Raw genomic sequence first — 230,686 nt, 5'->3', positions numbered from 1 at the left:
AGGGGGGTAAATTCAACTTTGGCGCGCAATACGAACATACGCAGCCGTTTCACAATCGATTCAGCCAAATCCGCTGCCATAACCAGCAATAAATCTTCCCCTCGGTTTAATACAACCATATTCGCCAAAACACGTCCCTTAGGTGTGTTGTAAGTCGCGTAGCAGGAATGATTTACAGTTAAGTGATTAATATCATTGGATAGTTGGCCATGGAGAAATGAAGCGCGATCTTCTCCGCCGACACGGATGACGCTGAAAAAAGGTAAACGGCTTTGCATAGGGAATCCTTCTATAACCTGTTTCCCGATTAAGGGATTGCGGACAGGTATTCTAGCTTATTTCACTTGGGGAATGTAGTAAAATGAGAGCTTACCAAGCATCAACAAGAAAGAAACAGCATGATCGAATTATACGGAATCACAAATTGCGACACTGTTAAAAAGGCACGCAACTGGTTGGCTGAAAATAATATTGTGTACGAATTTTCCGATTTTAAGAAAAACGCACCGAGCGAGGCAGTTATCCGCCAATGGCTGGAACAGGTTCCTTTAGAAATCCTGCTCAACAAACGTGGTACGACATGGCGCAAACTTGACGATGCCGACCGTCAAACTGCCGAAAATAGTCCGGACGGGGCGGTCCGACTGATGGCGAAAAATCCAAGTTTGATCAAACGTCCGGTTTTGCGTAAAGAGGGCAGGGTTTACGTCGGATTTTCTGTCGAAAACTATCAGAAGATTTTTTCGGAATAAAACGTCGTCTGAAAGATGCGGAATCCTTGAAAAAACGCTACAATGCGCGTTTGCCATTAACCATTACGCCCTCAAACCAATATGTTCCATACCGTTGAAAAATATAAAACTCCCGCCCAAATCCTACTGGGTCTGATCGCGCTGACCTTTGTCGGCTTTGGTGTCGAAACTGCGAGAAACTCCGGCTCCGACTATATCGTCAAGGTCGGTGGCGAAAAAATAAGCGATCACACCTTGAATAATGCCGTACAGGCGGATCAGGCCGCAGGCGGCGGGCAAAGCCGCGAAGCCATATTTAGCGGGCTGGTTCAGCGTGCCTACCTGAAAGAGGGCGCAAAGATGATGGGCATAGATGTGTCTATGGATCAGGTTAAGCAGGCTATTGTCGATGATCCGGCATTTCATGATGCCAACGGTAAATTCAGTCAGGCATTGTTTACGCAATATCTGAGCCAACGCCGTATGTCCGAAGACCAATTCATTGATGATTTACGCGAGCAGTTTGCCTTGCAAAATTTGATTAACCTAGTTCAGAACGGGGCAATTATCAGCGATTCTCAAGCAGAGCAGCTGATTAAGCTGACTCAGTCAAACCGTACCATCCGTTCATTTACATTCAGACCGGAAACATTTGCGGCACAAGTCAAAACGGATGATGCAACTTTGCAACGTTATTATGAATCGCATAAAAAAGATTATCTGATTCCCCAAGCCGTGAAGCTTGAATACGTTGCCCTTAATGCAGCCCATTTGGCGGAGAAGCAAAGCGTCAGTGCGGATGAAGTCAAAAAAGTATTCGACGAAGAAGTTGCCGCATTGCCACAAAATGCCCCCAAGCCTGAGTTCGATAAAGAAAAAGCACGCATTGAGGCTGCTTTGAAACTTAAAAAAGCCTCCGCCGATTTTAATGCCGCCAAAGAAAAACTCGCTGAAGAAGCGTTTAATCATCCGAATTCCTTAGATGAGGCGGCGAAAAAACTAGGTTTGAAAATCGAAACTTCCGATCAATGGCTGACGCAGGCCGATGCCAAAGCAGCAGGTATGCCCGATGCGTTAACTAGCGCGGCATTCAGCGAAGATGTCTTGAAGAAAAAACACAATTCAGACATTATCAATATTGACAACAATACCGTTTGGGTCGTTCGCGCCAAAGAAGTCCGTGAAGAAAAAACAGCCGGATTTACCGAAGCGAGAGATAAAGTTCAGGCTTCCTATGTCCGTAGCGAATCGGTAAAACTGGCCGAGAAGAAAGCGCAAGAAACTTTGGCGGACTTGAAAGCAGGAAAGAACGTAGATTTACAATGGTCGCCCGTTGAGCAGTTGTCAGCACAGGACGCTCGAAAATCCATGCCGCCCGAAGCCTACAACGAATTGATCAAAGCCCGCCCTGCGAATGGCAAACCGGCTTTTGCTTTGTTGGAAGGGCTGCCTTCGCCGGTTATTATGGAAGTTCAAAGCATTGCTGCACCGGAAAATGTTTCGGCACAAATTCCCGCTGCCAAACAGGCTTTGGTACAAAACCAATCTGCCAATATATTCAGCCGGTTGCTGCAATATCTGAGTAAGCAGATTGAGCAGGTTCAAGGTTCGCAAAAACTGGATAATTCTGCCGAATAAAACGGCACATTTTAAGCAAACGGTCGGATATTCCCGACCGTTTCGTTTACAAAGCCCTCAAAGGTCGTCTGAAAAAATGAGTAAATCACCCGATGCGTTGACACGCCTGATTAACGCTTTGAAAGTTCTGCCCAATGTCGGTCCCAAGTCTGCACAAAGGATGGCACATCAACTTTTGCAGCATAAACGGCAGGAAGCCCAAAATTTGGTTGAGGCTTTGCAATACGCTTTATTGCAGGTTCAGCATTGCCGGATGTGCAACAATTTTTGTGAAAGTGATTTATGCGAGATTTGTTCTGATGCCAACCGTGATCCCCGCAGGCTGATGATAGTCCATATGCCTGCCGATGTTTCCAATATGGAAACGGCCAATTGCCATGACGGACTTTATTTCGTTTTAATGGGACAGGTCAGTCCTGCACAAGGTATGGATATTTCTCATATTTCTTTAGACAAACTGGTTGCACGCCTGCAAAACAGCAAAGTTGAAGAAATCATTATTGCAACCAACTTTACCGCCGAAGGTGATGCGACGGCCTATGTGTTGGCAGAACTATTCAAACCTTTGCCCTATAAAGTCAGCCGCCTTGCGCGAGGCATTCCTTTAGGAGGAGAGCTTGAATACGTCGATGCGGGTACTTTGGCACAGGCAGTATATGAACGGCGTATGTTGAAAACCGATTCGACGGAAGAGTAGGGCAATCAACGCTAACAATGACAAAGGTCGTCTGAAAATGTTCAGACGACCTTTGTTATGAAAACATGATGTAACGAAATCAATCGGATAAATTATTTACAGCTTACGCCTTGAATTTGCGGAGACGAACCGCTGCCGACTTTAAATGTACAGGTTGTCGCGCTGTTGCCGGATACGGTAACAATCCCGCTGCCCGCATTCAGGCTGACAGGCTCTTTAACACCCATCCCGACTGCAGTCGCAGCCAGTTTTTGAACGTCTGCATCAGAGTAAGATGTGTTATTTGAACTAATTTTGATTTCTTTTGCGTATGAATTGGCACTCAAAGCCAAGCCGGCAGCAATGATGGGCAAAACCAAAATTTTACTGATTTTCATGAGGTTGTTTCCTTTTTTAATATCGGTAGTGTGTACCGTTTGCTCAGAATAAGGCCATATGACGGATTATGCAAGCCTCAGAGCGAAATTTACGGTATTTGGCAGTTTGACCGTCGGCATTTACATACGGATGTCGGCTTATCGGAATGACTCGGACTAGGGCGGTATTTTACGGTACAATATCCGATTTTCAACATACACTGGAGCATTCGGATGGTTTCTTTGGAAACATGGATCGGACTTCGCTATCTCAGGGCGAAAAAACGCAATGGATTCATGTCGTTTATCACCATGATTTCAATTATCGGTATTGCATTAGGCGTTACCGCGCTGATTACCGTACTGTCTGTAATGAACGGTTTTCAAAAGGAAATCAGAGGGCAGTTACTGAATGTCGCCCCTCATGCTGAAATCGGTTATTACGATAATGGCAATGGGTTAGGGTGGCAAAATCTTCGTGAAATCGTCAAAGATAAAAAAGAAGTATTGGCAAGCGCGCCTTACATATCCGATCAAGCCTTGCTTGCCAATGCGGGGGAAGTCAGAGGGGTTCAAATCCGCGGTATCTTACCATCCGAAGAAAAGAATGTTGTAGATTATGGAAAAGATATGCCTGCGGGCAGTTTCGACAGTCTGAAACCCGGTAACTTCGATATTATTTTAGGAGAAGGCCTGGCTCAAGCTTTAGGCGCGGAAGTCGGAGGAAAAGTTACCGTTATCACCCCTGAAGGCAATGTTACCCCCGCAGGCGTCGTACCTCGTCTGAAACAGTTCAACGTCGTAGGCTTAGTCAAAACAGGCGTATATGAAGTAGACAATTCCCTGGCGATGACGCATATCCAAGATGCCCAAGTATTGTATAGATTGGGTGAAAATTTCGGCGGGTTGCGCCTGAAACTGGCTGACCCGCAAAATGCTCCCTCGTTTACTGCAAATTTAATCCCGCCTTCCAAAAAAGATTCAATTTGGGTCAGAGACTGGACGTTCAATAACCGCAGCTACTTTGAAGCAGTAGAGTTGGAAAAACGCATGATGTTCATCATCCTGACGTTGATTATCGCCGTTGCAGCCTTCAATTTGGTATCGTCCTTAGTGATGGCGGTAACGGAGAAACAAGCCGATATTGCCATTTTGCGCACATTGGGTCTTGCGCCATCAGGAGTTATGAAAATTTTCATGGTACAAGGGGCTTTTGCAGGCTTTTTTGGAACGCTTATCGGCGTGGTATGCGGCGTATTACTCGGTTGGAATGTCGGCAAAATCGTTGCATTCTTTGAAAAAATTTTCGGTGTTCACCTTATCAACTCGCAAATCTATTTTATCGACTATTTGCCCAGCGACGTAAACATGCGGGATGTGGCGGTTATTTCCTGTATTTCTTTAGGATTGGCATTCCTTGCCACACTTTATCCAAGTTGGCGTGCAGCCAAAACACAACCGGCGGAGGCCTTACGATATGAATAACAATATAGTATTGAAATGCACAAATATCGGAAAAAGTTACCGGGACGGTTCATTAAACGTACAAGTATTGAGAAACCTGAATCTTGAAGTAAAAGAAGGAGAAGGTATCAGTATTATCGGTTCGTCAGGTAGCGGTAAATCAACCCTTTTACATATTTTAGGCGGTTTGGACAAACCATCAGAGGGGAAAATTACCCTGATGAATCAAGACATAAGCGATATGTCTCAGAGACAACTGGGAGAATTGCGCAATAATTATCTGGGTTTTGTTTACCAGTTCCATCATTTGCTGCCTGAATTTTCTGCACTTGAAAACGTAATGATGCCGCTTTTAATCGGCAAAAAAAACAAAGCGGAAGCAGAAACACAAGCTGCCGATATGCTCGAAAAAGTTGGATTGAAACAAAGGATATTACATCGTCCAAGCGAACTGTCAGGAGGTGAAAGACAGCGCGCTGCTATCGCAAGAGCCTTAGTTACACGCCCCAAATGCCTTCTGGCTGATGAACCGACAGGTAATTTAGATAGGAAAAATGCCCAAAACATTTTGGACATGATGATGGATCTGAAAACAGAATTAAATACAAGTCTGATTGTTGTTACTCATGATGATGAGCTTGCTGTACGGTTTGAAAGAGTAATGACCATGCAGGATGGACATTTGCAAAATAAAGCATAATATATTTATTCGCATAATGTATATTATGTTAAATTCATAAAATAACATTTGAGCTTGATAATTCCAGTTTCTCTTAATTCTACAATCACTTACAAAATTCAAAAGTAAAAGGCCATCTGAAATTTTTCAGACGGCCTTTTTGTTTATATCCCCCAGCCCTTTCTCAACAAATCCCTTGTTGTTAAAATCTCCGGTTCTTTCATTTGCCGTACAATGTCAAAATTAATGAATAAATCTGCCTTACGAATTGCATCCAGCGTCATACTGTCGCTGATAAAAGGATACGGCGCAAAGGTGAACATCTCATTTTCTGCCAGCGGACCCCATAATTCGACACAGCGTTGAAAGAGCGGATTACCATCATTGTCTTGCGTATCCAACTCTTCGTATTTATTTATGCTTATAAAAATATCAATAACCTCATCAGCTCTTCCGTCCCGAATCCAATCGCTGAAATCAGGATCACTTTTAAATATCCATCCCCACAACCCAATAATCTTATATTCATCCCCCAATTCGCTATTCCACACAAACAGATCCCCAAATCCTGAACGGGCAATCACATAATGTTTTTTCTTTTTCAACTCATCTTCCGGTAACCATTCTGTCAGAATGTCCTCGTAGTCTTCCGGATTGGTCAGCCAAAATATTCCGTCCTTAAATCCGCAGAAACCAAATTCCTGCCAATATTCCAGTAAACGGTCAGGTAATTTACCGCGATATTTGGCCAAGGTTTCAGCTGAAACCGGCATGGAAGCAAATGGCATTCCAAATTTTTCAAAAAAATATTCTGATCCTTCAGTTTGTTTGAATCGATTCATATGTTTACTCCTTCTATGTCGGACAACGGTTAAATTCTGCATTCATATTGGCATCTCCACCATACTTTGTTTTCATTTCATTGGCGTAATCATCAAGCTGCTTCAAGCGGGTTCTGTAGTCTCCCGCCTCCCTGCTATCCGGAGCTTTTTGATTCCAGTTTCCGCCAATAGAACGATTGACATCACCACGGCCTAAACGACCAGTGTCATCTTTACCTCCGACAATCATATCAGGATTATGCAGTGCATCCAGCTCTTTCATAATTGCTTTAGTTCTTTCATTGGCAAGTGTGTCGGCTTCTTTTGGGGACTTACCCTGTTTTTGATATGATCGGTTGAGGGACTTCGATATCTCATTCTGATATCCACTTCTTGTTTTTGCTTGAGACACTCCCGCTCCACGTCCATTATTTTTATAAGCTTCCCTTCCTGTCAGATATTCATCAATCGTTAGGCCATTTAAACCTTTTTCCTGGTCTTTTAATTGACGGTAATACTCCTTCTCGAATTTCTGATATTCCTGATCACTTTTACGTTTTGCCCGTTCGATTTTTTTCTTGCCAGGTTTGAAACAGCCGATTTTACGTTTATCCGCCTTTCTTACCACTGTTAGCGGCTTATTTTTTCCAAGTTGCACGGGCGTTTTTTGGTTGACTTTTGCAACCTGCATTTTGGAAGGGCTATGTAAACTATCTGCAACGTGGTTTAAAACTCTTCCGGTATCTGCAAAGGCTGGGACTAAATGCCTCGGTGCAATATCTAGCCAGTTTTGTGAACTATTCAATAGCCCTACTAATTTTTTCTTAATATCCTCCGGCATTAAATGACTATATGAATTCAGGACATCTGCTAAGTCTTTATTTAGTTCCCGCCATTTTTTCAAGATCGGATCAAGTTTTAATCCAGCTGCTTGCCGACGACAAAAATCTGCAGTTTTTTTATAAACATCATCAATATTTTTCCGCCCAACAACTTTCACAAACTTTTCATTATTTAGCAGTTGCCTGATAGGTTCGATGCTTGATTTGACAGCCTGTGGGAGATTATTCAGTCCAAAACGACGAATTTGTTTGAGAACAATCTTCATGACTGGCTTGGCTAAATCTCCTCCTACTGGAACACAACCAATAAGAGTTAATGCCAATTCCATCCATTTATAAGTTTGTTCTTCGCTATTTTTACTTTGCTGATTTAATGAATAAATGCAGGCTAATAAATCCCGTATGTCTATTACTACACCCAAAATTGGTACAAAACTAAGCATAGCATCAGCAACAATTTGATCAGCTCGCATATTTTGATTCCAACCGCCTTGGAGTGTTCCCCATATCCAATCAATTGAATCTGCAGTAACTTCTCTAATCCATTTGGTACCCTGTGATACAGCAGTCGCAAAGTGATTATAAGCTTCCTTATAAAAAGTGTTAACTTTATTCCACCATGATTGATTACTCACTTCAATTCTCCTTTAACTTGTACCAAAAAGTCCTGAAGTTTTTCTTGCTTCGGTTTAAGCGGGTCTTCATCCATAACGAGTTTTACGATATCTGATGGTGGATTACTTATTTCATAAAAACCATTTTTATCGGTCGTACCTTTTATTATTTCCCCTGTTTCAAAATAAGCCTTGTATTTCACAAATGGTATAGGCTGTTTGTTACCATCCAGATACTGAAATGCCAGCCAGGTTGAGGCTTTTTGATTCATATTCGGTATAAAATGATTAATCTGATTGACCCCATTCACCACCAACGGTGCCCTCACCCGCACCACCTTCGGACTTCCGATCTCTACTTCCCCGTTGCTCAACTTGATATACGCCCCTTTGCAGGTAATCAGTATCTCTTCCTTCGCCGCAATAGTGATCTTCCCTGCACTGCTGGTTAACGTTGCATCCTTCAAAGCATTCAGCTGCAACTCGTCATTCTGTGCCTGTACTTCCACTTTGCCCTGATTCGCCTGCATCTTGATGCCGCTGCTTTGCGCAAACAGGTTAAGGCTCTCTGCCGCATGGGCGGTCAGGCTTTGGCCGGCGGTAATGTCGGTATGGTTGCCGCTGACGAGGTGGATGTTTTCATTGGCGGTGTGCAGTTGGCTTTGCTCTGTTGCGGTGGCGATACCGGCCGGGGCGGTTTGGATCAAACCGGCCTCTTTCAGCTCTTTGAGGGCGTCTTTCAGACGGCCTCTTTGAGTTTCTTCATCGGTATTGTGGTTGTTGGCCGTTTGGGCGGCTTTGTTCAGGCTTTTGGCCAGGGAGAGTGCTTGTTCGAGTTGGGAAATGGCATCGTCCATATCCAGCACTTTGCCGTTGGCATCCTGGTTTTGTGCGCTGACGAGTATGCCTTTCCCCGCCCGTACTGCACCCCAACCGTCGGTTCTGAGTTCGAAGCCTTCGCCGTTCTCTCCGCGTTTTCCCTACCGCTGTCGACGATGTGGCCGAGGTTGAGTTGGGATTTTTGGTAGTCGGTAGCAAGTTTGATGTGCTCCTGACCTTTTTGGTCTTCCATCCTGAGTTTGTTGTTCGCCCAGGTACGGATGACGTTTCTTGTATTCCAATCGGCAGGGATGTGGTCGGGATGTGCACTGTCGTGCATGACGCTGGAGATATACGGGCGGTCGGGGTTGCCTTGGACGAAGGACAGCATGACTTCGGTGCCTTCGTGTAAGGGGAAGTGGATGCCGTATTCGGGACCGGCATAGGGTTTGGCCAGTCGGACGGGACGGCTTTCCCCGCCGGGGCTCCATTCGTCCAAATCAAACGGCAGTTTGACGCGGTAGCGTCCCATGTCGTCGATGTAGGCATAGGTGCAGTTTTCCGCCGCAGTTACCCGTGCCGGTAAGGTACCGTCGATATGCGGACGCGGGGTGGTGCGTTCGGGACGGTAGGCGAGTTGGGCGGGTATAGCGGTAAAGGTATGGCTGTAGGCGGTATCTCTGCTGCCGCTGTGTTCCATGGAAAGTACCAGCCAGCCGTCGGGTGCTTCGGGGAAGGAGACATCGGTTTGGAACACCTTCATCGGCGTCATGGAGACGACGTTGCCGCTACCGGCTGCGACGGTTTGACGGCAGAGGTTGGCTTCGTTCAACAGGGTCGTCTGAACTTGGGCTTCGTCGGGGGTTTTGGGATGAAGGCCCCAATGCTGCTGTTTGCCCAATAAAACGGTATTGTCGGCTGATTCTTCCGACTGTTTGTTGTCGGTTTCGGCAAAGAGGTCGGTATCGGCACTGCGGTAGTTGTAGTCGGCCGTGCGTATGCCTTCGACAATGGGGTTGTGGCGGATGCTTAAGTTAAAGAGTGCTTCGGTACCGACACTCTCCAATCCGGCATGGGGACGGTAGGAAACGGGTAAGCCTTGGCTGCGCAAATAGTGCTCGGGACTGTCGCCGAAGACGACTACGTCGCCATGTTGTTCATGCTGTTCGAAGGCATACCAGATGCCTTCTTCTTCACACAGACGGTTGATAAAGGCAAAGTTGCTTTCGAGATACTGGGTTACATACTCGCGGACGGTGTAACTGCGGCTCTTTTGGAAACGGTAGTCGACACCGGAGAAGCCGTGGTGTTTGAAGACGGCGGCAACGATGTCGGGGACGGTTTGGTGTTGGAACAGTCGGGAGGTTTGGAAATGTTTCATTGCCGCGAAGCGCGGCTCTAAAACAAAGCGGTAAACGGTTTCATCCTTAGAGACGGACAACTTCTCGCATGAGGTGATAATGCCCTGCCATTGCTTTGCCGGCGGATCGTCTGAAGCAGACCCGAATACCCCAGCCACTTCCGACAGTAAGCCTTCCTGCGGACGAATCTCAAAGGCTGCGCGCTGGTTGAGATAGGAAGACAGCGGCAGGGAGGAATCAGTAGAGGTAGCGGTGATTTCGACCCGGTAGGCGGTATTGACCGCTTCTGATGCGCTGAAGGAGCGGACTGAAAGTGAGGGGGAAAACGGGCGAAGGTAAGATGGTAGGATTGGCGGGCGGTCATAAGGTAATATCCGACTGACGATGAGCCCTGTATAGTAACGGGGATAATGCCGATGGTAAAGCGAATGGGATGAATGGGGAAAAGGCCGTCTGAACGGTTGAAATAAGGGATAAAGAGACATTTCCCCCTGCCCTATTCCTCCACTATTCAGTAAAGCAGTAATACAGTTACTGCAAAACAGAATTGCCAAATTTATCTTAAAAACACCATTTAGATAGGCCGTCTGAAATCACGTTTCAAACGGCCTTTGATAAAACTGATTTATCCAGGCAACAAACAGTTTGATTTAGATTTTTACAATAGGTATATTTCTTTTCATCTGATTTAGATAACCAACAACATCATGAAACCTGCTTTTTACCTCCCAATATTGTTTTTACTTTCAGCGTGCCGTCCTGAGGCTGAGACAGTCGATACGGCTGTACCAACGGCGCGTAAGCCTTCTTATTACGAGTCTGAAAAGCGTCAAACTGCAGTCACTCCAGTTAAAACACAAGTTCCTGCGTTATCTGCAATCAAAAGCCAAGCCGATTTTGACTTACTTTCGCGTATCTATGATCAAGGTAGTGAATATGAAATTCCTCATATCCTTTTCCTCATCGATCGTGAAGACGATAACCGTACCGACTACATCAATACTCCCAAATTTCGGCTGCATGAGCGCTACCTGGCTACTATCTTGAAACCTATGCTGTCAAAAACTGAATTGAATCAACAATACCGTAGCCCTAACCGGCGTTATCTGTTTGGCACTATCAGTTGGCAGAATAGTACTCAGGAATATGTTTATGAGTTTTGGGAAGGAGACAAAATCACGCCTGAATTGTTGAGATTGGTGGCAGGCCGTCTGAAAGACAGTTTCTACGCTCCGTTGCGTTATAAAACCAATTCTTTATGGCAGGAAACCGTTGCCGAGCAAAGTAAAGTTCCTTTTATTACCCAAGAAAGTTTGATTAAAAATTTTCCCTACCTGCCTCTAAACCAAGGTAAAGCGATAGGCACATTACGCGTTATTGCCAAAGAAAATGATCTTTATAATGTCGGCGCCGACGATATTATTATTTTGAAAGAGGTTCCCCTAGAGCTGCCACCTGTGGCGGGGATTATCAGTGAGAAACCATCTACTGCACTATCGCATGTGAATGTATTGGCACGCAGCTGGGGGATTCCCAATATTTACCTTAAAGATGCAGAAAAAATCCTAGCCCCATATATTGGCCGTCGTATCGAATTTGAAGCGACTGCTAAGCAATACCGAATTGTCCAAACCAACCGGAACACTACCAGCAAAAGCTTTTCAGACGGCCTTACCCTGCCCCAACCTGATATTTCCGATTACAGCCTTCGGGCTTTGGCAAACCTGCGCCGTGATGACAGCCGTTACTGCGGCAGTAAGGCTGCCAACCTCGGTCATATCCGCGCCCATATTGCAAACAGCAACGTTCCTGATGGATTCTGCATTCCATTTGCCTACTATCAAGCCATGATGGATAGGCTGGGTATTAACGCGACAACACTGGCACACATCGAAACACAAAGTGATGGAGACAACCGTAAGCGCCGCACTGCTTTACTCACACTGCAGAAAAAAATTACCGATGCCGAAATCCCGTCAGAATGGAAACACAGATGGGCTGAGCAATGGCGCAATCAATTAAACAGCAAAGGCGTGTTTGTCCGCAGCTCCTCTAATTCCGAAGACTTGCCCAATTTCAGCGGCGCAGGGCTGTACACCACAGTGCCAAATGTTACCGATGAAAACGCGTTGTCCGAAGCAGTGAAGCAATCTTGGGCTTCTGTTTTCAATTACAGTGCATACGAAGCCCGCCGTATTGCCGGATTGCCTCACGATAGCGTGAAAATGAGTGTCTTTGTGCAACAAAGCATCAATGCAGATCTCTCCGGCGTACTGGTTACCATCAATCCCTATGATATTGCTCAGAAAAACAGCTCCTACATTGCCGCCAAACGCGGGTTGGGTATTCGTGTCGTTGAGGGCAAACGGATAGCCGAACAGGTAGTCTATAACCGTCGCAATGATTCTGTACAACGTCTCAGCTCCTCTAATGAAACCACGGCATTGCAACTGGATAAAAATGGTGGAGTACGAGAAGTGCCCGTAACCAGTGGCAACGTGATGAATCAAGAGCAAATACGTCGCCTTGACCAAACCGGCCAACAAATCAAACAACTATTTGCCAATGGTGAGCAAGACATCGAATGGGCGTTTGACAAGGGTAAGCTTGTTATCCTCCAGGCACGACCGTATCTAAACGGCACACGTTAAAACAAAAGGCCGTCTGAAATTATCGTTTCAGACGGCCTTTGCATCATAAGTTAGTTATACCCTATACTTCCCGATCTCCAAGGAACTATGATGTCAAAACAACTCACTTTTTATTTTATTCGCCATGGCCGTACCCAATGGAACGAACAAGGACTTTTGCAGGGATCAGGCAATTCACTACTGACCGAACAAGGGATTGTAGGAGCCCAGAAAACCGGGGCGGCACTACAACAAGTAGAATTTACCGCTGCTTATTCCAGCATTTTACAACGCGCCATTGATACGGCTGGCCATATTATCGGTCAGCGTCCTATTCCTCTTTTTCAGCACTGTGGACTAAATGAGCAATCTTTTGGAAGTTGGGAAGGTATGCAGATCACTGACCTGCGAAAGCTAACCGAATTCAAACAACTGACCAATGACCCGGCAGCTTATAAAGCATTAAGCAATGGTGGCGAAACTTTTGAACAATTAGCAGTACGTGCAATGGCCGCCCTTTACGATATCGTTAAAGTACATCAATCGGGAGCCAATATTTTAGTGGTATCGCATGGCCATACCTTGCGGCTTTTATTATCCTTACTATGCGGAGCGACTTGGGAAAATCATCGTGATGAGGGTAAATCCGTGTCATTGTTGAATACTTCGATCAGTATTGTGAAATACGATAGTGAAAGCGGTTTTCATATTGAGCAGCTTAACAATGTGGCCCATTTACAATGATCACAACCATTCAACAATAATAAAAAAGGTGGGCATTTTCCCTACCTTTTTTGCCATTAGCCAAATACTTTTTCCAAGTGTGCTTGGTAGTCTGCTAAATATTGTTCTACTTATGGATTTTTAATCACATCGTTACATCAGCTTAATTACTGTTCACAGTTACTGGGCTAGTGCTAGCTACTGCCCTACTCTTCCGTTAGCATTTGTTTGTAATGGTATTTATAAACTGCTAAGGTACTTATCTCAAAGAAGTTGGAGGTACTTAGTATAGTAGAAGCTATTTTCCCTAGACACTATTCCATCACTCATTAATTCAGTGGTAGAGTTACAGTAAAATTAAGCAGCTTAAAACCTATTGATTTGATACTAAAAATTGGAGTACTATGAGCACACTCTCTTGAGTATCATTAATTCTCATTTGACATATAGGAACAAAACAGCGGAATTTGTAGAAGAATAGGGAAAAGGAAATTAATTTATATTATGTTAAATTCATAACGCTAGTATTTTAGCCTGCTAACTCCTGTTTTGCTCAGTAGTACAATCACTTACAAAATTTAAAAGTAAAAGGCCGTCTGAAAGGTTTTGAACTGGCCCCCAAATCTTGGACACTCATAAAAGCCTATTCAGGCGCTCTGTGCAAGCTGGGTTCTGTATGCGACAGGACTCAGCTTTTTCAATTTCAAACTGCAACGCTCCCGGTTGTAGTAATCCATATAGTCATCTATCTGCTTCATCAATTCATCTACCGTCAATTCACCTGCGTTATAGAAACACTCCGTCTTCAACACCGCAAAGAAGCTTTCCATCGGCGCATTGTCCCAACAGTTCGCCTTTCGCGACATGCTTTGAACCATGGAATGCTCCGCAAGCAATTCCCTATACCCCGCCGTACGGTACAGCACACCTTGGTCCGAATGAAGCATCGTTCCTTTATCAGTCAGACGGAGTGCGGCTTTTTCGAGCATTTCCTTCACCATTTCGCTGTCGGCTCTGCGGCTCATGGCGTAGGCGACGATCTCGCGGTTGAACAAGTCCAAGATTGGCGAGAGGTACAATTTGCCGTCTTTTCCTTTGAGTTCGGTAACGTCGGTCAGCCATTTTTCGTTGGGCTTTCGGGCTTTGAACCGGCGTTTGAGGAGGTTTTCCGATATTTCGCCCATAGCGGGATGGCGGTAGGCTTTTTTCGCCCGTATGAGGGCTTTCAGTTCCAACTGCTTCATCAACCGCGCCGCTTTTTTGCGGTTCCAACCCAATGCTGCGGCAATGCGCCTTTGTCCGTAGCGTCCTTTATGCCGCCGGTAGGTTTCGACAAGGAGGGCTTTGTCGGCTTCATCGGGATCGGGTCGGTCTTGGTGATGGTAGTAAAAGCTGCTTTTGGGCAGGTTTGCGATGTGCAGCAGGTATTTGAGCGGGTGTTGCGCCCTCAGTGTTTGGACGGTTTGGCTTTGTCCTTTGCGGTCTGCTTTTGGCTGAGGGCTTTTAACTCCTTTAGGTAGGCGACCTCTGCGCGCATATAGCACAACTCTTCAATAAGCTCTGCCTGCGTTTTTCTTGGTCGGGTTTATCTGCGATGAAGGGGTTTTTGCGGTGTTGGGGCATGGTTTTGGATTGGGGATGTTCGAGTGCGCCGATACCGCCTTCTTGATAGGCGCGTATCCATCGTCTCAGGTGGGTTCGGGAAATGCCGTAGTGGTCTGCGGTACGCTGTTGGCTGCGTATATGCAGGTAGTGGAGTACGGCTTGGTATTTGAAGTGTAATGTATATTTGCTCATAAAAAAACTGCACCTTGTGAGTTGGAGGGGATGTCCAACTTTTGGGGTGCAGTTCAGTTTTTCAGACGGCCTTTTTGTTTATATCCCCCCAGCCTTTTCTCAACAAATCCCTTGTTGTTAAATCCCCGGTTTTTTTCAATTTCATCCAGCATTCTTTTGGTTGTAATAACAAAACGGTTGTAGTGCAGCCTGTTCTTTTCATCATGATACTGAACAGAACGTGGACTTTGAGGCCTTCTGAAACGGTTTCGTTACGGATTCTGCCCCATGCTTCGTGTTCGGCCGTCCATACGGCTTCGCCTTTTGCATTGTGTGCGGCAATCGGTGTGCCGAGATGGTCGAGTTGGTAATAAACCAAGTCGGGCTGCGCTTCGGACTGCTCTTGGGGTTCGGGCGGGATTTTCAGCAGCGGATCGGTTTCGGGGTCGTAGCTGTACGGCTCGGCGGTCGCCCGAATGTCTTTACTTCATGGCGATACAATATTTTTAACTGAAAAGGACAGGCAACCAATTCCTCAAAATATCAATCTCTCTAAGCCTTAACTCACTTTAATAATAATTAACTAACAACCTTATCTATCCCAACATCAGGAATTAATAATTTTTTAGGTGAACCAATAAAAGATAAACCATCCTCCCTCTGTTTAACATGCCATAAAATTAATCCATTCTGCCATGACTTCCATAGCTCATCAGCATAATTGATAGGTTCTTCTAAAATAGCTCCAACAGCAAAAGGAGGAATCCAAATTTCTGTTAAAATACCATCCCCTTTCCAGCCAGCATGTCTAAAAGCTGTAGTAATAATTTGATACTCGGCATCCTGTGGATTTAAATTGCTAACTTTGCAAAAATCTAATAAATCAATCCACTCATAAATGTAAACATAGAAATTCTTTGATTTTTTTAGGGAAACCAATTGTTCTTCGTAAGTCATCTTTAAAAAACCTTAAATTATTTAAAATATTGTAATAATTCTTTCGCTTCTGGCTCTAGCACCTTCGATGAAATTATGCCTTTGAGTTTTAAAAGAGAAAACTTTTCCTCCCCGCCTCAAACAAGGAAGTGCTGTTTTAATCGCTGTATTAATTGAATTTTCAACAGGTTTCAATTCTCTTGGGTACCGATTATTGCCATCAAATAAAGTTTTTGAAGCAACCCAAGCATCAATATCTGATTCAATTTGATCCCAAGGGGTTCCGTTTCCTCTTTTTCCCGTTACCAAACTTCCCCTTAATCCAACGTGGGCATCGGGAGCTACTTTTTTAATTTGATTTTGATGGAGTTTAACAATAGCTGTTACTTTGGTAATGACCTCTCCTCTGGAGTATTTTGTGTTGCGACAATTTTGAGAAACGGGAGAAAGACCATTAGGATCTACCCACCTAATTGGATTAGGTGCATAAACATAAACATTTATCCCACCCATCAACCCAATCGGATCCAGATTTACAAACCGCCCGATTTCAGGGTCGTAATACCGGAAACGGTTGTAGTGCAGCCCGCTTTCTTCGTCGTAATACTGACCTTGGAAGCGGAACGGGATGTTGGCTTTGAGGCCGTCTGAAACGGTTTTGTTACGGATTCTGCCCCATGCTTCGTATTCGGCCGTCCATACGGCTTCGCCTTTTACATTGTGTGCGGCAATCGGCGTGCCGAGATGATCGAGATAAACCAATTCGGGCTGCGCTTCGGACTGCCCTTGGGGTTCGGGCGGGATTTTCAGCAGCGGATCGGTTTCGGGGTCGTAGCTGTACGGCTCGGCGGTCGCCCGAATGTCTTTACTTCATGGCGATACAATACTTTTAACTGAAAAAGCCGTCTGATAAAGAGGGCAAGCTTTTCAGACGGCCTTACTTTACTTTTTGACAAATAGAAAGACAAACAGTTATTCAGGCGAATAAACAACCATTACACCATCCGGAAACTCCCCTTTCCAACCACAAGGGAAACCACCATTTTTATAAACCTCAATTTGTTTCTCTAAGAACATTTTTCTATTTTCATTTATTTTTTTACTAGGTATTTGAGAAAAAGATTTATAAGCTATGATACTTAGAAAATCATTATAAATAAACCCATCTATATCCTCCAACTCTTTCCGATCTAAATCAAGGTTTTTTATTTCTTTGTAAACATATTCCCATAAGTTGTCTGAGATACTACTCCATAAGTTATTAACTCTTTCATCAATCTCTTCAACATCATAAAAAGGGGTAAAGCAACTCGGTACAACGTCCCCAATTAAATCAGGATAACTAAAATAAGGTGCAGGTGGTTCTTCGACAGTATATAAATCATAGGCTTCTTTTTGGCTATGCGTAATTTCATAACCCTCTAACGAAAACGAACCACTTAAAAATCCTTTAGACGCAATTAATTCTTTATAACGCGTCAGTTCTTGCTCCACTAAAAATTGGTATTTTTCAAAATCAATATTTGTCATTGTATTACCTTTCCATTAATAAAATGATTTGAATATATTATCCCATGATGATTCTTTTGCTCCAGCCTTAGGCATCAATGGTTCTCCTTTTTTCAATGCTTCTCTCGCTCCTCTTTGCAAGGCAATCAATTTTAATTTTTGCTCTCTGCAAGAACCGGAAGAGCCTATTTTCTCAATTACATTTCTAATTACATTTGAATATCCAAAGTGATTCGAATTATGCTTAGAAGCTCCGAACCAAGCATCATTTTTCCTAGGGTTGTCATGTTCATTTCTAGGAAGTCCGATCAAATTATGGATTCCATCTCTCTCAAACCCATGGCATTTTAAAATTTTTTTTGCTTTTTTATTTTTATCCTCATCATTATATAACTCCTTCGGGAAAATATGATGTACCTGATATTTATCCCTGTGCGTATCGTGTTTTACGGCGTTCCAGAAGACGCTTCTATGATCCAATCCCAATGGATCAATCCATAAAGTCGGGTTGACAACATAGGCATACAAATTTCCTCCGCCTTTCAACCCAATCGGATCCTGACTCACAAACCGCCCGATTTCAGGGTCGTAATACCGGAAACGGTTGTAGTGCAGCCCGCTTTCTTCGTCGTAATACTGACCTTGGAAGCGAAACGGGATGTTGAATTTGAAGCCTTGTATTCGACTAACTATACAACTTCGCTTTTTTCATTGTGTGCGACAATTGATGAGCCGCGATGGTCGATTTGGTAATTACTATGATCAATTAATCATATGATCCTAAGCCTACAAATTTCTTAAGAATTTAGCTAATTTAATGTAGTGATCAAAAGGGTTATTGCAGCTTGCTTTGCATCATAAGTAAAACTTAAACAATCCCATACGATATTCGAATTCTTAAATTCTAGTTTCATTGGATTGATAAGCTCATAACTTGAAGCCAAAATAGGATATTTCTTAATAAACCTACGAACAATCTTCGAATTAAGTATAGTATTATCTAAATAAATATAATCTTTAAATATGATATAAATTTTAATTTTATGAGAGATAACGATTATTATATTTGCTTTTTCACTTAGGTATGTAATTTCTCTATCAAATACATAGCTGTTTCCAGAAAGTGTAAAAAACCCCTTTAATTTATTAGGAAATTCCTCCATAAAATCAATCACTATATTATTATCTATCGTAATTTTTTTATGATTCATAGATACTTGTAAGTTATTCATATCATTTACCATATTTAATTAATTTATTGGTTGATTTTAAATTTATTTTATCCATGTTTTCAATGAAATACTGTGTAGCCCCCCCTTTACCTAAATGTGGATTTGCCCTCGTTATTCCCTTAGCCATACATGTATCTTTTGTTACTATAAAACCATGTAAAGCGGTTCGTATATTCTTTCCTCCGTCTGTATTCTCTTTATGAGATACTTGAACAGAATCATTGTATTCCCTCGCAGTCCGTGCTGCTAAGACATCTTTTGCTGTCACAAAATAATTTCCAGGTGTATTACCGTGCGGATACAACGTATACAAAACTGTACCTGCTTTGACAACGACATTTTTATATGAATCTATTCCTGGGTACGGATCGGATCCTTGCCACCTTCTTGCAGTAGCAGAAGGATTTTTTCCTGAACAAGGGTCGCCATTACAGCAACGCTTCTTTTTATGCAAACCAAGTGAATCGACCCATAACGTCGGATTCGGTGCATACTCAAACAGATTCATCCCTCCCATCAACCCAATCGGGTCCTGACTCACAAACCGCCCGATTTCAGGGTCGTAATACCGGAAACGGTTGTAGTGCAGCCCGCTTTCTTCGTCGTAGTACTGACCTTGGAAGCGGAACGGGATGTTGGCTTTGAGGTCGTCTGAAACGGTTTTGTTACGGATTCTGCCCCATGCTTCGTATTCGGCCGTCCATACGGCTTCGCCTTTTGCATTGTGCGCGGCAATCGGTGTGCCGAGATGGTCGAGTTGGTAATAAACCAATTTAGGCTGCGCTTCGGACTGCCCTTGGGGTTCGGGCGGGATTTTCAGCAGCGGATCGGTTTCGAGCTCGTAGCTGTAGGGTTCGGTAGTTGCCCGAATGTCTTTACTTCATGGCGATCCGATATTTTTAACTGAAAAGGCCGTCTGAAAAGGGGGACAAGCTTTCAGACGGCCTTGATATTTTGCATTTTTAATCCAATCTACTTTTTACTCAGCATTCTTCAAATTAAACTTATGCACGAATACCATGGTAAATAAATATGTATTTACCATCTTTTTTATAAATAGAACCTTCTAATGTGAGGTCAGTTTCTTCACTATCTGCATATAAACAACTTTCGACCCCTATAATTTCTTCATTATTATTTATTTTATATATTTCAAATATTGGTCTGTTATCATTTTGCGCAGTTAACGCAATTTCTTTAGGTGCTAATGATAATTTTTTATCTGAAATATTTTCATAATCTAGGTCTTCCAAAATTTCATCATACACATTTTTATTAAGCTGAAATTTAATTTCAAGCTGTTTAAAATCTCTTTGGTTCAATAAATTTAAAAATTCTTCTATAAGATCCAAAAAATTCTCTTTTCTTTGGAATGTAAACATATTTATTTCCTTCTTCTTGAAAGTTGATTAGTTGAAGAACCTGCATTAGCCCCTAGGCCAATTAGATATTTTCTAGCTTCCAAAGTAGCACATTTTGCAGCCTTTGCGCTTAGGCCTGCAGCTCTCAAAGGATTATAGGCAACTACTGTTTCCGCACCTAAAATTCCTGCTTTAGATGAGTTGTCTTGAGCACGATTTGCCCGATAATGCGGTGTATTTCTTGTTGAGCCATCAGGGTTTCTTCCTTGAATACTAATAGCAATAGCATGATTATATTTATAATTAGGAATGTTTCGAACGGCTGCATCTTGATAAATATGATGTGAATCTTTCAATCCACCAATTTTTTTCATATCCCCATGCTTACCAATAATTACATTTTCACTTTTTAATATTTCTTTACATCCACAGGCTGTTAATTTGTTGCACGAAAATGCTGAGAGGCCCAATGGATCAACCCATATAATCGGATTCGGCGCATACTCAAACAGATTCGTTCCGCCCCGCAACCCAATCGGGTCCTGACTTACAAACCGCCCGATTTCAGGATCGTAATAGCGGAAACGGTTGTAGTGCAGCCCGCTTTCTCTATCGTAATACTGACCTTGAAAGCGGAACGGAATGTTAGCTTTGAGGCCGTCTGAAACGGTTTCTTTGCGGATTCTGCCCCATGCTTCGTATTCGGCCGTCCATACGGCTTCGCCTTTGGCATTGTGTGCGGCAATCGGCGTGCCCAGATGGTCGAGTTGGTAATAAACCAATTCGGACTGCGCTTCGGACTGCTCTTGGGGTTCGGGCGGGATTTTCAGCAGCGGATCGGTTTCAGGGTCGTAGCTGTACGGCTCGGCGGGTTTGTCTTCCCTTTCTATGCCTATCGGCGAGGTCGTCTGAAATTGCGCCAACGGTTCGAATGTACCGGGTTCGAACAGGTAATGGGTGTTTTGTCCGTTGGTGCTTTCAATGGAAAGGGTGTCTTCCTGCCAGTGGTAGACGGTGGTTTCTCCGTTGCGGATTTTGGCGGTACGCCTGCCCAAGGGGTCGTAGCGGTATTCGGTACTGCCGTTACGGTTTTCTATTTTAATGAGTTAATTCAAGCCATTCCAAATATCAATGAAAGAATTTTAGTATTCTTATATTAAGAAAACAATTAGCATTCAGATGTAAGCATACTCAAAAAATCGTTTAAATTATTTGAAACGCATTCAATATTTTCAAAATATTGAATTCCACTTTCCTCTGCCTCAAAATCATGAAACCAGTAAAATATTTTAGACATATACTCGTCTTTTATGCCAATTAAAATTAAATCTCCACCTCCTGCAGATGCAATAGGTAACATTGATGATGGATATCTATCATTGTACATATTTAAATGCCACTCAATAGATTCTTCTAATTTAGGATTATTAAACAATCCAAAAAAGAAATTTAAAACCCTACCATCTAAAAAACAACTATTATTTGGTATTCCTCCATTATGTTTTTCTAAAAATTCCTTATATTCATCTGGTAATAATAAATTATGCTCATTTTCAAATTTTAAAATATCATCACATGAAGCTGTTTGATGGGCATTTAAAAATAGATACCTTTTGATAGCTTTCTTACTTAACTGACCTTCATTGCTCTCTAAATCTTTAATTTCTTCTTCTGACTTACCAAATTTTAAAATTTCAACCATTTTATACTCCATAAATTAATATTAACGTTTTCTTGTTCCACATACCGCAGCACCACCAGTATGTTTAATTGCATCATGGAGATCATATGGAATCAACTGAATTTTTCCATTTTTTTCTGTATGATGCCAAATGTATCTCTTGCCATCTATTATCATATTTCCTTTATCCTTATAATTATTACTATTGCCAAATGCTATTCTATTTGCTTGACTAAAATCTTTACTATCTGAAATAAACCCTCCGGGTAAATTAACTGTTCTTATTGCATATCTGGAAAAATCTGGGAATCCCATCATATTAAAAGGAACCCCATGTTGATATTTTGATGATAATCCTGGGTATTTTTTTAAAATATTTTGATTAACATCTTTCATGGTCATAGTTTTACCTGCAAAACATGAATTTATAGGGAATTTACCATTTATTTTTTGTGGAGCACTAGGACCATGTCGAACTGCAAAACTAGATTTTGATGCCAATCCAAATGGATCAACCCATTCTATTGGATTAGGAGCATAAATATAAACATTTATCCCACCCATCAACCCAATCGGATCCTGACTCACAAACCGCCCGATTTCAGGGTCGTAATAGCGGAAACGGTTGTAGTGCAACCCGCTTTCTTCGTCGTAATACTGTCCTTGGAAGCGGAACGGAATGTTGGCTTTGAGGCCGTCTGAAACGGTTTCGTTACGGATTCTGCCCCATGCTTCGTATTCGGCCGTCCATACGGCTTCGCCTTTTGCATTGTGCGCGGCAATCGGCGTGCCGAGATGGTCGAGTTGGTAATAAACCAATTCGGGCTGCGCTTCGGACTGCCCTTGGGGTTCGGGTGGGATTTTCAGCAGCGGATCGGTTTCGGGGTCGTAGCCGTACGGCTCGGCGGGTTTGTCTTCCCGCTCTATGCCTATAGTTTCGGTCGTCTGAAATTGCGCCAGCGGTTCGAACGTACCGGGTTCGAACAGGTAATGGGTGTTTTGTCCGTTTGTGCTTTCGATGGCAAGGGTGTCTTCCTGCCAGTGGTAGACGGTGGTTTCTCCGTTGCGGATTTTGGCGGTACGCCTGCCCAAGGGGTCGTAACGGTATTCGGTGCTGCCATTACGGTTTTCTATGTAGCCGTATTCGCGCCGGCTGCGGTTGTGGATTTGCTGCAGGATTCTGCCCATGGGGTCGTATTGTGTTTCTTGGCGGATATGCTTTCCAAGAGAGCGTTCAGTTTCGCGATGTAGTTTGTCGCGTTCGAAGGCTGCTATTTCATTATGGTTGAGGGTAATGCCGTGCAGGTGGCCGCTGCCATAGTGGAGATAACCGATACGCTGCCCGTCGGGACGGATGGTTTCGGTACGGTTGCCCAATGCGTCATAGCGGTGATGCCAGACGTGGCTTCGGGCTGTGCCGTCCAGGCTGTCGTGACGGTATTCCCTGATGAGGTTGCCGAGTTTGTCGTAGAAGTATTGGTGGCGGCTACTCTTGTGTATTATGCAAAAGGTCGGCGGATTCGCATTTGAAGTGCAACTTTCCATAACAGAAAAAGGCCAGTATGCGGTAGCATACGGCCTTTCCTGCAAGAAAGATTGCCATGAGCTACACACAACTGACCCAAGACGAACGATACCATATCCAATACCTGTCCCGCCACTGCACCATCGCCGAAATCGCCAAACAGCTTAACCGCCACAAAAGCACCATCAGCCGAGAAATCAAGCGGCACTGCATCCAAAGACAGCAATACAGCGCCGAAAAAGCACAGAAGCAAAGCCGGCTGACCAAACAGCACCGGCGAAAACCCTATAAGCTCGATTCGCAGCTGGTTCAACACATCGACACCCTTATCCGCCGCAAACTCAGTCCCGAACAAGTATGCGCCTACCTGCATAAACACCACGGGATCACACTCCATCACAGCACCGTTTACCGCTACCTCCGCCAAGACAAAAGCAACGGCGGCACTTTGTGGCAACATCTCAGAATATGCAGCAAACCCTACCGCAAACGCTACGGCAGCACATGGACCAGAGGCAAAGTGCCCGACCGCGTCGGCATAGAAAACCGACCTGCTATCGTCGACCGGAAAACCCGCATCGGCGATTGGGAGGCCGACACCATCGTCGACAAAAATCAGAAAAGCGCGTTATTGACCTTGGTCGAACGCACTACCCGCTACACCATCATCTGCAAATTAAAGAACTTAAAAGCCGAAGACACTGCCCGGGCGGCCATTAGGGTATTAAAGGCATATAAAGCCAGAGTCCACACCATTACCATGGATAACGGCAAAGAGTTCTACCAACACACCAAAATAGCCAAAGCATTGAAGGCGGAAACCTATTTTTGCCGCCCTTACCATTCTTGGGAGAAAGGGCTGAATGAGAACACCAATGGACTCATCCGGCAATATTTCCCCAAACAAACCGATTTCCGAAACATCAGCAATCGGGAGATACGCAGGGTTCAAGATGAGTTGAACCACCGGCCGAGAAAAACACTTGGCTACGAAACGCCAAGTGTTTTATTCTTAAATCTGTTCCAACCACTGGTACCCTAGTGTTGCACTTGAAATCCGAATCCAAGGTCGTCTGAAAACCCGATATGATTTCAGACGACCTTGTTATCGTTTCTATTTTACTTTTGAAGCTCTTTCACCTCTTTTTCGCTGAAACGGACTTTGCCTTTGTCTTCGCGTTTGAGCAATCTCCAAACGGTATCTTCCCGAAAAATAGGATTACCGTTCTCATCTCTCTTCGCACTGACTTGTCCGGCAGGCAGAAGCTCTCCCTGATTGATTTGGATCTCATGCCCGATGAAGTTGTCGGTACCGTATCTGCCTGAAAACGGGGCGGGTGTACCTGCGTTGAGGAGCAGAGGCAAGTTGCCGCTTCGATCTTGATCCTGCTCGTGTTTGAGTTTCTGCTCCCGAGCCCAATCCACCATATCTTTGGGGTAATAGGGATATTGGCGCAATTCGGTATCATCCAAATCATCAAGATAAGCGATGGCAGCGGCTTCGAAAGCCCAGTAACCGCAAAATCCGTTCTGCTCGGGGTCAAGATGGGTCTGGTATTCAAGGTCACTCATGCCGACCATTTCGTGATACCAGTCTTTGAGATACGCGTTGAGTTCTTCTAACTGTTCTTCTTTGGTTTCGCCACGCATAGCTTCACCGAATAAAATGGCGTGTTTGCCCATTTGGACGTAATCCGGATCAGGACGATTTTTAAAATGGTAGTCCAAAAAGTCTTCAATAGTAGTATCAGGTTCTAAATCATCTTCAGCATTGGCAAGGATGACTTCAAGAAGACGTGGGAGCAAGTCTTCGCGTTGCAGGAGGTAGCACAGCGCAATGAGGTGCAGAGTTTTAAGGTAATGCTCAACGTCACACCACAGCATCGGGCTTGTGTAGTAGCCGACATCGTTTAATTTAGTTTTATTTTGCTGCCAGAATTTAGTTATCTCTTCCTCTGAAGCTAAAAATTTTTCTAGAACAGGAATTAAATCCTCTATCGGTTTACCTGCGGTATATATGATTTTCAAATAATCCCAGTAGGTTTCTGCTTGTTGTCTAGATAAAAATCGTAATGCCAAATCATCTGAGAGTTTCCATTTATTATATTCAGGAATAGCTTCCAGAAAATAATTATTAAATTTACTAAATCTTTCCTCAGTCAAAAAATGCTGCCTACGTTTCTTGTTAAAAGGGATTTGTTCGGTCTCGTTCATTTTATACTCATATAATAGTCAATTAATCAATTACGGTTTCTGTTTTTTCCTTCTGCCAACCTTGTTGGAAGATTCTGTTCTCTTTTCACCTATCCTCCTTTTTACCCATACCTCAATATCTTCATCCGTAAAAATACGACCAGGTTTGTGTTCAGTATGCTCCATCATGATACGGGGCAAGTACTGTCTTTTTTCGGGTTGTGCGACTGCTTCCACGATTTTGGCATATGCTTTAGTATGGGTGGCAATGTCATTAATACCAAAGAAGACGACTCGGCGGGAATAATCCGTTCTTACTTGAAGATTTAATCCCAAATTTCTTAATCTACTTTCACACCACGTATGGCTCATCTGCACCTGATGCTGATTATTCTGTGTTCGCCGCTCTGTTTTATCCCGACCATCAGTCAGCAATTTACCAAGCGGACGTGTAAGGGCGGTAGCGCTTGCCTTTGCTTCTAAAATACAGTACGGCTTACCGCCGATTTTGCCGTTGACCTTCCACAGGGAATCAATTCCTTTAGGGTTTGCCGAAGGTTGGTGAAGCTGGTAGAGCCTGCCGCCGAAATTCATTTTATAGCAGCTTCCCTCTGCCGTCCCTCCATGATCGTGCCGCGCTTTACCACCGACTTGTTCCAGCATCCAGTAGTCTGCCATATGTTCGCCAATAAGACCTGTGATTTTGTTACTTATCTGCTCTACAGCACCTTTAGTCTTCTGCACCGCTACAGCCCTCCTGCCGGAATTAGTAGCGGTATTTTGGACGAGCTTATCATCATTCTGCCCTTTGGTCATTTTGGGATGACGGTCGTGGCGAACATTGTCGTTTTTATATGGTTTCGAATTAGAAGTTTCTTTCGATTGCGTAGACGAGGTATTTTTCTCACTGTGTTTGCGTTTGTTACCCACTTGTTGATTGGCATTATGAACAGCATGAGGACGGCCGTTTTTATTATGGTTTGTATGGTTTGCCGCACCATTGACGGCAGCCATAACGAGATTGGCATGTTCACCCAAAAGGGTTTCCAAAAAATATCTAATGCTCTCTACGCCTTCTGTTATGGCTTTGGCTAATATTTGTTTTAGTTTTTGTGCAGGAGCAATTTGTTCCCGCGCCATTTTAATCAGCCAGGCAGGAAAGTTAAATTGGGTATGCGTCCATTTCCAGTCAGCAACGGGTTTAAAGTTTATATGTCCTCGCGATATGATTTGTAACATTTCAATATAGGCAGTCAGGCGGATATTACATTCTGTAATGGCAATGTTCGCCCATTGTGTCCATTGTGCCGTGTTTCTGACATAGGAACGTATTTTGCTTATGACTGCCCCTTGTTTTCCCTTTAATGCGTTTTCTAGCATTCTAATGCCATTTTGTACGCCTTTGTTACCCTTGCTTTGTTTCCAGATTGGTTTGAGCACTCCTTTAAATACACTACCTAATTCGGGTATCCAACCAAAGGCAGTAAATGCCAAATCAGCATAATCATCTTGGCTCAACTGCCAGTTCTTTTGGTTAAAGCGAACAATTAAGGCAATGGTATCTTGTGCATCCAAAACCTGATCTACGCCTGGAATAACTCCAATAAGACCCCTCAATAAAATAGCAATGGAGCTTTGTTGTTTATTATCCTGAAACTCACCTAAAATTAGCGTCTTTAAAAAATCAATCATATCTTGAGATGAAGGTATAGCCATCATTCTTTTCCTTTATTATTTTCTTGCAACCAAAACAACTGTATTTCCTCTTCTGTATAACGGGATTCAACCCGTTTTTCTTCAGGTTCTTTATAAATCCATTCTCTCGGGTCCTCACCAAATAAAACGTGGAATCTACCTTCGGGAGCATCTTCGATGTGGGCGTATCCGTTTTCATCCAATATTCCAGAAATAATTGTTCCATCTTCAAAGTAAGCTTCAAATGGAGCATTAACTACGGGCATCAAGTCATCGTAGTGGTAATACACATCCACCCCCTTATTTTTGATGAAACGGGGAAGAGGATGCCGAAGCATTTCCGCCCCCGTCACCTCCAACGGCGCCCTCACCCTTACCACCTTCGGACTCCCGATCTCAATTTCCCCGTTACTCAGCTTGATATAAGCCCCTTTGCAGGTGATCAGAATCTCTTCCTTAGCCGCAATAGTGATCTTCCCCGCGCTACTGGTTAACATTGCGTCTTTCAGCGCGTTCAGCTGCAACTCGTCATTCTGTGCCTGTACAGTGACTGCCCCCTGATTGGCCTGCATCTTGATACCGCTGCTTTGGGCAAACAGGTTGAGGCTCTCGGCCGCATGGGCGGTCAGGCTTTGGCCGGCGGTGATGTCGGTATGGTTGCCGCTGACGAGGTGAATGTTTTCATTGGCGGTATGCAGTTGGCTTTGTTGGGTTGCGGTGGCGATGCCGGCAGGGGCGGTTTGGATCAAACCGGCCTCTTTCAGGTCTTTGAGGGCGTCTTTCAGACGACCCCTTTGGGTTTCTTCATCGGTGTGGTGGTTGTTGGCGGTTTGGGCGGCTTTGTTCAGGCTTTTGGCCAGGGAGAGCGCCTGTTCGATCTGTGCAATGGCATCGTCCATATCCAGCACTTTGCCGTTGGCGTCTTGGTTTTGTGCGCTGACGAGTATGCCTTTGCCCGCCCGTACGGCACCCCAGCCGTCGGTTCTGAGTTCGAAGCCTTCGCCGTTTTCCCCGCGTTTGTTGCGGTTTGAGTCGACGATATGGCCGAGGTTGAGTTGGGATTTTTGGTAGTCGGTGGCGAGTTTGATGTGCTCCTGACCTTTTTGGTCTTCCATCCTGAGTTTGTTGTTCGCCCAGGTACGGATGACGTTCCTTGTGTTCCAATCGGCAGGAATGTGGTCGGGATGGGCGCTGTCGTGCATGACGCCGGAGATATACGGACGGTCGGGATTACCCTGTACGAAGGACAGCATCACTTCGGTGCCTTCGTGTAATGGGAAGTGGATGCCGTATTCGGGACCGGCATACGGTTTGGCCAGTCGGACGGGACGGCTTTCGCCGCCGGGACTCCATTCGTCCAAGTCAAACGGTAATTTGACGCGGTAGCGTCCCATGTCGTCGATGTAGGCGTAGGTGCAGTTCTCTGCTGCGGTTACCCGTGCGGGCAGTGTGCCGGCGATATGGGGGCGCGGGGTGGTACGTTCGGGACGGAAGGCGAGTTGGGCGGGAACGGCGGTAAAGGTGTGGCTGTAAGCGGTATCGCGGCTGCCGCTGTGTTCCATGCCGAGTACCAGCCAGCCGTCGGGGGCTTCGGGGAAGGCGGTATCGGTTTGGAATACTTTCATCGGTGCCATGGAGACGACGTTGCCGCTGCCGTTGGCGACGGTTTGGCGGCAGAGGACGGCTTCGTTCAGCAGGATCGTCTGAACTTTGGCTTCGTCGGGGGTTTTGGGATGAAGGCCCCAGTTTTGCTGTTTGCCCAATAAGACAGTATTGTCGGCAGATTCTTCGGATTGTTTGTTGTCGGTTTCGGCGAAGAGGTCGGTATCGGCAGTGCGGTAGTTGTAGTCGGCACTGCGTATGCCTTCGACGATGGGGTTGTGGCGGATGCTTAAGTTGAACAGCGCTTCGGTACCGACGCTTTCCAGCCCGGCATGGGGTCGGTAGGAAACGGGCAGGCTTGGGTCGCGGAAGTAGTGTTCGGGACTGTCGCCGAAGACGACCACGTCGCCATGTTGTTCATGCTGTTCGAAGGCATACCAAATGCCTTCTTCCTCACACAGACGGTTGATAAAGGCAAAGTCGCTTTCGAGATACTGGGTCACATACTCGCGGACGGTGTAGCTGCGGCTTTTTTGGAAACGGTAGTCGACACCGGAGAAGCCGTGATGCTTAAAGACGGCGGCAACGATGTCGGGGACGGTTTGATTTTGAAACAGTCGGGAGGATTGGAAATGTTTTAAAGCCGCGAAACGCGGCTCTAAAACAAAGCGGTAAACGGTTTCATCCTTGGAGACGGACAGCTTCTCACACGAAGTCACGATGCCCTGCCATTGTTTCGCCGGAGATTCGTCCGAAGCAGACCCAAATGCACTGACTACTTCGGACAATACGGCCTCCTGCGGACGGATTTCAAATGCAGCGCGCTGATTGAGGTAGGAAGACAGCGGCAGGAAGGAATCGGTGGAAGTGGCGGTGATTTCAACGTGGTAGGCGGTGTTGGCGGCTTCGGAGGCGGTGAAGGATTTAACGGAGAGGGACGGGGAGAATCGGGAGAAGGTGAGGTGGTAGGATTGGCGGGCAGTCATGGCGGGTATTTCCAAGATGACGATGGGGTGGGTATGGTAGTTTGAACGGGGGTGGGTGGTCAAGCGGAGGGGATTGGTGGTGGAGAGGCCGTCTGAAAGGAATTTCATCAGACGGCATCACTATAAAACTACTTATAGATTATAAAGACAATTAATTGTTACAATTTTTAATAATAATTGATTTAGGTATCCTCTTTATTAAATTAGTAAAATCATTTCTAACCTCAGTATGATTAATATTTAATTCTTTCTTATTAATTAGTATATATATATTTCTTTCATCTTTAGAAATATAACCATCCTTAAACCTAAACTCTTTATGCATACCTGAACTTAACTTATTTCCCTTTTTAAAATTATACACATACAAAGACTTACCTGTCTCCCCATAGTAAGTTGAAGTAATAAAACAATGATTTAATCTATCTTTAAATAGTTTTAGCTCCCCTCCCTCTAAACTTGACTCTTCATCATCAAGTTCAGAAGTAAAAATTAAATTTACTCCGTATGCATTTTGACATAATAAGACAAAGAATGTAAATATTGCTAGCATTATATTTAATGATTTCATAACAACTCCATCTAAATATCATATTTAACAGCTAAAGGATCGCCACCAGCAGCTTTTACAGCTGCTCTTAGTTGAGCCATATTTTTACCAACCTTCAATTCGAAATGAGGATAATCCTTAAATTTTCTCCAATTTCCTCCCCATGCTAACCCCTCTTCAATTCCTACATGTGCAATTAATTTCAGTAATCTAATATTCTCTGCATCATCTTCCTTTTTCATGTGGAGCCTGCCATCCTGCCAAATTGGAAACACATCTATTGCGAGTCCAAAATTATGATTACTTTGCCCTCCTTTTGCTTTTGTTACTATTGATCCAGGCATTGTTCTCCCTTTGGCATACAATTCATCCTGTTCTCTGTATGTCCTATATCCCTGCACAATTCTTAATTTAATTTGATGTTGTTCATACACTTTTTGAATAAACCTTCTTACTTTGTCTTGAAATTGAGGATGAAGTTTATTAATTTTTGTTTCATTTTGATCATGTATCCCTCTATTCTCCTTAACCACTGTAACAGGCTTCCCATCCACAGAATTTACCCGCTTTACCTCCCTTCTCTGCCTTAATTGGGGAGATGTATGTTTTGCACCGTTATCTTCCTTTGGTCGACTAGCTGTTTCTGTGTCAGAGGAAGGACTCATCTGCACTTTTCTTGCAGATGATTGGTTACCTGATTCTTGTGCCTTAGGTTTTTCTATTTGTACCTCCCTATTTCCTGTTTGCGTATTTGCTCCCGTATTAACGGTAGGTTTTGTTTGTACTTTCTCGGCAGGTGGCTGCGTGTTTGTTCCCCGTGGCTTAGTAGGTCGATCTATTTTCACTTCCCCGTTTTCTTTTCTCGCGACAGGTCTACCTGTTTTTGCAGGAAGCCGAATTTTTTGTCCGATATAGATTTTATTGGGATCTGCAATTTTTGGGTTTGCATGAAGCAATGCTTCTACGGTTGTTCCTAACTTTTGGGCAATCTTTGTCAAAGTCTCCCCTTTTTTGACCTTGTGATACATTCCTGCATAGTTTCCGGGTTTCCCATTCGGTTTCAATATAACTCTTTGTTTGAGATACGGGCTGATAAGTTTCGTAATAATTTCCGTTACCGAAATCATCCCTTCTATATTCGCCTTTGGCATATGCTTATCTGCATTGGGATTGATTTTAACCTTTACATCTTTTCCTGCATGTTGATATGGAATCTCTTTGGTTTTACCTTCTTGGTCAGTTTGTCCTTGGATAATGACCTTTTCTTGACCTTGTTTTTCGTGTGTAATTTCATATGGAACATTAGGAATAGCTTCTCCATCAAGATTAACTATTTGTAATCTTTTTGATTTGTCCGCATTTTTGTATCTGTACCATTTGAAATCATCATTTTCAGTACCTGCAATTTTAACTTCTTCCAAAAGATTAAAGTTCCATGCCGGTGTTGGCTTATACGAATGGAGCTTACTTCGACTCAAAGAAGACTGCGCCCTCGGGCTATAATACAATACGACCTTTCCCGTAGGATCTTTTATCATTCCATCATATATAGGTCGGACAGCGGCAATAATCCGTAAAACTAATGGCGATGGTTTCCCAGCTGATAGAGAATTATAGGCACTTAAGAATGGTTGATTTTTTTGTGTTGCCGCATCAAAACCCGTTTTTAATATTACATCATTAATTGTCTGATACCTCCTCCATTCTTTATATTTAAAACGATTCATTATTACATGAGCAATTGCTTTCCAAGAAGCACTACTACTATTGCCAGCTTCGCCAGCAATCGTAGAAACAAACAGGATAAATTCCTTAGAATATTGTGACATTACCAATCTCCGAATTATTTCGCACAAGGATTATCAATGACCATATCGACTGATTCATAAACATGATTTAAATAACTCATAGCTACTTTTTTTTGTTTAAACTTTCCCTGAACTATTGATTGTAAAGATACAACATCCTTTGCAAAATTAAATTGCTTACTATGTTTTAAAATAATCTTTAGTGGTTTTAGCTGGAAAAATTTATAAAAATAAATACCTGCATCATCCGCAGCCATGATACATTTCGTATGAGCGTCTATAGTAATAACTCCTGATACTGTTTGAGGCTTATGGACTCCATCAACCAAAACTAAATATGAATTATACGAGCCTAGATTAATATTCAATGCAAAAATATCCTCAATCCATTTGTATGTCGCTTTGTCTTTTGGGATGTCTCCAATAATTGCCTTCTCATTAAGATAGAAAGCACATTCATTTGTTTTTTTATTACACTCCCTAGTTATTTTTAATGTATTATTTGGGGAAACAAAGGTTTTCTGGCTGGCAAGACTTACTGCATTCGCAGTTAGTAATATGTAAATTAAGAATAATTTTTTAAGTTTAAGCTGTAACATTTTGCCATTTATTCCTTATCTAAATTATCAAAATCATCACTGCATAAGTAATCATCTTGTTCTATGTAAGTTTCATCCTCAGATAAAACCCAATCTCCTCCTCCTACAAAAAAATTGGCATATTCTTCTGTGGCTGAAGTGATTCGTCCGGTTCTTCCATATTCATCAAGGTTTCCTTCAAATTCCTCCCCACTTTCAGTAAGTGCAAAATATTTTAGAGATGTTAAATCCCCAAATCCTTCAAAACTTTCAGCAAAATCCAATCTATTGCTGTAACGCTTAATTGCGCCAACTTGAGTGAATTTGAAGTTGGTGCTATTCGCCCCACTCACCACCAACGGCGCCCTCACCCTTACCACCTTCGGACTTCCAATCTCAACCTCCCCGTTGCTCAACTTGATATACGCCCCCTTGCAGGTAATCAAAATCTCTTCCTTTGCCGCAATGGTGACTTTCCCTACGCTGCTGGTTAGCGTTGCGTCCTTTAAGGCATTCAGCTGCAATTCGTCATTCTGTGCCTGCACTTCCACTTTGCCCTGGTTGGCCTGTACTTTGATTCCTTGGCTTTGCGCAAACAGGTTGAGGCTTTCTACTGCATGGGCGGTCAGGCTTTGGCCGGCGGTGATGTCGGTATGGTTGCCGCTGACGAGGTGAATGTTTTCATTGGCGGTATGCAGTTGGCTTTGTTGGGTTGCGGTGGCGATGCCGGCAGGGGCGGTTTGGATCAAACCGGCCTCTTTCAGGTCTTTGAGGGCGTCTTTCAGACGACCCCTTTGGGTTTCTTCATCGGTGTGGTGGTTGTTGGCGGTTTGGGCGGCTTTGTTCAGGCTTTTAGCCAGGGAGAGCGCCTGTTCGATCTGTGCAATGGCATCGTCCATATCCAGCACTTTGCCGTTGGCGTCTTGGTTTTGTGCGCTGACGAGTATGCCTTTGCCCGCCCGTACGGCACCCCAGCCGTCGGTTCTGAGTTCGAAGCCTTCGCCGTTTTCCCCGCGTTTGTTGCGGTTTGAGTCGACGATATGGCCGAGGTTGAGTTGGGATTTTTGGTAGTCGGTGGCGAGTTTGATGTGCTCCTGACCTTTTTGGTCTTCCATCCTGAGTTTGTTGTTCGCCCAGGTACGGATGACGTTCCTTGTGTTCCAATCGGCAGGAATGTGGTCGGGATGGGCGCTGTCGTGCATGACGCCGGAGATATACGGACGGTCGGGATTACCCTGTACGAAGGACAGCATCACTTCGGTGCCTTCGTGTAATGGGAAGTGGATGCCGTATTCGGGACCGGCATAGGGTTTGGCGAGTCGGACGGGACGGCTTTCTCCGCCGGGACTCCATTCGTCCAAATCAAACGGCAGTTTGACGCGGTAGCGCCCCATATCGTCGATGTAGGCGTAGGTGCAGTTCTCCGCCGCGGTTACCCGTGCGGGCAGTGTGCCGGCGATGTGGGGGCGCGGGGTGGTGCGTTCGGGACGGAAGGCGAGTTGGGCGGGTATGGCGGTAAAGGTATGGCTGTAGGCGGTATCGCGGCTGCCGCTGTGTTCCATGCCGAGTACCAGCCAGCCGTCGGGTGCTTCGGGGAAGGCGGTATCGGTTTGGAACACTTTCATCGGCGCCATGGAAACGACGTTGCCGCTGCCGTTGGCGACGGTTTGGCGGCAGAGGACGGCTTCGTTCAACAGGGTCGTCTGAACTTCGGCCTCGTTGGGGGTTTTGGGATGAAGGCCCCAGTGTTGTTGTTTGCCCAATAAGACGGTGTTGTCGGCCGATTCTTCGGATTGTTTGTTGTCGGTTTCGGCAAAGAGGTCGGTATCGGCGGTGCGGTAGTTGTAGTCGGCACTGCGTATGCCTTCGACGATGGGGTTGTGGCGGATGCTGAGGTTGAAGAGTGCTTCTGTACCGACGCTTTCCAGCCCGGCATGGGGGCGGTAGGAAACGGGCAGGCTTTGGTCGCGGAAGTAGTGTTCGGGACTGTCGCCGAAGACGACCACGTCGCCATGTTGTTCATGCTGTTCGAAGGCATACCAAATGCCCTCTTCTTCACACAGACGGTTGATAAAGGCGAAGTCGCTTTCGAGATACTGGGTTACATACTCGCGTACACTATAGTTGCGGCTTTTTTGGAAACGGTAGTCGACACCGGAGAAGCCGTGGTGTTTGAAGACGGCGGCAACGATGTCGGGGACGGTTTGGTTTTGAAACAGTCGGGAGGATTGGAAATGTTTTAGAGCCGCGAAGCGCGGCTCTAAAACAAAGCGGTAAACGGTTTCATCCTTGGATACGGACAGCTTCTCGCATGAAGTGATAATGCCCTGCCATTGCTTCGCCGGAGATTCGTCCGAACCGGCTGAAAAAGCGGCGGCGACTTCGGACAATACGGCCTCCTGCGGACGGATTTCAAATGCTGCGCGCTGGTTGAGGTAGGAAGACAGCGGCAGGAAGGAATCGGTGGAAGTGGCGGTGATTTCAACGTGGTAGGCGGTGTTGGCGGCTTCGGAGGCGGTGAAGGATTTAACGGAGAGGGACGGGGAGAATCGGGAGAAGGTGAGGTGGTAGGATTGGCGGGCAGTCATGGCGGGTATTTCCAAGATGACGATGGGGTGGGTATGGTAGTTTGAACGGGGGTGGGTGGTCAAGCGGAGGGGATTGGTGGTGGAAGGCGGTCTGAAAGGTAACCAAACTTGTTGGCTCTCTTTCAGACGGTTTTTAAACATAGCCTTATTCAAATAAGACGTCTATGCCTTCTTCTCCAACCTCCAAGCTCGCACGCTCCGGCATATGGCCTGCCGTCTGCTGCCATTGCAAAAAGCTTTGCGCGATGGCAGGCATGACTTGGCGGTTGAGCAAATGGTCGATATTGCGTGCGCCGCTGTCGCCGGTAGTGCAAGAATCAGCCAGAAGCGCTGCAAAATCTTCGCTGTAACTGAGGCGTGTTTGATGGGCTTCGTACAGTCGGTCAGCAATTTTGTCCAGCTTCAGTCTGACGATTTGAGCCAATGCCTCTTTTTCCAACGGACGATAAGGAACAACCTGCATACGCGCCAACAGAGCGGCTTGGAAATGGTCTGTCAGTATCGGACGAATCGCTTCTGCCAACTCTTCCAGACTAAATTCAGGCGTTTCATCGGTTTCAACAGGTTCGTCTGAAACGCAGGCGTTTTCAGACGAGCTATCCGGCATTTGTGCAGAAAGTTCGACTTCAGTGTCCACAATCTGCTCTTGCGCGTTTTGCTCTTTACCCTCTTCTGCAACAGCTTCTTCTGTTTCTTCAGGCTCTTGTGGTGTCAGCAATTGGGTCAATTCGTTCGCACCCAAGTTTGAAGTCATCAGGATAACGGTATTTTTAAAATCGATTTCCCGACCTTCGCCGTCACGCATCATGCCTTTGTCGAAGACTTGGTAGAAGAGATTGAGAATGTCTTTATGAGCTTTCTCAACTTCATCCAATAATACGACGCTGTAAGGTTTCTGACGTACTGCTTCGGTCAAAACACCGCCTTCGCCATAACCGACATAACCCGGAGGAGAACCTTTAAGTTGGGAAACGGTATGCGCTTCGCGGTATTCGGACAGGTTGATGGTAATCAGCGATTTTTCGCCGCCGAACAGCGCATCTGCCAAAGCCAGCGCCGTTTCTGTTTTACCTACGCCGGACGGACCGCTCAACAGGAATACGCCCAATGGGGAATCGTTGGTTTTCAAACCTGCTTTAGCGGCTCTCAAACTTTGCGCGATAGCATGAATGGCTTCACTTTGCCCAACCACGCGTTTCTCAAGCAGGCTTTCCAGTTGCAGCAGGTTTGCCAGTTCGTCTTTGAGGACGCTGCCTGCGGGGACGCCCGTCCAATCGGCAATAATATCGGCGATTACGGTCTCATCAACACTGGTGAAAATCAACGGTTTACCGGCGACAACGGCATCAAGCTGTTGCTGTTTCTCGGTCAGACTGTGTTGCGCGGCTTGTCGCTCTTCAGAAGTCAATTCTGTATTTTTGGCAGCTTCCATCAAGGATTGGATTTCATCCGCCAATTGTTTTTCTTCCTGATATCGGCGGTTCATTTCTTCGCGCTCTTCATTCAATTGGGCAATCTCTTGCTCAACTTGTCGAATGTTATCTTGCTGCGAAGCATTCAGACGACCTAATTGCTTGTCGGCATCCAATGCCTCCAGCTCGCGTTGCAGTGAAGAAATTTGGGCATCCATCAAACCGAAAATATGAGGCACGGTATCCAAACTCATGCGGACGCGTGCGGCTGCCGTATCCAACAAATCTACGGCTTTATCCGGCAGTTGGCGGCCGGTAATATATTTTCGGGAAAGTTGTACGGCTGCGATGACGGCGGAGTCCTGAATATGGACTTTATGGTAAGCGGCATAACGTTGCTTCAAACCGCGGAGCATGGTGAACGCAGCCTCATCATCGGGTTCGTCAACTTTGACCATTTGGAAACGGCGTTCCAACGCGGCGTCTTTTTCAAAGTATTGTTTGTATTCGCTCCAGGTTGTCGCTGCGATGGTACGCAATTCACCCCGCGCCAAAGCCGGTTTTAAGAGGTTGGCTGCATCCGCGCCGCCTGCACTGTTTCCGGCACCGATTAACGTATGCGCTTCGTCGATGAATAATAAAACGGGTTCTTCAGAATTCTGAACAGCCTCGATAACATTGCGCAGGCGTTGTTCAAATTCGCCCTTCACCCCCGCACCCGCTTGCAGAAGACCTAAGTCCAACACCAATACTTGGGTGTTTTCCAATATCTTAGGCACCTCGCCTGAAGCGATTTTCAATGCCAGACCTTCTACCAATGCAGTTTTACCGACACCCGGTTCGCCAACCAGAATCGGGTTGTTCTTACGGCGACGCGACAGAATATCCATCATTTGACGGATTTCGGTTTCGCGTCCAAATACAGGGTCAATACCGCCCTGAGCGGCTTTTTCAGTCAAATTGACGGTAAAACGTGCAAGCGCATCGTTTTGTCCTGCTGTAGCGGTTTGTTGGGGTTTAGATTCCGCTGAAACTGTATGCTGACCTTCTTCTGAAGCCGGCTGCGCAAATGTATTATTCTCACCTTCGATAGAAACTTCGTCCAACCAAGTTTTCAGACGACCTATCTGTGTTTCAGTCAGGCTTAATAAGGGCCATGCTTCCTGCGTCATCAGACGGTAAGGAGATTTCAGCAATGCCTGATATAGGAAAGCCGAACGGATTTCAGATGCACCTTCGTCACTTGCCAACAACCATGCATCCGACAATAAACTAATCAATGATTTAGACAAAGAAGGATTACCACGAACATTGCGTGGAAGTTTGTCCATCGTACTCAACAAAGGATTCCAAATATTTTCTAAATCAATTTCGTAACGCCTCAATAAGGCATTAACGTCTCCATCCCCTAGTTCGAGCAATTTGATAAATAAATGGTCAACCGTAATTTCGGCATGACCTCGTGTTTGACATAAGCCGGCTGCAGCTTCCATCGCCTGCTGACAATGCGTGTTCAGACGACGTAATAATAATGCTTGATCATGTGCAGACATTTGATATCCCTGATGTAAAAATGTGTTATAAAAAAGTGCTACCTTTATCAGGCAGCACTTTATGTGGATTATTAAGCGCGGCTTTCGTTCCAGCTGTCGGAATGAATGATGTTTCCGTCTTTATAAGTCCAAGTGATTTTTTCGTAACGCAATTCAACGCGTTCCAAGTGATTGTAACGTTCGCGAGCAGGATCTTTGATGTTGTGCATTACAGGACCTACTGCTACAACTTTAACGTTGTCCAGTTTGGTATTGAAATACTCTTTCTCTTGACCTGAAGCGTCAATTTGGTACCACTTGATCTCTACTTCTTTCAAAGTTTGACCAGTTGTTACTGCTTTGTACAGGTATGGTGAAGAAGCATCGTATTCTTTGAACAATACGATAGGTTCGTGAACGCGAGTACCTGTCAATTTGCCGGTATTGGCATCCGTAGGAATACGGACATTGTGCAGAAACTCAACGATTTCAACGCTGTCTTCGCGACCATTGACGTCAACAGAACCTTTAATAACGGAACCGCCGTCGTCTTTCAACCACATATAAGCAGGAATTGCCATATTTTTACTCCTTAGTTTTATTGAAAACGCCTTAAGTTTTGAGGTTTAAAGCAACTTGTGCTGCATTAGAGTTACTGTTTTACAGCCGGAATCAGTATGATCTCAACCCTACGGTTTTTAGCCTTACCTTCTTCCGTCTGATTATCTGCAATAGGTTTGGTATCACCCAATCCTTTAACCTCAAACCGACTCTCCGGAACATTAGAAGAGATAACCAACCAATCTTTAACTGATTGAGCACGTTTTTCTGATAACTGTTGATTGGAAACAGGATTTCCAACATTATCAGTATATCCTTCAACTAAAATGCGTGTATCAGGATGTGACTCAATTGCTTTTAATGCACCAATCAATGCTTTATTGGCATTATTTTTTAGTTCAAACTGACCTGTTTCAAACAAAGCCAAGCTGTCTAAAGTAATAACTACTGGTTTCACAAGTTCTGGTTTTATCGGTTTTGGAGGTGGAGGATCTTTTGGCATTAAGGCTTTTAACTTTGGAATATATAAATCCGCACGATATAACCCTAATCCTAAATGTACCGGCACACCCTCATTACGGTATTTCTCAAGCAATTGCAAATCCTGCTTTAGCAATACCAAATGTTGTTGCCGCTCATTTGAATTTGCCTCAGACCTAACATTTTCTATATGCCGGCTGATTTGTTCTATTAAACGGCTATTGTTTTTCATAGAGAAAAACGAAGCAGATAAAAAACCTAATGCGCAAACGGATAATACTTTAAAAAGTATATCAATAGCATGATTTTTATGATAAACGGTATATTTATCTGACAATTCGGTATGAATATATTGAAATTGATTACCTTGATAACTATTAAAAGAATGGATTAACCCTTGTGTATTCTTAGATATGTAAGTTGCCCATACTGATTTGGCTTGGCAGTCTCCATCGTCAACTACGCTTAAGCTGCGTACATCGACATATTCCCACCCCCCGTCTGTACGATTCAACAATTGCTCTTCGACGCAATTGAGTGCTTCGATCAGCCAGATATATTGACAGCCGTTTGATTGTTTATTTTGCTGTAAAAACTCAATAGACAGACTTTCTTTAAAATCATTAAAAAACTGCTTAATACTTAATACATTCCATCTGCCTTGAGTTTTTAAGGCAAAAAATAGCTCTCTTTTATCTGAAGACTCTTTGAAAAGAAAGGGAGCACGGATAACAAAACTCACAGGTATAGATATACCCATCTTTTTCTGCAAAAACAATATATTGCGCAACCACCCACGCATAACCATAGACACATCGGAATTTATGGCGGGAGATAACACCAGCTCTATGCTGAGTGAGATTTGTTTACGGGCTATATTCTGAAGCAGATTCCAAACTACAGTGTATAAATGTTCTGGATTAAAAATATTTATATATACTGCGTCATCATATCTATCGACTAAATTTGACATCTTCACTGCAGAATCAGGCATACGCAAAACGTAGCGCTCGGTAAATCCCGTATTATTTAATTCTGTCGCGATTTGCTGCCAAACTTCTGAACCGATACTGATGTTTTCCTTGTTCTTACGCTGTCTGATTAACCAAACACACAAGATAGCAACAATTGACAAAGCTAGAATACCGCCTTTCAGCATCCAACTAGCTTGCCAATATATTGCCAATACATAAAACAGTATAAGCTCAACTACTATAAATATAATGAAAGACGAGAGCTTTTGATAAGTCATTATGAAATTACTCTAAATTTATAATGCTTGAGTTTGTTCAGCCAAAGTATCTAGATAGTATCCAAATGCAAAATAAGCTACTACTGCAATAACAGAACAACAGATAAATACCCATATCGGACTAATCGTAAACAAACTCTTAAGAGGCATGCTTTTACGATCAACATAGAATATTTGTCCATCTTGAGTTACCGCATTGCTAGACAATCCAGAAACCATTTTTTTCAAGCTATTTTGTGAATTTTGGAGAGCCATTTCATCTAAAATATAACGTCCCTTGAAGCCTAAATTGATTACACTCAAATATGCCTCAGCGATCAAAGAATTGGCACTTCCTGTTTTGCATAGCTTTTCAATTTTGTCGCACAACACATCGCCTGCATTGTATGATTGGAAGAAATGTACTTGCATGGGATTCATTTCCCATACTTCCCTATCACTTCCTTGCAGATTCTGCAGTGCAACCTCATCCAAAAGCGCACACTGCGCATAAGAAATCTCTTCAATCTCTTCTGCACTACGCCCAGAGCTTGCTAAATTCTTTCTTAAGTTTTCTACCAAAGTTTTGCAATACTCATACCATGTTGAGGCATGCTCGGGACTAAAACCTGCCGATAATGCGGATACAGTCAAAGCAGTATCTCTTAATTCACTTCGAATCAATGGATTATGGTTCATACTAAATACTCACTACTGCAAATAAGCTTAAATGTAAATTAGGTATAGATGTTGGAACATAAATACTACATACCTGCGATTGCATCATTCTTGAAAATGCCACATGCCGTTTGTCTAATCTAAAGTAAACATTATCCATTCGGAACGGCAAACCAGGAGGAGTTTGATTCAATAACTGCAAAGGCACTCCCATTACTGCCGTATTGATAACGCGTTCGACGTCTTCAGGTGCCCCAATTTTGCTGACCAATGGTAATTGCTTCTGCAATTCAGCAAAAACAACGGAATCAGAATGTGCCGAGATATAAAACTCCGCATTATCATCAATCCTGCTGTCAAATATCTGAGCACGCCAGTGTGTAGATTTTGTATGTTCTAACGACAATTCGATGACAGGCGATGGAATTACTTCATCCAACAGACTGCGAATTTTCAACTCCAAACGGTTGAAGGTTCCAAACAAATCAAAGTGATCGTATGGCTCCATCTCATTAACTGATTCACTAACTCTGAATGTGTACAACATACCAAGTAAACGAACCAAGAGCTTATAAAGCTCCTCTGGATGTTGCTGCGGATAATCATTCAAATGTTTCAATTCAGGATAAATCGTATTTAATCCGTGCAAGAACCAAAACAATGTCGAATCAGACACAGAAAAATCGACCGTATTTTCACTACGCGCCCGACGGCGGGCAGATAAGTTATCTATACGGGACAACACCAGCAAAGTGATTCTATTCAGACATGAAAGTAAAACTTCCGATCCTGTAATCGACAATAATGGAGGGATGTAGTCTTTAGACCAAATCAATGCCCCATTCTCGTTTTTTTCCACTACTCCGATGGGGCATGTAATGTAATCGTCATTATCCTCGAAATCAAAACGAATTTGTAAATTTAATTGCTCAACGGCAAGTTCTGCCTCCTCAGCGGAAAATAAATCCTCAACTTGCTCGAACTTTTTCACAAACCGTCTAGGGGTATTTCCAGCCCCGTTTTCATCCACCAAATTCGGTACATGCGCTTGATAAACAGGGAGAGCCAGCAACACTGTATTTCTTGCTCTCACAGGAAGGCTATTAATGTCACGAACTTCAACAGAGCCACTGCCCGACTGTAAATCGATCAAGGTTCCGTCCGGCAGACATGCCTGAAGTTCATTCAGTTTAATTTTTCCTAACTCAAGCGTCTGCTGATCGAACTCGCAACGAAAACATCCCCACTTGAATTCGCCCATCAATTTTATTACATTTGCATAAATGTAACTATTAAAAACGTTTTGTTGTTGGAAGTGCTGAGGAGAGAGCAAGACACCCTCTTCCCATAATGGTTTATGAAATTTCACTGTTTATACCTTTTAAATACCTTTTGTCAGATAAATTTTGAATGCAATAGACAACAGTATACCTAACACTTATACTATTTAGATAGAAATATATCCAAATTTAGTATTTATATTTCATCTTGAACAAAAGATCCCCCCTTCAACACATAACAGAGAATAGGATTAGCCGTGAGCAAAAGTTTCCAAAACGAAGTTCCACCTTCACGTATCAATATCAAACTAGACCTCCATACCGGAGGCGCACAGAAAAAAGTCGAGCTTCCGCTCAAGCTTTTAGTCACCGGTGATTACAGCAATGGTCAAGACAAACGCGACCTTGCCGAAAAAGAAAAAGTCAATATCAACAAAAACAACTTTGACTCCGTATTATCTGACTTCAACCCCAAAGCCAACCTGACTGTGAAAAACACCCTCTCCCCGGCCGGCGGCGAGATGAATATCAATTTGAATTTCAAATCTATGCGGGATTTCCACCCGGAACAAATTGCACAAAATGTTCCCGAGCTGCGCGCTTTATTGGCTATGCGCAACCTGCTCCGTGACTTGAAATCCAACCTGTTGGACGATTCGGCATTCCGTCGTGAACTGGAAACCATCTTGCGTGACGAAAATCTGTCTGCCGAACTGCGCGACCGCCTCGAAAAAATTGCACCTGTTAACAAATAAAACACAAGGTCGTCTGAAAACACCCGTAAGGATTTAAAATATGCAAAAACGCCAAGAAGCCCAAACAACCGTTATAGAACAAGAAAACACAGGCAGTGTTTATGAAGCGCTGTGCCAAAAAATCAACTTAAACGCTGTCGACTCCGTCATCGACATCGAACAGTTCCAAAGCGCCGAAAAAATGTCCGAAGCCTCTGCGGATGAACGTATCGCAGCAGCGGTCAGCGTATTTTTAAAGATGATTCAAGACTCATCTCAAAAAGTAGAACGCCTCGACAAAAGCCTGTTGGACTACCACATCGCACGCATTGACGAACAGCTCAGCCGCCAATTAGATGAAATCCTCCATAACGAAGAATTCCAAAAAATCGAATCTGCATGGCGCGGCTTGAAATTCTTGGTTGACCGTACAGACTTCCGTCACAACGTTAAAATCGAAATTCTCGACGTGTCCAAAGAAGACTTGATTCAAGACTTTGAAGATGCGCCTGAAATCGTCCAAAGCGGACTGTATCGCCACGCCTATAGCAATGAATACGACACCCCGGGCGGCGAACCTATCGGCGCAGTCATCTCCAACTATGAATTTGACCGCAGCCCGCAAGACATGGCTTTGCTGCGCAATATTTCACGCGTCTCCGCTTCTGCACACATGCCATTCATCGGCTCTGTCGGCCCATCTTTCTTCGGTAAGGAAAGTATGGAAGAAGTCGCCGGCATTCAGGATTTGGCGAACTATATGGACCGTGCCGAATACATCAAATGGAAAAGCTTCCGCGAAACCGATGATGCGCGCTATATCGGCCTGACCCTGCCACGCTTCCTTGCCCGTCTGCCTTACGGTAGCGATACAGTTCCTGTACGCAGCTTCAATTACGAAGAACAAGTTAAGGGTACCGAACACGATCGTTACTTATGGGCAAACGCATCCTTTGCCTTCGCTGCCAACATGGTTCGCAGCTTCATCAACAACGGCTGGTGCGTTCAAATCCGCGGACCTCAAGCCGGCGGTCTGATCGAAGACTTGCCTATCCATATGTATGATTTAGGTACCGGCAATCAAGTGAAAATCCCTACCGAAGTCCTGATTCCCGAAACCCGCGAATTTGAATTTGCCAATTTGGGCTTCGTACCGCTGTCTTTCTATAAAAACCGCGATTACGCCTGCTTCTTCTCGGCCAACTCAGCACAAAAACCTGCGCTCTACGAAACCAAAGAAGCAACGGCAAACAGCCGCATCAATGCCCGTTTGCCTTACGTTTTCCTGCTTTCCCGTCTGGCTCACTATCTCAAGCTGATCCAACGCGAAAACATCGGTACAACCAAAGACCGTCGCATGCTTGAACTGGAATTGAACACTTGGATCAATACATTAGTTACTGAAATGACAGACCCAAGCGACGAGTTGCAGGCAACGCATCCTCTGCGTGAGGCCAAAGTCTTGGTTGAAGATATCGAAGACAACCCCGGCTTCTTCAAAGTTCGTCTGTTTGCCCGTCCTCACTTCCAAATCGAAGGCTTGGATGTCAACTTATCTTTAGTTTCCCAAATGCCTAAAGAAAAAAAATAAGCCTATCAAGCTTAATATTTAACCATTTAGAGAAAACCAAGAGAGGGATATTTTCCCCTCTTGGTTTTTTACCTAATCGCTTCCAACACTTGGCATACTGCTAATTAAAGAACACCCGCAGGCGGTTTTACAGCCATCAACTGCAACCGACCTGCCTCCGAACAACATATACTGGCTACCTTCAATAATCGGATTCGTTCCATGTCCCGGAATCGGACAGCTGACCAAATCGCCGACCAAAGCTGCCGGTTTGCCTTCGACAACCATTTCGGAAGATGCTTGAATAACCATACCGCCATGCGTGGTGGCATCTCCTAATCTAATAATCCCTTTCATCATTTTCTCCAATATCATCTATTTTCATCAGAACCAAGCTGAAAAACATTTCTAGCTAATTTAACCCTACGGCTTGACTCAACCTGCCCAAGTAAAAACCGCTATCGGTTTCCCAACCAAACAACTGATGCTTCTGCGCCGTATTTTCAGCGGCCAAACCTAACAAGAACAATGAATTGCCGGATGCCATAGCACCCATGTACAAACCGGGCGTATGCAACAAAAATTTGTCTCTTTCGCTATGCAGTCTTCCTCCCGCATTCTGAATATCGTCTATATACTTTTGCGTATCTTCCCGGGAAGCCAGAAACCATATAGCATCAACCGCATCCCCGTTTAATCCGTAATTTGTATAGTGTTTTAATGCCTGAGATCGTTTACCCTCATCAAACGAGACTGGCCGTTGCAGCCACGCCCGAACCGGCAGTTTTGTCCTTCTTGCCAAATGAGGCGGGGAAAAAACCAGCCACGTCACAGTTTCGGTAAACTCCGCTTCGTCCACATCCCGATTCAGCCAAACCGATAAAACAGCATGAATACCTTCGGATTCGTTCTTATCAAACCACTCGTCTATCAACTCCTCCGGTTTCTGTAAAGGAAGTACTGACCAACCCGATTTTCCCATACCGACATCTTCCGCCATTTCTGCCAGTTTATTCTGCCAATATTCATATACATATTCATCCGATGCATGCAGATGAACCGTTATTTTTTCGGAATAATCCCTTAAAGCGAAGAGTTTTTCCGAAATATTTTTTTCCACTTCATCATCGGCAAAAGCTACAGTGTCTGATATATCGTCCTTTCGATTAAAAGAAACACAATCAAATCGGTAAGCATCCTTTTCCTGGCAAACCACATTCCGCAGGGAAATACCCTCCGGCAAGCCGACATATACATCCGTTAAAGCTACTTTTTTTGCGGCCCACTCAATCCATTTGTTATGTATTTTCTTTTTCTCCAACTCCCATGCTTCTTCTGCTGTGCCTTTATGTATCGATACAATAAACCGGTATATAAAAGCTGCCAGCCAAATCCCGGGGAAAAGCAGCGAATACCACACACCCCCTTTCAGCCAAAAAATCCATATCAATGAAATACAACAACATATTGCCAAGGCAATTATCCATACCGCCGTCCTGCCCCATGTCCTTTTTGCAGGTTGGACCAGAGTGTCGGGAATTTCAGGTATCATCCAATACATATTAAAACCAATAAACTAATTAGTTAGAGTCCAAACCCGGGCATCGTATTATCTTTTCCCCGATATGGCAAATCCACTTTCCAATATCATCGCCCCCCCAAAAAAAACCGAACTATGAATATCCGGCCGGGCAGCTGACAAAGCGATACAAAGGCCGTCTGAAAATACACTTTCAGACGGCCTTTTGCCATACAGCAATACCGATATCCGACCATATCTCTTTTCAGACGGCCTGCATGTAGAAACCAGTAGCGTTGTTTACAGTATTTCCAGGAGAATACTGAAACATGAACATGCACAAAAACACCCGCCTCACCCCGCACCACCGACAAGCCATTTGGCTGGCCTACACGCAGGAAAAGGAAAGCGTCACCTCTCTGGCACGCCGCTACCAAGTCAGCCGCGTCACCATTTACCGCGCCCTTAAAGCCGCAAGGGGCAAGCTGCTCAAACCGCAAACCAGTACCAACAACCGTTTCAAACAGGCAAAGTACGGAATGAAACGCCTGGCCAAGGTAGAACGCAGCATTCAGGAAAAACTCAAAAAGCAGGCCAAACGCTACAATATAGTGGATTAAATTTAAATCAGGACAAGGCGACGAAGCCGCAGACAGTACGGATAGTACGGCAAGGCGAGGTAACGCCGTCCTGGTTTAAAGTTAATCCACTATAAATCCTACCCCGGAGAGCTGGTGCATCTCGACACCAAACGGCTGCCGCTGCTCAAAGGGCAGAAAGCCACCGATAAGCGGGATTACCTGTTTGTCGCCATCGACGATTTCTCAAGGGAGCTATACACCGCCATTTTGCCGGACAAAACCGCAGACAGCGCCGCCAAGTTTCTGACCGAACACCTGATTGATCCCTGCCCATACCTGATTGAGTGCGTTTACTCCGACAACGGTACGGAATACAAAGGCTCGGCCAACCATGCTTTCGGTGTAGCCTGTTACGAGAACGGGATTGGTCAAAAGTTTACCCGGGTTGCCCGTCCGCAGACCAACGGTAAGGCGGAGCGGGTTATCCGTACCCTGATGGAGATGTGGCATGAGAAACAGTCGTTTGAGAGTCCGGAACATCGGCAAAAGGAGTTGTGCCGCTTTGTTAATTTTTATAACACTGTGAAGCCGCACCGAAGTTTGAACGGCGATACGCCGTTTGAGGTCTTGCAGGCTTATTTTTCTCAACCTGTTGTGTAAACAACGCGACGATTTTCTACAGTTGAAGGAAGCATGTGCAGTATAAGCGCGATTTGGCGGAATTTTATTTAACCGTCTAATGCAATTACTGATGCAAATCCAATGCAATCATAGCCAAAAACAAACAGAAAACGAACTACTCAGAACAAATTGTAAAGATAAATTAACAAAATAATACTGAAATCAAATTGTTAATTTTAAGGAAAAAAATAAACCCTCACTATTTCTAAGTAAGGGTTTATTGAAAATCTGGCACGCCCACGGGGATTCGAACCCCGGTTGCCGCCGTGAAAGGGCAGTGTCCTAGGCCTCTAGACGATGGGCGCGTAACCGAGTTGCGAACTATACATAAGCGTTAAAACGCTGTCAACGGGTTGGGCGTTTTTTATGGTCAAACTCATTTCAGACGACCCTTCTGTGCCTTATCTTTGTATCCGCTTTGCCTGTATAATGCCGCTTTTAATGAAAAGGAAAACAAACCATGTGGTTCAAGCAGATCAGTTTTTATCCGCTCAACAAAGAAAAGCTGCCCGAAGCGGACGTACTTGCCGACAAACTTGCAGAGGCTGAATTTACCCGCTGCCAAGGTTTGGACTGGTCCAGCGAGGGCTTTGCCGCACCGGTTTCGTTCTCTCCCGAACTCGTTTTCCCTGCCGACTTTACTTTGCGCGTCGCCCTGAAAAAAGAAGAAAAAGTCCTGCCAGCCGGCGTCATCCGCGATATTTTGGAAGAGAAGGTGGCGGAAATCCAAAACAATGAAGCCCGCAATGTCGGCCGCAAGGAAAAACAAGAGCTTAAAGAGCAAATTACAGACGACCTGCTGCCCCGCGCGTTTACCCGCAGCAGCCGTACTGAAGCGGTGTTCAACACCCGCCACGGCTATCTGCTCGTCAACAACGCGGCTTCCGCCAAAGCGGAAAACATCCTGACCAAGCTGCGTGAAGCTTTGGGCGGTTTGGAAGCCTCGCTGCCGAATACCAAGCAATCGCCCTCTTCCCTGATGACCGAGTGGCTGTTGCAAGGGCATTGCGAAGGCGGTTTTGAATTGGACAGCGATTGCGAACTCAAAGGCGTGGGCGATGTTGTTCCCGTCGTCAAAGTGTCCAAACAAGATTTGACCGCCGATGAAGTGGTCCAACACGTCAAAAACGGCAAAACCGTGACCCAGCTCGGCTTGGTGTGGCGCGAACAAATCGCCTTCATCCTCACGCAAGACTTCACACTCAAGCGCATTCAATACCTCGACGTATTGCAGGAAGAAGCCGAAAGCAACGGCGACGATGCCGCCAGCCTTGCCTTCGCCTCGCAAATCCTGATGGCGGAATCCGTCAGCACCATGTTGGAAGAGCTGGTTTCCTATTTGGGCGGCTGGCAAGACTAATTTTTCAGACGACCTTTACACGATAAAAGGTCGTCTGAAACCTACCTCCGATGGACAACCTTTATGTTTAAACACTTCGCATTCCTGCCGCTCGCCATTATGCTTGCCCTCCCCGCTTCGGCCGCCGTCCTGACTTCCTATCAGGAACCGGGCTGCACCTACGACGGCGATGTCGGCAAAGACGGCAAACCCGCCGGCAAAGGCACATGGCGCTGCCAAGACGGGCGCAGCTACACCGGCGCGTTTAAAAACGGCAAATTCGACGGACAAGGCGTTTACACCGTCTCCGCCAACCGCGAAACCTTCATCGAACCGTTCAATTCCAACAGCACCAAGTTCCGCAACATGGTACTGTCAGGCACGTTCAAAAAAGGCCTGGCACACGGCAAATTCACCGCCTCGCAAAACGGCGAAACCGTCTTCATCATGAAATGCGAAAACGGCATGATTAAAGAAGTGAAACTGCCCAAAACCAAATAACCCCGTCCCGCATTTTCAGACGACCTCTCCGCAGACGCCGTCTGAAAACCGCAAGAAACAAGGAAAACATTATGAGCATCAAGTCCGACAAATGGATACGCCGCATGAGCGAAGAGTTCGGCATGATCGACCCCTTCGAGCCGAACCAAATCAAAGAAGCCAACGGACAGCGCATCATCTCCTACGGCACGTCCAGCTACGGCTACGACATCCGCTGCGCCAACGAATTTAAAATTTTCACCAACATCAACAGCACCATCGTCGATCCCAAAAACTTCGACCCGAAAAACTTCGTCACCGTCGAAGACGACTGCTGCATCATCCCCCCTAATTCCTTCGCGCTGGCGCGTACGGTCGAATACTTCCGCATCCCGCGCAACGTCCTGACCGTCTGCTTGGGCAAATCCACCTACGCCCGCTGCGGCATCATCGTCAACGTCACCCCGTTCGAGCCGGAATGGGAAGGCTACGTTACCCTCGAATTTTCCAACACCACCCCCCTGCCCGCCAAAATCTACGCCGGCGAAGGCGTGGCGCAAGTCCTCTTCTTCGAGAGCGACGAAATCTGCGAAACTTCCTACAAAGACCGCAACGGCAAATACATGGGACAAACCGGCGTTACCCTGCCGAAAACCTGATAATTGGATAAGCCGGCAAAATATAGCGCGTTTCATTTTGCTGCACATAAAATGCAGGCACGATACAAGAAGGTCGTCTGAAATCTGAACTGCACCCCAAAAGTTGGACACATCCCCTACAACTCACAAGGTGCAGTTTTTTATGACCAAATATATAGTCAATTAAAATCAAAATAGGACAGTAGCGCATCGTCAAATCGGGCGTAATCAGACAATACGGTTCGCAGATACCGCTTAATATTCGCCCACACCTTCTCAATCGGGTTGAGCTCAGGTGAATAAGGTGCAAGAGGCAATACCTTATGTCCCCATTTTTCCGCCATTTCCCGTAAGACACCCATACGGTGAAATCGCGCATTATCTAAAATAATCACCGATTTTTGAGTCAATGCGGGCAGTAGGCATTGCTGAAACCACGCTTCAAAAAAGACCCCGGTCATCGTATTTTGATAAACCATCGGAGCAATCAGCCGGTTGCCGACTTGTGCGGACACCAGAGATAAGCGTCGGTATCTTTTTCCACTTATCTGCGCTTTCACTATTTGCCCTCTCAGGCTGCGGGCATAGGGACGGAACAGGTAGCGGTCAAATCCTGTTTCATCCAAATAAACACGTTGGTAGTCGGAAAATTCGGCCAGCTGTGTCAAATAATGCGTTACTTTGGCCGGGTCTTGTTCTTTGTAAGTGGTGGTCTTTTTTTGCGCGTCATCCCCATCTGTTTGAGTGCATAGCAAACGGCGGCTGGCGTACAATCAAAATGTTTGGCGATTTCATGCAGATAGGCATCCGGGTGTTGCTCAACATATTGAGCCAGTTTTTGCCTATCCAATTTGACGGCATTTAGACCGGTGACTTGATGTTTTAGGCTGCCTGTTTGTTTTTTAAGGCGAATCCACAGGTAAAGCGAGACCTTTGCAAAAAAGCCCTTCCTTCGACAGCCGAAACCCAAACACAGGTTTTCGTCTATTTCCGCTCCTAATTACTCCTGATTTTACCCAAATGCCCCCTTAATCCTCCCCGAATACCCGATAATCAGGCATCCGGGCCGCCTTTTAGGCGGCAACAGGCACACTTAGCCTGTTAGCCGCTTTCAACAGGTTCAAACACATCGCCTTTAGATGGCTTTGCGCACTCACTTTGAGCAGACCAAAATAGGCTGCCCGGGCGTAGCGGAATTTACGGTGCAGCGTACCAAAGCTTTGTTCGACCACATAACGGGTCTTTGACAAATATCGGTTGCGTTTGGTTTGCGCTTCCGTCAGCGGACGGTTGCGGTGGGCTTTGCGCATAATGCCGTCTAACAACTGATGCTCTTTCAGATGTTGCCGGTTTTCCTTACTGTCGTAGCCTTTATCGGCATAGACGGTCGTGCCTTCGGCAATGCCTTCCAACAAAGGGGACAGATGGTTGCACTCATGGACATTGGCGGGGGTGATGTGCAGTTTCTCGATATAGCCTTCCTCATCGGTACGGGTATGTTGTTTGTAACCGAGTTTGTAGAGGCCGTTTTTCTTTGTCCAACGGGCATCTTTGTCCTTACTCGGTGTGGTTTGGCCGCTGACTTGTCCTTCTTCATCGACTTCTATGGCCTGACGCTGTTTGCTGCCGGCGGTCTGAATAATGGTGGCGTCAATGACGGCGGCGGATGCTTTCTCTACTTTTAGGTTTTTTTCGGCCAGTTGTCGGTTAATCAGTTCCAGCAATTCGGACAGGGTGTCGTCTTGCGCCAGCCAGTTGCGGTAGCGGCATAAGGTGCTGTAATCGGGGATGCTCAGTTCGTCAAAACGGCAAAACAGGTTGAAATCGATGCGGGTGATGAGGCTGTGTTCGAGTTCGGGATCGGAGAGGCTGTGCCATTGTCCGAGCAGGACGGCTTTGAACATGGACAACAGGGGATAGGCGGGACGGCCGCGGTGGTCTCTAAGGTAACGGGTTCTTTGACGATTCAGGTATTGTTCGATCGGTTGCCAATCAATCACCTGATCCAACTTCAATAGTGGGAAGCGGTCGATGTGTTTGGCAATCATGGCTTGTGCGGTTTGCTGGAAGAAGGTGCTCATGGAAAATCCCCTAATGGAAAATCCCCTAAATGTCTTGGTGGGAATTTAGGGGATTTTGGGGAATTTTGCAAAAGTCTCAAAGCGTGTTTCTTGACAAGTTAAACGTTGCTGCGGTTTGGCTGATGTTCTTGCATTGTTCGTAATAGTTTAAAGCTTTGTTTCTTAAGTCCGCAGAGTATGCCATGGTTAGACCTTCAAAGTTGAGTATTGTACTATTTTGTTTTTAATTGACTATACAACCGGGAGCGTTGCAGTTTGAAATTGAAAAAGCTGAGTCCTGTCGCATACAGAATCCAGCTTGCACAGAGCGCCTGAAAAGGCTTTTATGAGTGTCCAAGATTTGGGGGCCAGTTCACACCGTTCAGACGGCCTTTTTTCCACTCATCCCATTCGCTTTACCATCGGCATAATCCAAGTTAACATATCAAATTCATTGTCATTCTGAAATTGTCTCGTCATGACCGCCCGCCAATCCTACCATCTCACCTTCGCCCGATTCTCCCCATCACTCTCCGTCAAATCCTTCACCGCCTCCGAAGCCGCCAACACCGCCTACCGCGTCGAAATCACCGCCACCTCCACCGATTTCTCATTGCCGCTGTCTTCCTACCTCAACCAGCGCGCAGCATTTGAAATCCGTCCGCAGGAGGCCGTATTGTCCGAAGTCGCCGCCGCTTTTTCAGCCGGTTCGGACGCCCCCCCCAGCGAAACAATGGCAGGGCATTATTACCGCATGCGAGAAGTTGTCGGTATCCAAGGATGAAACCGTTTACCGCTTTGTTTTAGAGCCGCGTTTCGCGGCTCTAAAGCATTTCCAATCTTCCCGACTGTTTCAACACCAAACCGTCCCCGACATCGTTGCCGCCGTCTTCAAACACCACGGCTTCTCCGGTGTCGACTACCGTTTCCAAAAAAGCCGCAGCTACAGTGTACGCGAGTATGTCACCCAGTATCTCGAAAGCGACTTCGCCTTTATCAACCGTCTGTGTGAAGAAGAAGGCATCTGGTATGCCTTCGAACAGCATGAACAACATGGCGACGTGGTCGTCTTCGGCGACAGTCCCGAACACTACTTCCGCGACCAAAGTCTGCCCGTTTCCTACCGCCCCCATGCCGGACTGGAAAGCGTCGGTACCGAAGCGCTGTTCAACTTAAGCATCCGCCACAACCCCATCGTCGAAGGCATACGCACGGCCGACTACAACTACCGCAGTGCCGATACCGACCTCTTTGCTGAAACCGACAACAAACAATCCGAAGAATCTGCCGACAATACCGTCTTATTGGGCAAACAGCAGCATTGGGGCCTTCATCCTAAAACAACCGGCGAAGCCCAAGTTCAGACGACCCTGTTGAACGAAGCCAACCTCTGCCGTCAAACCGTCGCAGCTGGCAGCGGCAACGTCGTCTCCATGACACCGATGAAGGTGTTCCAAACCGATACCGCCTTCCCCGAAGCACCCGACGGCTGGCTGGTACTTTCCATGGAACACAGTGGCAGCCGCGATACCGCCTATACCCACACCTTTACCGCCATACCCGCCCAACTCGCCTTCCGTCCCGAACGCACCACCCCGCGTCCGCATATTGACGGTACCTTGCCGGCACGGGTGACTGCGGCGGAGAACTGTACCTATGCCTATATCGACGATATGGGACGTTACCGCGTCAAACTCCCGTTTGATTTGGACGAATGGAGTCCCGGCGGAGAAAGCCGTCCCGTCCGACTGGCCAAACCCTATGCCGGTCCCGAATACGGTATCCACTTCCCCTTACACGAAGGCACCGAAGTCATGCTGTCCTTCGTCCAAGGCAACCCCGACCGTCCGTATATCTCCGGCGTCATGCACGACAGTGCACATCCCGACCATATCCCTGCCGATTGGAACACAAGGAACGTCATCCGCACCTGGGCGAACAACAAACTCAGGATGGAAGACCAAAAAGGTCAGGAACACATCAAACTCGCCACCGACTATCAGAAATCCCAACTCAACCTCGGCCACATCGTCGACTCAAACCGCAACAAACGCGGAGAGAACGGCGAAGGCTTCGAACTCAGAACCGACGGCTGGGGCGCCGTACGGGCGGGTAAAGGCATACTCGTCAGCGCACAAAACCAGGATGCCAACGGCAAAGTGCTGGATATGGACGATGCCGTCGCCCAACTCGAACAGGCACTCTCCCTGGCCAAAAGCCTGAACAAAGCCGCCCAAACGGCCAACAACCACAACACCGATGAAGAAACCCAAAGGGGTCGTCTGAAAGACGCACTCAAAGACCTGAAAGAGGCCGGTTTGATCCAAACCGCCCCGGCCGGCATCGCTACCGCAACAGAGCAAAGCCAACTGCACACCGCCAATGAAAACATCCACCTGGTCAGCGGCAACCATACCGACATTACTGCCGGCCAAAGCCTGACCGCCCATGCGGCAGAGAGCGTTAACCTGTTTGCCCAAAGCAGCGGCATCAAGATGCAGGCGAACCAGGGCAAAGTGGAAGTGCAGGCACAGAATGACGAATTGCAGCTGAATGCGCTGAAAGACGCAACGTTAACCAGCAGTGCGGGGAAAATCACCATAGCGGCGAAGGAAGAGGTCCTGATTACCTGCAAAGGGGCGTATATCAAACTGGCGAATGGGGAAGTTGAGATCGGGAGTCCGAAGGTGGTGCGGGTGAGGGCGCCGATGGTGGTAACCATTCCATCGAATGTACCTGTGAAATTACCCGATTTCAAACAAATCTATTCGGGTCGTTATATTTTGAGAGACAGAAAAACTCAGAAAGTCGTAAGAAACCGTCCATATACTTTGACACTGGAAGATGGTAGTCAGATTGAAGGAATAACAAACAGTAAAGGTGAAACGATGATTGTTAATACGTCATCACCGCAGAAAGTTGTATTCGAGCAGGAGAAAAAAACGAAAAAAGAACCGCATCTGTTGCATATTGCCGGAGGGGGAACGATTAAATTACATTTTGAAATTTTTGATGAGGAATAATTTATGGCAATGATTACTCGGCTAAAAGTGCATAAAGAATACGCCGATATAGAACTTGGAGACTTGGGATATTTGTATATAGTATGGGAATTTGTTTTAAGGTTTTACAATGGCAAATCGACTAAAAATTTAGATGCTTTCAGTGGATCTTGCAGCGTAAAAGGTAGAAAACAAAACGGATTCGACCGTGTGGTAAACCTTACCGAGCGAATGACCGGATATTATTGGCCGTATAAGCCAGAAGTAACTTTCAGTGTACCTGAGGGGAGAAGCGATATTGTTCCTGTCCCGCATTTAATTGATGATCGGAAAGCAAAAAAAAGAGAAGATAAAGAGACACAAAGTTTCATAGATAAAATAGGTAGAAAAATTGGCTTGCTAGACAAGACAACTCAAGGGAAAAATCGACGTCATACCCGCTGGAAATGCTCCGAACCTGTGTTGCCAGGTGCGGAACGTAAACGTCCAGATCTGATTATCGTCAAGGACTACCATATCCGTTGGCCTGGAAGGAAGGCCTTAGCTTACGGGGAGCAGTATGAAGACAACTTAAAACGGCTGGTAGAGATGAAGTATGGCGATGATGAGCTTGATGACAAGCAGGAGCAAGCCTATATAAAAATCGCCACCATCAAGCGATTTGCCTTACTGGAGATCTATCAGGACAACGATGAGGGCAACACCGAAGGGGTGTACGAATTTTCACCGGAATTCGTCCCAGCCTTCGGTTTCAAGAAAGAAGACCTGTTGCCTAAAATCCGGCTCGAGCCATGGGTGGCTGCTCCTGAAGGTCGCCCCATCAATATCCTGTCTGAAAAACTCATCGATAGAAAAAGCATGGAAACGGTATATCATCCCGAAACTGCCGCGCAAATTCTCCAAAACTCTCCTTGGTTGGAAGGATTCGGAAAATTTGAGAGTACAGAAAATGGTATACGCTGGGTAGGTGATGACGGGAAGATCGTAGAATATAGTAATCAAGAACTACAACAAGCAGTAGATTATTTAGAAGAGTATGAGGATATTCCAAGAGATTATTTGCCTTATATTCAAGAAGCAGACGTAGTTATGTCGACAGATAATGCCTTAATGATTGCAGTGAAATTCGTTAAAGAAAATAAGGAAGAAATTGTTACATTCATTGTTTTATCGGTAGCAGCAATCGCATTGGCGTATTTCTCCGCCCCTGCTGCCTTGGCAGGCTCAATCATGTTCGCCCTCCGTTTGGCAGTATTTGCACCTGCCTTAGGGGCTTCAGCCGACCTTTGGGCGGCAGACGAACGTTTTGAACAGCGTAGTAACTGTTATGCTTACAAATATCTTGTAAATAAACCCAAAGGTTCGACATACGAACCCAATGAATACAAAATTACCCACTATGTCCCGTGGCAGGCTTGCGAGAAAAACACCGATACTTCGCATCTGAAAGGCTGGGAAGAAAAAGTGCGCGAATTCGATGCCCGACATGGTAATCTGCCGAAAGAGTAAACAACAGCAACCCTGTGAAAGAAAGAACATGACAAAAAAACTTTATGAATCCCTGCAACGGGAAGCCGATGAAATCCTGATGTATGACGAAGATTACAATATCAATGCCCGTCTGGGACTGACCATATTGATCTACTATACGGGCGGCGGTTCGGTAGCGGGACAACGCAAGACGCTGGAAGTTTTCGAACGCTTTTATTCGCAGTACCACGGATATTTGAAAACACACTTTTGGGACGGGATGCGCCGTTTTGCCCGTATCAATCCGAACGCATTTCAAAAAAAAATCGATAAAATGATTCAAAATGCCGAACAGGGGGAAAGCTTGCATGGCGTGCTGAACTCCGGTCCTTCCAACAGGGCGGCGGAATATGAAATCAAAACCCTATCCGCTCACCCCTTAGGCGGAGTTAATGACCTGTCCTATCTCAGGATCACCTTTCCGCTGTCTTTTTTGTCCTCCTCGGAAAAACGTCGCGAGTATGAAAGCTGGATAGAATATCTGTGCAAGCACTTTGATATTTTCCACGGTTATGCCGGACTGAGCATCGTCCTGCCCTACGCCTACCACAAATATCAGTTTTACGAATATTCCGTGACCAAACGCTATTGGGGGGTAACACCCGATTCAGGAGGACATCACGACTCTCTCTGGTACGAGGGCATTAAGTCCGTCAGTTGGTATACCCTTGTCGGCAAAGCGTTCCAAGATAAACTGAACAGCACGGAAATCCAAAACGTTTTGAACCATTATCGTGATATTACACTGAAGACCTATAACGGCACCATGGTATTCAAAGCAGGGAAGTTTCCCGACTTGGGAGATAAAACCAAACCGTTGCCTATTAATTACCTGGTAGTGAACAACCTGATGCGGCCGATACTGACGCAAAAGCTGAATGATTCGCTGCATACTGCTTTCGGCAACGGCAAAAACCGCTACTCGGCTTCCCAAGGCTATTACTGGCTGCATCGTTGGGATAATGCCAATTTTGAAAACGGGATTTTTGATCCTAAAGGGACGAAGCAGGAACTGATGCCTGTTTACCGAGAACGTCCTTTGGAAGCACCTTATGCCGGGATGTGGATACCCGACAATCTGGAGAATGCAATAGAACGGCATTTCGAAAAGGGAGAAATCTTTCCTGATGATGGTGAATACCTTCAGCCCCTACAAAATGGTACGACCGCAATTTGGAAAACCGATGCGGTCTGGCGGCTACTCAAACGAGACGATGGAGGCAGTGTGCTGCAGACTTCAGAGTTTTGATTATTTAGGTATCAAACGTAAGTCAAGTTGAAAACCCAACTTTAATAAAGGTCGTCTGAAAAACTGAACTGCCCCCCAAAAGTTGGACATCCCCTCCAACTCACAAGGTGCAGTTTTTTTATGAGCAAATATACATTACACTTCAAATACCAAGCCGTACTCCACTACCTGCACATACGCAGCCAACAGCGTACCGCTGACCACTACGGCATCTCACGAACCCACCTGAGACGATGGATACGCGCCTATCAAGAAGGCGGTATCGGCGCACTCGAACATCCCCAATCCAAAACCATGCCCCAACACCGCAAAAACCCCTTCATCGCAGATAAACCCGACCAAGAAAAAACGCAGGCAGAGCTTATTGAAGAGTTGTGCTATATGCGCGCAGAGGTCGCCTACCTAAAGGAGTTAAAAGCCCTCAGCCAAAAACAGACCGAAAAGGACAAAGCCAAACCGTCCAAACACTGAGGGCGCAACACCCGCTCAAATACCTGCTGCACATCGCAAACCTGCCCAAAAGCAGCTTTTACTACCATCACCAAGACCGGCCTGACCCCGATGAAGCCGACAAAGCCCTCCTTATCGAAACCTACCAGCGGCATAAAGGACGCTACGGACAAAGGCGCATTGCCGCAGCATTGGGTTGGAACCGCAAAAAAGCGGCGCGGTTGATGAAGCAGTTGGAACTGAAAGCCCTCATACGGGCGAAAAAAGCCTACCGCCATCCCGCTATGGGCGAAATATCGGAAAACCTCCTCAAACGCCGGTTCAAAGCCCGAAAGCCCAACGAAAAATGGCTGACCGACGTTACCGAACTCAAAGGAAAAGACGGCAAATTGTACCTCTCGCCAATCTTGGACTTGTTCAACCGCGAGATCGTCGCCTACGCCATGAGCCGCAGAGCCGACAGCGAAATGGTGAAGGAAATGCTCGAAAAAGCCGCACCCCGTCTGACTGATAAGGGAACAATGCTGCATTCCGACCAAGGTGTGCTGTACCGTACGGCGGGGTATAGGGAATTGCTTGCGGAGCATTCCATGGTTCAAAGCATGTCGCGTAAGGCGAACTGTTGGGACAATGCGCCGATGGAGAGCTTCTTTGCGGTGTTGAAGACGGAGTGTTTCTATAACGCAGGTGAATTGACGGTAGATGAATTGATGAAGCAGATAGATGACTATATGGATTACTACAACCGGGAGCGTTGCAGTTTGAAATTGAAAAAGCTGAGTCCTGTCGCATACAGAACCCAGCTTGCACAGAGCGCCTGAATAGGCTTTTATGAGTGTCCAAGATTTGGGGGCCAGTTCAAGTTTCAGACGACCTTCTTTGTTGTCAATATGGCGAAGTAGAAACAGAATACCTCGTTTTATCTCAATCCGTTATGTTCGGAATGAAGCTGCATCCTTCTGTCCGCTTCGGCTGACAAAACGCCTTTGATCGTACGGAAGTGGGAGGCGGCTTTTTCCATATCCGTGCCATTCGGCAGTTTGATTGCGATGCCATTGAAGTTTCTATATTCATAAACAATCTTTGCCCCATATTCGCGGACTGCGTTCATAAGCCTTTCCGAACCGGTTTCGGGGTCATAAAAAATAATCAGGGTATTCGTAGCTTCTGTCGTTTCTAAAAGTGAAGATGATGAATGCGGCTGCCTCTCGGGATGCAGTATGCTGGTTGACGTACAGGCAGCAAGCGTAAAGGCAGGCAAAACGACATAAATCAAATCGCGTTTTTTCATAATATTTCAGATTTTTGATGAGGCATTATTTCGACAATATATCCAAAGTCAGGACAACTGAAGAATATTACAGGACACGTCGTCTGAAAACACAAAACCTATTTTCAGACGACCTTTCCCTTTAGGAAGAATGGGGGGATAGGCAGTAAAGTTTGCCTTCTGCACAATCCGACGAACTAGCCTGCCAATTGTGGGAAAATGGATTTCAATCCGGCAACGATGATTTCTACGGAGACGGCGGCAAGCATCATGCCCATGATGCGGTTGAGGATGGTCAGCCCTGTCGTGCCCAGTTTTTTGCTGATTCGTCCGGCGACAACGAGGATGGCGTAGCAAATCAGGCTGACAAGGAAGCCTGCGGCGAGAATCAAAGCAATATCGCTGTAATTTTTGGCGGCTGAGGCGTAGATGATGACGGTGGAGATACCGCCGGGACCGATGGTGATGGGGATGGCGACGGGAACGACGGCGATGGCTTTGGCGTTTTTCTGGATATGTTGTACGACGCCTTCTTCTTTGTCTCCGCCGATATTTTGTTTGGCGGGGTTGTCGTTGCCGTTCATCATGGAAATAGCGATGAGCAAGACCAAAATACCGCCGCCGACTTGGAAAGAGCCGACGCTGATGCCTAAGATTTTCAACAACATCCCGCCCGTTAAGGTGAAGACGGTAATGACGATGAAGACGGCGAGTGCGGCGGTGCGGGCGATGCGGCGCTTTTCTTTGGTGCTGTGATCCTGTGTCAAATCGAGGTAAATCGAAAGCGCGCTGAACGGGTTAATCAATACAAGGAAGGCAACCAAAAGTTTGCCGATTTCTACACCTAATTCCATTTTTCATTCCCTTATTTGTTTTTTGTAGAGACGTTTACGTCCGCTTTATCGTTGAATTCGTAGTGGCGTTTGGTTTTATGTTCGCTGGAAATACCCATTAGTAGCGCAAGTACGGTCATGATGGAAAGCGTTGCAGTACCGCCGTAGCTGACCAACGGCAGAGGGACGCCGACAACGGGCAAAATGCCGCTCACCATGCCCATGTTCACAAAGGCGTAGCAGAAAAAAGTCATGGTTAATGCGCCGGCGAGCGTGCGGCTGTAAAGCGATTGGGCTTTGGCGGCAATCAGCAGTCCGCGCGTCAGAATAACGAAATAAACCAGCAGCAGCAAGATGTTGCCGATCAAACCGAATTCTTCGCCATACACGGCAAAAATGAAGTCGGTCGTGGACTCGGGAATGTAATCCAAATGCGTTTGTGTGCCGTTGAGCCAGCCTTTTCCCCAAACGCCGCCCGAACCGATGGCAATCATGGCCTGGATGATGTGGTAGCCTGCGCCCAAAGGGTCCTGCGTCGGGTCAAACAGCGTCAGAACGCGGGTTTTCTGATAGTCGTGCATCCCGTAGTTCCACAAAAGCGGCAATGCGGCAACAAAGGCAATGATGGCGGCAAAGATGACTTTCCACGGCAGGCCTGCGAAAAAGACGATGAAAATACCCGATGCCATAATCAAAACTGCCGTACCCAAGTCGGGCTGTTTCAAAATCAGCGCAACGGGGATGAGGATTAAAAGCATGGCGATGATGTAGTGAAACCATTTCAGACGACCTTCGTGCCGTTGGAAGTACCAAGCGACGGTCATGGGCAGGACGATTTTCATGATTTCGGACGGCTGGATGCGCGTGAACCCCAGTTCCAACCAGCGTGTAGAGCCATTGACGGTCACGCCTGCGACTTCGACGGCGACAAGCAGCAACACGCCAATCAGGTACATCGGCAGCGCAACCTTTGCGGCATCACGCGGCTTGAACGAGGCGACAAACCACAGCAGGGCGAAGCCGAAAACCGTATGCAGGGTTTTGTGTTCAAGCTGGCCGAAATCCTGCCCGTCCGCTGAATAGAGCAAAAACAGGCTCATGATGTAGATGGCGAGCATGGGGAAAAACAGCCACGGGTCTATCGGAGCAGATACGGTGCGCTTGATTTTTGCCCACATTCCGACCGTTTCATTCATGATTTGCTTCCTCCTGTTTCAGACCGTAGGCTTTTTGGAATATGGTCGGCGGTTGGGGTTGTGTGCGGTGTTGTTGCGGTTCGGGCATTCCGCCTGCGTCGGGGTCGTCTGAAAACTGCTGCGGCTTGACGTTGAGCATATAAAAATCGGTCAGGCTGCGGGCAAGCGGTGCGGCGTAGGCACCCCAGCCGCCGTTTTCCAGAATCACGGCAATGGCGATTTCAGGTTTTTCCAAGGGAGCGAACGAAATAAACCACGCATGGTCGCGGTGTTGCTCGCGCAAGGCTGCGGCGTTGTAACGACCGCCCTGCTTGATTTGCACAACCTGCGCCGTGCCCGTTTTGCCGCCCATGCTGTAAGCCAAACCGCCGCCGATGCGGTGTGCCGTACCGCCCGGTTTCAAGACTTTCTCCATTGCCTGTTTGACGTATTCGAAGTTGTCTTGTTTGAACGGGATTTTGTATTCGGGATTGGGATTGATACGCGTGATTTTGCGTTTGTCGAAATCCAACAATTCTTTCACCAAATGCGGTTGATAAACCACGCCGTTATTGGCGAGCGAAGCGGTGGCATGTGCCATTTGCAGCGGGGTGTAGGCGTTGTAACCCTGCCCGATGCTGACCGAGACCATCTCGCCTGCACGCCATTCTTTGGCGGTAGGATCGGACGATTTGGCAAAGCGTTTCGCCTTCCATTCGCGGCTGGGCAAAACGCCCGTATATTCGCTGGGCAGGTCGATGCCGGTTTTTTTACCGAACCCGAATTGCGCTAAATACGGCGACGCTTTGTCTATGCCCATTTCGTAGCCCAAGCGGTAGAAAAAGGTATCGGACGACACCTGTATCGCCTTGCTCAAATTCGCCGAGCCGTGTCCGCTGCGTACGGAATCTCGGAAAACGTGACGGCTGCCGGGAATGCTCCATGCACCGGGCGCGGGAACGACCGTTGTTTGGGTAATTTTGCCGCTTTCCAGCAAAGCCATGCCCATAAATGGCTTAAACGTCGAGCCCGGCGGATACAGACCTTGCGTTACGCGGTTGACCAACGGCTTTTTCCAGTCGTCATTCAAGGCTTTCCAAGTTTCGCTGTCGATGCCGTCGATAAAGAGGTTGGGATCGAAAGATGGTTTGGAAACGAAAGCCAATACCGTACCGTCTTGCGGATTGATGGCAACAATCGCCCCGCGCCTGTCTCCCAATATTTTGTCCGCCTCTTGTTGCATGCGGATGTCCATGCCCAAGCGCAAAGTTTGCCCCATGCGCGACGGCACGTTTTTCAAGACGCGAACAATATTGCCGTAAGCGTCTTTTTCCACTTCTTGATAGCCGGGCGCGCCATGAAGCTGCGGTTCGTAATATTTTTCCAGCCCCGATTTGCCGATGTGCGTGCTGCCGCGATAGAGTGCAGTCAAGCCCTCTTCTTCCAAAATTTCCTGATCTTTGTCGCTGATGCGGCCGATGTAACCTAAAAAGTGTGAAGTCAGCTTGCCATAAGGATACTCGCGGAAAGTGCGCGAATTGACTTCTACACCTTTAAATTCATTAAGATGCACGGACAATTTCGCCGCTTCTTCATCTGTCAGGCGCAGCTTGAGCGGGATGTTTTCAAATTTGCGGTAGCTTTCGCGGTATTTGTGGAAACGCTTCAAATCAGTAGGCGTAATATCGACATACTTCCGCAGGGCTTCGATGACATCCTCCATCTTGCCCTCAATGCGGCTGGGGATGACTTCCAGAGAGAACACGGGATAGTTTTTTGCCAGCGGTACGCCGTTGACATCTACGATTTCGCCGCGGACAGGCGGGGTCGGAATTAATGTGATGCGGTTGCTGGATGCCTGTCCGGAAAAATCGTCATGCCGGAACACCTGCAAATAAACAAACCGAGCCACCAATGCGGCAAACAGAACCACAATCAGGATAAACGCTACCAGCAGACGCAATAAAGAATCGGCTTGCGCCGCCTTTGCAGTCTGTGTTTTACCGCTACCGCCATTTTTCAGACGACGTTTCATAGTATTCAGTATAGACATGGTTTCACGTTATCTGTTGGCGCGATAGAAATTGGTCAGCATCAGCATCAACTGGCTCAAGAAAGGCCAAAGCAGCGCGCCTGCCAAAGGCGCGATGAAACTTTGCCAAGTAATGATTTGGTTGTTGAGGAACAGGCGCGCCGCCACCAAGACCGCCTGATGGCAGAACAATGCTGCCAATACCGCCCCGATCTGCATGATGTGGCCGTAGAGCATGATTTGACGGCGCGTGTTCAAGACGAAATACACCATGACCGTATAAGACAATGCGTGCAGCCCCAAAGTCGCTGCCGTTGCGGCATCGACTATCAAGCCGAGCAAAAACGCAATGCCCATGCCGACGCGTTGGGGATGGTGCATAGACCAATAAAGCAGCATCAGCGCAGTCAGTTCGGGCAGCCAAAAAAACACATCAAAGGGGAAAGGCATGAAATCGACAAGCATGGTTACGGCAAAACTTGCCGCAATCACGCCGACGGGCATGGCACGGTAGGAATCGTCAAAATCGTTCATGAATGATTTATTGGGAAGAATGGGAAGAAGACAGAACCAAAACAAAGCGGTTGCGGCGCAAGGCGGCAAACGGGGTCAGTTCTGTGTCGTAATAAGGCGTACCGGAAGCGCGGACGACTTTATCCACGCGGGCTACGGGAATGCCTGCCGGATAAATGCCATCCAAGCCGGAGGTAATCAAAACATCCTGCGGCTTCAAATCCGATCCTGTCGGGAAATAGCGCAAATCCAAACCTACGCCGTTGCCGTAGGCGAGATTGCGTTCGCCCGTACGCTCAACGGCAACAGGGACGATACTTTGCGCAGCCGCCATCAGCTCGACTTCCGCGCTGTTTGCATGAACCAATGTAATTCGTCCGATTAAGCCGTTTTGGTCGATAACAGCATCGCCTGCCGCCACCCCTTCGCCACTGCCTTTATTGATAATCAAACGCTCGGACAGCGGGTCTTTGCCACTGGACAATACTTCAGCACCGATGACATTGCTGATGCCTTTTTGTTGCAAGCCGTATAGCTTTTTCAGTTCCTGCAATTCGCTCAGATTGACCTTGTCACGTTGAAGCTGGATTTTCAGACGACCGTTTTCCTCCAAAAGGAGACGGTTTCGTTCCAACAGCTCGGTTTGTGATTGAGATTGATTGGAAAAATATTGATAGAGACGGACCGGCTGGTTTGCCAGCCATTGCACCGGATAAAGAATCTCCGCCGCCGCAGTGCGCACGGGTTGCATCAGGTCGAAACGACCATCCGCCACCATAATGCCGGCACCCAGCAAAAGATACGCAATAAAACGAGGCAACAGCTTTTGGCCCTTTGCCTCGTCAAACCGTAAAGAAGAATGTTCCATTTCAGCCTGCCTTACGGGTTATCCACAAAAACGGCATTCCATTTGCCGATGTAATCCAAGGCTTTGCCTGCGCCATAAGCCACACAGTTCAAAGGCTGGTCGGCAATGCCGACAGGCAGTCCCGTCGCATCTGCCAAAACCGTATCCATACCGTGCAACAGTGCGCCACCACCCGTCAGCATAATACCCCTGTCGGCAATATCACCCGCTAACTCCGGTGATACTTGTTCCAATGCAAGGCGTACGGCGCGGATAATCTGATTAACCGTTTCGCTCAGAGCTTCGCGCACTTCCTCAGAAGTAACAGCCAACGATTTTGGGGTTCCTTCCGCCAAGTCTCGACCTTTAATCCGCATTGCGGTTTCCGTTGCAAAGCCATAGGCAGAGCCAATCGTTTTCTTCAACTCTTCAGCCGTCGCTTCACCAACCAGTACACCGCGATGACGGCGCAAATAATGCGCGATGCTTTTATCAAATTCATCACCGGCAGCGCGGACGGATGCGGAGTAAGCCATACCGCCCAAAGACAAAATACCGATTTCCGTTGTGCCGCCGCCAATATCCACTACCATTGAGCCGACAGTATCCTCAACCGGCAGACCCGCACCCAAAGCAGCCGCCATCGGCTCCTCAATCAAATGAACAGATGACGCCCCTGCCGCAAATGCAGAATCCAAAATCGCTTTGCGTTCAACCTGAGTCGCACCACCCGGCACGCAGATCACTACGCGCGGAGGTACGACTGAATGACCTTCCGTGGCCTTTTTAATCAGCATGCTTAGCATACGCTCGGCAATCGTAAAGTCGGCAATCACTCCGTCCTGCATAGGCCGGACGATTTCAATATTGCGCGGCGCACGCCCCTGCATTTTCTTGGCTTCCGTACCCACGGCGACAATCTTACTTTTACCGCCCGTACCCGATTGAACCGCCACCACAGACGGCTCGTCCAAAACAATGCCTTTACCGCGCACATAAATCAACGTGTTCGCCGTACCTAAATCAATGGCGATATCGTTGGAGAAAAAACGGGATAAAAAACGAAACATAAAATACCTGAATATCGGCCCAGCACCGATTTTATTTAATTGTTATTCAAAATATTAAAAACATAGGGACAACGCCTTTTCAGACGACCTTCCCCACTTCCCGCATGAAACGCATGGCGAAATCACACGCCATTTGAGTAGTTTTCGGTTATAATTCCTCGTTTGATCGAAGAAGAATGCAATGATACCCCAAATAAGGGGGTGTCTGCTATCAGACAAGGATTTTTTATGGCTCTAAGCTTAACCGATGTGGAAAAAATTGCCAAACTCTCACGCCTTTCGCTGACCGAAGAAGAAAAAGGCAAAACCCTCTCAGAATTGAACGACATTTTCGCCATGGTTGAAAAGATGCAGAGCGTGAATACCGATGGTGTCGAGCCGATGGCACACCCCCACGAAGCCGCCCTGCGCCTGCGCGAAGATACAGTTACCGAAACCGACCATGCCGCCGAATATCAAGCCGTCGCACCCGAAGTGCGCAACCGCCTGTATATCGTGCCTCAGGTAATTGAAGAATAATTTTTTCAGACGATCTCATTATCTTGAAATATGAAATCTAAACTTGGGTCGTCTGAAACTCGTTTTTTTCCTTCGAAATTTCAATCACTGTTCAGCCTACGTTTTCGGCAACACTTTTCCGAATATTTGCCTGAAAACAGAAACCGTCTCAAATTAGGAATCATGGCGCAATGACCCAATACACCCTCAAACAAGCCAGCCAACTGCTGCAATCCAAGCAAATCTCCGCCGTCGAACTGGCAACCGAATACCTCGCCGCAATTGCTGCGCAGAACCCGGCAATCAACGGCTACATTACTCTCGACCAAGACAAAACCCTAGCCGAAGCCCGTGCCGCCGACGCGCGTATCGCGCAAGGCAACGCCACGGCGCTTACCGGCGTACCCATCGCCTACAAAGATATTTTCTGCCAAACAGGCTGGCGCAGCGCATGCAGCTCCAAAATGCTGGACAACTTTGTTTCCCCCTACACTGCCACCGTCGTCCAAAACCTGCTCGACGAAGGCATGGTAACGCTCGGTCGTACCAATATGGACGAGTTTGCCATGGGTTCGACTAACGAAACCTCGTTCTACGGCGCGACTAAAAACCCATGGAATCCCGAACACGTCCCAGGCGGCTCGTCCGGCGGTTCCGCCGCCGTCGTTGCGGCACGCCTTGCTCCTGTCGCGCTCGGTTCAGACACCGGCGGCTCCATCCGCCAGCCTGCTTCACACTGCGGCATCACAGGCATTAAACCTACCTACGGTACCGTTTCCCGCTTCGGCATGGTTGCTTACGCCTCCAGTTTCGACCAAGCCGGTCCGATGGCGCAAACCGCCGAAGACTGCGCGATTTTGCTCAATGCGATGGCAAGCTTCGACGAGCGTGATTCCACCAACTTGGAACGCAGCAAAGAAGACTACGCCCGCGATTTGGACAAACCGCTCAAAGGCATAAAAATCGGTCTGCCTAAAGAATATTTCGGCGAAGGCGCGGATGCTGATGTGCAGGCTGCTTTACAAAGCGTCATCAATCTTTTAAAAGCACAAGGTGCGGAAACCATTGAAGTTTCCCTGCCGCAAACTGCCCTGTCCATTCCCGCTTACTACGTCCTCGCTTCCGCCGAAGCCAGCACCAACCTTTCCCGCTACGACGGCGTACGCTACGGCCACCGCGCCGCCCAATTCGGCGACCTTGAAGAAATGTACAGCAACACCCGCGCCGAAGGCTTCGGCAGCGAAGTCAAACGCCGCATCATGATTGGTACTTATGTGTTGTCGCACGGCTACTACGATGCCTATTACCTGAAAGCCCAAAAACTGCGCCGCCTCGTTGCCAACGATTTTCAGACAGCCTTCGCGCAATGCGATTTCATCCTCGCCCCGACTGCGCCCACCGCCGCCCCCAAACTCGGCAGCGACATCCACGATCCCGTGCAGATGTACCTTTCCGACATCTACACCATCGCCGTGAATCTGGCAGGATTGCCCGCCCTGACCCTACCCGCAGGTTTCAGTAGCAGCGGACTGCCCATCGGCGTGCAATTTATCGGCAACCACTTCTCCGAAGCCAAAATCCTTGGCGCAGCGCATCAAGTACAGTTGGTAAGTGATTGGCACACCCAAACCCCTGATGGAAAAGCATAATGCCGGAGCAGTTTGTTTTTCCAGATTTCAAAACCGTATATAAGGATGCGCCGAAATTTCAAATCCAGCATTTGAAATTCTCCTTACGCAGGTTGTTTACACGGCGACAAGTCAAAGATTTTGAAAACTTTGTCAACGCCTCCGCGCCACGCCGTACCTTTTTTCAAAGGCGGCCGCAAGATGCCTATCCGTTGATACATGCCTTTGTTGACCAACGCTTCAACAGACGGCGCAGGCTACAAGTCATGAAAGAAGACCTGCTGACAGCCGAAAAACTGTTCGGGCAGGAAACGCTCGCCAATATGACGACACGTAAATTCCATGTCGTTCTGGCGCATCTTTCAGACGGCCTGACTTTATGGCTGAACCGGAACGATAATTGCGTGGATGAAGGAATGTGGTCGCTATCCTTGCGCGACAGCGAAGGAAAACGTCTCTACATGGCAACCTTCGCCCTAGTTGACGGCAAACTGCTGGCCGCCTCTATCCAAGGCCCCGCAGGGGAAGAAGCCAAAGACCTTGTACGCAGCCTGACCAAACAACTCCACGGTCTGCGCCCGCAGCAACTGATGGTAACCGCCCTGCAATATTTTTCGACATCGCTCAATTTGGGCGGCGTTGTCGGCATTGCCCAAGAGCATCAGGTCAAACTGCGCTGGCGGCTGAAGAAACGGGTCAAAATGAATTACGACCTGTTTTGGCAGGAGAACGGCGCAACGCTCGGCGACGACGGCTACTGGCATCTGCCGCAAATCCCGCCGCGAAAAGACTTGGCGGAAATCGAAAGCAAAAAGCGTTCGATGTACCGCAAACGTTACCAAATGCTGGATAACATGGCGGTCGAGATGCAGGCTTGCTTTCAGAAGACTTGATTCTGCGTTTTCAGACGACCTTTGCCATTTGAAAAACAAACAGGTCGTCTGAAAACGGCTGACCACTTTACATTATCGACATCAAAAGAAAGAACCCCTTATGACCTGGGAAACAGTAATCGGCTTGGAAATCCACGTCCAGTTAAACACCCAATCTAAAATCTTCAGCGGCGCATCAACCGCATTCGGTGCAGAACCCAATGCGCACGCCAGCGTGGTGGAATGCGCGCTGCCGGGCGTGCTGCCGGTAATGAACCGCGAAGTCGTTGAAAAAGCCATCAAATTGGGCTTGGCTTTGGATGCGGAAATCAATCAGAAAAACGTGTTCGACCGCAAAAACTACTTCTACCCCGACTTGCCCAAAGGCTATCAAATCAGCCAGTTGGATTTACCGATTGTCGAACACGGCAAACTGGAAATCGTGGTCGGCGACGATGTGAAAACCATCAACGTAACCCGTGCGCACATGGAAGAAGACGCGGGCAAATCCGTGCATGAAGGCTTGAACGGTGCAACCGGCATCGACCTGAACCGCGCAGGCACGCCGCTGTTGGAAGTGGTATCCGAACCCGAGATGCGCTCCGCCGCCGAAGCCGTTGCCTACGCCAAAGCCCTACACAGCTTGGTAACCTGGCTGGACATCTGCGACGGCAATATGGCGGAAGGCTCGTTCCGCGTCGATGCCAACGTATCCGTGCGTCCGAAAGGCCAAGCGGAATTCGGCACGCGCCGCGAGATTAAAAACCTCAATTCCTTCCGTTTCTTAGAGCAGGCGATTAATTACGAAGTAGAAGCGCAAATCGAGATTTTAGAAGACGGCGGCAAAGTACAGCAGGCAACCATGCTGTTCGACCCTGAAAAAGGCGAAACCCGCGTGATGCGTTTGAAAGAAGACGCGCATGACTACCGCTACTTCCCCGACCCCGATTTGCTGCCCATCATCATTTCAGACGACCAGTTGCAAAAAGCCAAAGCAGAAATGCCCGAGCTGCCAAAAGAAATGGCGACACGTTTCGTGGCGGACTACGGCGTGTCCGACTACGACGCGCGCCTGCTCACTGCCAGCCGCGTGCAGGCTGCCTATTTTGAAGAAGCCGCCAAAGAGAGCGGACAAGGTAAGCTGACTGCCAACTGGATGAACGGCGAACTCGCCGCCACGCTGAACAAAGAAGGCATGGAACTTGCCGACAGCCCGATTACCGCCCCACGCCTCGCTGCGTTGGTAGGCAAAATCGCCGACGGCACTTTAAGCAGCAAATTGGCGAAAAAAGCCTTTGAAGCCATGTGGGCGGAACCCGAAGCCTCTATCGCTGAAATCATTGAAAAACACGGCTTGCAGCAGATGACCGATACCGGCGCGATTGAAGCGATGGTAGATGAAGTGCTGGCAAACAACGCCAAAGCCGTGGAACAGTTCAAATCCGGTAACGAAAAAGCCCTGAATGCGATTGTGGGACAAGTGATGAAGGCTAGTAAAGGCAAAGCGAATCCCGCGCAGGTGCAGGAATTGATTAAAGCGAAATTGGCTTAAGTAAGATAAAGGCTGGCTGAAAATGATTTATCTGTTTTCAGCCAGTCTTACCAGGTCGTCTGAAAGCAAGGTATAGGTTTTAATTCTATTAAAGCTTGGTTTTCAGACGACCTTCAAGCCATTACAAATCAAGGAATAAGATGAAAATAATATTACCTGCAGTACTATTACTGTTAACAACTTCCTCATTTGCAAAAAATTACGCCGATCAGCCTCAGCCTTTTACTCCTCAAACAGTACAGGATGTATTGCGTTGCAAGGTGTCATTATTGGATTTTTCGTTTTGGACTCCGGAAAATTTTACCGGTTACCCTGGCTCAAATGAGCGCGCGGAAGAAGAAAATGTGGGACGTTTTGTCAATAAGATCGACAATATTACTTACCGTTACCGCTTGCCGTTTAAGGTGCATCTTGCCAATCCCTTAGATGGAAAAGAAGTAGAAGGGCAGTATGTCGCTATTCGCAACAATGCTGTCTATTTGGAAATTGATTGGGCACGATATCCCAAATTGCATTCACTATACCGTCAGAAATATCAGGAAGACCTTTATGAGCTGACGCAACAGCTAAAGGGACAAAATATCACATCCAAAACGACACCTAAAAAACTGGATACATTGGGCTATAGTGTGCCTGCTGTCGAAAAATCGATAACAGACCCCAATAAAAAATTGAAGGTATGGAAATATTTTGGCTTTCCTGCTGTATTTAAAGCAGATGTAATAAGGGGTGATTCAGATAAGGGCTATATCGGCTGCCGTTATCCGTTGTAGACTGTCTTCCGCAAACGGAGGTCGTCTGAAAGCTGATTTTTCAGACGACCTTTTAACTTAATCTATTCAAACCACACCAAGCTATGACCCATACCATTACCCTACCCGACCAAACCACCTTTACCGCCAACGACGGCGAAACCGTTTTAGCCGCTGCCGCCCGTCAAAACCTCAATCTGCCCCATTCATGCAAAAGCGGTGCCTGCGGTCAATGCAAAGCCGAACTGGTCAGTGGCGATATTCAAATGGGCGAACACTCAGAACAGGCCTTATCCGAAGCAGAAAAAGCCCAAGGCAAGATTTTGATGTGCTGCACCACTGCGCAAAGCGACATCAGCATCAACATCCCCGGCTACAACGCCAATGCGTTACCCGTCCGCACCCTGCCCGCCCGTATTGAAAGCATGGTTTTCAAACACGATGTCGCCCTCCTGAAACTTGCCCTGCCCAAAGCCCCGCCGTTTGCTTTCTATGCCGGGCAATATATTGATTTACTGCTGCCGGGCAACATCAGCCGCAGCTACTCCATCGCCAATTCGCCCGACCAAGAAGGCATTTTGGAACTGCACATCCGCAGGCGCGAAAACGGCGTCTGCTCGGAAATGATTTTCGGCAGCGAACCCAAAGTCAAAGAAAAAGGCATCGTCCGCATCAAAGGCCCGCTCGGTTCGTTTACCTTGCAAGAAGACAGCGGCAAACCCATCATCCTTTTGGCAACCGGTACAGGCTATGCCCCCATCCGCAGCATCCTGCTCGACCTTATCCGCCAAGACAGCAGCCGCGCCGTCCATTTCTACTGGGGCGCGCGTCACCAAGATGATTTGTACGCACTCGAAGAAGCTCAAGAACTGACAGGTCGTCTGAAAAACGCCCGCTTCACCCCCGTCCTATCAAAAGCCACTGAAGGTTGGCAAGGCGAAAAAGGATACGTCCAAACTGCTACCGCAAAAGATTATCCCGACTTGAGCGGTTACGAAGTTTATGCCTGCGGTTCCGTCGCCATGACCGAAAGTGCGAAATCCGCGTTGACCGCGCAATGCAGCCTGCCTGAGACAACCTTCTATTCGGATGCGTTTTCTCCGGCGCAATAGTCCCAGTTCACCATTTTTTCATCACTTGAGACCTTTATAAAATTTCCACCAAGACATTTAGGGGATTTCTCATGAGCACTTTCTTCCAGCAAACCGCACAAGCCATGATTGCCAAACACATCGACCGCTTCCCACTATTGAAATCTGAAGGCGATGTGTTTGAACCTGTTGAAAGCGGCTAACAGGTTAAGTGTGCCTGTTACCGCCTAAAAGGCGGCCCGGATGCCTGATTATCGGGTATCCGGGGAGGATTAGGGGGTATTTGGGTAGAATCAGTGGATATTTGAAACGAAAACAGCCGAAAACCTGTGTTTGGAGTTTCGGTTGTCGGGGGAAAAGGAATTTTGCAAAGGTCTCAACCTGTGGTGTAAACAACGCGACGATTTCCTACACGTAAACGCCGCACCGCCTTGTCCATATTGCAGAAAAAATTACTGATGCCTAAATCCTGTCCTGATGAAAACAAACATGGGCGGATCAATAGCGAACAAAAATGTGCCAAAAAATTTTCAATAGACTAAAACCTTTCTGATCTTGAATAAGAAGTAGGAAAAATCAGAAAAGTTTTCATTTTGAAATAAGTATAAAATTTTAATAACTTATATTATTGTATAGGTTTCAGCGAGCTGATTCTTATCTCCTATCCCGTTATTCCTTAACTCATCCTCCTTTTATCATGTCAATCACCATTCCAGCCTTCGATCCTCTAAGCATCCCCATAGCAGGTACCAATCTGATTGAAGCCTCTGCCGGCACGGGCAAAACCTACGGCATTGCGGCTTTGTTCACGCGCTTGGTCGTGCTTGAACAGATGCCGGTCGAAAGCATTTTGACCGTTACTTTTACCAAGGCGGCAACGGCGGAATTGAAAACCCGTTTACGCGCACGTTTGGACGAAGTTTTGCAGGCTTTGGAAAGCGTGGAGGATACGGACAATCTTTCAGACGACCTTGGAGCATACTGCCGAGACAATCATCCGGGCGATGTGTTTCTGACCGGTTTGCTCAAACAGGCATTGGCTCAAGAAAGTCGGGCGCGGCTGATTGTCCGCCTCAAGGCCGCCATCGGGCAATTCGACAACGCCGCGATTTATACCATTCACGGCTTCTGCCAACGCATTTTGCGCGATTATGCGTTTTTGTGCCGCGCGCCTATGGATGTCGAGCTGACCGAAGACAGCCGTGACCGCCTGCTGATTCCCGCTCAAGATTTTTGGCGCGACCGCATCGTCAATCATCCCGTTTTGGCGAAGCTGGTATTCCAACGCCGCCAAACGCCGCAAACCATGCTGGCGGCAATACAAAAGTTCGTCAGCCGTCCGTATTTGGTTTTCAGACGACCCGAAGCAGACTTAATCGCCGCGCAGGAAAACTTTCGGAAAACATGGGAAAAAGTGCGTTCCAAACTGGATGCTTTGGAAGAAACATTCTGGCGCATCCGTCCGATATTAAATGGCAACTCATACCAAGAAAAAACATTCAAGACCGTCTTTCTCGAACTCCAATCCGCCTCCCAATCCGATGCCCTTCCTTCTTTTAGCAAAACGACGGCAGAAAAGCTGCCCATGTTTGCCGCAGAAGCCTTAGAGTCCAAAGTCAAAAAAGGCAATACTCCCGATGCTGCCGCCTTTGCCGATTTGCAGATATTGGCGAATCTCGGCGCAGATTCGGCTGCCATGGCGCAAGCCGAAGAAGAGACGCTTACCCTGCTCCACCTCGACCTGCTCGACCATCTTAATGCCAGTCTGAGCGAGCAGAAAAAATCCAAACGCGAACGCGGTTTCGACGATTTACTGCTTGATGTTTATGACGCATTGACCGACAACCCGCAGGCAGATTCATTGGCTCAGGCGGTGGCGCAAAACTGGCGCATCGCCTTGATTGACGAATTTCAAGACACCGACCCGCTGCAATACGAGATTTTCCGAAAAATCTTTATCAGCCAAAACAAGCCCTTATTCCTAGTCGGCGACCCGAAACAAGCGATTTACAGCTTTCGCGGTGCCGACATTTACGCCTATCTGCAAGCCGCAGCCGACGCGCAACACAGCTACACACTGGCGACCAATTACCGCAGCCATGCCAAGCTGATCAACGGCATAGGCGCATTGTTCCGCTGCAAAAACCGCCCTTTCGTCTTGGAAGGCATAGACTATACCGAAGTCGATGCCGCGCGTTCCGAAAGCCGGCTTTCGCCGCCCCGCACCGCCATACAGATACGCTGGTTAAATGGCAAAGACGACGAAGTACTCAACAAAGACATCTTGCGCCGCCGTGCCTCCGAATATTGCGCCGACGAAATCGCCCACACGCTCAACGAAGCTGCCGAGGGTCGTCTGAAATTCAAAGACAGGCCGGTCGTTTCGGGCGACATTGCCGTCTTGGTCAGGACGTTTAACGAAGGCGTAATGGTGGCAAAAGCGTTGAAAACGCGCGGCATACAAAGCGTTTTGCTGTCGCGGGAATCGGTTTTCACCACGCCCGAAGCCCTCGCCCTTGCCGCGCTGTTGGATTACTGGCTCAATCCGGGGCAAATCGGCTCGTTGCGTTTCGTCTTGTCCGGCACATTGTTCGGCTACGACGCGCAAGCCCTGTATCAACTCAACCGCAACGAAGCCCAATTATTAAACTGGATAAACACCGCCGCCGAATCTGTCTCCATTTGGCGGAAAAGCGGGATTTATGCCGCGCTGCAATACTTCTCCTCGCTACACGGCATCGAAACCGGACTGCTTGCACGCGGCGACGAACGCGGTCTCACCAATTTCCATCAGCTTTTAGAGTGCCTCTCCGAAGAAGAAGGACAAAGCCTCAGCCCCGCCGCCCTGCATCAATGGCTCAACGACCAAATCAGCCTGGCGCAAGACCGCTCTATCGGCGAATCAGGACTTTTACGGCTTGAAAGCGATGAAGCACTGGTCAAAGTCGTCACCATGCATGCCTCCAAAGGTTTGCAATATCCTTTGGTCTATTGCCCTTTCGTCTGGGACGCGAAAGACATGAAGCCCGCCGATTGGCAAATCCTCCACACCGCCGACCACACCACGGAACTGCTTGCCAAATCGCAACTCAACGATGAAGACCGTATCCACCTTGCCGACGAAGAAATGGCGGAACGCCTACGCCTGCTGTACGTCGCGCTGACCCGTGCCGAAGAGCAGCTCGTCCTTTATGCCGCCCATTGCGGCGATACCGCCGATTCCCCTTTCGCCTACCTGCTTGAAGGCAGCGCCGACAGCAATCGGGTGTCTACCCGCCAAGCTTATGAACAAGAACGCAAAGCAAACAAAGCCCTAGGCGAGCTGCAAATGCTGAAAAACAACTGGCTGCGTTTCCTCAAAAATCCTCCCGAACATACCGACTTCAGCTTTTCCGAAGACGCGCCGCAACCTGCTGCCGCGCAAAACCGCCATCTTTCAGACGACCTCTATCAAGCCGCCGTTATCCCCGCCCGCGGATTTCAGTTCATCCGGCATACCAGCTTTACCGGCCTCAGCCGCCAAGTCAAAACCCGGGACGACGAGCGCGAAGAATTACAACCCGCACTCGACCCCGCAGAAACCGCCGCCGAAACAGAAAGGTCGTCTGAAACCACCCTCCCCGTTTCAGACGACCTCCCGAATGCCGACATCCACCATTTCCCGCGCGGCGCCAACGCCGGCGTCTGCCTGCATGAAATGTTGGAGAAATTCGACTTTGCCCAAAGCGCCGAAAGCCAAAACAGCCTGATAGCCGAAACCTTGACCCGCTACGGCTTCGACCCACTCTGGACAGATGCCGTCAAACAAATGCTCGATACCTGCCGCAAAACGCGCCTTGTTGCACAAAGCCTGTCTGAAATCCCACCCGAGCGCCGCCTTCCGGAAATGGGATTTACCCTCTACACCGAAGACTTCAAACTCCATGACCTGCGCCGCTGGTTTGCCCGCGAAAACAGCTCACTGCCACCGGAATGTATCGAAGCCGCAGAAAGATTGGATTTCCAAGACGTACAAGGTTTTCTCAATGGCTTCATCGACATGGTCTGCCAAGATTCAGACGACCTCGTATGCATCATCGACTACAAATCCAACCATCTGGGCGACAACGCCGAAGCCTATACGCAACAAGCCATGAACGAAGCCGTAGCAGACCACCACTACTACCTGCAAGCGCTCATCTACGCCATCGCCGTAGCCCGCTATTTCAAACTGCGCGGCAAGCCGTTACCCAAACTCGCCATCCGATACCTCTTCCTGCGCGGATTGGACGGCACGGACAACGGCGTCTGGCAATGGGACTTGGATACCGAATCCTTGGCGCAATGGCTGTAAATGGAATGAAAAAGGTCGTCTGAAAATATATAGTGGATTAACTTTAAATCAGGACAAGGCGACGAAGCCGCAGACAGTGCAGATAGTACGGAACCGATTCACTTGGTGCTTCAGCACCTTAGAGAATCGTTCTCTTTGAGCTAAGGCGAGGCAACGCCGTAATGGTTTAAAGTTAATCCACTATACGTGCAAGCGTTTTCAGACGACCTTTACTTTGTATTCATGCAATAAAACCAGCATCTGTTTATTGTCTGTGGCCCCAGCATTGTTTACAGTCTTCGAAAGACAATACTGCCATGAAGATCCATAAAAATACCCACCTCATTTCTCACCAACGCCAAGCCGTTTAGCGAGCCTATATATAGGATAAAATCACCGTTACTTTTCTAATCCGACTATACCAAGTTAACAGGGTAACCATCTACTGTATCCTCAAGGCATACGGCTGTAAATGCTCTCACCGAAAACAGCACCAACAATCGTTTCAAACGAACAAAATACGGTATAAAACGGTTGGCCAAAGTTGATAAAGCCATCAGCAAAATAGTTCATTTTGATACCAAACAGCTGTATTTATTGCAAAACCAAAAGCCAACCGACCAAAGGGATTACCTATTTTTCGTCATTGGTGATTATTCCCATAAACTGCATCCAGCTATTTTGCCTGAACATACCGCAACTAGCGCAGCCAACTTACTTTTGCACAATGTCATTGAATGCTGTATGAGCAACTACTCTTCACTCTATAAAAATTAGACAAAATGTATAAAATAATTTCAATATTAAAATGTGAGGCATTATTTTTAGAAAAATAGATTGTCGTTTTGTCTAAAATGCGTATAATCCCCTTCCAAAGCAAACCATAATTTCGATAAAGTTTGGACAAGGAACATCATGCAATTAGACATTGACCGCTTAGTTGCTTATTTCGGCGGCGTGAATGCACTTGCCGAAGCGTTGAAACAGCACGACCCCGAAAATGCCGCAACAACCGCTGCCATCTATAAATGGCGCACGCGCGGGTCGCTGCCTTTGGCGCAACTGCAAAAGCTGACCGCGCTGGCGGAAGCGCAAGGCAGGCCGCTGGATTTGAATGCTTTTTTACAAAAAAACGAATCTCTGGAGAGAACAGAAATGACACAGACCAACCGCGTAATTATTTTTGATACCACCCTGCGTGACGGCGAGCAGTCGCCCGGTGCTGCTATGACTAAAGAGGAGAAAATCCGTGTGGCACGCCAATTGGAGAAATTGGGTGTGGACATCATCGAAGCGGGTTTTGCCGCCGCCAGTCCGGGCGATTTTGAAGCGGTGAATGCGATTGCCAAAACCATCACTAAATCAACGGTCTGTTCATTGTCCCGCGCCGTCGAACGCGACATTCGTCAGGCAGGCGAGGCAGTTTCGCCTGCGCCGAAAAAACGCATCCATACCTTTATCGCCACCAGCCCGATCCATATGGAGTACAAGCTGAAGATGAAGCCGAAGCAGGTTATCGAAGCGGCGGTCAAAGCGGTCAAAATCGCGCGCGAATATACTGACGACGTGGAATTTTCCTGCGAAGACGCGCTGCGTTCGGAAATTGATTTCCTTGCCGAAATCTGCGGCGCGGTGATTGAAGCGGGCGCGACCACCATCAACATTCCCGATACCGTCGGCTATTCCATTCCCCATAAAACCGAAGAATTTTTCCGCGAACTCATCGCCAAAACGCCCAACGGCGATAAAGTCGTTTGGTCGGCACACTGCCACAACGATTTGGGCTTGGCGGTCGCCAATTCGCTTGCCGCGCTCAAAGGCGGAGCGCGTCAGGTGGAGTGTACCGTCAACGGCTTGGGCGAACGCGCAGGCAATGCCTCGATTGAAGAAATCGTGATGGCTTTGAAAGTGCGCCACGACCTTTTCGGCTTGGAAACCGGCATCGACACCACCCAAATCGTGCCTTCGTCCAAACTGGTTTCCACCATCACAGGTTATCCAGTTCAGCCCAACAAAGCCATCGTCGGAGCGAATGCGTTTTCACACGAATCGGGCATTCATCAAGACGGCGTGCTGAAACACCGCGAAACCTATGAAATCATGTCTGCCGAGTCCGTCGGCTGGGCGGCAAACCGCCTGAGCTTGGGCAAATTGTCCGGCCGCAATGCCTTCAAAACCAAGCTGGCGGATCTGGGCATAGAATTGGAAAGCGAAGAGGCGCTGAACGCCGCGTTTGCCCGCTTCAAAGAACTCGCCGACAAAAAACGTGAAATCTTCGATGAAGACCTGCACGCGTTGGTGTCCGACGAAATGGGCAGCATGAACGCCGAAAGCTACAAATTCATCTCCCAAAAAATCAGCACCGAAACCGGCGAAGAGCCGCGCGCCGACATCGTGTTCAGCATCAAAGGCGAAGAAAAACGCGCTTCGGCCAGCGGCTCCGGCCCTGTCGATGCGATTTTCAAAGCGATTGAGAGCGTAGCGCAAAGCGGCGCGACTTTGCAGATTTATTCCGTCAACGCCGTAACGCAAGGCACAGAAAGCCAAGGCGAAACCAGCGTCCGTCTGGCGCGCGGCAACCGCGTCGTCAACGGTCAGGGCGCGGATACCGACGTTTTGGTCGCCACCGCCAAAGCCTACCTCTCCGCCTTGAGCAAACTGGAATTCGGTGCCGCCAAACCGAAAGCACAAGGCAGCGGTACGATTTGAGCTTAAATGGCTTGATTTGAATTTAAAAAGCAAAGAGGTCGTCTGAAAACTGAACTGCACCCCAAAAGTTGGACATCCCCTCCAACTCACAAGGTGCAGTTTTTTTATGAGCAAATATACATTACACTTCAAATACCAAGCCGTACTCCACTATCTGCATATACGCAGCCAACAGCGTACCGCAGACCACTACGGCATTTCCAGAACCCACCTGCGGCGATGGATACGCGCCTATCAAGAAGGCGGCATCGGCGCACTCGAACATCCCCAATCCAAAACCATGCCCCAACACCGCAAAAACCCCTTCATCGCAGATAAACCCGACCAAGAAAAAACACAGGCGGAGCTTATTGAAGAGTTGTGCTATATGCGCGCAGAGGTCGCCTACCTAAAGGAGTTAAAAGCCCTCAGCCAAAAGCAGACCGCAAAGGACAAAGCCAAACCGTCCAAACACTGAGGGCGCAACACCCGCTCAAATACCTGCTGCACATCGCAAACCTGCCCAAAAGCAGCTTTTACTACCATCACCAAGACCGACCCGACCCCGACGCAGCCGACAAAGCCCTCCTTGTCGAAACCTACCGGCGGCATAAAGGACGCTACGGACAAAGGCGCATTGCCGCAGCATTGGGTTGGAACCGCAAAAAAGCGGCGCGGTTGATGAAGCAGTTGGAACTGAAAGCCCTCATACGGGCGAAAAAAGCCTACCGCCATCCCGCTATGGGCGAAATATCGGAAAACCTCCTCAAACGCCGGTTCAAAGCCCGAAAGCCCAACGAAAAATGGCTGACCGACGTTACCGAACTCAAAGGAAAAGACGGCAAATTGTACCTCTCGCCAATCTTGGACTTGTTCAACCGCGAGATCGTCGCCTACGCCATGAGCCGCAGAGCCGACAGCGAAATGGTGAAGGAAATGCTCGAAAAAGCCGCACCCCGTCTGACTGATAAGGGAACAATGCTGCATTCCGACCAAGGTGTGCTGTACCGTACGGCGGAATATAGGAAATTGATTGCAAAACATTCCATGGTTCAAAGCATGTCGCGTAAGGCGAACTGCTGGGACAATGCGCCGATGGAAAGCTTCTTTGCGGTGTTGAAGACGGAGTGTTTCTATAACGCAGGAGAATTGACGGTGGATGAATTGATGAAACAGATAGATGACTATATGGATTACTACAACCGGGAGCGTTGCAGTTTGAAATTGAAAAAGCTGAGTCCTGTCGCATACAGAACCCAGCTTGCACAGAGCGCCTGAATAGGCTTTTATGAGTGTCCAAGATTTGGGGGCCAGTTCAAACCGGATTTTGAGGTTTCAGACGACCTTTTTCATGACTGCCCGCTGCACCCCGAATATCGATACCAACACCAACGCAAATCCCGCCAGCGACTTCGCGTCCATCCCTTGCCCTAAAAACAGCCAGCCCAAGATAAATGCCGAGACAGGGCTGAGCAATCCCAACGACGAAACCGCAGCAGGCGAAAGTTTGGCGATTCCTCTGAAAAACAACACATAAGCCAATACGGCACCAAACAGGCTCAAATACAGATAGCCGCCGATATTGGCGGGGCTTAAAGATTCGAGCCGCGGTTCGGCAAGCAGGGCGACGGGCAGTAAAAATAATCCGCCGATGAAAAGCTGCCAGCCGGTGAACGCCAATACGGGCAGCGAAGTGCGGCGGTGTTTCGACAAATACACGCCCAACGCCATCGCCGCCGCGCCCGCCAATGCCGCCAAAATCCCCGTCCCGTCATAGCGCGCCTGCGGCGACAAAACCAAAAGCGCAATCCCCAAAACCCCTGCCGCCGACCAAGCCCAAGCTGCTTTAGGCGGCATGGTTTTGCCGATTAACCAAGTAAACACCAGCACCATCAGCGTCTGCGTCGAACTCAACACCGCCGCCAGTCCGCCCGGCAAGCGATACGCCGCCACAAACAGCATGGCCTGAAAAAAGCCGATGTTTAAAAAACCGAGCAAGACAACCGTCGCCCATTCGTCGCGTTTGGGTATGCGCCGCGTCCACGCCAACAGCAAAAGCCCGGCGGGTAAAACACGGATAAGCGCGGCGGTGAACGGTCGGTCCGGCGGCAGAAATTCTGTGGTCACGAGATAGGTGCTGCCCCAAATCAACGGGGCGAGTGCGGTGGTCAGGATGGTGGCGGTGCGACTGGGCATCGGGATTCCTTGTATTTGTGTTTCAGCTTGCCCGAAGGTCGTCTGAAAAATGGGACGGATATGCAATGATGGAAAGAAAAAGCAGCCTGCACATTTTAAAACAAAAGTGCAGGCTGCTTTTCGTTATTTCAGACGACGAGGGGATTACAGCCGCCAGTTCAGTTTGAACATGATATTGCGCGGCATTCCGTAAAAATTGTAAGTACCGTTGCTGCGGTTGGCGTTGTTTTCAAAATAACGCTTATTCGACAGGTTGTTGCCAATCAGGCTCAAACGGATGCGGTCGGTCGGCGCGTATTGCACATCGGCATGCCACAAGGTGTAGCCGCCCTGCTTGAGGTTGTGCTGGTCGTGCAGGTTACCGGTGCGGCTTTGCACGTTCATACCTGCGCCGATACTCCATCGGTGCGCGGCACCGGGCAGCCGGTAATTGGTGTAGAGCCTGAAGATACTGCGCGGCGTGTGCTGGCTGTATCTCTGCCCTGCTTGGTAGTCTTCGTCATCATTGCGGTATTTGCTGTCGTTGTAGGTGTAGCCGGCAAACAGTTTCCAGTTATCGGTCAGATTACCAGAAATTTCCGCATCCAAGCCTCGGCTGACCACTCGGCCGGTGTTGATATAGTAGCCGTTGCCCATTCCGTCATCTCCGCCATAAACGGCGCGGTTTTTCTGATCGATTTGGAACAAGGCGACGGCAGTGTTCAGGCGTTTGTTGTTCCAAGCGGATTTCCAGCCGATTTCGTAGTTGGTGCCGATAACGGGCGGTAAATCGTTGCCGCCGGCATCTTTATATTCGAGCTGCGGTTTGAAAATCGAGGTGTAGCTGGCATACAGGCTGTGATGCGGCGTTACATCCCAGGTAATACCCAAATAGGGCACGAAACGATTGCGGTTAATGCGGCGTGTCATACTCTCCAAAGGAGCAGGGTTGGCCGGGTCGATTATGTCATCGGTGTTTTGCCGATAACGCCAACGGGTGTAGCGGAAACCGGCCAGCAGGTGCAGTTTGTCGGTCGGATTAAAGCGGATGCCGGCACTGACGGCATGGGAACGGGTATGCTCATCGGTGTGTCGGTGGATGGGGTTGAAGCGGTAATCCAAATCGGCCAGCTTGCTCCAATCGGGGCGCGGGATAACGGAACCGTCAAACGGATCCAGCGGGAAATCTCGGCTCAAGTTAGGGTCGCACCAGTTCGGCCAGCCGCGCGATGCGCAAAACTGGTTCCAAGAGTCGGACGGGTCTGCCCACAAATTCCAATGCTGCATGGTTTCGGAGTCGGTACGCCGTTTGTTGTAGCTGTATGTGGCGAACACGTCGTGTTGGCGTCCCAATACCTCAAAGCGGCCGGCCAGCTTGCCTTGCGCCGTCCATTGCGCAGTTTTGTTGTCGGCAAGGCGGTTGCCGCTGCCCCAAATGGTGCCGCTGCTGTTTTGCCAGCTCGGACCGCTGCTGAGCGCGGCATACTCCCGAAATGCCGTGTCGCGGCGATAATCGACCAAGCCGATAGCCCGCCAGTTATCGTTGAAATCGTACCGCAGCTCCGAAAATAAATTGAATTTGGTGAAGCGGCTGTTGTTCCACGGCGCGCCGGAATAAGCATTGCGCGGCAGATGCAGCGGATGATCCTCGCTGCCTGCAGGCAGGCCGTACACATCCGGCACCGCATGGCGGTTTTGATACAGGCTGCCCACCGTCCAAACTGCTTTTTCGCCCAAATCGAAATCAAGCACGCCGTACACCACGTTTTGCCGGCTATTGACGCGGTCGATGAAAGAACCAGACTTTTCCCATGCGCCCAACAAACGGCCGCGCACCGTGTGGCTGCTGTTGAGGCTGCCGGAAACATCCAATTCGCCGCGGTAAGTGTCGAAACGCCCCGCACTCACGCTGCCTTGTATCTGCCGTGCAGAAGTCGGCCGTTTGCGTACCGCATTGATGGTTCCGCCCGGCTCGCCGTTGGCCTGCGTCAAACCGGTGGCACCGCGCACCACTTCGATGTGGTCGTACACCGACAAATCGGTCTGACTCTCAGCATTGAGGATGGTTTCGCCCACATAGCTGGAAACATTGGAAGAAACGCCGTCTTCTTCTATTTGGTCGATATAGAAACCGCGCGACATGAAGCGCGAGCGGTCGGAATCGCGCACAACGGTAACGCCCGTAGTGGCCTTCAGTGCATCTTCCAAACGGGTAATGCCCTGCCCTTCAATCTGGGTTTTGGTAATGACACTGACCGACTGCGGCGTTTCCTTGGGCGATAAAGCCAAACCCGTGGTGGTACGCATGGCGGAGGTGGTGAACGAATCTCGGTTTTCGGTACGCGTGCTGCGGTTTACCGCCTGTACATAAACATCTTCCAATACACCCGACACTTCAACTTTATCGGCAGCCGCTATGGCATGTGTGCCCAACAGCATGGAAGCAATCAGGCTCATGCGAAATCCCGAACGATTCATATCCTCACCTCCCTTTTCATAGATTAAATTAATTTTTCCATTTTATTGAATAAAGAGAAGTAGATTTATCGGCAAAACGTTGTAATCCTAAAGCGTGATGCTATATTTTCAGACGACTGTGCGTTTTCTTCATGCAGGCCGTCTGAAAATTGGTTACCGTAGTTCGGACTGAAGCCTGTCATGCCAAATCAGAAGGAATCGTGGGATGGATCCCATCCACCCTGTTCAAAATATTCGTTATCCGACACTAAGAATCAACCAACCCTGTCCCAGTTTAATCAAAAGTCCTAATTACTCCGCCAGCGCCGCATCCACTGCTGCAAGCGCATGGATGGCGGTGCTGTCGAACACGGGCAGCGGGCTGTCGGTTTCGTTCACAAGCAGGCAGATTTCGGTGCAGCCGAGTATCACGCCCTGCGCGCCTTCGTTTTTCAGACGGCCTATCACGTCGTAAAAGTAGCGGGCGGATTCGGAGCGGATGCGGTTCAGGCACAGTTCGTCAAAAATAATGCGGTGGATTTCGTCTTGTTCGGCGGCGGTCGGAGTTATGGTTTGTACGCCCTGCGAACCCATGCGCTCCGTATAAAAACCGTCGCTCATGGTAAAGCGCGTACCGAGCAGGCCGACGGCGGACAAGCCCTGCCGTTTGATGGCGGCGGCAGTCGCATCAACGACGTGCAGCAAGGGGATGCCGGCCGCCTGTTCGATGGCGGGGGCGACTTTGTGCATGGTGTTGGTGGCAAGCAGCAAAAAATCCGCGCCGCCCGCTTCCAGCTTCCGCGCGCTTTGCGCCAACACGTTTCCTGCCGCCATCCAATCGCCGCTTTTCTGCAAACGGACGATTTCTTCAAAATCCACGCTGTCAAGTAGGATTTTGGCACTGCGGTTGCCGCCCAAACGGCGGTTGGTCTCGCGGTTGATGATTTGGTAGTAGAGCACGGTGCTTTCGGGGCTCATGCCGCCGATGATGCCTATGGTTTTCATGTTTTTTCCTGAAATTTAATAAATAAAGTCTGAAAAGCTCAAGACAAGAAAGTACATCCTACGGCTGTTGCGGCATTTCTTTTTCAAAACGGAAGAAATATTCAAACGCTTCATCTTGCTCCACAGCTTTCGGTCTAGTGGTATCAGGGTGGTACGGATTAAAAAACTCTACGATTTTAAAGCCGCATTTATTGACGTAGAAATGGATGTTGCGCTTCTCAAAATACGGCGTATGCGTTTCCCACACGCGCACTTCGGGGTGCAGCCGCTCTATCGCACGCCACGCTTTCCCGCCCAAGCCGCTCCCGTGTTTCTGCGGGAACATAAATAGCAAATCCAACGAACCGCGCTCCGTTTCAGCATTGACGACTATCACAGCGCCGCCTGCTTTTTCGCCGTCGGCAACAATGTGATAGCTCTCTGCTTTGGGTGCATTCATGGATTCTTCGATTTCTTCTCGGCTGATAACTTCTTCTCCGTCGTCCAAATCGTCTGCCACCGCCAATCTGAACGACTGCTGCAAGGCGCGGATAAACTCGTCTTTTTCGTGTTCTTGAACGGGGATAAGGGTAATGTCAGTCATCATGTTCTCTTGTATCTAATGTGTGAAGTTAACCAATCCTAGCGCGTCAGCACGAAGCTGTCGTCTATCAGCCGCCACACGTTTTCTGCGGGCGTTTGCGCCAATACGATGCTCAACCAATGTTCTTTGTTCATGTGGTAGGCGGGCAGGATGCCTGCCGTCGCGCGCCATGCGCCGATGTGTTCGGGGCGGCATTTGACGTTGACGATTTCCGTCAGACCGCCCTCGCCCCTGCCCAGTTTTTCAGACGGCACGGGCATATACAGGCAGAACCATTTGCGGTTGCCCGTGTGGCGGAACACGGCAAAGTCGGGAGATTTCGCCCACGGACATTCTGCCGCCGCGCCGTAGCGTTCGGCCAGTCCGTCAAACAGGGTTGTTCGGTTCATGGCGTTTTTTCCTTTATAGTGGGTTAAGGAACAAGTCAGGCATCAATATCCGCCTGCCGAGTTTTCAGACGACCTCTCACTTCTCCTGTTTCTTCAACAACACGCACGCCAGAATCAGGCTGGTGGCGGCAAAGGCGGCGATGGCGGCGTATTCATGCAACAGGTCGACGGTGTGCAACCCTTTTGTGAAGCTGCCGACGCTGACGGTGTAGTACCACGACGATGGGAAGGTTTTGCCGATAATCAGCGCGCCGCCTTCCATGGTGGACAGCGGGTAGAGAAAACCGGAATAGGTTTGCGCGGGGATCATGGTGATGATGGCGGTGGCGAAGATGGCGGCAAGCTGGGAGCGCACGAAGCAGGAAATCAAAAGCCCCAGCGCGGTACTGGCGGACACCATCAAGAGCGTGCCGACGGCAAGTCCGATAAACGAGCCTTTGAGCGGCACGCCGAACAGGTAAATAATCATCAGCATCATGGCGGCGAAATTGACCATGCCGACGGCGATATAGGGAAGCTGTTTGCCGATCAGATATTGCGCCACGGCGGCGGGCGATGCGTAGAAATTGGCGATGGAACCGATTTCGCGTTCGCGCACCACGCCGACCGCCGACATCATGGCGGGTATCATCATCAACACCAGCATCATCACACCCGGGGCGATGGCGTTGATGCTGTCGAAATCCTGATTGTACATAAAGCGCGGTTCGATGCCGGCGGGGGCTTTGAGCGAAACGGGCAGCCCGCTTTCGGCGATGCGGTCTTTGGTGTAAGCGGTGATCAGGCTGCCGATGTAGCCGCGGATATTGGTGGCGTTAAACGGCATGGAGCCGTCCACATAAAAACCGACTTCGGGTTTGAGCCCGCGCGCCAAATCACGCCCGAAACCGCTCGGAATATCGATGACCAATATGGCGCCGGAGCTTTTGAGCACGGTGTCGATTTCGGCTTCGGACTGTATCGGCGGCTGTTGGAGGAAGTAGCGCGAACCGTCGAAATATTCGACCAGCTCGCGGCTGGCAGCGGTTTGGTCGCGGTCATAAACGGCGAATTTCAGATTCCGCACGTCAAACGAAATCCCCCATGATACCGACGCCATGATAATCAGCGGGCCGAACACGGCGAAAAACAGGCGGATTTTGTCGCGCAGGAGTTCTTTGGCTTCGCGGCGGGCGAAGGTCCAAATCATGGAGAAGCGGTATTTGAAGGTTTGGATGTTTGGGTTGTCTCGCAGGGTGTGTGAACTTGGTTCACGCACGCCATTTTGGGTTTCAGACGACCCTGTATTTTTTCCTTGAAGGTCGTCTGAAAGTTCATAATGCCTGTCATCCGATGCCCCTTCCGCGTGCGTGGTTTGCGCCACACACCCTACGGTCGGAGTTTCCGCCGGTAGGGTGTGTGAACTTGGTTCACGCACGCCGTCTGTATTTTGGCGAAACTCGCGCTGTTCACTTTCAGAGTGCGCGGTCTCCTGACGGGACGATCTTTCCCCACCTTCTCCGCCTTCCGCTTCAATCAGATACTGCACAAACGCTTCTTCCAAGTCCGGCGCATTCTGCCTTGCCGCCAGTTCGGCGGGCGTACCTACCGCCAGCACGCGGCCTTTGTGCATAAAGGAAATGCGGTCGCAGCGGGCGGCTTCGTTCATAAAGTGGGTGGAAACGAAGATGGTGATTTTGTCTTCGCGGGAGAGTTTCAGAAGATGCCGCCAAAACATATCGCGCGCGGCGGGATCGACTCCCGAAGTCGGTTCGTCCAAAATCAACACTTCGGGATGGTGCAGGCAGGCGGCGGCCAGTTGCAGGCGTTGGCGGATGCCCAGCGGCAGCGATGCGGGCGCGGTGTCGGCAACGTCCGCCAAATCAAACTGTTGCAGGGCTTCTTCCACCGCCGCCGCGCCTTTAGCGCCCATCTGGTAGAGTCTGGCGTGCAAATCCAGATTGCGGCGCACGCTCAGTTCCTCATACAGCGAAAACGCCTGCGACATATAGCCGACGCGCATTTTCGTATCCAAGCCGCCCGCGTCTATCGGCTTGCCCAACAGCGTGGCGTCGCCTTCGGTCGCTTCCAGCAGGCCGGTCAGCATTTTCATGGTGGTGGACTTGCCGCAGCCGTTGCTGCCGAGAAAGCCGAAAATCTCGCCTTTTTGAATGGTAAAGCTGACGTGGTCCACGGCGGTAAAATCGCCGAAACGCTTGGTCAGCCCGTGCGCTTCCATCGCGGGCGGCGCATCGGGATCGGGGACGAACGGCGTAATGTCCAAACCGCCCGAACCCTGCTGTTTTTCCGGCGGCAGCATTTTGACGTAGGCTTCTTCCAACACATCAGTGCCGTAATCCGCCAGCACATCGGCGGTGGGCTTGTTTTCCAGCAGCCTACCCGCGTCCATCGCCAGCAGCCGCTCGAAACGCTGCGCTTCTTCAATATAGGCGGTTGCCACAATCACGGTCATGCCCGCGTGTTCCCGCCGCAAATCGTCTACCAACGCCCAAAACTGGCGGCGCGACAAAGGGTCCACGCCCGTGGTCGGTTCGTCCAAAATCAGCAAATCCGGGCTGTGCACCAGCGCGCAGCACAAACTCAGCTTCTGCTTCATCCCGCCCGATAGCTTGCCCGCCGCCCTGCCGGAAAACGGCGCAAGGCGGGTCGCCTCCATCAGCCGCGCAATCTGCCGCGTGCGTTCCTGTCCGTCCAAACCGAACAGCCGCGCGTGGAAATCGATATTCTCATACACCGACAAGGTAGGATACAGGTTGCGCCCCAGCCCCTGCGGCATAAAGGCGATGCGGTGCGACAAATCCCGCCGCACGTCCTTGTCCGCCATATCGCCGCCCAACACTTCCACCCGCCCGTCCTGAATCACCTTCACACCCGCCATCAGCGAGAGCAGCGTCGATTTGCCCACACCGTCCGGCCCGATCAAACCGACCGTCGCGCCTTTCGGAATGTCCAGCGACACACCGTCAAGCGCAAGGGTCTTGCCGTAGCGGTGGGAAAGGTTTTGGATGGAAACGGTGTTCATGATGTGGCCTTTTTTGCAGAAAACGGGATTTCAGACGACCTGTTCGTCACGGCTGATTCCATCGGGCTTACGGCTTAAAAGCTCTGCCGACGCTTCAACCGCAAGCGTGTATTCACTTCATCAGTTACCTACCTGAGGTCGTCTGAAAAAGCGGATATCAGTTACCTACCTGAGGTCGTCTGAAAAAGCGGATAACAGCCTAATCAAGGAAATTGAATATGTCTGAAAATTTCCCTTAATACCGTGAAACATAATGAAAGGATACATCGAACAAAGGTCGTCTGAAAACCTTGTCCATAGGCTTTCAGACGACCTTTTCTTTATGCCCTACCTTACAAATGCGGGTTCATCAGGTTTTCGGGCGACAGGATGCGGTCGAGTTCCGCTTCGCTCAACAGGCCGCGTTCGAGCACGACTTCGCGCACGCCTTTGCCGGTTTGGGCGCAGATTTTGCCGACCAAATCGCCGTTTTCATGGCCGATATACGGGTTCAGATAAGTAACCAGGCCGATGGAGTTGAACACATAGCGTTCGCAGATTTCGCGGTTGACGGTAATGCCTTTGACGCATTTTTCGGCGAGGTTTACCGCAGCGTTGCCCAAGAGGGAGATGGTTTCAAACATACATTGCGCGATGACCGGCTCCATTACGTTTAATTGCAACTGCCCCGCTTCGGCGGCGAAGGTGATGGTGGTGTCGTTGCCGATGACTTTGAAGCAGACTTGGTTGACCACTTCGGGAATCACGGGATTGACTTTGGCGGGCATAATCGACGAGCCTGCCTGCATTTCCGGCAGGTTAATCTCTTTCAAACCGGCGCGCGGGCCGGATGACAAGAGACGCAAGTCGTTACAGATTTTCGATAATTTCACCGCCGTGCGCTTCAATGCGCCGTGTACCATCACATACGCGCCGCAGTCGGAAGTCGCTTCAATCAGGTTTTCGGTCAGTTTGCAATCCAAGCCGCTGACTTCGGACAATTTTTTCACCGCCAAAGCCGCGTAGCCTTTGGGCGTGTTCACGCCCGTGCCGATGGCGGTTGCGCCCAAGTTGACTTCCAACAACAAGGCGCGCGTGCGGTCCAGATTCAAAATCTCTTCTTCCAGCAACACTTGGAAAGACTGAAATTCCTGCCCTGCCGTCATCGGTACGGCATCTTGAAGCTGGGTGCGCCCCATTTTCAAAACATCTTTAAACTCATCGGCTTTGGCGGCAAACGCGTCTTTCAGCAACGCCAGTTTTTCCAGCAGTTCGCCGACGCTGTAATACACCGCCAGCCTGAAGCCGGTCGGATACGCGTCGTTGGTGGACTGGCTGGCGTTCACATGGTCCATCGGGTTAACGATGTCGTAGCGGCCTTTCTCGTAGCCCAACACTTCCAAAGCAAGGTTGGCGATGACTTCGTTGGTGTTCATGTTGACCGAAGTTCCCGCACCGCCCTGATACACGTCGGACGGGAATTGGTCGAGGCAGCGGCCTTTGAGCAACACTTCGTCGCAAGCCTTTTCAATGGCGGCAGCGATTTCGGGTTTCACCGCACCCAGTTCGCCGTTTGCCTGCGCGGTCGCTTTTTTCACCATCACCATGCTGCGGACAAACTGCGGCACGTCGGAAATTTTTTGATTGGAAATTTTAAAGTTTTCCACCGCGCGCAAAGTATGGATGCCCCAATACGCCTCGGCGGGGATTTCGCGGTCGCCCAGCAAATCGTGTTCGATACGGACAGTCATTTCTCTTACCTTCTCATTCGTTGGTTTATCAAGTAATGTGCATATGCAGGCGGAACATTAGACCGTTTTGCATGGGTTGTCTAGCTGCAAATGCGCCGTTGTTATCAAAGCAGGAAAAACACTCCCACCCAAAAGGTAAAAGGTCGTCTGAAACCTTTTTCAGACGACCTTTTACATGCTTACATCCCGACCAGTCCCCGTATCTGCGGCCAGTAAAACAAACAGGCGATGGCGCAGACGGCAACGCTGATGCCTGCGGCGTTGATGCTGCTGATTTTTTCTTTAAACGCCATCGCGCCGACCAGCGTTCCCAAGACGATGACGCCGATGTTCATCCCTGCGAAGACCAGCGTCGGGTTTTCTTTCATCATTTGGTGGGCGGTGATGTAGGTAACGATGTTGGCAAAGTTCAAACCGCCCAAAACGATGCCACCGATAATGCCTTCTTTCGTCCATTTGGTCGATTGGGAGAAAAGGTAGCCGAACATCAAAATACCGGCGAGGCTGAAGGCGACCAAGAGGTTGCCTGAAAACGCCGTACCACTTTTGGCAAGCTGTTTGAAGAGGATGTCGATGATGCCGTAGCCCGCCCAAACACCCGCAAGCAGCGTGATTTGCGTACCCAATCCGCCCGATTTCTTGCCGCCGTCGGCTTTCCACAACAGGCAGAACAGAGCCACAAACGCCAAAACGATGCCTATCAGCCTGCCTTCGGTCAACGCTTCGCCAAAAATCACGAACGCGGAAATAATCGGCAATATCAAAGACAAACGCTGCGCCGCATCAGACTTGACGATACCCGCCGCATCGACCGCCTTGCCCATAATCACAAACACCGAAGGCAGCAGCACGCCCAACGCGCCAAACAGCCACCAAGTCGGCAAAAAGGCTTTCGGGTTGCTCAAATCGGGTTTCAACACCCAAGCCGTCAGCGCTACTGCGACGATGTAGTTTACCGCCACCGCCTGCGCGACGTCGATTTTGTTCTTACGCGCCAATTTGAGCAATACCGACACAGACACGCTGCACAGTATGCTTGCCAATAAATAAATCATGTTTTTCCTTTGATTGAGTGTGTCGGATGCGAGGACAAATTTTCAGACGACTTTCTTTGTGTCCTGTTTTGATATTTAGTTTCCCGCAAACGAGCCATACAAAAATTTCAGACGACCCCTAAATGCCAAGGTCGTCTGAAAGCAAAGCGGCAATTGCGCTTAGAACCAAGTATCCAAAGGCATACGCTTGTTATTCGTCAGCTTGATAAAACCTGCCGCCAGTCGGTAAGCAAACCAAACCGATACCAAAAACAGCAGCACGTAGCCGATGCCGATAAACGCGGTGATTTTGCTCAATATAAATCCCACCAGACCGCCCCAGAAGGTTTTAATCAGATAGTCTGCGTGGTTATTATAAACCGAGTCGCCTATGTCGCCTCGTTTTACATACGCCAAAATGATGCCGGCAACCGGCATGACGAAGGTGGCAAAACCTAACGCAAACAGGGCATACATCGCCATTACGTAAGTACGGTCGCCGTCTTGGCGCGGCGCTTCCGCCGTATGCTCGCTACCGGTCTGCTGGCTGGCGGCCTGCCCGCCTTTACCGCTGAATTCACGGAGCGACTCGTCGTACCATGCCCGACGTTCGGGATCGACCAGCGTATCGTAAGCCTGACGGATTTCCTTAAAACGCTCTTCCGCTTCGGGATTGCCGGGATTACGATCGGGATGGTATTTCATTGCCGAATCGCGATAGGCTTTTCTGATTTCTGCAATGTCCGCATCCGCCGAAATGCCGAGAATTTCATAAAAATTACGGTTTTCCATATTAGGGTATGCCTCTTTGGTTTGTGTTTGCCAAAGCCCGATACCGTGAAATCACGCTAACAGGCTGTTTGACAGAATGAAAACAGATATAAAATCAGGCATTGTGTTCTTTTTATAAAACCTTCAAATTTGCCCGAATCTGCGTTTCCCGACTTAAAACCGTTTTGCATCCCTTTAGACGGCGACCTGTACATCCTGCGGATTCAAAGCCCGCAAAGCCTGCGGACTGACACCGATAATAAATCCGCGCTTGCCGCCGTTGATATAAACTTTCTCCAAATCCCAAATACTTTTTTCAACATACACAGGCAACCGGGTTTTCATACCGAAGGGCGTCGTCCCACCCACCAGATAGCCCGTCCATTTGTTTGCCTGTTTCGGATCGGCAGGCTCGATGTGTTTCATGCCCAAATCGCGCGCCAGATTTCGGGTGGAAATCTGCTTGTCGCCGTGCATCACGACAACCAGCCCTTTCTTCGCTTCGTTTTGCAGCACGATGGTTTTGACCACCTGATGCTCGTCCACACCGAACAACTGTGCAAACTGCCCTGTCCCGCCGTGTTCCTCATAAACATAAATATAAGGCTCAAAATCAATTTTATGTGTACGCAGGAAACGGACGGCAGAAGTAACCGGATAATCGGTATTTTTGCTCATGATGCAGTTCCAATATTATTCAGACGACCTAAAACCAATATGACAATGACGCGTAAAAATAGTTTCCGCATCTTTTCAAAAACAACAAAACAGCCCGCCTGCTGTGGCAGACAATCAAGCTGAATGTTACCATAAGCCCCTGCCCAATATCCGCCATCCTGTTCCGACAAAATCGGAAAACCGAAATCCGACAACAGGACAGAATGCCCCGCATGCCACAACCTCAAGGAATATCAAATGAATATCCGATACCTCGGTACCACCGAACGCTACTCCGAAGCCGTCTGCGCTGGAGGATTCGTCTTCCTCTCAGGCATGGTTCCCGAAAATCCCGAAGCCGATGCCAAAGCCCAGACCGAAAACGTTTTGGCGCAAATCGACCGCTGGCTTGAAGAATGCGGCTCCGACAAAGCACACATCCTCGAAGCCACCATCTTCCTGACCGACATGAACGACTACGCCGCCATGAACGAAGCCTGGGATGCCTGGACAGCCCCCGGCCGCGCCCCTGCCCGCGCCTGTATCGAAGCCAAACTCGCCAAACCGGAATGGGCGGTCGAAATCAAAGTATCCGCCGTGTGCAAGTGATTGGATTGAGCAAGGGGTCGTCTGAAAACCGCAGTCGATTTTTCAGACGATTCTTTTCATAAAAAATGCAACGAAAGCAGAGTGATTGGATTGACGGTAAATCGGTTATCAATACAAAAAGGTCGTCTGAAAACCCAAGTTTTCAGACGACCTTTTACAATCAAACCCTTATGCGAACGGATGATGCAAAACGATGGTTTCTTCGCGGTCTGGACCGGTGGAGACGATGGCTACCGGTGCGCCGCAGACTTCTTCGATGCGTTTCAAATATGCTTTGGCATTGGCAGGCAATGCGTCATAGCTTTTCACGCCGAAAGTGGATTCGCTCCAGCCGGGCATGGTTTCGTAAATCGGTTTGCAGGTTTCTACCGCATCGGAACCGCAAGGCAGGATGTCAGTTTTGCTGCCGTCGGGCAATTCGTAGCCGACGCAGATATTGATGGTTTCAATGCCGTCCATTACGTCCAGCTTGGTGATACACATACCGGAAATGCCGTTGACTTGGATGGAGCGTTTCAACGCGGCGGCATCAAACCAACCGCAGCGGCGTGCGCGGCCGGTTACGGAGCCGAATTCGTGTCCGCGTTCTGCCAAACCTGCGCCTACTTCGTCGAACAATTCAGTCGGGAACGGGCCTGAACCGACGCGCGTGGTATAGGCTTTGACGATACCCAAAACATAATCCAGCATTTGCGGACCTACGCCCGCGCCTGCGGAAGCGGCTCCTGCCAAGCAGTTGGATGAGGTAACGAAGGGGTAAGTGCCGTAATCGATATCCAACAGCGTGCCTTGTGCGCCTTCAAACAGCAGTTTTTCGCCGTTTTTGTTTTTCTCGTTCAACACGCGGGATACGTCGGTAATCATAGGCGTAATACGCGGCGCAACTTTTTCGATAACCGCCATCACATCTTCCGCTTTAACCGGCTCGGCATTGTGCAGATGTTGCAATTGAACGTTGTAATAAGCGAGGATGGCATCCAGTTTTTCACGCAGTTTTTCAGGATGCAGCAAATCAACGACACGGATGGCGCGGCGTGCCACTTTGTCTTCGTAGGCTGGGCCGATGCCGCGACCGGTCGTGCCGATTTTGCCTTTGCCGCGCGATGCTTCACGGGCTTGGTCAAGCGCGATGTGGTAAGGCAGGATCAGCGGACAGGTCGGCGCGATTTTCAGACGACCCTCGACGTTTTTCACGCCTGCTGCGTTCAACTCGTCGATTTCGCCCAACAATGCTTCGGGGGATACGACAACGCCGGAACCGATGAAGCAATCCAAGTTTTCATGCAGGATGCCGCTCGGAATCAGGCGCAAAATGGTTTTCTTGCCGCCGACGACCAGAGTATGACCCGCATTGTGGCCGCCTTGGAAACGCACGACACCGCTGGTTTCTTCCGCCAGCCAGTCGACTATTTTACCTTTGCCTTCATCGCCCCACTGGGCGCCGATTACTACAACATTTTTAGCCATAGCCATATAACCTATTAATATTAAAAAATTATCGTGAATCAACTTCAAACCAAGACGGCTTTGCGCCCTGCCCTGATTTGCCTTTAATCTGCTATGAATGGGTATTTAAATTTTCTCAACCTGCCAAACGCCGTCCGACTTTTTCAGACGACCTGCAACCTCTTCCGAAGCGTTGTGTCCGATACCGTAGTCGACAACGACACACTGCCCTTGTTCACGCAGGGCTTCGACTGCTTCGCGAGCCGCTTCGGCATCTTCCGCATCGACCAAGACGACGGGCTGCCGCTCAATGGCGGGCAAACGTCCGATAAAGCTGCGCAAGTCGAAACTGAATCCCGTTGCCGGACGCGCACGGCCGAAATATTCGCCCAACCCGTCATAACGCCCACCCCGTGCGACCGCATCATGGAAATTGGAACCGTATGCCGCATACAGCAAGCCGGTGTGATAATTGTCGACGCGCAGTTCGGATAAGTCGATATGGACTTTCTGATTCGGGAATGCGTCGCACACTGCCTGCAATTCGTCCAACGCACTGCCGACTGCCGACAAATCCGGCAATCGTTCGCGCGCAGCGGACAACACTTCCCGTCCGCCATACAGACGCGGCAGCAGCGAGAATGCTTTTGCCCACATGCCGTCCAGCTTCCAAGCCTTAACCTGCGCTTCGACCGCTTCGGTATCTTTATCCTGCATCAACGCAAGCAACGTTGCGGACTGCTCCGCATCCAAATGCGCCGCATCGGACAAAGCGCGGAATACGCCGATATGGCCCAGCGACAGCAAAACCTCGCCCATATCGGCAATCTTCATGCTTTTGAGCATCAGGTCAATCAGCTCGATATCCGCCCGGATGTCGGTGAAACCATACATCTCCGCCCCCGCCTGCAAAGGTTCGCGCATATTGAGCAAACCTTCCGGCCGCGCGTGCAACACAGGACCTGCGTAACACAATCGGTTAATCCCTTGATTGGCGGACAAAAGATGCGCATCGATACGCGCCACTTGCGGCGTAATATCGGCGCGGATGCCTAGCTGCCGACCGCTCAGCTGATCGACCACCAAAATGGTTTTCAAAGACAAACCCGCGTCAATGTGCGTCAGCAGGGAATGGCTGTATTCCATCAGCGGAGGCTGTACCAGCTCGTAACCGTGCACTCGGAACAAAGTCAACAACTGCTCTCGCGCGCTTTCCAACTGTCGGGCGTTGGTCGGCAACACATCGGCAACATGTTCGGGAAGCTGCCAAGATTGCATGGGAATCTACCTTCTATCTGTTTTTGTAAACGCAAAGGGCTGCTTGAATTTAAAACCAGACGGACACACAGCCCGCTTCTCGAAATACGCCGCGCAAACGATGCAGCGTTTCCAACAAATCTGATTTTAAATTCAAACAGCCCCTGAATGACGGCTTTAAACCGCCGAGTTATTAAAAGCAGACTTTACCATACAAAACAGTTTTGTGCAGCCTGTTTTCATACAAAAGTCGTCTGAAAAAAGATGGGCAATCCTCTATTCGCAATGGAGATTGCTTGTTTTCTCTTTAAAAGAATCCATCGCAATTTGGCACATACGTTGCCGTTGTCCCAAATCTGCCGCAGGCAGCGATTGAAATAAAAATTTTGTATTGTTGCGTTGAAAATCGGCTTTCTTGCCTGCCTTTTTATAACACTCGTCTGCGCGTGCGAAATATTGACGGCAGATTTCCGGCAATTCTTCCAACGATAAAGGTTTGTGCTTATGCATCCCATGCGCTGACACAGCCAGCGGAGAGATTGCCAAAATCGCTGCCGCAACAAATTTCAAACTTTTTTGAAACCAATAATTTTTCATAATAAAACCTTAAAATCTATATCTACATGATGATTTTGCTTTTCGCAAAATCCGCTACATTTGTTTTCAGACGACCTCAAAGCTAACTCAACCAAGGTGCGCCAGTTGTCCGCGCATTTCGGTAATTACTGTCTTATAGTCCGGCTTGCCAAAGATGGCGGAACCTGCCACAAAAGTATCGGCGCCTACCGCCGCGACGGCGGCGATATTGTCGGTTTTGATGCCGCCGTCCACTTCGATGGCGATGTGCCGCCCGTTTTGTGCTTCGTACCGATCCAACATCGCCCGCACTTGACGGATTTTTTCAAGGGTATGCGGAATGAAGCTTTGTCCGCCGAAACCGGGGTTGACCGACATCAACAATACCATGTCCAGCCTGTCCAATACGTTTTCCAAAACGTAGGCGGGAGTTGCCGGATTCAACACCAATCCTGCCTGACAGCCCGCATCTTTAATCAGGCTGAGGCTGCGGTCGATATGGCGGCTGGCTTCGGGATGAAACGTGATAATCGACGCCCCTGCTTTGGCAAATGCCTGAATCAGATCATCAACAGGTTCGACCATCAGATGCACATCAATCGGCACAGTGGCATAAGGCTTCAACGCTGCGCAGACCATAGGGCCGAAAGTCAGATTCGGCACATAATGATTGTCCATCACGTCGAAATGAATCAAATCGGCTCCCGCTTCGATAACTTTCGTTACTTCTTCACCCAAACGGGCAAAATCGGCGGATAAGATACTGGGCGCAATACGGAAATTGTGGTTCATAGAAATCCAGTCGGATGGTGTGGTTTGATAAACGGATAATTTTTCATATTCTACCACCAACGCCTCACGCAACACTAACTATGCATTATTAATATTTAACAAAAGTAAGCATATGCATAAATAATTATAGGTTAAGGATATGTTTTGTCAGAAATAAAATAAAGATATGAAGTTAACAAAAGTTAACTGGAGGGATACTGCCTTTCACACGCTAATCGGGTATATTTGCGCGGTTACGGAAACTAGGAAAACGCTGTGTCTGCCGGATTCAAATCTTATTTACCCCTTTGCACATTATCAGTTGCGCTACTGATGGCTGTCAGCCCTGCGCACGCCGGTCCCCAATATATCAAGCTGGACGATTTTCAAGCCAATTGCGACATCCGCTCCCTTAATCTGACGCAAGACCAACACAATGCTTTGCGCCGTATCCGTAATGATTACAAACAGGCATCGGACAAAGCATACCGCAAACTCGTCCGCACAGACCGTAACCGCCGCCAAGTCATTATGAAAATCCTTGCGGCAGATAATTTCGATCAAAACAACGCTCGCGATTATGTCGAAACCCGCTACTTGTCAAGCATGGATTTCGCCGTGGAAGAATTAGAAATCCAACACCGCTTCTACCACCTGCTCAATCCGCGCCAACGCCAGATTTGGCTCTCTTCCTGCCTTCGCTGACATCTCGCCTTCCTGATTGGTCCGTACAAAAAGGTCGTCTGAAATCCTGTTTCAGACGACCTTTTGAACGATATGGCGATTCAAAGCGATGCGGCCGGAAGCAATTGAACCGGAAAAGGCTTTCCCTACCCTTATCCTCCCGCAGATTTCAGTACGGCAGACCTATTTCCCAAAAAAACTCAATCCAAAACCCGTTGTTCCGGCAAACGCCCTGCCCAATCGCACGCAAACTGCCAAGCCGAACGCCCCGAGCGGTTGCCGCGCATTTGCGCCCATTGCAACGCCGCCTTGCGTGCCGTTTCATCAAAATCCACACCGAAATCATCCAACCAATTTTCAACCGCTTGAAGGTAGTCGTTTTGATCGAACGGATAAAAACTCAACCACAAACCGAAGCGGTCGGACAGGGAAATTTTTTCTTCGACAGCCTCTTTTTGATGGATTTCGCCACGTATACCCGTTGTCCCGATATTTTCATCCATATATTCAGGCATCAGGTGGCGCCGGTTAGAGGTCGCGTACACCAACACGTTGCTGCATCTTTGCGACAAACCGCCGTCCAATGCGGTTTTTAGGGCTTTATAGGTTTCATCACCGGTTTCAAACGACAGGTCATCGCAGAATACGATGAATTTTTCGGGACGGTCTTTCAGCAAAAAAAGCAGCGCGGGCAGGCTGACCAAATCGCTCTTATCAACTTCAATCAGACGCAGCCCTTGTTCGGCATATTCGTGCAACAGGGCTTTGACCAGCGAGGATTTACCCGTTCCGCGCGAACCGCTCATCAAAACATTATTCGCGGAGCGGCCTGCCAAAAACTGCTCGGTATTGCGTTTGAGCTTTTCGGTTTGCGTCCCGACGGCAGCCAGACGGTCAAGCGGGAATGTATGCGGATTCGGCAGGCTTTCCAAAATCCCTTTTTTGCCGACGCTGTGCCAACGGTATGCCAAAGCGTTCCAGTCGGTTTTGCCGGGTTCTTCGGGCAACACCAAATCAAGACGGTTCAAAACGGAATAGGCTTTTTGCAAAAAGGCGGCAAGTTTCATATATATCCCTATTGTCCTGATGTGGCAGGATTTTGCTGCGCCATCACGCGCATCACGGTATCGACAACGGCTTGGGTCTGCGGGTCAATTTCGATATTGATGACGTCACCCTCTTTCCGGCTGCCAAACAAAGTGCGCGTCAAAGTTTCCGGAATCAGGTGGACATTGAATTCCGTATTGGTAACGTCGCCTATGGTTAGACTGCAACCGTCCAAGCCGACAAAGCCTTTGCTCAAAATATAGGGCTTGAGTTCGGGCGGCAGTGCAAACCATACCGTGCGGTTAAACTCGCTGCGCTCTATCCGCGTAATCTGCGTAGTCGTCATGATATGCCCGCTCATGACGTGTCCGCCGATCTCATCGCCGAAACGGGCGGCGCGTTCAAGATTGACCGCATCTCCCGTTTTCAGACGACCTAAATTGGTCTTTTCCAAGGTTTCTTTCATCAAATCAAAGCTGACCGTATCGCCGTCGATTTGAGTAATGGTCAGGCAGCAGCCGTTGTTGGCGACGGATGCGCCGATTTGCAGATGCTCGGTCATCCCATCGGGCAGTTTGACGACATGGGTGCGGAAATCGGCGGACGGTTCGCGGATAGCGATGATTTCGCCGACACCTTGGACGATACCTGTAAACATGGGAGATTCTCCAATCGGTTTATTTGATGCGTTTGAAAACCAAATCCCAAACGCCGTGCCCCAAACGTTTGCCACGGGCTTCAAATTTCGTTTCGGGACGGTAATCGGGCGTGGGCGCGTAATCGGCAGCGGTATTTTGCAAATTGTCAAAACCGCTCAACACTTCCAGCATCTGCTGCGCGTATTCTTCCCAGTCGGTCGCCAGATGGATATAGCCGCCGACTTTCAGCTTGGGCAGCAGTTTCTGCACAAACGGCGTTTGCACCAAGCGGCGCTTGTTATGGCGTTTTTTGTGCCAAGGGTCGGGAAAGAAAATGTGGATGCCGTCGAGCACGTCGTCTGAAAGCATATTTTCCACCACTTCGACCGCATCGTGCCGCATCACACGGATATTGCCGATGTGTTCTTCTTCAATCAATTTCAGAATGTTGCCGACGCCGGGACCGTGTACATCAATCGCCAAAAAGTCAGTATCAGGCAGGCGCTTGGCAATTTCAACAGTCGCCACACCCATGCCGAAACCGATTTCCAACACCTTGGGACGGTCGCTGCCGAAACGCTGGTTCAAATCCAACACAGAATCTTGGTAATCGATGCCAAACTGCGGCCACATTGTATCAATGGCACGCTGCTGCGCCGCAGTCATATGCCCTTGGCGCAACACAAAGCTGCGGATGGAGCGTTTGTGCGCTTCAGGAACGGTGGAATCCGGAGTTATTTCGTTCATAAATCATTTCTTGTATCTGATAAAACTGGGGAAAGGTCGTCTGAAAATCTGCGATATGTTTCAGACGACGTCTGAATGTATGGGGTCAACCTTCAAACGGTTTGTTTTATAGTTGATGAATAAACATGAGACAAGTTGCCGACAGTATAAATCCTACCGAACTCATTTGCTTGCTGTTTTAAAGCATGACTAAATGGTTGACTTGGAGCTTAGACACGCATTCTTGTTCATTCATTATATAGTGGATTAAATTTAAATCAGGACAAGGCGACGAAGCCGTAGACAGTACAGATAGTACGGCAAGGCGAGGCAACGCCGTACTGGTTTAAAGTTAATCCACTATATCGTTAATGAAATCACTATCACTGACAATATTCTGTTTGACGAAAAGGTCGTCTGAAAAATTCAGACGACCTTTGACTGATAAATGCAATGTCAGCAGTTTAATTCAACTGACTGAATACACTTATTTTTTCTTTTGAGCAGGCAGGTCGGTACAAGTACCCAGCGCCATTTCGGCAGCCATACCGATGGATTCGCCCAAGGTCGGGTGCGGGTGGATGGTTTTGCCGATGTCTGCCGCGTCGCAACCCATTTCGATTGCCAAGCAGATTTCGCCAATCATATCGCCGCCGTTCGGACCAACAATACCGCCGCCGATGATACGGCCGGTTTCGGCATCAAAAATCAGCTTGGTGAAGCCGTTATCGCAACCGTTGGCAATCGCACGGCCGGAAGCCGCCCATGGGAAGTTGGCTTTGGTGATTTTGCGGCCGGATGCTTTGGCAGACAATTCGGTTTCGCCAACCCATGCTACTTCGGGAGCAGTGTAAGCCACGCCCGGAATCACGCGGGCATCGAAGTAAGCTTTGTGTCCGGCGCAGTTTTCAGCGGCAACGTGGCCTTCATGAACGGCTTTGTGCGCCAGCATAGGCTGACCGACGATGTCGCCGATGGCGTAGATGTGCGGCACATTGGTACGCATTTGTTTGTCGACTTCGATGAAGCCTCGGTCGGTTACGGCAACGCCTGCTTTTTCGGCACTGATGAGTTTGCCGTTAGGTGCACGGCCGGCGGCAACCAATACGGCATCGTAGCGTTGCGGCTCTTTCGGTGCGTTTGCACCTTCGAAGGTAACGTAAACGCCATCTTCTTTGGGCTCGACTGCGACGGTTTTGGTGTTGATCATGATGTTGTCAAAACGGTATTCATTTTGTTTTTGCCATACTTTCACCAAATCGCGGTCTGCACCTTGCATCAGGCCGTCCATCATCTCAACGACGTCGAGGCGCGAACCCAGCGTGCTGTAAACCGTACCCATTTCGAGGCCGATGATACCGCCACCGATAATCAGCAGCTTGCCCGGTACTTCTTTCAGAGCCAAAGCACCGCTGGAATCGATGATGCGCGGATCTTCAGGGATAAACGGCAGCTTGGTTACGCGGCTGCCCGCTGCGATGATACAGTTTTTGAACGCAACGATTTTTTTCTCGCCGGTAGGCGTAGCCTGCTCGTACACGTCGCCGGTAGTCAGCGACACTTCCAAGTGGTGCGGATCCAAGAATTGACCGTCGCCTTGGATAACGTCCACTTTACGGCCTTTTGCCATACCTGCCAAACCAGTAGTCAGGCGGGAAACCACGCCTTCTTTGTAGCCGCGCAACATGTCGATGTCGAGTTCAGGCTCGGGGTATTTGATGCCGTTGGCAGCCAAGTGGCGCACTTCGTCAATAACGGCAGCGTTGTGCAACAAGGCTTTGGAAGGGATACAGCCGACGTTCAAGCAAACGCCACCCAAAGTTTTATAACGTTCAACGATGGCAACTTTCAAACCTTCGTCAGCAGCGGCAAATGCAGCGGAGTAACCGCCAGGGCCGCCACCCAATACGACTACGTCGTACTCTGCATCGGCAGAACCGCCGAATTGCGCCGCTTGCGGTGCAGGAGCGGCAGCTTTAGGGGCTTCTTGCACAGGAGCAGCAGCAGGTGCTTCGGCTTTAGGAGCGGCAGCCGCGCCTTCAGCTTCAACGACTACAATCAAGCCGCCTTCGGAGATTTTGTCGCCGACTTTGACTTTGACTTCTTTGACTACGCCCGCAACTTCGGCAGGTACGTCCATCGTCGCCTTGTCGGTTTCCAAGGTAATCAGGGTATCGTCAACGGCGATGGTGTCGCCTACGTTCACTTCAACCGCGATAATATCTACATTTTCGTGTCCGCCAATGTCGGGCACTTTCAATTCAACTAAGCTCATGTCTAATCTTTCTGAATGATATTCGGACTTCTGTTTTCAGACGACCTGTCAGGTTGTTTGCCGAAGGTCGTCTGAAATACGCTCGGATTACAGGGTAATGCGGCGGAAGTCTTTCAACAGGTTCGCCAGGAATACGGTAAAGCGCATACCGGCGGCACCGTCGATGACGCGGTGGTCAAAGGACAGGCTCAACGGACACATCAGGCGTGGAGCGAACTCTTTGCCGTTCCAAACCGGTTTGATTTGGGATTTGCACACGCCCAAAATAGCGACTTCAGGTGCGTTCACAATCGGAGTGAAGCCTGTACCGCCGATGCCGCCCAAGCTGGAAATGGTAAAGCAGGCGCCTTGCATTTCTTGCGGTTTGAGCTTGCCTTCGCGGGCTTTTTTAGACAATTCGGTCAGCTCTTGGCTGATTTCTTTCAGACCTTTTTGGTCCACGTCTTTGATGACGGGAACAACCAAGCCGTTCGGCGTGTCAGCTGCGAAACCGATATTGAAGTAGTTTTTCAGCACTAGGTTGTCGCCATCTAGAGAGGCATTGAATTCAGGGAAGGCTTTCAGCGCGGAAACGGAGGCTTTGATGATGAACGCCAACGGAGACAGTTTCACGCCTTCACGTTCCCATTCTTTGTTCAGCTGTTTGCGGAATTCTTCCAATTCGGTCATGTCCGCTTCTTCGTGAACGGTAACGTGCGGGATAACTACCCAGTTGCGGGACAGGTTTTGACCGGAAATTTTCTTAATGCGGGACAACTCTTTAACTTCGACATTGCCGAATTTGGAGAAGTCCACTTTAGGCCACGGCAGCAAGTCCAGACCACCGCCCAAAGATGCGCCGGCAGCAGCAGGTTTCGCCGCACCGCCTTGCATTACAGATTTCACAAAGGCCTTAATGTCATCGCCCATGATACGGCCTTTCAAGCCGGTACCTTTGACTTGACCCAAATCCACACCCAATTCGCGCGCCAGTTTGCGTGCGGAAGGACCCGCGTGTGCTTTGGCGAAAGCGGCTTCGTCGATTTTGGCAGCGGCAGGTACGGCAACAGGAGCCGGAGCGGCGGCAGGCGCGGCAGCCGGAGCAGGTGTCGCTGCCGGGGCTGCGGCTTGAGCAGGCGCGGGAGCGGGAGCGGCGGCAGAACCGGCGGTTTCCACTTCGATAATGGCAGTACCTTCGGATACTTTGTCGCCGACTTTCAGGAATACGGCTTTAACGACACCGGCGGCAGTACAAGGTACGTCCATAGTCGCTTTGTCGGTTTCCAAAGTAATCAGCGTGTCGTCTTCGGCAACGGTGTCGCCAACTTTGACTTCAACGGCGATTACATCTACACCAGTATGACCGCCAATGTCGGGAACGGCTACTTTAACGGTTGCACCGCCTGCGGGAGCGGCAGCGGGTACAGCGGCAGGCGCAGGTTGTGCTTCAGCCGCAGGAGCCGGAGCGGCTTCAGCAGCGGCAGCACCGGTTTCAACGGTCAGAATCACACCGCCTTCGGAGATTTTGTCGCCAACTTTGACTTTCACTTCTTTCACAACGCCTGCTGCATCGGCAGGTACGTCCATAGTGGCTTTGTCGGTTTCCAGAGTAATCAGGGTGTCGTCAACGGCGATGGTGTCGCCCGCTTTGACTTCTACTGCGATGATATCGACGTTTTCATGACCGCCGATATCGGGTACTTTGATTTCTACGATACTCATTTGAGTTCCTTTGATGATTTCGGTTTGAGGTCGTCTGAAAAACAGTTTCAGACGACATCACTTATGTTTTCCGGCACGGATAACCATTTCCAAGACAGCTTTTCTGCGCTTCGAACCTTTTGCACGACTTACGCCCGCAGCCCGGTAATTCAAGGTTTATCCGTTATACAAACCGTCAACGTATTCTTGATTCAGACGACCCCGCAAGCAAATTGACTTTGAGGTCGTCTGAAAACAGGATTAGCGTTTCCAGCTTGGCGCCACGTCGGCATTGATGCCGTATTTTTCGATGGCTTGTTGAACGGTTTCTTTGCTGACTTTGCCTTGTTCTGCCAATGCGCTCAATGCTGCCACGGCAACGTTGTAGCGGTCCACTTCGAAGAAGCGGCGCAGGTTGGCACGGCTGTCGGAACGGCCGAAACCATCGGTACCTAAGACATGGTAGTCGTTCGGGATGTACGCGCGGATACGGTCGGCATAGCTGCGGATATAGTCGGTAGCGGCGATAACCGGACCGTCATGACCTTGCAGTTGTGAGGTAACGAAAGGCACTTTTTCAGCTTCCAGCGGATGCAGGCGGTTGAAACGTTCTACTTCGATGGCATCGCGGTGCAACAGGTTGAAGGATGGGCAAGACCAAATGTCTGCTTCTACGCCGAAGTCAGCTTTCAGCAATTCGGCACCGGCAATCACTTCTTGCAGGATGGTACCGGAACCCATCAATTGAACTTTCTTGTCGCCTTTGCCACCGGCTTTCAGCAAGTACATACCTTTCAGGATGTCTTGTTCCGCACCTTCAGGCATGTCCGGATGAGCGTAGTTCTCGTTCATCAGAGTGATGTAGTAGAACACATCTTCGTTATTGGCATACATACGGCGCAGACCGTCTTGTACGATAACGGCCACTTCATATTGGAAGGTCGGATCGTATGTTACGCAGTTCGGGATCAAATCAGCTTGAATGTGGCTGTGGCCGTCTTCGTGCTGCAGGCCTTCACCGTTCAAGGTCGTACGACCGGCAGTACCGCCCAACAGGAAGCCGCGCGCGTGCATATCGCCGGCAGCCCATGCCAAGTCGCCGACACGTTGGAAACCGAACATAGAGTAGTAAATGTAGAACGGAATCATCGCGAAGTCGCTGTTGGCATAGCTGGTCGCTGCAGCAATCCAGTCAGCCATCGCGCCAGGCTCATTAATACCTTCTTGCAGGATTTGACCGTCAACAGACTCTTTATAGAACATCAGTTGGTCTTTGTCTTGCGGGGTGTATTGTTGGCCTTTCGGATTCCAAATACCGTATTGGCGGAACATGCCTTCCATACCGAAGGTACGGCTTTCGTCAGGAACGATAGGTACGACACGTTTGCCGATTTTTTTGTCTTTCAGCAAAGTAGACAGGATGCGGACGAAAGCCATAGTGGTTGAGAATTCACGGTCGCCGCTGGATTTCAGTTGAGTCTCAAATGCTGACAACTCAGGCACTTCTAGAACTTCTTGGGTAGGCTTGCGTTGAGGCAGGTAGCCGCCCAAAGCTTCGCGGCGTGCGTGCAAATATTTGTACTCTTCGCTGTCGGGAGCGAAAGTCAGGTAAGGCAGATCGCCGCTGTCGATTTGCTCGTCGGTAACCGGAATGTCAAAGCGGTCGCGGAATTGTTTCAGAGACGCTTTGTCCATTTTTTTGGCTTGGTGGGCAACGTTTTGACCTTCGCCGGATGCACCCATACCATAACCTTTAATGGTTTTTGCCAAAATTACGGTAGGTTTGCCATCTGCATGGTTAGCTGCGCGGTCATAAGCGTTGTACACTTTTTGAGGGTCGTGACCGCCACGGTTCAATGCCCAAATTTCGTCATCGGTCATATCGGCAACCAATGCTTTCAATTCAGGGGTATTGAAGAAATGTTCGCGGACGTACGCACCGTCTTTGGATTTGTAAGTTTGGTAGTCGCCGTCCAAACATTCTTCCATGCGTTTGCGCAGGATACCGTCTTTGTCTTTTGCCAAGAGGCGGTCCCAACGGCGGCCCCAAATGACTTTGACAACATTCCAGCCTGCGCCGGCAAAGTTGCCTTCCAATTCTTGGATGATTTTGCCGTTACCGCGGACAGGACCGTCCAAACGTTGCAGGTTACAGTTGATGACGAAAATCAGGTTGTCCAAACCTTCGCGTGCGGCCAATGCGATGGCGCCTTGTGATTCAGGTTCGTCCATTTCGCCGTCGCCGCAGAAACACCATACTTTACGGCCTTTGGTTTTTGCCAGACCGCGGGATTCCAAGTATTTCAGGAAACGGGCTTGGTAAATCGCCATGATCGGACCCAAACCCATAGATACGGTTGGGAATTGCCAGAAATCAGGCAGCAAGTGCGGATGCGGGTAAGAAGGCAGACCATGTCCGTCTACTTCCTGACGGAAATTGTTCAGTTGGTCTTCAGTCAGACGGCCTTCAACGAAAGCGCGGGCATAGATACCTGGAGAAACGTGGCCTTGGAAGAATACCAAATCACCTTCTTCGCCTTCGCCTTTAGCTTTCCAGAAGTGGTTGAAACCCACTTCGTACATGGTTGCGGCAGATTGGAAAGATGCAATATGCCCACCCAGCTCCAAATCTTTTTTACCGGCGCGCAATACGATGGCGGCGGCGTTCCAGCGCACGAATGCACGGATGCGGTGTTCGATGTTTTGATCGCCCGGAATGCCTTTTTCGTCTTCAACCGAAACGGTATTCAAATACGGGGTGGTTGTGCCGTGAGGCATACGGACGCCTTTGTCGCGGCTGTATTTAACCAGATGCTCCAACAAGTATTGTGCGCGTTCGCTGCCTTCGTATTCTAGAACTGAGCTTAACGCGTCCAACCACTCTTGGGTTTCAATCGGGTCAACATCGTGTAATTGGGTGGACATAGTATCTATCCTTATGTTGAGTGTTATTCAATGACGGAGGGTTATACCCCTAATGTTTTCGTTTGCGAAAATTGGTATACAAAAACGAAAAGTTTCTAAAATCAAATCAAATAAAATTAGATAATCTAAATCTTTTCAATCAGTTAAAAACCGGATTAAAAACAAAAGACGCACTGGTGAATTTATTTGAATCTGCTTCGCTTCGAATCCTATCAGCAAACGGTATAACTAGCAAATTTCAATTTAATATATTCAAAAACAATCAAACTTTTCCCATTTAATTTTCTTTTTTAACACAAAAACGAAAATAAAATGAAAAAAACCGAAATAACCTTTTAACCGTTTTTGAAATAGCTTTGCTGCTATATTTCAGACGACCTTTTTACTGCTCCTCCGAATGCCGGCGTTTGATAAGGATGCGGACAGCGCCGTCATTACCCTCGCGAGGTTCGATATAGGCAAGAACATCCGGATGCTGCATCAGCCAACGGCGCGTCATATTTTTTAAAACAGGTTTATAACCTGCCGAACCCAAGCCGCTACCGTGGACAATTTCGGCACAAACGCCACGCTTTTGGACAAACACGATAAATTCATTTAATACCTGTTGCGCTTCCTCTTGCGTATAGCCATGCAAATCAACATCGGCAACGACGGGATAATGGCCGTTACGCAGGCGTTGCAGGTCGTTTTTACCTTGCCCGTTCTTACTGAACGAAGCAGGCGGCTCATCCCAACCGCCGTTGCCGATATAAAAATAATCTTCCTCATTTAATGAAGATGCTTCTTTCGGACGCGGCTTTATCGGCGATTTATCGCGTGGAGCAGAATAATATTGCGAAGTTTGTTTCAACGGGGTTACCGTCCCGACCATGCTTGCAAAATCGGCATTCTCGGCTTCCTGCTTTTTAGCTGCCGCTTCTGCTGCAGCCTTTTCTTCCGCTTCTTTTTTCGCCTGTTTACCTAAGGCCTGAAGGGTAGATTGGAAATCTGTTTTCATAAATGGATACCTGAAACGCTAAACGATTTTCAGACGACCTCTTTTACAAACAAGGTCGTCTGAAAACGGGAAAAATGATTGACGGTTGTATCTAAAGGTATTTACGCATTAATTCGCATTCGACTTTGACTTCCCGATTCAACTGCAACACCGCAGAACCCAAAGAGTCATAACGGTTGATGCGGTAAAACGGAACGGAATTGAGCGAGGCATAAAGTTTTAAAAAACTCAATCCGGCATGATGCGCCAACTCTTCGGCACGCCTCAGCAATGCCGTACCCAAACCTTGATTATGGAAAATCGGATGCACATAAAGCGCGTCTAATTGCGCTTCCTTAAAATCGACTTGGAAAAATCCACGGATGGCCCCTTTGTATTCCACCACCCACAAAGCCTTATCCGGATCGTCAATGGTATGGCGGTAGCTTTCAGTGTCCAACAGTGCTTCCCATGCCTGAAGCACGTTCTCGTCGTAGCTTCTAATGCAGGCAAATTGGGCGGCATGAAGATGGGCATTATGGATGGCTTGGCAATCTTGTACTGTGGCGGGACGGAGTATGGTCAACAGGCTCATGATTCGGTACGTTATGTCTAACTTTCAGACGACCTTGATTGATTCTGAGGTCGTCTGAACATTTTGAAAATCAGCAAATTATAAACTTTGATGCAGTTTCACCGCTGCATCAAAAGCAGTGTCGGCATCGGCGGACAAAACGGTGAAATGCCCCATTTTGCGGCCTTTCCGCGCGGCCTTTTTGCCGTACAGGTGCAGGTGCGCGTTCGGATGGTTTTGCAACGGCAGCCAATTCGGTTCGCCGTCGTCTTCCTGCCAAACGTCGCCCAAAATATTCGCCATGCAGCATGAAGAAAGCAGCTTGGTGTCGGCGGGCGGCAGATTGCACATAATGCGTACCTGCTGCTGGAACTGGTCTGCGGCGCAGGCATCGATGGTGTGGTGGCCGGAATTGTGCGGGCGCGGGGCGATTTCGTTGACGACCAATTCGTGCGTGTCGCCGACGACGAACATTTCCACCGCCAATACCCCGACATAATCCAATTCGTCCGCCAAGCGTTGCGCCATTTGCCGCGCCTGTTGTTGCACGTCGGCACTCAACCGCGCGGGGACGATGGAATAAGCCAAGATGCCGTTTTCGTGGATGTTTTCGGCGGGGTCGAAGGTTTGCACATTTTCATTGTTCAGACGACATACGATAACGGAAATCTCGCCGCGCAAATCCACCATTTTTTCCAAAACACAATCCACGCCGCCGTGTTCGGCAAACGCGGCTTTGAGTTCGTCCACCGTTTTGACGCGGATTTGCCCTTTGCCGTCGTAGCCCAAAGTAGCCGTTTTCAGGATGCCGGGCAAAAATTGCGCGCTTTCTTCGCTGATGTCATCTGAACGGTAAACCGCTTGATACGGCGCGGTTTGCAGCCCCGCTTTGCGTATCCATGCTTTTTCCTGAATACGATTTTGCGCGATGGCCACGCAGTCGCCGCTAGGGGAAACATTGGTATGTTTTGCCAAAAAGCGCATCGCGTCGGCATTGACGTTTTCAAATTCAGTGGTAACCGCCGCGCATTTTGCCAATTCGTCCAAAGCGCCTTGGTCGTCAAACGGCGCGCACAAATGGCGGTCGGCAAATTCCGCCGCCGGCGCGTTCGGATCGGGGTCGAGAACGGTTACTTTGTAGCCCATGGTTTTGGCGGCAACGGTAAACATTCTGCCTAATTGGCCGCCGCCGAGGATGCCGAGCATGGCTGGCGGGAGGATGGGGGATTTGTTCATAGCGTTTTAATCTGTCTGTGTTCTGCTGTTTATTTCAGGTCGTCTGAAACCGTCAGTCCGTCATTCCCGCGCAGGCGGGAATCCAGAGGGTAAATATCCTGCAATGTTTAAAGATTCCTGAAACCTAAGAGTCTGGATTCCCGCCTGCGCGGGAATGACGAAATTCAAGGGGTACCAAGGTTAAATTACATGTTTTATGGAAATGATGGTTATTTAATAATCTCAAACCATAAATCCTGCCAACCTGGATTTTTCTCTTCAATAAGGCGCAGCTTCCATTGCCGATTCCATTTTTTCAGTTGCTTTTCCCTGGTAATGGCGTGTTCCATCGTGGAATGCAGTTCATACCAAACCAACATGGTTACATGATGCTGATTTGTAAATCCTTGCGCCAAATGTTCTCTATGTTGGTAAACACGTTGGATAAGATTGGATGTTACACCGATATACAGCGTTCCGTTTCTTTGGCTGGCGAGTATGTAAACGGCAGGTTGCATCATGTTTCTGCAAAAAACTTTAATCCGTCATTCCCGCGTAGACGGGAATCCAGGCCTCCGGTTTTCAGGAATATTTAAAGATTACCGTCATTTCAAATTTCTGGATTCCCGCCTGCGCGGGAATGACGCAGTAAAGGTAGCTGTTCTAATCAAACGATTGCTGCTTATTGTTTGGATTTTCAGACGGCCTGTTGATTCCTTAAAGGCCGTCTGAAAACTCCAAGTCTACCTATCCAACCCTTCCTGCACCATCTGCGCCGCCCTGACTACTGCTCGGGCTTTGTTCTGCGTTTCCTGCCATTCGGAGGTCGGGTCGGAGTCGGCGACGATACCTGCGCCGCTTTGGACGTATAGCGTGTTGTTTTTCACCACGGCGGTACGGATGGCGATTGCCAAATCCATATCGTTGTTGAAACCCCAGACGCCGACGGCGCCGCCGTAGATGCCGCGTTTGCTCGGTTCGACTTCTTCGATGATTTCCATGGCACGGACTTTGGGTGCGCCGGAGAGTGTGCCGGCGGGGAACGTGGCGGCGAGGATGTCCATGTTGGTAATGCCCTCTTTCAGACGACCTTCGACGTTGGAAACGATGTGCATCACATGGGAGTATTTTTCAATCACCATTTTGTCGGTTACTTTGACTTCGCCCGTTTTGCTGATGCGTCCGACGTCGTTGCGCCCTAAATCGATAAGCATGACGTGTTCGGCAATTTCTTTGGCGTCGCTTAATAAATCCTGCTCGTTGGCAAGGTCTTCGGCAGGTGTTTTGCCGCGCAGGCGCGTGCCGGCGATGGGACGGACGATGACGTCGTCGCGTTCGCGGCGGACGAGGATTTCGGGCGAGGAACCGACGATGTGGAAATCGCCGAAATCGTAGTAAAAGAGATAAGGCGAGGGGTTGAGCGTGCGCAAGGCGCGGTAGAGGGCGAGCGGGCTGTCGGTGAATTCCATGCTCATGCGCTGGCTGGGGACGACCTGCATACAGTCGCCTGCGAAGATGTAGTCTTTGATTTTGTCGACGCAGGCTTTGAACGGCTCTTCGCCGAACTCGCTGACGGCTTCGGTGTGTTTGCTGCCGAGCGAGAGCGGGATAGCGCAGCTTTGACGCAACTGGGTGCGGATGTCTTCGAGGCGTTCGCGGGCGCGTTCGTAGCCGTCGGGCTGCGAGGGATCGGCGTAAACGATGAGGTGGATTTTGCCGCTTAAATTGTCGATAACCGCCAACTCTTGCGACAGCATCAGCAAGATGTCGGGTGTGCCAAGCGGGTCGGCTTTGGCGCTGTTTTTCAGGCGGTGGGCGAAGTGTTCGAAATTGTAGATGGTTTCGTAACCGAAGTAGCCGACTAATCCGCCGGTAAAGCGCGGCAGGCTTGGGATTTCGGGCGTTTTGAAGCGGTTGTGGAAGGCTTCGATAAAGGGCAGCGGATTGCCGTCGTGTTGCTCGACTATTTCGCCGTTTTGATAAACATCGACGTGTTTGCCGCTGACTTTGAGATAGTGGCTGCAAGGCAGGCCGATAAAGGAATAGCGGCCGAAACGTTCGCCGCCGACAACGGATTCGAGCAGGTAGGTATAGGGGCGGTTGGCGAGTTTGAGATAGAGGGAAAGCGGCGTATCCAAGTCGGCAAGGAGTTCTTGCACGAGCGGGATGCGGTTGTAGCCTTGGGCGGCTTGGGCTTGGTATTCTTGTTTGCTGATCATTTCTATTCCGTTTGTCGGGTACTTTTCAGACGACCTTGCGAACGTGTAAAAGTCTTTGAAAATCTTGGGACGACGCGCTTGGCGGGCATAAAAAACAAGCCCGCGCCATCGTTGCAAAATTGCGGAAAAGTATAACATTTTATGCGGATTGTTGACAGTTTTGGTTTTTCAGACGACCCCTCCCTACCGTATAATGCCGTTTTCTGTTTCCGCTTCCCAAACGACCATCATGACCGAATCCATCCGCCTCCCCGCCGCCTCGCTCAAACCCGCCACCGTCGCCCTGCCCGGCTCCAAAAGCATCAGCAACCGCACCCTGCTGCTTGCCGCCTTGTCCGACAACACTTGCGAAATCCATTCCCTGCTCAAATCCGACGATACCGACCGTATGTTGGAAGCGCTCGATAAACTCGGCGTTGAAATCGAATATCTTGCCGAAGGTCGTCTGAAAGTACACGGCACAGGCGGACAATTTCCAAACCGCACTGCCGATTTGTTTTTAGGCAACGCGGGAACGGCATTCCGTCCGCTGACTGCCGCGCTGGCGGTTTTGGGCGGCGATTATCATCTGCACGGCGTTGCGCGTATGCACGAACGCCCTATCGGCGATTTGGTCGATGCGCTGCGGATTGCCGGCGCCGATGTCGAATATCTCGGCAACGAACACTATCCACCGCTTCATATCGGCGAACGCCAAGACCGCGGCGAGCGTGTGATTCCGATTAAAGGCAATGTGTCCAGCCAGTTTCTGACCGCCCTCTTGATGGCGTTGCCGCTGACCGGGCAGGCATTTGAAATCCGTATGGTCGGCGAGTTGATTTCCAAGCCCTATATCGACATCACCTTGAAACTGATGGCGCAATTCGGCGTACAGGTTGCCAATGAAGACTACCGCGTCTTCAAAATTCCCGCAGATGCGCACTACCACGCGCCCGAACATCTGCACGTCGAAGGCGATGCCTCCAGCGCGTCCTACTTCCTCGCAGCAGGTTTGATTGCCGCCACGCCCGTCCGCGTTACCGGTATCGGCGCAAACAGCATACAGGGCGATGTCGCCTTTGCCCGCGAGCTGGAAAAAATCGGGGCGGATGTGGTGTGGGGTGAAAACTTCGTCGAAGTCTCGCGTCCGAAAGAACGTACCGTCCAAGCCTTTGATTTGGATGCGAACCATATCCCCGATGCCGCCATGACCCTCGCCATCGTTGCCCTTGCCACAGGACAAACCTGCACGCTGCGCAACATCGGTTCATGGCGCGTCAAGGAAACCGACCGCATCGACGCGATGGCAAACGAGTTGCGCAAACTCGGTGCAAAAGTCGTCGAAGAAGCCGAAGCGATTCACATCACCCCGCCTGAAACGCTGACACCCGACGCCGTCATCGACACTTACGACGACCACCGCATGGCGATGTGTTTCTCGCTGGTTTCCCTGTTGGGCGTACCCGTCGTCATCAACGACCCGAAATGCACCCATAAAACCTTCCCGACTTATTTTGAAGTGTTCTCATCGCTGACCGACGCGGTTTAAAGCGGAAGAACGTTTACCCAAACAAAAAGGTCGTCTGAAAATAAGTCGAGCGGGTCGCGCTCAAACCTTTCAGACAACCTTTTTATATGGCTGCAAGGACAAAAGACATCCGTCCTTACCATCCCCTGTCCGAATATCCTGAATCTTGCGGAACAGAGTAACCGCCCTCTTCCGATGCAGGCGGATAAGAACCCGGATACACACCGTCGTCTGAAACAGGACGGCGTTTTTTACCTTTATCCTTTTCTTTGTCTTTCTTTTTATCTCTGTCGGGAATGACGGCATCAATAACTGCGCCCGTACCTTTGACGACAACCTTGCCCGCCGTCATGACGGTCGTTACCGCCAAATCGACTGCCGCTCTGACGACGCAACCGTTCAGCGCCAGGCAGACCAAAGGCAGAAGCAAGGTTTTCATCTTCATTTTCATGAATGCGAACATCCGCAATGACCGTCATGCCCGCCATCACAGCCCGCCGCATGTTCGTGCCACGCGTCATCGTCGCCGTCAAACTCTTCCATTTCGTCAAACTCACCGTTTTCGACCAATTCGACCAACTCTTCCAAACTTTGCGCCCCTTCTACCCAAAAACACGGAATATCGGGTGGCGTATCGGGAGCCAGCAGGGCTGCATCGCCCTCGTGCCAAGCTATCCAATAGCCGTTGGCCGTTTGAACAAATTGCGCGCCGGGATGAATGGTTTCGCCTTCGGTGCCAACCAGCATACGCTCGGCAATTTCAGTCTGATAAGGCAGGATGTTCATGATATTCTTTCTACGGTCGGTAAAATACATATTGTAGCCGAAATTTCTACTTACTTTGCGTCCCGCCCATTCCGGCTTGAAGCTTTGTTTCGGGCGGCGCATAATCCCCGCTTATTTTCAATAAATTCACTGCAAAGGAAATCGGATGCAAAACTACCTGACTCCCAACTTTTCATTCGCCCCTATGATTCCAGAACGCGCCCTCGGCAGCCGCGTCTGGGATATTGAAGGTCGTGAATATATCGACTTGTCGGGCGGTATCGCGGTCAATGCGTTGGGACACTGCCATCCCGATTTGGTTGCCGTGCTGGCAGAGCAGTCGCAAAAATTGTGGCATATTTCCAATATCTACACGACCAAGCCAGCGCAGGAATTGGCGAAAAAGCTGGTAGAGCATACCTTCGCCGATAAAGTGTTTTTCTGCAATTCCGGCGCGGAAGCCAACGAAGCCGCGCTGAAACTGGCGCGCAAATACGGTCGCGATCATTTCGGCGAACACAAAACCGAAATCATCTCCTGCCTCAACAGCTTCCACGGCCGTACGCTGTTTACTGTCTCAGTCGGCGGTCAGCCCAAATACAGCAAAGACTACGCGCCGCTGCCGCAAGGCATTACCTACGTTCCGTTCAACAATATTGCTGCATTGGAAGCCGCCATCAGCGAAAACACCTGTGCGGTAATCATCGAGCCGATTCAAGGCGAAAGCGGCATCCTGCCCGCGACGCAGGAATATCTGCAAGCCGCGCGCCGTTTGTGCGACAAACACGGCGCATTGCTGATTTTAGACGAAGTGCAAACCGGTATGGGACACACGGGCAAACTGTTCGCCTACGAACATTACGGCATTACGCCCGATATTCTCAGCTCCGCCAAAGCCTTAGGCGGCGGCTTCCCCATCGGCGCGATTCTGACCACTGACAAAATCGCTCCGACCTTCGGGCCGGGGACGCACGGCTCAACTTTCGGCGGCAACCCGATGGCGTGCGCCGTCGGCAGCCGCGCGTTCGACATTATCAATGCGCCGGAAACCTTGGCACATGTCGAAAAACAAGGACAAAAATTTCAGACGACCTTGCGGGAATTGGGCGAGAAAACTGGCGTGTTTAAAGAAGTCCGCGGTATGGGGCTGCTCATCGGCTGCGTGCTAGCAGACAAATACCAAGGTCGCGCTTCGGAAATTACTGCTGCCGCGCTGAAACACGGTTTGATGGTATTGGTTGCCGGATCCGATGTTGTGCGCTTTGCGCCCAGCCTGCTGCTAAATGATGAAGATATGGCGGAAGGACTGAAACGCTTGGAGGCCGCATTAACGGAATGGATAGTCTGATTTAAGAAATTACGAACCAAGGCTTTCTTGGCTATTTCAAAAATTTTTATCAATCACCGTGGCTTATTCACGTTAAAGGTCGTCTGAAAACAAGCAAAACAAGTTTTCAGACGACCTTTTTGCGTCTTCTCTTCATCACTTAAAACAACATTTTCCTACATAACCTGTCATTTGATGTTCGTTAAAAAATGCGTTGCCTATTCGTGTTACGCTTCGCAAACAAATTGATTTTTCAAGGGAAAGGAGCAGGGTATGCCGTCGTTGAGAACGCAAATCGCCGGTTTTTCTTTTGACAACTGTTTGATGAACGCCGCGGGCGTAGCGTGTATGACTGTGGAAGAATTGGAAGAAGTCAGGCAATCCTCCGCGGGCAGCTTCGTCACCAAAACGGCGACGCTGGAAGCGCGTGCGGGCAATCCCGAACCGCGTTATCGCGATGTGCCGCTGGGCAGCATCAACTCCATGGGTTTGCCGAATCAAGGCATTGATTACTATTTGGATTATTTGCTGAGCCTTCAAGAATCGCAGCCCGAACGGACATTTTTCCTTTCGCTGGTCGGTATGTCGCCCGATGAAACACACACGCTGTTGAAAAAAGTGCAAAACAGCGGATTTAAAGGCATTACCGAACTCAACCTTTCCTGTCCAAACGTCCCCGGCAAGCCGCAAATCGCCTACGACTTTGAAGCAACCGAGCGGATTTTGGGCGAAGCCTTCAGCTACTTCGACAAGCCTTTGGGCATCAAACTGCCGCCGTATTTTGACATCGTCCATTTCGACCAGGCGGCGGAAGTGTTCAACCGTCATCCGCTGAAATTCGTCAACTGCGTTAATTCAATCGGCAACGGCATGTATATCGAAGACGAATCCGTCGTGATCCGACCTAAAAACGGCTTCGGCGGCATAGGCGGCGAATACATCAAACCGACTGCGCTTGCCAACGTCCACGCTTTCTACCAAAGATTGAATCCGTCCATCCAAATCATCGGCACAGGCGGCGTTTATACCGGTCGCGATGCGTTCGAACATATCTTGTGCGGCGCGAGCATGGTGCAAATCGGCACGGCGCTGCATCAGCAAGGCGTCGAAGTTTTCGAACGCGTTTCGCTTGGCTTGAAAGCCATCATGGTGCAAAAAGGCTATGAGACGATCGAAGACTTCAAAGGCAAACTGAAATATCTGGGGTAAGTCTGCTCAGATGAAGGGGAAAAGGTCGTCTGAAAACCAGAATCGGGCTTTCAGACGACCTTAGTATTTTGGATTTAGAAATACACTTCATCTCCCGAACCCGGGTAACTTGCCAAACAACCATTTTCTTTACATGCAAAGCTTTTCTGCGCTTTTTGATTGACATCCCATTCCCAAGAACGGTAAGCGGATCAACACCATCTACGAAAGCGGAACGAACCAATAAGAATCTTTTCCGTTGCCATATTTTTTCTTTTACCCCACTAAAAGCGAAGTCATACTGAGCGAACCGGCGACAAGGTTGTCGTTGAAAAACGTAATGGAATCATCCGATTCGCGTAATGCCATAATGCAAAGAAAAGGCAGGTAATGTTCCGGCGTCGGCACGGAAAGCATCGCCTTTTCACCCAGCCGTTCGTAATGAATCAAAGTATCGTCATCCCGCTCGACAATCGCCTGATTGACCGCTTCGCGGAACGCAAACGCCCAATCATAGCCCGCACCGATTTGATTGATATGCGCCCTGCTCATCACGCCCAGATTATGGATAATATTGCCACTGCCGATAATCAACACACCCTGTTCGCGCAAGGCGGATAATTTCTTCGCCAAATTGAAATGCCATTCCGCAGATTGCGAACGGTTCAGGCTGAGTTGTACCACAGGAATATCGGCATCGGGATACAGAAATTTCAACACCGCCCACGCACCATGATCAAAACCGCGCTTCGGATTCAGCCCGACATTCTCCGGCTGCAATAACGAGCGCACTTGCTCCGCCAATTCAGGCGAACCGGGCGCCGGATATTGCACCTGACTGAGTTCTTCAGGAAATCCGTAAAAATCATAAATCATTTCAGGCTGTTCGCCCGATGAAACCTGCAAACGGCTGCTGTACCAATGCGCCGAAATCATCAAAATGGCTTTCGGTTTGGCAAATTTTTGCGTAATCAGGCTGAGATTTTGGTTGAACGGATTTTCCTTATCCAACACATTCATCGGACTGCCATGCCCGACAAATAACACAGGCATTTTTTTCATCACTGCCTCCTTAAAATATTTGATGAGGCGGATTGTACGGATAAATGATTAAGCAATAAATCTCACTTCATGAACAACATATTTTCCAAATAGGAAATGATGAAATACTCTTTGGCTTTGTTAAAAAATTCAAAAATAGGTCGTCTGAAATGTTTAGAGAAAAAGTAAGGTGTGCCGGAGCACACCTTGTTTAACGGTTACACACCCATTTTCCACGCGGCGATGCGTTTCAAATTATCCACCGTGTCGTGATTGACGATGGCGTCGAACGTGCCGTCCAGTTTGGCAATTTCTGCTTTGTCTTCATCGCTGAGGGCAAAGTCAAAGACATTCAAGTTCTCCGCCATGCGTTCGGGTTTGGTTGATTTTGCCAACACTACGATATCGCGTTCCACCAGCCAGCGGGTAATAACTTGCGCTACCGATTTGCCGTATTTCGCACCGATTTTGCTTAACACGGGGTTGTGGAAAATATCGTTTTTGCCTTCGGCAAACGGTGCCCATGCTTCCACGGCGATGCCTTCAGCCTGCAAAGCGGCAACGGCTTCGTTTTTTTGTTGGAACGGATTGATTTCAATCTGATTAGCCTGCGGCATCACTTTATTGAACAGCCCCAAATCCACCGCGCGTACGGGCGAAAAATTGCTCACGCCGATGGTGTGGATTTTGCCGGCTGCCTGATATTCTTCCAGCGCGCGCCATGTGCCGTAACTGTCGCCGTAAGGCTGATGAATCAGCACCATATCGATGTAATCCAAATTCAGACGACCCAATGAACGATCCAGCGAGGCTTTGGCGGCTTCGTAGCCTAAATTTTCCACCCAAATTTTGGTGGTAACGAACAATTCTTCGCGTGCCACGCCGCTGTTTTTAATCCCCAAACCGACTTCGGTTTCATTTATATAAACCTGCGCGGTGTCGATGTGACGATAGCCTGCTTTGATGGCGTCAATCACGGCTTGTTCGGTTTCTGCGGGCGGAATTTGGAATACGCCGAAACCGAGCGCAGGAATTTTTACGCCGTTGTTTAATGTGATGTTTTGCATAATGTTGTCTCCCGTTTGTTCTCGTAAAAGTGCGGTCATTTTAGATCGCATTTTTATTGCGATAAATTAGGGATAGATTGATGATGTCATGAATTAAATTCAGCAATTCAATTACAAGATATTTACAAAACTTAAAAAACTATTCTGTTTTTATGTTAAAATTCCTATAATTTTCATTTACCAAACATAATCTTATGGCAATCAAAAAAAATCAGCTTTACGCATCACTTTGGGCTGGCTGTGACGAATTGCGCGGCGGTATGGATGCGAGTCTTTATAAAGACTATGTCCTTACCCTATTGTTTTTAAAATACGTTTCCGACAAACACAAACACGGCGGCGGCATGATTGAGCTACCCGCCGGGGCGACTTTTGACGACATCGTTAATCTCAAAAATACCGCTGACATTGGCGACCGGTTGAATAAGATCATCGCCCAAATTGCCGAAGCTAACGACTTAAAAGGCGTGATCGACGTTGCCGACTTCAACGACGAAGACAAACTGGGTAAAGGTAAGGAGATGATCGACCGTTTGAGCAAACTGGTCGGCATTTTTGAAAAGCTTAACCTTTCCTCTAACCAAGCCGAAGATGACGATTTATTAGGTGATGCCTACGAATACTTGATGCGCCATTTTGCGACCGAATCGGGTAAATCCAAAGGGCAGTTTTACACGCCTGCCGAAGTCTCGCGCATTATGGCTAAGATTATCGGAATCAGCGCAGATTGCCCGTCCAGTACCAGTGTTTACGACCCGACTTGTGGCTCGGGTTCGCTGTTGCTCAAAGCTGCTGCGCAAGCCAACAACCAAATCAGCCTATACGGTCAAGAAAAAGATGTGGCGACCGCATCCCTTGCCCGGATGAATATGATTTTGCATAACAACGAAACCGCCGAAATCAATACCGGGAATACCTTATCCGATCCGTCTTTCCGTGATGAAAGAGGTGGGCTTAAGACCTTTGATTTTGCCGTTGCCAATCCGCCTTTTTCCAGCAAGAACTGGACGAGCGGCATCACGCCGGCTGATGACCCTTTTGAGCGATTCAGTTACGGCATACCGCCTGAGAAAAACGGCGATTACGCCTTTTTGCTGCATTTGCTCAAAAGCCTGAAACCAAGTGGCAAAGGTGCGATTATTCTGCCGCACGGCGTGCTGTTTCGCGGCAATGCCGAAGCGCGTATCCGTACCGAATTGCTCAACCTTGGTCTCATCAAAGGCATTATCGGGCTGCCTGCCAACCTGTTTTACGGCACGGGCATACCCGCCTGTATCATCGTGATCGACAAAGAACACGCCCAAACTGCCCAGTTTGCCGAAGATGGTTCACGGCAAGTCATCAGTGGCGGCAGCGTGTTTATGATTGACGCATCGCGCGGCTTTATTAAAGACGGCAATAAAAACCGTCTGCGCGAACAAGACATTCATAAAATCATCGACACCTTCACAAAACAGGAAGAAATCGCCCATTACAGCCGCATGGTGCATTTAAGTGAAATTGCCGCCCAAGATTACAACCTTAACCTGCCTCGCTATATAGATAACGGAGAAGTTGAAGACCTGCAAGACCTTGCCGCGCACCTTTACGGCGGCATTCCCGAATATGATATGGATGCGCTGGAAGCCTATTGGCAAGTCTTAGGTCGTCTGAAAAACGAGTTGTTTGACGAACAAGAAGGACGCTTCATTGCCAAAATCGAAAGCAGCCAAATCAAAGCCCATATTTTGGCGCACCCCGATTACGCTGCCTTCAAAGCTGAGCATTTAGCCAAATTTGCCGCGTGGCACACTCAAAACGACCTTGCTGCCATCCAGCCAGGCAGCCGATCAAGCAAGCTTATCCAGCAATGGAGCGAAAGCCTGTTGAACGCGTTCAAACCAAGCAGCTTGATTGAAGAATATGATTTCTACCAAATCCTGATGGACTACTGGGCGGAAAACCTGCAAGACGATGTTTATTTCATTGCCCAAGACGGTTGGCTAGCGGTCAAGGATTTGGCAGAAATCACCAAAGAAAGCGATGAAGTCGCCAACTTGACCGTCGTCTTTGAGGAAACTGAAACCGACAAAAAAAGCAAAGCTAAAACCAAACGCATTAGTAAAAAATATCGCAGCGAAGTCATCGCGCCCGAATTGGTCGCACGCCGCTATTTTTCAGACGACCTTGCTAAGCTGGAAGAAAAACAAAGCGAGCTGGAGCGCCTTAGCCAAGAATTGGAAAGCCATTTGGAAGAACACGGCGGCGAAGAAGGCGTACTTAATGACGTGCTGGACGCAAAAGGCAAACTTTCCGCCAAACTGTTGAAGGCAGTATTAGAAGAAGATGACATAGAAGAAGACGAACGAGCTATTTTGCAAACTGCCCAAACATTGATGACGCAGGAAAAAACCGCCAAAGATGTGGTCAAAACCCAAAGTGAAGCCCTAAACCTTGCTATTTTCAAACAATTTGGCCAGCTTTCCGAAGAGGAAATCAAGCAGCTTGTCGTCAAAGACAAATGGCTTGCCACGCTGCAAAGCCGAATCGAAAACCATTTGGAAAATGCGATTCAACAGCTTATCAGCCGCTTGAACACGCTGGAAGACCGTTACCGTAGCCCGATGGCTGAGCTTGCCCAAGAAGTAGAAATATGGCAACGCAAAGTGGATGCCCACCTCAAAAATATGGGCTTTGGAGGCTGAAATGGCAACACAAACAGACTATAAGACGAGCGAGTTGGGAATGATTCCGCAGGATTGGGATGTTGTGGAATTGGGGAAAGTTTGTGATATAGATACGGAGAATTTAACATCTAACACTGATTCAGATTATGAATTTGACTATATTTCCTTAGAACAAATTGATAACGGACACTTATTGAATACTGAAAAATACAAATTTAAAGATGCGCCTTCAAGAGCAAGAAGGGTTGTGCGAAAAAATGATGTATTAATTTCTACTGTTCGTCCTAATCTAATGTCGCATTATTATGTAAAAAATGAAGTGCGTGATTTAATTTGCTCAACAGGATTCAGTGTTGTGCGAGGAACAAATAAGTTAAATATGCCTTATTTGTATCACCATTTATTTGCGAACATAATAAACAGCCAAATAAACCTTGTTGTTGTCGGTTCAAATTATCCAGCGATTAACAGTCATGATATTAAGAATTTAAAAATCCCACTTCCGTCAACTCCTGAACAAACCGCCATCGCCACCGCATTAAGCGACACCGATGCGCTGATAAGCAGCCTGCAAACGCTTATCGCCAAAAAGCAGGCAATCAAGCTCTCAGCAATGCAAAACCTGCTTAGTGGCAAAATCCGTCTGCCCGAGTTTGCACAACGCACCGATGGTTCGCCCAAAACCACGCGTCAAACCGAACTGGGCTGCGTGCCTGAAGATTGGGAAGTGGTGGAATTGGGAGAAGTGGGTGAAATTATTACAGGAAGCACGCCCAGTACGAATAAAGCTGAACTTTGGAACGGGGAAATTGTTTGGATAACACCTACTGATATTGGAGAAAGTAAGGATATATATTCTAGTGAACGGCAAATAACTAAACAAGGTTTAAATTCTATTAGAAAGCTACCGAAAGATACGCTGTTAGTTACTTGTATCGCAAGCATTGGGAAAAACGCTGTTTTGAAGGTAAATGGTGCTTGTAATCAACAAATTAACGCCATTATTCCATCAATATCATTCGATGTTAATTTTTTATATTACTATTTTGAGAACACAAAACCAGCATTAAAAAGTTTAGCAGGAATAACAGCAACCCTAATCATTTCTAAGGCGTTATTTTCAACATTTCTAGTGATTGCACCACCAAAACCAGAACAAACCGCCATCGCCCAACTGTTAAGCGATATGGACGCAGAAATCGAGTCGTTAGAATGCCGTCTGAAAAAAACGCAGTCGCTCAAACAAGGCATGATGCAGACATTGCTCACAGGAAAAATCCGCCTGCCACTAGAATAAAATTTAAGGAAGAAACTATGACCATCAACATCGGACAATCGGAACGCACCACGCAAAACCGTGTGGTGGCGTTGTTTTGTGAAAAACTGGGCTACCGCTATTTGGGCAACCTGCAAGGCTTGGCGAATAAAAATATCCGTGAGGCGGATTTGTTGGACTGGCTTGCCAAACGTGGTGTCTCGGATGCGCTCGCCCAAAGTGCGGTCAAATCGCTGCAAAGTTTGAATCATTTGGGTGGCGGCAGACGGCTTTATGATGCCAACGGTGATATTTATCAGCTTTTGCGTTATGGTGCAAAAGTAAAAACGGGAGTCAGCGAACAGACGCAGACGGTGTGGCTGGTGGATTGGGAAAATCCGCAAAATAATGATTTTGCCATTGCTGAAGAAGTGAGCATTCCAGGCTCGCAATACGATAAACGCCCTGATGTGGTGTTGTATCTTAACGGTATTGCGGTGGCGGTGTTGGAGTTGAAACGCTCTTCGGTGTCGGTTTCTGAAGGGATAAGACAAAATATCGCCAATCAGCAGCGGGAATTTTGTGAGGCATTTTTTACCACTGTGCAGCTTTTGTTTGCAGGGAACGACAGCGAAGGCTTGCGCTACGGCGTGATTGAAACGCCCGAAAAGTATTATCTGAAGTGGAAAGAAGACGGTGAGCCCGATAATTTGGGTGATTTGGATGCTGATTTGTGCTGTATGTGCGAAAAAAGCCGCTTGCTGGAAATATTGCACGATTTTATGGTGTTTGATAACGGTGCAAAAAAAACCTGCCGCCCTAATCAGTATTTCGGCATTAAGGCGGCGCAGGCGAGATTAAAGCAGCGTCAAGGCGGTATTATTTGGCATACGCAAGGCAGCGGCAAAAGCCTGACGATGGTTTGGCTGGCGCAGTGGATTTTGGAGCAGGGCGACAATCATCGGGTGCTGATTATTACCGATCGTACGGAGCTGGACGAGCAGATAAAAAAGGTGTTCGACCACACGCAAAATGAAATCTACCGAACCAAAAGCAGCAAGGATTTGCTCAACGTTTTAAATGAAAATGAGCATTCGCTGATTTGTTCGCTAGTGCATAAATTCGGCAGTCGAGAGGAGGCAGAGGTAGAAAACGATGCAGAATTGAACGATTTTTTAAACGATATTCGTACGGCAAAAGGCGGTTTTTCGCCCAAGGGCAAGATTGTTGTGTTTGTGGATGAATGCCACCGCACCCAATCGGGCAAACTGCATGAAGCGATGAAATCCCTATTGCCTGATGCAATATTTGTTGGTTTTACAGGCACGCCACTTCTGAAAACGGACAAAAAACAGTCAGTAGAAGTATTCGGCGGTTTTATCCACACCTATAAATTTAACGAAGCGGTTAAGGACGGTGTGGTGTTAGACCTGCTTTACGAAGCGCGAGATATTGAGCAGTCGCTGTCTTCCCACAAACGGGTCGATGATTGGTTTGATGTAAAAACGCGTGGTATGACCGACATCGCCAAAAACCAACTCAAACAACGCTGGGGGACAATGCAGAAATTGTTGTCGTCTAAAAACCGCTTGGAAAAAATCGTGGACGATATTTTGCTGGATATGGAAACCAAGCCACGACTTTCAGACGGCAGCGGCAATGCGATTTTGGTCTGCGCCAGCGTCTATCAGGCGTGCCAATGCTATGAGTTGTTTACCCAAAGCGGCTTGAAAAACAAGGTAGCGATTGTAACCAGCTACAAACCTGATGCTCAGGCTGCCAAAAATGCGGTTTCCGCTCAAGCGCAAAATGAAGAGCTGTTTAAATACAGTATCTATCGCAAGATGATTGCCGATTATTATCGGGAGGGCGAAGAAAAAGCAGCAGCATTGGCGGAACAGTTTGAAACTGATGTAAAAAAACGCTTTATCGAGCAGCCTGCACAAATGAAGCTGCTGATTGTGGTGGACAAACTTTTAACAGGTTTTGATGCGCCTTCGGCGACTTATCTCTATATCGACAAAAAAATGGCAGACCATAACCTTTTCCAAGCTATTTGTCGGGTGAACCGTTTGGACGGCGAATCGAAAACTTACGGCTATGTGGTGGATTATCGGGATTTGTTCAAGTCCTTAGAAAAGGCGTTTAAAGATTTCACCCAAGAAGCCTTTGAAGGCTATGAGCCATCTGATGTGGAGGGGCTGATTAAAGATCGCTTAAGTACGGCAAAAGAAGATTTGGAAACGGCTTGGGAAGCGGTGCAGATGATGACGGAAAACGTGCTAGCTCCGAAAACCTTCCCCGAGTACAAAGCCTATTTTTGCGGCGCAGACGATAAAACCAACCTGCAAACTGAATACCAAAGCAAACGTTTGGCGTTTTATCGGGCGGCAGCAAAATTAATTCGCGCCTATGGGGCGATTGCTAATGAATTGGTCGAAGCCGGTTACAATAAAATCCAAGCTGAAGAATGGCACAAGCGGGTAAAAAATATCACTGACTTGCGGGACGAATTGAAAATTGCCAGCGGCGATTATGTGGATTTCAAAACAGTTGATGCGGATATGCGTTATTTAATCAACCAATATGTGCGTGCCGAAGACAGCGAACGGCTAGATACTTTTGACAATGTGGGGTTGTTGGATTTGCTGGTCAGCCGTGGCGCGGATATAGTGGAAGATTTGCCCGAAGAACTTAAAGATAAAAAAAGTATGGCGGAAACTATCGAGAATAATATCCGCAAAACCATTGTGGATGAAAACCCGACCAATCCTAAATATTTTGAGAAAATGTCAGTGTTGCTGGACGAATTGATCGAACAGCGTAAACAGGAAGTCGTTGACTATAAGAAGTATCTAGAAGAAATGGCACGCCTTGCCGAGCAGGTAAAACGACCGCAGGGCAGCAATTACCCGAAAGAAATCAACACACCGGGCAAACAGGCAATTTTTGACAATTTTAGCCAAGATACTGATTGGGTGCTAAGCCTGGATCACGCTATTCAAACAAACAAACAGGACGGTTATCTCACCAACAAAATGAAGCAAAAACGCCTGAGAGCTCAACTCAAGCCGCTTACCGATGAAAAAGGGTTGGATATTGATGAAGTGTTTGAACTGATTATCAAACAGACGGAATACGGAGCCTAATATGCAAATCGGCAATCTAAGTGTGGAAGTACGCAGAAAAGCAATTAAGAATCTGCATATTAGCGTGTTGCCACCAAGCGGTGTAGTTCGGGTGTCCGCACCACTTAAAATGAGTGATGATGCGGTGAAGATGGCGGTAGCAAGCCGTTTGCTGTGGATTAAAAAACAGCAGAGTATATTTGAAAACCAAGCCCGGGAAACCACGCGTGAAATAGTGTCGGGTGAAAGCCATTATCTTTGGGGTAAGCGGTATTTATTGGAAGTGCTACCAACTACAGGTAGACACCGCCTTGAAGTTGAGCATCGCAAAATCAAGTTGTTTGTTCGTCCCAACACTAACTTTAAAAACCAAACTGCCGTAATTGAAACCTTTTACCGCAACGAGTTAAAACGAGAAATTGCAAAACTACTGGCAAAATGGCAGCCAAAAATGGGGGTGACTGCTAAGCGTTTCGGCGTGAAAAAAATGAAAACTCTTTGGGGGAGTTGTAATACCGACACCGCCAGCATTTGGTTGAATCTAGAACTCGCCAAAAAACCGCCCGAATGCTTAGAATACGTTGTCGTTCACGAACTGACCCACTTGCTTGAACGCCACCATAACGCCCGTTTTATGGCACATATAGATAACCTTCTCCCAAACTGGCGAAACATTAAACAACGGCTTAATGCACTGAAATTGGGAGTTTAATGCCATCAATGCAAGGAAATGGCGTGTGCGTATACCCTTACATCAATTTGCAAATTATCGGCAACATCCGACCGTTTGCAGCATCATTCCATACCGTCTGACATTTACGCCATTCTCCCACTATCGCTAATCATGAAGTTGGCAATGCGGCGTTGAATCAACCATTTACCGTCTTCTTTAACATAAGTGTCGTTGTAGCGTACATAATGGTTATGCACCATTTCCTTGCCATCTTTTTCTTCGGTCAACACCACATGGCAATAGTTGATGCCTTCGGCGCGGCTATCACTTAGCGAGTGAATGGTCAGTTGTCCGTTTAAATGGTAAACACGTTTGAAATTGGCAAGGAAGTCGGTGAATACGTCCACGATTTCCGCACGGTTTTTCAAATCGGCAAACAGTTCGCCACCAATGTAGGTGGTGACATGCCCGTCTTCAGTAAATAAGGGGCCTTGTGCTGCCACGTCTTTTATATCTGCTAAATTGGAGAACGTATCGACCAATTCTTTAATAGCTTGTTTTTCAGTTAAAGTTTCGATTGGGGTCATTTTTGAGCTTCCTTGTGCTTATTGGTTAGATTCTGCCTATACCTAAACTTTCCCGAATGGAAAATTCGGGGCGTTCAATCAGTTTGGCGATTAAATGGGCAATGCTGCGTTTAGAAACCTGTCTGCCCTGAAATGGTTCGCCTTTACGGGTGAGTTGGTAATCGATTTCATGGCCGTCTGTAAACCACGCAGGGCGGATAATGGTGTAATCCAAGCGGCTGTTTTCCACCACCTGCGCCGAACGGCGGTAAGGCTCTAAAATTGCTCCATGGTCTTCACCTGTTTCGCCATAAATACCCATCGAACTAATCCAAATCAGTCTTTTAACATTGGTACGGTTCATTGCTTGCACAATATTTTCCGCCATTGCTTCAAGGTTTCCCGCAAGGTTGGTATACACCACATCTTGCCCCTGCATTAAGCTTTCCAGTTGAGGCAAATCCATCACATCAGCCTGCACCACATTTACCCGCTCATTGGCGAAGGTTTGCAGGCGGCGGATGTTGCGTGATACCAGCGTGAGTATAAGTTCAGGGTTTTCCAGTAAGACCGGAATCACCGTTTGAGCCAAACCGCCATTTGCCCCCAGAATCAGGATGTTTTTCATTTCATTCTCCTTATCATTTCAAAGTGCGGTCATTTTATGATTTGTTTTTATTGAGATAAATTAGGTTTGGTTTTATGATGTCATGAATTAAATTCACTAATCGAGACCCTTGCAAAATACCCCTCTTCACCTGTTCCCTCAACAGCCGAAACCCAAACACAGGATTTCGGCTGTTTTCGTGCCAAATGCCCCCTTAATCCTCCCCGGATACCCCATAATCGGGCATCCGGGCCGCCTTTTAGGCAGCAGCAGGCACACTTAGCCTGTTAGCCGCCTTCAACAGGTTCAAACACATCGCCTTCAGATGGCTTTGCGCACTCACTTTGAGCAGACCAAAATAGGCTGCCCGGGCATAGCGGAATTTACGGTGTAGCGTACCAAAGCTTTGTTCGACCACATAACGGGTTTTCGATAAATACCGGTTACGCTTCGTTTGATTTTCCGTCAGCGGACGGTTACGGTGGGCTTTGCGCATAATGCCGTCCAGCAACTGATGCTCTTTCAGATGTTGCCGGTTTTCCGCACTGTCGTAGCCTTTATCGGCATAGACGGTCGTATCTTCGGCAATGCCCTCCAACAAAGGCAACAGGTGGTTGCACTCATGGGTATTGGCGGGGGTGATGTGCAGTTTCTCGATATAGCCTTCCTCATCGGTACGGGTATGTTGTTTGTAACCGAGTTTGTAGAGGCCGTTTTTCTTTGTCCAACGGGCATCTTTATCTTTGCTCGGTGTGGTTTGGCCGCTGATTTGTCCTTCTTCATCGACTTCTATAGCCTGACGCTGTTTGCTGCCGGCGGTCTGAATAATGGTGGCGTCAATGACGGCGGCGGATGCTTTCTCTACTTTTAGGCCTTTTTCGGTCAGTTGGCAGTTAATCAGTTTTAGCAATTCGGACAGGGTATCGTCTTGCGCCAGCCAGTTTCGGTAGCGGCATAAGGTGCTGTAATCGGGGATGCTCAGTTCGTCAAAACGGCAAAACAGGTTGAAATCGATGCGGGTGATGAGGCTGTGTTCGAGTTCGGGATCGGAGAGACTGTGCCATTGTCCGAGCAGGACGGCTTTGAACATGGACAGCAGGGGATAGGCGGGACGGCCGCGGTGGTCTCGGACGTAACGGGTCCTTTGACGGTTCAGGTACTGTTCGATCGGCTGCCAATCAATCACCTGATCCAACTTCAATAGTGGGAAGCGGTCGATGTGTTTGGCAATCATGGCTTGGGCGGTTTGCTGGAAGAAGGTGGTCATGGAAAATCCCCTAAATGTCTTGGTGGGAATTTAGGGGATTTTGGGGAATTTTGCAAAGGTCTCTAATCAGTTAAAACGGGGCAGGAAAATGCAGAACTTTAACGAGCTGAATTATTTTTTGACACTCGCACAAACTCAGAGTTTTGTGAAGGCAGGACAGCTTTTGGGGATTTCTTCTTCGGCGTTGAGCCACAGCATGAAAAATTTAGAAACGCGGCTAAATTTGCGCCTGCTCAACCGCACTACGCGCAATGTGTCGCTGACCGAAGCCGGACAGCAGCTTTTTGAGCAGCTTTTTCCGCTTTATCAAGCGATTAACCACGAGGTCGATGCGTTGAATACTTTTCTGAACACGCCTTCGGGGCTGATTCGTATCAATGCCCCTGCGGTGGCGGCGGAAGCGGTGTTGTACCCGAAATTAAAGCCGATTTTGAACCAATACCCGAAAATCCGTTTGGAAATCGTGGTGGACGACCGCTGGGCGGACATTGTGAAAGAAGGGTTTGATATGGGCGTGCGGCTGGGTAACGATGTGGCGAAAGAGATGATTGCGGTGCCGATTTCCGCACCGCTCAAAATGGTATTGGTCGCCTCGCCCGATTATTTGGCGCAATACGGTTCGCCGAAAAATATTAGACCTCTTGCGAAAATATTCATCCCATCGCATTAACCAGTCCTGCAATCAGATTTGCCCTTAACCCGAACCGTTTCCGCCTGTTGCGGTAAGGTAGCGACAAGATTTTGAATATCTTAATTTTTCTGTTGATGTGCTCGATGACGGTTCTGAGTTTGCCTAACCACCTGTTCGCCTCTTTATCCTGTTTGTTCAGCGGATGATGTTTAGATTTCTTTTTCGGGGTCTGTAATCCGGTTTTAGCCAATCCTTGATAACCCCTATCCGCAATGACTATTTTGTAGGGATAAAGCTCTGCAAGGTGCTTCTTGGCTAAACGCATGTCATGCTGAGCACCCATCCCCGTCTGGATGCTGATGATTTTTTCAGTTTCTCTGCCGTATATGACTTGGATTTTAACCGTGTGTCGCTTTTTCTTGCCGCTGTAATACTGCCGCTGTTTTTTTGGGACGTTCAATCGGGCTTTCGGTAACGTCAATGATGACCGTTTGATCGCCCGGATTCTTGTGTTTTGGCAGGGAAAAGCGTTTGCAACGAATGAGAGCGTCCTCAGTTTTACGGATGGTGCGGCAGACATTACTTTCAGAAAGACCGTAGATAGCGGCCAATTCGAGTTGGGTATGATAATGGCGCAGATAACTTAGGGTAAGCAGCAGTTGGTCTGCCAAACCGAGCGTATGCGGCCTGCCCGACTTGACCTTCCGGCTTTCTGCTTCTGTGGTGACTTGCAGCATTTCATGAAAAAGGACGGGCGTTACACCTGTGAGCCGTTTGAATTCCCTGTCGCTTCTTTGGATTAGGTTTTCGTATTTCATTTGGGAATTGTAAATCTTCAGGATACTTTCGCAAGAGGTCTATTGACGATTTGCAGCAGCACTGCCTTATCGGCGCAAAGCTCTCCGCCGAACACGGCGCGGAGATGCAGTGGGAATTCAAATACAAAAAAGAGCTGATTACGTTCACGCCCAAATCGCAGTTTTCCATCAATAATCATCTGCGCCTGCAAGCCCTTTCAGACGACCTCGGCATCACTTGGCTGCCGCATATCATCGCCGCAGACGCACTCCATTCAGGGCAGTTGGTCGAGCTGTTGCCCGAGTACGCCATCACCTACGATCCGCTTTATCTCTATTACCCCAGTCGCCGCGGGCATTCGAATGTGTTTAAGTTGATTGTGGATGCGCTGCGGGTGGAGGTCGTCTGAAAATGTAAAAGCAGCCTGACTTCTTTGCATGGATTTCAGACTGCTTTTTGCTTTCAGGTAGCCTTATAGCTATTCATATACCGCCTGCCACATTGCGTCCTGCACCGCCTGTACCCAGTTTTCAGGCTGCTTGGTCTCTACACCGTCCTTGACCGCTTGTTTGGCAACGGCAACAGCAACAGTAGCAGACGATGCACGCAGGTTATTCACCGATGGCAGGAGCGACGCGCCTTCGTCCTGCGGATTGACTTGCGAGGCGACTGCTTCAGCTGCAGCCAGCAGCATCCCGTCAGTAACGTGTTTCGCACCGGAAACGATAACCCCCAGCCCCAACCCCGGGTAAAGCATGGCGTTGTTAGCTTGACCGATTTCGTAGTTTACGCCTTTATACGGCACGGGTGGCACGGGGATGCCGACAGAAATGAGCGCTTTGCCATCCGACCATTTTATAGCCTCACTCGGCATCACTTCGATTTTCTCGGTCGGGTTAGATAACGGCAGCAGAATTGGGCGCTCTACGCCCGCACATAGGGCTTTGACTACGTCTTCAGTGAATGCGCCGTGATCGGTGGATGTGCCAATCAAGATAGTCGGTTTTACTTGTTTTACAACTTCGAGCAAGCCGATTTTACCGTCCGTTTTCGCCCAATCGGCGACTTCGGCGGCGGGACGTGCATATTCCTGCTGGTAATCGGGCAAGCCGTCCATGTCGTCAGTAACCAGTCCGTTGATGTCAATCAGCCATACGCGTTGTTTCGCTTCTTCGCGACTCAGACCTTCGCGCTCCATCGCTGCACTGATTTGGTCGGCCATACCTGTACCTGCCGTGCCTGCGCCGTACACCACCAACCGCTGTTCGGCAAAGGTCTGTTTGGTCACTTTCAGGCCAGAGAATACGGCAGCCATCACAATCGCGCCCGTTCCCTGCATATCGTCGTTGAAAATACGGTATTGTCGGCGGTTCTCCACCAAAATGCGGCGGGCATGGGACGGACCGAAGTCTTCAAAGTGCAAAAGCGCATTGGGGAACATTTCAGCAGCAGTTTTCAGGTAGCTTGCAATCAATGCGTCGTAGCGTTCGCCACGCACGCGGGCATGGCGATTGCCCAAATAAGCGGGATCATTGAGCAGGGCTTCATTATCTGTACCCACATCTAGATTCACAGCAATGGTGCGGCTGGGATGAATGCCCGCAGCAGCAGTATAAACTGCCAGTTTGCCGACGGAAATATCCGTGCCGTTCACACCCCAGTCGCCGATACCCAAAATCTCTTCCGCATCGGAAACCACAATCAAATCTACATCATCTGCACGCAAGCCCAGAGTTTCAAACGATGTACGGATGTTTTCAGGATGGTTTACATCCAGATAGACAGCTCGCGAACGGCGGTAGTCGCGGCTCCATTTGCTGTTATACGCAGTTTTTTAGTCGGTAATAATCTTTCCCATACTTCTTGTAAAGTGTCTAATTTAGTTTTGCTATTGGTAATTTCTTCACCACGCTTGCGTTTTTGGTGATTTTCAACAGCAAGATTATTTTGTTGAGCAAATAAATATTGTAGAAGGCGGTCAAAATCATTTAATAAATACGTTGATGATTTATTATTCCAACGAGCACTTTTTCTTTGGGAGATATCTTTTGCCCACTCAGGATTTCCATAAAAAAGCCCTTGTTTGGCTTTAGCCTCTGATATTTTTTCTATATTAGGATTTAAACTTAAGGCTCTATGCGCTGCGATTCGATGTGCTTTTTCGCCTAACTGTTCTTCTAAATGTACAGCAAGCCGAGTTTTGCCTGAACCGTTTGCGCCAATAATAATTGTTGTTTTTCCAGTTTCTAGAGTTAATTCTAAATCTGAATTGTCTTTTCTGGGGATATTTACATTACACATCATTTTTCCTTTTTTAAATAATATGGAATCTATGATTAGATTTGTTTAAATAGAACAAGCATACAACGGCACATTCACTAGCCAATCCTGCTCCCTATAATCCGCCATTGAAAAGCGAATTGCTTTCTCAGACTGAAATTGTTCTACATACACTTTCAAACTTTTCGCTTTTAAATTTTCTTCTGCTTTGACTTCAATCGGAATCACAGCTTGCTTACGTTGCAGAACAAAATCGACCTCCGCTGTACCTTTTTCAGTTGCCCAATAAAAAACAGGGTTTTCTTGGGTGGCAATCAGTTGTTGCAAAACATATTGTTCGGTTAAAGCGCCTTTAAATTCGGTAAAAATACGGCTGCCTTCTAGCAGTACGCTGGCATCCAAGTTGCTTTGTACGGCGAGCAGCCCCACATCTAAGCCATACAATTTAAAGGCATTATCTTGATAAGCGGAAAGTGGCAAATGTGGCTTTTTCACACGAGGCACGCTGTGTACTAAGCCGCTGTCTTTTAGCCATTGCAAAGCAATTTCATAGTCTTTGCTTCTAGCCCCTTTTTGTAGCTGAGCATAGATAAATTTTTTATTTTCTTTGGCAAGCTGTTCAGGAATGGAAGCCCAAATTGACCGCACTTTTTGCACAGTCTGACCATCGTGAATATGTTTGGAAAAATCTTGTTCATACGCCATCAATAAATTACGTTGAATTTGACGCACTTCATCGACATTTTGTGTTTCGATAAATACTTTTACCGCTTCAGGCATACCGCCTACAAAATAATATAAACGGAGTAAATCAATATAAGTGGTTTTCATGGCTGAAATTAGCGACCAGTCTTTTAATTCCAGCAATTTCACCAAATCTTGTTTGCCAAGTGCGGTTAAAAATTCGTGAAAATCCATGGGATAAAGTGGTAGAAAATCCACTTTGCCAACAGGAAAAGATACTTGATGATGTAGTGATACCCCAAGCAATGAGCCTGCCGCGACGATATAAAACTGGGGTGCATTTTCGTAAAAATATTTGAGTGAAGATAATGCTTGCGGGACTTCTTGTACTTCATCAAAAATAATCAGGGTGTTTTCTGCTTGAATATCGACACCGCTTTCAATTTTCAAACCGAGTATCAAACGATCAATATCATAGTCGCCAGAAAATAGCGTTTTCATGCGGGGGTTATTATCAAAGTTGATATACGCCACTTTTTCAAAGGAGTGCTCGCCAAAGTGTTTCATCGCCCAGGTTTTTCCTACCTGCCTTGCCCCTTGGATAATTAATGGTTTTCGGTTTGTTTTGTGTTTCCAGTTTTCTAAGGATTGTATGATTTTACGCTGCATAATGCCTCTCCAAAACAACGGATATAGGCTAATTATACAGTACGTAATACACTTTTTCTAACGATATAAGTTTTCTTTTAATCATTTTTTCAAATGAAAAAATGGTTGAATTGTACATTTTCTAAAGCGAAGGAAGGGATGAAAGGCTTTTTTATGCCAAAGAGCGGTCAAATTTTCAGATATTTTTGCAAATCATCTTAAAAATTTGACCGCTTGCATCATTATCAAGACCGCAGCCGTCTGAAACATTGATAGACCGGTTACTGATGTCCGCTTTCTGCTACTTTTGTCCATTTTGCCAATGTCTGCTTCATCTGTGCCTGAGGGATGAAGCGGGCCATCCGTTCTACTTCCTTGCCTTGATAAAACAGCAGCCATGCAGGTGCGGTCAGCACGTGGAAACGTCCAGCCATTTCGGGTATTTCAGCAATATCGGCTTTTACGGCATACACATTTCCTTCTAGCTCCAAAGCTGAGTCAAGCTGGGCGGCCACGACCGTACAAACACCGCAGATTGGGGCTTTGATGTACAGTGATACTAAAGGGTGTGTGGCGATGGCCTGTTCGATGTCTTTCAAAGTGTGCAGTTGTTGCATGTCATGTCCTCCTTTGAGCGATTAAGCCCTTTTCTAGTTGTCCAGAAAAGGGGCTTTTAACGAAATGAAAACAAGAAAACGTTTTGAGTCGTCTAGATTTTTTCCACAACCACTTTTGCCCGCGCTTTCAGGCTGTTCAACACTGGCGAGGTGGCGGCGGAGCGGTCGGCGAAATTTTGCAGGGTAGGAAGGTCGGCGTCGGCTTTTACTTTTACGGTTAGCACCAGATTATCCAGTCCGCCGTAGCCATCTTCCATGCCGAACAGTTTGGCCATGTCGATACCGCCCCTTGCGGATATTTCAAACTGTTCCAGTTTCACGCCTGCCTGTGCTGCTTGCAACTCGAAACCTATGGAGCAGCAGCCTGCCGCAGCGCCGATCAGGTATTCCATCGGATTTGGGGCGGCGTTTTCACCGCCCATGTTTTTCGGTTCGAGACCTACCTTTGCAAAATACCCTTCTTCACCTGTTCCCTCAACAGCCGAAACCCAAAAACAGGTTTTCGGCTGTTTTCGTGCCAAATATCCCCGTTTTTCTTCCCGGATGCCTTATTATGGGGTATCCGGGGAGGATTAAGAGGGTATTTGGGTAGAATTAGGAGTGATTTGGGGCGAAAACAGCCGAAAACCTGTTTTTGGGTTTCGGCTGTCGAAGGAAGGGCTTTTTTGCAAAGGTCTCAGCCTGTTTCTATTCTGCCCAAGCCGCCTAACGCTCCTCCAGCCCGGCCAAAATCGCACAATCCGGGCAGTCGTCTCCCGCGCAGGCATCGTGCCAACGTTGCAGCTCGGCCACCATGCCCTGCAAGCGTTCGATTTTGGCTTCCAGCTCGGCGATGTGCCGCGCGGTGAGCGTTTTCACTTCGCGGCTGGTGCGCTGCGGGTTGTGTTGCAGGCTCAAAAGCTGCCCGATCTGCGGCAGCGAAAAGCCCACTTCCCGCGCATGGCGGATAAAGCGCAGCCGGGCAAGGTCGGCCTGTCCGTAGCGGCGGTAGCCCGCTTCGCTGCGCGCGGCCGAGGCGATTAGGCCGTGCTTTTCGTAGTCGCGGATTTGTTTGGCGGAAAGGCCGCTCTCGGCCGCGGCCTGGCTGATGTTCATCATGATGCTTGACCTTTACTTCGGGTGAAGCTTTATAGTGGCGGCACTTAGCGGGAAAGCAAGAGCAGACCCATCATTTCAGGCTACCTGAAAGTTTTGGCTGCAACGGGCTTTAAAACCTCAGCCTCATTCCAACAGAAAGGAAACCCTATGCAAACCATCACATTAAACATCGAAGGCATGACCTGCGGCGGCTGCGTGAAAAGCGTTACCAGCATCCTCGAAGGCGTAAACGGCGTGGACAAGGCCGAAGTGAGCCTGGAAAACAAGAACGCCGTCGTGGAATTCGACCCCGCTCAAACCAACCCCGCCGCGCTGATAGAAGCGGTGGAAGACGGCGGCTTTGATGCGGCTTTGTAAACCGAATCGCAACAAATCGACTGCAACACCCCAAAGGCTACCTGAAAACCCTGCTCCGCTTTTTTCAGGTAGCCCAACCACATTCAGAAGGAAGAAACCATGCAACAAAAAGTCCGTTTCCAAATCGAAGGCATGACCTGTCAGGCCTGTGCTTCGCGCATTGAAAAAGTGTTGAACAAAAAAGATTTTGTCGAATCGGCTGGGGTGAACTTCGCCAGCGAAGAGGCGCAGGTGGTGTTTGACGACAGCCAAACCTCCGCCGCCGATATCGCCAAAATCATCGAGAAAACCGGCTATGGCGCGAAGGAGAAGACGGAAGAGGCTCTGCCACAGCCCGAAGAAACCGCGCATGTAAGCTGGCGACTGTGGCTTTTGCTGGCAATCAATATTCCGTTCCTTATCGGCATGGCAGGCATGATGATCGGTCGGCACGATTGGATGATTCCGCCGTTGTGGCAGTTTGCGCTGGCAAGCGTGGTGCAGCTTTGGCTGGCAGTGCCGTTTTACAAAAGCGCGTGGGCGAGCATCAAGGGCGGACTGGCGAATATGGACGTGCTCGTTACCATCGGCACGGTGTCGATTTACCTGTATTCCGTTTATATGTTGTTTTTCAGCCCGCACGCGGCGCACGGCATGGCGCATGTGTATTTTGAAGCGGGCGTGATGGTGATTGGTTTTGTGTCGCTGGGCAAATTTTTGGAACACCGCACCAAAAAATCCAGCCTGAACAGCTTGGGCCTGCTGCTGAAACTCACGCCGACCCAAGTCAACGTACAGCGCGAAGGCGAATGGAAACAACTGCCCATCGACCAAGTGCAAATCGGCGACCTTATCCGCGCCAACCACGGCGAACGCATCGCTGCCGACGGCATCATCGAAAGCGGCAGCGGCTGGGCAGACGAGAGCCACCTCACCGGCGAATCAAACCCCGAAGAGAAGAAAGCGGGCGGCAAAGTGTTGGCGGGCGCGCTGATGACCGAAGGCAGCGTGGTGTACCGCGCCACGCAGCTCGGCAGCCAAACCCTGCTCGGCGACATGATGAACGCGCTGTCCGAAGCGCAAGGCAGCAAGGCGCCGATTGCGCGCGTGGCGGACAAGGCGGCGGCGGTGTTCGTGCCTGCCGTCGTGGGCATCGCGCTTCTGACTTTTATCGCCACTTGGCTGGTGAAAGGCGATTGGACGGTTGCGCTGATGCATGCCGTTGCCGTTTTAGTGATTGCCTGCCCTTGTGCGCTCGGTCTGGCGACGCCCGCAGCGATTATGGTCGGCATGGGCAAGGCGGTGAAACACGGCATTTGGTTCAAAGACGCGGCAGCGATGGAAGAAGCCGCCCACGTCGATGCCGTCGTGTTGGACAAAACCGGCACGCTGACCGAAGGCAGGCCGCAAGTTGCCGCCGTCTATTGCGTGCCCGACAGCGGCTTTGACGAAGACGCTTTGTACCGCATCGCCGCCGCCGTCGAACAAAACGCCGCCCACCCGCTCGCCCGCGCCATCGTCTCCGCCGCACAAGCGCGCGGTTTGGAGATTCCCGCCGCACAAAACGCGCAAACCGTCGTCGGCGCAGGCATTACCGCCGAAGTCGAAGGCGTGGGTTTGGTGAAAGCGGGCAAAGCCGAATTTGCCGAATTAAAGTTGCCTGAAAACCTTTCAGACGACGTCTGGCGCATCGCAAGCATTGTCGCCGTTTCCACCAACGGCAAACCCATCGGCGCATTCGCGCTTGCCGACGCATTGAAAACCGACACCGCCGAAGCCATAGGCCGTCTGAAAAAACACGGCATCGACGTTTACATCATGAGCGGCGACAACCAAGGCACGGTCGAATACGTCGCCAAACAACTGGGTATCGCACACGCCTTCGGCAACATGAGTCCGCGCGACAAAGCCGCCGAAGTGCAGAAACTCAAAGCCACCGGCAAAACCGTGGCAATGGTCGGCGACGGCATCAACGACGCGCCCGCACTCGCCGCCGCCAACGTCAGCTTCGCCATGAAAGGCGGCGCGGACGTTGCCGAACACACCGCGTCCGCCACGCTGATGCAGCATTCGGTCAACCAGCTCGCCGATGCCCTGCTGGTGTCGCAGGCGACGTTGAAAAACATCAAGCAAAACCTGTTTTTCGCCTTCTTCTACAACATATTAGGCATCCCGCTTGCCGCACTCGGCTTCTTAAACCCCGTCATCGCAGGCGCGGCAATGGCGGCAAGCTCGGTGTCGGTGTTGGGCAATGCGTTGAGGCTGAAACGGGTGAAGATTGAGTAATATAGCCGCGTAATATGCATAATATAAAAGAAAGGTCGTCTGAAATCCCCTCCCCTCTTTCAGACGACCTTTCTTTTCTAATATGCGGTTTCCAAACGCTTTTTGCGGTACAATACCGCCCTTAAATTTTCCTTATTTCAAAGCACAAACCGCCATGTCAAAAAAAACCAAACAAGAATTAGAGAACAACAAACTCAACAAACGCCTGCGCCACGCCGTCGGTGACGCGATTAACGATTTCAACATGATTGAACCGGGCGACAAAATCATGGTCTGCCTCTCCGGTGGCAAAGACAGCTACGCCCTATTAGACATCCTGCGTCAGCTCCAAGCCAGTGCGCCGATTGATTTCGAGCTGGTTGCCGTCAACCTCGACCAAAAGCAGCCGGGCTTTCCCGAAGAAGTGCTGCCGACCTATCTCGAAAGCATAGGCGTACCGTACAAAATCGTTGAAGAAGACACCTACTCCACCGTCAAACGCGTGTTGGACGAAGGCAAAACGACTTGTTCGCTGTGCAGCCGCCTGCGCCGCGGCATCCTCTACCGCACCGCAAAAGAATTGGGCTGCACCAAAATCGCCTTGGGACACCACCGCGACGACATCCTCGCCACCATGTTCCTGAATATGTTTTACGGCGGCAAACTCAAAGCCATGCCGCCCAAACTGGTGAGCGACAACGGCGAACACATCGTCATCCGCCCGCTGGCATATGTGAAAGAAAAAGATTTGATTAAATACGCCGAGCTGAAACAATTCCCGATTATCCCGTGCAACCTCTGCGGCTCGCAGCCCAACCTGCAACGCCAAGTCATCGGCGATATGCTGCGCGATTGGGACAAACGCTTCCCCGGCCGTATTGAATCCATGTTCTCCGCCCTGCAAAACGTCGTACCCTCCCATCTTGCCGACCCCGAGCTTTTCGACTTCGTCGGTTTGGAACGCGGTCAAACCTTGAAACACGGCGGCGATTTGGCGTTTGACAGCGAAAAAATGCCCGAACGCTACTCCGACGGCAGCGAAGAAGACGAAAGCGAAATCAAAATCACCCCGTCCAAACCCGAACGCAAAATCATCAACATTCTGGCAAACAAGCCGAAAACTTGCGGCGCATAAAACAAAAATCCGGATGCCTTGTCCGGATTTTTTATTTCTTTGCACAAACCTGCCTTGAATCATCAGGACGTGCAACCATAATACGGTGAGTCGCATAATACGGTAAGTCGTCTGAAAACTGGGATTTTACGGGAAAGACGATACAAACCGTTCCATTTTAATCCGCCGCAAAACAAGCTCAGCGTGCTTCGCATACCCTTTTCCCTTCCATCAAAAAAGGACTGTTATGACTGCCATTTTCATCCTGCTCGGTTTAATCGCCATCTGTGTCGGACTGCTCGGCACGGTTTATCCCGCTATTCCCGGATTGGGATTGATGTTCGGCGGCGCATGGCTGCTTGCCTATGCCGGCGATTATCAGATTTACGGTACAAATACTCTAATTTTTCTCGCCGTTGTCGCCGCTATCGGCACGGCGATGGATTATGTCGCAGGCGCATTAGGGGCAAAATATACAGGAGCCACTAAAACAGCAGTTTGGGGGGCACTGATTGGCGGTATTGTCGGCGCGTTTTTCTCCATTCCCGGGCTGTTGTTCGGCCCGCTCATCGGCGCGGGTACCGGGGAATTCTTGGCGCGCCGCGATATGTGGCAGGCGGGCAAAGTCGGGCTGGGGACGTTTATCGGCTTCATCATCGGTACGGTCGCCAAAATCGGTTGCGCCTTGACGATTGTAATGACCCTGCTCGTTATATGGGCGGCAAGCTGGTTTTAACCTGATCATTGTAAAGGTCGTCTGAAAACCTTTTTTCAGACGACCTTTTGATTTTTTACCTGATCGGAAAGTTATCCCTTACCGCAACAAGCTTTGTATTTTTTACCGCTCCCGCAGGGACAAGAATCGTTTCGCCCGATTTTTTCGCCTTCGCGACGTACGGTTTGCGGTTTGTTGATAATTGCCTGCCAATACCAGTAAATATCGAGCAGGACGTGCGGCAGGTCGGATTCGAGCTGTGAGAGTTCTTTTTCAGTCAGGTGCAAAATGATTTCACCGTTTTGCTCTTCATCATAAATGCCGCCCAAAGCCATGATCGGATAGAACAGGTCTTCAAACTCCTCCTGATCGACCGCTTCAAACCAATCGGTCGGCACGACATCCAAGGCATACAGATAGGCGTTACACCAAGTGTACACGTCGGGATTGCCCGCTGCATCTTCGTAAAGCCACAAATCGGGCAACATTTTACTGCCGAGCTTGATACGCAAATCAGCCGCCAGTGCCATCACCAAACGCTCGATTTCGGTACGCTCTTTCGCGTCAAACAATGATTCTTCACCCAACACTTCAGGCAGCCAATCGTTCGGATTCAAGGCATCGGGACCACTCAACAAAGCCATCATAAATGCCTGTACCTCATCGCAGCGCATGGTGTTGTGTTGTTCCGATTTGGCATCGAGCAGCTGTATCAGGCGCACACGGGATGCTTCGTCAAATGCTTGTAATTGCATGGCTTTTCCTTATTTTTAATGATATATCCGTTATCCGAAAGGTCGTCTGAAAACCATTTTCAGACGACCTTTTCATCAACCCGGCCTATTTCGAACTGCTGCCGAACAAGCCTTTGAACCACAATACGATATCATCCCACATCCGTCTGAACCAGCTGCCTTCTTCAACGGAATGGAGGGCTACGACGTTTTTCTCGGTAATGACTTTACCGTCTTTGACAATTTTGAGTTTGCCCAAGCTTTGGCCTTTGCGTATCGGGGCGACAACGGGCTGGACGGTTTCTAAAATCGGTTTGATGTTTTGTCCGGCATTGTGGGGAATAGTGATGTACACGTCTTCCAGGAAGCCGACGTTCACCGATTTGCTGCTGCCTTTATAAACTTTGACCTTAGAAATGATTTCGCCGCTGTTGTAGAGCTTGGGCGTGTCGAATGCCTGCAATGCCCAGTTGAGCAGTTTGCCGCTTTCGGAAGCGCGGGCTTCGGTGGACTCGGTGCCTACGACGATGGACACGATGCGTCTGCCGTTACGTTTGCTGGAGGCGGCAAGGTTGTAGCCTGCGCTTTCGGAATGTCCTGCCTTCAGGCCGTCCACACTGGTGTCGCGGTAGAGCAGGAGGTTGCGGTTTGGCTGTTCGACATTGTTGTATTTGAAAGATTTAATCGAAAATACGGGATAGTATTTCGGATAATCGTGTATCAGCGCGGCGGACAAAACGGCTAAATCGCCGACGGTGGAAACGTGGCCTTCGGCAGACAGTCCGGTCGGGTTTTTAAAGTGGGTTTTGGTCATGCCCAAACGCTTGGCTTCGTCGTTCATCTGCTGGATGAACACGTCCACCGAGCCTCCTCCCATGGCTTCGGCAAGCGTGGTGGCGGCATCGTTGCCGGATTGGACAATCATGCCTTTAATCAGGTCGCTGACGCTGGCGGGTACTTTGAGATTGAGGAACATCCGCGAGCCTTCGATTTTCCAGCCTGCATCGGACACGGTCAGCATTTGGTCGGCGCGCAATGTGCCGTTTTCCAAAGCCTTGAACGTGAGGTAGGCGGTCATCATTTTGGTCAGCGAAGCCGGTTCGATTTGGGTGTCGATATTGCCGGAGGCAAGCACTTGATGGCTTTGCAAATCGGTAACGATGTAGGCGGCAGCGGCAATGGCAGGCGGCGCATCGGGGCTGTTGATGCTGGGCATCATGGCTTCGGGTTGGGATGCGGCGGCGGGTGCAGGCTCGGAAGCGGCAACAGCAGGGGCTGCGTTGTTTTTAGCCGCTTGTGGCGCGGCTTGCGCGGCGGCAATCATCATTGCCGCGATCAATACGGATAATGTTTTTTTCATCGGGATGTGGTGCGGAAACAGAAATAAAAACAACCGCGTCGTGCGGTTTGGCACAAAAGGCAGTCATTATACCGCCGCAACTTCGCTTTGCTAAGATTTTTCTTGATTTCAGACGACCTCGAGGGTATGGTTTTACCTTTCCGCCGTTTTGTTGGCAAAGTTTGACGCGGGCGGCGGACACTCCTTTTGAAAATAATCCTCCGGCACACAAAACCATGAACAACCGCCCCTCTTATTCCGATTACCTCATCCGCATCCTGACCGCCTCCGTTTACGACGTTGCCGTCGAAACGCCGCTCGAACCTGCAATCGGGCTGTCACGTCGTCTGAACAACAACGTCCTGCTCAAACGCGAAGACCTGCAACCCGTGTTTTCCTTCAAAATCCGCGGAGCGTACAACAAAATGGCGAAGCTGCCCAAAGAAGCACTCGCCTGCGGCGTCATCGCCGCCAGCGCGGGTAACCACGCACAAGGCGTCGCACTTTCGGCACAACGTTTAGGCTGCCGCGCCGTCATCGTCATGCCCGAAACCACGCCCAAAATCAAAATCGACGCCGTCAAAAGCCGCAGCGGCGAAGTCGTCCTCAAAGGCGTTTCCTACAACGATGCCTATGATTACGCGATGGAGTTGGCAGAAAAAGAAAAACTGACCTACATCGCCCCATTTGACGACCCCGACGTGATTGCCGGTCAAGGCACGGTCGGCATGGAAATCGTGCGCCAGCGTCCCGACGACATCCACGCCATCTTCGTCCCCATCGGCGGCGGCGGACTGGCGGCGGGCGTTGCCGCGTTCGTCAAACAAGTCCGCCCCAGCATCAAAGTCATCGGCGTGCAAACAAACGACTCCTGCTGCATGAAGCAATCCGTCGAAGCCGGGAAAGTCGTCAGTCTCAAAGACGTCGGCCTCTTCTCCGACGGTACCGCCGTCAAAGTCGTCGGCGAAGAAACCTTCCGCCTCTGCCGCGACCTCTTGGACGACATCATCACCGTCGATACCGACGCCATCTGCGGCGCCATCAAAGACATCTTCGACGACACCCGCAGCATCACCGAACCCGCAGGCGCGCTCGCCCTCGCCGGTCTGAAAACCTACGCCGCCCGCAACCGCATCCAAAACCAAACCCTTATCGCCGTAACCAGCGGCGCCAACATGAATTTCCACCGCCTGCGCCACGTTTCCGAACGCAGCGAATTGGGTGAAGGCAACGAAGGCATTTTCGCCGTTACCATCCCCGAAGAGCGCGGCAGCTTCCTCAAATTCGTCAATCTGCTCGGCAGCCGCAACATCACCGAGTTCAACTACCGATACGGCGACGACCAAAAAGCCCACATCTTCGTCGGCCTGCAAACCGCAGGTTCCCAAGACCTCGCCGTCATCAGCCGCCAACTGACCGAAGCCGGGCTGCCCAATGTCGACCTGACCGACGACGAAATCTCCAAAATCCACATCCGCTACATGGTCGGCGGACGCACAACAAAAGTCGCCCACGAACGCTTAATCAGCTTCGAGTTCCCCGAACGCCCCGGCGCACTCGCCCGCTTCCTCAACCACATGCAGGGCGGCTGGAACATTACCCTCTTCCACTACCGCAACCACGGCGCCGACTACGGCCGCATCCTCGTCGGCATCGACGTCCCGCCCGGCGACAATCAAGCCTTCGAAAACTTCCTCGAAAGCCTCGGTTACAGCTATCAGGACGAAACCCAAAACGCCGCATACCGCCTGTTCCTTGCTTGATTGAAAGATAGAATAAAGGTCGTCTGAAACCCTGTTTGATGGTTTCAGACGACCTTTCATCTTTCGGACAACCGATACCAATCCGTATCAACTGTCCTGAATTTGATGTGCTTAACGCCAGTAGCGCCACCAAGGCATGTCGTTTGGCTGCCATTGGTGTTGCAGGAACGGGCTTTGCGGGAAGTTGGTTTCCAAGACGCGGCGGGTGTCGGCGGCGAGTTGGGGTTTGTCCAGTTTTTTGTAAGCCAGCTCCATCATGGCGAGCGATTCTTCGACGTAGCGGGTATTTTGGTAACGCTCGACGATTTTTTGGGCGCGGTTGACTGCGGCGAGGTAGGCGCCGCGTTTCATGTAGTAGCGGGCAACGGAGATTTCGTTACCGCCCAATGCGTCCACCAGTTTTGCCATGCGCTCGGTTGCGTCGGCGGCGTATTTGCTCTCCGGATAGCGTTGTACCAATTCGGCAAACGCTTGGTATGCGCTGCGGTTGGCTTTAGGGTCGCGGTCGGACCAGTCTTGGGAGGCGAGTTTGTTGAGGAAGGATTGGTCTTCGTTGAACAAAACCAAGCCTTTGAGGTAAAGCGCGTAATCCATATTCGGATGTTGCGGGTGATGGCGCTGGAAGCGGTCGATGGCGGCGAGGGCTTTTTCAGGCTCGTCGTCTTTGTAATAGGCGTATGCGGTGTCCAGTTGCGCCTGTTGCGCGTAGCGGCCGTTGGGGAAGCGGGATTCTAAAATTTCGTATAACTTGATGGCTCGCGTATAATTGCTGCTGTTCAACTCGTCATGCGCTTCGGCATAGAGTTTTTCCACGTTCCAATCTTGTGTGATTTGCGCGTCTTTATCGACCGTACCTTTATTGCTTGCACAGGCACCCAGTGCCAGACTTAACGAAACTACTAAAAGAATTTTTTTCATGCAGAATACTTCCTTTGATAATGAAGCCGATTATAGCGACGATTTAGACTTTACGTCAGCCCCCGAAGCAGAAAGTTGTGTTAATTTGACTGTTCCGCTGGAGCTTGCGGGCGGGCGGCTGGATGCAGTGTTGGCAAAGCTCATGCCTGATTATTCGCGCAGCCGCCTGACATCGTGGATTAAAGAAGGCGCGGTTATTGTAAACGATAAGCCTGCCCAACCCAAAGACAAAATGATAGGCGGGGAATCCGTCAGCGTAACGGTACGTCCGAGCGAAGAGAATCTCGCGTTCAAACCCGAAGCGATGGATTTGGATATTGTGTACGAAGACGATACCGTCATCGTCGTCAACAAACCCGCCGGACTGGTTGTCCACCCCGCCGCAGGCAACTGGACGGGGACGCTGCTTAACGGCCTGCTGGCGCATTGTCCCGAATTGAGCCAAATTCCGCGCGCGGGCATCGTCCACAGGCTCGACAAAGAAACCAGCGGCCTGATGGTGGTCGCCAAAACCCTGCCCGCACAAAATTCCCTCGTGCAACAGCTTCAAGAGCGCACGGTCAAACGTATCTACCGCGCCGTCGCCAACGGTATTGTTCCCTTTGACGGCAAAATCGAAACCCAAATCGGACGCGATCCGCACAACCGCCTGAAAATGGCAGTCGTCAAATTCGGCGGCAAACCTGCCGTGACACACGTCAAAGTGTTGGAACGCTATCTTGCCCACAGCTACATCGAATGCTCGCTCGAAACAGGCAGGACGCACCAAATCCGCGTCCATATGCGCGAAGCCAACCACCCGCTTGCCGCCGACCCCGTTTACGGCAACCTGCGCCATCCGTGCAGCGAACCGGTAAAAGAAGCCGTCAAAAGTCTGGGCGCGCGTCAGGCTTTGCACGCCTACCGCTTAAGTTTCGTCCATCCGAAAACCGGCGAAACCGTCTCTTTTGAAGCCCCGATTCCCGACGATATTTACCACCTGCTCTCCGTCCTGCGCCTCGAAGCAGGCTTGGATTCGTCTTTGAGCAACGAAGAAGAATGGCAGGACAAACTCGGCACAGATGACGACGATGATTGGAACGAAGACGATTACGATGTCGAAGTGGTTTATGTGAGGGATTAAGCAGGTGTTTTCAGACGACCTGTTACTCAAGGGTCGTCTGAAAACGAACTTCATATAAAGTTTAGATAAGGTTTATCCAACGGCATCATTCATGCTGCACCGGCAAGAATCCGAACCTCTGATTTCTCAGCGACAATTAAAAATTTACAGCAATCCCGAATCTCTGGATTCCCGCCTGCGTGGGAATGACGAAAAACCAAACATCCATTTACCCTAAGGGCAGTTAATAAACCCTTACCGCTACGCACCTATTCCGACACCCCATGAAAACCATCACAGAAACCCTAAACCTCGCTCCGCAAGGCAAAAATTTCCTGACTGCCGATTGGCCTGCGCCCGCCAACGTGAAAACCCTGATTACCACCCGCAATGGCGGCGTGAGCCAAGGCGTGTATCAAAGTTTGAACCTCGGTTCGCACGTCGGAGATGATCCCGATGCCGTGCGCCGCAATCGTGAAATTGTGCAGGAACAGGTCGGGCTGCCCGTTGCCTACCTCAATCAAATCCACAGCACCATTGTCGTCAATGCCGCCGACGCATTGGGCAACACGCCCGACGCAGACGCTTCGGTGGACAACACAAGCAAAGCCGCCTGCGCCGCGATGACTGCCGACTGCCTGCCTGTCTTGTTCTGCGATAAAGCCGGTACGGTCGTCGCTGCCGCACATGCAGGCTGGCGCGGTTTGGCGGGCGGCGTACTGCAAAACACCATAGCCGCGATGAATGTCGCGCCCGTCGAAATCATGGCATATCTCGGCCCTGCCATCGGCGCGGACGCATTCGAAGTCGGACAAGACGTGTTCGACGCATTTTGTACGCCCATGCCCGAAGCGGCAGACGCATTCGAAGACATCGGCGGCGGTAAATATCTTGCCGACATCTACGCACTGGCACGTTTGGTTCTGCGCCGCGAAGGGGTGGACATGATTTACGGCGGCACACACTGCACCGTCTTGGAACGCGACACTTTCTTCTCTTACCGCCGCGACGGACAAACCGGCCGCATGGTCAGCCTAATTTGGTTGGAACAGGTATAAAAGGTCGTCTGAAAAGCCCTATCCTCTTTCAGACGACCTTTGTAAGACCCAATCCGCCAACATTCAAATCCACCCCAATCCACACCGCTCAAAAGGATATTCTCATGACTCAAAAAAACGAACACCGCTCCCACCCTCAAGGCGAGCTTTTGCTGCGCACCGTCGCTATGCCGCAAGACACCAATCCCAACCAAGATATTTTCGGCGGCTGGATTATGTCGCAAATGGATTTGGGCGGCGGCATTTTGGCGGCAGAAATCGCGCAAGGCCGCATCGTTACCGTCGCCGTTCAGGAAATGAACTTCATCCGCCCCGTTAAAGTGGGCAACGTCGTTTGCTGCTACGGACGCTGCGTGCGCGTGGGCAATACTTCGCTGCAACTGAAAATCGAAGTTTGGGTGAAAACGTTGATGAACGACCACCTGACCGAAGACCGCCAACTCGTTACCGAAGCCATCTTTACCTACGTCGCCATCGACAGCGAAGGCAACACACGCCCTATTCCAAAAGAAGGCAACCCTAAACTGCAAGGTTTGATTTAAACCCTGATTTAAGCAAAGGTCGTCTGAAAACCCATATTGGAGATTTTCAGACGACCTTTTGACTTAAGGCGATACAGGGCTTGCCATTGACTGACGGGATGAAACAGAAACGCTCACTCCGGATCATCCGTAAACGCATTCGCCCGAAAAATTGGTACAAACGTCAACAGATAAAGCACGAACACGGCAGCGGTCAGAATCGCGGGAACGGTGATGAAGAATATCGGATTCACGTTCATTAAAAAGGCGCGCGAGACGGCGGCGGCGAAGAGGATGGGGACGGCAATGCGGCAGAGTTTGGGATAATCGAGTTTGGTAAAGCCGCTGTGCCACAGTCCGGCGGTCAGCCACACCATCATCACGCCGCCCATCATGCCGCCGAGGGTAATCAGGTGCAGGGGCGCGGAGGTAGGCAGGTTTTGCAGTTTCGCCGCGCCTGTCCACAGATAGCCTGCGGCGGCAAAAAGCTGGAGCAGGTAATAAGTGCGGACGTAGTGTTTGCGCAGGAGTTCGTGATGGTGCAGTTCGCGCAGCTTGGCGAGCAGGATGAAGCCGACGGCGAGCGCGGTAAAACCGGCGGTTTGCGCGGGCAGCCAAAGCTCGGCGGCGGCGTGCAGCAGCAGGAAGGTGATGGCGATGTTTTTATAGACGACGTTGGGGATGAATACGGGGTCTTTCAGACGACATTCTTTAAGGGCTTCCGCGCCCAGAAGGACGCTGACGCGGACGGATACAAACATGACCGCCGCCATGTTCAGATGCACTTGCGCGCGCAACAGGTTCAAATCACCGCTGACGGCATAGGCCGTCTGAAAAACGGTGAACGCGGCAAGCAACATCAACAAGGCGAAGTTGTCAGTATTGCGGTCGAGCCAAATCAGCCAAGCGCAGAACAGCAGCAACACCAGCCAATAGGCGGCGACGAAAAACGAAGAGGTTTGCGTCGCAAACGGCAACAGGACGGATGCGGCGAGCAACAATGCCGTCATCAAAGTAGCAACAGGTTTCAGACGACCTTTATAACCCGTCCATTCGAGCATGGCGGCAGTCAGAAAACCGCCGTATGCCGCAGGCAGCATGAGTTCTAAGAAGATTTGGCGGTGCAAGACGATGGCACCGGGGCTGATGAGAAACACCAACACGCCGAGTATGGCAAGTACCGCCGCGCCGACAAAAAACGGCCGCATGGGGTGGGTGAAAAATTTATTCATGACTTGGCTTGATTCTGCATGAAGATGCTTTCGGATATGGATTTATTGGGCGGACAGGGCCGTATCTTTTGCCAAAGAGGCAAGCCTGCGGCTTGCTTACCCTCTCCCTAGCCCTCTCCCACGGGGAGAGGGGATTAGGCTGTCGAGCCCGAGCATTTTCAGGTTTACCTGCCATCTGATTTTCAATCCTGCGCTCTCTGATTTTCAGCAACCTGTTCCCCTCGCCCCGTGGGAGAGGGTTAGGGAGAGGGTAACGAACCGCAAGGTTTGTCAGATACTCAAATGCCCGTATCATTCATATTATTGATATTATTGTTTGAATTGTATTATTTTCAATAATAATAAATAATCCTAAACCAATATAAATAACAGCCATTATCCAACGACTAAACTTCTCTACAATTTCACCAATACCTGAAATATTAGCCAATCTTTGTGCTGTATATACTAAAACAAAAATCAATATTAAAAATACAAGAAGAGTAACTAATAAGTCGACAAGATCTAAAGTCACAAAGTAAGGAACAAAAAGTCCAATATTATCTGCACCACAACTAGCAACTGTAACCAAAGCAACAATACCGACTAATTTTGACAACCCTTTTTCATCCAATTCTTTTTTAGCTCTTTTTTCGCCCTCACAATCGTCGTAAATAGCAACTTTAATACCTAAGTAAATCGGTATTAAACCTAATAAACCCAACACCCATTTTTCCGGAACATAATGCAAAACAAAAGCTAGAAATAAACTAACTAATATTAAAATTACAGAACCTAAATATTGTCCGATATAAATATCTCGATATTCTTTTCTAGTATTTGCTCTAGCAAAAAATATTAATAGTATTACCAACAAATCTACTGCTGTAGCAATATATAAAACAGCAGCAGTAATCACAGTCGAAAACATAAAGCACCTCATAATGAATCCCCTGCCTCCTTGGCACCACGGCTTTTTCAAAAACCGAATCGCGTTCGGATAACAGATTCGTATCTTTCGCTAAAGAGGCAAGCCTGCGGCTTGCTTACCCTCTCCCTAGCCATCTCCCACGGGGAGAGGGAATTGGGCTGTCGAGCCTGAACATTTTCAGGTTTACCTGACATCTGATTCCCAATTCTACGGCTCTCTGATTTTGAGAAACCTGATCCCCTTTCCCCGTGGGAGAGGGTTAGGGAGAGGGTTAGGGAGAGGGCAACGAACCGCAAGGTTTGTCAGAAATTTAAATTCCTATCACTCATAATAATGAATCCCCTGAAACTCTCTTGCCACCACGGCTTCTTCAAAAGCCGAATCGCGTTCGGACAGCGGCGTAGGCAGGGTAATCACGTTTTGCACGTTCATGCCCTTAGTGGAAAGCAGCATGATTTCATGGCTCAGGCGTGCGGCTTCGAAGCGGTCGTGCGTTACCAGCATACACGCCATGCCCTGCCGCTCGATTTTTTCCACCAGCATGGCGACCAAAATATCGCGCAAATCGCGGTCCAAACCGACGAACGGCTCGTCCAGCAAGGCAAGGTCGCAGCCGCACAGCAGCAGGCGCAAAAATGCTACCCGTTTCGCCATGCCGCCGGACAATTCGGTCGGATATTTGTTCAAATCGCCCGCAGTCAGCCCGACTTTCGCCGCCAGCGCGATGATTTCGCCTTCATCGGGTTTGTCCATAAAAATAGCGATATTCTGCATCGCGGTCAAGTTTCCCGGCAGGCGGTTTTCCTGAAACAGAAAACCCGTTTTGCGGAAAGTATTGCGTATCGTGCCCGATTTCGGCGTTTCCAAGCCCGCAATCAAACGCAAAACCGTCGTCTTGCCACAGCCGCTCGGCCCGAACAAGGCTTTCACTTCGCCATGTTGCAGGTTCAAACTGAAATCGCGCACGATGGGGTCGCGGAGAATTTCAAAACGCACGTTTTCAAGACAGAGCATCATCTCCTCCACGGCATAAACAAAATTTCCAAAGGCTTGGTAATCAGGTATTCAAACAGCGACACAAAAACGATAACCAGCACCACATAAGCCATCACCGTCGAAGTCTCCAGCATCGCCCTCGCGTCCGCAATCCGCGCGCCCACGCCTTCGCTCGCGCCCAAGAGTTCCGCCATAATCACCACCTTCACCCCCATCGCCACCGCCACGCCGATGCTGGAAATCACATAGCCCGTCAGATGCGGGATATACAGATAACGGATTTTTTTCAGACGACCCAATTTATAAGCGTCAAACAACTCCTCATGCTGCTTGTTCACGCTCGCCATCCCGACCGCCGCACTCGCAAACGTCAGCGGCGCAACCAACACAATAATGGTAAACAGCACGCTCGGATTGCCGAAACCGAACCAAAACAACGCCATCACCACCCAAATAATCGGCGGCATCGCCAACAAAATCGTAATCACAGGCTTGAGCAACGCCATCGCCGTCTTAAAACTGCCCGCCACCAGCCCCGCCGCCAATCCCGCTACCAGCGCAACCGAAATCCCCACCACCGACCGCCACAGCGAAATCCCGATTTCGTTTTCCTGAAAATGTTTCAATAAATCCAAAGACTTTTGAAACACCTCAACCGGCGCAGGCAGCATAAACTCGCCGAACACGGCGCTTCCCCACGCCCACAACGCCACCACAACCGTTGCCACACTCAGACCGGCAAAGCCGCTCCAAAGGTAGTCGATGATGTAAAACACCGCAGGCTGCGGTTTGCGTATTTTGTCGGTTTTAATCATGGTTTGAGTGTTGGTTGATGGGGATGGTTTGGGGATGATAGGCCGTCTGAAAAAATGGTTGATTGGGTTAGACGGAACTCCTTAACCCAACGAAACGGTTTGGTTTTCCCAAATAGTGTTTTTCAGACGACCTTTGTTTGGGATTTCTATAGGCTACTGCATATAGTAGTAAATAACTCAATAATATTCATCGCCATAATTTTCATCGTCAAAAGGAGAAATCTCTCCCATATCAACGAATACTGAGTCATGAGTAACTTCTATCTCATCAATATCCATATTCTGTAATCCATCTAGGAAGTTTCCATATAAATTAACTAAAACATCTGTTTCATATGATATTTCAACTATTTTTCTTGTCCCACCTAATGACACATCTTCTTTATCAATTGAATCCCAAACTGAAAAATTAAAAGCTACCTCAACTTCACACATAACTTCACAGGTAATACTAATAGTAATTTTATCCGAATCATAATCAATAATATATACTTTTAATCTTTTTTCATTTTCCTCTGTTAAGATATAAATATTTTTTAAACTTAATTGTTCATCATCGATATAGTATTTAAATGATGATACAGCAGAAATTTCAGAAATATTTATACTATTTTCAATGGCAGAATACATACTTTCAAAAATTCTACTATTTTGGCTTTTTGTTAAATCCAATTCTATTTCATAAATGATAGAATCCAAAGCTTCATCAGTCTGTTTGTTTAAAATGTCCATCGCTTTTGCTAGGTCATCAATAACTTCAATATTACCTTTACCTAGTGCAAAATTCTTCCAATCATTATCTGCACTAACAGCTAATAAATTCTTATTATTTTCCTCCACCCAATATTGCAATGATAATAGAGCAATAGCATCTGGAAACTCATTCTTTTTATTACCTGATTCTTTAAAAGGAGCAAGATTTTGAAAGTACATATCAATTAAAGATTTCATCTCGCAATATTCCTCCCCCTTAACGAGCTCAATTCCACATTTTCTTATAAATTCTTCTAATATTAATTTGGATATAGACTCAGCCTGATAATTCAATTTAATTAATGACTTGATTTTCTCCATATCATCTATGCAACAATTTAGATAATCAGACGCATCATTTAAAGCTGATTCAATTTTACTTTTTGTCTCTTTTTCCTTCCTATCAAGATGAGATTTGAGCTCGCGATAGACGATATCACTTAAAATTAAATTTATTGGATTATCTTTAAATTGATGTAATTGTGCTAGCAATCCTTTATTTAACTTTAATCCATTTTGTATAAAGATTGAGGTATCAATTGTTAATGCAGAGTACCGTTTATTAATTTCAGTCATAAATATTCCCTTAACAATAATAGATTGGTTCATTATCTAACATTTCAGGTAATCCGACGGTTTTGTTGGGCTTATCAATCCACCTCAAGGTTACCCACCCGCCGTCATTCCCGCGTAGGCGGGAATCCAGAAGTTTGACGTCGCTGCAATTTTAAAACATTCCTGCAATATCAAAGACTAGATTCCCGCCTACGCAGGAATGACGGCTTTTTGTGTACTGTTCTAACTATTATCTGATAGGCCGTCTGAAAAATGATAAATCAGGCATTCGCAACCATCCTACCCTTTTCAGACGGCCTTTCTCCCATTTTAAGCCAAGAAGAATCCGTTATCCGGCAGCTTGCCGCCCAAGAGTTTCGGGTTGAACTGCATCAGGATTTCGTAAAACTTCAAAATCTCGTTCTTCACTTCGCTGCCTTTGGTGACTGTCAGCCGCGCGCCGTCCAAGCCCATGACTAGGGCGGGTTCGGGGGCTGGGAGGTAGTTTTTGCCGATTTTCGCGGCGCTTTGGCGGTTGGCGAGTATCCAGTTGAGCGCGTTTTTCAAATCCTGATGGAAGATGTCGAACTGCGCCTTGTGTGCGTGGAAATATTCTTCGTTGGCGATGATGCCCGCCATCGGAATCAGCGGTTTAGTGTCATACGCCTGCCCCCATGCCTTCACCAAATCAAAGCCGCGCACGACGTTCACGCCCATGGTTTTGCCTTTGAGCATACCCGCGCTTGCCATTGGTTCGGGCAGGATGGCGGCGTGGTAGTCCTTGCTCAAAAACAGCCCCACCGCTTCGGGCGGCGTGGCGGTATAAGTGATGCCGACTTTGTGCGCGTCGATTTTCAGTTTTTTCAGCAAGGCTTGCAGCACGATGTCGGGCATGTCGTTTTTAAACGGAACGAGGATTTTTTTGCCGACCAAATCCTGCGGCGAGGCAATCGCGCTGCCTTTGCAGACCAACTGCGTGATGCCGTTGGTCAAAATATTCACCATGCCGACTTTCTGCCCTTGGTTGCGCAGGTTTACGCCGACATTGCTCGGACTCATCATCACTTTAAATTGCCCGCTCGCCACGCCCGCACGAAGCTGGTCGGGCGAGCGCCAGATTTTCAGCGACACATCCGCCTGCTTCGCCAGCTTGCCTTGCAACGCCGCTACGGCAATGGTTACGCTGGGCATCGCCGGCGCGCCGTACACGGTAAACTGCTCTTTCCCCGCCGCCAACAGCGAAGGCGAAACCCCTGCCGCAGCCAGAGCAGCGGTCATTTTTAAGAAATCACGTCTTTTCAGTTCCATTTTCCAATCTCCTGGTTAGGTAGCGCGGACTTCAGCCCGGTTGTTTAACAGAATCCTTCTAAGATGGGTTTGAGCTGCGCCAAACATAGGAATGGACACACCAGAGCCTATCTAGATTCGCAACTCTGTTTTACCATCCATATTTTGATAATAATTTTTATTCATTATGCTATTAAAGAAAATGGAAGTAAAGGCACGATTGTCCCGACATCCGTTTATATATGGAAACGCAAATCTTTTTCGGCATTACGCCTATTAATAATATTGAAATAAAAGGTCGTCTGAAAACGGTTTTCAGACGACCTTTTGTTCCCCAATACGGCTTAATTTGTGTTTTTCGGTTTTAAAGAACCAAGATAAATCGCCGACAAAGTCAAAACAACACCAAACCACTGCAAAGTGTTGATCGGCTTGTTCAGCCAAAAATAATCAATCAGTAAAGCGGCAATGGGTTCGGAAAGCAGCAGCAAACCAGTTAAAGACAGGGACAGCAGCGGAATTGCATAGGCAATCATACCCCATGCCAAACATTGCATGACCACGCCGTATATCAAGACCAAGCCTATATCGCGCCATTGCGTCGGGTATAGGGCGTTGCTGTCGAAAATCAGCGCGGGGACAATCAGGGACAACGCGCCGCCGAAACTCAAAACCATCATCATCGGAAAAAGCGCCACCCTTTCGACTTCATGCGTTTTGCGGACGAATACCATAGACAATGCCAAAAGCCCGCCCGACGCAATTCCGCTGACAAAGCCCCATAAGGCGTGGGCATTGTGGTTGAACTCGGGACTGCCGATTAGGACAACCCCGCCAACCGCTAATGTCAGGCTCACAACTTGCAGGCTGTTCAAGCGTTCTTGAAAAAAGAAAAATCCGATGGCGGACAGAAAAAATATCTGCAAGCTGTTGAGCAATGTGGAAATCCCGGGCCCCACCGCATGTACGCTTTCATGCCACAATGACAAATCAAACGCCAGAAATATGCCGGACAACATGGCATATTTGACCGCCCTTCTGCTTTTAGGCAGCTTTTGCCTGAAAAAACGGGAGAGCAGCCAAAACACACCCGTTGCAATCAGCAGCCGCCAAAATGCAACCGCATACGGGCCTACGGGGACGAATCTGACAATCAGGCTTCCCAGCCCGAATAAGACGCAACCGAAGATGAGGAATGGTGCTGCATAAGAGTCGGAACGGATATTCATGGATTTGCTCCGCAACGGATCGGCATGAGGATTTAAAGTAATAAAAAAGATTTTGCATGGTAACGCAAATCCGAAAGAGAAATAAGTAGGTGCAATATCTTATTTCGCTTCCGGCTTCTCCTGAAAAAAATCATTACGCTTCAGAAACTTAACATACCGGCTGGGTTTCAAAATAAAGCCGCTTCCCGCATAGATAACTATAAATTGGCAATGATGGAAACCTGCTTTCAATTTATTCCGCCGAAAAGCCAAAGGTCGTCTGAAAATCAGCTTCCAGACGACCTTTGGTTTTATCGAAATGAAACGGGCAACTTAGTGGATACTGCTGCCGATACGGCTGTAATCGCCGAAGTTCATCCACACGAAGAAGGCTTTTCCGACGATAAGTTTGTCGTCCACAAAACCCCAGTAGCGGGAGTCGGCACTGTTGTCGCGGTTGTCGCCCATGGCGAAGTAACGGCCTTCGGGCACTTTGCAGGTAAAGCCACTGCCGTCTTCGGCGTATTGACAGTGTTTCAAACCGCTTTGCTCTACGGAATAACCGTTTTCAGGCATGATTTCCATACGGTATTTATCGAGCGCAGGGATCGATATGGTGGGCTGTCCGGGTTCTTTCAGGATGTTGAAGCTTTTTCCGTTGAGGGTCGTCTGAAAAAGTTCGGGGCTGTGAATCGCGGACGGCTCGGTATCGTCAGGGTAGGAATAAGTGCCGTTCGGTTGGTCGGGGGCAACTTGTCCGTTGACGGTCAGGACTTTGTCGCGGTATTCGACGGTATCGCCCGGCAGTCCGACGATGCGCTTGATGTAGTTCATTTCAGGCTGGACGGGATAGTTGAACACGACGACGTCGCCGCGCTCGATTTGTCCGGTCGGAATCAGGACGTTGTTGATAATCGGGGTTCTGATGCCGTAGGCGAATTTGTTTACAAGGATGAAGTCGCCTTTAACCAAGCCGGGACGCATGGAGCTGGACGGGATTTGGAATGGCTCGGCGATAAAGGTGCGCAGGATGAAGACGACGAGGATGATCGGGAAAAAGCCGCTCATGTAGTCGGTAAAGTGGGCTTTGTCCTGATGCGACGGGTCTTTTTTCAGACGACCTTTGTGGATTGCCCAAACGATGCCGGTGAATACGACAAATATCAGCAATACGGCAGTAAAGCTCATGTAAAAAGACAGGATGCCGAAAACGCCGATCATGCACAAAAGATACGCCCATTGCAGGCCGGAACTCCATTCTCCGTTTTCTTGGCGTTCTTTACTGCTTTTGAAATAAAGGAAAATGCCGATAACGATGGCGGCAATCGCGCCGTAGATTAAATTTGTGCTCATTATTTGTCGCTCACTTGCAGAATCGCCAAGAACGCGCTTTGCGGGATTTCCACGTTGCCCACTTGTTTCATGCGGCGTTTGCCTGCTTTTTGTTTTTCAAGAAGTTTTTTCTTACGGGTAATATCGCCGCCGTAACATTTCGCCAAGACGTTTTTACGCAGGGCTTTGACGTTTTCGCGGGCGATAATTTGGCTGCCGATGGCGGCTTGGACGGCAATGTCGAACATTTGGCGTGGAATCAGTTCGCGCATTTTCGCTGCCAGCTCGCGGCCTCGGTGAACGGCGCTTTGACGGTGCACAATCAGGCTCAGGGCATCGACTTTTTCGCCGTTGACCATGATGTCGAGCTTAATCAAATCAGACGGTTGGAACTCTTTAAAATGATAGTCCAGCGAGGCATAGCCACGCGAAGTGGATTTGAGTTTGTCGAAAAAGTCCATCACAACTTCATTCATAGGCAAGTCGTAAGTCAGCATGACTTGACGGCCCATGTACTGCATATTGACCTGCACGCCGCGCTTTTGGTTACACAAAGTCATGACGTTACCGACGTATTCCTGCGGCACGAGGATGGTCGCGGTAATAATCGGCTCGAGAATGGTTTCGATGCTGCCGATGTCGGGCAGTTTGGATGGATTTTCGACTTCGATTTTTTCTCCGCTCTTCAACACGACTTCGTAAACCACCGTCGGCGCGGTGGTAATCAAATCCATGTCGAACTCGCGCTCCAAGCGTTCCTGTACGATTTCCAAGTGCAGCAGGCCCAAGAAACCGCAGCGGAAGCCGAAGCCCAATGCTTGGGAAACTTCAGGCTCGAATTTCAATGAAGCATCGTTAAGTTGCAATTTTTCCAAAGCGTCGCGCAAGGCTTCGTAGTCGTGGCTCTCCACGGGATAGAGGCCCGCGAATACTTGGCTTTGTACTTCTTGGAAGCCGGGCAGCGGCTCAGAAGCGGGGTTGGCAACCAAAGTAACCGTATCGCCGACTTTCGCCTGTCCCAATTCTTTCACGCCGGTAATCAAAAAGCCCACTTCGCCGGCTTTGAGTTCTTGTTTTTGAACCGATTTCGGCGTGAATACGCCCAGTTGCTCGACCTGCGTTTCCGCCTTGGTACTCATAAAGCGTACTTTGTCTTTCAGCTTGATGGTGCCGTTTTTCACACGAATCAGCATGACCACGCCGACGTAGTTGTCAAACCACGAATCGACGATAACGGCTTGCAGCGGCGCGTTTTCGTCGCCGGTCGGCGCGGGGATTTTGGCAACGATTTCTTCCAAAACGTCTTCCACGCCGATGCCGCTTTTGGCGGAACATTGCACCGCGCCGACGGCATCGATGCCGATGATGTCTTCGATTTCCTGTTCCACGCGTTCGGGGTCGGCGGCGGGCAGGTCGATTTTGTTCAAAACGGGTACGACTTCCACGCCCAAATCAATCGCGGTATAGCAGTTCGCCACGGTTTGCGCTTCCACACCTTGCGATGCGTCAACGACCAAAAGCGCGCCTTCGCAGGCGGACAGCGAACGGGAAACTTCGTAAGAAAAGTCGACGTGTCCCGGCGTGTCAATCAGGTTGAGTTGATACACCTGTCCGTCGCGTGCTTTGTAGTTGAGCGCGGCGGTTTGCGCTTTGATGGTAATGCCGCGCTCTTTTTCGATGTCCATGGAATCAAGTACCTGCGTACTCATTTCGCGCAAATCCAAGCCGCCGCAGTATTGGATGAAGCGGTCGGCAAGCGTCGATTTGCCGTGGTCGATGTGGGCAATGATGGAGAAGTTTCGGATATTTTTCATATTGTTATTTTGAAAGATAAGCAGTGATTTTGAAAAGGTCATCTGAAAATCAAATAGACCGTTCAGACGACCTTCAGGCAAAGTGAAATAGCCTGACATTCTAGCGGAAATTTACTGTTTCCGCATGATTTTATGCGTGTTTTACAGCGACGCGACAATCTTTTCCACCATTTTCGCCGAGCTTGCTGCCGCCGTTTTCAAAAACTCTTCAAAGCTGATGTCTGCTTTTTCGTCCGCCGAGTCGGACATCGCGCGAATCACGACGAAAGGCGTGTTCAACTGGTGGCAGGCTTGCGCAATCGCCGCTGCTTCCATTTCCACCGCTTTGACTTCGGGGAAGTGGCTGCGAATTTCCGCCACGCCTTCGCTGCTGTGGACAAAGCGGTCGCCGCTGACAATCAAGCCTTGCGCTACCGCCGCGCCTTCAAACACTTCCGCCGCCTGTTTTGCCTTGCCGACCAAGAGGTCGTCTGAAACGAATACGGCGGGCAGTTGCGGCACTTGTCCCCAAACATAGCCGAACGCCGTTACATCGACGTCGTGGTGCGCGATTTCCGTGCCAATCACTACGTCGCCGACTTTCAACCCCTTGCCCAAGCCGCCTGCGCTGCCGGTATTGATGACGCAGTCAGGCGCGAATTGATGGATAACCCAAGCCGTTGAAACCGCAGCGTTGACCTTGCCGATGCCGCTCAATACCAACACCATGCGTTTGCCCGCCATTTCGCCTTCGTAGGCGGTAAACTTACCGAAAGACACGCTTTTGACATTATCCATTGCTTCGCGCAAAAGCTCGATTTCCTGCTCCATCGCACCGATGACCGCAACTGTTTGTACAGACATTTTTTACCTTTCCATGAAATTGTGGGCGGTATTATAACAGCAGCGGCGGCATTCCATACCCGTATTGAATCCGCCATATTGCCCGCCTGTCCTATTATTCGATACGGTAATCTTGCCATTTTTATGTATCATGATTTATTTGATATAATCCATTTCAATAAAATAACCACCGAAATTATCCAATATCATGATGACCAATCCCCCCAGCGCAAAAGACGAATTGTTCACTTGGCTGCGCCATATGAACAAATACAAAGGCTCCGACCTCTTTATCACGACCAATTTCCCACCCGCTATGAAAGTGGACGGCAAAATCACGCCGATTACCGACGAGCCGCTGACCTCTGAAAAATGTATGGAAATCGCTTTTTCGATTATGTCCACCAAACAAATCGAAGAGTTTTCTTCCACCAACGAATGCAACTTCGCCATCAGCCTGCCCGACACCAGCCGCTTCCGTGTCAATGCCATGGTGCAGCGCGGCGCGACGGCGTTGGTGTTCCGCTCCATTACCAGCAAAATCCCGAATTTCGACAGCCTCAATCTGCCCCCCGTCTTGAAAGACGTGGTGATGAAAAAACGCGGCCTCGTGATTTTCGTCGGCGGTACCGGTTCGGGCAAATCCACCTCGCTCGCTGCGATGGTTGACCACCGCAATGAAAATTGCCAAGACCACATCATCACCATCGAAGACCCGATTGAGTTCGTCCATCAACACAAAAAAAGCATCATTACCCAGCGCGAAGTCGGCGTGGATACCGAAAACTGGTTTGCCGCGCTGAAAAACACCCTGCGTCAGGCGCCGGATGTCATCCTCATCGGCGAGATTCGCGACCGCGAAACCATGGACTACGCCTTGGCGTTCGCCGAAACGGGCCACCTCTGTCTCGCCACGCTGCACGCCAACAACTCCAACCAAGCGCTTGACCGCATCATCAACTTCTTCCCCGAAGAGCGCCGCACCCAGCTTTTGACCGACTTGTCGCTCAACCTGCAAGCCTTCATCTCGCAACGCCTGATTCCCCGCGAAGGCGGCAAGGGGCGCGTAGCCGCAGTGGAAATCCTGCTCAATTCGCCGATTATTTCCGAGATGATTCAAAAAGGCGAAATCCACGGCATCAAAGAAATGATGAAAAAATCTACCGCCATGGGTATGCAAACCTTCGACCAAGCGCTCTACGAGCTGTACGAACGCGGCGACATCAGTTTCCAAGACGCCATTAAAAACGCCGACTCCGCCCACGACCTGCGTTTGGATATCCAACTGCGCAGCCGCCGTGCCCAAAACGCCGGCCCGGACTTGGAACTGATTTAAAAGTTGTCGGAAATGAGAAAAGGTCGTCTGAAAAATACTTTTCAGACGACCTTTTAAACAACTAATTAAATTGTATAGTTCACTGCATCACGACTTTCATAATACATTTGGCTCTCTACCATATCAGACCGCTTTGATTAATCCAGCCAACAGAATTATAGGGTTATTTTCCACATAGTCCTGTCAGTATTATATCATCAAAAAAATGCCTTGATACTTGATACGTCGCGAAATTCACTAAACTATTCCAAGTCGGGCCTTAAATCTCAATAGCTCCACTAACTTCCTTTATCTGAACCAACTTTGATTCTACCGATAGAAAATTCCCTTGCGTTAAAATGCAACTCATAATGCAATTCATTGTGAAATTGATACCTTCAAAGTATTTTCAGATACCCCGATCATATCCCTGAAAATATTGATTCAATCAGACGATAATAAATATATGAAATCAAACAACCCATAGATACTCAAAATAGCCAAAAGCCTTTCCTACCTTGGCTTTGGCCTTGGGCATTAAATTACAATAGATAAAAAAACAACCTCTCTAAAAGCGGTTTGCGGAGCCGGAAACAAATGCACTGATGACGATCAGCAAGACCAATAACAATAAGGCTTCGAGAATATTCATGAAAAACGGTGTGTGGCAAACAGAGGACATTTTAGCATTAAAGGCCGTCTGAAAACCAACCAAACCATCCTATCCCTTACACCCGCTTGTAATCTGCTAAAATCCCGCTTTTACAACCCATCTCGGCAGCCCGAAAAATTTTCCGGCTGCCGCAAGCCATTGTCCCTACGCCATGACCTACCCTATCCCCAAACCCCGTGAAAAATCCCGTTGGCTCAATCTTTCGCAAGGCTCGCTGCCGCTGGCTTTGGCGCGTTATCTGCCGCATAAGCGGCTCAAAGTCGTGCTGACCCAAGATGCGGAACAGGCGTTGCGCCTTCAGACTGCATGGCGTTTTTTCCGTCCGCACGATACGGCGGTGTTCCTGCCAGACTGGGAAACGCTGCCTTACGAGCGTTTTTCGCCGCATCAGGATTTGGTGTCGGAGCGGCTCTCGGCGTTGTGGCAGATTAAGAGCGGCGCGGCGGACGTGTTGTTCGTACCGGTTGCCACGGCGATGCAGAAGCTGCCGCCCGTGCCGTTTTTGGCGGGGCGCACGTTCTGGCTGAAAAACGGGCAGACTTTGGATATAGGTCGTCTGAAAACCGATTTGGTGGATGCGGGCTACAACCATGTTTCCCATGTTGTGGCGGCGGGCGAGTTTGCCGTGCGCGGCGGTATTGTCGATTTGTTCCCGATGGGCAGCGGGATGCCGTACCGCATCGATTTGTTCGACGATGAAATCGACAGCATCAAAACCTTTGACACGGACACGCAGCGCACCATTTCCCCCGTTTCCGAAATCCGCCTGCTGCCGGCGCACGAGTTCCCCACCGACAGCGAGGCGCAAAAAATCTTCCGCAGCCGCTTCCGTGAGGAAGTTGATGGCAATCCGAACGATGCCGCCGTGTACAAAGCCGTCAGCAACGGCCATTTCGGCGCGGGCGTGGAATATTATCTGCCGCTGTTTTTTGAAAACGAGCTGGAAACGCTGTTTGACTATATCGGCGAAGATGCGCTGTTTGTCTCTTTGGGCGACGTTCACGCCGAGGCAAACCGCTTTTGGAGCGACGTCAAATCACGTTATGCCATGGCGCAGGGCGACGAAACCTATCCGCCTTTGCTTCCACAGCATTTGTATCTCTCTGCCGATGTGTTCGCAGGTCGTCTGAAAAACTACGGACAAGTGCTGCCCGATGTTTCCGGCAAGGAACACACCCTGCCCGACCTTGCCGTCAACCGCCAATCCGACGAGCCGTTGCAGGCATTGAAGGATTTTCAGACGACCTTTGACGGGCGGATTTTGCTGTGCGCCGAAAGTTTGGGACGGCGCGAAACCATGCTCGGCTTCTTGCAGCAAAACGGTTTGAAAGCCAAACCTGTATCCGACTGGCAGGGCTTTTTATCGGCACATGAGCCGCTGATGATTACGGTCGCGCCGTTGGCGTACGGGTTCAAACTGGGCGAGCTGCAATCTCCGAGCCAACAGCAACCTACTCCCGCCTCCGAGGGAGAGGGCAAAGCGGTTACCGACCAAACCGAATTTTCAGCAGCCGCAACAAACCCTCTCCCTAGCCCTCTCCCGCAGGAGAGGGAACAAAGTGCCGCTGCCGTTTCAGACGACCTAAAAACCGAAAGCAGCCTGCATCCCGTCGAAAATGATCTGCACGGACAAGCCCGACAGCAACCTGCCCCCTCCCCCGTGGGGGAGGGTTGGGGAGAGGGCAAAGCGGTTGCCGCTCAAAGTGCCATTGCCGTCATCACCGAATCCGACCTCTACCAATACGTCGCCCGTTCGCGCGTCCACAACCGCCGCAAAAAACACGCCGCCGTTTCAGACGGCCTGTTGCGCGACCTTGCCGAAATCAACATCGGCGACCCCGTTGTGCACGAAGAACACGGCATTGGGCGGTATATGGGCTTGGTAACGATGGATTTAGGCGGCGAAACCAACGAAATGATGTTGCTCGAATACGCGGGCGAAGCGCAGCTTTATGTGCCTGTTTCGCAACTGCATTTAATCAGCCGCTACTCTGGCCAGGCGCATGAAAATGTCGCCCTGCACAAGCTCGGCAGCGGCTCGTGGAACAAGGCGAAGCGCAAAGCCGCTGAAAAAGCACGCGACACCGCCGCCGAGTTGCTCAATCTCTACGCCCAGCGCGCCGCCCAATCGGGACACAAGTTCGAAATCAACGAGTTGGACTATCAGGCGTTTGCCGACGGCTTCGGCTACGAGGAAACCGAAGACCAGGCCGCCGCCATCGCCGCCGTGATTAAAGATTTGACGCAGGCGAAGCCGATGGACCGCCTCGTGTGTGGCGATGTCGGTTTCGGCAAAACCGAAGTCGCGCTGCGCGCCGCGTTTGTGGCGGTAATGGGCGGCAAACAGGTCGCCGTACTCGCGCCGACCACGCTTCTGGTCGAGCAGCACGCACAAAATTTCGCCGACCGCTTCGCCGATTTCCCCGTGAAAGTCGCCAGCCTTTCGCGTTTCAACAACAGCAAAGCCACCAAAGCCGCGCTGGAAGGCATGGCGGACGGCACGGTCGATATCGTTATCGGCACGCACAAATTGGTGCAAGACGACATCAAATTCAAAAACTTAGGTTTAGTGATTATCGATGAAGAACACCGCTTCGGCGTGCGTCAGAAAGAGCAGCTCAAACGCCTGCGCGCCAATGTCGACATCCTCACCATGACCGCCACACCGATTCCGCGCACCCTCAGCATGGCGCTCGAAGGTCTGCGCGACTTCTCGCTGATTACCACCGCGCCGAGCCGCCGCCTCGCCGTCAAAACCTTTGTCAAACCCTTCAGCGAAGGCAGCGTGCGCGAAGCCGTATTGCGCGAACTCAAGCGCGGCGGGCAGGTGTTTTTCCTGCACAATGAAGTGGATACGATTGAAAATATGCGAGAGCGGCTGGAAACCCTGTTGCCCAAAGCCCGCATCGGCGTGGCGCACGGACAACTGCGCGAGCGCGAGTTGGAGCAAGTTATGCGCGACTTTTTGCAGCAAAGATTCAACGTATTGCTCTGTTCCACCATCATCGAAACCGGCATCGACATCCCCAACGCCAACACCATCATCATCAACCGCGCCGACAAATTCGGACTGGCGCAACTGCACCAGCTTCGCGGGCGCGTCGGCCGCAGCCACCACCAAGCCTACGCCTACCTGCTCACGCCCGAATACATCACCAAAGACGCAGAAAAACGCCTCGATGCCATCGCGGCGGCAGACGAACTCGGCGCAGGTTTCACCCTTGCCATGCAGGATTTGGAAATCCGCGGCGCAGGCGAAATCCTCGGCGAAGGACAATCCGGCGAAATGATGCAGGTCGGCTTCACGCTCTACACCGAAATGCTCAAACAAGCCGTGCGCGACCTCAAAAAAGGCCGCCAGCCCGACCTCGATGCGCCGCTGGGCATCACCACCGAAATCAAACTGCACAGCCCCGCCCTGCTGCCCGAAAGCTATTGCCCCGACATCCACGAACGGCTCGTCCTCTACAAACGCCTCGCCGTCTGCGAAACCGTGCAGCAAATCAACGCCATACACGAAGAACTCGTCGACCGCTTCGGCCTGCCCGAACAACCCGTCAAAACCCTCATCGAAAGCCACCACCTGCGGCTCGCCGCAAAAGAATTGGGCATAGACGCCATCGACGCGACCAGCGAAGCCGTCACCATTACCTTCGGTAAACACCACCAAATCGACCCGACAGAAATCATCCTGCTGATTCAGACAGATAAAAAATATCGGCTGGCTGGAGCGGATAAGTTAAGATTTACAGCCGAGATGGAAAATATCGAAGTCAGGATTAACACCGTGAAGAATGTGTTGAAGACTTTGAAAGAAAGAGTGATAGCAAAGTAGAAGCTGATAAAGAAAAGGTCGTCTGAAACGATTTTCAGACGGCCTTTTATTATCCAAAATTTGTAGGTCGAATACTTGTATCCGACAAAATCTCCCGTATGAAGCTGTCGGATTCGAGAATCCAACCTACATCTGCTTGGGAAAACTTTTCATGTAGTAGGCAAAAGATTTATGATGCCGATTGGAACAGCAAGCAACAAATGAAATACCGTTGTGGGCATTTCTGACGTAGTTTGGAACAAAATCTAACATTCATTTTTTTACAGGTCTGTGAAATTTCTAATAATCCAGCGTATGTTTATTTTCAAAGGAAATATTATGCCCGAACTCAAAATTTTTAAAGATGAGCCTAATGATGCCGAATATTTGAAATGGAGAGAGAACAACCCTGATGGTTATATATTAAATATAAACAAAGAAGGCAAACCCATTTCTAAATATCCTATGATACATCGTGTACAAGGAATAAAGAGGAAACCATGTATCAGCAATGAGAATGGTAACTACACTACTGAATCAAGCCCTTATTATAAAGTTTGTTCTAATTCCATTCCTGCATTAGAGGCTTATTCTCGGCAGAAATATAATAAACATTTAACCGGATGCGGACATTGTATGGAAGATTACGTCCCCAGCGAATACATTGAAATACCCACTTTTCAGGTAGCCTATCAACAATCTTTGGAAAATGATTTAGATGAACTTAACCAACGCTTAGAAAACGCCACAACCGAAGAAGCCAAAACCGAAATCCAGCGCCTGATTAACGCCCGCAGAGGTCAAGGCGAATTCAGAAACGGCGTATTGGAACGGTATCCGCAATGCCCCATCAGCGGCGTGGATATGCCTGAATTGCTGATTGCCAGCCATATCAAACCTTGGCGCGACTGCAAGGATGATGAAGAATGGCAACGGCTTGACCCATACAACGGCTTGATGCTCGCCCCAAACATTGATGCCTTGTTTGATAGTGGGCTGATTACGTTTGAGCCAGATGGCAAAATCCGTATTAGCAAAAGGCTTTCTGAAAAAAACCTGTTCCGACTAGGCATCTCAACTGATACAAAATTAAAAATTCACCCTGATAGCGAAAAATACTTTAAGTGGCATCGAGAAGAAATATTTAAGCCCTAACAAGCCGTAGCCCGCATGAAAGCTGCAGATAGGTTGCGTACGGCACGAACGTACACGGGCTTTGAGTGTAAAAAAGGTCGTCTGAAACAATTTTCCAGCTTTCAGACGACCTTTTGCCTGATATTATCGACAGCGGCTCAATGCCAACCTTAAGCCTGATCCGATTTCTTCAGGGCTGTTATCCAATGATAAAATTACATCGTCCGCATCAATGGCACCCCACGCTTCCAGCTTGACATGGCGGCTCGGGCTGATTTTCAGGCAGCCGTTGTGCAGCCAAATATCTCCGTTCATCATATTTTTAAATAGGGCGCGTCAAACCTACATACAGGGGAGTGTGTGCGGCACGCACGCATGCTTGCTTTAAGTGTGAATACAGAAGCAGTATAAAAAGGTCGTCTGAAAATACCCAAAATGCCAGATCCGAATGACCAACCTACGGTTGCTTTAACACATCTATCAATACAATTTATTTTAAGCCTAATAGATTTATTGGGAAAAATATCCAACAGACTGCCCCTCAATGACTCAAATTAAAACGAAGCAGTTCGGCAGCCTCATGCTTAGGCTGTTCCAATATCGCCTGCAATGTATCGATTGCAAAACGGCAAATCAAAGCCTGTTCATCAGCCGTATATTGCTTTATTTCATCCTCATTTTCGTTATTGATTACCGCCAACTCCTGTTCACTATATTTCTTCCATAAAATCTGATTTACTTTATCTTGTGTTTGCGCTATTTCAGTTTCGTCCGGCATTTTTCGATGAATATCGGCAGATTGCAAAGCACGTACTCTGGCTTGTTTTATAGAGGCGAAATAGGGCTTCATTTGCTTTGAGAAAAGCGAAATATCAGGAGCTAAATGAGGATACTCCAAATAAAAGCAGTTTACCGCGTCGTTTTCGTTCAAGAGTTTGGTACGCAACTGCATATCTTCCTGAAACATAGCAATTAAGCTGTCATCATCTGCATAAGGCAATTTTCTTAACATGATGTCTATTGTTTCTGAGAGAAAAAAACGCATATCTTGTTCATGATTTTTTGATTTCATAAGATCTTCAGCTTTCGCCACGATTTGGGCATAATCTTGCGGAAACTTGTCTTTGAATATTAAGAATATCATTCGGTTTCCTGGATCTTCCATCATCAACTCCTCTGCTGTACGGGTCGAAAATAGAGCTTTGTCTGCGAGATGGTAAACAGGATTAATCCCAAGAAAAAGACAGAATAAAACAGGTATACCCAAAAATTTAGTCAGTCTGCTTTTACAATATTTTTTCACACAAATATAAGTTAACCACGCTGAAAATAATAAACAGAGTAAATAAAGAATAAGAGGCATCTCATGTGTCCTTAATAAAAAACAAAATTTATATTTTTGGATGTTGAATGTGCGAATATCTAAATGTAATACCCAAACACAGTATAATAAAACTTTTAGATCGCATTTTATATTATACAGACTGCATTAAGAAATGCGTAACTTATATTAATTAGATATAGGTCATAGCAAGCCGTAGCCTGTATGAACCCCGCAGCTAGGTTGCGTAAAGGATTCATGTGCAAATACAGAAGCAGTATAAAAAAGAGCGTCTGAAAATACCAAAACTGTCAGATTCAATAATCCACCCTACGGCTAATAAATTGATCAGGAAATGATGATGAAAATTAAGGCAACCATACTGGGGATTACCGGCTTGATATTGTCCGGCTGCTTTTTCGCCAATGATGAAATTAAGTTGGACGATATTGGGAATTTCAAAATTACTGTCAATGAAGCTGAGGTGTAGAAAATTGTCGCGTTGTTTACACAACAGGTTGAGAAAAATAAGCCTGCAAGACCTCAAACGGCGTATCGCCGTTCAAACTGCGGTGTGGCTTCACAGTGTTATAAAAATTAACAAAGCGGCACAACTCCTTTTGCCGATGTTCCAGACTCTCAAACGACTGTTTCTCATGCCACATCTCCATCAGGGTACGGATAACCCGCTCCGCCTTACCGTTGGTCTGCGGACGGGCAACCCGAGTAAACTTTTGACCAATCCCGTTCTCGTAACAGGCTACACCGAAAGCATGGTTGGCCGAGCCTTTGTATTCCGTACCGTTGTCGGAGTAAACGCACTCAATCAGGTATGGGCAGGGATCAATCAGGTGTTCGGTCAGAAACTTGGCGGCGCTGTCTGCGGTTTTGTCCGGCAAAATGGCGGCGTATAGCTCCCTTGAGAAATCGTCGATGGCGACAAACAGGTAATCCCGCTTATCGGTAGCTTTCTGCCCTTTGAGCAGCGGCAGCCGTTTGGTGTCGAGATGCACCAGCTCTCCGGGGTAGGATTTATTGTAGCGTTTGGCCTGCTTTTTGAGTTTTTCCTGAATGCTGCGTTCTACCTTGGCCGGGCGTTTCATTCCGTACTTTGCCTGTTTGAAACGGTTGTTGGTACTGGTTTGCGGTTTGAGCAGCTTGGCCCTTGCGGCTTTAAGGGCGCGGTAAATGGTGAGGCGGCTGACTTGGTAGCGGCGTGCCAGGGAGGTGACGCTTTCCTTCCCCTGCGTGTAGACCAGCCAAATGGCTTGGCGGTGGTGCGGGGTGAGACGGGTGTTTTTGTGCATGTTCATGTTTCAGTATTCTCCTGGAAATACTGTAAACAACGCTACTGATTTCTACAGCTGAGGAGTCTAGACAAGTTCATTTGACGGGCTTATTAGGCGATAGCGCAATGGGCATCTCAGATATAAAAACAACTTCCCACAATGATGAGTTGAACATTACTTTATTTCAAGAATTGGCGGGTTCAGAATATTCAGGAAAGCTAGATAAAGAAATAGCTCTGGAACACAATATCAAGAAGATTACTTATGGTTCTAAACACGAGATTATTTGGCAGGAGTAAATAGGTTTATATGCCAGTATCTCTATTGTTTTTTGAAATACTATTAGCTGTTTTTAAATTACTAAACACAACAAAAAGGTCGTCTGAAAAATTTTCAGACGACCTTTTAGCTTAATTTTTCCGATTAGTTTGTCTAAGGCAGTACAACCACATTTCAATCTTTTCCTGCACAGAAAAAGGAATACAACAACTGTATCATCTCGTTGACTCGTGAATCGGCAATGTAATATTGCCGTTCTCGATGGTTCACTTCAAAAGACACCAATCCGGCCTCACGCAGTAGTGCCAATTGGCTGGACATCGCCGCTTGAGGCAGGCCGGATGACTCAGCCAGTTCGGTTACATTGTACGGTCTTTCGTGCAGCTTACACAGTACGGCGAGGCGATGGGGGTTCGCCAGAAGTTTAAGAAACGCGGTGGCTTCTTCGTAGGGCGGTTGATTATCGGCAGTGGTCATTGTTTGCCCTTTTCGGCAAATGTGAAGATCGCATTATCAGCCATAACTGCCGCAGCGGCAACTTTCAGACGACCTCTGTTTAACGGTTCCATGGCATTTTAGCCAGCAGTCGTGCCATGCCGCAGAATCCAGTTAAACCGGCTGTCAGCAGGCCTGCTCCGACTAGCGCATCTATCAAATAAAACCAAGGCGATACCAGCGAACCTGCCAACACGCCGAACAGAACCAACCCGCCCGCGATGGCTTGCACCTGCCGCATGATGTCCGGCGCGGCGTGTTTGGCGATTATGGGGAGACCTGCGGCTTTCCATGCCTGCAAACCGCCTTCAAGAATGTAGCACTCGCGTCCCCGACCGAGTTCCGCCAATGCTGCTTCTGCCTGCGCCGTGCGTTTGCCGCCCAAGCAATAAAAAATCAGACAGGGCGCGGCGTTGTCGCGCAGTTTGTCGCGATGTCGCTCCGGTGGTAGGGACAATGCGCCGCCGATATGCCCACCCTGATATTCTGCTTGGCTGCGAATGTCTGCCGCTATCGCGCCTTCACGGATTTTCGCTGCCGCTTCCGCAGGAGTAATTCGTGGAAGTTTTCCTTCTTTACTCATGTTTTGCTTTCTTTATTTTTTGCTGATGTGGCAGGTATTGATGCCCAATAAGCTGTACAACGCGCAGTTTCCTATCAAGGCGGTAGCCAGAGGGATGATGCCCAACCAACCCCACCAGCCGATTTGACCGGTTGCAGCGGCGGCGATTAAGGCTACTCCAATGACAATGCGGAGAGTACGATCCAAAGTACCTAAGTTCCGTTTCATTTAATTACTCCTTGTTTGAGAGTGATTCATCTAAAAATAAATATATATAATAAAAATCATATATAAGAAATATTATAGCTTTTTGATAATTGTGTCAAACAGTTTGTAGCCATGCGGTTTAGAAGGAAGGGATTACCTTATTTTTAAACGGGTATGTGCAAACTAAGTTATACCTAACTTGCGACACACAACAAAAAGGTCGTCTGAAAACCGGTAAAACCGATTTTTCAGACGACCTTTCATGTAATTTCTGTTTTAGAACGGTTGTTTCTATATAAGGAAAGAATGAAAAAATAAAACTCTAATTATTTCAACTTGTTGCAATCAAATATTGATGACTTTCTTAAAAATACGTAAAAATAACCCCGATAACAGAGTAATTATATCATTATATTTTACAATATTAACGTAAAATTTTTACACATTGCTTTCAAGAGCCAACCATTTATGTTCTCTGTTTTACTTTTTGAAAATAAAACAGAGGACTTCTATATTTTGGTGTAAATAATTCTCTTGAATAAATTTCTGTTCTATAGCTATGCTCTATTTTTGAGTTTCAAATGTAGTATGGAGCTATCAAAATTGACAACTCCATAAATAATATTCTAATTCTTTGTTTAATCTAACAAGAAAATGCTTAAATTGTTCTTCGTTGTTATCCAACTTTCCGAAAAATAACTCATCAATTTGCTCAATTAACGGAACAGCTGTTTGTAATATTTCTTCTCCTTTTGAGACCTTTGCAAAATTCCCCAAAATCCCCTAAATGTCTTGGTGGGAATTTAGGGGATTTTGGGGAATTTTGCAAAGGTCTCATTTTAAGATAAACAGGTCGGTGTTTGTCGGACATCAATGCCCGACCTGCAACTGTTTTCAGACGACATCAACACCTATTCAAACGCCAAATCCCCCACCAGTTCCGCCAGCGTGTTCAGCCGCTGTTCCGATTTTTCTACAAACGGGTTTGCCGTATCCCACGCATAGCCCGCGAGAATGGCGGAAATCATGCGGCTGATTTCGGGCGCGCGGTTGGGTGCGTACACCACGTTTTGGAAACGGTTGTCGTACCAGCCGTCCACATAGGTGCGAAAAGCGTTTACGCCCACCATCAGCGGCTCGGCGAACTCGCGCTGCCAGTCTGCCGCTTCGCCTTTGAGCTGGCGGGCAAGCAGGTCAGCGGCGAGTTTGGCGGAATGCAGCGCGATGGTTACGCCCGATGAGAACACGGGGTCAATAAACTCGGCGGCGTTGCCTAACAGCGCGAAATGTTTGCCGTGCAGGGCTTTAACATTGGCGGAATAGCCTTGGATGCTGCGGTAGGGGAAGCCGTTTTCCCATTCGGAATGTTTAAAAAATTCAACCAGATTGGGGCATTCTGCCACTATTTGTTTCAACACGGCTTCGGAATCGCCCGCCAGTTTGTCGGGTGTGCCGACCACGCCGAGCGAGCAGGTGTTGTCGCCGAAAGGGATTGTCCAAAACCATACGTCGCGGTGCTGCGGGTGGGTGGTAATCAGGATTTTGTTGCGGTCAAAATCGGCTTCGGCGGCGATGTTGTCGGTGATGCGCGTGAAATGCGCCATGCGAACGCTGCGCCGTTTTTAAACTGAAAGCCTTTCTCGGCGCGCACGGCATCGGCCAAACCGGCTTCTTCCAGCATTTCCATGCAGTGCGGCAGCAGGCTCTCGCCAATCACAAAGCGCGGAAAATGCTGTTTTTCCAGCGCGCATACTTTGAAGCCCTGTTTGTTAAGCAGGGCGGAGGCAACCGAGCCTGACGGGCCTGCGCCGATGACGGCAACGTCAAATTGGGTGTGGGACTTTCGCAGATAAATGATTTGGCATAAAAGCGTAATTATAGAATTTTACAAGGCAGCCTGAAAATGGGGGAATGGAGTTTGAGGCTGCTTTTTGTTGAGTGGGTTGGGCAATTGATGCACGGATAATGCCCGATTTGCTTTACTTCAATAAAAAAAGCAGTCTGAAAGGCCGTCTGAAAACTTTTCAGACGACCTTTTACCTTACTTCGTAGCAATGTTCACTTCCGCCGACATCCCCGGCGCGAGGCGTTCCAAATCCTGTTGCCCTACGTCAAATACGATTTTTACGGCGATGCGTTGGGCGATTTTGACGAAGTTGCCCGTGCCGCTGTCGGCTTTAATCAGGCTGAATTCGGAAGCGGTGGCGGGCGAGATTTCGGCGACTTTGCCGCTGAACGCCTTGCCGCCGAGTGCGTCGATACTCACGCTGGCACTCTGCCCGATTTTCACGTTGGCCATATCGGTTTCTTTGATGTTGGCGATGATCCAGCGTTCGGGCGGCACGACGGACATCAGCTGCGTGCCCGCGCTCACAAGCTGCCCTTGTTTTACGCTGACTTCGCCGAGTTTGCCGCTGGCGGGTGCGTAAATCACAGTATGCCCCAAATCCTGTTTTGCCAAGTCCAGCAGGGCTTGCGCGTTGGCGATGCCCGCCTGTGCGCCCTCGCGCCCTACGCCCGTGTTGATGATGTTCTGCTGCGCCACGGCGTATTGCTCCTGCGCCTGTTTCAGGCCCGCTTCGGCTTGTTTAACGGCGGTTTGCGCGGCATCGCGGCTGCTTTGCGACACGGCATCGGCACTCACCGCCTGTATGCGCTGCCATTCGCGGCGGGCGCGGTCAAGCTGGGCGCGGGCGTTGTCAATCGCGGCTTGGTTGGCTTTGGAGACGGCGAGGGCGGAGGCTTTGTCCTGCGCGGTTTTGTTCAACGCCGCCTGCTGCCCCGCCAGCCCAGCTTCGGCTTGGGCGACTTTGGCGCGGTAGGGCGCGGGGTCGATTTCCACCAGCGGCTGCCCTGCTTTTACGTTGTCAAAATCGCGCACCAGCACTTTCTGCACATAGCCGCCCACGCGCGGGCTGACGGCGGTTACGCTGCCGCGCACATAGGCGTTGTTGGTGTAAACCTCGCCCATGCCGAAGGGCGGCAGGCGGAAGGCATACAGGGCAAGCACCACGCCGATTGCGCTGGCGGCGAGTATGCCGATGCTGCCGAAACGGTGTTTTTCAGGCTGCCATTGGGCGGGCTCTTGCGGCTCGGACGGGGTTTCAGACGACGTTTCAGGCTGCATCTCGGGCTGCGGCACGGCGGTTTTTTGGGATTCGGTGTCGGGTTGTTCGGGGGTGTCGGGTTGGGACATTTTTTGCTTTCCGTTGATTTGGGGGTTGATTCGGTTAATGGGTTGGTGCGGTGGTTTTCAGGCTGCCTTCAATGCCGTCTGAAACACTATTTCCCCAACGCCGCAAACACTTTCGCCTTCTCCGCCGCCAGAATATCAATCTTGTAATAACGGCGGTACAGCCACAGGGCGACGGCGACGAGGGTCGATACCGCCGCCATCGCCGCCAGCAGCGCGAACAGGTCGCTGTATGCCGCCACCGACGCTTCTTTGCCCGCCTGCGCGGTGATTTGCGAGACGGCGCGGCCTTGCAGCAGCACCGGGTCGGAGAGGGTGGCGGAGAGGGCGACGGCGTTGCGCTGGATGTCGGCGGCGAGCGCGGGGTTGGAGAGGGTCAGGTTTTGCGCGATGGCGGCGAGGTGGTCGCGGGTGCGGTAAGTTAAAAACGCGCTGAATGCCGCCGCACCCGCCAGCCCGCCGAGGGTTTGCGACAGGCCGAACACGGCGGAGAAGCTCATCATGTGGTCGGAGCTTTTCGCCAGCGCGCGCAGTGCGCCTTCAAGCATCATCGGCCCCATAAACAGCAGCGAGGCAAAGGCAACGATAAACTGGCTGAAATAAAGTTGCGCGGGGCGGGTCTGCATGCCCACGCCGATTTCCAGCCACGCACCGAGGGCGAAACAGGCGAGCGCAACCATCACGGGGCGGCGGATGTCGTTGATATCCAGCAAAATCAGGCTGCCGACCACACCCGCCAGCATTCCGCCCGCAACAATCAGGTAAAACGTGCTCATCTGCGCGCTGCCCATGCCCACCGCGCCCATCAGCCCCGCCGCGCCGACGGTCTGCTCCGAGGTCAAGAGCCGCGCCATCGCGCCCATCACGGCGAAGATGAGGATTTGCGGCACGGTCATCCAGTGCCAGTCCAGCATCGGCTTGTGCCGCGTCGATTCGATGTACAACGCCAGCCCCGTCAGCCCCACTCCGCCCGCGAGCAGCCAGCCGAGCCACTGCGTCGTCCACCACACCGTGCGCCCCTGCACGAGAAAGGCGCACAACAGCGCGATGCCGGAGGCGAACAGGGTAAAGCTGAGCGCGTCGGTCAGCGTGAACGATTTGCGCACGGTGATGCCGGGCGGCAGCGGCAGGGCGAACAGGCAGGCGGTGCAGGCGAGCGCGAGGGTAGCCTGAAAGGCGAACACGCCGTTGAGGTCGCCGTCGCCATACAGCAGCGGCACGAGGCTCTGCGCCAGCGGCGTGCCGACCTGCATCAGTCCCAGCCCGAACACCAGCCCGACCAGCTTTTTCGTGCCGGTAAAGCCCTGCATCATGTAGTAAATCGACAGCACCAGCAGGCCGCTGGCGGCGACGGCGGCGGCAACACACGCGATGAGTTCCACTTCGTAATGGTGATAAACCAGTTGCAGCAGGCTGGCGGCAAGCTGGGCGAACAGGGTGATGCGGACAAAACGCTGCAAACCATACGCCTTGCGGATTTTGAAAAAGAGGATGCTCATGCAGGCGTAAGCCATGTAATACGCCGCCTGAATCCAGCCGCCCTGCTTCAAATCGAGCGACAAATCGCCGCGCAGCTGCGGCAGCGAGGCGGTGAGCAGCCCGTTTTGGAAGCCCGACGACAGCGCGAGTAATAAACCGATGGCAAGATACGCGAGCCGCCGCTTTTTCGGATGCTCGGGCAAGGCGGGCGAACCCGGCATAAAGGGCATTTCATGCGGCTTGAAGGTGTAGCCGCCGGATTGCAGGGGCATGGGGTTTCCTTATGGGTAGGTCGGGTAGGGATGCCCGACTAGCTTGCTGGTTTTCAGGTAGCCTTTGCGTTTCAGGCTGCCTCAAACTTTCGTCATTCCCGCGCAGGCGGGAATCTTGTTCGGGTTTCGGCGGCAGTGGTTTTTGCTGCCTTTTGATGCGGCTCAACCAAGATTCCCGCCTGCGCGGGAATGACAGCAAAATTTTGTTTCAGAAGACATTTAGGATTTTAGCTTCGCAGAAACTCGCGTTGCTCGTTTTCAGGCTGCCTTATTTGTCCGCCGCAAAACCTCCGCCAAAGGCGGTATTTAACGCCAGCCACGCGGTAAACAGCTTCGCCTGTGCCTGCGCCAGTTGCGCTTCGTTTTGCAGGGTTTCGTCCTGCGCGGCGAGCCAGTCAAGCTTGTTGTCCAACCCCGCGCGGTAGCGGCTTTGCGCGGCGGCGGCGTTTTTGCGGGCCAGCGCGGTCATCTCGGTTTGGTCGCGCACGGCTGCGGCAGCGGTTTCGTATTGCGTCAGCGCATCTGCCGCCTCGCGCAGGGCGGTGTAAACGTTTTTGTTGTAACGCGCCGCCTGCTCGTCAAACTCGGCTTCCTTGCGCGACAGGTTCGCCCGCAATGCGCCAGAGGTGAAAATCGGCAGGCTCACGCTGGGCAGCAGCCCCGCCATCCATGACGAGGAATGCGGCAGGTTGCCTATTTCCACGTTAGACAAGCCTGCCAACGCTTTAATCGTAATGTTCGGATAAAACTCGGTTTTCGCGCTGGCAACTAAATGGCGGCGGGCGGTCAGTGCCTCGCGCTGCGCCGCCAAATCGGGGCGTTTGCCGAGCAAGTCGGCGGTGAGCTGCGACACGGGCGGCGCGGGGGTGTTGGCGGCGGGGTTGGGCGCGAAGTTGTCCAACGCCTGCGCCGGTTGCCCGGTCAAGGCGGCAAGCGCGTGGCGGATTTGCGCAATGTTGCCGTCCAAATCCGACAAGGCAGCCTGAAAACGGCTGTTGCCTTGCTGTACCGCATAGAGCCTGCTCGGCGCGACCTGTCCGGCGCGGATGAGTTCGCGCACCACCTGCTCGCGCTCGCGGTTCAACTGCGCCCGCTGCGCCACGCGCTGCCGCGTTTCCAGCAGCAACTGCCATTGGCGGTAATACGTCGCCACGCCCTGCGCCAGCAGTAGCCGCGTCTGCGCGATTTCGTATTCCACGGCGCGTTGCTGCCCCAGCGCAGCTTCCAGCTGGTGCTTGTATTTGCCGAACACATCGGGCGACCATTGCCCTTGCAGTTGCAGCGATTCATAAGTGATATTGGTGCCGTGGTCGCCCAGCAGCCGCTTTTCCAAATCGCTGATGAGTTCGGGCTTCTCGCGCTCGTTTACGCCGTCGCGGTGCAGCAGTGCGCCGCTCAGCCCCAATCCAATCTTCACGCCGCGCTGCGAATCCGCCAAATCCGCCCCCGCCTGCGCCTGCCGCAAGCGCGCCTGTGCCGCCGCCAAATCGGGCGAACGCGCGAGGGCGGTGTCAATCAGGCTGTCGAGCTTGGCATCGTTGAGCGCACGCCACCATTGCGGCGCAATCGGCGGCTGCGAGCTGGCGGGCAGACCGAGCGTTTCGGCGGTTTCCACGGCGGCGGGGGTGTGCTTGGGATGAGTGGCGCAGCCCGAAAACAGCGCGGCACAGAGGAAAAATAAAGGGAAGCGTTTGAACATTTTGAAATATATATAAACAGGAATCGGGATGATTATAACGAAAAACGTATCGGGCGGGGGTTGGAAAACTTCAACGCAAAAGGCAGAGACCTTTGCAAAATTTCTTTTCCTCCAACAACCGAAACCCAAAAACAGGTTTTCGGCTGTTTTCGCCCCAAATCACTCCTAATTTTACCCAAATACCCCCTTAATCCTCCCCGGATACCCGATAATCAGGCATCCGGGCCGCCTTTTAGGCGGCAACAGGCACACTTAGCCTGTTAGCCGCTTTCAACAGGTTCAAACACATCGCCTTCAGATGGCTTTGCGCACTCACTTTACACAGACCAAAATAGGCTGCCCGGGCGTAGCGGAATTTACGGTGCAGCGTACCGAAGCTTTGTTCGACCACATAACGGGTCTTCGACAAATATCGGTTGCGTTTGGTTTGCACTTCCGTCAGCGGACGATTGCGGTGGGCTTTGCGCATAATGCCGTCTAACAACTGATGCTCTTTCAGATGTTGCCGGTTTTCCTTACTGTCGTAGCCTTTGTCGGCATAGACGGTCGTGCCTTCAGCAATACCTTCCAACAAAGGGGACAGATGGTTGCACTCATGGACATTGGCAGGAGTGATGTGCAGTTTCTCGATATAGCCTTCCTCATCGGTACGGGTATGTTGTTTGTAACCGAGTTTGTAGAGGCCGTTTTTCTTTGTCCAGCGGGCATCTTTGTCCTTACTCGGTGTGGTTTGACCGCTGACTTGTCCTTTCTCATCAACTTCTATGGCCTGACGCTGTTTGCTGCCGGCAGTCTGAATAATGGTGGCATCAATGACGGCGGCGGATGCCTTCTCTACTTTTAGGTTTTTTTCGGTCAGTTGGCGGTTAATCAGTTCCAGCAATTCGGACAGGGTGTCGTCTTGCGCCAGCCAGTTGCGGTAGCGGCATAAGGTGCTGTAATCGGGGATGCTCAGTTCGTCAAAACGGCAAAACAGGTTGAAATCGATGCGGGTGATGAGGCTGTGTTCGAGTTCGGGATCGGAGAGGCTGTGCCATTGTCCGAGCAGGACGGCTTTGAACATGGACAACAGGGGATAGGCGGGACGGCCGCGGTGGTCTCTAAGGTAACGGGTTCTTTGACGGTTCAGGTATTGTTTGATCGGTTGCCAATCAATCACCTGATCCAACTTCAATAATGGGAAGCGGTCGATGTGTTTGGCGATCATGGCTTGTGCGGTTTGCTGGAAGAAGGTGCTCATGGAAAATCCCCTAAATGTCTTGGTGGGAATTTAGGGGATTTTGGGGAATTTTGCAAAGGTCTCAATCCGCCTGTGTCAATAAAAGTGTAAAAAAGAGAAACCTTATTTTATAAGGTTTCTCTCATTTTTTTGTGTTATATTTTACAATATTTAATTAGACCTCTTGCGAAAATATTCATCCCATCGCATTAACCAGTCCTGCAATCAGATTTGCCCTTAACCCGAACCGTTTCCGCCTGTTGCGGTAAGGTAGCGACAAGATTTTGAATATCTTAAGTTTTCTGTTGATGTGCTCGATGACGGTTCTGAGTTTGCCTAACCACCTGTTCGCCTCTTTATCCTGTTTGTTCAGCGGATGATGTTTAGATTTCTTTTTCGGGGTCTGTAATCCGGTTTTAGCCAATCCTTGATAACCCCTATCCGCAATGACTATTTTGTAGGGATAAAGCTCTGCAAGGTGCTTCTTGGCTAAACGCATGTCATGCTGAGCACCCATCCCCGTCTGGATGCTGATGATTTTTTCAGTTTCTCTGCCGTATATGACTTGGATTTTAACCGTGTGTCGCTTTTTCTTGCCGCTGTAATACTGCCGCTGTTTTTTTGGGACGTTCAATCGGGCTTTCGGTAACGTCAATGATGACCGTTTGATCGCCCGGATTCTTGTGTTTTGGCAGGGAAAAGCGTTTGCAACGAATGAGAGCGTCCTCAGTTTTACGGATGGTGCGGCAGACATTACTTTCAGAAAGACCGTAGATAGCGGCCAATTCGAGTTGGGTATGATAATGGCGCAGATAACTTAGGGTAAGCAGCAGTTGGTCTGCCAAACCGAGCGTATGCGGCCTGCCCGACTTGACCTTCCGGCTTTCTGCTTCTGTGGTGACTTGCAGCATTTCATGAAAAAGGACGGGCGTTACACCTGTGAGCCGTTTGAATTCCCTGTCGCTTCTTTGGATTAGGTTTTCGTATTTCATTTGGGAATTGTAAATCTTCAGGATACTTTCGCAAGAGGTCTATTATATGTAACTCAGAAGGGTTGTTTCTATATTATAAAAAAATGTAAATTGTATAATCGCTCAAAATCAATTAGTTGATTTTAATATTTCAATTTATCGCATAAATATGTAAAAATAAAGTGAAAAAGACCAAATTTTAGATCTTATTTTTTACACGGCGTTATAATCTCGCGCACATTTTGTCACTATTTCGCTATCGTTTTGTCATCGCGCAATGACAAAATGGCTGCAAAGCGATATGCCAATCAACATCAAAACGCTCCATAGCAGCTCTGAACAGCAATTTGATAAAAGCATAAGGAATATCGCAAATACTTTACCGCCAAATTCCTTCCTATACACCGAGATCTTTGCAAAATCCCCCTAAACTCCCACCAAGACATTTAGAGGATTTTCCATCGCTTCCCACTATTGAAGTTGGATCAAGTGATTGATTGGCAACCGATCGAACAGTACCTGAATCGTCAAAGAACCCGCTACCTTAGAGACCATCGTGGCCGTCCCGCCTATCCACTGCTGTCCATGTTCAAAGCCGTCCTGCTCGGACAATGGCACAGCCTCTCCGATCCCGAACTCGAACACAGCCTCATCACCCGCATCGACTTCAACCTGTTTTGCCGTTTTGACGAGTTGAGCATCCCCGATTACAGCACCTTATGCCGTTACCGAAACCGACGGCGCAAGACGACACCCTGTCCGAATTGCCGGAACTGATTAACTGCCAACTGACCGAAAAAGGCCTAAAAATAGAGAAAGCATCCGCCGCCGTCATTGACGCCACCATTATTCAGACCGCCGGCAGCAAACAGCGTCAGGCCATAGAAGTTGATGAGGAGGGACAAGTCAGCGGCCAAACCACACCGAGTAAAGATAAAGATGCCCGCTGGACAAAGAAAAACGGCCTCTACAAACTTGGTTACAAACAACATACCCGCATCGATTCTGAAATCGCTTTCAGACGGCATTTCCGTATCAAGTGCGGTCGTTTTACAACCAGTTTTTTAGCAGCCCGCGAACAAATCGTTCAGCCCTTCGGCGATGGTCGGGTGGGTGAAGATTTGGTTTTTGATGTAGGTGGCGGGGATGCGGTGATCGATCGCCATTTTGAACAGGTTGATAATCTCGTGCGCTTCGGCGCAGAACAGGGTTACACCGAGAATTTCGCCGCTGTGCGCGTCCACCACGGCTTTGAGCAGGCCGTCGGTTTGGTTGAGGATTTTGGCTTTCGGAATTGCGTCGGCTTTCAGTTTCAACACTTTCACCTCGCGCCCCGATTGCTGCGCGGCGGTTTCGGTTAAGCCGATATGAGCGAGCGGCGGCTCGGTAAAGGTGGCGGTCGGGAACGGGGTGCGGTCGGCGCGGTTGCGTTTGCCGTCGCCGAAAAGCTGTTCGCGCACGATGCGGTAGTCGTCGAGCGAGATGTAGGTGAACATCGGGCTGCCCGCCACGTCGCCCATCGCCCAGATGTGGTTTTTGCCTTGCACGCGCAGATGGTCGTCAACGAGGATGAAGCCGCGCTGGTCGGTTTTGATGCCCGCGTTTGTCAGGCCCAATCCTTGCGTGTTCGGCACGCGCCCCACGCCCACCAACACCGCGTCGGCGGTAAATTCGCCTTGCGACGTGATGACGCTGGTGTCCGCCGTATTGTCGCGGAACGCTTCAATCTTCACGCCTTGCAACACCTTGATGCCTTTGCTGTTTAATACGCGCAGCATTTCTTCGGCGATGTCGCGATCTTCACGCGGCAGGAAGCGGTCGCCGCCGTCGAGAATGGTGATTTCGCTGCCGAAAGCGTGGAACATAAAGGCAAATTCCAAGCCGATGTAGCCGCCGCCGATGATGACGAGGCGGCGCGGGCGTTCGTTCAGCGCGAGCACACCGGTGCTGTCCAGTACGCGCGGGCTGTCTTCGCCCGCCACACCCAGGCGGCGCGGGGTGGCACCGGTGTTGATGAAAATGCGTTCGGCGGTAAGGGTTTGCTCGCCGCCGTCTGGGTCAGTCAGTTTGACCGTGCGATCGTCGAGAAACTCGGCGCGCGCGTTGAGCACGGTTACGCCGTCCAGATTGTCCAGTTTGGCGAAATTGGCGGCGCGCAATTTCGGAATCAGGGTGTTTTTCGCGTTCATCGCCGCCGCAAACACTGCCGCTTTGTCGGCGTTATGCCCGCGCTGCTCGCTCTCGACAATCAGTTTTTTGCTGGGAATACAGCCGATGTTGATGCAAGTGCCGCCGTACATCTGCGCCGACTGTTCCACCAGCACGACCTGCTGCCCGTGTTTCGCCAAATCTGCCGCCAGCGTTTTGCCCGCTTTGCCAAAGCCGATAATAAGATTTTGTGTGTGCATAATTTGTCTCTGTGAAATGATGGATTGCGCGCCAATTATAGACCTTATCGATTTATTTTTACATGAGACCTTTGCAAAATCCCCCAAAATCCCACCAAGACATTTAGGGGATTTTGGGGGATTTTGCAAAGGTCTCAGGCCGTCTGAAACCCGGAATTAGGTTTTCAGACGGCCTTTTTTGTTTTTCAGGCAGCTTTTTTGGAATGGCCGGCGGCATCTCAGACGGCCTTCCCCCACGCTTCCCCCATCATATCCACCAACGCCCGCACTTTGGGCGAGAGCTGTTTGCGGCTGGGGTACACCGCCATCACGGGCACGGGTTTGGGTTGGAAATCGGATAAAACGCTTTTCAGGCTGCCTGAATCGAGGGCGGTTTGCACCAGATAATGCGGCAGTTGCACGATGCCGAATGCGGACAGCGCGAGTTCCAGCAGGGCTTCGCCGTTGTCGGCGCTGAAGCGTCCGCAGCCCTGAAAGGCGGTTTCTTTGCCTTTTTGTTGAAAACGCCAGCGGCTGACGCGGCCGCCGTGTAGGAAATGCAGGCATTGGTGGCGTGCCAAATCGTCGGGGCTTTGCGGCGTGCCGTGTTGAACGAGGTAGCCGGGGGCGGCACAGGTGAGCATTTGCTGGCTGCCGACGGTGCGGGCGATCAGGCTGTCGCATTGGGGCGGATTGCCGTTGCGCAGGGCGAGATCGTAGCCGTCTGAAATCAGGTCGGCGTAGTCGTCGGTGAGCGAGAGTTCGATGCTGGTTTGCGGATAGCGGTGGAGAAAATCCGCCAACAGCGGCGGCAAGATGGTTTTGCCCAACACCAGCGGCGCGCTGATTTTCAGACGGCCTTGCGGCTCGATGCTGCGTTGGGCGAGGCATTGCTCGGCGTTTTCCAGCTCTTCCAACACGGCGGTGCAGCGCTCGTAAAACAGCCGCCCTTCGTCGGTGGGCGCAAGGTTGCGCGTATTGCGCTGCAAAAGGCGCACGTTCAACCGCGCTTCAAGGCGGGCGATGCGTTTACCGATGGTGGAACGCGTGAGCCCGAGTTGTTTGGCGGCGGCGGTAAACGAGCCGCTTTTTACGCTGGCGACAAAGGCGGTCATATCGTTGAGATTGTTGAGTTCCATAAATTTTTCTTGCGCAGATCGGGCATTTATGCCCGACAAATACAGGTAAATTTAAAAATGTCGGGCATCAATGCCCGACCTACATTTGGTATTTTCTTGCCCGAGATTAGGGAAGCACATTCCCGAATAAAACAAATATACTTCATCCCGTGCAAAAACTCATCACAAGGAGCAAAACAATGACTGCGCTGAAATTACCCGAACGCCTGCAAAACCATCGCGGTTTCGCCCGCACTTTCCAACCGGGCAAACTCACATTGGGCCTGATTGCGCCCTTCAAAGGCTATCCCGACAGCCCCGTGCCCGAAATGGACGACTTCGCCACCGTGATAAAAGCCGCCGACCAAAGCGGCATTGCCACGCTGTGGGTGCGCGATGTGCCGTTTTACGACCCGAGTTTTGGCGATGTCGCGCAGATTTACGACCCGTCGGTAACGCTGGGTTATCTCGCCGCGCTCACCCAAAACGTTGCGCTCGGCTCGGCGGGCTATGTGTCGCCGCTGCGCGAACCGGTGCTCACCGCCAAAGAAGCCGCGTCGGTGGAACAAATCAGCGGCGGCCGCTTCCTGCTCGGCTTGGCCAGCGGCGACCGCCCCACCGAATACCCCGCCTTTGCCTCCGATTTCAACAACCGCGCCGAACGCTACCGCGAAGCGTGGCAAATCATCCGCCGCCTGACGCAGGAAAAATTCCCCGCGTTCAATAGCGAACACTACGGCAGATTCAGCGGCAATTTGGACTTGGTGCCCAAACCCGCACACGGTTTGCCGATGCTCGCTATTGGCCGCGCCCGCCAAGAGCTGGAATGGATTGCCCGAGAAAGCGACGCATGGATTTGGTACGGCATCGCTCCCGAAAAACTGGGCGACATCGTCAACACGCTCAAAGAATTGGGCGACGGCGAAACCTGGAAACCCTTTGGCGTAGCGAATTTCGTCGAACTCTTGGAAGACCCGAACGCGCCCGCCGAGTTCTACAACAACATCTACCTGCGCGGCGGCGCCAAAAGCATCGTCGAGTTTTGGCAGAAACAGCAGGCCGACGGCGTGGCACACATTACCGTGAACTTAAAACCTACACGGCGCGGCGCGCTGGAAACCATTCAGGATTTCGCCGAAAACGTGATGCCGCATTTTGCGGTGTGAGATTTGGGGGTTTCAGGCAACCTGAAACGCCGTCTGAACGCCCCCTAGTCCTCCTTTATAAATGGAGGAGGGAACTTTTTAGGTTTTCAGGCTGCCTGAAATGCCGTCTGAAACCCTACGCGGCTTGGCAACGCTAGCGCGTGAAGCCGTAGCGCCTTATGCCAAAGCAGGTAAAGTGCGTTTTTATCAGAGTGGCGAAGAAGTCGTACCCGGAATGCGCTCGCGCCCCAGCCCCGGTCATACGCCTGGGCACAATGGCATCGAGTTCACTTCAAAAGGACAAACCATGCTGGTGTGGGGCGATTTGATGCACAACCACACACTGCAAATGCTTGATCCCGAAATCGCCATTGAGTTTGACAGCGACCCCAAACAGGCACGCGCCAGCCGCCAAGACGCGCTCAAAGATGCCGCCACACGTAAAATCTGGATAGCTGGCGCACATATGCCCTTCCCTAGCATCGGACACATCCGTGCCGAAAGCAACGGCGCTACACTTGGCTGCCGGTGGAATATACCCCGATCGAAATCGACGGCAAAGTGCAATAATTTAACAAAAACCGACCGCACTTTTCTTAGAGGAAGCCGTCAAATGACGGCTTTTTTGTGTTACGGCGATTTTTCTTTATAATACGAAAAATTTTTATGAATTAACAAAGGCAGGAATTATGGCAGTAGAAGCGACTGACGGCGATTTATTGCACGTGGTGGTGTTATTGGGGGCGGCGGTAGTTGCCGTGCCGTTATTTAAACGTTTAGGTCTAGGCTCGATTCTGGGTTATTTGGCTGCGGGGCTGGTTATCGGACCCTTCGGATTAAAGCTCATTACCGATTCCCACGCTATTTTGCATATTGCGGAATTCGGCGTGGTGATGTTTCTGTTTTTGATCGGGCTGGAAATGAAGCCGTCGCATTTATGGAAATTGCGTAATCAGATTTTCGGCTTGGGTACCCTGCAGGTGACGCTTTCCAGTCTGTTCCTTACCCTAATCGGGCTGGCTTACGGTTTTTCTTTAGCGATGTCGTTTATTTCGGCGGTAGGTTTTACACTCACCTCCACCGCAATGGTCATGCAGATTATGGACGAACGTCATGAAATCAGCACACCGCAAGGTCAGCGCATTGTCTCCATTTTGCTGTTTGAAGATTTGCTGATTGTGCCCATGCTGGCGATTGTAGCATTTCTAGCACCCGATAATCCCAATGCCGTTGCCGATGCCGTACCGCTATGGCAGAAAATCGGTGTTGCCGCGCTTTCTTTGGCAGCGTTGATTGCGACAGGTATTTGGCTGCTCAATCCGCTGTTTAAAATTCTGGCAAAATCCAAAGCACGCGAGGTGATGACTGCCGCCGCGCTGCTGGTGGTACTCGGTGCGGCTTATTTAATGGAGCTGGGCGGTCTGTCTATGGCGATGGGTGCGTTTCTGGCGGGAGTGCTGCTGTCGGAATCCGACTTCCGTTATCAGCTTGAAGCGGATATCGAACCGTTCCGAGGCCTTTTGCTCGGGCTATTTTTCTTAGCTGTCGGGATGTCGCTGGATGTGGCAACGGTGCTCAATAACTGGAAGGTAATTCTTTCCGCCACTGTACTGATGATTATCTTGAAATGCCTTGCCATTTATGGAGTGGCGCGTTTTGCCAAAGCAAGCCATCACACCGCGATACACCGCGCCGTACTGATGTCGCAGGGCGGTGAATTCGCCTTCGTATTACTCGCCTCCGCTGCCGTACAACGGGCGATTAATGCGGAAGTGCTAGCGAATATGACGGCAATCGTGGTGCTCTCCATGATTATGACACCCTTCAGCGTTATGCTGTTCGACCGCTGTTCCAAAGAACCCCGCGCAGCTGCGGCAGTGGACGATGTGGAAGAACATGCGGGCGAACTCAACGGCAACGTGCTGATTATCGGATTCGGGCGCATGGGGCAGGTGGTCAGCCAAATGCCGCTAGCCTACGGTGCCACCATTTCCATTCTGGACAACGATCCCGACACCATCAACGTCGCACGCGAATACGGTTTCAAAGTCTATTACGGCGAAGCCACCCGCGCCGACGTGCTGCATGCCTGCGGCGTAGAACACACCGACATCGTAGCGGTATGCGTGGACGACGGAGAAAGTGCGGTCAGAATTGTGGAAAATATTCATCATATCAACCCGAACGCCAAGGTGTTCGTGCGCGCCTGGGACAGACGCAATGCGCTGGCCCTAGTGAAAGCGGAAGCGGATTTCGTAGTGCGCGAAACCTTCTATTCTTCCATGAAAATGGGCGATGAAATCGTCAAGGCATTGGGTGCTAGCGTGCAGGAATTACGTGCCATACACGACAAAGTACGCGACGCCGACAAAGAACGCTTCGCTTTGGAAATTGCCGGCAAGGAATTTGAAGGGCGCAGATTACTATTGGGGAATATAAAGAAAAATTCGTAAAATAGACCGCACTTTTGTAGCTGCAAGCGATGGAATTTAAGCGAAAAATTGCAAAAATTCCACCGCACTTTTTACGCCCGTTCGGAACGCAGGCGGTGTTGGCGGATGTTTTTCAGCAGGCGGAACAGTTCCGCCCACGCGGAGCGTTTCGGCTGCGGGGTGTTGCCTGTGCCGATGAGCTTCATTTGATAAGCATACCAGCCCAGTTCGAGAAAGCCGCCGAGCTTGCGATCGATGAATCCCAAGCCTGTGCGGACGGCGGGCAATTCCGCTTTTGCCAATCCGCCCGATAACATCCGTTGCGGCAAATCGGGAATGAGTGCAAATAGTATTTCAGACGGCCTTTTAAGGTTTCTACATCTATATTTTAATCGGCGAACTGTTTTTTCATTCGTTCGCGTCGCTCTTGCGCTTCTACGGACAATGGCACAGCCTCTCCGATCCCGAACTCGAACACAGCCTCATCACCCGCATCGATTTCAACCTGTTTTGCTGTTTTGACGAGTTGAGCATCCCCGATTACAGCACCTTATGCCGCTACCGCAACTGGCTGGCGCAAGACAACACCCTGTCCGAACTGCTGGAACTGATTAACCGACAACTGACCGAAAAAGGCCTAAAAGTAGAGAAAGCATCCGCCGCCGTCATTGACGCCACCATTATTCAAACTGCCGGCAGCAAACAGCGTCAGGCCATAGAAGTTGATGAGGAAGGACACGTCAGCGGCCAAACCACACCGAGCAAAGATAAAGATGCCCGTTGGACAAAGAAAAACGATTTATACAAACTCGGTTACAAACAACATACCCGCACCGATGCGGAAGGCTATATTGAGAAACTGCACATCACCCCCGCCAATACCCATGAGTGCAACCACCTGTCACCTTTGCTGGAAGGGATAGCCGAAGGTACGACCGTCTATGCCGATAAAGGCTATGACAGTAAGGAAAACCGGCAACATCTGAAAGAACATCAGTTGTTGGACGGCATTATGCGCAAAGCCCACCGTAACCGTCCGCTGACGGAAGCACAAACCAAACGCAACCGATATTTGTCGAAGACCCGTTATGTGGTCGAACAAAGCTTCGGTACGCTGCACCGTAAATTCCGCTATGCCCGGGCAGCCTATTTCGGGTTGATTAAAGTGAGTGCGCAAAGCCATCTAAAGGCGATGTGTTTGAACCTGTTGAAAGCGGCTAACAGGCTAAGTGTGCCTGTTGCCGCCTAAAAGGCGGCCCGGATCCCTTATTTGTAGAAACTAGTAGCGTTGTTTACAGTATTTCCAGGAGAATACTGAAACATGAACATGCACAAAAACACCCGTCTCACCCCGCACCACCGCCAAGCCATTTGGCTGGCCTACACGCAGGGGAAGGAAAGCGTCACCTCCCCGGCACGCCACTACCAAGTCAGCCGCATCACTATTTACCGCGCACTTAAAGCCGCAAGAGGCAGACTGCTCAAACCCCAAACCAGTACCAACAACCGTTTCAAACAGGCAAAGTACGGAATGAAACGCCTGGCCAAGGTAGAACGCGGCATTCAGGAAAAACTCAAAAGGCAGGCCAAACGCTACAATAAATCCTACCCCGGAGAGCTGGTACATCTCGATACCAAACGGCTGCCGCTGCTCAAAGGGCAGAAAGCCACCGATAAGCGGGATTACCTGTTTGTTGCCATCAACGATTTCTCAAGGGAGCTATACGCCGCCATTTTGCCGGACAAAACTGCAGACAGTGCCGCCAAGTTTCTGACTGAACACCTGATTGATCCCTGCCCATACCTGATTGAGTGCGTTTACTCCGACAACGGTACGGAATATAAAGGCTCGGCCAACCATGCTTTCGGTGTAGCTTGTTATGAGAACGGGATTGGTCAAAAGTTTACCCGGGTTGCCCGTCCGCAGACCAACGGTAAGGCGGAACGGGTTATCCGCATCCTGATGGAGATGTGGCATGAGAAACAGTCGTTTGAGAGTCCGGAACACCGGCGAAAGGAGTTGTGCCGCTTTGTTAATTTCTATAACACTGTGAAGCCGCACCGCAGTTTGAACGGCGATACGCCGTTTGAGGTCTTGCAGGCTTATTTTTCTCAACCTGTGGTGTAAACAACGCAACGTTTTCCTACACAACAGGAGGGACAAGCAGTTTACGCTTACGCCTGTGCCGTTAAACGAGATCATTCATTTCATGCGGGACACTTGGCGGTATTGCTGATGCAAAAAGGACGGATTGAAAACCCGTCCTTTTGTTTTGCCGACTGTTTTTCAGGCAGCCTGCACTACTCAAGGCTACCTGAAAATTCATCTCTAAAATAAAAGCTCATTCATTCAATGCTGTCAATCTCGCCCGAACTTTTGCAGCCGCATCTTCCGTGCTGTTGCCGACAATAACGTTTTGCTTGTCGTCGAAATACTGAACGGCAGGGAGGTCGCGCAGGAAGCTGTCAATATCTTGTTCGGTCAGGAAACGGCCGTGCATATCCCAGCCGACATTGAGGGCACGCCCTTTGACGGCGGCCATGCGGTCGTGCAGATGGCCGTAGAGGTGGTATAGGCCGTGGTGGATGCCGTCCCATTCGTATAAGGGATAGTGGCACAAAATCGCGGTATTGCCGATTTCGGGCAGTTTGAGCCGCAGGTAATGGCTGGCGGACGAGAGCAACGGATGGCCGTCGGCTTTGCGCGTGTTGAGGAAATGTGCTTCGTTTTGCCGAATCAGGTAGTCGTGGTTGCCGTAAATCAAATGGTGTTGCCCGTTAAGCCGTTGCAGCACGGCTTCGATGTGTGCGGGATTTTTGGCAAAGCAGACATCGCCGAGGTTGTACACAGTGTCTTGCGGGGTAACGACGCGGTTCCAGCAGTCGATCAGGTATTCGTTCAACTCGTCGGCGTTATCGCTTTGCAGGCGAAATTGCGGGCAGTATCGGGCGATGTTGGGATGGGAGAAGTGCCAGTCGGCTGTGAAATAGGTTTGAGGCATGGGATACTCGGTTTCTGGTCATCTGACAATGAAAAATAAGGTGCAGGCTGCTTTAGAGGTCGTCTGAAACGGAGTTGGGGCGATAAAAAGCAGCCTGCACTTTTTTTGCCCGCCTATCTGCCGGTCAATACCAACCGTTGGCAGAAGGCTTCCCAATCGGCAAGGGGCACAACGCGTTTGCCGTCTGCTAACCGGTGCACATCGGAAGCGCAGGCGGTGTGCCAATAGGTGTAAAACGGTAGTTTGGCGATGTCGGCTTCCGGTACGGCAGGGGCATTGTCTTGTCCTGGCGTATGCACAATCGGCAGGCCGAAATAGCTGTATTGGCCATCTGCGGCTTTGTCGCCTGTGTGGCCGGTTTGGCCGCGGTGTCTGCCGGTACGAACAAACCGTCGGCAGAATGCGTTCCAATCGTGCAGAAACACGGCGGCTTGTCCGTCTATCAGGCTTTGGGCCGAACCGATGCTGCTGTCCCGCCAAAACAGGTAGAACGGCAATTCGGCGATGTGGCGTTCCATGACGACCGGACAATCGCCCTGTCCTGCCGGCTGCATCACCGGAACGCCGAAACAGGCGGTTTCAGGCAAGGTATGTGCAGGCTGCATGAAGGCGTTTTGCAGGATAACGGCCGCTTCGGCAGGGTCGATACCCAAACAGTCGATGGCAGGCTGCAAGGTTGCAGGCAGGTCGCAAAAGCAACCTGCACCTTCCGGCAGGCAATATACCGAGTTGTGCGTATGAGCCAGCGGTGCCGCCCATAGGGTAACGGGCGAGGTGCGGATTCGGCTGCCTGCGGTAAAACGTCCCGAACCATCTTGGACGACTGTGCCGTACACCACGGCATACTCGGATTTACCGGGCGTGTGGTAGCACGTGAATGTCCAGTCGGTGAGCATGCAGGGGGATAGGGTGCTGTCGTGGGGATGTTCGGATGAGATGGGGGTGTTGGGCATGGTTCATTCCTGAAATGGCGGGGTTTAGACAGCCACAGTCATTGCGAGGTATGCAGATTGCCTGAAATTTCGCGTTACACTTCAATCGCGCTCCTGTTCCGATAACCAGTTTGGACAATTATTTTTGGAATACCTTTGGGATTAATGATCATGCAGCAGTCTTAAATTTTTGCATACATGGCCGCGTGCTTGTCTCCGGCAAGACGTGAGCGAAGCTGAGCGAATCCATATTGTTAACAAAATTAAGATTTAGTGGAGGCTGCTGCAAGCTGCGGTGCGGGCTTGAGCGGAAAGTAGTTCAGTATAATAGTGTTTGACGCGCCATTAAACTGCTGTATCTCTCTGCCCGGAAGAAGTAGATGTTGACGAAAATTGTCTTCTACTCTACCCATCAAGAAGTTTAATAGGTGTGAAGAGATTGTCTGAAAATTGATTTTCAGACGATCTTTTGTAGAGACTACTATATTGACATCCTCCCCTTGCTAAAGCAAGGAGATTCCTACGGCGGTTAGTGATGTTCTACCAACTCGCTTCGGTGGGTTCGTGCTGCTGACAACCTGACTGCATTGTTCACTTCACACGCGCTACGGACACGTCCTGCCCTGATTTTTGTTTTTCAGGCAGCCTGAATGGCTTGCCCACGTTTTAACACATTGATTGCACCAACAACATCGGCATTGTTTTGATAGCCACACTCTACGCATTCAAAATTCGCCTGCGTTTGGCGGTTGTCTTTTGTCGTATGTCCGCAACTAGGACAACATCGGCTGGTATTTTGTGGCGGAACAGCAAACAAAAACCCACCATTCCAAGCCAATTTATGCGCTAACTGTCGCCTAAATTCCGCCCAAGACTGGTCTAAAATCGCCCGATTTAAGCCTGATTTCTGTTTCACATTTTTGCCATGTTGTTCAGCATTACCTTTTGCCGATTTAGACATATTCGCCACTTGCAAATCTTCAACGTACACAATCGCGTGGTTTTTGCTGATTTGGCTGCTGATTTGATGCAAGTAGTTTTTACGGATATTGCTGATTTTATGGTGCAATTTGGCAATTTTGGCTTTTAACTTTTGCCAATTTTTAGAAAATTTGGTCTTGTTTTTGAAACGTTTTTGTAGTTTAGCTAATTTGCCTTTTAGGTTCTTAAATGCGTTAATCGGTTCAAAATATTCGCCGTTGGACAAAGTAGCAAAACGAACGATGCCCATATCAATACCGATTTCTCCGCCGTTGGGTTTTGGCGTTTCCGTCTCAAATTCTGTTTGAATGGAAACATACCACTTACCGCATTTTTGGCTGACGGTTACATTTTTCAGGCTGCCTGAAATAGCTCGGCTATTGCGATAACGCACCCAACCTATTTTTGGTAAATAGATACGATTATTTTGTTGTTCCAATTTGCAGCCTTGCGGAAAGCGAAAACTGTCTTTTTCACCCTTGCGTTTAAATTTTGGAAAGTCCGAACGTTTGGCGAAAAAGTTTTTGAAACTGGCTTCTAAATCTTTCAAAGATTGCTGCAAAACCTGACTGTGGCAATCTTTTAGCCAAACTAGCTCACGTTTCCATTCAGGCAGCAAATTCGCAATTTTGGCGTAACTGAATTTGAAAGAGTTATCTTTTTGATATTGTTCATTTTGATACGCCAAAGCGCGATTGAATACGAAACGCGAACAGCCGCAAAATTGTTTCATTTTGCGGACTTGTGCGCCGTTGGGTATTAATTCAAATTTGAACGCTTTGAGTATTTGCATGGTTTCGTAGATAATGGAATTTTTGATTATTCTACACTTGGTCTATGGAAAAAGAAACCGATTTAAGATGTGGTAGACACGTTGTTTTTAACTTACATGTTCATTTAGTCTTTGTCGCAAAATATCGCCGAAAAGTGTTCACAAAAGAAATTTTAGACGATATGCGACAAATTTTTGAAAGCGTTTGCACCGATTTTGAGGCACAACTAGTGGAATTTGACGGTGAAAATGACCATGTTCATTTGCTTGTAAACTATCCACCCAAAGTGTCTATTTCAAAACTCGTGAACAGCCTGAAAGGTGTATCTAGTCGTATGATTAGGCAAAAAAATTATCCCAGTATTCGTGAGAAACTTTGGGGTGGTGCGTTGTGGTCGCCGTCTTATTTTGCAGGTAGTTGTGGCGGTGCACCTATTTCCATTATTCGGCAATATATTGAGCAGCAAAATACGCCTGACTGAAATTGAACGTTTTTAGGACTGCTTCGCAGTCCTCGCCTGATATCTCCGCCGTAAACGGCGAAGTTTTACGGCGCATTCGGATAAATTACCTACGTTGACGGTTAACAGCAATAAGAGGCTTATTTAAAGTAACTTGGGTCATACCATGCATATATGCATTATATTGCCATACAATAAATTGCTGTTTATATCGCTCATTAATTTCTTCCAAACGTTGTACCTGAGCTTTTAAATTCTTAACTTGCTTTTGCAGATAATCCATTGTTACATTCGGTTCTGGGTTAGCTTTTGCTTTTTCTTTAAGTATATGTTTTTGTTTGCTAAATGCCCCTTGTATATCTGAATAATTAGCTAGGGATTGTCTTTCAATACTTTTAACATTTAATAATTCTGAAACTTTGTGGCAAAGTAATTCCCAAGTTAATTTACCTTCCCAGGTCTTAATTAACATGATAATGTCTTCTAAACGTTCTTCTGTAACAAGAATTTTGGGCATATTATAACTCCATTAGTCTATACAAATCATTGTCTAATTTAGCTGTATCTGGTTCTAGAATGTCTATATCCATTCCTTTTTCCTGTAAAGCTAATTTAACTGGGGAAGGGTCATACTCATCAGGAATTCGTAATAATGATCCATTTGGAATTTCCCGATTTTCTAAAAATGCAATTTTGGTTTTTATATGTGTTAATCTCCATCCCAAATTACTTATCCACCGATCTGCACCAAAAACACCTAATTTATGGTGCTCTCTCGCTTTATTAAATTGTTCTGTAAGTTGAATTTCTCTAAGCTTTAATATTTCTAAAGATGATTCTAATCCTTTAATACAAACGAGTTCTTTACATGTTTCACAATCCCCATGGCGAGAGCATGGCGACATTGCATAATCATGTTCACAAATGCCTATTTCCGTTATAGTTGCAATTCCAATTCTATTTTTTCCTAAGTCTTCATAGGTTACTGGAAGATTTAAATGAATTTTATCTAAAAGTGAAGCATATTCGGGAATAAGTAAATTCCGAACTGCTTCACTTTTTTCTTCTTCTGTCCTGTGATCATAAGCCTTATTATCTGCAATTCTAGCCCTCCCTGCCCAGTTCGCTAAAGTTAATTCATCCATTCCACCTCTCTCAGCTTTTGTACTTAACCAATGCCTTGCATTGTGTGATAGCAATCTAACAAACTCTCCTTTCGAAGTAGTTATACAATGCTTTTCCCATAATGATGTTTTAGGGCGTGTATCAGAATAGCAGAATCTATCATTAATAAGATTTACTGTTGGTAATATAAAAGAAAATTTTTTAGGGAGAAAATTATCATGAAATTCATTTTCTCTGAATAATAATAAGGCTTCAGAAGCTTTAACGTTTTTATTTTTATCAATATATGGCCAGTAATTGAATTTTGAGGTATATTTTTCGTATAAGTATTTCCCTAAAACATTGGGAGTTATAACACCACTATTTTCTTTCATTAACTTTTCAAACCACTTAGTTTTAATCCCATGCTTTCCATTAATTTCTAAAACCTTACCTATTTCTATTTCAGTTAAAGGTTTTTGAGGTAAATAATGGGATACTTGCATACCTTGATCTGGTGATATCATTACCGTGTTCGGATTTTCTTCCGCAAACTTTGCTGCTTTTCTTGCTAAAGCTCCTATATCTGTTAAACGTTTGACTGCTTCAATAATCACATCTTGCATGCTACTAGGAACCCATTTCAAACCCTCTTTTCCATTTTTTGCAGGTATCCATCGAATACCTAATTGCTTATTTCCTAGGCTATCTTCTTCCCATTCTAAGCAATTAACAGATAAAGACATCAACTCAGAACAACGAGATGGAGCAACCATAAGTAGAGCCATAACTGCTGTATAATACTCAGTTTCTTTATCTAAATTTGGTGCATCATGAAAGAGTTTGGCTACCAACATCATTTCTTCATCTGTTGGCATTTTACTTGAACGGTATTCTTTTCCTCTTTCATCAAGCAATATCGTTAAATCTCTAGGACGTTTATATGGGTTATTCCATAAAGACAAATTTGGAGTAATACCATTTTCACGACAAAAATCAAATAACTTCTCAAGTTGATATCCTAATTTATTGACTGATTCAGTATCTTTTTTATATTTTTTCAATACAAGGGTTTCAACTTCATTAATGACTAAATTATCGAGTTGTAATATATCGCAATTGTCTTTTACATTGTATAAAGCCATTTCAACCATACGTAATGACTCAAGATGCCGTGATAATTGACGAACTGGTTGCTGAGAGTAAACATAACGAATGTATGCTTTAGCAAAATCAATAAATGGTTCAGATAACGGCTCATATTGATAGGATGTAGATTTAACCCTATCTGTGGAAAAACGAACTTGGATGTTGTGAAGATTAAAGGTATCTCTCCATTGATTATTGTCCCAACAATCACTTCCGAAAGCTGTAAGTTTGTTTCTACAGAAAGTGATAAAATTTTCTAAACTGGATTTTGGATTCTCATGTACTTGGAAAAAAATTGTATTATTCATAATTAATGAGCCTCCATATTTTTTTTCATTTCATTACACGCTTGAACAACATATTCAACAGCCAATATAATACGATCCTTAGAAGATGCATAATCTATACTTTTAGTTCTTCTTAAACGTTCTTCTTTCTCTTTATACAGTTTATTTAATATTTGTTGATGTGGACCATCAACCAAAGGTCTAAATTTAGGACATAAATAACAAGTCTCATAACCAGTTATACAAAAATCATTCGTCCCACATGCGCCTATAGTATCTACTCCGTTATTAGTTATTAAAGATGTTGGATCAAATCCTCTCTCACTTTCATTCAAATTAGAAATAATTCTGCCAACGAATGCTTGGGCTAGTTTTCCCATTTCAGCACCCATAACGCGATCAATATATTGCACTGTATCCGCTGTATTTTCAGTATAGACTTTCACATTTTGTGTATCTGAGTGATCTAGTAGTTCTGCTATAATCGCTGCACCAACTCCTTTTCTCCCTAGGTTAGTCCCCCTTGTATGACGAAAACGTCTTGCATTAACATGAATAATTTCACCTGTTCGCTCTGAAACAGCTTTTTGATGTATACAGAATTTTCGTAATACATTTAGTTCTAATGAAGAGCTCGAGTAATGAAAAATATCTAATTCTAATAATGAAAGATCAAAATTCCTATTTTTTATATTATTCTTCAGAAAACGCCAATCAATAAACATTGGTAATTTCATTTTATAATCTGATATAAATGTTTCATCAACCAGGCTAAGCAATTTTTTATACTGATATTCTAAAAAGTTTAAGAGAACTAAATACAAGTCCTCTGTAATAGCAATCTTTTTAAATGTTTTTCTAAATAACCCACCTCTCTTTTTAGCACTAGGTATATTTAGGAAATAATTCCATGTTCCTTGAGAAGCTTCTTTTTTCAAGTCTTCAAATTTTAAATGTCGTATTTGAATAGGTCTTCTTGCAGTAGCTTGAAGTAAGTGGATATATGTATATGTTTCAAATGAAATAAGATCTTCTTTCCAAAGTCTAGCCAGCTCTGTCATTAAAGCTAAAATTTCATTTTCAGTAAATGCTCCCGTATAAGGGCATCTCATTATTACCGATTTACCTTTATCATTTCCACTCAAAGTAAAGCTTTCTAGTAGAGATGCAACAGCTTTATCAACTCCATAATAACCATACTCGTACCACGAGAGCAAAAAACCTTTTAATGAACCTAAATGCCATTCACGTTCTTTTCCTAAGTTGGTTTTCCAATTTAATAGCGTATAAGTATCAATGGTTTTTAGTTGCGTATTAACTACTAATTCATGAAATCTATTGTACATATTAATAGTATGGTAGCTAGAGTATTTTTCAGCATAGATAGCTAATGTTTTTCTAAAGCTATTTAATGTTTTTTTATCTATATTCAATACAGCTTGAGAGAAATTTAGTTTAATATCTTTACTTATACGCCAAGAGTTTTCATTTTCATAAAACGCATATCCATCTCTTGATTGTCTAAGAATTTTCTTCTGGCTCATAATTGTCAACTTTTTTTTGAAACTCAGTTTGAAGTTCTAATAGTATTTTATTAGCTTTTTCTCGAATATAACGTTGATTATAAACATCTCCAGATTTTTCTGATACATGTCCCATAAGGTGTTGCCTCATTTTTGCTTCTTTTTCTGGTGAAATAAAATCTTTATGGTAAAAATCATTACTTACATTCTGATTGTTTTTATCTATTTTTTTTGAAAAATCTAAGTTCCACTCATGACGAAAAATGTGTGGATGAATAACAGAAAATTTTGGATCAACTTTTTTCATTGTTGGCACAATAACATTATCAAATGAACTTGTACTAATAGGATTCCCTTGAGTTTTCCCTTTCCGATGAGTTACGAACAAATATGGATGTTTATTTGCATTTGGAATTTTAGAACGGTAATTCATAATGTAATCATCAATGAGTTGAGCTATTTTCTGTGAAATAGGAAGACGTCTCTCTTTAGTTTTACTTACAGCCTGTGTTTTTCTTGAATCAAATTTATCGTCATGAGTTCGTCTTATTAAAATAAATGGTTTAGTTGTTCCTATCTCGATAAATGGAATCTGGATTGATAAAAGCTCTCCACGTCTTATCCCTAGTTCTTTTAATAATATAAACATCAGGTAATTTCTTTTTTTGATACCTATATTTTGGAATGGATTATTAGGGTTAGAATAATTAGCAATAGACATAAATTCATCTAACAATCCATTAGATAAATCTTCATTTACTCTTACAGTAAAATTTTTATGATTTTTAGGTTTTGAAGCTTTAATTAATAAAAGCAAATTAGCTAACTTTTCTTGGTATTCACTAGAAACTCTAATTACTTTAGATAAGAATAAAATATATTCTGAAAGCACTGTTAGCCTATTGTACTGATGATTTAAAGAAACAGATGGAAAAATTTTAATAAATTGAGTTTGTACTTTTTTTATAATTTTTCTTTTCGTACAATTAGTTTTTTTTTGTTTTACTGCATTCAGCTTCATATGCCTGATAAGAGTCTCTAATTCACTTTCAGTAGGAACTATTTCTTTTTGAAGCATTTCGCTAATGATTAATTTATTATTCTGTTCCCAATCCATTAGCCACTGTATAACCCCTAATTTATTCCTAATCGTATTTACAGCACAGTGATACCGCAGTTCTACTGTAACCCATAACGTCGAATAGAAATCAGGTATCCCTGTTTCTTTGTTAACCAAAAGGGGAAAACGTTCTCCATTTTGGAAAAGGACCGTCTCCAATTTATACATGATGCTTAAATTTGCAAAATTAATATATATAAATACTAACGAATTCAATGCAATCTGTAAAGATTAATGTAAAAAAATAGAAGCCCTGTTTTAAAGGGCTTCTCTTGGTGCTTTTGAATTATATTTTACATATTCTTCTTATATGTAACTCAGAACGGAATATCGTCGTCGATGTCCTCGACAGGGGCTGCCGGTGCGGCGGGAGCTTGGCGGCGGGGGGCGGCAGGGGGTTCTTGGTTTTGCGGGGCGGCTTGGTATTGTTGCTGCGGCGCTTGTTGTTGGTAGCCGCCTTGGCTGTAACCGCCGTCGTCGTAAGGTGCGCCGCCGCTGTTGTCGTTGCGGCCGCCGAGCATTTTCATTTCATTGGCGATAATGTCGTATGCGGTGCGTTCGATGCCGTCTTTGCCTTGGTATTTACGGCTTTGGATGCGGCCTTCCAGATATACTTGGCTGCCTTTTTTCAGATATTGTCCGGCGATTTCGGCGAGACGGCGGTACATGGTGATGTTGTGCCACTCGGTGCGTTCTACGCGCTGGCCGTTGCGGTCGTTCCAGGTTTCGCTGGTGGCGACGCTGAAATTGCAGACGGCTTCGCCGTTGGGCATATAGCGGACTTCGGGGTCGCGACCGAGACGGCCGATAAGGATGACTTTGTTCAATGACATTTTTTAAACTCCTGTGATGATGTTTTCGGCGGCCTCTTGGTCAAATCCTTTTTGCAACGCCTTGATGTAAATGGTTTGTTTGTCTGCGCTGAAGGTAATGCTTTCGACGCCTTCGACTTGGGACAATGCTTGGTAGAGCGAATCGTGTTTTTCCTGCCATGCGGGGCTGACGGGATAGCTGAGGTTTTTGACGGGTTTGGGCGCGGGGGCGAGTATGGCGATGACCAGCCACAACAGCATCAATACGCTGCAAAAGGTGAAAACGCCTGCAAAGCCGTATTGTTGAAACAGCCATCCGCCGCTTGCGCCGCCCACAAACAGCCCGACGGACTGCATGGTATTGTAAACGCCCATCGCCGTGCCTTTCAAATCGGCCGGTGCAATCTTAGACACCATGGACGGCAGGCTGGCTTCCAATACGTTGAAGCCGATAAAGTAAACAACCAGATAGGCGGTAATCAGCCAAATCGAGTGCATGCCGAACAATAAGCCGATTTGCGCCGCTGCGATGCAGGCGATGCCGAGGATGAAGACTTGCTTGAGCTTGTTGCGGGTTTCGCCGATGATGATGAGGGGGATCATAATCACCAGCCCTGCGATGGTCGAGGGCAGATAGACTTTCCAATGCTGGATTTTTTCCAAACCGAGCTGCGTCATGGCAAAAGGCAGGGCGGTAAACAACGCCATTTGTGCGGCGTGCAGCGCGAAAATGCCGAAATCCAAGTTGAGAAGCTGGCGGTCTCGGAGGACTTCGCCCATGCGAGAGGGCTGCGCCTGTGTGTCTTCGTGCAGCTTTGATACTTCGGGATCAGGAGTCATCCAAGCGACAACGCCTATGCTGATGACGGTCAGGATGCCGGTCAGCATAAACAATCCGGGAACGCCGATAATATCGGCAATCATCGGGGCGACCACAAGGCTGACGGAAAAGGTCAAACCTATGCTCAAACCTATCATCGCCATTGCGCGGGTACGCACGCCGTCTCGGGTCAAGTCGGCAAGCAGCGCGGTCACTGCGGCGCTAACTGCGCCCGCCCCTTGAATGGCGCGCGCGGCAACCAGCATGGGCAATGAGTTGGCGGCAGCGGCGAGAAAACTACCGGCGGCAAAGACAATCAGTCCGACATAAATGGTTTTTTTGCGTCCGAATTTATCGGAGGCGATGCCCAAAGGCAGTTGCAGCAAAGCCTGAGTCAGTCCGTAGATACCCATTGCCAGACCGACCAAGGTTTTGTTGTTTTCCGCGCCGGGCAACGAGGCGGCATATAAGGACAAAACGGGGAGAACCAAGAACATCCCCAACATACGCAGTGCGTAAACGCCGGAGAGGGTGGTGCTGGCACGCCATTCGTGCGGGAACATTTGGATGCGGGTGTCTTTTGCCATAAACGGTTTTTCAGACGACCCGGTAGAATTTTGAGGTCGTCTGAAATTTTAAAATTATCAGATGTGCGGATTATACAGGATTCAAAAGGGTTTGCATTTGCACGGACCGCAGCCGTTTATACCCCGCGGTCAGCCCCATTGCCAGCGGTTGCGCCATGCGCCCAAGACGGCGTTGGGGTATTTGTTGCTGCCCAGGCTGCCGTTGAATCGCGCCAAAGCGCGGACGATGTTGCCTTTTTCGATATTGTTGTAGTGGCGCAGGATGGTGCAGCCGTAGCGCAGGTTGGTGCGGATGTCGAACAGGTTGTGCGAAGGTTTGCCGATATAGTTTTTCCAAAACGGCATGACCTGCATCAGCCCGCGCGCGCCCACGCCGCTGATGGCGTATTGGCGGAACGCACTTTCGACTTCGATCAAACCCAAAATCACTTGGGTATTCAGCCCCGCGCGGCTGCTTTCGTATTGGATGTTGACCAGCAGGCGGCGGCGTTCGGCAGCATCGGGAACGTAGCGGGCAAGGCGGGAGGACATCGCCGCCAGCCAGCGTTCGCCTTCGCTTGGATCGGCGAACACGAGGCGCGGCGGGTTGACATTGTTGATGGAGCTGCGCATAACCGAAGCGACATCGTCGGCAAGCGTTTCTTCGCGTTGCGCGCCGGCGAGTGCGGCGGCAGGGCTGAGCAGCAATGCGCCGCCAGCCAGTAAAAAGCGGCGGCGGGACGGGGATTCGGGCGTGAGGATCAGGTTTTCCGTTTTCATGTGTACTGTCATTCGTTTTAGTCGGTTTAAAGGTCGTCTGAAAACCCTATTTTTTGTTTTCAGACGACCTTTTGACGTTTGCAAAACGGGTATTATAAGAATATCTCCGTGCGGAATCAAAGGTGGCGTACATCATTGATGAGCAGATTGACTTGAAACAGACAATGCGTGATACATCAATACGGTGCAATATTGCGGCGGTTTAAAGTTGATCTGCGATATTGTCAATCAACGGCGGGACAGAGTAACATTAGAGCTTCGTTTATCCACCGGTATTTCTTCATGACCACTACGCCCACCAACGTCCTGGCATCAGTCGATTTAGGTTCCAACAGCTTCCGCCTCCAAGTTTGCGAAAACAACAACGGACAACTGAAAGTCATCGATTCCTTCAAACAAATGGTGCGTTTTGCCGCCGGTTTGGACGAACATAAAAACCTCGACGAAGCATCCCAAGAGCGCGCCTTGGACTGTTTGGCAAAATTCGGCGAACGGCTGCGCGGATTCAAGCCCGAACAAGTGCGCGTCGTGGCAACCAACACCTTCCGCGTAGCAAAAAATATCGCCCAATTCCTACCGAAAGCCGAAGCCGCACTGGGCTTCCCCATCGAAATCATCGCAGGCCGTGAAGAAGCCCGCCTCATTTACACCGGCGTCGTCCACACCCTGCCGCCCAACGGCGACAAAATGCTCGTCATCGACATCGGTGGCGGCTCGACCGAATTCGTCATCGGCTCCGACCTCCAGCCGCTCGCTACCGAAAGTCTGCCCTTAGGCTGCGTCACTTACAGCCTGCGTTTTTTCCAAAACAAAATCACCGCCAAAGACTTCCAAGCCGCTATCTCCGCCGCACGCAACGAAATCCAGCGCATCAGCAAACTCATGAAGCGTACAGGTTGGGATTTCGCCATCGGCACCTCCGGCTCCGCCAAATCCATCCGCGACCTCATCGCCGCCGAGCTGCCCCAAGAAGCCGACATTACCTACAAAGGCATGCGCTACCTCGCCGACCGTATTATTGAAGCCGGTTCCGTCAAAAAAGCCAAATTTGAAAGCCTCAAGCCCGAACGTGTGGAAGTGTTTGCCGGCGGATTGGCCGTCATGATGGCCGCGTTTGAAGAACTCGAACTCACCAAAATGACCGTTACCGAAGCCGCCTTGCGCGACGGCGTGTTCTACGATCTGATTGGACGCGGTTTGAACGAAGATATGCGCGATCAGACGACCGCCGAGTTCCAAAACCGCTACCACGTCAGCCTCAACCAAGCCAAACGCGTCGCCGAAACCGCGCAAGCCTTTATGGACAGCCTGTGCCACGCAAAAAACGTAACCGTCCAAGACCTTGCCCAATGGCAACAATACCTCGGCTGGGCAGGCAGACTGCACGAAATCGGACTTGACATCGCCCACACCGGCTACCACAAACACTCCGCCTACATCCTCGAAAACGCCGATATGCCCGGTTTCTCCCGCAAAGAGCAAACCATACTCGCGCAACTGGTCATCGGACACCGCGGCGACATGAAAAAAATGGCAGACATCGTCGGCAGCAGCGAAATGCTTTGGTACGCCGTCCTTTCCCTGCGCCTTGCTGCACTTTTCTGCCGCGCCCGCCTGCCTTTGGATCTGCCACCGCAAACCCAACTGCGCGCCGACGAAACCGGCAAGGGCTTCATTCTGCGCATCAGCCAAAACTGGCTCGAACAACACCCCCTAATCGCCGCCGCGCTCGACTACGAAAGCGCGCAATGGCAAAAGATCGATATGCCTTTCAATGTGCAGCCCCAATAGGGTTAAAATGGCAAAAAGGTCGTCTGAAAATCCGTTTCAGCATTCTCTATGAACGTTGAAACAGGTTTTCAGACGACCTTTTGTGTATTTAGTATTCGGGCATTTACAAGGCCTGCTGTTCGGCAAGCCTTGACTCATCTGCGGGCCGTTATGACCTTTCGCCCAAAATCATCGAGCCTATGCCCGCATCGGTGAAAATTTCCAGTAAAAGCGCGTTGGGCAGGCGGCCGTCGATGATGTGGGTGGCTTTGACGCCGTTGCTTGCCGCTTCGACGGCGGAGCTGATTTTGGGCAACATACCGCCGTAGAGCGTGCCGTCTGCGATTAATTCACCGATACGGCTTGGGGTCAGGTTGGTCAGCAGGTTGCCTTCTTTGTCCATCACACCGGCGATATTGGTCATCATCAGCAGTTTTTCCGCGTTTAGCTCTTCCGCCAGTTTGCCTGCGACCAAATCCGCGTTGATGTTGAACGCTTCGCCTTTCTCGCCGACGCCGATGGGCGCGACGACGGGGATGCAGCCGCGTTCAATCAATCCTTCAATCAGGCGAACGTCTATGCTTTCGACCGTACCGACTTGTCCGATGTCCACGCCTGCCTGTTCGGGCGTATCGACCAGCAGTTTTTTCGCTTTGATGAAGTGGTTGTCGCGTCCAGTTACGCCGACCGCGCGTCCGCCCTGCAAATTAATCAGCGAGACGATTTCTTTATTCACATGGCCGCCCAACACCATTTCTACGATGTCCATCGTTTCGCCGTCGGTCACGCGCATGCCTTGCACGAATTCGCCTTTTTTACCGATTTTTTCCAACATTTCATTAATTTGCGGGCCGCCGCCGTGGACGATGACGGGATGGATGCCCACCAGTTTGAGCAAAACGACATCGCGGGCGAAGCCCTCTTTCAAAGCAGGCTCGGTCATGGCGTTGCCGCCGTATTTGATGACGATGACGGAGCCGGAAAAACGGCGGATATACGGCAGGGCTTCGGCTAAAATGCGCGCTTTATCGGCTGCTGAAATGGAGTGGGATTCGCTCATAATCGTGTCTCATTATTAACAATTTAATCATTATAGCGGATTACCTTTGAATCAGTAAAAATCAGCTTCGCAACTGTTTGCTGCCTCGCCGTCTTGTCCTGATTTAAAGTGAATCTGCCCTATCTTAACGTCAAAGGTCGTCTGAAACAACATTCCCCGCCCCTTATCGGTTGAGAACGCGCCCGTCGGAATGGTAGAATCAACGGATTCGGGCATATCGGTTTGACGTCGCCGACGGATACGGTTATCGCCCACACATTTTTTCAAACAACGGTTATCCGGTTCGCCCGATATACCGAGGACTTTCCCATGATTAAAATCAGCACTCAATTTGATGCCGGCTCCGTCGTCGTCAAAGACCTGACCGACCCTGCCAATATCCGCCTCGCCCTGCGTCCGGACAACGCTTCCGATTTCGCCCAATGGTTTTACTTCCGCCTGCAAGGTGCGGCCTACCAGAATTGCGTGATGCACTTTGAAAACGCGGCGGATTCGGCTTATCCGCAAGGCTGGGAAGATTATCAGGCGTGCGCCTCTTACGACCGTCAAAATTGGTTCCGCGTCCCGACCGAATACGAAAACGGCGTGCTGACCATCAACCATACGCCGCTCTCCAACAGCGTTTACTACGCCTATTTCGAGCCTTACTCCCACGAGCAGCATTTAAACCTCTTGGGCGACGCGCAAGGCAGCGGGCTTTGCCGCATCGACGACTTGGGCAGCACGGTGCAAGGCCGCGACATCAATCTGCTGACCATCGGCAACCAAGTCGAAAGCGACATGAAAATCTGGATTATCGCCCGCCAACACCCGGGCGAAACGATGGCGGAATGGTTTATCGAAGGGCTGCTCGGCCGCCTGCTCGATCCGCAAGACCCGACCGCGCGCACCCTGCTCGACCGCGCCACTTTCTACATCGTGCCGAACATGAACCCCGACGGCTCGGTATTGGGCAACCTGCGCACCAATGCTGCCGGCGCAAACCTCAACCGCGAATGGGAAAACCCGACTTTGGAAAAAAGCCCGGAAGTCTTCCTCGTGCGCGAAAAAATGCTGGAAACCGGCGTGGATTTGTTCCTAGACATTCACGGCGACGAAGGGCTGCCGTTTGTCTTTGTCGCCGGTACGGAAGGCGTGCCGAACTACAATCCGCGCATTGCCGCGTTGGAAACTCAGTTCAAAACCGCCCTGCTCTCCGCCAGCCCCGACTTCCAAGACGAATACGGCTATGAAAAAGATGCGCCCGGTCAGGCAAACATGACGCTCGCGACCAACTGGGTGGGCAATCATTTCGACTGCCTCGCCTATACGCTCGAAATGCCGTTTAAAGACAACGCCAACCTGCCCGACGATGACTTCGGCTGGAACGGCCAACGCTCCCTGCGTTTGGGCGAAGCCATGTTGTCGGCTGTTTTGAACGTTGTCGATGATTTACGATAATTATTTTTCCCTATCACACAAAAGGTCGTCTGAAAATCCCAATCGGCATTTTTAGACGACCTTTGTCGGGCTAAAACACATAAACCGCCCTTCCCATAAGGAACACACATCATGATGATACATCCGCAGTTTGACCCCATTGCAATCAGTATCGGACCAGTCGCCATCCGCTGGTATGCCCTCAGCTATATCGTCGGCTTTATGCTCTTCCTATGGCTGGGCCGCCGCCGCATCAAACAAGGCAACACCGCCTTTACCCAAGAAATGCTCGACGACTTCCTGACTTGGGGCGTGTTGGGCGTCATCCTCGGCGGACGGCTCGGCTATATCCTGTTTTACAAATTCTCATACTACCTCGACCATCCGCTTGAAATGCTCAAAGTTTGGGAAGGCGGCATGTCGTTCCACGGCGGCTTCTTGGGCGTCGTCATTGCCATGTGGCTGTTCAGCCGCAAACACAAAATCAGTACCTTGAAAACCATGGATTTCGTCGCACCGCTCGTTCCGCTGGGTTTGGCTTCCGGCCGTATCGGCAACTTCATCAACGGCGAACTCTGGGGCCGCATTACCGACATCAACGCCTTTTGGGCAATGGGCTTCCCGCAAGCGCACGCAGAAGACCTCAACGCCGCCGTGCGTAACCCGCTTTGGGCGGAATGGATGCAGCAATACCACGTCCTGCCGCGCCACCCTTCGCAACTCTACCAATTCGCCCTTGAAGGCATCTGCCTCTTCATCGTCGTATGGATTTTCTCCAAAAAACCGCGTCCGACCGGACAAGTCGCCTCCCTCTTCCTCGGCGGCTACGGCTTCTTCCGCTTCATCGCCGAATATGCCCGCCAGCCCGACGACTATCTCGGCCTGCTCACCTTGGGCTTGTCGATGGGACAATGGTTAAGCGTTCCGATGATTGTTTTGGGTGCCATCGGTTTTGTTTGGTTCGGTAAGAAAAATCGCCTGAACTGATGCCCAAAGGTCGTCTGAAAACCCAAACGGGACGCGATAACCAGCGTTCCGTTATCACGTCAGCTATTCCAAACCGGCACGATTTGCGATTCATCAAACCGAATCGCAAAAAATCTTAAATCCGACTTGGTTTATCCGCCGCCCGATGGTATCGTGGTACACCTTTCCATCTTTTTTAAAGAGAGCCCAAAATGTCAGAAGAAAACAAAATCAAAGTCAACGACCTGCCCGAAGACAAAAAAGAACAGTCTGAAGAAGTCGAGTTGCCCGTAGTCAACAACGAAGAAAAACGCGGCGGACACAGCGAAGGCGGTTGCTGCGGCGCATGCGGCGGTTGATTCCGTTTTGAAAAACAAAGGTCGTCTGAAAACCTGAAACATGGTTTTCAGACGACCTTTTTATCGGACAAGGGATGATGACGATAAGGGAGTCCCATCCAAACCCGTCATACTTTCAAATAAGGATTACGAACGAGCCAGTAAATGTTTGCTCATTTGAGGGCCATTGTTGTCTTCAAATTTAATCAGGCTTGCTTTGACATGATAGCCCAATACCTTCGCAATAATTCCGCTCGTGGACTTTCTCAGTATGCGGTTGTAGCGTTCTGCGGAGCGGTTGTAAGCACGGCGCGCGGAAACAACGTCGTTTTCAGCTGCATCCAGCATTTCAAGCTGGCTTTTCAACCCTTCGTCGGGTCGTTGTTTTAAGTTTTTTTCCAAAGCTTCCTGCAAGCTTCGGAGCAATTTGTTTAATTCTGCTTCCGCATTGCACAGGCGGGAAAGCGATTCCGGGGAAAAAGATTTGGATGCCTGGCTCAATACCGCTTCTGCATCGCTACAAGCGGACAACAAACCTTTATCCATATCGTCACCTTCGCGCCCCAGGTAGATTTTTGACGCATCTAAAACATGCCTGACTGCCTGATGCCTACACGCCAAAGCGATACGCAATGCAACGAAAGATTCTTGGTAATCTTTTTTACAACGGCTGAGTTTTTGCTTGAAATTAATCAACAGAAAGCCCAATATCACGGCGATGAAAATAAGACTAATGATTCCCATAATGCTCATCCTTGATTATTTATTGAAGTAATGTGTTGAGTATTTTGCAGATTTTTAAAAAAACAATAGTCAATTTGCAAATTTGATTTAGTTTGATGGCATTATAACCCAAATAGATTTTTTTGCCCATAAGTCATAAAAAAGGCCGTCCGAATTTTGTTTCAGACGACCTTTTTCATACACCTTATATTTTAATTTCAATAAATTACCTCCCCTTCACATCAATCACCCACACTTCCGACTGCGAACCCAAGCGCAGCGGAATCCCCCAGAAACCGTAGCCGGACGTAACAAAAAAATGTCTTCCGCCGATTTCCTCGTAGCCGTAGGCAAGGCGGTAGAGTGTGCGCACAATCAGGTTTGCCGGCGCGATTTGACCGTTGTGGACATGACCGGAAACTTGAACGTCAATAGGCAGCTTGGCGTGCGCCTCGACTTCGGTCGGGCGGTGATCCATCAGCAAAACGGGCTGGTCGGTATTGTGGTTTTCCAGCAACTGAGAAACAGACGGACGGTCGTGGTCCACATCGTCGTTGCGGCCGACGAGCAGGAAAGCATCGTGTTGCAACACTTGGTTGCCGAGTACGGTAATGCCCGCCGCCTCAAGGTCATGGCGGATGCGCGCGCTGTCGCCGAACATATCGTGATTGCCCAAAGTCGCGTAAACGCCCAGCGGTGCTTTCAGACGACCCAGATGCGGCTGCATATTCTCTTTGCGGTAGGCATCGACGTTGTCGTCCATCAAATCGCCCGGCAACAGGATTAAATCGACTTTTTCACGGTTCATAATGTCCACCAGCTTATCCAGTTGCCGCGCGCCAAACAAAATCCCCAAGTGCAGGTCGCTTGCCATGCCGATACGCAGCGGTTTGTCCATTTTCTTATCGATCACGATAGTCTGATGACGGACAACGGGCGTATAGGCGTTGTACATCCCCAAGCCGACCAAGCCGAACACAAACAGCGGCGCAAACAAGCGCAGGCTGCGCGACAGCGACCGGATGGCCACGAATTTGCGCAGCAGCAGAAACAGGATAAACGTCGCCAATGCCGCATACATCACAAACAGCAGCAACACCATCCAAAACGCCATGATGCGGAACATAAAATGTCCCAATTCCAACAAAAGCCCCGCCAACAGGCCGTTAGTCACGAAATACGACACCCCCATCAGCCAACGCCTGCCCGCCTTGCCGACCACCGGCGCGAACAGCCATTGCAACGAACGCCCCAGTCCGAACGTGAAAAGCTGGAGCAATACAATCATAATCAAAAACATCGTACCGAACATAAAGCGAACCTGTTGAAAATCAAAAAACAAACGGCGGATTCTATCATATCCGCCCTTTCAGACGAGGTCGTCTGAAAACCTTAAGTGCTATAATACCGCCTGAAAAATCCAATAAACCGAAAAGGAAAGACAATGAACCGCCCGCAAACCGCCATCATCCCCGATCACGCCCAAGCCGGCATATTCATCGAAGCCGAAATCCGCGACGGTCGCTACGACGACATCAAAACCGCCTGCCGAAGCTCGCTTGAAGCTTTGGAAAAAATCAAAACCCGCTTTCCGGAAGACATTTTAGGCATGACCATCGCCTTCGGCAGCGACGCATGGAAAGCGTTCGGACACGCAGAAGAAGGCAGTGAAATCAAGCCCTTCCCCGTCATGGGCAACGGTCTTGCCCCCTCAACCCAACACGATATTTATATCCACATCCAAGCCTACCGCCAAAAAGCCGCCTTCGCGCTCGCCCAATCCGTCTTTGCCGCATTCGGCAACAGCATCAGCATCGCCACCGAGGAACACGGCCTGCGCCTGTATGAAGACCGCGGACTGGACGGCTTTGTCGATGGCACTGAAAACCCGCAAGGCGATGATGAAGTCCGCGAAGTCGCCATTATTCCCGAAGGCCGACCCGATGCCGGCGGCAGCTACGTCCTGCTGCAAAAATACCTGCACGACCTGAAAAAATGGGATGCCGTCCCCATTGCCGAACAAGAAGCCAGCGTCGGCCGCAGCAAAGAAACCAACGAAGAATTCAGCAAAGACGTGCGCCTACCTGATTCGCATTTGGGCCGCGTCAACCTGAAAGAAAACGGCGTGGGTCTGAAAATCGTCCGCCGCAGTCTGCCCTTCGGCAAACTCAGCGGCGAACACGGCTTGATGTTCACTGCCTACTGCCACACCCTGCACAACATCGAAGTACAGCTTTTGCACATGTTCGGCGATGCCGACGGCAAAACCGACCTGCTGCTCAAGCATCTCTCGACTGCTATTTCCGGCGCATATTACTACGCCCCTTCGGTCGAGCGTTTGCAAAATTTATAAAACCGCGTTGCCGATGTGAAATATTGAAATCCTAAGACGAAAGGTCGTCTGAAAACCCACAATCAGGTTTTCAGACGACCTTTTTCATCACTTTATCTCAATCTACACTCAAATCAAGCAAACACCAGCTTGCCACCCTCTTCTTTCACATGAATCGTGCTTTCGGGCGCATATTTGCCTTCGAGCAACGCCATGGCCAGCGGGTTTTCGATTTCCGACTGGATGGCGCGTTTGAGCGGGCGTGCGCCGTACACGGGGTCGAAACCGGCTTTGGCAATCAAATCCAAGGCGGCATCGTCCACTTTCAGGTGCAGGTGCTGCGCTTCCAAACGTTTTTCCAAGCCTTTGAGCTGGATTTTCGCGATGTTGCGGATATTCTCCTGATTCAGTCCGTGGAACACAACCACTTCGTCGATACGGTTGATCATTTCGGGGCGGAAGTAGGCTTTCACTTCTTCCATCACCGCTTCTTTCACGGCTTCGTAGTCCTGCGTACCCATTTGTTGGATGTGCTGGCTGCCGATGTTGGAAGTCATGACGATAACAGTGTTTTTGAAGTCCACGGTGCGGCCTTGTCCGTCGGTCAGGCGACCGTCATCCAATACTTGCAACAGGATGTTGAACACGTCGGGATGGGCCTTTTCCACTTCATCCAGAAGAATCACGCTGTACGGTTTGCGGCGGACTTGTTCGGTCAGGTAGCCGCCCTCTTCGTAGCCGACATAGCCCGGAGGCGCGCCGATCAGGCGTGCAACGGCGTGTTTTTCCATGTATTCAGACATGTCGATACGGATGAGGTGGTCTTCGCTGTCAAACAGGAAGCCTGCCAAAGCTTTGCATAACTCGGTTTTACCCACGCCGGTCGGGCCTAGGAACAGGAAGCTGCCGTAAGGTTTATTCGGGTCGGCAAGGCCGGAGCGGCTGCGGCGGATGGCGTCGGACACGGCGCGCACGGCTTCGTCTTGACCGACCACGCGGCGGTGCAATACTTCTTCCATTTTCAGCAGCTTGTCGCGTTCGCCTTCCATCATTTTGGACACGGGGATGCCGGTCATACGCGATACGATTTCGGCCACTTCGTCCGCCCCGACTTCGGTACGGAAGAGTTTGTTTTGTTTTTTGCCGTCGGGGTTGCTTTCCGCCGCCTGCAACTGCGCGCCCAATTTCGGCAACTCGCCGTATTCGAGTTCGGACGCGCGGGCGAAGTCCCCTTGGCGTTTGGCCTGCTCGATTTTGACTTTGATGTCGTCCATCTGTTTCTTAATGTCGGCGGTACTGGAAGATGCGGCTTTTTCGGCTTTCCAGATTTCGTCCAAATCGGCGTATTCTTTTTGCAGACCGTCGATCTCTTCGTCTATCAGTTCCAAACGTTTTTTGCTGGCGTCGTCGCTTTCTTTGGCAACGTGCATTTTTTCCATTTTGAGCTGGATGATTCGGCGGTCGAGTTTGTCCATCTGCTCGGGTTTGCTGTCCAGCTCCATTTTGATGCGGCTGGCGGCTTCGTCAATCAAATCAATCGCTTTGTCGGGCAGGAAGCGGTCGGTAATGTAGCGGTCGCTCAATTCTGCGGCGGCAACAATGGCGGGGTCGGTGATGTCGATGCCGTGGTGGATTTCATAACGCTCCTGCAAACCGCGCAGGATGGCGATGGTGTCTTCCACGCTAGGTTCACCGACCAATACTTTTTGGAAGCGGCGTTCGAGTGCCGCATCTTTTTCGATGTATTGGCGGTATTCGTCCAAAGTGGTCGCGCCGATACAGTGCAGTTCGCCGCGTGCCAAAGCCGGTTTCAACATATTGCCCGCATCCATCGCGCCGTCGGTTTTGCCCGCGCCGACCAAAGTATGGATTTCATCAATGAAAATCAGGGTGTTGCCGTCGTCTTTCGCCAAGTCGTTCAACACGCCTTTCAAGCGTTCTTCAAATTCGCCGCGGTATTTCGCGCCGGCAATCAATGCCGCCAAGTCCAAAACCAACAGACGTTTATTGCGCAGGGATTCAGGCACTTCGCCGTTGACGATGCGTTGCGCCAAGCCTTCGACGATGGCGGTTTTACCCACACCCGGTTCGCCAATCAATACTGGGTTGTTTTTGGTACGGCGTTGCAATACCTGAATCGCGCGGCGGATTTCGTCATCGCGGCCGATAACGGGGTCAAGTTTGCCGTCGCGGGCGCGCTGGGTCAGGTCGAGCGTGTATTTTTTCAACGCATCGCGTTGGTCTTCGGCATTGGCATCATTCACGTTTTGTCCTCCTCGTACCGCGTCAATCGCGGCATTGATGTTTTGTTCGGTCGCGCCGGCTTCTTTCAAGATTTTGCCGGTCGCATCGTTCTGCTGCACCAAGGCAAGCAGGAAAAGTTCGCTGGCGATATAGGCATCGCCGCGTTTGGTTGCCGCTTTGTCCATCAGGTTCAACACCGCCTGCAATTCACGGCTGGGCATAATGTCGCCGCCCTGGCCGGACACTTTCGGCAGGCTGTTTAAATGCTGCTGCAAACGCTGTTTCACCTGCGGCACGTTCACGCCCGCATGAGCCAAGAGCGCGGCGGCTCCGCTGTTTTGGTCATCAAGCAGGGCTTTAAGCACAAAGCCCGCTTCCAGATAGCTGCTGTCCGCAGCCAACGCCAAACTCTGAGCTTCTGCAAGGGCTTGTTGGAATTTGGCGGTTAATTTGTCGAATCTCATCTTTAGGTTTCCTTTTCTTTTGAAATATCATTCTAATGAATGCTATATAGTGCCGCCTGTGGATAACTCAAGGGGGAAAATCTAAGAAAATATTGAAAAAATGGTATCTTTATGTTTTTAAATAAAATTAAATAAAAAAAGCTGTGAATAAGTCCATATGCCAATTATAAAAAGGTCGCCTGAAAACTCGTTGGGAATCAGGTATAATCCATCCTTATTTCATTTTCAGACGACCTTGAGCTATTTAAGGATATCCCCATGAGCAAGAAACGCGTCCTCACAGGCGTAACCACCACCGGCATCCCGCATCTGGGCAACTACGTCGGTGCCATCCGCCCCGCCGTCCGCGCGGCGCAAAACCCCGATACCGAATCCTTCCTCTTCCTCGCCGACTACCACGGCATCATCAAATGCCACGAGCCGGAGATGATCCACCAATCCACCCAAGCCGTTGCCGCCACTTGGCTTGCCTGCGGACTCGACCCCGAGCGCACCACCTTCTACCGCCAAAGCGACATTCCCGAAGTGATGGAATTGAACTGGATTCTGACCTGCATCACCGCCAAAGGTCTGATGAACCGCGCCCACGCCTACAAAGCCGCCGTGCAGGCAAACGCTGAAAACAATCAGGAAGACCCCGACCACGGCGTAGAAATGGGTCTGTACAGCTACCCCATCCTGATGACCGCCGACATTCTCATGTTCAACGCCAACGAAGTCCCCGTCGGCCGCGACCAAATCCAACACGTCGAAATGGCGCGCGACATCGCCGGCCGCTTCAACCACCGTTTCAAAGAAGTCTTCACCCTGCCCGAAGTGAAAATCGACGAAAACGTCGAACTCTTGGTCGGCTTGGACGGACGCAAAATGTCCAAATCCTACGGCAACACCATTCCGCTTTGGGAAAACGACAAGAAAACCCAAAAATCGGTCAACAAAATCATCACCAACATGAAAGAGCCGGGCGAGCCGAAACAGCCCGACGAAAGTCCTCTGTTTGAAATCTACAAAGCCTTCTCCACGCCGTCTGAAACCGCAGCATTCACGCAAATGCTGGCCGAAGGCTTGGCATGGGGCGAAGCCAAAAAACTCTTGGCAGCCAAAATCAACGCCGAGCTGGCAGAACCGCGCGAACGCTACAACGCGCTGACCGCCAATCCTTCGCAAATCGAAGACATCCTGCAAGCAGGTGCCGCCAAAGCGCGCAAAGAAGCACGCGAACTGCTGGACCAAGTACGCGACGCCGTCGGCATTCGCCCATTGAAGTAAATCTCAAAAGGTCGTCTGAAAAAGCAGTCCGCTTATATTTCAGACGACCTCTTCCTGTTTAAAACAAGGAATATCCGATGAAAGCCTTTCCAATTCTCTTATCAGCCCTCCTGCTTGCCGCCTGCGGCAAATCCGAAGCTCCTGCCGAGCCCGCCCAAAATGCCGCCGAAGCTGCGCCAAAACCCGCGTTTAAAGTCAAATATATCGACAACAACGCCATCGCAGGCTTGGATTTAGGTCAAAGCAGCGAAGGCAAAACCAACGACGGCAAAAAACAAATCAGCTATCCGATTAACGGCTTATCCGAACAAAACGTCATCCAACTGATCGGCAACCACCCCAACGATTTGGAAGTCATCAGCGGCAAATGTATGGAAACCGGCGACAAAGGCGAGCCTTTGGGCTGGACTGAAAACGGCAAATGCCATGCCTTGTTTGCCAAACTGGTCGGCAACATCGCTGAAGACGGCGGCAAACTGACAAGCTACCTCCTCTCCCACGCCGCCCTGCAACCCTATCAGGCAGGCAAAAGCGGCTATGCCGCCGTTCAAAACGGCCGCTACATCCTCGAACTCGACAGCGAAGGAATGTTCTACTTCCGCCGCCGCCACTATTGATCGAGCGGGTGCCGCCCATGACCGTACACACCTTAATCCGCACCCTGCCTAAAGCCGAATTGCACGTCCATATCGAAGGCACGTTCGAGCCGGAATTGATGTTCGCCATCGCCGGGCGCAACGGCGTTTCCATTCCCTATGCGGATGTAGACGCCGTGCGCCGCGCTTACGATTTTCACAACCTGCAATCCTTCCTCGATATTTACTACGCAGCAGCGGCGGTCTTGCTCCACGAGCAGGATTTTTACGACCTGACCACCGCTTATTTCGCCCGCTGCCGCGAGGACAACGTCGTCCACACCGAAATCTTCTTCGACCCGCAAACCCATACCGCGCGCGGCGTACCGTTTGAAACCGTCATCAACGGCATTACCCGCGCCCGCCTGGAAGCGCAGGAAAAATGGGGCATTTCCAGCAGGCTGATTATGTGTTTCCTGCGGCATTTGAGCGAAGAATCCGCGTTTGAAACGCTTGCCCAAGCACAGCCTTTCAGACGACATATCGACGGCATCGGGCTGGATTCGGGCGAACTCGGCAACCCGCCCTCGAAATTCGAGCGCGTCTTCGCCCAAGCCCGCGCGCAAGGTTTTCCCGCCGTCGCCCATGCCGGTGAAGAAGGCCCGCCCGAATACGTTTGGGAAGCGTTGGATTTGCTGAAAGTCGTCCGCATCGACCACGGCGTACGTTCCGAAGAAGACGAACCCCTTATGCAGCGCCTGATTGCCGAGCAAATGCCCCTGACCGTCTGCCCCTTGAGCAACCTCAAACTCAAAGTCGTCGGCGACCTGTCCCGGCACAACTTGCGCCGTATGCTTGAGCACGGCGTATTGGTTACCGTCAATTCAGACGACCCCGCCTACTTCGGCGGCTATCTTAACCAAAATTTCATCGAACTTGCTGACGCATTGGATTTGAATGAAGCAGACATCCGCACCTTGTGCAAAAACTCGTTCAAAGCCTCGTTTTTAAACGAGGAAGAAAAAGCAAAACGGTACGCCGAAATCGACGGCATCCATGTTTAGACACAAAGCCGACCTGAAAAAGCAATCCGGTCGGCTTTGTTCTCGGTTAAAATGCGAACCGTATAAACATCGAACTTCCTTTCAGACGACCCTTCTAAATAAAAATACCGTTTCAGCGCAGAAAGTCGTCTGAAATGCCCTCAAGAATGAAAAAAATCCATCTCATCCTTATGCTTCCGGTTTTTCTGACAGGTTGCGCCGGCCTGCCCTCACTGGACGATCGCCCTGAAAGCCACTACCTCGACATCCGTTCCGCCCCGCGCATGGATGCCCTGCTCAACACCGCCACTACCAAAACCGGAGGCGATATTTCCAATGTCTATCTGCTCAACGACGCGCACGAAGCCTTCGTCGCCCGCGCCGCCCTGATTGAAGCCGCCGACCACACCCTGGACCTCCAATACTACATCTGGCACAACGACATCTCCGGCAAACTCATGTTCAACCTGATCCACCGTGCCGCCGAACGCGGCGTGCGCGTGCGCCTGCTGCTGGACGACAACAACACCAACGGTCTGGACAACGTCCTGCTCGCCCTCGACAGCCATCCCAATATCGAAATTCGCCTGTTCAACCCCTTCGTCCGCCGCAAATGGCGCGCGCTGGGCTATTTGACCGACTTCCCGCGCCTCAACCGCCGGATGCACAACAAATCCTTCACCGCAGACAACCGCGCCACCATCCTCGGCGGGCGCAATATCGGCGACGAATATTTCAAAGTCGGCGAAGACACCATCTTCGCCGACCTCGATATCCTCGCCACTGGCCGCGTCGTGACCGAAGTTTCCCAAGACTTCGACCGCTATTGGGCAAGCCATTCCTCCTACACTGTCGCCAGCATCATCAAAAAAGGCGATATCGAAAAAGGCTTCCAAGAGCTGGGTTACAACGACAAAGACAAAAACGAAATCCTCAGCCGCTACCGCAGCAGCATCGAAAATTCCGAACTCTACAAAAAAATGCAGAGCAACAGCATAGACTGGCAAAGCGTCCACACCCGCCTGATCAGCGACGACCCCGCCAAAGGGCTGGACCGAGACCGCCACAAACCTCCTATTTTTGACCGCATGCAGGACGCCCTGAAAACGCCCGAAAAAAGCGTCTATCTCGTTTCGCCCTATTTCGTTCCCACCAAATCAGGCGTGCGCGCGCTCGACCAACTCGTCAAAAATGGCGTGGACGTAACCGTCCTGACCAACTCGCTCCAAGCGACCGATGTCGCCGCCGTCCATTCAGGCTACGTCAAATACCGCAAGCCCCTGCTCAAAGCCGGTGTCAAACTCTACGAGCTGCAACCCAACCACGCCGTCCCCACCACCAAAGACCACGGTCTGACCGGCAGCTCCGCCACCAGCCTGCACGCCAAAACCTTCATCGTGGACGAAAAACGCGTCTTCATCGGCTCATTCAATCTCGACCCGCGCTCCGCCAGACTCAACACCGAAATGGGCATCGTCCTCGAAAGCCCCAAAATCGCAGGCGAAATGCAGCGCACCCTCGTCAATACCACCCCCAAATACGCCTATCAGGTTACCCTCGACAAATACAACAAACTGCACTGGCACGACCCCGCCACCCAGAAAACCTACTCCGCCGAGCCGGAAGCCAAATTCTGGAAACGCGTTACCTCCAAAATTCTCTCCATCCTGCCGATAGAAGGATTGCTGTAAAACCCAAACGAAAGGTCGTCTGAAAACCTGGATTGGCATTTTCAGACGACCTTATTCAAATCCCGATTACTTGCCTGAAGCCTTTTGCAACAGAGCGTACAATTCGTCTTTCAGTTTCAATTTGGCTTTTTTCAGCTCCTCAATTTCTTCAGAACCGCTGGTAACAGGATTATTAACCAAACCTGTAATCTTATCGTCCAACTCATTATGCTCGTCAAACAGACGGGCGAAGTGGGCGTCTTCTTGTTTTAATTTGGAAATTAAATCACGATATTCTGGAAACATTTTGTTTTCCTCTTTCGTTAATATGAATAAAACGGCGCAATGCCAAGAAAAGTATGTAACTGCCAGTAGTTTTATTATAACAAAGCTGCCGTTTTTATCCAGCCCCTAGCTAATCAAACCCTGTATTGCATCAAATTTATCCGGCAGCCCGAAGCTGGAAAAATCTGATTTAATTAGAACCAAACAAATCCAATTACAGTCGTCTGAAAAACAGAGATTTGATGGATTAACGATTTCCTATTCCACAGATGATTTTTCAGACATAACCATCAAAAAGTAAATGGTTACAGATGGTTTAAATCAGGAAAACACAGTCTGGTTTCGACATATGGTTAGCTGAAGATGGCTGGGCCTGCGCCTCTACCTCTGCTCCCTCGGCTACGGGTTTCAACACGCAGTCACCTGAAGGCGGCTAGCAAAATCAATCGCCAGTACGGTAGAGGTCGTCTATTTCAACACACAGCCGCCTGAAAGAGGCTGGATCTGTCGTTTCAGAGCGAACGTGGCTTCAATACACAGCCGCCCAAAGGCGGCTGGAGCAATAACGCCCGCGATTTGAACCGCATCTTGGAGTTTCAACACACAGCCGCCTGAAGGCGGCTGGTACATTGCAAGGGCAGATTCTACACCGCCACTAAGTGTTTCAACACACAGCCGCCCGAAGGCGGCTGGTCCCGATATGCGCGGTTCAGCCACTGAGCCGATGTTTCAACACACAGCCGCCCGAAGGCGGCTGGACCCATCGCAGCTACCATTTTGAGGATTGTTTGTTGTTTCAACACACAGCCGCCCGAAGGCGGCTGGGCTGCATGATTATACTCCTAATGATTAATCAAAATGTTTCAACACACAGCCGCCCGAAGGCGGCTGGCCTGATCTGATATATCCGCGCCTTCTTGCCATTCTGTTTCAACACACAGCCGCCTGAAGGCGGCTGGTCTGGCTTTCTCGTTCTTTTCTGAGAACGTGTTCATTGTCTCAGCCTCTGCTGTAAACTATCGGCATGAACAGAAAAACCTACCCAAGCGATATCAGTCGCGAGCAATTTGCGCCTCTCCTTCCCCTGCTGGAAAGTGCCCGTAAACGCACAGCGCCACGCCAGGTGGACTTGTACGATGTCTTTTGTGCCATTCTCTACCTGCAACGCACTGGCTGCTCCTGGCGCGCTTTGCCGGGCGACTTCCCCAAATGGCGCACCGTGCATTCCTACTTCCAGAGATGGACCAAACCACGCGAGAGTGGTATCAGCATCCTTGAGGAAGCATTAAAAAAATCAGGTAGTTGAGGAGCGCCGCAAGCAGGGGCGCCATGAAGCAACTACTTTCCTGATTATTGATGCGCAGAGTGTGAAGAACACGGATACCGCCATGGAAAAAGGCTACGATGCGGGCAAGAAGGTTAGCGGTATCAAGCGACATATAGCGGTTGACACGCAAGGTTTGCCGCATGCCCTTGCGGTAACGACGGCGGATGTTACGGATAGAAAAGGCTGCCTGGTGGCATTGGAACGTGGGCGGGATAATCTTGGTGCGATACAAAAAATCCTTGCTGACGGTGGTTACACGGGTAAGGCATTTGCTTCGTCGGTACAGGAGTTGGTTGGTGCGGAGGTAGAGATTGCCAAACGAAACGAATTGCACCGTTTTGCAGTATTGCCGAAGCGATGGGTAGTAGAGCGCAGCTTTTCCTGGTTGGAAAAGAACAGGCGGCTTTGGAAAAACTGCGAGCGTAAGTTGAGTACCAGTCTGCAAATGGTAGCTTTGGCTTTCTTGGGAGTCCTGCTACGAAGACTATGAACACGCTCTGAGAGGATATGCAGTTTCAACACACAGCCGCCTGAAGGCGGCTGGGTTGTAGCGTCGTACATCAAACCGTGTACACTGCCGTTTCAACACACAGCCGCCTGAAGGCGGCTGGCAGTCCGCCCATGTGTGTTCTTTGTCAGGCGATTGGTTTCAACACACAGCCGCCTGAAGGCGGCTGGGGCGCAGCCAAAGACCCGATGCAGGCATGGGAAGTTTCAACACACAGCCGCCTGAAGGCGGCTGGGTATCGACCTCGAAGACATGGGGACGACTGGCCGTGTTTCAACACACAGCCGCCTGAAGGCGGCTGGGTAAAGATAACAGGCGGGAATCATTCATTTAAAGTTTCAACACACAGCCGCCTGAAGGCGGCTGGCCGTGCTGGATTTGCTCCTGAATATCTGTGTCATGTTTCAACACACAGCCGCCTGAAGGCGGCTGGAGCCCACCACGACCGGTACAAATACGCCGAGATAGTTTCAACACACAGCCGCCTGAAGGCGGCTGGTTTTTCTTTGTAACCCTGATACATCTTATAGCCCATGTTTCAACACACAGCCGCCTGAAGGCGGCTGGCTGTGGAGGCTTCACGGACGTGAAGTGATTTGTCGTTTCAACACACAGCCGCCTGAAGGCGGCTGGGCATATCCGGCAAAAAAGCATAGTAGGAGTCATCGTTTCAACACACAGCCGCCTGAAGGCGGCTGGCGTCGATGCGCTTGTCCGCCTCTTTCAGACGACCCCCGTTTCAACACACAGCCGCCTGAAGGCGGCTGGAAAAACTCGGCAAAATCGTGGACGGCGTAGTGTTTGTTTCAACACACAGCCGCCTGAAGGCGGCTGGCATTACAATGATTTTGAACCATATGAGTTTGACAGTTTCAACACACAGCCGCCTGAAGGCGGCTGGGTCCGTAACTCAGGCAACGTCTTCAAATTCATTGCTGTTTCAACACACAGCCGCCTGAAGGCGGCTGGGCGGGGATTGCGCCCCCGTCAGCACGTTCAACAATGTTTCAACACACAGCCGCCTGAAGGCGGCTGGTTCGTTTTTGTCGCCTAAGATACTGTAATACATGTTTCAACACACAGCCGCCTGAAGGCGGCTGGGTATCTCGCCGCCGCGCGTATCACGCTTCAATAGGTTTCAACACCCAGCCGCCTGAAGGCGGCTGGGTGCCGCTTCGACTTGGCTGTTTTTTTCAGCCTGTTTCAACACACAGCCGCCTGAAGGCGGCTGGGCCTGTTGTGCCATTTTTAACGCTTCAGGGCTGCCTGTTTCAACACACAGCCGCCTGAAGGCGGCTGGAGCCCAAAACGTCTGCAAACTGTCACTGATGATGTTTCAACACACAGCCGCCTGAAGGCGGCTGGGTTGCTGATGTGGTTGTGGATGAACTGTAGCTGTTGTTTCAACACACAGCCGCCTGAAGGCGGCTGGGCACGTCTATAAGGATGATGGTAAGCATGATGCAGTTTCAACACACAGCCGCCTGAAGGCGGCTGGCATCGTCTTCATCAAACCCCATCTGTTCGCGTAGGTTTCAACACACAGCCGCCTGAAGGCGGCTGGTATGCATTATGAGGTGTTGGTTTACGGTTATGACAGTTTCAACACACAGCCGCCTGAAGGCGGCTGGCTTGATTTTGTCGGCAGACGGGATATAGTGCGGGGTTTCAACACACAGCCGCCTGAAGGCGGCTGGCTATCAGGCACCGTGTTGTGGCTAACCGAACCAGTTGTTTCAACACACAGCCGCCTGAAGGCGGCTGGAAGATACACCTCGTCCCAGTGTTGAGGGAGTTCAGGTTTCAACACACAGCCGCCTGAAGGCGGCTGGGATTGCCGTTGCCTTTAATATACGGCGCAGCCTGTGTTTCAACACCCAGCCGCCTGAAGGCGGCTGGGTGGAGCAGCTAGGGAGGGATTAGGGGCAGTTTTGGTTTCAACACACAGCCGCCTGAAAGCGGCTGGTTGCGGTTATGGTTTTCGACTGACTACCTTTTATTGTTTCAACACACAGCCGCCTGAAGGCGGCTGGATACGTTTCCTTTCGTTTTGGGTTATTCGTCAGTGTTTCAACACACAGCCGCCTGAAGGCGGCTGGTTCAGACGACCTTTCTTTATCGTGGGTTATTGACTGTTTCAACACACAGCCGCCTGAAGGCGGCTGGCCGAGCCTTTACCCTCAGCCATGCCCGTTAAAAGTTGTTTCAACACACAGCCGCCTGAAGGCGGCTGGGCGCACCGCCTAAAAGACCGCCGATAACGGTATAAGTTTCAACACACAGCCGCCTGAAGGCGGCTGGTTGGGCTTCACGCGGTCTGCTTTGCGCGGTAGGCTGTTTCAACACACAGCCGCCTGAAGGCGGCTGGTGCAGCAGGGTAGCATAGTAGTTTTCCGCATTTTGGTTTCAACACACAGCCGCCTGAAGGCGGCTGGCTTCCTGAGAAACCAAGTGTCTTTTTCAGGGTATCGTTTCAACACACAGCCGCCTGAAGGCGGCTGGATGCTGAAAAGCATTGCCGCGGATTGAATGAGTCTGTGTTTCAACACACAGCCGCCTGAAGGCGGCTGGAAGTCCGCATTTCGTGCGTCAGATTGGCGATGCGGTTTCAACACACAGCCGCCTGAAGGCGGCTGGATGCAGACCTGGTACGACTATGTGATGGTAGATGTTTCAACACACAGCCGCCTGAAGGCGGCTGGCGTCATCCCTGATGGTGCGGTTTTAATCGTTGATGTTTCAACACACAGCCGCCTGAAGGCGGCTGGCAGTTCGGGCAATGGTTCGGGCGCGGGTATTGCTGTTTCAACACACAGCCGCCTGAAGGCGGCTGGTACGCCGACAGTGAATTAAGTAAGACGACCAATGTTTCAACACACAGCCGCCTGAAGGCGGCTGGCTAAACCCCACAGACTTTATCCCCACGTTGGCAGTTTCAACACACAGCCGCCTGAAGGCGGCTGGCAACACATGAGCGCAGTATTTTTATACGCGATACGTTTCAACACACAGCCGCCTGAAGGCGGCTGGACAAAATGTTGCCGACATAACGGAGACAAAGCTGTTTCAACACACAGCCGCCTGAAGGCGGCTGGATACCGCCTGATGAAGATACGAAAGGCTAAAAGATGTTTCAACACACAGCCGCCTGAAGGCGGCTGGCCGGTTTAAGAAACAGCCTGAATGACGAACGTGGGTTTCAACACACAGCCGCCTGAAGGCGGCTGGGCGAGCCATATCTTTTTAGCCTGCCAATACCTCGTTTCAACACACAGCCGCCTGAAGGCGGCTGGGTCGTCTAAAACCACACCGCGCCCGATGTAGCTGTGTTTCAACACACAGCCGCCTGAAGGCGGCTGGCTTTGCCGCCCGAAAAACAAACAATGCACTTGTCTGTTTCAACACACAGCCGCCTGAAGGCGGCTGGGCAATCTATGCCCGTTCCGGACAATGGAAGACGGTTTCAACACACAGCCGCCTGAAGGCGGCTGGCCCCACTAGTAACACGGGGGGACTGCCGAAAAGCGTTTCAACACACAGCCGCCTGAAGGCGGCTGGTGATTAATTTGCTTGAGCGTATGGGGCTTGACGCTGTTTCAACACACAGCCGCCTGAAGGCGGCTGGGAAGGGCGGTTACTGCGTTTCCTGATTTTTAAAGTTTCAACACACAGCCGCCTGAAGGCGGCTGGTCTTCCATATGCTGAAGCTATTCGTAAATGGGAGGGTTTCAACACACAGCCGCCTGAAGGCGGCTGGTCAGGCTCTTATGATATTGAGGGGCTTCTTCCCGGTTTCAACACACAGCCGCCTGAAGGCGGCTGGTTCTTGAAACAAGATGCTGTTTACGCTTACTTGACGTTTCAACACACAGCCGCCTGAAGGCGGCTGGCCACTACTACTGGCTCTCAGGGCGACATTTCGGCGTTTCAACACACAGCCGCCTGAAGGCGGCTGGACTTCCTCGCCACGATGGGGGAATCAGTAGCACCGGTTTCAACACACAGCCGCCTGAAGGCGGCTGGAGGCGGTCAGCTTCGTGATTCGTTCGGCGGCTTTGGGTTTCAACACACAGCCGCCTGAAGGCGGCTGGGGCGGTCAAGGCTGACAATCAGGCTGAGTTGACGTTTCAACACACAGCCGCCTGAAGGCGGCTGGTACAAAATAAAACCTGTCGGCACACCAACGTTGAGTTTCAACACACAGCCGCCTGAAGGCGGCTGGCTCAACCGTTCGCCAGCGGCGGAAACCCCTGCACGGTTTCAACACACAGCCGCCTGAAGGCGGCTGGCCCCTGTTCATCTTGGTACTCTTCAATAATTTTTGTTTCAACACACAGCCGCCTGAAGGCGGCTGGTTAGTTTCCAAAACAGCCAGCAACCCTGCAAGAGTTTCAACACACAGCCGCCTGAAGGCGGCTGGGAAAACTCGATTGGACATCAAGAAACCTTTGGTGGTTTCAACACACAGCCGCCTGAAGGCGGCTGGGCGTACTTCATTGGCGATTACATTAAATCGGATGTTTCAACACACAGCCGCCTGAAGGCGGCTGGTTGGGAAAGATACGGGTTCAGGATTGACGGTGTAGTTTCAACACACAGCCGCCTGAAGGCGGCTGGTGGCGATTTTGTAAATTCTCTAATCACACCACATGTTTCAACACACAGCCGCCTGAAGGCGGCTGGACGCAGGTCGCTGATTCGGCGAGTTACTACGGCGTGTTTCAACACACAGCCGCCTGAAGGCGGCTGGGCCCATCAACGGTCGCGCCTGATTTGCCGATGCAGTTTCAACACACAGCCGCCTGAAGGCGGCTGGGCGGTCAGGGATAAAGCAATGATGGCGGTGGTTTGTTTCAACACACAGCCGCCTGAAGGCGGCTGGCGATTTCGTCCATGTCGATAAAGCGTGGGCGCGGTTTCAACACACAGCCGCCTGAAGGCGGCTGGAAGATTCAGCTCCTCCGACATGGGTACAATATGCTGTTTCAACACACAGCCGCCTGAAGGCGGCTGGTTTGAGCATAATTTAATACTCCGCCGACGGTTTGGTTTCAACACACAGCCGCCTGAAGGCGGCTGGGATTATATCGTTATCTTCCGCGATGAAGCCCACATGTTTCAACACACAGCCGCCTGAAGGCGGCTGGTGTCTGTTCTGACCGTATCAATGCCTGAATCATTAGTTTCAACACACAGCCGCCTGAAGGCGGCTGGTTTGCGGATGATGTCTCGGGTGCATTGCTATGACTTGTTTCAACACACAGCCGCCTGAAGGCGGCTGGGTATTCAGTCAAGCCTGAAACGATTTGACGGCGCAAGTTTCAACACACAGCCGCCTGAAGGCGGCTGGTGTAATAATAAGAGCATCCCAAAAAGACTCAGTCATGTTTCAACACACAGCCGCCTGAAGGCGGCTGGGAGTAAGGCCGTATATTTGGTGGGCAACGGCAGCGTTTCAACACACAGCCGCCTGAAGGCGGCTGGGAGTAAGGCCGTATATTTGGTGGGCAACGGCAGCGTTTCAACACACAGCCGCCTGAAGGCGGCTGGGCCGGTTACATTGGGTGCATCCAACATCAGTGGGGTTTCAACACACAGCCGCCTGAAGGCGGCTGGCTGAAAAATGACATCATCAAATTGCAATTTCAACGTTTCACACACAGCCGCCTGAAGGCGGCTGGAGAACAGATTTTTGTACAATTTGACCCTTATGTTGTTTCAACACACAGCCGCCTGAAGGCGGCTGGGTATTCAGTCAAGCCTGAAACGATTTGACGGCGCAAGTTTCAACACACAGCCGCCTGAAGGCGGCTGGTGTAATAATAAGAGCATCCCAAAAAGACTCAGTCATGTTTCAACACACAGCCGCCTGAAGGCGGCTGGGAGTAAGGCCGTATATTTGGTGGGCAACGGCAGCGTTTCAACACACAGCCGCCTGAAGGCGGCTGGGCCGGTTACATTGGGTGCATCCAACATCAGTGGGGTTTCAACACACAGCCGCCTGAAGGCGGCTGGCTGAAAAATGACATCATCAAATTGCAATTTCAACGTTTCACACACAGCCGCCTGAAGGCGGCTGGAGAACAGATTTTTGTACAATTTGACCCTTATGTTGTTTCAACACACAGCCGCCTGAAGGCGGCTGGTTGTAGCGGGAGAAGATGCTCCTGAGGGAGACGATGTTTCAACACACAGCCGCCTGAAGGCGGCTGGGTTCGTCGAAGACCACCGCGGCAAGGTTGCGTACAAGTTTCAACACACAGCCGCCTGAAGGCGGCTGGATCTCCAATTCGGTCGTCCATCCGCCGTGGCGGGTGTTTCAACACACAGCCGCCTGAAGGCGGCTGGGAGGTGTTGATAGACGGTGTGAAATTTGATGCGGTGTTTCAACACACAGCCGCCTGAAGGCGGCTGGATATTCAAAATTGAAATGATTGACATCCAGCTTAGTTTCAACACACAGCCGCCTGAAGGCGGCTGGCCGAAACCGCAAACGGCATGAATAAAATCAGCGGTTTCAACACACAGCCGCCTGAAGGCGGCTGGCATGCGATCTAGTGCTAGTTCGGGTGTATCAGCGTGTTTCAACACACAGCCGCCTGAAGGCGGCTGGAAAACATTACAAACGAAAGGTTATGCCATGAAGGTTTCAACACACAGCCGCCTGAAGGCGGCTGGGAGGAAAATCAAACTCAGGCTTAGGGATAATGTAAGTTTCAACACACAGCCGCCTGAAGGCGGCTGGTCAATCAAAACATTGCTGTAATTGACCAACAAATTGTTTCAACACACAGCCGCCTGAAGGCGGCTGGCCCCATGTCAAAGCGGTTGTACCATCGTCTTGAGGGTTTCAACACACAGCCGCCTGAAGGCGGCTGGGTCATACGCAATTCTGACACATATGCTTGCAAAAGTTTCAACACACAGCCGCCTGAAGGCGGCTGGAAAACAGGCGTTTACAAAGGCTTTTCAATCGGCGGTTTCAACACACAGCCGCCTGAAGGCGGCTGGTTGGATTCCTTCTTCCTGCATATACTCGGCAAGGTTTCAACACACAGCCGCCTGAAGGCGGCTGGTTTCCATGTTGTAACATCCACATTTCCCAAAGAGGGTTTCAACACACAGCCGCCTGAAGGCGGCTGGGTCAGGGTCAGAACGACCCGACACAGCGGTGGAGTTTCAACACACAGCCGCCTGAAGGCGGCTGGGCCCGATAGGGCGTTTGGCTTTTCCGCTCATATCGTTTCAACACACAGCCGCCTGAAGGCGGCTGGGTCATGATTTGGTTACGCATCGGGCTGTTATGGCGGTTTCAACACACAGCCGCCTGAAGGCGGCTGGGGTATCGCGCGAAGTGTAGGACGGCGGCGGAGAGGTTTCAACACACAGCCGCCTGAAGGCGGCTGGATCAATCAACATTACGAATCACCCTGTATCCTGCCGTTTCAACACACAGCCGCCTGAAGGCGGCTGGGCGTATGCGGATGAAATAACTGATTTAAAGCCAGGTGTTTCAACACACAGCCGCCTGAAGGCGGCTGGGGGTAGGGGGCGTGATGGTTTAAGTTTTTTTTATGTTTCAACACACAGCCGCCTGAAGGCGGCTGGGCCGTGTTGTTCAGCGGCTCCATCCGTACACCTTGTTTCAACACACAGCCGCCTGAAGGCGGCTGGCCCAGTGTTCCAATACGCAGGGCTTAAAAGCGGGTTTCAACACACAGCCGCCTGAAGGCGGCTGGGTTTTCAAGTGGTGCTCATGTACGCAGTATCTAAGGTTTCAACACACAGCCGCCTGAAGGCGGCTGGGTTGGTTTTAGGACGTTCTCCGTCCACAACCGTGGGGTTTCAACACACAGCCGCCTGAAGGCGGCTGGTAGCGGCAGATATGCGCCGCGACAGCACTTCGGAGTTTCAACACACAGCCGCCTGAAGGCGGCTGGGGCTTTATTGTTTGTGAAATTGAGTAGTATCAAAGTTTCAACACACAGCCGCCTGAAGGCGGCTGGCGATGATGACGTAATACCATCTTGATTTGACGTGAGTTTCAACACACAGCCGCCTGAAGGCGGCTGGTTCATTTCAGGCGCGGCGGAAACAGCCGATGCGAAGTTTCAACACACAGCCGCCTGAAGGCGGCTGGTTTTTGATGTGGATGAAGCTACAATCAACCGCTGGTTTCAACACACAGCCGCCTGAAGGCGGCTGGCTTGGTCGTCTTGCTCATGCGTTTTCGCGTTAGCGGTTTCAACACACAGCCGCCTGAAGGCGGCTGGGTAATGTAAATAAGGGGCGTATCGGTCCTATTGGCAGGTTTCAACACACAGCCGCCTGAAGGCGGCTGGGTACGTCATCGAGCAGATGACGAGCCTGACGGCGGTTTCAACACACAGCCGCCTGAAGGCGGCTGGGTCGTACCGATAATGCCCCATCGGGCAACAAGGGTTTCAACACACAGCCGCCTGAAGGCGGCTGGGCTATTCAGGAAGACGGTACGGCGTTGTGGCCTGAGTTTCAACACACAGCCGCCTGAAGGCGGCTGGTCTTTAATTGCCGCATCACACTGACTAATGACGGCTGTTTCAACACACAGCCGCCTGAAGGCGGCTGGTTGGCGGTCAAGGCTGACAATCAGGCTGAGTTGACGTTTCAACACACAGCCGCCTGAAGGCGGCTGGCACTACGAGACCCATTACGCCAGCAACAAATGGGAGTTTCAACACACAGCCGCCTGAAGGCGGCTGGATCAGCCGCCAGGGCGCCTGTCTGTTTGGTTGCCGTTTCAACACACAGCCGCCTGAAGGCGGCTGGAAATACATTGAAGCTGATGAAGCATGGATTAAGGTGTTTCAACACACAGCCGCCTGAAGGCGGCTGGGCATGGATAAGGCGCGTTCATGTGGGCTTCGTCGCGGTTTCAACACACAGCCGCCTGAAGGCGGCTGGGAAAGCTCCGCGTTTACCGCAAGCTGCCGTTTGTTGTTTCAACACACAGCCGCCTGAAGGCGGCTGGGCCAACTGCGTAAAAATATCCGTAAACTGAGCCGGTTTCAACACACAGCCGCCTGAAGGCGGCTGGAAATGCAAGTATTTAATATAGATAAAAAATTGTTGTTTCAACACACAGCCGCCTGAAGGCGGCTGGCTATACGCTTCCTGTGGCTTTTTCAGTAACTTCCTGTTTCAACACACAGCCGCCTGAAGGCGGCTGGTTCGCGGCTGATTGCAGCTCGGCTTATCGGGTTTCAACACACAGCCGCCTGAAGGCGGCTGGGACACAATCATCAAGATATTGCGCCAAAATGGTAGTTTCAACACACAGCCGCCTGAAGGCGGCTGGAATCGTCCTTCGATGTACAAAGGTTTGCCGGGTTGGTTTCAACACACAGCCGCCTGAAGGCGGCTGGGTTGAACGAACACATCAGGCAGCAGCAAATGAACGTTGGTTTCAACACACAGCCGCCTGAAGGCGGCTGGCGAATGCAAGCCAAATAATCTCCGTATCTTCGTCGTTTCAACACACAGCCGCCTGAAGGCGGCTGGCTTTTCAAAGGTAAAAGTATTGTTTTTAAATGTGTTTCAACACACAGCCGCCTGAAGGCGGCTGGGTTCAGACGGCCTATTCCATAAACTCACTCCGGAGTTTCAACACACAGCCGCCTGAAGGCGGCTGGCCCGACGGCGTGCCTGTATTGGTCAAGGTATCGGTTTCAACACACAGCCGCCTGAAGGCGGCTGGGCTGGCAAATACCTGCTGCTGGCAGTATCGCGGCGTTTCAACACACAGCCGCCTGAAGGCGGCTGGTACCTGCCTGTGCGCCTTTGCACAACCTAACGTTGTTTCAACACACAGCCGCCTGAAGGCGGCTGGGCAGACTGAATCAAAATGTTGGACGATACGACAGTTTCAACACACAGCCGCCTGAAGGCGGCTGGTTGTATCGTTTCTCGGCTTTACATTATGCATGGGTTTCAACACACAGCCGCCTGAAGGCGGCTGGGTCAAAAGCATTATGAGTGTCCTGCGTTTACTGGGTTTCAACACACAGCCGCCTGAAGGCGGCTGGGACCGTATTTCACAAATTAGAAATGCCGCAAATGTTTCAACACACAGCCGCCTGAAGGCGGCTGGACCCACACCGTTTACGTCATCAATCCCCTAAAAATGTTTCAACACACAGCCGCCTGAAGGCGGCTGGTTACCGATTCCAAGTAGGAAAAGCCCATGAACTGGTTTCAACACACAGCCGCCTGAAGGCGGCTGGGTAAAACCTGTATCGCCAAACGGATCGGGATAGATGTTTCAACACACAGCCGCCTGAAGGCGGCTGGCTTTGGCCGTCGTGTTGCCGTCCGCGCCTGTAATGTTTCAACACACAGCCGCCTGAAGGCGGCTGGTTCCTTTGCTTTATCGTAGATCCGGCAATAACAAGTTTCAACACACAGCCGCCTGAAGGCGGCTGGGGTCGTCTGAATTTCAGACGACCTTTTATATTAATGTTTCAACACACAGCCGCCTGAAGGCGGCTGGTTGTGATTCCGTTCGAAGTATTGATTGTTCCGGGTGTTTCAACACACAGCCGCCTGAAGGCGGCTGGATCAGTTAGAGCCAACGACACCGCCGCTCTGCTGTTTCAACACACAGCCGCCTGAAGGCGGCTGGCAGCCAAGGCAACGCATTAGGCAGCTCGGCTACTGTTTCAACACACAGCCGCCTGAAGGCGGCTGGTCCCCAGAGATGAAGGCGGTCCGCCGCGCCATCGGTGTTTCAACACACAGCCGCCTGAAGGCGGCTGGCTTTAAAAGATTCGGGAGTTTTAGACAGTCAAGGTTTCAACACACAGCCGCCTGAAGGCGGCTGGATCCGAACGTGAGCATTTCTATGCCTTGGATAGCGTTTCAACACACAGCCGCCTGAAGGCGGCTGGGAAAAGGTGGTTGGTTACTATCTTCGTGCGGCAGTTTCAACACACAGCCGCCTGAAGGCGGCTGGGTCGGAAGT

186 protein-coding genes, 1 tRNA gene, 21 pseudogenes and 2 CRISPR repeat arrays (2 of these 210 only partly in view) are annotated in these 230,686 nt (G+C 49.5%); of the genes and pseudogenes, 75 read left to right on the top strand and 133 right to left on the bottom strand.

Translation table 11 applies throughout. The features are described 5' to 3' along the window. Positions 1 to 278, bottom strand: partial view of a folate-binding protein YgfZ gene (locus tag NM96_04530; protein ID AVR78705.1) — the beginning only. The gene continues 580 nt to the left of window position 1, outside the view; the window shows 278 of its 858 coding nt (coding positions 1–278); the start codon lies at positions 276 to 278; its stop codon lies off the left edge, out of view. A gap of 120 nt (positions 279 to 398) precedes the next feature. Between NM96_04530 and NM96_04525 the strand changes: the two genes are divergently transcribed. The 3 genes from NM96_04525 to NM96_04515 all read left to right on the top strand — a co-directional run bounded on the left by NM96_04525 (position 399) and on the right by NM96_04515 (position 3,066). Then, positions 399 to 752, top strand: a complete 354-nt coding sequence (locus NM96_04525) for an ArsC family reductase (GenBank protein AVR78704.1) — start codon at positions 399 to 401, stop codon at positions 750 to 752. Positions 753 to 833: 81 nt separating this feature from the next. Beyond that, entirely contained in the window at positions 834 to 2,369 is a 1,536-nt protein-coding gene (locus tag NM96_04520; GenBank protein AVR78703.1) for a peptidylprolyl isomerase, read from the top strand. Positions 2,370 to 2,445: 76 nt separating this feature from the next. After that, positions 2,446 to 3,066, top strand: coding sequence for a recombination protein RecR (locus tag NM96_04515; GenBank protein AVR78702.1), 621 nt, complete (start codon positions 2,446 to 2,448; stop codon positions 3,064 to 3,066). A 92-nt stretch (positions 3,067 to 3,158) separates the two neighbouring features. Here the strand turns inward: NM96_04515 and NM96_04510 are convergent, their stop codons facing one another. Then, positions 3,159 to 3,443 (bottom strand): hypothetical protein, encoded by a 285-nt coding sequence (locus NM96_04510; protein ID AVR78701.1) that lies wholly within the window; start codon positions 3,441 to 3,443, stop codon positions 3,159 to 3,161. A 213-nt stretch (positions 3,444 to 3,656) separates the two neighbouring features. On the opposite strand from NM96_04510, the gene NM96_04505 reads away from it, so the two are divergent. Together NM96_04505 and lolD are read left to right on the top strand one after the other, a co-directional pair. Beyond that, positions 3,657 to 4,907, top strand: coding sequence for a lipoprotein-releasing system transmembrane subunit LolC (locus NM96_04505; GenBank protein ID AVR78700.1), 1,251 nt, complete (start codon positions 3,657 to 3,659; stop codon positions 4,905 to 4,907). After that, the gene (gene lolD / locus NM96_04500; GenBank protein AVR78699.1) at positions 4,900 to 5,586 is read left to right on the top strand and encodes a lipoprotein-releasing ABC transporter ATP-binding protein LolD; all 687 of its coding nucleotides are present in this window, start codon (positions 4,900 to 4,902) and stop codon (positions 5,584 to 5,586) included. Before NM96_04505 ends, lolD begins: the two co-directional genes overlap by 8 nt. A 143-nt stretch (positions 5,587 to 5,729) precedes the next feature. Here the strand turns inward: lolD and NM96_04495 are convergent, their stop codons facing one another. The 4 genes and pseudogenes from NM96_04495 to NM96_04480 all read right to left on the bottom strand — a co-directional run bounded on the left by NM96_04495 (position 5,730) and on the right by NM96_04480 (position 10,507). Then, the gene (locus NM96_04495; protein AVR78698.1) at positions 5,730 to 6,449 is read right to left on the bottom strand and encodes a glutamyl-tRNA amidotransferase; all 720 of its coding nucleotides are present in this window, start codon (positions 6,447 to 6,449) and stop codon (positions 5,730 to 5,732) included. Continuing rightward, positions 6,421 to 7,863 (bottom strand): hypothetical protein, encoded by a 1,443-nt coding sequence (locus NM96_04490; GenBank protein AVR78697.1) that lies wholly within the window; start codon positions 7,861 to 7,863, stop codon positions 6,421 to 6,423. Before NM96_04490 ends, NM96_04495 begins: the two co-directional genes overlap by 29 nt. Further along, positions 7,860 to 9,052 (bottom strand): annotated as a pseudogene (locus NM96_04485) (type IV secretion protein Rhs). Before NM96_04485 ends, NM96_04490 begins: the two are co-directional and overlap by 4 nt. Positions 9,053 to 9,340: 288 nt before the next feature. After that, a pseudogene (locus NM96_04480) lies at positions 9,341 to 10,507 on the bottom strand (hypothetical protein). Positions 10,508 to 10,729: 222 nt separating this feature from the next. Between NM96_04480 and NM96_04475 the strand changes: the two are divergent. Continuing rightward, positions 10,730 to 12,673: a phosphoenolpyruvate synthase gene (locus tag NM96_04475; GenBank protein AVR78696.1), complete on the top strand. Its 1,944-nt coding sequence runs from the start codon at positions 10,730 to 10,732 to the stop codon at positions 12,671 to 12,673. 90 nt (positions 12,674 to 12,763) lie between these two features. Continuing rightward, entirely contained in the window at positions 12,764 to 13,396 is a 633-nt protein-coding gene (locus NM96_04470) for a histidine phosphatase family protein (protein ID AVR78695.1), read from the top strand. A 56-nt stretch (positions 13,397 to 13,452) separates the two neighbouring features. On the opposite strand, the pseudogene NM96_04465 reads toward NM96_04470, so the two are convergent. The 14 genes and pseudogenes from NM96_04465 to NM96_04400 form a co-directional block, all read right to left on the bottom strand. After that, positions 13,453 to 13,533 (bottom strand): annotated as a pseudogene (locus tag NM96_04465) (NADPH quinone reductase MdaB). A 489-nt stretch (positions 13,534 to 14,022) separates the two neighbouring features. Then, positions 14,023 to 14,652: a hypothetical protein gene (locus NM96_04460; protein AVR78694.1), complete on the bottom strand. Its 630-nt coding sequence runs from the start codon at positions 14,650 to 14,652 to the stop codon at positions 14,023 to 14,025. A gap of 170 nt (positions 14,653 to 14,822) precedes the next feature. Then, positions 14,823 to 15,224: pseudogene (locus tag NM96_04455) on the bottom strand (transposase). A 9-nt stretch (positions 15,225 to 15,233) separates the two neighbouring features. Then, positions 15,234 to 15,629, bottom strand: a complete 396-nt coding sequence (locus NM96_04450; GenBank protein AVR78693.1) for a hypothetical protein — start codon at positions 15,627 to 15,629, stop codon at positions 15,234 to 15,236. A gap of 101 nt (positions 15,630 to 15,730) precedes the next feature. After that, on the bottom strand, positions 15,731 to 16,108 hold the full coding sequence (locus NM96_04445; GenBank protein AVR78692.1) for a hypothetical protein: 378 nt from the start codon (positions 16,106 to 16,108) through the stop codon (positions 15,731 to 15,733). Between the two features lie 21 nt (positions 16,109 to 16,129). Beyond that, entirely contained in the window at positions 16,130 to 16,948 is an 819-nt protein-coding gene (locus NM96_04440) for a hypothetical protein (protein ID AVR78691.1), read from the bottom strand. Positions 16,949 to 17,059: 111 nt separating this feature from the next. Then, a complete protein-coding gene (locus NM96_04435) occupies positions 17,060 to 17,617 on the bottom strand; it encodes a hypothetical protein (protein ID AVR78690.1) in 558 nt (185 codons plus the stop codon). Between the two features lie 456 nt (positions 17,618 to 18,073). After that, positions 18,074 to 18,289 (bottom strand): annotated as a pseudogene (locus tag NM96_04430) (type IV secretion protein Rhs). Positions 18,290 to 18,405: 116 nt separating this feature from the next. Further along, on the bottom strand, positions 18,406 to 18,828 hold the full coding sequence (locus NM96_04425; protein ID AVR78689.1) for a hypothetical protein: 423 nt from the start codon (positions 18,826 to 18,828) through the stop codon (positions 18,406 to 18,408). A 1-nt stretch (position 18,829) separates the two neighbouring features. Next, positions 18,830 to 19,699 (bottom strand): hypothetical protein, encoded by an 870-nt coding sequence (locus tag NM96_04420; protein AVR78688.1) that lies wholly within the window; start codon positions 19,697 to 19,699, stop codon positions 18,830 to 18,832. 133 nt (positions 19,700 to 19,832) lie between these two features. Further along, positions 19,833 to 20,216 carry a hypothetical protein gene (locus NM96_04415; protein ID AVR78687.1) on the bottom strand — a complete coding sequence of 128 codons (384 nt, stop codon included), beginning with the start codon at positions 20,214 to 20,216 and terminating at the stop codon, positions 19,833 to 19,835. Further along, complete coding sequence (locus tag NM96_04410) at positions 20,213 to 21,292, bottom strand: hypothetical protein (GenBank protein ID AVR78686.1); 1,080 nt, start codon at positions 21,290 to 21,292, stop codon at positions 20,213 to 20,215. Before NM96_04410 ends, NM96_04415 begins: the two co-directional genes overlap by 4 nt. Before the next feature lie 65 nt (positions 21,293 to 21,357). Continuing rightward, positions 21,358 to 21,903 carry an SMI1/KNR4 family protein gene (locus NM96_04405; GenBank protein AVR78685.1) on the bottom strand — a complete coding sequence of 182 codons (546 nt, stop codon included), beginning with the start codon at positions 21,901 to 21,903 and terminating at the stop codon, positions 21,358 to 21,360. Positions 21,904 to 21,912: 9 nt separating this feature from the next. Then, on the bottom strand, positions 21,913 to 23,415 hold the full coding sequence (locus tag NM96_04400; GenBank protein AVR78684.1) for a hypothetical protein: 1,503 nt from the start codon (positions 23,413 to 23,415) through the stop codon (positions 21,913 to 21,915). A 56-nt stretch (positions 23,416 to 23,471) separates the two neighbouring features. Between NM96_04400 and NM96_04395 the strand changes: the two genes are divergently transcribed. Next, complete coding sequence (locus tag NM96_04395; GenBank protein ID AVR78683.1) at positions 23,472 to 24,437, top strand: IS30 family transposase; 966 nt, start codon at positions 23,472 to 23,474, stop codon at positions 24,435 to 24,437. Between the two features lie 347 nt (positions 24,438 to 24,784). Here NM96_04395 and NM96_04390 read toward each other — a convergent pair. From NM96_04390 to tssK, 12 genes and pseudogenes are all read right to left on the bottom strand, one after another. Further along, a pseudogene (locus NM96_04390) lies at positions 24,785 to 25,609 on the bottom strand (hypothetical protein). 30 nt (positions 25,610 to 25,639) lie between these two features. Then, the gene (locus tag NM96_04385; protein AVR78682.1) at positions 25,640 to 27,307 is read right to left on the bottom strand and encodes a hypothetical protein; all 1,668 of its coding nucleotides are present in this window, start codon (positions 27,305 to 27,307) and stop codon (positions 25,640 to 25,642) included. Continuing rightward, positions 27,304 to 29,979: a type VI secretion system tip protein VgrG gene (locus tag NM96_04380; protein ID AVR78681.1), complete on the bottom strand. Its 2,676-nt coding sequence runs from the start codon at positions 29,977 to 29,979 to the stop codon at positions 27,304 to 27,306. The genes NM96_04385 and NM96_04380 overlap by 4 nt, the downstream gene beginning before the upstream one ends. A gap of 43 nt (positions 29,980 to 30,022) precedes the next feature. Next, positions 30,023 to 30,442, bottom strand: coding sequence for a hypothetical protein (locus tag NM96_04375; protein ID AVR78680.1), 420 nt, complete (start codon positions 30,440 to 30,442; stop codon positions 30,023 to 30,025). Between the two features lie 11 nt (positions 30,443 to 30,453). Further along, a complete protein-coding gene (locus NM96_04370) occupies positions 30,454 to 32,250 on the bottom strand; it encodes a LysM peptidoglycan-binding domain-containing protein (protein ID AVR78679.1) in 1,797 nt (598 codons plus the stop codon). Between the two features lie 14 nt (positions 32,251 to 32,264). Then, positions 32,265 to 32,828 carry a hypothetical protein gene (locus NM96_04365; GenBank protein ID AVR78678.1) on the bottom strand — a complete coding sequence of 188 codons (564 nt, stop codon included), beginning with the start codon at positions 32,826 to 32,828 and terminating at the stop codon, positions 32,265 to 32,267. Positions 32,829 to 32,836: 8 nt separating this feature from the next. After that, a complete protein-coding gene (locus NM96_04360; protein ID AVR78677.1) occupies positions 32,837 to 35,536 on the bottom strand; it encodes a type VI secretion system tip protein VgrG in 2,700 nt (899 codons plus the stop codon). A gap of 4 nt (positions 35,537 to 35,540) precedes the next feature. Next, a complete protein-coding gene (gene clpV, locus NM96_04355; GenBank protein AVR78676.1) occupies positions 35,541 to 38,360 on the bottom strand; it encodes a type VI secretion system ATPase TssH in 2,820 nt (939 codons plus the stop codon). A gap of 71 nt (positions 38,361 to 38,431) precedes the next feature. Beyond that, positions 38,432 to 38,920: a type VI secretion system tube protein Hcp gene (locus tag NM96_04350; GenBank protein ID AVR78675.1), complete on the bottom strand. Its 489-nt coding sequence runs from the start codon at positions 38,918 to 38,920 to the stop codon at positions 38,432 to 38,434. A 71-nt stretch (positions 38,921 to 38,991) separates the two neighbouring features. Further along, positions 38,992 to 40,632, bottom strand: coding sequence for an OmpA family protein (locus NM96_04345; GenBank protein AVR78674.1), 1,641 nt, complete (start codon positions 40,630 to 40,632; stop codon positions 38,992 to 38,994). Between the two features lie 18 nt (positions 40,633 to 40,650). After that, positions 40,651 to 41,310, bottom strand: a complete 660-nt coding sequence (locus NM96_04340; GenBank protein ID AVR78673.1) for a DotU family type IV/VI secretion system protein — start codon at positions 41,308 to 41,310, stop codon at positions 40,651 to 40,653. A gap of 1 nt (position 41,311) precedes the next feature. Beyond that, entirely contained in the window at positions 41,312 to 42,658 is a 1,347-nt protein-coding gene (gene tssK, locus NM96_04335; GenBank protein AVR78672.1) for a type VI secretion system baseplate subunit TssK, read from the bottom strand. A gap of 168 nt (positions 42,659 to 42,826) precedes the next feature. On the opposite strand from tssK, the gene tssB reads away from it, so the two are divergent. Beyond that, positions 42,827 to 43,324 carry a type VI secretion system contractile sheath small subunit gene (tssB, locus tag NM96_04330; protein AVR78671.1) on the top strand — a complete coding sequence of 166 codons (498 nt, stop codon included), beginning with the start codon at positions 42,827 to 42,829 and terminating at the stop codon, positions 43,322 to 43,324. A gap of 40 nt (positions 43,325 to 43,364) precedes the next feature. Continuing rightward, positions 43,365 to 44,894 carry a type VI secretion system contractile sheath large subunit gene (gene tssC, locus NM96_04325; GenBank protein ID AVR78670.1) on the top strand — a complete coding sequence of 510 codons (1,530 nt, stop codon included), beginning with the start codon at positions 43,365 to 43,367 and terminating at the stop codon, positions 44,892 to 44,894. A 72-nt stretch (positions 44,895 to 44,966) separates the two neighbouring features. On the opposite strand, the gene NM96_04320 is transcribed toward tssC, so the two are convergent. Together NM96_04320 and NM96_04315 are read right to left on the bottom strand one after the other, a co-directional pair. Further along, on the bottom strand, positions 44,967 to 45,233 hold the full coding sequence (locus tag NM96_04320) for a PAAR domain-containing protein (GenBank protein ID AVR80266.1): 267 nt from the start codon (positions 45,231 to 45,233) through the stop codon (positions 44,967 to 44,969). Between the two features lie 52 nt (positions 45,234 to 45,285). Beyond that, positions 45,286 to 46,347, bottom strand: a complete 1,062-nt coding sequence (locus NM96_04315) for a hypothetical protein (GenBank protein ID AVR78669.1) — start codon at positions 46,345 to 46,347, stop codon at positions 45,286 to 45,288. 374 nt (positions 46,348 to 46,721) lie between these two features. Between NM96_04315 and NM96_04310 the strand changes: the two are divergent. Beyond that, positions 46,722 to 47,633, top strand: a pseudogene (locus NM96_04310) (IS481 family transposase). 250 nt (positions 47,634 to 47,883) lie between these two features. Here the strand turns inward: NM96_04310 and NM96_04305 are convergent. Beyond that, positions 47,884 to 47,959, bottom strand: a tRNA-Glu gene (locus NM96_04305). A gap of 155 nt (positions 47,960 to 48,114) precedes the next feature. On the opposite strand from NM96_04305, the gene NM96_04300 reads away from it, so the two are divergent. From NM96_04300 to NM96_04285, 4 genes and pseudogenes are all read left to right on the top strand, one after another. Continuing rightward, a complete protein-coding gene (locus NM96_04300) occupies positions 48,115 to 49,014 on the top strand; it encodes a recombination-associated protein RdgC (GenBank protein ID AVR78668.1) in 900 nt (299 codons plus the stop codon). A 63-nt stretch (positions 49,015 to 49,077) separates the two neighbouring features. Next, the gene (locus NM96_04295; protein AVR78667.1) at positions 49,078 to 49,494 is read left to right on the top strand and encodes a hypothetical protein; all 417 of its coding nucleotides are present in this window, start codon (positions 49,078 to 49,080) and stop codon (positions 49,492 to 49,494) included. A 71-nt stretch (positions 49,495 to 49,565) separates the two neighbouring features. After that, positions 49,566 to 50,132, top strand: a complete 567-nt coding sequence (locus tag NM96_04290; GenBank protein AVR78666.1) for a dCTP deaminase — start codon at positions 49,566 to 49,568, stop codon at positions 50,130 to 50,132. A 62-nt stretch (positions 50,133 to 50,194) separates the two neighbouring features. Beyond that, positions 50,195 to 50,295 (top strand): annotated as a pseudogene (locus NM96_04285) (transposase). Here NM96_04285 and NM96_04280 read toward each other — a convergent pair. Both NM96_04280 and NM96_04275 read right to left on the bottom strand, forming a co-directional pair. Continuing rightward, positions 50,291 to 50,884 carry a hypothetical protein gene (locus NM96_04280; GenBank protein ID AVR78665.1) on the bottom strand — a complete coding sequence of 198 codons (594 nt, stop codon included), beginning with the start codon at positions 50,882 to 50,884 and terminating at the stop codon, positions 50,291 to 50,293. The pseudogene NM96_04285 and the gene NM96_04280 overlap by 5 nt on opposite strands. After that, entirely contained in the window at positions 50,788 to 51,099 is a 312-nt protein-coding gene (locus NM96_04275) for a hypothetical protein (GenBank protein AVR80265.1), read from the bottom strand. The genes NM96_04280 and NM96_04275 overlap by 97 nt, the downstream gene beginning before the upstream one ends. Here NM96_04275 and NM96_04270 point away from each other — a divergent pair. After that, a pseudogene (locus tag NM96_04270) lies at positions 51,067 to 51,216 on the top strand (IS110 family transposase). The gene NM96_04275 and the pseudogene NM96_04270 overlap by 33 nt on opposite strands. Here the strand turns inward: NM96_04270 and NM96_04265 are convergent. Both NM96_04265 and NM96_04260 read right to left on the bottom strand, forming a co-directional pair. Continuing rightward, on the bottom strand, positions 51,185 to 52,192 hold the full coding sequence (locus NM96_04265; GenBank protein AVR78664.1) for an IS5/IS1182 family transposase: 1,008 nt from the start codon (positions 52,190 to 52,192) through the stop codon (positions 51,185 to 51,187). The pseudogene NM96_04270 and the gene NM96_04265 overlap by 32 nt on opposite strands. Before the next feature lie 79 nt (positions 52,193 to 52,271). Beyond that, positions 52,272 to 52,376: pseudogene (locus tag NM96_04260) on the bottom strand (IS630 family transposase). Positions 52,377 to 52,821: 445 nt separating this feature from the next. Between NM96_04260 and NM96_04255 the strand changes: the two are divergent. The 5 genes and pseudogenes from NM96_04255 (at position 52,822) to NM96_04235 (ending at position 59,223) form a co-directional block, all read left to right on the top strand. Then, positions 52,822 to 55,194: a type VI secretion system tip protein VgrG gene (locus NM96_04255; protein AVR78663.1), complete on the top strand. Its 2,373-nt coding sequence runs from the start codon at positions 52,822 to 52,824 to the stop codon at positions 55,192 to 55,194. A gap of 3 nt (positions 55,195 to 55,197) precedes the next feature. Next, positions 55,198 to 56,682, top strand: coding sequence for a hypothetical protein (locus tag NM96_04250; protein AVR78662.1), 1,485 nt, complete (start codon positions 55,198 to 55,200; stop codon positions 56,680 to 56,682). Next, the gene (locus tag NM96_04245) at positions 56,651 to 57,952 is read left to right on the top strand and encodes a DUF3396 domain-containing protein (GenBank protein AVR78661.1); all 1,302 of its coding nucleotides are present in this window, start codon (positions 56,651 to 56,653) and stop codon (positions 57,950 to 57,952) included. Before NM96_04250 ends, NM96_04245 begins: the two co-directional genes overlap by 32 nt. A gap of 87 nt (positions 57,953 to 58,039) precedes the next feature. Beyond that, positions 58,040 to 58,423: pseudogene (locus tag NM96_04240) on the top strand (transposase). 170 nt (positions 58,424 to 58,593) lie between these two features. Beyond that, positions 58,594 to 59,223 carry a hypothetical protein gene (locus NM96_04235; GenBank protein ID AVR78660.1) on the top strand — a complete coding sequence of 210 codons (630 nt, stop codon included), beginning with the start codon at positions 58,594 to 58,596 and terminating at the stop codon, positions 59,221 to 59,223. A gap of 98 nt (positions 59,224 to 59,321) precedes the next feature. Here the strand turns inward: NM96_04235 and NM96_04230 are convergent, their stop codons facing one another. The 7 genes from NM96_04230 to NM96_04200 all read right to left on the bottom strand — a co-directional run bounded on the left by NM96_04230 (position 59,322) and on the right by NM96_04200 (position 66,142). Next, a complete protein-coding gene (locus NM96_04230) occupies positions 59,322 to 59,693 on the bottom strand; it encodes a hypothetical protein (GenBank protein ID AVR78659.1) in 372 nt (123 codons plus the stop codon). A 176-nt stretch (positions 59,694 to 59,869) separates the two neighbouring features. Continuing rightward, positions 59,870 to 60,526, bottom strand: coding sequence for a MarC family protein (locus tag NM96_04225; protein AVR78658.1), 657 nt, complete (start codon positions 60,524 to 60,526; stop codon positions 59,870 to 59,872). A gap of 11 nt (positions 60,527 to 60,537) precedes the next feature. After that, positions 60,538 to 61,701 carry a rod shape-determining protein RodA gene (locus NM96_04220; protein ID AVR78657.1) on the bottom strand — a complete coding sequence of 388 codons (1,164 nt, stop codon included), beginning with the start codon at positions 61,699 to 61,701 and terminating at the stop codon, positions 60,538 to 60,540. Beyond that, a complete protein-coding gene (mrdA, locus tag NM96_04215) occupies positions 61,694 to 63,733 on the bottom strand; it encodes a penicillin-binding protein 2 (protein AVR78656.1) in 2,040 nt (679 codons plus the stop codon). Before mrdA ends, NM96_04220 begins: the two co-directional genes overlap by 8 nt. Positions 63,734 to 63,742: 9 nt before the next feature. Next, a complete protein-coding gene (gene mreD, locus NM96_04210) occupies positions 63,743 to 64,246 on the bottom strand; it encodes a rod shape-determining protein MreD (protein ID AVR78655.1) in 504 nt (167 codons plus the stop codon). 7 nt (positions 64,247 to 64,253) lie between these two features. After that, positions 64,254 to 65,093 (bottom strand): rod shape-determining protein MreC, encoded by an 840-nt coding sequence (gene mreC, locus NM96_04205; GenBank protein ID AVR78654.1) that lies wholly within the window; start codon positions 65,091 to 65,093, stop codon positions 64,254 to 64,256. 11 nt (positions 65,094 to 65,104) lie between these two features. Further along, positions 65,105 to 66,142 (bottom strand): rod shape-determining protein, encoded by a 1,038-nt coding sequence (locus tag NM96_04200; protein AVR78653.1) that lies wholly within the window; start codon positions 66,140 to 66,142, stop codon positions 65,105 to 65,107. A gap of 228 nt (positions 66,143 to 66,370) precedes the next feature. Here NM96_04200 and NM96_04195 point away from each other — a divergent pair, with 228 nt between their 5' ends. From NM96_04195 to recB, 8 genes and pseudogenes are all read left to right on the top strand, one after another. Further along, complete coding sequence (locus NM96_04195; protein ID AVR78652.1) at positions 66,371 to 66,661, top strand: Asp-tRNA(Asn)/Glu-tRNA(Gln) amidotransferase subunit GatC; 291 nt, start codon at positions 66,371 to 66,373, stop codon at positions 66,659 to 66,661. 170 nt (positions 66,662 to 66,831) lie between these two features. Beyond that, positions 66,832 to 68,289 (top strand): Asp-tRNA(Asn)/Glu-tRNA(Gln) amidotransferase subunit GatA, encoded by a 1,458-nt coding sequence (locus NM96_04190; protein ID AVR78651.1) that lies wholly within the window; start codon positions 66,832 to 66,834, stop codon positions 68,287 to 68,289. Continuing rightward, entirely contained in the window at positions 68,289 to 69,161 is an 873-nt protein-coding gene (locus NM96_04185) for a DUF535 domain-containing protein (protein AVR78650.1), read from the top strand. The genes NM96_04190 and NM96_04185 overlap by 1 nt, the downstream gene beginning before the upstream one ends. Before the next feature lie 100 nt (positions 69,162 to 69,261). After that, positions 69,262 to 70,692, top strand: a complete 1,431-nt coding sequence (gene gatB / locus NM96_04180; protein AVR78649.1) for an Asp-tRNA(Asn)/Glu-tRNA(Gln) amidotransferase subunit GatB — start codon at positions 69,262 to 69,264, stop codon at positions 70,690 to 70,692. A 140-nt stretch (positions 70,693 to 70,832) separates the two neighbouring features. Continuing rightward, positions 70,833 to 71,465 carry a peptidoglycan-binding protein gene (locus NM96_04175; GenBank protein ID AVR78648.1) on the top strand — a complete coding sequence of 211 codons (633 nt, stop codon included), beginning with the start codon at positions 70,833 to 70,835 and terminating at the stop codon, positions 71,463 to 71,465. A gap of 83 nt (positions 71,466 to 71,548) precedes the next feature. Then, positions 71,549 to 72,556 carry a CDP-6-deoxy-delta-3,4-glucoseen reductase gene (locus NM96_04170; GenBank protein ID AVR78647.1) on the top strand — a complete coding sequence of 336 codons (1,008 nt, stop codon included), beginning with the start codon at positions 71,549 to 71,551 and terminating at the stop codon, positions 72,554 to 72,556. A gap of 71 nt (positions 72,557 to 72,627) precedes the next feature. Next, positions 72,628 to 72,729, top strand: a pseudogene (locus NM96_04165) (IS5 family transposase). 503 nt (positions 72,730 to 73,232) lie between these two features. Continuing rightward, the gene (recB, locus tag NM96_04160) at positions 73,233 to 76,868 is read left to right on the top strand and encodes an exodeoxyribonuclease V subunit beta (GenBank protein ID AVR78646.1); all 3,636 of its coding nucleotides are present in this window, start codon (positions 73,233 to 73,235) and stop codon (positions 76,866 to 76,868) included. Positions 76,869 to 76,917: 49 nt separating this feature from the next. On the opposite strand, the pseudogene NM96_04155 reads toward recB, so the two are convergent. Further along, positions 76,918 to 77,031: pseudogene (locus NM96_04155) on the bottom strand (IS5/IS1182 family transposase). A gap of 350 nt (positions 77,032 to 77,381) precedes the next feature. Here NM96_04155 and NM96_04150 point away from each other — a divergent pair. From NM96_04150 to NM96_04135, 4 genes and pseudogenes are all read left to right on the top strand, one after another. Continuing rightward, entirely contained in the window at positions 77,382 to 77,624 is a 243-nt protein-coding gene (locus NM96_04150; GenBank protein AVR78645.1) for a hypothetical protein, read from the top strand. A 138-nt stretch (positions 77,625 to 77,762) separates the two neighbouring features. After that, a complete protein-coding gene (locus tag NM96_04145) occupies positions 77,763 to 79,556 on the top strand; it encodes a 2-isopropylmalate synthase (GenBank protein ID AVR78644.1) in 1,794 nt (597 codons plus the stop codon). 42 nt (positions 79,557 to 79,598) lie between these two features. Then, positions 79,599 to 80,013: pseudogene (locus NM96_04140) on the top strand (transposase). 170 nt (positions 80,014 to 80,183) lie between these two features. Beyond that, entirely contained in the window at positions 80,184 to 80,813 is a 630-nt protein-coding gene (locus NM96_04135; protein ID AVR78643.1) for an IS3 family transposase, read from the top strand. A 57-nt stretch (positions 80,814 to 80,870) separates the two neighbouring features. Here the strand turns inward: NM96_04135 and NM96_04130 are convergent, their stop codons facing one another. The 11 genes from NM96_04130 to NM96_04080 form a co-directional block, all read right to left on the bottom strand. After that, positions 80,871 to 81,731 carry an EamA family transporter gene (locus NM96_04130; GenBank protein AVR78642.1) on the bottom strand — a complete coding sequence of 287 codons (861 nt, stop codon included), beginning with the start codon at positions 81,729 to 81,731 and terminating at the stop codon, positions 80,871 to 80,873. A gap of 144 nt (positions 81,732 to 81,875) precedes the next feature. Continuing rightward, complete coding sequence (locus NM96_04125) at positions 81,876 to 84,149, bottom strand: TonB-dependent receptor (GenBank protein AVR80264.1); 2,274 nt, start codon at positions 84,147 to 84,149, stop codon at positions 81,876 to 81,878. A 330-nt stretch (positions 84,150 to 84,479) separates the two neighbouring features. Beyond that, entirely contained in the window at positions 84,480 to 85,172 is a 693-nt protein-coding gene (locus NM96_04120; protein AVR78641.1) for an aspartate/glutamate racemase, read from the bottom strand. A gap of 58 nt (positions 85,173 to 85,230) precedes the next feature. After that, positions 85,231 to 85,758 (bottom strand): N-acetyltransferase, encoded by a 528-nt coding sequence (locus NM96_04115; protein AVR78640.1) that lies wholly within the window; start codon positions 85,756 to 85,758, stop codon positions 85,231 to 85,233. Positions 85,759 to 85,793: 35 nt separating this feature from the next. Next, positions 85,794 to 86,144: an MmcQ protein gene (locus tag NM96_04110; GenBank protein ID AVR78639.1), complete on the bottom strand. Its 351-nt coding sequence runs from the start codon at positions 86,142 to 86,144 to the stop codon at positions 85,794 to 85,796. A 76-nt stretch (positions 86,145 to 86,220) separates the two neighbouring features. Next, positions 86,221 to 89,166 (bottom strand): ABC transporter ATP-binding protein/permease, encoded by a 2,946-nt coding sequence (locus NM96_04105; protein AVR78638.1) that lies wholly within the window; start codon positions 89,164 to 89,166, stop codon positions 86,221 to 86,223. A 332-nt stretch (positions 89,167 to 89,498) separates the two neighbouring features. After that, positions 89,499 to 90,896 carry an aspartate ammonia-lyase gene (gene aspA, locus NM96_04100; GenBank protein ID AVR78637.1) on the bottom strand — a complete coding sequence of 466 codons (1,398 nt, stop codon included), beginning with the start codon at positions 90,894 to 90,896 and terminating at the stop codon, positions 89,499 to 89,501. Positions 90,897 to 91,075: 179 nt separating this feature from the next. Beyond that, on the bottom strand, positions 91,076 to 91,951 hold the full coding sequence (locus NM96_04095) for a hypothetical protein (GenBank protein ID AVR78636.1): 876 nt from the start codon (positions 91,949 to 91,951) through the stop codon (positions 91,076 to 91,078). Positions 91,952 to 92,110: 159 nt separating this feature from the next. Beyond that, positions 92,111 to 92,722 carry a molecular chaperone DnaJ gene (locus NM96_04090; GenBank protein ID AVR78635.1) on the bottom strand — a complete coding sequence of 204 codons (612 nt, stop codon included), beginning with the start codon at positions 92,720 to 92,722 and terminating at the stop codon, positions 92,111 to 92,113. Between the two features lie 174 nt (positions 92,723 to 92,896). Then, entirely contained in the window at positions 92,897 to 93,379 is a 483-nt protein-coding gene (gene ybaK, locus NM96_04085) for a Cys-tRNA(Pro) deacylase (protein AVR78634.1), read from the bottom strand. Further along, a complete protein-coding gene (locus tag NM96_04080) occupies positions 93,376 to 93,606 on the bottom strand; it encodes an ABC transporter permease (GenBank protein AVR78633.1) in 231 nt (76 codons plus the stop codon). The genes ybaK and NM96_04080 overlap by 4 nt, the downstream gene beginning before the upstream one ends. A 10-nt stretch (positions 93,607 to 93,616) precedes the next feature. On the opposite strand from NM96_04080, the gene NM96_04075 reads away from it, so the two are divergent. Continuing rightward, positions 93,617 to 93,967, top strand: coding sequence for a RidA family protein (locus tag NM96_04075; GenBank protein ID AVR78632.1), 351 nt, complete (start codon positions 93,617 to 93,619; stop codon positions 93,965 to 93,967). 168 nt (positions 93,968 to 94,135) lie between these two features. On the opposite strand, the gene NM96_04070 is transcribed toward NM96_04075, so the two are convergent. The 4 genes from NM96_04070 to NM96_04055 form a co-directional block, all read right to left on the bottom strand. Beyond that, positions 94,136 to 95,440: an adenylosuccinate synthase gene (locus tag NM96_04070; GenBank protein ID AVR78631.1), complete on the bottom strand. Its 1,305-nt coding sequence runs from the start codon at positions 95,438 to 95,440 to the stop codon at positions 94,136 to 94,138. A gap of 99 nt (positions 95,441 to 95,539) precedes the next feature. Beyond that, positions 95,540 to 96,691, bottom strand: a complete 1,152-nt coding sequence (locus NM96_04065) for an ATP phosphoribosyltransferase regulatory subunit (GenBank protein ID AVR78630.1) — start codon at positions 96,689 to 96,691, stop codon at positions 95,540 to 95,542. 255 nt (positions 96,692 to 96,946) lie between these two features. Continuing rightward, the gene (locus tag NM96_04060; protein ID AVR78629.1) at positions 96,947 to 97,267 is read right to left on the bottom strand and encodes a hypothetical protein; all 321 of its coding nucleotides are present in this window, start codon (positions 97,265 to 97,267) and stop codon (positions 96,947 to 96,949) included. Between the two features lie 87 nt (positions 97,268 to 97,354). Then, the gene (locus tag NM96_04055) at positions 97,355 to 98,038 is read right to left on the bottom strand and encodes a ribulose-phosphate 3-epimerase (GenBank protein AVR78628.1); all 684 of its coding nucleotides are present in this window, start codon (positions 98,036 to 98,038) and stop codon (positions 97,355 to 97,357) included. A gap of 255 nt (positions 98,039 to 98,293) precedes the next feature. Here NM96_04055 and NM96_04050 point away from each other — a divergent pair, with 255 nt between their 5' ends. Next, on the top strand, positions 98,294 to 98,722 hold the full coding sequence (locus tag NM96_04050) for a hypothetical protein (protein ID AVR78627.1): 429 nt from the start codon (positions 98,294 to 98,296) through the stop codon (positions 98,720 to 98,722). 179 nt (positions 98,723 to 98,901) lie between these two features. Here the strand turns inward: NM96_04050 and NM96_04045 are convergent, their stop codons facing one another. The 5 genes from NM96_04045 to aceF form a co-directional block, all read right to left on the bottom strand. Then, positions 98,902 to 99,768, bottom strand: a complete 867-nt coding sequence (locus NM96_04045) for an AAA family ATPase (GenBank protein ID AVR78626.1) — start codon at positions 99,766 to 99,768, stop codon at positions 98,902 to 98,904. A gap of 8 nt (positions 99,769 to 99,776) precedes the next feature. Then, positions 99,777 to 100,406 carry a riboflavin synthase gene (locus tag NM96_04040; protein AVR78625.1) on the bottom strand — a complete coding sequence of 210 codons (630 nt, stop codon included), beginning with the start codon at positions 100,404 to 100,406 and terminating at the stop codon, positions 99,777 to 99,779. Between the two features lie 19 nt (positions 100,407 to 100,425). After that, on the bottom strand, positions 100,426 to 101,133 hold the full coding sequence (locus tag NM96_04035) for a tRNA (guanosine(46)-N7)-methyltransferase TrmB (GenBank protein ID AVR78624.1): 708 nt from the start codon (positions 101,131 to 101,133) through the stop codon (positions 100,426 to 100,428). A 466-nt stretch (positions 101,134 to 101,599) separates the two neighbouring features. Continuing rightward, complete coding sequence (gene lpdA / locus NM96_04030) at positions 101,600 to 103,387, bottom strand: dihydrolipoyl dehydrogenase (protein ID AVR78623.1); 1,788 nt, start codon at positions 103,385 to 103,387, stop codon at positions 101,600 to 101,602. Positions 103,388 to 103,474: 87 nt separating this feature from the next. Further along, positions 103,475 to 105,088: a dihydrolipoyllysine-residue acetyltransferase gene (gene aceF, locus NM96_04025; GenBank protein AVR78622.1), complete on the bottom strand. Its 1,614-nt coding sequence runs from the start codon at positions 105,086 to 105,088 to the stop codon at positions 103,475 to 103,477. Between aceF and NM96_04020 the strand changes: the two genes are divergently transcribed. Continuing rightward, positions 105,089 to 105,304, top strand: coding sequence for a methionyl-tRNA synthetase (locus NM96_04020; GenBank protein ID AVR78621.1), 216 nt, complete (start codon positions 105,089 to 105,091; stop codon positions 105,302 to 105,304). A 24-nt stretch (positions 105,305 to 105,328) separates the two neighbouring features. On the opposite strand, the gene aceE is transcribed toward NM96_04020, so the two are convergent. The 5 genes from aceE to NM96_03995 form a co-directional block, all read right to left on the bottom strand. Further along, positions 105,329 to 107,992 (bottom strand): pyruvate dehydrogenase (acetyl-transferring), homodimeric type, encoded by a 2,664-nt coding sequence (gene aceE, locus NM96_04015; GenBank protein ID AVR78620.1) that lies wholly within the window; start codon positions 107,990 to 107,992, stop codon positions 105,329 to 105,331. A 382-nt stretch (positions 107,993 to 108,374) separates the two neighbouring features. Further along, positions 108,375 to 108,992: a Smr domain protein gene (locus NM96_04010; GenBank protein ID AVR78619.1), complete on the bottom strand. Its 618-nt coding sequence runs from the start codon at positions 108,990 to 108,992 to the stop codon at positions 108,375 to 108,377. Between the two features lie 91 nt (positions 108,993 to 109,083). Next, entirely contained in the window at positions 109,084 to 109,566 is a 483-nt protein-coding gene (locus NM96_04005; GenBank protein ID AVR78618.1) for an N-acetyltransferase, read from the bottom strand. Positions 109,567 to 109,644: 78 nt separating this feature from the next. After that, positions 109,645 to 110,781: a 5-(carboxyamino)imidazole ribonucleotide synthase gene (locus NM96_04000; protein ID AVR78617.1), complete on the bottom strand. Its 1,137-nt coding sequence runs from the start codon at positions 110,779 to 110,781 to the stop codon at positions 109,645 to 109,647. A gap of 209 nt (positions 110,782 to 110,990) precedes the next feature. Then, a complete protein-coding gene (locus NM96_03995) occupies positions 110,991 to 111,278 on the bottom strand; it encodes a GIY-YIG nuclease (protein ID AVR78616.1) in 288 nt (95 codons plus the stop codon). Between the two features lies 1 nt (position 111,279). Here NM96_03995 and NM96_03990 point away from each other — a divergent pair, with 1 nt between their 5' ends. Next, positions 111,280 to 111,492 (top strand): hypothetical protein, encoded by a 213-nt coding sequence (locus tag NM96_03990; protein ID AVR78615.1) that lies wholly within the window; start codon positions 111,280 to 111,282, stop codon positions 111,490 to 111,492. Between the two features lie 11 nt (positions 111,493 to 111,503). Here NM96_03990 and NM96_03985 read toward each other — a convergent pair whose 3' ends face one another. Continuing rightward, positions 111,504 to 112,979 carry an anthranilate synthase component I gene (locus NM96_03985; GenBank protein ID AVR78614.1) on the bottom strand — a complete coding sequence of 492 codons (1,476 nt, stop codon included), beginning with the start codon at positions 112,977 to 112,979 and terminating at the stop codon, positions 111,504 to 111,506. A 229-nt stretch (positions 112,980 to 113,208) separates the two neighbouring features. Here NM96_03985 and aroA point away from each other — a divergent pair, with 229 nt between their 5' ends. After that, complete coding sequence (gene aroA, locus NM96_03980) at positions 113,209 to 114,507, top strand: 3-phosphoshikimate 1-carboxyvinyltransferase (protein ID AVR78613.1); 1,299 nt, start codon at positions 113,209 to 113,211, stop codon at positions 114,505 to 114,507. 115 nt (positions 114,508 to 114,622) lie between these two features. Here the strand turns inward: aroA and NM96_03975 are convergent, their stop codons facing one another. Beyond that, entirely contained in the window at positions 114,623 to 114,937 is a 315-nt protein-coding gene (locus NM96_03975; GenBank protein ID AVR78612.1) for a hypothetical protein, read from the bottom strand. Continuing rightward, a complete protein-coding gene (locus tag NM96_03970; GenBank protein ID AVR78611.1) occupies positions 114,934 to 115,272 on the bottom strand; it encodes a general secretion pathway protein GspG in 339 nt (112 codons plus the stop codon). Before NM96_03970 ends, NM96_03975 begins: the two co-directional genes overlap by 4 nt. 145 nt (positions 115,273 to 115,417) lie before the next feature. On the opposite strand from NM96_03970, the gene NM96_03965 reads away from it, so the two are divergent. Next, complete coding sequence (locus NM96_03965; GenBank protein AVR78610.1) at positions 115,418 to 116,599, top strand: aspartate aminotransferase family protein; 1,182 nt, start codon at positions 115,418 to 115,420, stop codon at positions 116,597 to 116,599. A 252-nt stretch (positions 116,600 to 116,851) separates the two neighbouring features. Further along, the gene (locus tag NM96_03960) at positions 116,852 to 117,787 is read left to right on the top strand and encodes a dihydroorotate oxidase (GenBank protein AVR78609.1); all 936 of its coding nucleotides are present in this window, start codon (positions 116,852 to 116,854) and stop codon (positions 117,785 to 117,787) included. A gap of 255 nt (positions 117,788 to 118,042) precedes the next feature. On the opposite strand, the gene NM96_03955 is transcribed toward NM96_03960, so the two are convergent. Both NM96_03955 and NM96_03950 read right to left on the bottom strand, forming a co-directional pair. Then, positions 118,043 to 118,828: a 4,5-DOPA dioxygenase extradiol gene (locus tag NM96_03955; GenBank protein ID AVR78608.1), complete on the bottom strand. Its 786-nt coding sequence runs from the start codon at positions 118,826 to 118,828 to the stop codon at positions 118,043 to 118,045. Positions 118,829 to 119,025: 197 nt separating this feature from the next. Further along, positions 119,026 to 119,874: a 2,5-diketo-D-gluconic acid reductase gene (locus tag NM96_03950; GenBank protein ID AVR78607.1), complete on the bottom strand. Its 849-nt coding sequence runs from the start codon at positions 119,872 to 119,874 to the stop codon at positions 119,026 to 119,028. Positions 119,875 to 120,068: 194 nt separating this feature from the next. On the opposite strand from NM96_03950, the gene NM96_03945 reads away from it, so the two are divergent. From NM96_03945 to NM96_03930, 4 genes are read left to right on the top strand one after another with little or no spacing between them, the layout of a single operon-like run. Continuing rightward, entirely contained in the window at positions 120,069 to 122,558 is a 2,490-nt protein-coding gene (locus tag NM96_03945) for a type I restriction endonuclease subunit M (protein AVR78606.1), read from the top strand. Positions 122,559 to 122,598: 40 nt separating this feature from the next. Beyond that, positions 122,599 to 123,837 carry a restriction endonuclease subunit S gene (locus NM96_03940; protein AVR80263.1) on the top strand — a complete coding sequence of 413 codons (1,239 nt, stop codon included), beginning with the start codon at positions 122,599 to 122,601 and terminating at the stop codon, positions 123,835 to 123,837. A 17-nt stretch (positions 123,838 to 123,854) separates the two neighbouring features. After that, positions 123,855 to 126,944 carry a restriction endonuclease subunit R gene (locus tag NM96_03935; protein AVR78605.1) on the top strand — a complete coding sequence of 1,030 codons (3,090 nt, stop codon included), beginning with the start codon at positions 123,855 to 123,857 and terminating at the stop codon, positions 126,942 to 126,944. A gap of 1 nt (position 126,945) precedes the next feature. Next, on the top strand, positions 126,946 to 127,635 hold the full coding sequence (locus tag NM96_03930) for a M48 family peptidase (protein AVR78604.1): 690 nt from the start codon (positions 126,946 to 126,948) through the stop codon (positions 127,633 to 127,635). A gap of 104 nt (positions 127,636 to 127,739) precedes the next feature. On the opposite strand, the gene NM96_03925 is transcribed toward NM96_03930, so the two are convergent. Together NM96_03925 and NM96_03920 are read right to left on the bottom strand one after the other, a co-directional pair. Beyond that, positions 127,740 to 128,183: a nuclear transport factor 2 family protein gene (locus NM96_03925; protein AVR78603.1), complete on the bottom strand. Its 444-nt coding sequence runs from the start codon at positions 128,181 to 128,183 to the stop codon at positions 127,740 to 127,742. 25 nt (positions 128,184 to 128,208) lie between these two features. Further along, complete coding sequence (locus NM96_03920) at positions 128,209 to 128,790, bottom strand: NAD-dependent dehydratase (protein ID AVR78602.1); 582 nt, start codon at positions 128,788 to 128,790, stop codon at positions 128,209 to 128,211. A 96-nt stretch (positions 128,791 to 128,886) separates the two neighbouring features. Here NM96_03920 and NM96_03915 point away from each other — a divergent pair. Next, a pseudogene (locus NM96_03915) lies at positions 128,887 to 129,060 on the top strand (IS110 family transposase). Here the strand turns inward: NM96_03915 and NM96_03910 are convergent. Then, the gene (locus NM96_03910) at positions 129,029 to 130,036 is read right to left on the bottom strand and encodes an IS5 family transposase (GenBank protein AVR78601.1); all 1,008 of its coding nucleotides are present in this window, start codon (positions 130,034 to 130,036) and stop codon (positions 129,029 to 129,031) included. The pseudogene NM96_03915 and the gene NM96_03910 sit on opposite strands and share 32 nt — an antisense overlap. Positions 130,037 to 130,124: 88 nt before the next feature. Between NM96_03910 and NM96_03905 the strand changes: the two genes are divergently transcribed. Continuing rightward, positions 130,125 to 130,706 carry a LysR family transcriptional regulator gene (locus tag NM96_03905; protein ID AVR78600.1) on the top strand — a complete coding sequence of 194 codons (582 nt, stop codon included), beginning with the start codon at positions 130,125 to 130,127 and terminating at the stop codon, positions 130,704 to 130,706. Here NM96_03905 and NM96_03900 read toward each other — a convergent pair. Next, positions 130,690 to 131,485, bottom strand: a protein-coding gene (locus NM96_03900) for an IS5/IS1182 family transposase (protein ID AVR78599.1) whose coding sequence is annotated in 2 segments (ribosomal slippage) — positions 130,690 to 131,118 and positions 131,120 to 131,485 — 795 coding nt in all. Because the reading frame shifts where the segments join, the coding sequence is not laid out codon by codon here. The two genes, NM96_03905 and NM96_03900, sit on opposite strands and share 17 nt — an antisense overlap. Between NM96_03900 and NM96_03895 the strand changes: the two genes are divergently transcribed. Next, positions 131,479 to 131,874: a transcriptional regulator gene (locus NM96_03895; GenBank protein AVR78598.1), complete on the top strand. Its 396-nt coding sequence runs from the start codon at positions 131,479 to 131,481 to the stop codon at positions 131,872 to 131,874. The two genes, NM96_03900 and NM96_03895, sit on opposite strands and share 7 nt — an antisense overlap. Before the next feature lie 69 nt (positions 131,875 to 131,943). On the opposite strand, the pseudogene NM96_03890 reads toward NM96_03895, so the two are convergent. From NM96_03890 to cueR, 6 genes and pseudogenes are all read right to left on the bottom strand, one after another. Next, positions 131,944 to 133,281: pseudogene (locus NM96_03890) on the bottom strand (NAD-dependent malic enzyme). Continuing rightward, the gene (locus tag NM96_03885) at positions 133,233 to 133,766 is read right to left on the bottom strand and encodes a hypothetical protein (protein ID AVR78597.1); all 534 of its coding nucleotides are present in this window, start codon (positions 133,764 to 133,766) and stop codon (positions 133,233 to 133,235) included. Before NM96_03885 ends, NM96_03890 begins: the two are co-directional and overlap by 49 nt. A gap of 45 nt (positions 133,767 to 133,811) precedes the next feature. Beyond that, positions 133,812 to 135,098 (bottom strand): ATP-binding protein, encoded by a 1,287-nt coding sequence (locus tag NM96_03880; protein AVR78596.1) that lies wholly within the window; start codon positions 135,096 to 135,098, stop codon positions 133,812 to 133,814. A 260-nt stretch (positions 135,099 to 135,358) separates the two neighbouring features. Continuing rightward, entirely contained in the window at positions 135,359 to 135,694 is a 336-nt protein-coding gene (locus tag NM96_03875; GenBank protein ID AVR78595.1) for a thioredoxin, read from the bottom strand. Positions 135,695 to 135,786: 92 nt separating this feature from the next. Further along, complete coding sequence (locus tag NM96_03870; protein AVR78594.1) at positions 135,787 to 136,116, bottom strand: OsmC family peroxiredoxin; 330 nt, start codon at positions 136,114 to 136,116, stop codon at positions 135,787 to 135,789. Between the two features lie 283 nt (positions 136,117 to 136,399). Continuing rightward, complete coding sequence (gene cueR / locus NM96_03865; GenBank protein AVR78593.1) at positions 136,400 to 136,792, bottom strand: Cu(I)-responsive transcriptional regulator; 393 nt, start codon at positions 136,790 to 136,792, stop codon at positions 136,400 to 136,402. 147 nt (positions 136,793 to 136,939) lie between these two features. On the opposite strand from cueR, the gene NM96_03860 reads away from it, so the two are divergent. From NM96_03860 to NM96_03845, 4 genes are all read left to right on the top strand, one after another. Continuing rightward, positions 136,940 to 137,149: a copper chaperone gene (locus tag NM96_03860; GenBank protein AVR78592.1), complete on the top strand. Its 210-nt coding sequence runs from the start codon at positions 136,940 to 136,942 to the stop codon at positions 137,147 to 137,149. Between the two features lie 99 nt (positions 137,150 to 137,248). Further along, entirely contained in the window at positions 137,249 to 139,414 is a 2,166-nt protein-coding gene (locus NM96_03855; protein AVR78591.1) for a copper-translocating P-type ATPase, read from the top strand. 154 nt (positions 139,415 to 139,568) lie between these two features. Then, entirely contained in the window at positions 139,569 to 140,528 is a 960-nt protein-coding gene (locus NM96_03850; GenBank protein AVR78590.1) for a tRNA 2-thiocytidine(32) synthetase TtcA, read from the top strand. Between the two features lie 226 nt (positions 140,529 to 140,754). After that, the gene (locus NM96_03845) at positions 140,755 to 141,243 is read left to right on the top strand and encodes a DUF456 domain-containing protein (GenBank protein AVR78589.1); all 489 of its coding nucleotides are present in this window, start codon (positions 140,755 to 140,757) and stop codon (positions 141,241 to 141,243) included. A gap of 71 nt (positions 141,244 to 141,314) precedes the next feature. Here NM96_03845 and NM96_03840 read toward each other — a convergent pair whose 3' ends face one another. Both NM96_03840 and NM96_03835 read right to left on the bottom strand, forming a co-directional pair. Beyond that, on the bottom strand, positions 141,315 to 141,977 hold the full coding sequence (locus NM96_03840) for a YecA family protein (GenBank protein AVR78588.1): 663 nt from the start codon (positions 141,975 to 141,977) through the stop codon (positions 141,315 to 141,317). Between the two features lie 85 nt (positions 141,978 to 142,062). Then, positions 142,063 to 143,316 (bottom strand): peptidase, encoded by a 1,254-nt coding sequence (locus NM96_03835; protein AVR80262.1) that lies wholly within the window; start codon positions 143,314 to 143,316, stop codon positions 142,063 to 142,065. Between the two features lie 215 nt (positions 143,317 to 143,531). Between NM96_03835 and ilvA the strand changes: the two genes are divergently transcribed. Further along, positions 143,532 to 145,058, top strand: coding sequence for a threonine ammonia-lyase, biosynthetic (gene ilvA, locus NM96_03830; GenBank protein ID AVR78587.1), 1,527 nt, complete (start codon positions 143,532 to 143,534; stop codon positions 145,056 to 145,058). 111 nt (positions 145,059 to 145,169) lie between these two features. On the opposite strand, the gene NM96_03825 is transcribed toward ilvA, so the two are convergent. Beyond that, the gene (locus NM96_03825; protein AVR78586.1) at positions 145,170 to 145,976 is read right to left on the bottom strand and encodes an outer membrane protein assembly factor BamD; all 807 of its coding nucleotides are present in this window, start codon (positions 145,974 to 145,976) and stop codon (positions 145,170 to 145,172) included. Here NM96_03825 and NM96_03820 point away from each other — a divergent pair. The 3 genes from NM96_03820 (at position 145,975) to NM96_03810 (ending at position 148,678) form a co-directional block, all read left to right on the top strand. Further along, complete coding sequence (locus tag NM96_03820) at positions 145,975 to 147,099, top strand: 23S rRNA pseudouridine(1911/1915/1917) synthase RluD (protein AVR78585.1); 1,125 nt, start codon at positions 145,975 to 145,977, stop codon at positions 147,097 to 147,099. The two genes, NM96_03825 and NM96_03820, sit on opposite strands and share 2 nt — an antisense overlap. Positions 147,100 to 147,362: 263 nt before the next feature. Beyond that, positions 147,363 to 148,136, top strand: coding sequence for a peptidoglycan editing factor PgeF (gene pgeF / locus NM96_03815; GenBank protein ID AVR78584.1), 774 nt, complete (start codon positions 147,363 to 147,365; stop codon positions 148,134 to 148,136). 104 nt (positions 148,137 to 148,240) lie between these two features. Beyond that, positions 148,241 to 148,678, top strand: a complete 438-nt coding sequence (locus NM96_03810; protein ID AVR78583.1) for an acyl-CoA thioester hydrolase YciA — start codon at positions 148,241 to 148,243, stop codon at positions 148,676 to 148,678. A 113-nt stretch (positions 148,679 to 148,791) separates the two neighbouring features. Here the strand turns inward: NM96_03810 and NM96_03805 are convergent, their stop codons facing one another. From NM96_03805 to NM96_03760, 10 genes are all read right to left on the bottom strand, one after another. Beyond that, the gene (locus NM96_03805; GenBank protein ID AVR78582.1) at positions 148,792 to 149,889 is read right to left on the bottom strand and encodes a hypothetical protein; all 1,098 of its coding nucleotides are present in this window, start codon (positions 149,887 to 149,889) and stop codon (positions 148,792 to 148,794) included. A gap of 295 nt (positions 149,890 to 150,184) precedes the next feature. After that, complete coding sequence (locus tag NM96_03800) at positions 150,185 to 150,811, bottom strand: cadmium transporter (protein AVR78581.1); 627 nt, start codon at positions 150,809 to 150,811, stop codon at positions 150,185 to 150,187. 309 nt (positions 150,812 to 151,120) lie between these two features. After that, positions 151,121 to 151,816 carry an ABC transporter ATP-binding protein gene (locus NM96_03795; GenBank protein AVR78580.1) on the bottom strand — a complete coding sequence of 232 codons (696 nt, stop codon included), beginning with the start codon at positions 151,814 to 151,816 and terminating at the stop codon, positions 151,121 to 151,123. Next, positions 151,813 to 152,610, bottom strand: a complete 798-nt coding sequence (locus NM96_03790; GenBank protein ID AVR78579.1) for an ABC transporter permease — start codon at positions 152,608 to 152,610, stop codon at positions 151,813 to 151,815. The genes NM96_03795 and NM96_03790 overlap by 4 nt, the downstream gene beginning before the upstream one ends. A gap of 177 nt (positions 152,611 to 152,787) precedes the next feature. Beyond that, entirely contained in the window at positions 152,788 to 153,939 is a 1,152-nt protein-coding gene (locus NM96_03785; GenBank protein ID AVR78578.1) for a hypothetical protein, read from the bottom strand. Between the two features lie 309 nt (positions 153,940 to 154,248). Beyond that, a complete protein-coding gene (locus NM96_03780) occupies positions 154,249 to 155,226 on the bottom strand; it encodes an ABC transporter substrate-binding protein (GenBank protein ID AVR78577.1) in 978 nt (325 codons plus the stop codon). Positions 155,227 to 155,549: 323 nt separating this feature from the next. After that, positions 155,550 to 156,434, bottom strand: coding sequence for an EamA family transporter (locus NM96_03775; GenBank protein ID AVR78576.1), 885 nt, complete (start codon positions 156,432 to 156,434; stop codon positions 155,550 to 155,552). A 312-nt stretch (positions 156,435 to 156,746) separates the two neighbouring features. Then, the gene (gene lepB, locus NM96_03770) at positions 156,747 to 157,766 is read right to left on the bottom strand and encodes a signal peptidase I (GenBank protein ID AVR78575.1); all 1,020 of its coding nucleotides are present in this window, start codon (positions 157,764 to 157,766) and stop codon (positions 156,747 to 156,749) included. Further along, the gene (locus NM96_03765) at positions 157,766 to 159,559 is read right to left on the bottom strand and encodes an elongation factor 4 (GenBank protein AVR80261.1); all 1,794 of its coding nucleotides are present in this window, start codon (positions 159,557 to 159,559) and stop codon (positions 157,766 to 157,768) included. The genes lepB and NM96_03765 overlap by 1 nt, the downstream gene beginning before the upstream one ends. A gap of 141 nt (positions 159,560 to 159,700) precedes the next feature. Next, positions 159,701 to 160,402 carry a 5'-methylthioadenosine/S-adenosylhomocysteine nucleosidase gene (locus NM96_03760; protein ID AVR78574.1) on the bottom strand — a complete coding sequence of 234 codons (702 nt, stop codon included), beginning with the start codon at positions 160,400 to 160,402 and terminating at the stop codon, positions 159,701 to 159,703. A gap of 187 nt (positions 160,403 to 160,589) precedes the next feature. On the opposite strand from NM96_03760, the gene NM96_03755 reads away from it, so the two are divergent. The 3 genes from NM96_03755 (at position 160,590) to NM96_03745 (ending at position 167,338) form a co-directional block, all read left to right on the top strand. Next, positions 160,590 to 161,717: a type IV pili twitching motility protein PilT gene (locus NM96_03755; protein AVR78573.1), complete on the top strand. Its 1,128-nt coding sequence runs from the start codon at positions 160,590 to 160,592 to the stop codon at positions 161,715 to 161,717. Positions 161,718 to 162,520: 803 nt separating this feature from the next. Continuing rightward, positions 162,521 to 166,204 carry a transcription-repair coupling factor gene (gene mfd, locus NM96_03750; protein ID AVR78572.1) on the top strand — a complete coding sequence of 1,228 codons (3,684 nt, stop codon included), beginning with the start codon at positions 162,521 to 162,523 and terminating at the stop codon, positions 166,202 to 166,204. 318 nt (positions 166,205 to 166,522) lie between these two features. After that, positions 166,523 to 167,338, top strand: a complete 816-nt coding sequence (locus tag NM96_03745) for an HNH endonuclease (GenBank protein AVR78571.1) — start codon at positions 166,523 to 166,525, stop codon at positions 167,336 to 167,338. Between the two features lie 123 nt (positions 167,339 to 167,461). Here the strand turns inward: NM96_03745 and NM96_03740 are convergent. From NM96_03740 to NM96_03730, 3 genes and pseudogenes are all read right to left on the bottom strand, one after another. After that, positions 167,462 to 167,653, bottom strand: a pseudogene (locus NM96_03740) (DUF1436 domain-containing protein). A gap of 205 nt (positions 167,654 to 167,858) precedes the next feature. Further along, positions 167,859 to 168,680, bottom strand: coding sequence for a hypothetical protein (locus NM96_03735; GenBank protein AVR78570.1), 822 nt, complete (start codon positions 168,678 to 168,680; stop codon positions 167,859 to 167,861). Between the two features lie 464 nt (positions 168,681 to 169,144). Further along, positions 169,145 to 169,951: an IS481 family transposase gene (locus NM96_03730; GenBank protein ID AVR78569.1), complete on the bottom strand. Its 807-nt coding sequence runs from the start codon at positions 169,949 to 169,951 to the stop codon at positions 169,145 to 169,147. A 41-nt stretch (positions 169,952 to 169,992) separates the two neighbouring features. Between NM96_03730 and NM96_03725 the strand changes: the two are divergent. Continuing rightward, positions 169,993 to 170,226, top strand: a pseudogene (locus NM96_03725) (hypothetical protein). A gap of 154 nt (positions 170,227 to 170,380) precedes the next feature. On the opposite strand, the gene NM96_03720 reads toward NM96_03725, so the two are convergent. From NM96_03720 to NM96_03670, 11 genes and pseudogenes are all read right to left on the bottom strand, one after another. Beyond that, positions 170,381 to 170,683: an ArsR family transcriptional regulator gene (locus NM96_03720; GenBank protein AVR78568.1), complete on the bottom strand. Its 303-nt coding sequence runs from the start codon at positions 170,681 to 170,683 to the stop codon at positions 170,381 to 170,383. A 79-nt stretch (positions 170,684 to 170,762) separates the two neighbouring features. Further along, on the bottom strand, positions 170,763 to 171,284 hold the full coding sequence (locus tag NM96_03715; GenBank protein ID AVR78567.1) for a hypothetical protein: 522 nt from the start codon (positions 171,282 to 171,284) through the stop codon (positions 170,763 to 170,765). 12 nt (positions 171,285 to 171,296) lie between these two features. Beyond that, on the bottom strand, positions 171,297 to 171,491 hold the full coding sequence (locus NM96_03710; GenBank protein ID AVR78566.1) for a DUF2892 domain-containing protein: 195 nt from the start codon (positions 171,489 to 171,491) through the stop codon (positions 171,297 to 171,299). A 576-nt stretch (positions 171,492 to 172,067) separates the two neighbouring features. Next, on the bottom strand, positions 172,068 to 172,247 hold the full coding sequence (locus tag NM96_03705; GenBank protein ID AVR78565.1) for an endonuclease: 180 nt from the start codon (positions 172,245 to 172,247) through the stop codon (positions 172,068 to 172,070). Between the two features lie 134 nt (positions 172,248 to 172,381). Continuing rightward, positions 172,382 to 173,319: pseudogene (locus NM96_03700) on the bottom strand (hypothetical protein). A 26-nt stretch (positions 173,320 to 173,345) separates the two neighbouring features. Next, positions 173,346 to 173,525, bottom strand: a complete 180-nt coding sequence (locus NM96_03695) for a hypothetical protein (GenBank protein AVR78564.1) — start codon at positions 173,523 to 173,525, stop codon at positions 173,346 to 173,348. After that, positions 173,512 to 174,666 (bottom strand): secretion protein HlyD, encoded by a 1,155-nt coding sequence (locus tag NM96_03690; protein ID AVR78563.1) that lies wholly within the window; start codon positions 174,664 to 174,666, stop codon positions 173,512 to 173,514. Before NM96_03690 ends, NM96_03695 begins: the two co-directional genes overlap by 14 nt. Before the next feature lie 86 nt (positions 174,667 to 174,752). Continuing rightward, on the bottom strand, positions 174,753 to 176,414 hold the full coding sequence (locus NM96_03685; GenBank protein ID AVR78562.1) for an MFS transporter: 1,662 nt from the start codon (positions 176,412 to 176,414) through the stop codon (positions 174,753 to 174,755). 268 nt (positions 176,415 to 176,682) lie between these two features. Beyond that, positions 176,683 to 178,242: a transporter gene (locus NM96_03680; protein AVR78561.1), complete on the bottom strand. Its 1,560-nt coding sequence runs from the start codon at positions 178,240 to 178,242 to the stop codon at positions 176,683 to 176,685. Positions 178,243 to 178,345: 103 nt separating this feature from the next. Beyond that, complete coding sequence (locus tag NM96_03675; protein ID AVR78560.1) at positions 178,346 to 179,353, bottom strand: IS5/IS1182 family transposase; 1,008 nt, start codon at positions 179,351 to 179,353, stop codon at positions 178,346 to 178,348. Between the two features lie 175 nt (positions 179,354 to 179,528). Next, positions 179,529 to 180,324 (bottom strand): IS5 family transposase gene (locus NM96_03670; protein ID AVR78559.1). Its coding sequence is split into 2 segments (ribosomal slippage): positions 179,529 to 179,957 and positions 179,959 to 180,324, totalling 795 coding nucleotides; the frame shifts between segments, so codons are not numbered across the junction. Between the two features lie 432 nt (positions 180,325 to 180,756). On the opposite strand from NM96_03670, the pseudogene NM96_03665 reads away from it, so the two are divergent. Then, positions 180,757 to 181,313: pseudogene (locus NM96_03665) on the top strand (IS5/IS1182 family transposase). Between the two features lie 54 nt (positions 181,314 to 181,367). Here the strand turns inward: NM96_03665 and NM96_03660 are convergent. Further along, positions 181,368 to 182,711, bottom strand: a complete 1,344-nt coding sequence (locus NM96_03660; GenBank protein ID AVR78558.1) for a pyridine nucleotide-disulfide oxidoreductase — start codon at positions 182,709 to 182,711, stop codon at positions 181,368 to 181,370. Positions 182,712 to 182,929: 218 nt separating this feature from the next. Beyond that, positions 182,930 to 183,829 carry a LysR family transcriptional regulator gene (locus NM96_03655; protein ID AVR78557.1) on the bottom strand — a complete coding sequence of 300 codons (900 nt, stop codon included), beginning with the start codon at positions 183,827 to 183,829 and terminating at the stop codon, positions 182,930 to 182,932. Positions 183,830 to 184,008: 179 nt separating this feature from the next. On the opposite strand from NM96_03655, the gene NM96_03650 reads away from it, so the two are divergent. The 3 genes and pseudogenes from NM96_03650 to NM96_03640 all read left to right on the top strand — a co-directional run bounded on the left by NM96_03650 (position 184,009) and on the right by NM96_03640 (position 187,406). Further along, a complete protein-coding gene (locus NM96_03650; protein ID AVR78556.1) occupies positions 184,009 to 184,974 on the top strand; it encodes a TIGR03571 family LLM class oxidoreductase in 966 nt (321 codons plus the stop codon). Between the two features lie 97 nt (positions 184,975 to 185,071). Continuing rightward, positions 185,072 to 185,523: pseudogene (locus tag NM96_03645) on the top strand (MBL fold metallo-hydrolase). A 119-nt stretch (positions 185,524 to 185,642) separates the two neighbouring features. Beyond that, entirely contained in the window at positions 185,643 to 187,406 is a 1,764-nt protein-coding gene (locus NM96_03640; protein AVR78555.1) for a potassium transporter, read from the top strand. A gap of 71 nt (positions 187,407 to 187,477) precedes the next feature. On the opposite strand, the gene NM96_03635 is transcribed toward NM96_03640, so the two are convergent. Then, the gene (locus NM96_03635) at positions 187,478 to 187,687 is read right to left on the bottom strand and encodes a hypothetical protein (GenBank protein ID AVR78554.1); all 210 of its coding nucleotides are present in this window, start codon (positions 187,685 to 187,687) and stop codon (positions 187,478 to 187,480) included. Positions 187,688 to 187,770: 83 nt separating this feature from the next. Here NM96_03635 and NM96_03630 point away from each other — a divergent pair, with 83 nt between their 5' ends. Both NM96_03630 and NM96_03625 read left to right on the top strand, forming a co-directional pair. Then, on the top strand, positions 187,771 to 188,634 hold the full coding sequence (locus NM96_03630; protein ID AVR78553.1) for an IS5 family transposase: 864 nt from the start codon (positions 187,771 to 187,773) through the stop codon (positions 188,632 to 188,634). A gap of 72 nt (positions 188,635 to 188,706) precedes the next feature. Further along, on the top strand, positions 188,707 to 189,513 hold the full coding sequence (locus NM96_03625) for an IS481 family transposase (GenBank protein ID AVR78552.1): 807 nt from the start codon (positions 188,707 to 188,709) through the stop codon (positions 189,511 to 189,513). A gap of 214 nt (positions 189,514 to 189,727) precedes the next feature. On the opposite strand, the gene NM96_03620 is transcribed toward NM96_03625, so the two are convergent. The 3 genes from NM96_03620 to NM96_03610 form a co-directional block, all read right to left on the bottom strand. Continuing rightward, positions 189,728 to 190,387, bottom strand: a complete 660-nt coding sequence (locus NM96_03620) for a phosphoesterase (protein AVR78551.1) — start codon at positions 190,385 to 190,387, stop codon at positions 189,728 to 189,730. Between the two features lie 113 nt (positions 190,388 to 190,500). Continuing rightward, a complete protein-coding gene (locus tag NM96_03615) occupies positions 190,501 to 191,283 on the bottom strand; it encodes a hypothetical protein (GenBank protein ID AVR80260.1) in 783 nt (260 codons plus the stop codon). A gap of 673 nt (positions 191,284 to 191,956) precedes the next feature. After that, positions 191,957 to 193,093: a transposase gene (locus tag NM96_03610; protein AVR78550.1), complete on the bottom strand. Its 1,137-nt coding sequence runs from the start codon at positions 193,091 to 193,093 to the stop codon at positions 191,957 to 191,959. Between the two features lie 44 nt (positions 193,094 to 193,137). On the opposite strand from NM96_03610, the gene NM96_03605 reads away from it, so the two are divergent. After that, positions 193,138 to 193,554 carry an IS200/IS605 family transposase gene (locus tag NM96_03605; GenBank protein AVR78549.1) on the top strand — a complete coding sequence of 139 codons (417 nt, stop codon included), beginning with the start codon at positions 193,138 to 193,140 and terminating at the stop codon, positions 193,552 to 193,554. Positions 193,555 to 193,639: 85 nt separating this feature from the next. Here the strand turns inward: NM96_03605 and NM96_03600 are convergent, their stop codons facing one another. From NM96_03600 to NM96_03570, 7 genes are all read right to left on the bottom strand, one after another. Beyond that, positions 193,640 to 194,050 carry a hypothetical protein gene (locus NM96_03600; protein ID AVR78548.1) on the bottom strand — a complete coding sequence of 137 codons (411 nt, stop codon included), beginning with the start codon at positions 194,048 to 194,050 and terminating at the stop codon, positions 193,640 to 193,642. 1 nt (position 194,051) lies between these two features. Further along, a complete protein-coding gene (locus NM96_03595; GenBank protein ID AVR78547.1) occupies positions 194,052 to 196,094 on the bottom strand; it encodes an integrase in 2,043 nt (680 codons plus the stop codon). A gap of 2 nt (positions 196,095 to 196,096) precedes the next feature. After that, a complete protein-coding gene (locus tag NM96_03590) occupies positions 196,097 to 197,419 on the bottom strand; it encodes a site-specific integrase (GenBank protein ID AVR80259.1) in 1,323 nt (440 codons plus the stop codon). 175 nt (positions 197,420 to 197,594) lie between these two features. Further along, a complete protein-coding gene (locus NM96_03585; GenBank protein ID AVR78546.1) occupies positions 197,595 to 198,884 on the bottom strand; it encodes a site-specific integrase in 1,290 nt (429 codons plus the stop codon). Positions 198,885 to 199,033: 149 nt separating this feature from the next. Continuing rightward, a complete protein-coding gene (locus tag NM96_03580; GenBank protein ID AVR78545.1) occupies positions 199,034 to 199,549 on the bottom strand; it encodes a single-stranded DNA-binding protein in 516 nt (171 codons plus the stop codon). A gap of 3 nt (positions 199,550 to 199,552) precedes the next feature. Beyond that, complete coding sequence (locus tag NM96_03575; protein AVR78544.1) at positions 199,553 to 200,935, bottom strand: MFS transporter; 1,383 nt, start codon at positions 200,933 to 200,935, stop codon at positions 199,553 to 199,555. 129 nt (positions 200,936 to 201,064) lie between these two features. Then, positions 201,065 to 201,694, bottom strand: coding sequence for a transglycosylase (locus NM96_03570; GenBank protein AVR80258.1), 630 nt, complete (start codon positions 201,692 to 201,694; stop codon positions 201,065 to 201,067). 282 nt (positions 201,695 to 201,976) lie between these two features. Between NM96_03570 and ppx the strand changes: the two genes are divergently transcribed. Further along, positions 201,977 to 203,485: an exopolyphosphatase gene (ppx, locus tag NM96_03565; protein ID AVR78543.1), complete on the top strand. Its 1,509-nt coding sequence runs from the start codon at positions 201,977 to 201,979 to the stop codon at positions 203,483 to 203,485. A gap of 148 nt (positions 203,486 to 203,633) precedes the next feature. On the opposite strand, the gene argB is transcribed toward ppx, so the two are convergent. Together argB and NM96_03555 are read right to left on the bottom strand one after the other, a co-directional pair. Then, positions 203,634 to 204,524 carry an acetylglutamate kinase gene (gene argB / locus NM96_03560; protein AVR78542.1) on the bottom strand — a complete coding sequence of 297 codons (891 nt, stop codon included), beginning with the start codon at positions 204,522 to 204,524 and terminating at the stop codon, positions 203,634 to 203,636. A gap of 51 nt (positions 204,525 to 204,575) precedes the next feature. Continuing rightward, the gene (locus tag NM96_03555; protein ID AVR78541.1) at positions 204,576 to 204,740 is read right to left on the bottom strand and encodes a pseudouridine synthase; all 165 of its coding nucleotides are present in this window, start codon (positions 204,738 to 204,740) and stop codon (positions 204,576 to 204,578) included. A 93-nt stretch (positions 204,741 to 204,833) separates the two neighbouring features. Here NM96_03555 and NM96_03550 point away from each other — a divergent pair, with 93 nt between their 5' ends. Then, entirely contained in the window at positions 204,834 to 205,964 is a 1,131-nt protein-coding gene (locus tag NM96_03550; protein ID AVR78540.1) for a hypothetical protein, read from the top strand. 111 nt (positions 205,965 to 206,075) lie between these two features. After that, positions 206,076 to 206,930 (top strand): prolipoprotein diacylglyceryl transferase, encoded by an 855-nt coding sequence (locus NM96_03545; GenBank protein ID AVR78539.1) that lies wholly within the window; start codon positions 206,076 to 206,078, stop codon positions 206,928 to 206,930. Positions 206,931 to 207,394: 464 nt separating this feature from the next. Here NM96_03545 and NM96_03540 read toward each other — a convergent pair whose 3' ends face one another. Both NM96_03540 and NM96_03535 read right to left on the bottom strand, forming a co-directional pair. Then, complete coding sequence (locus NM96_03540) at positions 207,395 to 207,991, bottom strand: hypothetical protein (GenBank protein ID AVR78538.1); 597 nt, start codon at positions 207,989 to 207,991, stop codon at positions 207,395 to 207,397. Between the two features lie 205 nt (positions 207,992 to 208,196). After that, complete coding sequence (locus tag NM96_03535; GenBank protein AVR78537.1) at positions 208,197 to 209,282, bottom strand: metallophosphoesterase; 1,086 nt, start codon at positions 209,280 to 209,282, stop codon at positions 208,197 to 208,199. Positions 209,283 to 209,414: 132 nt separating this feature from the next. Between NM96_03535 and NM96_03530 the strand changes: the two genes are divergently transcribed. Then, a complete protein-coding gene (locus tag NM96_03530) occupies positions 209,415 to 210,323 on the top strand; it encodes a peroxidase (GenBank protein AVR78536.1) in 909 nt (302 codons plus the stop codon). Positions 210,324 to 210,436: 113 nt separating this feature from the next. On the opposite strand, the gene clpB is transcribed toward NM96_03530, so the two are convergent. Then, positions 210,437 to 213,010, bottom strand: coding sequence for an ATP-dependent chaperone ClpB (gene clpB, locus NM96_03525; protein ID AVR78535.1), 2,574 nt, complete (start codon positions 213,008 to 213,010; stop codon positions 210,437 to 210,439). A gap of 258 nt (positions 213,011 to 213,268) precedes the next feature. Between clpB and trpS the strand changes: the two genes are divergently transcribed. The 4 genes from trpS to NM96_03505 all read left to right on the top strand — a co-directional run bounded on the left by trpS (position 213,269) and on the right by NM96_03505 (position 217,588). Further along, a complete protein-coding gene (gene trpS, locus NM96_03520) occupies positions 213,269 to 214,279 on the top strand; it encodes a tryptophan--tRNA ligase (GenBank protein ID AVR78534.1) in 1,011 nt (336 codons plus the stop codon). 77 nt (positions 214,280 to 214,356) lie between these two features. Then, complete coding sequence (locus tag NM96_03515; GenBank protein AVR78533.1) at positions 214,357 to 214,896, top strand: hypothetical protein; 540 nt, start codon at positions 214,357 to 214,359, stop codon at positions 214,894 to 214,896. A 17-nt stretch (positions 214,897 to 214,913) separates the two neighbouring features. After that, a complete protein-coding gene (locus tag NM96_03510) occupies positions 214,914 to 215,918 on the top strand; it encodes an adenosine deaminase (GenBank protein ID AVR80257.1) in 1,005 nt (334 codons plus the stop codon). A 146-nt stretch (positions 215,919 to 216,064) separates the two neighbouring features. Next, positions 216,065 to 217,588, top strand: a complete 1,524-nt coding sequence (locus NM96_03505) for a hypothetical protein (GenBank protein ID AVR78532.1) — start codon at positions 216,065 to 216,067, stop codon at positions 217,586 to 217,588. Positions 217,589 to 217,654: 66 nt separating this feature from the next. Here NM96_03505 and NM96_03500 read toward each other — a convergent pair whose 3' ends face one another. After that, the gene (locus NM96_03500; GenBank protein AVR78531.1) at positions 217,655 to 217,873 is read right to left on the bottom strand and encodes a DUF465 domain-containing protein; all 219 of its coding nucleotides are present in this window, start codon (positions 217,871 to 217,873) and stop codon (positions 217,655 to 217,657) included. A 384-nt stretch (positions 217,874 to 218,257) separates the two neighbouring features. Beyond that, positions 218,258 to 218,811: a CRISPR direct-repeat array (repeat unit 19 nt; unit sequence GTTTCAACACACAGCCGCC). 65 nt (positions 218,812 to 218,876) lie between these two features. On the opposite strand from NM96_03500, the gene NM96_03495 reads away from it, so the two are divergent. Beyond that, positions 218,877 to 219,669, top strand: a protein-coding gene (locus NM96_03495; GenBank protein ID AVR78530.1) for an IS5/IS1182 family transposase whose coding sequence is annotated in 2 segments (ribosomal slippage) — positions 218,877 to 219,142 and positions 219,141 to 219,669 — 795 coding nt in all. Because the reading frame shifts where the segments join, the coding sequence is not laid out codon by codon here. A 22-nt stretch (positions 219,670 to 219,691) separates the two neighbouring features. After that, positions 219,692 to 230,686: a CRISPR direct-repeat array (repeat unit 32 nt; unit sequence GTTTCAACACACAGCCGCCTGAAGGCGGCTGG) (it continues 593 nt past the right edge of the window).

Source organism: Neisseria mucosa, from assembly GCA_003028315.1.
In the GTDB taxonomy this organism is placed as follows: domain Bacteria; phylum Pseudomonadota; class Gammaproteobacteria; order Burkholderiales; family Neisseriaceae; genus Neisseria; species Neisseria mucosa.
Note: the sequence above shows the minus strand (reverse complement) of the source record. Positions and strands in the feature narration are given on the sequence as shown.

Coding starts and splice junctions, on each gene's coding strand:
- NM96_04040 (AVR78625.1), bottom strand. CDS start 100,406: ATGTTTACAGGTATCGTCCAAGGTGTCGGCGAAATCATCGCTATCCGC.
- NM96_03925 (AVR78603.1), bottom strand. CDS start 128,183: ATGACCCCAATCGAAACTTTAACTGAAAAACAAGCTATTAAAGAATTG.
- NM96_03510 (AVR80257.1), top strand. CDS start 214,914: ATGACCGTACACACCTTAATCCGCACCCTGCCTAAAGCCGAATTGCAC.
- NM96_03570 (AVR80258.1), bottom strand. CDS start 201,694: ATGAAAACGGAAAACCTGATCCTCACGCCCGAATCCCCGTCCCGCCGC.
- mreD (AVR78655.1), bottom strand. CDS start 64,246: ATGAACGATTTTGACGATTCCTACCGTGCCATGCCCGTCGGCGTGATT.
- NM96_04095 (AVR78636.1), bottom strand. CDS start 91,951: ATGATTTATTTATTGGCAAGCATACTGTGCAGCGTGTCTGTGTCGGTA.
- NM96_03590 (AVR80259.1), bottom strand. CDS start 197,419: ATGTACAATAGATTTCATGAATTAGTAGTTAATACGCAACTAAAAACC.
- NM96_03535 (AVR78537.1), bottom strand. CDS start 209,282: ATGTTCGGTACGATGTTTTTGATTATGATTGTATTGCTCCAGCTTTTC.
- NM96_04230 (AVR78659.1), bottom strand. CDS start 59,693: ATGAAAAAACGCGATTTGATTTATGTCGTTTTGCCTGCCTTTACGCTT.
- NM96_04055 (AVR78628.1), bottom strand. CDS start 98,038: ATGAACCACAATTTCCGTATTGCGCCCAGTATCTTATCCGCCGATTTT.
- NM96_04195 (AVR78652.1), top strand. CDS start 66,371: ATGGCTCTAAGCTTAACCGATGTGGAAAAAATTGCCAAACTCTCACGC.
- lepB (AVR78575.1), bottom strand. CDS start 157,766: ATGAGCACAAATTTAATCTACGGCGCGATTGCCGCCATCGTTATCGGC.
- NM96_03875 (AVR78595.1), bottom strand. CDS start 135,694: ATGCAACAACTGCACACTTTGAAAGACATCGAACAGGCCATCGCCACA.
- NM96_03820 (AVR78585.1), top strand. CDS start 145,975: ATGCAGAATACTTCCTTTGATAATGAAGCCGATTATAGCGACGATTTA.
- NM96_04525 (AVR78704.1), top strand. CDS start 399: ATGATCGAATTATACGGAATCACAAATTGCGACACTGTTAAAAAGGCA.
- NM96_04145 (AVR78644.1), top strand. CDS start 77,763: ATGCAATTAGACATTGACCGCTTAGTTGCTTATTTCGGCGGCGTGAAT.
- NM96_03940 (AVR80263.1), top strand. CDS start 122,599: ATGATTCCGCAGGATTGGGATGTTGTGGAATTGGGGAAAGTTTGTGAT.
- NM96_03745 (AVR78571.1), top strand. CDS start 166,523: ATGCCCGAACTCAAAATTTTTAAAGATGAGCCTAATGATGCCGAATAT.
- NM96_03780 (AVR78577.1), bottom strand. CDS start 155,226: ATGGAACTGAAAAGACGTGATTTCTTAAAAATGACCGCTGCTCTGGCT.
- NM96_04035 (AVR78624.1), bottom strand. CDS start 101,133: ATGAACGAAATAACTCCGGATTCCACCGTTCCTGAAGCGCACAAACGC.
- clpV (AVR78676.1), bottom strand. CDS start 38,360: ATGTCTGCACATGATCAAGCATTATTATTACGTCGTCTGAACACGCAT.
- mrdA (AVR78656.1), bottom strand. CDS start 63,733: ATGTCTATACTGAATACTATGAAACGTCGTCTGAAAAATGGCGGTAGC.
- NM96_04400 (AVR78684.1), bottom strand. CDS start 23,415: ATGGAAAGTTGCACTTCAAATGCGAATCCGCCGACCTTTTGCATAATA.
- NM96_03975 (AVR78612.1), bottom strand. CDS start 114,937: ATGAAAATGAAGATGAAAACCTTGCTTCTGCCTTTGGTCTGCCTGGCG.
- aroA (AVR78613.1), top strand. CDS start 113,209: ATGACCGAATCCATCCGCCTCCCCGCCGCCTCGCTCAAACCCGCCACC.
- NM96_03715 (AVR78567.1), bottom strand. CDS start 171,284: ATGAGTAAAGAAGGAAAACTTCCACGAATTACTCCTGCGGAAGCGGCA.
- NM96_03735 (AVR78570.1), bottom strand. CDS start 168,680: ATGCCTCTTATTCTTTATTTACTCTGTTTATTATTTTCAGCGTGGTTA.
- NM96_04170 (AVR78647.1), top strand. CDS start 71,549: ATGACCCATACCATTACCCTACCCGACCAAACCACCTTTACCGCCAAC.
- NM96_04190 (AVR78651.1), top strand. CDS start 66,832: ATGACCCAATACACCCTCAAACAAGCCAGCCAACTGCTGCAATCCAAG.
- NM96_03860 (AVR78592.1), top strand. CDS start 136,940: ATGCAAACCATCACATTAAACATCGAAGGCATGACCTGCGGCGGCTGC.
- NM96_04060 (AVR78629.1), bottom strand. CDS start 97,267: ATGAAAAATTATTGGTTTCAAAAAAGTTTGAAATTTGTTGCGGCAGCG.
- aceE (AVR78620.1), bottom strand. CDS start 107,992: ATGTCCACCCAATTACACGATGTTGACCCGATTGAAACCCAAGAGTGG.
- NM96_03805 (AVR78582.1), bottom strand. CDS start 149,889: ATGAATAAATTTTTCACCCACCCCATGCGGCCGTTTTTTGTCGGCGCG.
- NM96_04065 (AVR78630.1), bottom strand. CDS start 96,691: ATGCAATCTTGGCAGCTTCCCGAACATGTTGCCGATGTGTTGCCGACC.
- NM96_03605 (AVR78549.1), top strand. CDS start 193,138: ATGGAAAAAGAAACCGATTTAAGATGTGGTAGACACGTTGTTTTTAAC.
- NM96_04175 (AVR78648.1), top strand. CDS start 70,833: ATGAAAATAATATTACCTGCAGTACTATTACTGTTAACAACTTCCTCA.
- NM96_04105 (AVR78638.1), bottom strand. CDS start 89,166: ATGAACACCGTTTCCATCCAAAACCTTTCCCACCGCTACGGCAAGACC.
- NM96_03850 (AVR78590.1), top strand. CDS start 139,569: ATGTCAAAAAAAACCAAACAAGAATTAGAGAACAACAAACTCAACAAA.
- NM96_03935 (AVR78605.1), top strand. CDS start 123,855: ATGACCATCAACATCGGACAATCGGAACGCACCACGCAAAACCGTGTG.
- NM96_03660 (AVR78558.1), bottom strand. CDS start 182,711: ATGCACACACAAAATCTTATTATCGGCTTTGGCAAAGCGGGCAAAACG.
- NM96_03910 (AVR78601.1), bottom strand. CDS start 130,036: ATGACCACCTTCTTCCAGCAAACCGCCCAAGCCATGATTGCCAAACAC.
- aceF (AVR78622.1), bottom strand. CDS start 105,088: ATGAGTATCGTAGAAATCAAAGTACCCGATATCGGCGGTCATGAAAAC.
- NM96_04000 (AVR78617.1), bottom strand. CDS start 110,781: ATGAACAAATCCCCCATCCTCCCGCCAGCCATGCTCGGCATCCTCGGC.
- NM96_04320 (AVR80266.1), bottom strand. CDS start 45,233: ATGATGAAAGGGATTATTAGATTAGGAGATGCCACCACGCATGGCGGT.
- NM96_03835 (AVR80262.1), bottom strand. CDS start 143,316: ATGAAAAAAACATTATCCGTATTGATCGCGGCAATGATGATTGCCGCC.
- NM96_04380 (AVR78681.1), bottom strand. CDS start 29,979: ATGAAATTCCTTTCAGACGGCCTCTCCACCACCAATCCCCTCCGCTTG.
- NM96_04385 (AVR78682.1), bottom strand. CDS start 27,307: ATGATGGCTATACCTTCATCTCAAGATATGATTGATTTTTTAAAGACG.
- NM96_03965 (AVR78610.1), top strand. CDS start 115,418: ATGCAAAACTACCTGACTCCCAACTTTTCATTCGCCCCTATGATTCCA.
- NM96_03545 (AVR78539.1), top strand. CDS start 206,076: ATGATGATACATCCGCAGTTTGACCCCATTGCAATCAGTATCGGACCA.
- NM96_03500 (AVR78531.1), bottom strand. CDS start 217,873: ATGTTTCCAGAATATCGTGATTTAATTTCCAAATTAAAACAAGAAGAC.
- NM96_03785 (AVR78578.1), bottom strand. CDS start 153,939: ATGACTGAAATTAATAAACGGTACTCTGCATTAACAATTGATACCTCA.
- NM96_03650 (AVR78556.1), top strand. CDS start 184,009: ATGACTGCGCTGAAATTACCCGAACGCCTGCAAAACCATCGCGGTTTC.
- NM96_04290 (AVR78666.1), top strand. CDS start 49,566: ATGAGCATCAAGTCCGACAAATGGATACGCCGCATGAGCGAAGAGTTC.
- ilvA (AVR78587.1), top strand. CDS start 143,532: ATGAACAACCGCCCCTCTTATTCCGATTACCTCATCCGCATCCTGACC.
- NM96_04370 (AVR78679.1), bottom strand. CDS start 32,250: ATGTCACAATATTCTAAGGAATTTATCCTGTTTGTTTCTACGATTGCT.
- NM96_03710 (AVR78566.1), bottom strand. CDS start 171,491: ATGAAACGGAACTTAGGTACTTTGGATCGTACTCTCCGCATTGTCATT.
- NM96_03825 (AVR78586.1), bottom strand. CDS start 145,976: ATGAAAAAAATTCTTTTAGTAGTTTCGTTAAGTCTGGCACTGGGTGCC.
- NM96_04090 (AVR78635.1), bottom strand. CDS start 92,722: ATGGAAAACCGTAATTTTTATGAAATTCTCGGCATTTCGGCGGATGCG.
- NM96_03945 (AVR78606.1), top strand. CDS start 120,069: ATGGCAATCAAAAAAAATCAGCTTTACGCATCACTTTGGGCTGGCTGT.
- NM96_03620 (AVR78551.1), bottom strand. CDS start 190,387: ATGCCTCAAACCTATTTCACAGCCGACTGGCACTTCTCCCATCCCAAC.
- NM96_03675 (AVR78560.1), bottom strand. CDS start 179,353: ATGAGCACCTTCTTCCAGCAAACCGCACAAGCCATGATCGCCAAACAC.
- ppx (AVR78543.1), top strand. CDS start 201,977: ATGACCACTACGCCCACCAACGTCCTGGCATCAGTCGATTTAGGTTCC.
- NM96_04245 (AVR78661.1), top strand. CDS start 56,651: ATGCCCGACATGGTAATCTGCCGAAAGAGTAAACAACAGCAACCCTGT.
- NM96_03800 (AVR78581.1), bottom strand. CDS start 150,811: ATGAGGTGCTTTATGTTTTCGACTGTGATTACTGCTGCTGTTTTATAT.
- pgeF (AVR78584.1), top strand. CDS start 147,363: ATGAAAACCATCACAGAAACCCTAAACCTCGCTCCGCAAGGCAAAAAT.
- gatB (AVR78649.1), top strand. CDS start 69,262: ATGACCTGGGAAACAGTAATCGGCTTGGAAATCCACGTCCAGTTAAAC.
- NM96_03795 (AVR78580.1), bottom strand. CDS start 151,816: ATGATGCTCTGTCTTGAAAACGTGCGTTTTGAAATTCTCCGCGACCCC.
- NM96_03765 (AVR80261.1), bottom strand. CDS start 159,559: ATGAAAAATATCCGAAACTTCTCCATCATTGCCCACATCGACCACGGC.
- NM96_04295 (AVR78667.1), top strand. CDS start 49,078: ATGTTTAAACACTTCGCATTCCTGCCGCTCGCCATTATGCTTGCCCTC.
- NM96_04425 (AVR78689.1), bottom strand. CDS start 18,828: ATGAATAACTTACAAGTATCTATGAATCATAAAAAAATTACGATAGAT.
- NM96_04300 (AVR78668.1), top strand. CDS start 48,115: ATGTGGTTCAAGCAGATCAGTTTTTATCCGCTCAACAAAGAAAAGCTG.
- lolD (AVR78699.1), top strand. CDS start 4,900: ATGAATAACAATATAGTATTGAAATGCACAAATATCGGAAAAAGTTAC.
- NM96_03955 (AVR78608.1), bottom strand. CDS start 118,828: ATGAAAAAAATGCCTGTGTTATTTGTCGGGCATGGCAGTCCGATGAAT.
- NM96_04475 (AVR78696.1), top strand. CDS start 10,730: ATGAAACCTGCTTTTTACCTCCCAATATTGTTTTTACTTTCAGCGTGC.
- aspA (AVR78637.1), bottom strand. CDS start 90,896: ATGACTGTCCGTATCGAACACGATTTGCTGGGCGACCGCGAAATCCCC.
- NM96_03970 (AVR78611.1), bottom strand. CDS start 115,272: ATGAACATCCTGCCTTATCAGACTGAAATTGCCGAGCGTATGCTGGTT.
- recB (AVR78646.1), top strand. CDS start 73,233: ATGTCAATCACCATTCCAGCCTTCGATCCTCTAAGCATCCCCATAGCA.
- NM96_04495 (AVR78698.1), bottom strand. CDS start 6,449: ATGCAGAATTTAACCGTTGTCCGACATAGAAGGAGTAAACATATGAAT.
- NM96_04005 (AVR78618.1), bottom strand. CDS start 109,566: ATGAGCCTGTTGACCATACTCCGTCCCGCCACAGTACAAGATTGCCAA.
- lpdA (AVR78623.1), bottom strand. CDS start 103,387: ATGAGCTTAGTTGAATTGAAAGTGCCCGACATTGGCGGACACGAAAAT.
- NM96_03575 (AVR78544.1), bottom strand. CDS start 200,935: ATGGCAAAAGACACCCGCATCCAAATGTTCCCGCACGAATGGCGTGCC.
- NM96_03580 (AVR78545.1), bottom strand. CDS start 199,549: ATGTCATTGAACAAAGTCATCCTTATCGGCCGTCTCGGTCGCGACCCC.
- NM96_04225 (AVR78658.1), bottom strand. CDS start 60,526: ATGGAATTAGGTGTAGAAATCGGCAAACTTTTGGTTGCCTTCCTTGTA.
- NM96_03990 (AVR78615.1), top strand. CDS start 111,280: ATGTTTCTGCAAAAAACTTTAATCCGTCATTCCCGCGTAGACGGGAAT.
- NM96_04365 (AVR78678.1), bottom strand. CDS start 32,828: ATGTTACAGCTTAAACTTAAAAAATTATTCTTAATTTACATATTACTA.
- NM96_03930 (AVR78604.1), top strand. CDS start 126,946: ATGCAAATCGGCAATCTAAGTGTGGAAGTACGCAGAAAAGCAATTAAG.
- NM96_03530 (AVR78536.1), top strand. CDS start 209,415: ATGAACCGCCCGCAAACCGCCATCATCCCCGATCACGCCCAAGCCGGC.
- NM96_03640 (AVR78555.1), top strand. CDS start 185,643: ATGGCAGTAGAAGCGACTGACGGCGATTTATTGCACGTGGTGGTGTTA.
- NM96_04075 (AVR78632.1), top strand. CDS start 93,617: ATGAATATCCGATACCTCGGTACCACCGAACGCTACTCCGAAGCCGTC.
- NM96_03845 (AVR78589.1), top strand. CDS start 140,755: ATGACTGCCATTTTCATCCTGCTCGGTTTAATCGCCATCTGTGTCGGA.
- NM96_03950 (AVR78607.1), bottom strand. CDS start 119,874: ATGCAAAACATCACATTAAACAACGGCGTAAAAATTCCTGCGCTCGGT.
- NM96_04375 (AVR78680.1), bottom strand. CDS start 30,442: ATGAAATCATTAAATATAATGCTAGCAATATTTACATTCTTTGTCTTA.
- mfd (AVR78572.1), top strand. CDS start 162,521: ATGACCTACCCTATCCCCAAACCCCGTGAAAAATCCCGTTGGCTCAAT.
- NM96_03885 (AVR78597.1), bottom strand. CDS start 133,766: ATGTGTAATGTAAATATCCCCAGAAAAGACAATTCAGATTTAGAATTA.
- NM96_04070 (AVR78631.1), bottom strand. CDS start 95,440: ATGGCTATGGCTAAAAATGTTGTAGTAATCGGCGCCCAGTGGGGCGAT.
- NM96_04345 (AVR78674.1), bottom strand. CDS start 40,632: ATGACTTATCAAAAGCTCTCGTCTTTCATTATATTTATAGTAGTTGAG.
- NM96_03840 (AVR78588.1), bottom strand. CDS start 141,977: ATGCAATTACAAGCATTTGACGAAGCATCCCGTGTGCGCCTGATACAG.
- NM96_03615 (AVR80260.1), bottom strand. CDS start 191,283: ATGCTCACCGACTGGACATTCACGTGCTACCACACGCCCGGTAAATCC.
- NM96_03625 (AVR78552.1), top strand. CDS start 188,707: ATGAACATGCACAAAAACACCCGTCTCACCCCGCACCACCGCCAAGCC.
- tssC (AVR78670.1), top strand. CDS start 43,365: ATGCAAAAACGCCAAGAAGCCCAAACAACCGTTATAGAACAAGAAAAC.
- NM96_03595 (AVR78547.1), bottom strand. CDS start 196,094: ATGAATAATACAATTTTTTTCCAAGTACATGAGAATCCAAAATCCAGT.
- NM96_04250 (AVR78662.1), top strand. CDS start 55,198: ATGGCAATGATTACTCGGCTAAAAGTGCATAAAGAATACGCCGATATA.
- NM96_04470 (AVR78695.1), top strand. CDS start 12,764: ATGTCAAAACAACTCACTTTTTATTTTATTCGCCATGGCCGTACCCAA.
- NM96_03585 (AVR78546.1), bottom strand. CDS start 198,884: ATGTATAAATTGGAGACGGTCCTTTTCCAAAATGGAGAACGTTTTCCC.
- NM96_03810 (AVR78583.1), top strand. CDS start 148,241: ATGACTCAAAAAAACGAACACCGCTCCCACCCTCAAGGCGAGCTTTTG.
- ybaK (AVR78634.1), bottom strand. CDS start 93,379: ATGAGCAAAAATACCGATTATCCGGTTACTTCTGCCGTCCGTTTCCTG.
- NM96_03905 (AVR78600.1), top strand. CDS start 130,125: ATGCAGAACTTTAACGAGCTGAATTATTTTTTGACACTCGCACAAACT.
- NM96_03730 (AVR78569.1), bottom strand. CDS start 169,951: ATGAACATGCACAAAAACACCCGTCTCACCCCGCACCACCGCCAAGCC.
- NM96_03870 (AVR78594.1), bottom strand. CDS start 136,116: ATGGGCGGTGAAAACGCCGCCCCAAATCCGATGGAATACCTGATCGGC.
- NM96_04405 (AVR78685.1), bottom strand. CDS start 21,903: ATGGAGTATAAAATGGTTGAAATTTTAAAATTTGGTAAGTCAGAAGAA.
- NM96_04120 (AVR78641.1), bottom strand. CDS start 85,172: ATGAAAACCATAGGCATCATCGGCGGCATGAGCCCCGAAAGCACCGTG.
- NM96_04435 (AVR78690.1), bottom strand. CDS start 17,617: ATGACAAATATTGATTTTGAAAAATACCAATTTTTAGTGGAGCAAGAA.
- NM96_04520 (AVR78703.1), top strand. CDS start 834: ATGTTCCATACCGTTGAAAAATATAAAACTCCCGCCCAAATCCTACTG.
- NM96_04220 (AVR78657.1), bottom strand. CDS start 61,701: ATGAATGAAACGGTCGGAATGTGGGCAAAAATCAAGCGCACCGTATCT.
- NM96_03755 (AVR78573.1), top strand. CDS start 160,590: ATGATGACCAATCCCCCCAGCGCAAAAGACGAATTGTTCACTTGGCTG.
- NM96_04110 (AVR78639.1), bottom strand. CDS start 86,144: ATGAACCGAACAACCCTGTTTGACGGACTGGCCGAACGCTACGGCGCG.
- NM96_03920 (AVR78602.1), bottom strand. CDS start 128,790: ATGAAAAACATCCTGATTCTGGGGGCAAATGGCGGTTTGGCTCAAACG.
- cueR (AVR78593.1), bottom strand. CDS start 136,792: ATGATGAACATCAGCCAGGCCGCGGCCGAGAGCGGCCTTTCCGCCAAA.
- NM96_03505 (AVR78532.1), top strand. CDS start 216,065: ATGAAAAAAATCCATCTCATCCTTATGCTTCCGGTTTTTCTGACAGGT.
- NM96_03880 (AVR78596.1), bottom strand. CDS start 135,098: ATGCAGCGTAAAATCATACAATCCTTAGAAAACTGGAAACACAAAACA.
- NM96_04010 (AVR78619.1), bottom strand. CDS start 108,992: ATGAAAACAGATTTCCAATCTACCCTTCAGGCCTTAGGTAAACAGGCG.
- NM96_04130 (AVR78642.1), bottom strand. CDS start 81,731: ATGCCCAGTCGCACCGCCACCATCCTGACCACCGCACTCGCCCCGTTG.
- NM96_03720 (AVR78568.1), bottom strand. CDS start 170,683: ATGACCACTGCCGATAATCAACCGCCCTACGAAGAAGCCACCGCGTTT.
- NM96_04515 (AVR78702.1), top strand. CDS start 2,446: ATGAGTAAATCACCCGATGCGTTGACACGCCTGATTAACGCTTTGAAA.
- argB (AVR78542.1), bottom strand. CDS start 204,524: ATGAGCGAATCCCACTCCATTTCAGCAGCCGATAAAGCGCGCATTTTA.
- NM96_03655 (AVR78557.1), bottom strand. CDS start 183,829: ATGGAACTCAACAATCTCAACGATATGACCGCCTTTGTCGCCAGCGTA.
- clpB (AVR78535.1), bottom strand. CDS start 213,010: ATGAGATTCGACAAATTAACCGCCAAATTCCAACAAGCCCTTGCAGAA.
- NM96_03515 (AVR78533.1), top strand. CDS start 214,357: ATGAAAGCCTTTCCAATTCTCTTATCAGCCCTCCTGCTTGCCGCCTGC.
- trpS (AVR78534.1), top strand. CDS start 213,269: ATGAGCAAGAAACGCGTCCTCACAGGCGTAACCACCACCGGCATCCCG.
- NM96_03760 (AVR78574.1), bottom strand. CDS start 160,402: ATGTCTGTACAAACAGTTGCGGTCATCGGTGCGATGGAGCAGGAAATC.
- NM96_04045 (AVR78626.1), bottom strand. CDS start 99,768: ATGAAACTTGCCGCCTTTTTGCAAAAAGCCTATTCCGTTTTGAACCGT.
- NM96_03685 (AVR78562.1), bottom strand. CDS start 176,414: ATGCCCCTGCAATCCGGCGGCTACACCTTCAAGCCGCATGAAATGCCC.
- NM96_04125 (AVR80264.1), bottom strand. CDS start 84,149: ATGCTGTTGGGCACACATGCCATAGCGGCTGCCGATAAAGTTGAAGTG.
- NM96_03540 (AVR78538.1), bottom strand. CDS start 207,991: ATGGGAATCATTAGTCTTATTTTCATCGCCGTGATATTGGGCTTTCTG.
- NM96_03550 (AVR78540.1), top strand. CDS start 204,834: ATGATTAAAATCAGCACTCAATTTGATGCCGGCTCCGTCGTCGTCAAA.
- NM96_04510 (AVR78701.1), bottom strand. CDS start 3,443: ATGAAAATCAGTAAAATTTTGGTTTTGCCCATCATTGCTGCCGGCTTG.
- NM96_04445 (AVR78692.1), bottom strand. CDS start 16,108: ATGACTTACGAAGAACAATTGGTTTCCCTAAAAAAATCAAAGAATTTC.
- NM96_03855 (AVR78591.1), top strand. CDS start 137,249: ATGCAACAAAAAGTCCGTTTCCAAATCGAAGGCATGACCTGTCAGGCC.
- NM96_04200 (AVR78653.1), bottom strand. CDS start 66,142: ATGTTTCGTTTTTTATCCCGTTTTTTCTCCAACGATATCGCCATTGAT.
- NM96_04505 (AVR78700.1), top strand. CDS start 3,657: ATGGTTTCTTTGGAAACATGGATCGGACTTCGCTATCTCAGGGCGAAA.
- mreC (AVR78654.1), bottom strand. CDS start 65,093: ATGGAACATTCTTCTTTACGGTTTGACGAGGCAAAGGGCCAAAAGCTG.
- NM96_03690 (AVR78563.1), bottom strand. CDS start 174,666: ATGTCCCAACCCGACACCCCCGAACAACCCGACACCGAATCCCAAAAA.
- NM96_04360 (AVR78677.1), bottom strand. CDS start 35,536: ATGTTTAAAAACCGTCTGAAAGAGAGCCAACAAGTTTGGTTACCTTTC.
- NM96_04395 (AVR78683.1), top strand. CDS start 23,472: ATGAGCTACACACAACTGACCCAAGACGAACGATACCATATCCAATAC.
- NM96_04350 (AVR78675.1), bottom strand. CDS start 38,920: ATGGCAATTCCTGCTTATATGTGGTTGAAAGACGACGGCGGTTCCGTT.
- NM96_04340 (AVR78673.1), bottom strand. CDS start 41,310: ATGAACCATAATCCATTGATTCGAAGTGAATTAAGAGATACTGCTTTG.
- NM96_03995 (AVR78616.1), bottom strand. CDS start 111,278: ATGCAACCTGCCGTTTACATACTCGCCAGCCAAAGAAACGGAACGCTG.
- NM96_03600 (AVR78548.1), bottom strand. CDS start 194,050: ATGCCCAAAATTCTTGTTACAGAAGAACGTTTAGAAGACATTATCATG.
- NM96_03610 (AVR78550.1), bottom strand. CDS start 193,093: ATGCAAATACTCAAAGCGTTCAAATTTGAATTAATACCCAACGGCGCA.
- NM96_03790 (AVR78579.1), bottom strand. CDS start 152,610: ATGATTAAAACCGACAAAATACGCAAACCGCAGCCTGCGGTGTTTTAC.
- NM96_04115 (AVR78640.1), bottom strand. CDS start 85,758: ATGATGACTGACATTACCCTTATCCCCGTTCAAGAACACGAAAAAGAC.
- NM96_03985 (AVR78614.1), bottom strand. CDS start 112,979: ATGATCAGCAAACAAGAATACCAAGCCCAAGCCGCCCAAGGCTACAAC.
- NM96_03775 (AVR78576.1), bottom strand. CDS start 156,434: ATGAATATCCGTTCCGACTCTTATGCAGCACCATTCCTCATCTTCGGT.
- NM96_03555 (AVR78541.1), bottom strand. CDS start 204,740: ATGCCCGAATCCGTTGATTCTACCATTCCGACGGGCGCGTTCTCAACC.
- NM96_04265 (AVR78664.1), bottom strand. CDS start 52,192: ATGAGCACCTTCTTCCAGCAAACCGCACAAGCCATGATTGCCAAACAC.
- NM96_04185 (AVR78650.1), top strand. CDS start 68,289: ATGCCGGAGCAGTTTGTTTTTCCAGATTTCAAAACCGTATATAAGGAT.
- NM96_03960 (AVR78609.1), top strand. CDS start 116,852: ATGCCGTCGTTGAGAACGCAAATCGCCGGTTTTTCTTTTGACAACTGT.